Source organism: Streptomyces malaysiensis subsp. malaysiensis, from assembly GCF_040653035.1.
Classification (GTDB): domain Bacteria; phylum Actinomycetota; class Actinomycetes; order Streptomycetales; family Streptomycetaceae; genus Streptomyces; species Streptomyces malaysiensis.
This window is the reverse complement of sequence record NZ_JBEZNG010000003.1, coordinates 344,442-568,742: the sequence shown is the minus strand read 5'-3', so window position 1 is coordinate 568,742 and position 224,301 is coordinate 344,442. Positions and strand designations below refer to the sequence as shown.

Sequence of the window (224,301 nt, the reverse complement as noted above, 5' to 3'; positions counted from 1 at the left end):
AATATACGGTCCAGGGCCCCGCCCCGGAGGCCCCGCCCCCGCACCCACCACACAACCGACCGCGCACCACAGCAACCACCACCCCACCCGCACCCGCCCGAAACAACCGCCGCCCCCCAGGAGGCCCACATGGCCACGGAGCACGACCTCATCGCCCAGGCGCGCGCTTGGCTTGCCGAGGATCCCGATCCCGAGACCCGGGACGAGCTCAGCGCGCTGCTCCAGGCCGACACGGACGACGCGCTGGACGAGATCGCCGATCGGTTCTCCGGGACGCTCCAGTTCGGCACCGCCGGGCTCCGGGGCGAGCTCGGGGCCGGGCCCATGCGGATGAACCGGGTCGTCGTCATCCGCGCCGCCGCGGGACTCGCCGCGTACCTGCGCAAGCATCAGCGCGAGGGCCAGGGTCAGGGGCAAGGGCAAGGGCAAGGGCAAGGGCAAGCTCTCGTCGTGATCGGCTACGACGCGCGCTACAAGAGCGCCGACTTCGCCCGCGACACCGCCGCCGTGATGGTCGGCGCCGGGTTCCGCGCCGCCGTGCTCCCGCGCCCGCTGCCCACGCCCGTGCTCGCCTTCGCCGTCCGTCACCTCGGCGCCGTCGCCGGCGTCGAGGTCACCGCGAGCCACAACCCGCCCCGCGACAACGGCTACAAGGTCTACCTCGGCGACGGCTCCCAGATCGTGCCGCCCGCCGACGCCGAGATCGCCGCCGAGATCGCGGCCATCCGCAGCCTGGAGGACGTCCCCCGCCCGGACGGCGGCTGGGAGACACTGGGCGACGACGTCCTGGAGGCGTACCTCGCGCGCACGGACGCCGTTCTCACCCCGGGTTCGCCCCGTAACGCCCGCATCGTCTACACCCCGCTGCACGGCGTCGGCCGCGAAACCCTCGCCGCCGCCTTCGCCCGCGCCGGTTTCCCCGCGCCCGTGGTCGTCCCCGAGCAGGCCGAGCCGGACCCGGCGTTCCCGACGGTCGCGTTCCCGAACCCGGAGGAGCCGGGGGCGATGGACCTGGCGTTCGCCACGGCCCGCAGGGTCGCTCCGGACATCATCATCGCCAACGACCCGGACGCGGACCGCTGCGCCGTCGCCGTGCCCACGATCACGAACCCCACGGCCCCCACGGACGCGGCCAGTTGGCGCGTGCTCCGCGGTGACGAGGTGGGCGCGCTCCTCGCCACCCACCTCGTCCACAAGCGCGCCCGCGGCGCCTTCGCGACCACGATCGTCTCCTCGTCGCTCCTCTCCCGGATCGCGGCCGACGCGGGGCTGCCGTACGCCGAGACGCTGACCGGCTTCAAGTGGCTGGCCCGCGTGGACGGGCTGCGTTACGCGTATGAGGAGGCGCTCGGCTACTGCGTGGACCCGGAGGGCGTACGCGACAAGGACGGCATCACGGCCGCGCTGCTCGTCGCCGAGCTGACGTCCGAGCTCAAGGAGCAGGGCCGCACCCTGGGCGACCTGCTGGACGACATCGCGGTGGCCCACGGCCTGCACGCCACCGACCAGCTGTCCGTACGCGTCAAGGACCTCTCCCTCATCGGCACCGCGATGAAGCGGCTGCGCGAACAGCCGCCCACCGAGCTCGCGGGGCTCGCCGTGACCTCGGCGGAGGACCTGTCGCGGGGTACGGAGACGCTGCCCCCGACGGACGGCCTGCGCTACCGGCTGGCCGGGAAGGGGGGCGTGCGGGCCGCCCGTGTGGTCGTCCGGCCCAGCGGCACCGAGCCGAAGCTGAAGGGTTACCTGGAGGTGGTCGTCGACGTCCCCGCCGCCGACGCCCTCACCCCGGCCCGCGCCACGGCGGACACCGTGCTGGCCGCGCTCAAGGGGGACCTCTCGGTGGCGGCGGGAATCCAGTCCGCGGAAACGGCGGCCGCGGGCGCGTAGCCCGCCGCGTCAGATCCGGCTGAGGGCACGTGGGCGCGCGCCGGGTGCGTGGGTGGTGCGCCCGCTGTTCGTGGTGGGTGCCGGGGGCGGGGCCTCCGGTGCGGCGCCCTGGACCGCATATTTACGTCGCCGACGAACGAAGATCGTTGAGTTGGTCGGAGATTGGCGCCACAAATATGCGACAGCGTCCAGGACACCACACCTCCGACCCCGCCCCCTCCCCCCTCGTCGGCGACCACAGCCCGGTGACACAGCCCCGGCCAGGTCCCCAGCCCGCCCGGTGGCAGGCGACGAGGCCCCGTAGCGACCCTGGGCGGGGCGCCGCGCCCCGGGTTCACGTGCGGAAGGTGCCGCCCGGTCCGGTCACGGCGACAGGGCGGCGAGCCTCTCGAAGCCGCAGGGGCCCAGGGGTCAGCCGATGGCCAGCATGATGGCCAGGAGTACCGCACCGGCCAGCGTCGGGGCGATGATCTCGAACGCCCAGCGCACCTCCGGCGCCCCCTGGGCGCCCTCGCGGTGGGCGTTGGTCTCGGCCATCTCGCGGAGATCGCCCATCGCCACGTCGGAGGGGGCCCGCCGGTCCTCGTCGGGCTTGTTCGCCGACACATGGGCGGACGTGCGGCCGAAGGGGTCCTCCGACGCCGCCCTGGCCTGGTGCCGGGCGGCCCGCTTGCGCTGTCGCAGCGAGACCGGGATCGCCCACAGCTGGTACTTCGCCCCGCCCGCCAGCACCTCGCTGGTGTATCCGGCGCGCACCCCCTCGACCGAGGCCCAGGGCAGCGTGACCGTACGGAACGGGTTGCGGACGAGCAGCCGGTCCTGCCCCGCGTGCACCGACGGGCGGACCGTGAAGGCGATCACCACCGGCACCGCGCACAGCAGCCCGGCCAGCGCCAGCCACGGCGTCCGGCCCTCGCCCCGGATCATCGCGTCGATGCCCAGCCAGCCGCTGAGCGCGAGCAGCAGCACCCCGCCCGCGATGCCGCTCGGGGAGCGGTAGATCCGGTCCGAGAAGGTCTCGGGGGCGGAGGGGGACGCGGAGGAGGATGCGGAGGATGAGGCAGTGGAGGCTGAGTCGTCGTCCGGGCTCGTCATGCGCCCGATTGTGCACCACACTCCTGGTGTGGGGGACGTCCAGGGGAGCCCGCGGGCCCGGCCTGGACTTCCCGCCCTCGGCCCCCGACGGATTCCGGGGCCGGGGGTGACATCCGACTACGCGCGTAGATATGCTCATCTGGTGACCATGCCCACCACAGTTCCCGCATACGGCGAAGAGGCCGCGGAGCGACTCGCGTCGATGGCGGACGTGACCGCCGACGACAGCGCGCTGCGCCGCTTTCTGCACGGCCTGCCGGGCGTCGACGCGGTCGGCCTCCAGGCCCGTGCCGCGACCCTCGGCACCCGCTCGATCAAGACCACGGCGAAGGCGTACGCCATCGACCTGGCGATCTCGATGATCGACCTGACGACCCTGGAGGGTGCCGACACCCCGGGCAAGGTCCGATCCCTGTGCGCCAAGGGGATCAACCCCGATCCCACCGACCGCACGGCCCCCCGCGTCGCGGCGATCTGCGTCTACGGCGACATGGTGGCCACCGCCAAGGAGGCCCTGAAGGACAGCGGCATTCATGTGGCGGCCGTCGCGACCGCCTTCCCCTCCGGGCGCGCCGCGCTGTCGGTCAAGCTGGCCGACACCCGGGAGGCGGTGGCCGCCGGGGCGGACGAAATCGACATGGTGATCGACCGCGGCGCCTTCCTCTCCGGCCGCTATCTCAAGGTCTTCGAGGAGATCCGCCAGGTGAAGGCCGCCTGCGTCCGCGAGGACGGCAGCGGCACCGCCGCCCACCTCAAGGTCATCTTCGAGACCGGTGAGCTCCAGACGTACGACAACGTCCGCCGCGCCTCCTGGCTGGCGATGCTCGCGGGCGCGGACTTCATCAAGACCTCCACCGGCAAGGTGGCCGTCAACGCGACCCCGCCCGTCACCCTCGTCCTGCTGGAGGCGGTCCGCGACTTCCGCGCCGCGGTGGGCGTGCAGGTGGGCGTGAAGCCCGCGGGCGGCATCCGCACCTCCAAGGACGCGATCAAGTACCTGGTGATGGTCAACGAGACGCTGGGCGAGGAGTGGCTCTCCCCGGAGTGGTTCCGTTTCGGCGCCTCCAGTCTGCTCAACGATCTGCTGATGCAGCGCCAGAAGCTGAGCACCGGCCGGTACTCCGGTCCCGACTACGTGACGGTGGACTGATACGCCATGCCAGTTTTCGAGTACGCACCCGCGCCGGAGTCCCGCGCGGTCGTCGATATCGCCCCGTCCTACGGCCTGTTCATCGACGGGGAGTTCACCGAGGCGGGCGACGGCAAGGTCTTCAAGACCCTCTCCCCCTCCTCCGAGGAGGTCCTCTCCGAGGTCGCCCAGGCCGGCGCCGAGGACGTGGACCGCGCGGTCAAGGCCGCCCGTAAGGCGTTCGGGACCTGGTCCGCGCTGCCCGGCGCCGAGCGCGCCAAGTACCTCTTCCGCATCGCGCGCATCATCCAGGAGCGCTCCCGCGAACTGGCCGTCCTGGAGTCGCTGGACAACGGCAAGCCGATCCGCGAGTCGCGCGACGCCGATCTGCCCCTGGTCGCGGCCCACTTCTTCTACTACGCGGGCTGGGCCGACAAGCTGGCGTACGCGGGCTACGGACCGGATCCCGGGCCCCTGGGCGTGGCCGGCCAGATCATCCCCTGGAACTTCCCGCTCCTGATGCTGGCCTGGAAGATCGCCCCGGCGCTCGCCACCGGCAATACGGTCGTCCTCAAGCCTGCCGAGACCACCCCCTTGAGCGCCCTCTTCTTCGCGGACATCTGCCGCCAGGCGGGCCTGCCCAAGGGCGTCGTCAACATCGTCACCGGTGACGGCTCGACCGGCGCGGAGCTGGTCGCCCACCCCGGGATCGACAAGGTGGCCTTCACCGGCTCCACCGAGGTCGGCAAGGCCATCGCCCGTACGGTGGCCGGTACGAAGAAGAGGATCACCCTCGAACTCGGGGGCAAGGCCGCGAACATCGTCTTCGACGACGCCCCCATCGACCAGGCGGTCGAGGGCATCGTCGGCGGCATCTTCTTCAACCAGGGCCATGTCTGCTGCGCGGGCTCCCGCCTGCTGGTCCAGGAGTCCGTTCAGGACGAGCTGCTCGACGCGCTCAAGCGCCGGATGAGCACCCTGCGCCTGGGCGATCCGCTGGACAAGAACACCGACATCGGCGCGATCAACTCCGCCGAGCAGCTGGCCCGGATCCGCACGCTGGCCGACGCGGGCGAGGCCGAGGGGGCCGAGCGCTGGGCCCCGGAGTGCGAACTGCCCAGCTCCGGCTACTGGTTCGCGCCCACCCTGTTCACCGGTGTCACCCAGGCCCACCGGATCGCCCGCGAGGAGATCTTCGGCCCGGTACTCTCGGTGCTCACCTTCCGCACTCCCGAGGAGGCCGTGGCCAAGGCCAACAACACGCCGTACGGGCTGTCGGCGGGCATCTGGACGGAGAAGGGCTCGCGCATCCTGTGGATGGCGAACAAGCTCCGGGCGGGTGTGGTGTGGTCCAACACCTTCAACAAGTTCGACCCGGCCTCCCCCTTCGGCGGCTACAAGGAGTCGGGATACGGCCGCGAGGGCGGCCGCCATGGCCTGGAGGCATACCTCGATGTCTGACAACCGACTCTCGGTCCTGAAGACCTACAAGCTGTTCGTGGGCGGCAAGTTCCCACGCTCGGAGAGCGGGCGGGTGTACGAGGTGACCGACGCGAAGGGCCACTGGCTGGCCAACGCCCCGCTGGCCTCCCGCAAGGACGCCCGGGACGCGGTCGTCGCCGCGCGCAAGGCGTTCGGCGGCTGGTCGGGGGCCACCGCCTACAACCGGGGCCAGATCCTCTACCGCGTCGCCGAGATGCTGGAGGGCCGCCGCGGCCAGTTCATCCACGAGGTCGCCGACGCCGAGGGGCTGTCGAAGTCCAAGGCCACCGCGCAGGTGGACGCGGCGATCGACCGCTGGGTCTGGTACGCGGGCTGGTCCGACAAGACGGCCCAGATCGCCGGGTCCGCCAACCCCGTCGCGGGGCCGTACTTCAACCTCTCCTCCCCCGAGCCGACCGGTGTGGTCGCGCTGCTCGCGCCCCAGGAGTCGTCCTTCCTCGGCCTGGTCTCGGTGATCGCCCCCGCGATCGTCACGGGCAACACGGCCGTGGTCGTGGCCGCCGAGCGCGCCCCGCTGCCCGCCCTCTCGCTCGCCGAGGTGCTGGCCACCTCCGACCTCCCCGGCGGCGTGGTCAACATCCTCTCCGGCCGCACCGCCGAGATCGCCGCCCCGCTCGCCGCCCACCAGGACGTCAACGCGATCGACCTCGCCGGCGCGGAGCCGGAGCTCGCGGTCGAGCTGGAGAAGGCGGCCGCGGAGAACCTCAAGCGCGTCCTCCGTCCACAGGCTGTGGATTGGGCGGCCGACCCCGGCACCGGCCGGCTCCTGGCCTTCCTGGAGACCAAGACCGTCTGGCATCCAATGGGCGTCTAGACCCGCCTCCGCGCTTCCGCGCGCACCTCCATACCCCCGCCCCCGCGGCGTCCCGCATCCCGGACATCGCGGGGGCCTTTTTCGTCGCACATATTGTCAACAATTTCATCGACAGTTAGGTTGCGAGGAACCGCACGCCGAGAAGGAACAGCGAATGATCATCGATTGCCATGGCCACTACACCACCGCGCCACCGGCGCTGGAGGCATGGCGTACCCAGCAGATCAACGGACTCACCGACCCCACCCGCACCCCCTCCCGCGCTGATCTCCGCATCGGCGACGACGAGCTGCGCCGGAGCATCGAGCCGAACCAGCTCCGGCTGATGGACGAGCGCGGCATCGACATGACGGTCTTCTCCCCCCGGGCGTCCTTCATGGCCCACCACATCGGCGATCTCCACACCTCCGCCGAGTGGGCGGCCCTCTGCAACGAGCTCTGCTTCCGCGTCAGCGAGCTGTACCCGGAGCGGTTCGCCCCCGCCGCGATGCTTCCGCAGTCACCGGGCGTCGATCCGGCCACCTGTGTGCCCGAGCTCATCCGCTGTGCGGAGGAGTACGGGGCCGTGGCGGTCAACCTCAACCCCGATCCCTCGGGCGGCCACTGGACGGCCCCGCCGCTCACCGACCGCTCGTGGTACCCGATCTACGAAAAGCTGGTGGAGTACGACCTCCCGGCGATGGTGCACGTGAGCACCAGCGTCAACCCCGCCTTCCACACCACCGGGGCGCACTACCTAAACGCCGATACGACGGTGTTCATGCAGCTGGTGCAGGGCGATCTGTTCGCCGACTTCCCCACCCTGCGCCTGGTCATCCCGCATGGCGGCGGTGCCGTTCCGTATCACTGGGGCCGGTTCCGCGGACTGGCGATGGCCCTCGGCAAGCCGCCCCTGGAGGAGCATGTCCTGGACAATGTCTTCTTCGACACCTGCGTCTACCACCAGCCCGGTATCGACCTGCTCCTCGATGTCGTCCCGGCCCGGAATATCCTCTTCGCCTCGGAGATGATCGGCGCCGTCCGCGATGTCGACCCCCGGACCGGCCGCCACTTCGACGACACCCGGCGCTACGCCGAGGCCGCCGGGCTCTCCGAAGACGATCTGACCGGCATCTACGAACGCAACACCCGCGCCGTCTACCCCCGCCTGGACGCCCTGCTGACCGGGCAGGGTCGCTGATGAGACCGGCTGGTCCACTGATGACGACGGCAGGCCGAGTGATGGCCAGCCCCTCGATGACCGCAGGCCCGGTGATGGCCGGTCCCCCGACGACGACCGCGGGGCCGCTCGCCCGCCCAGAGGAGCCCTCATGAGCACGCTCTCCCCCAAGACCCCGGGCTGGCTGGACTGGCACCCCGACCCGTCCGAGCCCGCCTTCGCCCTGCCGCCGGGCACCGTCGACACCCACTGCCACGTCTTCGGACCGCAAGCGGAGTTCCCTTTCGCGCCCGAGCGCAAGTACACGCCCTGCGACGGCGGCAAGGACGAGCTCTTCGCCCTCCGCGACCACCTCGGGGTCGCCCGCAATGTGATCGTCCAGGCGACCTGCCACGGCGCGGACAACAGCGCCATGGTCGACGCCGTCCAGGCGTCCGGCGGCCGGGCGCGCGGTATCGCGACCGTACGCCCGGACATCACCGACGCGGAGCTGCGCCGGCTGGACGCGGCGGGGGTGCGCGGGGTGCGCTTCACCTTTCTCCGGCGGCTGGCCGACGCCGCGCCCCAGCACGATCTGGCCGCCATCGCGAAGCGGATCGCCCCGCTCGGCTGGCATGTCGTCCTCTACTTCGAAAGCGCCGACCTGCCCGAGCTGGAACGTTTCTTCAGCTCCCTGCCCACCCCTCTCGTCGTGGACCACATGGGCCGGCCGGATGTGGCCCAACCGGCCGACGGACCGCATTTCACCCGCTTCCTGCGGTTCGCCGAGCGCCATGAGGTGTGGGTCAAGGTCACCTGCCCCGAGCGCCTCAGCGTCACCGGACCCCCGGCCCTGAACGCCGAGCGGCATCCGTACACCGATGTGGTGCCCTTCGCCCGCCGCGCTATCGAGGAGTTCCCCGACCGGGTGCTGTGGGGCACGGACTGGCCGCATCCCAACCTCACCGGCCATATGCCCGACGACGGGCTGCTGGTCGACTACGTGCCCCAGGTGGCGGTCACCGCCGAGCAGCGGCGGAAGCTGCTGGTCGACAACCCCATGAGGCTCTACTGGCCCGACGAAGGCGCCTGATCCCGGTCCGCCCCGACACCCCCCGCACCGTCCCCTCCCCGCCTCTTCGACAAGGGCCGCCCATGCAGCACTCCAACGCGGTGAACCGGCTGAACAGACTCCCCATCTCCCGGTTTCACAAGATCACCTTGCTGGCCGTCTCCTTCGCCTACTTCTTCGAGTTCGCGGACATCAACACCTTCGCCACCACCGCTCCCCAGCTCATCGACCTGTGGGGAATCACGGTCGACCAGATCGCCTACGTCACCTCGCTGTCGTTCGTCGGCATGTTCATCGGCTCGGTGGTCGCGAGCACCCTCGCCGACCGCTGGGGCCGCAAGAAGGCGCTGCTCCACACCACGCTGTGTTTCGGGGTCTTCTCCCTGGCCTCGGCCTTCTCCTGGGACATCGTCTCGCTGGGCGTCTTCCGGGTGCTGACCTCGGCGGGGCTGTCCGCGATGACCGTCGTGGCCGTCATCTACGTCAACGAGATGTATCCGGCCGCCGTACGCGGCAAGTACCAGGCGTACGCGATCGTCATCGGCATCTGCGGCACCCCCGCCACCAACCTCATCGCCAGCGGTGTCGTACCGCTCAGCGACTGGTCCTGGCGGCTGGTCTATCTGTGGGGCGCCCTCGGCATCCTCTTCATCCTCTTCACCCGGCACCTCAAGGAGTCCCCCCGCTGGCACGAGAGCCGGGGCGAGTACGCCGCGGCGGACGCGGTCCTCACCGAGATCGAGACCCGGGTCGCCGCGGAGCAGGGCCCGCTGCCCGAGCCCGCGCCGCCGGTCGACGAGACCCGGCCCGCCAAGGCGTCGCCCCGCCTGCTGCTGCGGAAGAAGTACCTCGGGCCGACCCTGCTGCTCACCGTCCTGTGGGTGACCCAGACCATCGGCTTCTTCGGCTACTCGAGCTGGGCGCCGACGCTGCTGGCCAAGGAGGGCTTCAGCGTCGAGAAGTCGGTCTTCTATGTGGCGCTCACCACGGTGGGCGCTCCGCTCGGCTCGTTCCTGGCCGCCCTGGTCACCGACCGGTACGAGCGCAAATGGTGTCTGGTGGTCTTCGGCGCGGTGATCGCGCTGTGCGGTCTGCTGTACGGGCTGACCTTCAACCCGGTCCTGATCGTGGTCTTCGGCTTCCTGGTGAACCTCTTCGAACGCGGCTACACGGCCCTGGGGTACGCCTACTCCCCCGAGCTGTTCGACACCCGCGGCCGCTCGCTGGGGACCGGCGTCTCCTACGGCCTCGGCCGTCTCTCGAACGCCGCGGGGCCGCTGATCATCGCCGCCCTCTACCACGGCACCGGCTATCAGAGCGTCTTCTTCTTCATCGCCGGTACCTGGCTCGTGGGCGCCCTCATCCTGGCGCTCTTCGGCCCCCGGACCCGCCCGGCCCGGACGGCACCGGCGGAACGGCCGCACGCGACCGTCTGACGGCGGGGGCCTGTCCGGCGGCGGTGGCGCGTCCGGCGGCGGGGTGCGCGGGCGGTCACCCGGGCCGTTACATCGCCGGTTACGCGGGGGTCACGTGGGCGAAAGGATGCGTCACACTGGTGTTCCGTGACCAGCCAACCGCCTTCCGCCCGTGTCGTCCTGCTCTCCGGCCCCTCGGGTTCGGGCAAGTCCTCCCTCGCGGCCCGCGCCGGGCTGCCCGTGCTCAACCTCGACGACTTCTACAAGGAGGGCGGCGACCCGACGCTCCCACAGCTCGCCGACGGCGGGGGCGCCGACTGGGACTCGCCGCTCTCCTGGGACGCGGACGCGGCGGTCGCGGCGGTCGAGGCGCTGTGCCGTACCTCACGGACGACCGTGCCGCTCTACGACATCGCCACCAGCGCCCGCGTCGGCGAGGAGGCGCTGGGCATCGGCCCGGCGCCGCTGTTCATCGCCGAGGGGATCTTCGCCGCCGACATCATCGGGCGGTGTGCCGATCTCGGGGTGCTCGCGGACGCGCTCTGTCTGCGCGGCCGCCCGTCCACCACCTTCCGGCGCAGGCTGCTGCGCGATCTGCGGGAGGGCCGCAAGCCCGCGCTCTATCTGCTGCGGCGCGGCTGGCGGCTGATGCGCACCGAGCGCGGGATCGTGGCCCGGCAGACGGCGCTGGGCGCGTACGCGTGCGGCAAGGGCGTGGCGCTGGGCCGGATAGCGGCCGCGGCGGCGGGCGGGCCGGTCCCCGCCCCCGGCCAGAAGGCGTCCGTATAACGAGAGCCCACGGTTCAGGGCCCGCATATGGCAAAAAGGTGCGAGGCCGGACATCCCCCCTCGGCTGTCCGGCCTCGCACCTGTTTCCCCCGTGTCCCCCGTGCTTCCCCCGATTTCCCCCGATTTCCCCCCGCCTTCGGTCGTCCCGCCGCCGTCAGGCGACCAGCTCGCCGAAGGACTCTTCCTCGTCACGGCCGAAGCTGAGGATCTCGTCCTCGCGCAGCCGGCGCAGCGAGCGCCAGATGCTGCTCTTGACCGTTCCGACGCTGATGTTCAGAATGTCCGCGATTTCCGGATCCGTCCGGCCCTCGTAGTAGCGCAGCACCAGCATCGTGCGCTGGAGCTCGGGCAGCCGGGCCAGGGCCTGCCACAGCACGGCGCGCAGCTCGGTGCCGCGCATCGCGTCGTGGTCGCCCACCGTCTCCGGCAGCTCCTCCGTCGGGTACTCGTTCAGCTTGCGCCGACGCCAGGCGCTGATGTGCAGATTGGTCATGGTGCGGCGCAGATAGCCGCCGACCGCCGCCTTGTCGCTGATCCGGTCCCAGGCCCGGTAGGTCGAGAACAGCGCGCTCTGGAGCAGGTCCTCGGCCTCGAAGCGGTCACCGGTCAGGTGGTAGGCGGTTGCGTACAGGGAGGCGCGGCGCTCCTGGACGTAGGCGGTGAACTCCGCCTCCGACGTGGTACGCCGCTCCCCCTCTGCCTCCCCGTACGAGCCTCCCCCATGGCCCCCCGGTCCCCCGTCGTCCCCCCCGAGGCCGGTGCCGGCCTCTTTGTCCCCCGTGATCGCGTCAATGGCCACCATGTAAGGAGGCCGCTGACGCCCGGCGCCGCGAGCGCACCCCCGCCCGCTCACGGCACCGGACTTCTCATTGCCCCGCCCGGCGTCGTGGAGGCGCGTGCGAACTGCGCTGGTGTTGGTGAAGTGCAGTGTGCTCATCTCGCGCCCCCCGTCGATGGAGCCTGGTCGGTCTGGCTTCTGGTGCCCCGGCCGGTGGTGTTCCGCCCGGTGCACAGAAGACTTTGCCGGGCCAGTTTCATGGGGGTGTCTGCCGACTGTCACAGGCTCGTCACAGGCGATCGAGCCGATAAACCCCTGACGGTCGAACTACAGGCCCCTTGTAGGCCAGAATGACCAACGTGCCTTTCCTGTTGCTGATCGAGGACGACGACGCCATCCGCACGGCCCTCGAACTCTCTCTGTCCCGCCAGGGCCACCGTGTGGCGACCGCGGCGACGGGCGAGGACGGCCTGAAACTGCTGCGTGAGCAGCGGCCGGATCTGATCGTGCTCGATGTGATGCTGCCCGGGATCGACGGCTTCGAGGTGTGCCGCCGGATCCGCCGAACCGACCAGTTGCCGATCATTCTGCTCACCGCGCGCAGCGATGACATCGACGTGGTGGTCGGCCTGGAGTCCGGCGCCGACGACTATGTGGTCAAACCCGTCCAGGGCCGGGTGCTGGACGCGCGGATCCGTGCGGTGCTGCGGCGTGGCGAGCGGGAGGCCAATGACTCCGCGGCCTTCGGCAACCTGCTGATCGACCGCGCGGCCATGACGGTCACCAAGAACGGTGAGGACCTCCAGCTCACCCCCACCGAGCTGCGGCTGCTGCTGGAGCTCAGCCGCCGGCCGGGGCAGGCGCTGTCCCGGCAGCAGCTGCTGCGGCTGGTGTGGGAGCACGACTACCTCGGGGACTCGCGGCTGGTGGACGCATGCGTACAGCGGCTGCGCGCGAAGGTGGAGGACGTACCGTCGTCGCCGACGCTGATCCGTACGGTGCGTGGGGTCGGCTACCGGCTGGACGCGCCCCAGTGAGCGACGGGCGCATCGGCGCAGTGGCAGGTACGCACGGGGGCGGGGAAGTACGGAATTGAGCGCAGTGAGCGACGAGCCCGGCCGGGTCCGGGGCTGGGCCGCGGGGCTTTTGCGGTGGTTCAGCCTCAGGCTGCGGCTGATGCTGGTCTTCGGTCTGGTGGCCCTGACCGCCGCCGTGTCCGCGTCGGCCATCGCGTACTGGCTGAACCGTGACGCGGTGCTGACCCGTACCCAGGACGCGGCGCTGGACGAGTTCCGCAAATCGCTGAAGGACGACACCGACCCGCTGCCCTCCCTCCCCACCTGTTCCGAATTGCGGGACGTCGCGGTACGTATGGCGGACAACACCCAGAAGTACGAGGTGCTGCTGATCACCCGGACCCGGGACGGCGAAAGCTGCCCGGCCGCCTCGGACAAGAAGCTGTTCACGCTCGACGCGGTGCCCGCCGCGCTGCGGCGCGCGGTGGATCAGAAGCGCCCGGTGAGCAAGGGGAACAGCGCCCCGTACCACCTCTACTGGCAGCGGATCACGCTGCACGGCACCCCGTATCTGGTCGGCGGGGCCAAGGTGAACGGCGGCGGGCCGACCGGCTACATGCTCAAGTCCCTGGACACCGAGCGCCAGGATCTGAACTCCCTGGCCTGGTCGCTGGGGATCGCCACCGGGCTCGCGCTGATCGGCGCCGCGCTGCTGGCGCAGGCCGCCGCGGCCACGGTGCTGCGGCCCGTACAGCGGCTCGGGGAGGCGGCGCACCGGCTGGGCGAGGGGCATCTGGACACCCGGCTCCAGGTCTCGGGCTCCGATGAGCTGGCCAATCTCTCGCACACCTTCAACCGGGCCGCGGAGCGGTTGCAGAAGCGGGTGGCGGAGCTGTCCGCGCGGGAGGCGTCCAGCCGGCGCTTCGTCGCGGACATGTCGCATGAGCTGCGGACCCCGCTCACCGCGATCACAGCCGTCACGGAGGTGCTGGAGGAGGAGGCCGACTCGCTCGACCCCATGATCGCTCCGGCGGTGCAGCTGGTGGTGAGCGAGACCCGGCGGCTGAACGACCTGGTGGAGAACCTGATGGAGGTGACCCGCTTCGACGCGGGCACGGCCCGGCTGGTGCTGGACGACGTCGATGTCGCCGACCAGGTGACGGCCTGCATCGACGCCCGTGCCTGGCTGGACGCGGTGGAGCTGGACGCGGCGCGCTCCATCGTGGCCCGGCTGGATCCCCGGCGGCTGGATGTGATCCTGGCGAATCTGATCGGGAACGCGCTCAAGCACGGCGGCTCGCCGGTGCGGGTCTCGGTGCGCACCGAGGGCGATGAGCTGCTGATCAGGGTCCGGGACCACGGTCCGGGCATCCCCGAGGATGTGCTGCCGCATGTCTTCGACCGCTTCTACAAGGCGAGCGCGTCCCGCCCGCGCTCGGAGGGCAGCGGGCTCGGGCTGTCGATCGCGATGGAGAACGCGCATATCCACGGCGGCGACATCGGCGCCGCGAACTCCCCGGAGGGCGGGGCCGTCTTCACGCTGCGGCTGCCGATGGACGCCTCCCGGATCGCCTCCGACGAGGCGGCGGACGACCCCGACCGCGATCGCGACGGCGCCTTCGCGGGCGACGGTGACGACGACGGCGGGGGCGGGGACAACGGCCCGGCGAAGGGTCCGGGCCGGAACGAGGGGGGCAGGCCATGAGCGCACGCTGGAAGCGGTCGGCCGCTCTCCTGCTGACCGGTGCGGTCGCCCTGCTGGCGGCCGGCTGCGGGATACGGGGCACCTCGGTGCCGGTGGACGCCGGGGCCGCGCCCTCGCGGGCGTCCTGCCGGGCGCCCGCCTCGGAGCAGACGGCCGAGGGGATCGGCCGGACCTCCGTACGGATCTATCTGCTGTGCTCCTCGCGGATCCTCTCGGTGAGCCGGGCCACCCGGCTGGGCGACGAGAAGACCGCCCCGGAGCCGGTGCGGGTCGCCCAGGCGCTGCTGGAGCAGCTGCGGCTGCCGCCGACGGCGGCCGAGGCGGCGGCCGGGTTCTCCACGGCGGTGGAGGACTGGGTGGAGATCACCGGTCCGGCCAAGGACGACCCGGACAACGCGCTGCGGCTGAACCGGCCGCCCGAGGAGATCCAGTCCCTGGCGCTCGCGCAGATCATCTGCACCTTCGCGGACACCGCGGTGGCCGGCGACGACGGCAAGGTGGTGCTCGGCGGCCCGGACAGCCAGCGGGATCCGCTCAAGGCGTACCAGTGCACCGAGGAGATGCGCCGCAATCCCGTGATCGCGGTCAACTCCGGGGTGCTGGTGTCCTGATTCATCACCTGCCGACACCGCCCCGTCCCAGGTCGGCGACTGGTCAGTAACAAGGTGCTGACCAGCAGGGGACGGGCGGAACCGCGACCCCCGCGTGCGGCGTCCTGAATTTCGTGCAGGGTCCTTTCGGCCGCAGGGCCGCCTTTCGCTACCGCGCCGCGGGTTTTCTCCTCCTCGTCGCACACCTTTCGTTCGTCTGCTGGCTGACCCTGCGCCCGGTGAACGTCCCCTGGGTGTCCCCCGCGACCCTCGAACCGCTCGCCACCATCCGCGCCGATCTGGCGCTCAGCCCCTGGTCCGCCGCCCGTTCCATCGGCGGCGGGCTGCTGCTGCTCGCGCCGCTGGGGGTGCTCCTGCCGCTGGCCGCGGGCCGGGTGGAGGTGTATCCGCTGGCCTCGCTGGTCCGTACGGCCTTCACCGGGGCGATGGTGGCGCTGGGGGTGGCGCTGCTGCGCAGCGAGGTGACCGGGCAGATCATGAACATGGACTCGGTGCTGCTGAACACCGCCGGGGTCGTTCTGGCGCATCTGCTGGTGGTGCCCGCCGTCCGGGCCTGCCTCCGCCGCCGGGCCTACCGGCGCCGGACGGCCCCCCTCCCCCGGGACGACGGCGCCCAGGCCCCGACCCCGACGATTCCCAGGGTCGGGATCGCACCGTGGAGCGACGTCTCCTCCGGCACCCGCACATAGCGTTGAGGACATCGGGAACCAGCTCTTCCCGAGCCCGTCCGACGAGGAGGAGTCCCCATCATGTCCGCACCGCTGGTCCGCCCCCGCCACGACAAGAAGATCGCCGGTGTCTGCGCGGGTCTCGCCCGGCGCTTCGGGACCACCCCGACCACGATGCGGGTGCTCTTCGTGGTCTCGTGTCTGCTGCCGGGGCCGCAGTTCCTGCTCTATCTCGCGCTGTGGTTCCTGCTGCCGGCGGAGGACAGCTATCGCGAGGCGTGGTGACCCGGGATCTCCGCGCCTCGATCCCGATACAGGGAACGGCCGGGCCGCACATCCTCAACGGGATATGCGGCCCGGCCGTGTGCCCGGTGGGGGTTCAGCCCAGCTTGATGAGGTTGCCGGTGGGCAGACCACTTAGCGGGAGCTGGCCCAGCATGCCCTGGCCGGGCTTGGCCTGGGGAACGGCGGGCTTGGCCGCGGACTGCCCCGGGGCGCCGACACTGCCCGCGCCGGGGGCCGGTGCCGCGGACGCGGCGCCGCCTGCGGCGACAACGGCGGCGGCACCGAGGGCAATGGCACCGAGAGTCTTGAGGGTTCCCTGCTTCATCAGAAATCTGTCCTTGAGACGGGGGCTTGACCGATACGGAAACGTAGCCATGGATTTCGGCTGCCCGCAAACACCGGAAACGGCCCCTGATTCCCCGCCCGTGCCGTGTGACCAGTTCGCTCGTTCAGTCGCCCGCGGCAGCGGAACCCCTGGTCACGGCGGATGCGGAGGCCACATCGCGGAACAGCCATTCGGACTTCAGCTCGGCGTATCCGGGCTTGATCACGTCATTGATCATCGCCAGACGTTCGTCAAAAGGAATGAAGGCCGATTTCATTGCATTGACCGTGAACCATTGCATGTCGTCAAGCGTGTAATGGAACGTTGATACAAGATGCTGGAATTCCCCGCTCATGCTCGTCCCGCTCATGAGACGATTATCCGTATTCACGGTGGCACGGAAATGCAAGCGGCGGAGCAGCCCGATGGGGTGCTCGGCGTAGGAACTGGCCGCGCCGGTCTGGAGGTTGGAGGTCGGGCACAGCTCCAGCGGGATGCGCTTGTCACGGACGTACGAGGCGAGGCGGCCGAGGTTGAGCGAGCCGTCGTCCGCGACCTCGATGTCGTCGATGATGCGGACGCCGTGCCCCAGCCGGTCCGCGCCGCACCACTGGAGCGCCTGCCAGATGGACGGCAGCCCGAACGCCTCGCCCGCGTGGATCGTGAAGTGGTTGTTCTCCCGCTTCAGATACTCGAAGGCGTCCAGGTGCCGGGTGGGCGGGAAACCGGCCTCGGCGCCCGCGATGTCGAAGCCGACCACGCCCAGATCGCGGTAGCGGTTGGCGAGTTCGGCGATCTCCAGGGCGCGGGCCGCGTGGCGCATCGCGGTCAGCAGCGCGCCGACGCGGATGCGGTGGCCGTTCTCAAAGGCCCGTCGCTCACCCTCGCGGAAGCCCTCGTTGACCGCCTCGACGACCTGTTCGAGGGTCAGCCCGCCCTCGAGGTGCTGTTCGGGGGCGTAGCGGATCTCGGCATAGACCACGCCGTCCTCGGCGAGGTCCTCGGCGCATTCGGCGGCGACCCTGACGAGCGCGTCGCGGGTCTGCATCACACCGACGGTGTGCGAGAAGGTCTCCAGATAGCGCTCCAGCGATCCGGAGTCCGCCGCCTCGCGGAACCAGACGCCCAGCTTGTCGGGCTCGGTCTCCGGCAGCGCGTCGTACCCCGTCTCCCTGGCGAGGTCGACGATCGTGCCGGGGCGCAGCCCGCCGTCGAGGTGGTCGTGCAGCAGCACCTTGGGGGCTCGGCGGATCTGTTCGGGGGTGGGCTCATGGCTGTGCTCGCTCGTCATGCGGGCACCATAGCCCCTACGCGCGTAGAACGTGAGGGATAGATACGCAACAGTGACCCGCACGGGTAGTGGAGTACACCAGTCCTTCTGCGATCGTGTCGCCATGGCTCAGCAAGCGTTGCCCGAGCGGGGCGCACGGCTGGGGCGGCCGATGGGCGCGGCCGCCGCACGAAGGACCGTACACGGTGTGGTGCTGCTGCTCCCCGAGGGGGAGCCCAACGGGACGAGACGGCCGTCCAGACTCTCGGTGGCCGCCACCTTGCCGTTGGCCCGGCGGCTGGTCCGGGCGGGCCGGGAGGAGGGGCTGGCCGCCCATGTCGTCCACTACCGGCGCCGGGGCTGGAACGGGGTCGCCGCCGATGCCGCGTCGGACGCCGCATGGGCCGTGGAGGAGGTGGTACGGCGCTACGGCGACGTACCGATCTGCCTGATCGGCCATGGCATGGGCGGGCGGGCCGCCCTCCGCGCCGCCGGCCACGCGGCCGTCACCTCGGTCGTGGCGCTGGCCCCCTGGCTTCCGGCCCCGGACGAGCTGCTCGAACCCGAACCGGTGAAACAGCTGGTGGGACGGCAGGTGCTGATCGCCCACGGCACCAACGACGAGCGGACCGACCCCGAGCTGTCCTACCGGCTGGCCGAGCGGGCGAAGAAGGCCAACCGGGATGTGTGCCGCTTCGAGGTGCACACCGATGGGCACGGGCTGCACCAGCACCGCTCCGAAGTGCAGGCGCTGGCCGTGGACTTCCTCCTCGGCACCCTCTTCCACTCCGGCTTCTCCCGCCCGGTCGCCGACGCGCTGGCGGCTCCGCCGCCGTTGGGGCTGCGGATGCCGCTGGCGTCGGGGTTCGGGGCGAATCTCGGGCACTGAGCGCTTGGTTGTGCGCGGGCGCCCAGGCCCCCGTCCGTGCGGCTCCTGCGCCGCACGGACGGGGGCCGGGCGCGGCGGGGGCCCTGTTTCGCCGCCGAGTGCGGCGCCGTCTCGCGCCTTCGGCGCACTTGAGCAACGGGGCAGGAGGTGGGGCGCGGCGGGGGCCGTGTTCGTCGTCGGGTGCGGCGCCGTCTCGCGCCTTCGGCGCATTTGAGCAGCGGGGCAGGGGGTGGGGGGCGCGCGCTCGTCGCCGAGCGCCGAGCCGGTGGGGGCAGCGCCGGGGCGGCTACGGTCCTCGATGGCCAGGTTTCCGCCGGACTGCGGGCGGCTGAGCGCTCCGGGTCGCGCCCGCGCGGCGGAGCCGCACATCGGCACAGCCCCGCGCCCTTTCGGGGCGCCACCGAACCGTAGCCGACTCCGCCGGTCCGCTGAGGAGCTGCTCCCGGACGGCCCTCCGGGTACCCATCCAAAAAACGCTTGATCTGGCGCAACTAATTTATCAAGCGATTTCCGGGGGTACCCCCGGCTGTCCGGCGTCGGCCTCGGCCCCCGGGGCACCGACGCCGCCACCGGCGCTCGCCCCCACCGGCCCGGCGCCCGGCGACGCGGGCCCGGCCCGGCACCCCCTGCCCCGCTGCTCAAATGCGCCGAAGGCGCGAGACGAAAGCCGCACCCGACCGAGCACGCCCGCACACGCCCCACGAACCGGCCCCCCACGGACCGGGCCCCCAAACCGGGCCCTCACGCACCGGGCCGCCAAACCGGGCCCCACGGGCCCCCACGCACCGGGTCCGGACGAACCAGGTCCGGACAGGCGAAGGGGCCGTCCGCCGGACAGTGGCGGGCGGCCCCTTCGGGCTTCAGGGGTTCAGGGCTTCAGGGGAGGCCGGGGCTAGGACGGCACACCGCACAGCTCGCGCCGTGCGACCTCCGCCCGCCGCTCGGCCCTCGCCTGCCGCGTCGCGTACAGCGTGATCCCCGCCGCGCCGACGACGGCCACCAGGCCCATGGCGACCGTGCCGCCCCACCCGGCCGCGTGGAAGGCGAGCGCGCCCAGCGCACCGCCCACGCTGCTGCCGATGTAGTACGACGCCTGGTAGAGCGCCGCGGCCTGGGCGCGCCCGGTCTTGGCCGTACGGCTCACCGCCGAGGACGCCGCCGCGTGGCCCGCGAAGAAGCCCGCGGTGATCAGCACCAGACCGGCCAGCACCGCCGGAATGGAGTTCAGCAGGGACAGCAGCAGCCCGGCCGCGGTCGTGGACACCGCCGCGTACAGCGCGCCGCGCCGGCCGAGCCGGCCGACCAGCTTGCCGGTCGCCGCCGAGGAGAACGTGCCGACCAGGTAGATCAGGAAGATCGAGCCGATCAGGCTCTGCGAGAGACCGAAGGGCTGGGCCACCAGGCGGTAGCCGATGACCGTGTAGACCCCGCCGAAGACCGTCATGAACAGCGCGCCGATCGCGTACAGCCGGCACAGCAGCGGATCGGAGAGGTGCCCGGCGAGGGTGCGGGCCAGCGCCCGCGGGCTCACCTCGGCCGGGGTGAAGTGCCGGGGCCTGGGCAGCAGCATCCGGAAGGCCACCGCGCACACCACCGCCATCACGCCCACCGCGGCCAGCGCGACCCGCCAGCCCCCGGCGTCCGCCACCCAGCCGGTGAGGATCCGGCCGCTCATACCGCCGACGCTGTTACCGGCCACGAACAGCCCGATCGTGCCGACCAGCGCCTTCGGATGGACCTCCTCCGACAGATACGCCATCGCGGAGGCCGGGATCCCGGCCAGCGCCGCACCCTGGACCGCGCGCAGCGCGATCAGCCAGCCCAGGTCCGGTGCGAACGGCACCAGCAGGGCGAGGGCGACCGCGACCGTGAGCGAGACGGTCATCATGGCGCGCCGGCCGAACCGCTCGGACAGCGCGCTCAGCGGGATGACCGCGAGCGCCAGGCCGAAGGTGGACGCGGAGACGCTCCAACTGGCCTGGTCCGCCTGGACCCGTAGATCGTCGGAGATCGCGGGCAGCAGCGCCTGGGTCGAGTAGAGCAGGGCGAAGGTGGCGAGGCCCGCGGTGAAGAGGGCGAGCCGCATCCGGGAGTACCCGGGGCGGCCGGGCCGCATCCGCTCCGGCACGGGGGCGTTCGCGGCGTCGGACGCGGAAGGGTCGGAAGGGTTGGAGTTCGTCGACATCACATTCGTCGACATCACAGCGGAGGCGTCCACCGGGTGGTTTCCGGCGGACGCCCTGGTATCAGCAGGAGGCATGGTTCGACCGTACGTAACCTTCGTTGATGCGTCCAATGCACGGAATGGCGATAATCGATCCAGTGCCGCATGAGTAGAGGTCAGGGGCGTCCGTGTCACTCATCAGTTACGAAAACGACATTCCGGTGACAGCGGATGCCGAGGCCGGGTCCTGGGCGATGGCCCTCACTCCGCGCCTCGCCCAGTTCGCCGCCGTCGCCCGCCATGAGCATGTGACGCGCGCCGCACAGGAGTTGGGGGTGCCCCAGTCGACGCTCAGCCGGGCGATGGTCCGGCTGGAGGAGGACCTGGGGGTGGCGCTCTTCGCCCGCCGGGGCCGTACGGTGGCGCTCACCCCGGCGGGGCGGACGTTCCTGCGCTCGGTGGAGCGGGCCCTCGCCGAGGTCGACCGCGCCGCCGAGTCCGTACGGGCCGACGCCGACCCCGCGGCGGGCCGGGTCTCGTTCGGCTTTCTGCACACGCTGGGCACCGAGACCGTGCCCGGTCTGATCCGGGGCTTCCGTGCCGACCATCCGCGGGTGCGGTTCCAGCTGGTCCAGAACTACGGCGAGGCGATGATCGAGCGGATGCGCGCGGGCGGCCTCGATCTGTGTCTGACCTCCCCGGTGCCGGACGCCCCCGATCTGGTCGCCCGCCGGCTGGACGAGCAGCGGCTGCGGCTGGTGGTCCCCGACGACCACCGGCTGGCCGGACGCCGCCGGGTCCGGCTCGCCGAGGCCGCCTCGGAGCTGTTCGTCACCCTGGAACCTGGCTACGGGCTGCGGCGCATCACCGACGCGCTGTGCGCGGAGGCGGGGTTCACACCGCGGATCGCCTTCGAGGGCGAGGAGGCGGAGACGCTCCGCGGCCTGGTCGCCGCCGGCCTCGGCGTGGCCCTCCTCCCGCCCCCGGCGGTCCCCCGCCCCGGGGTGGCGGAGCTGACCGTCACCGCCCCGCGCGCCGTCCGCGAGATCGGCGTCGCCTGGCTGGACGGCCACCCCGACACGCCCCCGGTGGCGGCCTTCAAGAAGTTCCTGCTGAGCCGCCGGGGCCAGCTGCTGCCGTAACCGGCGCGCGGCCGGTGCGCCCGGCATCCGCGCGGCCGGTGGCCGGGGTGCCGGCGCGCCCGGGTCAGGCGATGCGGTCCAGAACGATCGGGGACGCGGTGAACTCCGAGTTCCCGGGGGCGTAGTCGATCGCGTTCTCCAGGGCCTCCAGGGCGTAGGTGAACGCCGACGGGGTGTCGGTGTGGAGGGTGAGGAGGGGCCGGCCGGGGGTGACCCGGTCGCCCGGTTTGGCGTGGAGCTCCACGCCCGCGCCCGCCTGGACCGGGTCCTCCTTGCGGGCGCGGCCCGCGCCCAGGCGCCAGGCGGCGAGGCCGACCGCGTAGGCGTCCAGCCGGGTGAGGACGCCGTCGGCGGTGGCCGTGACGACGTGGTGTTCACGGGCGGTGGGGAGCGGGGCGTCCGGGTCGCCGCCCTGGGCACTGATCATGCGGCGCCAGTGGTCCATCGCCGTGCCGTCGGCCAGGGCCTTGGCGGGGTCGGCGTCCGGCAGACCCGCCGCGTCCAGCATCTCGCGGGCCAGGGCCAGGGTGAGCTCGACCACGTCGGCCGGGCCGCCGCCCGCCAGGACCTCCAGCGACTCGCGGACCTCGAGCGCGTTGCCCGCCGTCAGGCCGAGCGGGGTGGACATGTCGGTGAGCAGGGCGGTCGTACGGACGCCGTGGTCATTGCCGAGGCCGACCATCGTCGCGGCCAGTTCGCGCGCGGAGTCGATGTCCTTCATGAAGGCGCCGGAGCCCACCTTGACGTCCAGGACCAGGGAGCCGGTGCCCTCGGCGATCTTCTTCGACATGATCGAGGAGGCGATGAGCGGGATCGACTCGACCGTACCGGTGACATCGCGCAGCGCGTACAGCTTCTTGTCGGCCGGGGCCAGCCCCTCGCCCGCCGCGCAGATGACCGAGCCCACATCGCGCAGGACGGCCAGCATGTCGGCGTTGGACAGCTGCGCCCGCCAGCCGGGGATGGACTCCAGCTTGTCGAGAGTGCCGCCGGTGTGGCCAAGGCCCCGGCCGGAGAGCTGCGGTACGGCGGCTCCGCAGGCGGCCACGAGGGGGGCCAGCGGCAAGGTGATCTTGTCGCCGACACCGCCGGTGGAGTGCTTGTCGGCGGTCGGGCGCGGCAGGGAGGAGAAGTCCATCCGCTCACCGGAGGCGATCATCGCGGCGGTCCAGCGGGCGATCTCGGCCCGGTCCATGCCGTTGAGGAAGATCGCCATCGCGAGCGCGGACATCTGCTCGTCCGCCACCTCGCCGCGCGTATAGGCGTCGATGACCCAGTCGATCTGGGCGTCGGTCAGACGGGTGCCGTCGCGCTTGGCGCGGATGACGGAGATGGCGTCCATGGGGGTGGTACGGGGCCTTTCGTGTTCGGGAGCATCAGCCGTGTGCCGCGGGGCGGCGCAGGTCGGCGGGGCCGAAGGCGTCCGGGAGGAGTTCGGCGAGCGGGCGGATGCCCGTGGCGGTGTCCATCTGGAGCTCCGGGCCGCCGTGCTCCCACAGCAGCTGACGGCAGCGGCCACAGGGCATCAGCACGGCGCCCTCGCGGTCGCAGCAGGTGAAGGCGGTGAGGCGGCCGCCGCCCGAGGCGACGAGGGAGGAGACCAGACCGCATTCGGCGCACAGCGCGACGCCGTACGCGGCGTTCTCCACATTGCAGCCGCTGACCGTCCGGCCGTCGTCGACGAGCGCGGCGGCGCCCACCGGGAAGCCGGAGTAGGGGGCGTAGGCCCGGGACATGGCGTCCCGGGCCCGCACACGCAGCGACTCCCAGTCGGGGGCCGCGGCGGCGGAAGTGGTCATGTGCCCTGTCCCTTCCGGTAGGGCCTGTTGTTCGCCTTGGGCATCCGCAGCCGCTGTGAGGCGAGGCCCATGACCAGCAGGGTCACGATGTACGGCGTGGCGCTGACCAGGTCGTTGGGGACCGTGTCGGTCAGGGCGTACCACAGCAGCAGCGCGACGGCCGCGGCGCCGAACACCGCGCCCGCGACATAACTCTTGCGGACAATCCGCCAGGCCGCCAGCGCGGCGAGGCCGAGTGCGACCAGGAGCAGCAGGGCGTGCACGGTCGCCCCGCCGTTGCGCAGCTGGAGGGCGTCGGAGTAGCCGAACAGACCGGCGCCCATCGCGAGCCCGCCCGGCCGCCAGTTGCCGAAGAGCATGGCGGCGAGGCCGATGTAGCCGCGGCCGCCGGTCTGGCCCTCGTTGTAGATGTGCGAGCGGACCAGGGCGAGGAAGACCCCGCCGAGCCCGGCGAGGGCGCCGGAGATCACCACGGCCGCGTACTTGTAGAGGTAGACGTTGACGCCGAGGGACTCGGCCGCGGTCGGGTTCTCGCCGCAGGACCGCAGCCGCAGTCCGAACGAGGTCCGCCACAGGGCGAAGAAGCTGCCCACGACCAGCAGGACGGAGACGATGGTCAGCGCCGAGATGTCGGTGACCAGGCCGCCGAGGACGCCCGCGATGTCCGAGACCAGGAACCAGTGGTGGTTCTCCAGATCGGCCAGCCAGTCGGACAGCCCGGGGACGGTGAACGTCTGGATGGGGTCGACCTGCGGGGAGTTCTTCGGGGAGCCGCCGATGTCGGCCAGCGGCTCGAACCAGCGCTTGGCCAGATAGGTGGTGGCGCCGAGGGCGAGGATGTTCATCGCCACACCGGAGATGATGTGGTCCACCCCGAAGGTGACGGTGGCCACCGCGTGCACCAGACCGCCGACGGCGCCGCCGAGGACGCCCGCGAGCACACCCACCCAGGGGTTGGTCTGGTAGCCCGCCCAGGCACCGAAGAAGGTGCCGAGGATCATCATGCCCTCGAGGCCGATGTTGACCACACCGGCCCGCTCGGACCACAGCCCGCCCAGGCCCGCGAGGCCGATGGGCACGGCCATGGAGAGCGCGGCACCGATCTGCCCGGCGGAGGTGACGCGGTCGAAGTCCGCCTGCTGGGCGGCGTCGACGAGCGTCCGCAGCACCGACAGCGCGATCAGCGCCCCGGCGACGATCAGCAGCACCTTGCCCAGGGACATCCGGGAGGCGGGCCCGTTCCCCTTGCCCGGCGCGCTTGTGCTCTTGGTGGTGGTCACCGTGGCACTCATGCCGGCACCTCCGTCTTGTCCGTGCCCTGGGGCTTGTCGGCCCTGGCCTGGGCGGCGAGTTCCGCGCCGACCCTCTGCTGCTGGCGCTTGAGGCCGTAGCGGCGCACCAGTTCGTACGCGATGACGACACACAGGACGATCACGCCCTGCATCACACCGACGATCTCCTTGTCGTAGCCCTCGAACTCCAGGCGGTTGGCGCCGCGCTCGAGGAAGCCCCACAACACGGCGGCCAGGGCGATGCCGACCGGGTTGTTGCGGCCGAGCAGCGCGATGGCGATACCGGTGAAGCCGATGCCGGTGGGGAAGTCGGAGGTGAACTGGTGGGTGTCGTTGAGCAGGGTCGGCATGCCGATCAGGCCGGCCATCGCCCCCGAGAGCACCATGCTGGTGAGCACCATGCGCTTGACGTTGACGCCGCTGGCCTGGGCGGCGGACTCGGAGCGGCCCACCGCGCGCAGATCGAAGCCGAACCGGGTGCGGCCGAGCAGGAACCAGAAGCCGACGCCCGCGAGCGCGGCGACGACGATGAAGCCCCAGATGGGGTCGAGGTCGCCGCCCGCCGGGATGGTGAAGAAGTGGCTGGAGGACGGCAGCGGGTCGGTGGCCACGATGTTGGTCTGCTTGTCCAGGTCGGCCAGCCGCCCGTCCACCAGCAGATAGCTGATGACGATGCCGGAGAGGGAGTTCAGCATGATGGTGCTGATCACCTCGCTGACGCCCCGGTAGACCTTCAGCAGCCCGGCGATGGACGCCCACATCGCGCCCACCAACATGCCGACCAGCAGGATCAGCGGGATCTGCACCAGCCCCGGCAGCCCCAGCGCCCCGCCGACGACGGCGGCGAAGAAGGCGGCCAGCCGGTACTGGCCGTCGACGCCGATGTTGAAGAGGTTCATCCGGAAGCCGATGGCCACCGCGAGCCCCGCCAGGTAGTACGTCGTGGCCTTGTTGAGGATGTAGACCTGGCTGTCGGCCTTCATGCCGTAGTCGAACATGATGCCGAAGGCGTTGAACGGCTCCTTGCCGGTCGCCAGCAGCACCAGCGCGGTCAGCACGAACGCGGCGGCGAGCGCCAGCACCGGGGCCGCGACCGCGAGCAGCACCCGCTCCTTGTCCAGCTTCTTCATCGGTCCTCTCCCCCGGTCGCGGCCTCGGCCGCGGGCCCGGTCCCGGACGCGGTCCCGGTCGCGGCCTCGGTGCCGTCGTCCGCCGAGTCCTCCAGATGGCCGGAGGCGGCGCCGGTCATGGCCGAGCCCAGCTGCTCCGGGGTGATGGTGGCGGGGTCGGCGTCGGCGACCAGCCGGCCGCGGTACATCACCCGCAGGGTGTCGGACAGGCCGATCAGCTCGTCCAGGTCGGCCGAGATCAGCAGCACCGCGAGACCCTCACGGCGCGCGGCGCGGATCTGGTCCCAGATCTGCGCCTGGGCGCCCACGTCCACCCCGCGGGTGGGGTGCGCCGCGATCAGCAGCTTGGGGTGGTGGCTCATCTCCCGGCCGACGATCAGCTTCTGCTGGTTGCCGCCGGACAGCGAGGCCGCGGTGACCTCGATCCCGGGCGTACGGACGTCGTACTCGGCGACGATCCGCTCGGTGTCCCGCCGGGCGGCGGCCGGGTTGAGCAGCCCGCCCTTGCTGTTGGGCACCTCGGTGACATGGCCGAGGATGCGGTTCTCCCACAGCGGCGCCTCCAGCAGCAGTCCGTGCCGGTGGCGGTCCTCGGGGATGTAGCCGATGCCGTCCTCACGCCGCTTGCGGGTGGGCGCGTGGGAGATGTCGGCGCCGTCCAGGGTGATGGTGCCGGCGTCGGGGTCGCGCATGCCCATGATGGCCTCGACCAGTTCGGCCTGGCCGTTGCCCTCCACTCCGGCGATGCCGAGGACTTCGCCCTTGTGGATGGTGAAGTCGATGTCGTCGAGGACGGCCCGCTGCACCCCGTCCACATCGGTGGCGGTCAGCCGCAGCGCGCCCACGACCAGCATGTCGGTGTCGGTGACGGTGGATTCGCGGGTCTCGGGCGAGGGCAGTTCGCTGCCGACCATCAGCTCGGCCAGCTGCCGGGGGCTGGTCTCGGACGGTACGACGGAGGCCACCGTGGTGCCGCGGCGGATGACGGTGATGTCGTCGGCCACGGACAGCACCTCGCCCAGCTTGTGCGAGATGAACAGCACCGTCAGGCCCTCGGACTTGAGCTCGCGGAGGTTGTCGAAGAGCGCGTCGACCTCCTGCGGGACGAGGACCGCGGTCGGCTCGTCGAGGATGAGCGTCCGGGCGCCCCGGTAGAGGACCTTGAGGATCTCCACCCGCTGACGGTCCGCCACGCCCAGGTCCTCCACGAGGACATCGGGGCGTACGCCCAGCCCGTAGGCGTCGGAGATCTCCTTGATCCGGGCGCGTGCCCGGCCGCCGATGCCGTGCAGCTTCTCCGCGCCGAGGACCACGTTCTCCAGCACGGTGAGGTTGTCGGCGAGCATGAAGTGCTGGTGCACCATGCCCACCCCGCGGGATATGGCGTCCGCCGGGGAGTGCAGCTCCACCGTCTTGCCGTCGATCGCGATGGTGCCCTCGTCCGGGCGCTGCATCCCGTAGAGGATCTTCATCAGGGTCGACTTGCCCGCGCCGTTCTCGCCCACGAGGGCGTGCACGGTGCCGCGGCGCACGGTGATGTCGATGTCGTGGTTGGCGACGACTCCGGGGAACCGCTTGGTGATTCCGTGGAGTTCTACGGCGACGTCGGTGACGGCACCGGCGGGAGCGCCCTTGGGTGGGCTGGCGGCTTTGATGGCGCACTCCTGAGGGGCGACGGGGGGTGGGGCTGGCCGGGGGCCGGACCGGCCGGGGTATGCCACGGACCCGGCCGGGCACCCGGGGGTGCCGTGCGGGTCCGTGGCGCGGGGGTCAGTCCTTGTAGGTGTCCTGGACCTTGATCTGACCGTCGATGATCTTCTTCTTGGCCGCCTCGATCTTCGGCTTGATGTCGTTGATGAAGCCGCCGGAGTACGAGAGGGAGACGCCGCCGCGCTTGAGGTCGTAGGTCTGGACGCCGCTCTCGGGCTTCTTGTCCTTCACGACGCTCTGGATGAAGTCGTAGACCGAGCCGTCCACGGTCTTGATCATGGAGGTCAGGATGGTGTTCTTGTACTGGGCCAGGCCCTTGTCGTAGTACTGGTCGCCGTCGACGCCGATCGACCAGGTGCCCTTCTTCCCCGCGGTCGCCTCGATGGCGCCCGCGCCGGAGCCGCCGGCCGCGGAGAAGATCACGTCGACCTTGTTGGAGAGCATGCCCTCGGCGATGTCCTTGCCGCGGTCCGGCATGCCGAAGCCCTTGGGCGAGCCGACCTGCACCCACTGGACATCCAGGGACGCCTTGGGGTTGGTCTCCTTCAGGCCCTGCTGGAAGCCGCCCGCGAACTTCTTGATCAGCGCGCTGTCGGTGCCGCCGATGAAGCCGACCTTGTCGCTCTTGGTCTTCAGGCCCGCGGCCACACCGGCGAGGTAGGAGCCCTCGTGCTCGGCGGAGACCAGGCTGGCCACGTTCTTGGCGTCGACGACCGAGTCCACGATGGCGAAGTCGGTGTCCTTGTACTTCTTGGCGGCCTTGGTGAGCGAGGGGGTCCACGCGTAGCCGACGCCTATGACGGGGTTGTAGCCCGCCTCGGCGAGGCTCGCCAGCTTGTCGTAGCGGTCGGCATCGGTGTCGCCGTCCTTCGCCGTCAGTTCCTTGCCCTTGACGTCGAAGTCCTTCAGGGCCTTGTCATAGCCCTTGGCGGCGGAGTCGTTGAAGGAGTGGTCGCCGCGGCCGCCCACGTCGTAGGCCAGACCGATACCGGCGTCCTTGCTTCCCTCTTCGGAACTGCTGCCACACGCGGTGACGGAGAGTGCGAGAGCCGCGGTGGCGATGCCCGCGACAGCTATCGTGGATACCCGGCGCACGAGGGTCCCCTCTGATGTTCTCGAAGCGCCCCTTGCGGCGCTGGTTCCGCCGCATCGTAACGCGCGTAGATGCCAGATAAAGGCCCCCTCGGAAGCCGTTATCGGATCGTCGCGAACCTCTCGTGTCGGCGAGCGGTACCGGCGGTGACGAAGGGATGATCGCGCCGCGCGCCCCGGGAGGCGCGCGGCGGTACGACGGCCGGAGTCACGTATTCCGCGCCCCTCGGAGCCAGGCGTTCCGCGACCCTCGGAACTACGTATTCCGCGACCATCCGAATCATGTGTTCCGCATCCGCCGGAGCTACGCGTTCCGGTCGAGCAGGACGGCGGCCGTGAACAGCTCCACGCCCACCGCGATCGAGCCCTCGTCCACGTCGAAGTCGCCCGCGTGGAGGTCGCGCCGGGTGGTGTCGCCGACCTTGCGGACACCCAGCCGGGCCATCGCGCCGGGCACCCGCTCCAGGTACCAGGAGAAGTCCTCGCCGCCCAGGGACTGTTCGGTGTCCTCGACCGCGGATGCGCCGCGGCGGGCGATCATGGCGTCCCGCAGCAGCTCGGCGGAGCTCGCCTCGTTGACCACCGGCGGGACCCCGCGGATGTAGTTGATCTCCGACTTGGCGCGGTGCAGGGTGGCGATCTCGTCCACCGCGGCATGCACCAGGTCCGGGGCCTCCCGCCAGGCGGGCAGGTCCAGGCAGCGGACCGTGGCGGACAGCTCGGCGTGCTGCGGGATCACATTGCAGGCGTGGCCCGACTCCACCCGGCCCCAGGTGACGGCCAGACCCGAGCGGGCGTCCACCCGGCGGGCCAGCAGCGCGGGCACCTCGGTGATCACCTTGGCGGCGGCGGTCACCAGGTCGGTGGTCATATGGGGGCGCGCGGTGTGGCCGCCAGGCCCGTCCAGCGAGACCTCCAGCCGGTCGCAGGCCGAGGTGATCGGCCCGATGCGCAGCCCGATCCGGCCGACCTCGACCTTCGGATCGCAGTGCACCGCCAGGATCCGGCCGACGCCGTCCAGCACACCCGCCTCGATCGCGTCGGCCGCGCCGCCGGGCAGCACCTCCTCGGCGGGCTGGAACAGCAGCCGCACCGGACGCGCCAGCCGCCCCTCGCGGGCCAGCTGGGCCAGGACCAGACCGGCGCCGAGCACCACGGTGGTGTGCACATCGTGACCGCAGGCGTGGGCCCGGTCGGCGACGGTCGAGCGGTAGTCCACCGTCTTGGTGTCGGGGATGGGCAGTCCGTCGATGTCCGCACGCAGCGCCAGCAGGGGCGCTACGCCATCGCGCGGGCCGATGTCACAGATGAGACCGGTGCCCGAGGGCAGCACCCGCGGTTCGAGTCCCGCCTGCTCCAGCCGCGCCTTGATCGCGGCGGTGGTGCGGAACTCGCAGTTGCCCAGCTCGGGGTGCATGTGCAAGTCGCGCCGGAAGGCGATGAGTTCGGTACGCAGCTCATCGGGGAGCGTACCGGGCAGGGCCGGCGCGGTGGTGGGTGTGGCATCGGTCGCATCGAGGGACATCAATTGCTTCACCTGAAGAAGCGTAGAACGCCAGGTGGGCCCACCGAATGTCGATCAACAAAAATTCAATCTGTTCGGGTACGCAAAAGTACCCCGCCCGGTGCATGATCCCCCTAGTCAGGGGGTATAACGACCGGTTTGCCGGTCGGCCGTGGGTGACAAGCGCCACACGGCCGTACGGGCGACGGTGCCGGTCTCAGGACGCGGCGACCGGTGCCGCGGGCGGACCGGGGTTCGCGGGCGGGGCGGGGTCTCTCGGCGGGGCCGCGTCCCTGGGCGGGGGCGAACCCGCCGTCGGGCCCGAGTTCAGCCGGCGCACATCGCGGGCCGTCCCGGTGACCCCGGACAGAAAGCCCTGGGCGCGCGGGGAGGCGTTGCTGGTCAGCCAGGCGGGGTCCACATCGCAGACCGCGACCTCGACGCCGGTGCCCACGAGCGCGAGCGGCAGGGTGTGCACCACGGTCGAGGGGAAGCTCACGATCGTATGGCCGATGGGGCCGCGGCGGGCTATCAGCTCGAGCGGCAGATCGGGCCGTACGATCTCCAGCCCCACCTCATGCGCGATCCGGCTGAGCTTCTCGGTGCTCTCCCGGCGGTGGGCGAAGTAGCGGGTGGCGCCATGGGCGCGGGTCAGCGAGCCGACCGCCTCCAGATAGCGCTCCAGGTCCACCACACCCGTCTCGACCAGGGAGGTGCCCACCAGGTCGGTGCCTCCGGTGAGCCGGGGCGGGCCGAACCGGGACCGGGTCCAGGCGAAGTCGTTGGCGGTGATGGTGACCCCGGCGGGCGGCTCCACCGGCATCGAGCTGAAGACCTCGACCCGGCGCTTGTCGCCCGGGGTGAGCCGGCGGCGGGCGGTGGCGGAGACCGGTGCGAACACCAGGTCGCGCGGCCCATGGCTGCCGCGCCGGTGCCAGCGCACCAGGGGCTCCCCCTTGGCCAGCTGGGAGATGAACTCCATGGTGGCCGTGCCGTCGTCCACCACGACCAGGTCCTTGGCCCGGGTGAGGGTCAGCAGCAGCTGGACATAGCGGGAGAACGGGTCGCCTATCACGATCCGGGCGGCCCGGCGCAGCGGGCCGCGCAGCCCGCCGATGGTCTTGATCGGCGCACCGGCCCCGCCGCGCGCGTCCTCCCAGCGCACGATGACGCCCTCGTCCCGCGCCAGCTCGGCCATCCGGCGCAGCTGGCCGCGGGTCATCGGATCGTGCGGGGAGAGCACCACCACGGTCAGGTCCTGGGGCACCGTGGCCTCCGGGCCCCCGGCGCGCCGGGCGCGCTGAACATCGGAGTACGCCCACTCCAGCACGTTCAGCAGCTGGACCGGGCTCTCCACGAAGGCGAGTGTGGCCTGAGGGGCAAGGGGGGCAGCGGAGACCATCGCACCGTCCAAAGGCAGGGCCCGGAAGCGGCCGGCGGCCCCCGACGTGTCAGGGGTGCCCGCCGCTTCCGGGCGAGGGCCGGTCTCACCGGCCGGTGGATTCACGGCAGAGAGCCTCAGACCGCGGCGGGCTCGCGGTCGGCGGCCTCGGACTCGGCGACGACGCCCGCGACACGGCGGAGCTTCTTCATCGGGCCGAGCTCGCTCTCGTAGACCTTCTTGACGCCGTCACCGAGCGACTCCTGGATGATGCGAATGTCCCGCACCAGCCGCTGGAGACCCTGCGGCTCCACGGAGGCGGCCTGGTCCGAGCCCCACATGGCGCGGTCCAGGGTGATGTGGCGCTCGACGAACGCGGCACCCAGGGCGACGGCGGCCAGCGTGGTCTGGAGACCGGTCTCGTGGCCGGAGTAGCCGATCGGCACGTTGGGGTACTCGGCCTGCAACGTGTTGATCACGCGCAGGTTGAGCTCCTCGGCCTTGGCCGGGTACGTGGAGGTGGCGTGGCACAGCAGGATGTTGTCGCTGCCCAGGACCTCCACCGCGTGGCGGATCTGCTTGGGGGTGGACATGCCCGTCGACAGGATGATCGTGCGGCCGGTCGCCCGCAGGGCGCGCAGCAGCTCGTCGTCGGTCAGCGAGGCGGAGGCCACCTTGTGGGCCGGGACGTCGAACTTCTCCAGGAAGGCGACGGCCTCGGTGTCCCACGGGGAGGCGAACCAGTCGATACCGCGCTTCTTGCAGTGCTCGGAGATGGCGCGGTACTCGTCCTCGCCGAACTCCACGCGGTGGCGGTAGTCGATGTAGGTCATCCGGCCCCAGGGGGTGTCACGCTCGATGTCCCACTGGTCGCGGGGGGTGCAGATCTCCGGGGTTCGCTTCTGGAACTTGACCGCGTCACAGCCGGCCTCGGCGGCCACGTCGATCAGCTTGAACGCGTTCTCCAGGTCGCCGTTGTGGTTGATGCCGATCTCACCGGTGACATAGACCGGGTGGCCGGGTCCGGCGATCTTTTCACCGAGGGTGCGGAGGCGAGAGTTGGAGCTCACTTAAGACAGTTCCTTTCCGAGAATCCACGAGGCGATCTCGCGGATCGCGCCGTCCCCTCCGGGGGTGGAGGTGACCGCACGTGCGGCGCCGCGCACGACGTCGTGCGCACCTGCGACCGCCACGGGCCAGCCGACGAGGCCGAAGCACGGGAGGTCGTTGACGTCGTTGCCGACGTAGAGCACGCGCTCCGGCGCGATGCCCTGCTCCTCGCACCACTGCTTCAGTGCGAGATCTTTTCGGTCGATGCCGTGGAGCACGGGAACCTGGAGCTTGCGGGCCCGTGCGGCGACGACCGGGTTCTTTTCCGTGGACAGGATCAGCAGCGCCAGCTCAGCACGGCGCAGGGCGGCGATCCCGAGCCCGTCGCCGCGGTGCACGGCCACGAGTTCGCGTCCATCGGAGTCGATCAGCACCCTGTCGTCGGTCTGGGTGCCGTCGAAGTCGAGCACCACCGCGTCGATGTCCTCGCGGGTGGGGAGGGCGCCCGGCCGCTCGGCGTCGAACAGCGGGGCGAGCGCGCGGGCGCGGGCCAGATCGTGCGGATCGTCGATCTCCAGCACCCGGGCGGGGTCGGTGCGCACCAGGTCGGTGCGGCCGAAGAAGCGGTGCCCGGCCTCGCGGAAGCCGCGTGCGTCCATCGCGTAGGCGGCGCCGGTCTCCAGGAAGTCCTGGGGGCGGTCCTGCCGGCGCGGGCGGTACGACTTGTCGTGGTTGACCCCGTCGCCGCCGTCCATCGCGTCTCCTTGGCGGTCTTCGCCCTCGCGCCAGACGAAGCCGTGGAAGGGTGCCACCGTCAGGGCGGTGTCCGCGCCCTTCTCGGCGACCGCCGCGGCCACGCCGTCGATGTCCTCGCTGATGATGAACGGGCTGGTGCACTGCACCAGGAGCACCACGTCCACGGCGGTGTCGTGGGACGCCTCGTACGCGTCCATGGCATGGATCACCGCGGCCTCGCTGGTGGCGGTGTCCCCCGCGATATCGGTGGGCCGCTGGACGACCACGGCGCCCGCGCCGCGTGCCGCGGCGGCTATTCCGGCGTCGTCGGTGGAGACGACCACGTCCGTGACCAGGCGGCTGGCCCGGCACTCCATGACGGCACGAGCGACCAGCGGTACGCCCCCCACGGCGGCGAGGTTCTTGGCGGGGACGCCCTTCGACCCGCCACGGGCGGGGATCACGGCGAGCACGCACGGGCTCGAGGCGGGCATGGCGGCTCCTTCAGGGGTTGCGGAGGTGATCGAGGCCGTCCCGGCCTCCTCTTGTTTCGCATCCACGTGGCCGCTCATAGCTCCCCCATCCGCCGGATCACCGGCGCCACCCGCTGGACGCCGTGGCGATAGGCGCCGCGGGCCGCTTCGCGCATCGTGTTGCGCACCACTCGCCGGAACGCGGAGACCTGCGCCTCGTCCTCGGCGGAGGCCCCGGGGCGGGGCGAGCCGTCCGGCTCGAAGCCGTACCGGGCGAGCCGGCCGGGCAGATAGCCGGGCGCGGTGGTGGGGGTGTAGAAGGGGGCCAGCGGCGCGAGGGCCTGCTCGGCGGCCAGCTCGGCGACGCGCTCCCGCGCGGCGTCGAACCAGGTCTCGTACGGCCCGTCGGCGGCGACGCCCTGGCGGCTGAGCCATTCGGCGTTCGGCTCGGGCAGGTGCCCGGCGTCCAGCTGGTCCCACGAGGCCAGGCAGCCGGAGCCGAGGAAGTGGTGATTGCCGAGCGTCTCCCGCACCCCGAGGTCGGTGAGGACGGCGGTCGGTATGGAGCGGTGCAGCGACTCCAGGGCGGCCGTGGAGCTGACCGTGACCAGCAGGTCGGCGGTGTCCAGGACCTCGCCCATGTTGCCGTAGGCGAGCCGGAGGTTGGCGGGCAGATCGTCGCCGAACTTGGCGATCAGCTTCTGGTAGGGAAGCTCTTCGATATGCGTGGTGTGCTCACCGGGCTTGCTGCGCAGCTTGACCACGACCTCGCGGTCCGGATGGCGGCGCGCGTGCTCGACCGCGCGGCGCAGCAGATAGGTGCGGTCGGCGCGGTTGTCCGGGACGGACGGCTGGACGGCGAAGACGACCGTGCCGCCGGGGTGCTTCCGCCCCAGCCGCGCCTTCTCGTCGTAGCGGTCGCCGCCGAGGAAGGGCAGCGCGCATTCGACGACGCTGTCCGCGTCGGCGCCGACGCCCGTATAGACGTCGCGGAAGCGGTCGGCGTCGTGCCGGGAGTTGGCCAGCACCACATCGGCGCCGTGGCGCAGCAGCAGGCCGTCGGCCAGCTTCTCGTAGACGACGCCGACGTAGCCGGTGACGACCACGGGGCGGCGGGCCTGGCCCTGCCAGGCGTGGCGCAGTCCGTGCAGCATCGCCTGGACGGCGCCGCCGACCAGGGAGAGCACGATCACGTCATAGCGCTCACGGTCCACCGCGCGGACGAACTCCACGCCCGTGACCTCGCGCATCGCGTCGGCACGCACCCCGACCTCGGTGAGCTGCCGGGCGGTCGGCGTGGCCCGGCCGCGCAGCAGGAAGCCGTCCAGGCGACGGCCGGAGGCGGAATCCGACCCGTCCGGTACGAGGCGATGCGCGGTGAGCGCGCCCCATTTCCACCGGGTGTCGGAGTCGGCGAGCACGGCGACTCGCACAGGAGAATTGGTACGTGAGGACACGTCGCAGACGCTAGGAAGCGTTGTCGATTCACGGCCCAACGCAAGAGCAACAAAGGGTTAACAGAACGTCGACGATTGGAGAATCGGCTGGCTGGAGCGGCGGGTTAACCGTTCCGACGTTCTTCGTTCACCTTTACGTACACCCTAGGTCAAGACGAATGCCGACCGGACACCTACCGTCACCCGCGTGGTTAAGCTCTCCGTCATCGTGCCGTTCTACAACGTGCAGACCTATGCCCCCGACACGCTCAGAAGTCTGCGCGCGAACGCGCGCGAGGACTTCGAATTCATTCTCGTCGACGACTGTGCCACCGACGGGACGCCGGAGATCCTGGAGCGCGCCGAACGCGACCTTCCGGGGGCCGTCTACGTACGGCACGAGAAGAACGGTGGGCTGGCCACCGCCCGGAACACCGGCCTGGACAAGGCCACCGGGGAGTACCTCACCTTCCTCGACGGCGACGACTGGCTGGCACCCGGCTACTACGAGCAACTCGTTGCGGCCATCGAGGACTTGGGATGCGACTTCGTGCGCGTGGACCACGTCCAGTGCACCGCGCGGGCCCGTTCGATCACCCGGGTGCCGCACGGCCGCCGCGAGATGGTGATGGACCCGCGGGACGCGATCCTCCCGGCCGACCGCTCCACCTCCGTGGACTACCCCTACGCCTGGGCGGGCATGTACCACCGCCGCCTGCTCGACCAGGGGCTGCTGCACTTCACCCACGGACTGCGCACCGCGGAGGACCGGCCCTGGATCTGGCGGCTGCACCGCGAGGCCGCCAGCTTCGCCGTCCTCGGTCTGCACGGCGTCTTCTACCGGCGCGGGGTGTCCTCCTCGCTCACCCAGATCGGAGATGTGCGGCAGCTGGACTTCATCCGCGCATTCGACCAGGTGATCGAGGAAACCGCACGGGACCGCGACGCCGACGCCCTGCTGCCGAAGGCCGTCCGCACCTATTGCGCGATCATTTCCCACCACCTGGGCAACATCGAGAGATTCGAACCACAAGTGGCCCGCAAACTCCGTTCCATGTCGGCGGCGGCGATGAAACGCATGCCCCAGGACGTATTGAAGGACGCACTGGATTCCATGGACTACGAGCGTGCCGCACGGCTGCGGCGAGTCAAGCGCAGGTCCGCGGGGGCGGAGGTGGCGGCCTGATGTCCGCCTACAAGCCCCTGGCGGAGCGCAAGCGCACCCAGATCTTCCTCGCCTCGACCCTCTACGGGGCGGCGACCCTCGCGGCCGCCATCGACGCGGGCGGCGTCGGCCCGGCCGACCGCCGGCTGCTGCTGGTCAGCAACAACGCCGCGACGCCGGAGACCACCCCGCCGGTCGACGAGATGCCCGGCTTCGAGCGGCTGCGCGGCCGCTTCGACCGGGTGCTCTCCTGGAACGAGGCGATCTCGCCGTTCCACCCCGGCGGCTGGGCCCCGCGCCCGGACGACGCCCCGCTGTGGGAGCGCCATCTGCGGCTGCTGTGGAACCTCGGCGACGACAATGTCGAGCTGGTCCTGGAGTCCATCCAGGTCAACCCGGCGATGGCGATCGCCAATGTGTTCCAGGGCGCGCCCATCGACGTCTACGCGGACGGGCTGATGAGCTACGGCCCGACCCGTAACAAGCTGGACCCGCTGATCGGCACCCGGATCCGCCGGCTGCTCCACCTGGATCTGGTGCCCGGACTGCGGCCGCTGCTGCTGACCGAGTTCGGCGTCGAACCGGAGATCCTGCCGACCGAGGTGTTCACCAAGGTGCTCGCCGAGGTGGCCGACGCCGCGCCGCGCAGCGTCGCCTCCGCCAGCGAGCGGATCGCCGTCGGCAGCGGCCCGGCGATGATGCTCGGGCAGTACCTGTCCGCGCTGGACATCCTCACTCCGCAGGAGGAGGAAGAGCTGCATGTGCGGATGTTGCGCGGCGCCGTGGCGCTGGGCCACCGCACCGTCGTCTTCAAACCGCACCCCACCGCCCCGGCCCGCTGGTCGCGGATGCTGGAGAAGAAGGCCGCGGAGCTGGGCGCGGAGCTGACCGTGATGGACACCCCGGTCCTGGCCGAGGTGCTGTACCAGCGGATGCGTCCGGCCCTGGTCATCGGCTGCTTCTCCACCGCGCTGCTCACCGCCGACGTCTTCTACGGGCTGCCGGTGGCCAAGATCGGCACCGATGTGCTGCTGGAGCGGCTCACCCCGTACCAGAACAGCAACCGTATGCCGGTGACGATCGTGGACGCGCTGCTGCCCGACCTCGAGGACCACAAGGCGGTGGCCGCCGCCCAGCGGGTGGACGAGCGGGCGGGGAAGAAGCTGACCGGGCTGGTCGCCGCGGTCGGCTTCTGCATGCAGGCCAAGATCTACCCCGATCTGCGGCCCGTCGCCGAGCGCTATCTCGCCGCCCATCTGGACAACAACACCTGGCGCTACTTCAAGAAGCGCCGGCTGACCGCGCTCGCCCTGCCCGGGGCGGTCCCCTCGCAGCTGGCCTTCATCCCGCGCAATGAGACGGTGCGCAGGGTGGCGCGCCGCGCCCGGGCCCTGAAGCGGGCCGCCCTCAAGCGGACGGCCACCGGATGAGCGCGCCGCCCGCTCCCGACGCCGGGCCGATACCCGCTCCCGACGCCGGGCCGATATCCAACGCGGCGGCGACGGCTCCCACGCCGGCGCCGCCGCGCACCCCCGACAAGGCCCTGGAGCCATCCGCCGGGCGCACCGCGAAGGCGGCCGCGCGCGGCGGTGGCCATCCGGTGCGGCTGCGGGCGCTGGACGGGCTGCGGCTGCTCGCCGCGCTCATGGTGGCCGCGTACCACTACGGCGGCCGCGACGGGGAGATCACCCAGGCGTGGGGCTCCTCGCCCCGTACGCAGTTCCCCACCCTCTCCAGCTACTTCGCCTACGGCTGCCTCGGCGTCCAGATCTTCTTCGTCATCAGCGGCTTCGTCATCTGCATGAGCGGCTGGGGACGGCCGCTGCGCTCCTTCTTCGCCTCGCGCGTCTCCCGGCTCTACCCCGCCTACTGGGTCGCGATCATCCTGGTGACCGGCGTCTTCGCGCTCCCCTGGGTCGCCTACAAGGCGGTTTCGCCCAGCGACGCGCTGGTCAACCTCACCATGCTCCAGCAGCCGCTCGGAGTGGACCGGGTGCTGGGCGTGTGCTGGACGCTCTGGGCGGAGCTGCGCTTCTACGCGCTCTTCGCGCTCTTCGTGGTGCTCCCGGGCGCGACCCGGCACCGGGTGGTGCTCTTCTGCGCGGTCTGGACGCTGGGCTCGGCGTTCGCCGAGGCGTCGGACCTGCCGCTGCTGGACGTCGTCCTGATGCCGGAGTACTCCTCGTACTTCATCGGCGGCATGGGCATCTATCTACTCCACCGCTTCGGCCATGACGCCCTGGCCTGGGGCATCATCGGGATCAGCTTCCTGATCGGCCAGCACTACGCGATCCGCGAGCTGTGGCACCCGGCCAACGTCGACGCCTTCTCCTACCGGTCGGCCACGGCCATCATCGCCGTCGTCGCCTTCGGCTATGCGGCGGTCACGCTGATCGCGCTGGGCAAGCTGAACTGGGCGAACTGGCGCTGGCTGACCGTGGCGGGCGCCCTGACCTACCCGTTCTACCTGGTCCATGAGCATCTGGGCTGGGTCGCCGTCTGGGCCTTCCACCAAAAGCTGGGCATCCCCTCCTACGGGACGTTCGCCCTGACCGTCCTGGTGATGCTGGGCCTGGCCTGGGTGCTCTACCGCTACGTCGAACAGCGGCTCACCCCGATGATCAAGCGCTCCCTGACCACCGTGCGGCTGTAAGGGCGCCGCGCCCTCACCGGGCGCACGTCCTCCCCGGGCTCCCCTCGCCCGTTCCACGGCTGTTCCACGGCGAGGGGAGCCCTGCTCGTCACGACGGCGCCAGCACCTGATCGATGACATGGCGTGCGTTGGCCGCCATCGACGGGTTCGTCTCGCGGTAGTACGGAAGCTGGATGAGCGCCATGCTCAGGGCCCAGCCGCGGCCCCGGGCCCAGGTGGCGTCGTCCACGCCGAGCGCGGTGCGGAAGTCCTTGCGGACCGGCGCCGGGAGCAGATTCCAGGCCGGGATCAGATCACAGGCGGGGTCGCCCACCCCGGCGGTCCCGAAGTCGATGACCGCGCTCAGCCGACCGTCCGCGACCAGCAGATTGCCCGGCATCAGATCGGAGTGCGCCCACACCGGCGGCCCGTCCCAGCCGGGCGCCGCCAGCGCCCGCTCCCATGCGGTGGTCGCCGCCTCGGTGTCGATCGTCCCGCGCAACCGGCCGAGCGCGGTACGGGTCTCCTCGTCGACCTCCCGCAGCGGTCCGCCCCGGTACGCGGGCGGACCGTCCGCGGGCTCGATCCCGCGCAGCGCGACGATGAACTCCACGAGATCGGCGGCGAGCCGTCCCGGCCGGGCGACCCGCCCCTCCCGCGGGTTCTCCCCGTCGAGCCAGCGGTGCACCGTCCACGGCCAGGGGAAGCCGTCGCCCGGGGCGCCCTCGCCGAGCACCGCGGGGATGGGGACCGGCAGCGCGGGGGCGAGCCGGGGCAGCCAGTGGTGCTCCCGCTCCACGCCCCCGGCGCCGCCCGCGATCCTCGGCAGCCGTACGGCGAGGTCGTCGCCGAGCCGGAACAGGGCGTTGACGGTGCCCGACGAGGCGAACCGTTCGATGGGCAGCTCGGCCCACCGGGGGAACTGCGCGGCGAGCAGCCGCCGTACGAGAGCCACGTCGATGGGCTGTTCGTCGGCGTGCATCGTGCTCGCGCTCATGGGCACCCTCCTGAGTCGTGTCGGACACCACTACGCGGCAGGGGAGGGCTTGGCGGCAACCGAATTTGCCCCGGCGGGCGTTCAGGGGGTCCGGCGGGCCTTGACGCCTGCGGCGGGCTGTTCCCCTACCCGCCCCTTCCCACAACTGGGGCTCCGCCCCAGACCCCGACGTCCCGGCCGGTGGGCTGATAGCGGACGACGGTCGGCTCGTCGCCCCCCGGGGTCCGGGGACGAGGCGGACCCGGGGCTCCACCCCGGGATCCGACCAGGCCACCAGGGCCCGCACGACCACCCACCGCGCCAGCACGCCCCCCAGCGCAGACCCTCACGGCACGACAGTCGGCTCGCGTCGACCCCGGAGCCCAGGAGCGGGACGAACCCAAGGCTCCACCCCGGGGACCGACCAGGCCACCAGGGCCCGCACGACCACCCACCGCGCCAGCACGCCGACCACGACCAACCCGCCGGTGCGGGCGCTCACGGCGCGACGGTCGGCTCATCAATCCCCGGGGCCCAGGAGCGGGGAGCCAATCCAGCCCCTCCGGCGTTTGAGGAGCGGGGCCGGGGGCGGAGCCCCAGTTGCGGGAAGGGGCGGGTAGGGGAAAGATCCGCCGGACGCCTCGTAAGGCCCGTCCGGGGGTCAGAGCCAGCGCGGGGCGTCGGCACCCAGGCGGCCGGGTGGGCGGGCCCAGTCCAGCGGGCCGTCCGGGGAAGCGATCGGCGAGCGGGCGTGGCGCAGCGCACCCAGGTCGGAGGCGGTCTCGGCCAGCCAGAGCGCCGGGTCATGGGCGGGGCCGCCCACCGAGGTGGCGGGGGCGATGCCGCGCGTCAGCCAGGACGCGGTGCCCGCGAGGGAGAGCCGCAGATGGTGCCCGCCGCCGATGTCCTGGCGCTCGGTCAGCGCTCTCAGCACCGCCGCCGCCAGCAGATAGCCGGTGCCGTGGTCGAGGGCCTGGGCGGGCAGCACACCGGGGTGGCCGTCGCCATCGTCCTTCGCCTCGATCGCGGCGATCCCGGTCGCCGCCTGCACCAGGCTGTCGAAACCGCGCCGGTCGGCCCAGGGCCCGGACCAGCCCCATGCGCACAGCTGAGCCACGATCAGCCCGGGGCGGCGCTCCAGCAGGGCATCGGCGCCGAGGCCGTAGCGGTCGAGGGCACCGGGGCGGTAGCCGGTGACCACCACATCGGCGTCGGCGAGCAGCGCCTCGAAGGTCCGGCGATCCTCGGGCGCGGCGAGGTCGAGTGCGCTGGAGCGCTTACCGAAGCCGGTGTCGGCGTGTGCGTCAGGGTCCTCGGGCAGCCGGGGGGAGTCGACGCGGAGTACGTCGGCGCCGAGCAGGGCCAGCGTGCGGGTGGCCACCGGTCCTGCGATGACCCTGGTCAGATCGAGCACGCGCACGCCACTCGCGGGCAGCACGCCGCTCGGGGACGGCACGCCCCTCGTGGGCAGGGGCGGCTCCGGGAGCGGGCGCGGGGCGCCCTCGCCGATCCGCTGGCACTCGGCCAACGGCAGTCCGGCCAGCGGGATCTCGCTCTCACCCGGCTCCGCCACGGCCACGGCCAGCCCGCCCGCCGCATAGACGGTCTCCTGGATCGCATGGGCGGGACGCTCCGCGAGCGCCGCCGCGAGCTCGTCCGGCCCGCTGTGGGCGGGCAGGCCGAGAGCGGTGAGCAGCCGGGTGCGATGGTGCGGGTAGTTGGCGTGCGTACGGACCCAGCCGTCGGCGGCGCGCCAGAAGCCGGACAGCGGGGCGAAGTTGGTGGGCCGACGACCGTCGATGCGGAGGTGCCGTTCGCTGATGAACGCCGTGGCGACGGCGCCCTCGTCGACCCGTACCGCCGGAACGGCCCCACCGGAGCGCCGCGCGCCCAGTTCGGCGGCGGCCAGCGAGCACACGCCCACCGTGGCGCGGGCCAGCTCGGCCACGGGCAGCCGGGCAGGCAGTCCCCCGCTCACCGCGCGGTACGTCACCCGCTCCAGCAGCGCCGGATCGCCGCCGAGGGCGGTCCAGGCGTGGGCGGTGGCGGCGTCCGGTGGCAGTGCCTCGTCGCTCCTCGTCATGGGCACATTGTGCGCCGGGGCGCGGGGCGGCCTGCGGCGCGGGGCCCGACGCGGGGGGGCAATGGCGCGATGCCTCGGCACGGGGCCCTGCGATACCTCGGCGCGATGGCTCCGGCACGCTGCCCAGGCGCGGGAGCCATGGCGCGCTGCCCAGGCGCAAGGCCCAGGCGCGAAGGCCCCGCCCTCTCCCTCCTGGTCGGGGACGGGAGGCGGCGGGGCCCGTGCGAGGGGTGGCGGGCCGGTTGGGGGTCCGCCTGGGCGGGGTCCGACCTATGCGGCGCCCGCCTGGCGGTAGAGGCCGAGGGCCTCGTTGCCGAGGGTCGGGTGGTATTCGTTCGCACCCGCGCTGACGCTGATGTTGCCGATCAGATAGCCCCCGCCGCCCGAGAAGTCGGCGAGGAAGCCGCCGCCGCTCGACCCTCCGGTCTGGACGCAGTCGATGCCCCACATCGTGGAGCCGGGGCGGCCCGCGTCGGCGAACTCATTGCCCTCGCAGTGGTTGAGCCGCTCGCCGTTGCCCTCGGCCGCGGAGCCTCCGTAGCCGAAAGAGTGGACATGGCGGCCGGTCTGCGAGTTGAAGGCGATGCCCTGTGCGCCCACGGTGTCGGCCAGAGTGCGGCCGTTCAGGGTGTTCATGACGGCGAAGGCGTAGTCCCAATTGGCGTTGCCCCGCGTGGAGACGTATTGGGAGTCCCAGAAGAGGCCGCGGGCGGAGAAGGTGCCGTAGGGGCGGTTGCCGTTGTTGTAGCCCGGTATGAAGACCCAGTTGCGGTAGCCGGTGCCGGTGGCCGCGTCCACGGTGCAGTGGCCCGCGGTGAGCACGACGGACCGGTTGTCGCTGTTGGCGACGGTGGCGGAGCAGGCGAAGGTGCCGCCGGAGGCGTTCTGGAAGAAGACCTTGCCCGCCGTGGTGCTGATCAGACCGCCGCCGGTCCACGCGGTGGGGGACGTGGCGCGGGTCGAGGGCCCGGAGGCGGGGGCGGCGGGGCCCGGGAGCGGGGGCACGGCCACGCGCTCGCCCGTGGTGGGCGCGGCGCCCGCCAACTTCGCGGTGCGGGCGGCGGGCAGGGTCGTGACGTCCTGGGCGGCGCGCAGCCGTTCCGTCGTCCAGAAGCGGACTGCGGCGCGCTGCTCCTCGGTGGAGACGGAGGTTCCGGCGGCTCCCCGAACTGAGGGGGACGGGGACGGGGCGGGGGCGGCGTGGGCGGTGGTTCCGGCGGTCCAGCCGAGGGTGGCGAGGGTGAGGGCGCTGAATAAGGTGGCGACACGTCTCATGCGGTCGGCTCCAAGTCCGTTGGAGGTGCCCGAGAGCGTCGGACAACGTTGTCTGACGCTTTGTCGCCGGTAGGGTGCCATGGCTGGTTCAGACCTGCCATGACACCGGACGTCACAATTAGGGATCCCCCTAGCCGGGGTGGGCGGTGCCCCGGCGCGCGGCCGGTCGGGACCCCGGCCGAAGCCCGGCCCCGAAGCCCGGCGGGGCCTTGCCCAAGCCCGGCAAGACCTCACCCAAACCCCGCAGGACCCAGCCCAAACCCGGCAGGGCCTGGCGCAAGCCCGGCGGGGCCTAAGCGCTTAGCTGGAAGTGCCCCGACCTGCCGTCGATCGTCTGCGGCGCCGTCGTGGCTGGTCGCGCCCGCGCGGCGGAGCCGCACATCGACACGGCCCCGCGCCCCTTCGGGGCGCCACCGAACCGCAGCCGGCTTCCGCCGATCCGCTTAGTCGAAGTCCAGCAGCACCTTGCATGACTGGCTGCGGTCCGCGGCCTGGGTGAATGCCCGTGCCGCCTCCCGCACCGGCCGTACCCCGCTGATCAGCGCGTCGAAGGACGGCTCGGCCGCCAGCAGTCGCAGGGCGTCGTCGAACTCGGTGTGGAAGCGCAGCGCCCCGCGTAGTTCGATCTCCCGACTGACCAGCACATTCCCGGCGAACGGGCTCTGCCCCGGCGGCAGCATGCCGAGCTGGACGACCACTCCCCCGCGCCGCACCCGGCGCAGACAGGTGTCGAGCCCGGCGGCCACGCCCGATGCCTCGATCGCGACGTCCACCTCGTCCGAGGGCCAGTTGGGGTCGTCCGGATCGTCGGCCCGTACGCACGCCGTGGCCCCGGCCGCCGCCGCGAACTCCAGGGCGCGGGGCAGCAGATCGGTCGCGGTGATGGCCGCCGCGCCCGCCGCGCGGGCCGCCGCGACGGTCAGGCAGCCGATCGGACCGGCGCCGGTGACCAGCACCTGACGGCCCGTGAGATCGCCCGCGCGCCGCACCGCGTGCAGTGCCACGGCCAGCGGTTCGGCGAGCGCGGCCCGGCGCGGCTCCAGCCCTTCGGGCAGTGCGCGCAACTGCCCCGCCGGAACGGCGATCCGGGACGCGAAACCGCCCTGGACATGGGGGAAGCGCGCGGCGCTGCCCAGGTATCGGGTGTCACGGCAGACGTTGGCGCGGCCGTCGGCGCATTCGGGGCACACCCCGCACGGCGTGGCCGGGTGGACGGCGACCGGGGTGCCGACCGCGGGCCCGGTCGCGCCCTCGTCGTACGCCACGACCGTGCCGACGACCTCGTGGCCGAGCACCATCGGCTCCTGGAGCCGGAAGTCGCCCACCCCGCCGTGGCGGTGGTAGTGGAGATCGGATCCGCAGATCCCGCCGTACCGGATCGCCACGAGCGCCTGGCCCGGTGCCGGTTCCGGTTCGGGGAGTTCCTCGACCCGCAGATCATCCTGTCCGTGGATCACACAGCCCAGCACCATCCGCCCAGCCTCCTCAAGCTCACCTGGTTTTCCGTGGTTCAGCGCCCGTCAGGGCTCATAGCACGCTCGTCATGCCACCGTCGACGTACAGGATCTGTCCGCTCACGAAGTCCGCGGCGGGGGAGGCGAGATAGAGCAGCGCGCCGACCAGATCCTCGGTGCGGCCCCAGCGCCCGGCCGGGGTCCGGCCCTTCACCCAGGCGCTGAACTCCTCGTCCTCGACCAGCGGCCGGGTCAGCTCGGTCTCGATATAGCCGGGGCCGAGCCCGTTGACCTGGATTCCGTACCGGCCCCAGTCCGCGCACATGCCCTTGGTGAGCATCTTCAGCGCGCCCTTGGTCGCCGCGTAGGGGGCGATTCCGGGGCGGACCACTTCGCTCTGGAGCGAGCAGATGTTGACGATCTTGCCATGGCCACGGGCGGTCATCCGCCGGGCAGCCTCCCGGCCCACCAGGAAGGCGCTGGTGAGGTTGGTGTCCAGGATCTGCCGCCAGGCGTCGTCGGTGAACTCCAGCAGCGGCGCCCGGTTCTGCATCCCGGCGTTGTTGACCAGGATGTCGAGCGGGCCCACCCGCTCCTCGACATCGGCGATACCGGCGGCGACGGCCGGGCCGTCGGTGACGTCGAACGCGGCGGTGTGCACCTCCGCGCCGGCGCCCGCGAGTTCGGTGGCGGCCTTCGCGGCCTCCTCGAGTCCTCGCGGATCGCGCCCGTTGAGCACCACCGTGCAGCCGGCCTCCACGAGCCCCCGTGCGAGGGCGTGGCCGATGCCCCGGCTGGAGCCGGTGACCAGCGCGGTGCGGCCCGCGATGTCGAAGAGCGGATGTGTCGTCATGGCGTACGTACCTCTCCGGTTCTCAGCTCGCCAGTGCCTAGATCGCCAGTGTCTAGATCACCAATGACAGCAGCAGGACGAAGCCGAGTCCGACGACGGAGATGATCGTCTCCATCACCGACCAGGTCCGCACGGTCTGCCCCACGCTCATGCCGAAGTACTCCTTGACCAGCCAGAATCCCGCGTCGTTGACATGGCTGAAGAAGAGCGACCCGGCGCCGATGGACAGCACCAGCAGCGCCACATGGGTGCTGGACATATCGGCGGCGAGCGGGGTCATCAGCCCGGCGGCCGAGATCGTGGCCACCGTGGCCGAGCCGGTCGCGAGGCGGATGGCGACCGCGATCAGCCAGGCGAGCAGCAGCGCGGAGACGTTCCAGTCCTCCGAGATGTCCATGATCATCTTGCCGACGCCGATGTCGATGAGGGTCTGCTTGAAGCCGCCGCCCGCGGCGACGATCAGCAGCATTCCGGCGATCGGGGCGAGCGAGTGCTCAACGGTGGAGGAGATCCGGTCCCGGGTGAAGCCCGCCGCCCGGCCCAGGGTGAACATGCCCACGATCGCCGCCGCCAGCAGGGCGATCAGGGGGTTGCCGATGACGTCGGCGACGCGCTGGACACCGTTCTCCGGGTCGTCCACCACGATGTCGACCAGCGCCTTGATGAGCATCAGCACGACCGGGAGCAGCACGGTGAGCACAGTGACACCGAACCCGGGGCGCCGCTCCAGCTCCTCCGAGGGGCGGGTGGGGATCAGCCGGTCCGGCGGGGTGACGCTCACCCAGCGGTCGGCGACGCGCGAGAAGACCGGGCCCGCGATGATCGCGGTGGGGATGGCGATGAGGACGCCGAGCGCCAGGGTGATCCCCAGGTCGGCGTGGACCGCGTCGATCGCGGCCAGCGGGCCGGGATGCGGCGGCACCAGGCCGTGCATCACGGACAGCCCCGCGAGCGCCGGGATGCCGATCCGCATCAGGGAGAAGTTGCCGCGCTTGGCGACCAGCAGCACCACCGGGATCATCAGCACCATGCCGACCTCGAAGAAGAGCGGCAGTCCGATGATGCCCGCGATCAGCACCATGGCCCAGGGCATGGTCCGGTTGTTCGCCCTGGCGAGGATCGTGTCCACGATCTGGTCGGCGCCGCCGGAGTCGGCGAGCAGCTTGCCGAGGATCGCGCCGAGGGCGATCAGCACACCGACGCCCGCGACGGTTGTGCCGAGGCCGGCCGAGAAGCTGGTGATGACCTTGTCGAGCGGGGCTCCCGCGACGGCGCCGAGCGCCAGTGAGCCGATCGTCAGCGACAGGAACGCGTGCAGCTTGGTCTTGGTGATGAGGAGGACGAGGACGGCTATGCCGACGAGAACGGCTATGCCCAGCTGTGCGTGACCGGCCGACGTGATCGGGTCGACGGTGTCCGCTGCCAGCATCTCGACGCTGAGTCTGGTCACGGCGGGTTCCTAACGTGCGTTACTGGTGTTCGAGCCGCCGCAGTTCGGCGGCGGCCCGCTCGGTGATGACCTCGGGTTCCGGGGCGATGTCCACGGCGACCCCGTACTCGTCCGGCTGGAGCGGTTCGAGCGTGGCGAGCTGTGAGTCGAGCAGATCCCCGGAGAAGAAGTGGCCCTTGCGCTCCTTCATCCGCTCGGCGATCACATCGCGGTCGCCGGTCAGATGGAGGAAGACGATGCCGGGCGCGGCGGACCGCAGCCGATCGCGGTACATCCGCTTGAGCGCGGAGCAGCTCACCACTCCACCGCCCTCGGTGTGGTCATGGGCCCAGGCACCGATGGCGTCCAGCCAGGGGCGCCGGTCGTCGTCGTTCAGCGGGGTCCCGGCCGACATCTTGGCGATGTTGGCCGGCGGGTGGAAGTCGTCGGCCTCGGCGTACGGGACGCCGAACTCCTCCGCCAGCAGGGGGCCGATCGTGGTCTTGCCCGTTCCGGACACTCCCATGACCACGACGACCTGGGGGGCGTGCATATGCGTGAAACCTCGCTGTCTTCTTCGACCTCGGCGCCGCCGGACACTCAACCCCACAGATACGACGTATTCAAGAGTCCGTGACTTAAAAGTCATACTTATTTGATGGGTGAGTGTCCGCGTAGGCTGAGCGCATGGACGAACAGGGGCCCGAGGGCCGTGGTCAGAAGCCCAGGGCCCGGGGGCTCCACGACCGGCTCCTGGAATCCCTCGGCCCCGCGATCACGGCGGGCGACTATCCACCCGGCACCGTGCTGCGCACCGATGAGCTGGAGCGGCGCTACGACGTCTCCCGCACGGTCGTCCGGGAGGCGGTGCGGGTCCTGGAGTCCATGCACCTGGTGGAGTCCCGCCGCCGGGTCGGGGTGACGGTGCGCCCCACCGAGGAGTGGGACGTCTTCGACCCGCAGGTCATCCGCTGGCGCCTGGCCGGTCCCGACCGCCCCCGCCAGCTGCGCTCCCTCACCGCCCTGCGCTCGGCCATCGAACCCGCCGCGGCGGCGCTGGCCGCCGAGCACGCCACACCGGAGCAGTGCGCCGAGCTCACCGAGCACGCGCTCAACATGGTGGCCACCTCACGCGGCCAGCAGTTGCCCGCGTATCTGATCCACGACGTCGCCTTCCACCGGGTGATCCTGCGCGCCTCGGGCAATGAGATGTTCGCCCGCCTCGGCGATGTCGTCGCGGAGGTCCTCACCGGCCGCACCCAGCACCGCGTGATGTTCAGCGACCCCGACCCGGAGGCGGTCACCCTCCACGTCCGCGTGGCCGAAGCGGTCCGCGCGGGCGACGCGGAGGCGGCGGAGCGCTATACGAAGGAGATCACCGTGGGCGCGCTGCGGGAGCTGGACATCCTGGCCCCCTGAGATCCTCCGCCCTGCGGCAGTTCCGGGTGGGCGTGTTGTGAGCATGGGTCAGCGGGTGGGGGCTCGAGGCTCGCCGCCGGGCGCTGGGTGAGTGGGGGTGGGCGCCGGTGGCGGTTCTCCGATCGGCGGCTCAGGCCCCGCCGGACTGCCGCGACCTGGCGGGGCCCTGGCGGTTTGCGGGGCCGGCCTCGCCCCTCCCGGCACCCCCCTTCGAAAAACGTTTGATCTGGCGCAACTAATTCGTCAAACAATTTCGAGGGGGTACCCCGACGGCGCCTCCGCTCACGGGGTGTTGGGGCTCCCGGCGCACAGTGCGTGGTCGATCAGGGCGCTGGCCGCGTTCTCCTGTTCCAGGATGTGCTCCTCGCTGTCGCCGCGCGCCTCGGACATGGAGACCACAGCGCTTCGCCTGCCGTCGTCGGTGACGCCGTTGAGGGTGATGTAGCCACCGTCCCCGCCTTCGTGGCTCCAGTAGGTTCCGCCGCACTTCAGGGGGCGTTCGACCAGGCCGAGCCCGTACCGGCCGCCGGGCCACAGCTTTTGGAGGTCCTCGCTCACCGGGAGGGTCCGCTTCATCTCGGCCAGCTGCCGCGCCGGTAGCAGGCGGCCCGTGAGCAGCGCACGGAAGAAGTCGTTCTCGTCCTGTGTGGTCGTGACCCATGAAAGGTTCTCGTAGTCCACCGGTATCTGGTCGGTGACATCCACCTCGGAACCGGGGCCGAAGAGCTGGTAAGCCTGGGCGTGCGGCTGGGGCAGTGCGGGTGAGGTGCCCATCCACCGCGTCCGGTCGAGGCCGAGCGGGCGCAGGATGCGGTCTTCGATCTCCTGGTGGGCGGGGTGACCGGTGGCCTTCTGGATGATCATGTCGAGCAGGATGTAGCCGGTGTTGGAGTACTCCCAGCCGGGCCGGGAGTCCGGCGCTTGGGCCATGGCGCGGGCAACCAGCTGTTCGGGGCTGTAGACGTCGTGGCGCTGCTGGTAGTACTCCTCCGGCGTGGTGTATCCGGGCAGGTCGTCGTGGATGCCGCTCCTGTGCTGGAGCAGTTGGCGGAGGGTGATCCGGGGGGCGTCGTCGCCCGGCACCACTCCCGGCAGCCAGTGGTCGACGGTGTCGTCCAGGGACAGCGTCCCCTCGGCCTCCAGTTGGAGGACCACGGTGGCGACCATCGTCTTGGACGTGCTGGCCATACGGAAGTAGCCGTCGGCAGGGACCGGGCGGCCGGTGTTCAGGTCGGCGGTGCCACTGGTGGCGACCGACTGCCGGCCGTCAGGCGCGATCACGCGGGCCTGCACACCGCTGACGCCGAGCGCGTGGATCGCCTCGGTGTCCTGGCGCAACCGCTCCGCGGGGGAGGGACCGGCGGGCTGGGCGACGGCGATGGCCGCCTCGGCGGCGAGCAGCGTAACGACACCGAGCGCCACGGCGAGGTGCTTACGCAGGGTCAAAGTCATGGCCGAACGCTAATTTCGCCCCCGCCGCGGCACGATCCGGCGCACCCCAGGATCCGCATGGGGGATATCCCCCCACCGCGGGCCGCCCGGCGCCGACCTCGCCCCCCGGGCCACGGAAGCCGCCACCGCCCCTCACCCTCACCGGCCCGACGGCCGACGCCACGAGCCCGCCCCGGCACCCCCTGCCCCGCCACTCAACTGCGCCGAAGGCGCGAGACGGCGCCGCGCCCGGCCACGTTCGACGCCCCTCCGCGCACCGCGCCCCCGTCCGCTAAAGCGCGGGCCACCGCTCGTACCACCGCTGGTCGGCCTCCAGTTGAGCGGCCAGCGAGATGAGTACGGGCTCGCTGTTGGCGGGGCCGAGGAACTGGGCGCCGAGCGGAAGGGTGCGGTGCTCGGGGTCGGCGAACCCGGCGGGGACGTTCATCGCGGGCCAGCCCAGTACGTTCCACGGCCAGGCGTACGGGCAGGCCGCGATCATGGCCCGGTCGGTCCGCCAGCCCGACAGACCGGCCATGGCCCCGATCCGCAGCGGGGGCGTGGCCGTCGTCGGGGAGAGGACGACGTCGAAGCGCTGGAAGATCGCCCCGACATGGCGCCGCAGCGGCCCCTCGTACGACCGCGCCCACCGCAGCGGGGCGCCACCCAGCAGACGGCCGTTGCGGACCGCACCACGGGTGCGGACATCGAGCAGCAGCGGGTCGGGAACGCGGCTGGACCACTCCGTGAGCCCGGCCGTGGCGCGCGGCAGGAAGGAGAAACCCACGAGCCCGTAGCGCGGCTCGGCCTCCACGACCTCATGGCCGAGGGCCGCCAGCCGTTCGGCGAGCCGGACGATGGCGGCCCGCACCACCGGGTCCAGCCTCTTCGACGTCCCCGTGAAGGCCGTCTTGAACGACAGGGCGATCCGCAGCCGCCCGGGGTCGCGGCCCACCGCCGACAGCACATCCACCGGCTCCGGGCGGTGCAGCTCCCCCTCATGGTTGCCGGTCGCGACATGCAGCAGCAGCGCGGCGTCGGCCACCGTACGGGCCAGCGGGCCGTTGCAGGTGATGCCGTTGAACGCCTCGATATCCGGCCAGGTGGAGATCCGGCCGCGCTGCGGCTTGATGCCGACGAGATGCGTCCAGGCGGCGGGGATACGGACCGAGCCCGCACCGTCGGAGCCGAGCGCGGCGGGGACCAGACCGGCGGCGACGGCGGCCGCTGCGCCGCCGGAGGAGCCGCCGGGGGTGTACCCCGGGTTCCAGGGGTTGCGGGTGTCGCCGAAGGCCGGGCCCTCGGTGAACGGCCACTGCCCCAGCTCGGGGGTGTTGGTCTTGCCGACGATCACGGCCCCGGCCGCCTTCAGCCGCCGTACCGCCTCACCGTCCTCGGCCTTGGCCGGAAAGTCGCCGGGGCAGCCGAACGCGGTGGGCTCGCCCGCCACATCCGTATCGTCCTTGACCGCGAGCGGGACCCCGAGCAGCGGCAGCCGCTCCCCGGCCGCCAGCCGGCGATCGGCCTCGGCGGCCTCGCGCAGGGCGGCCTCGGCGCGGATACGGCGGAAGGCGTTCAGCGTGGGCTGTGTCTCGGCGATACGGCCGAGCGCCTGCTCGACCAGCGCGCGGGAGGTCACCTCGCCGCCGGCCAGGGCACGGATCTGCTCGCCCAGACCCTTGGGAATGACGCTGGTCACCGTGGACCTCCTCGGGTGAGTTCGGCCACTCCCCCTTTACCTCAGATGGCTGCTCCGCGCACCCTGGGCAACGGTGATGACCCGTTTCATCACTTTCATCACGATCATCGCTGAGCACAGAGGACACCCGCATGACCGACATCGCGGCGCGCCGCAGCGGCCTCCACTCCCGCACCGGAGGCCCCTCCGACGACCAGGATCAGCTGCTGGAACAGCTGATCGGCTGGTGGCTCGTCCTCGTCCTCGCACTGCTCACCACCCAGCTCGGGCTCATCTAGCCGACAGCGGCCGCCTGGTCCATCACACTGCACCGCGCCGTATGGCATAGTGAACCGCATGACGTTCGACGCCGCCGGCTGGCTGGAATCCGCCGCCATCGACCCCGCCGTACTCGCCCTGCGCCCCGACTACCGGGCGCTGCTCATCACCGCTGAGGGGCTGCGCCCCGGGCCGAGCGACGAGCTGAGCGAGCGGCTGCTGGCCGACGCCGAGTCGACGGCGCGGGAGCGGTTCGGGGACGGGCCGGTGGAGGAGCATCCCCACCTGGCCGCCTGGCGGGAGGCGTTCCGCGCCTTCGGGGCGAAGCCGCAGCGCACCCGGCCCAGCGCGGAGGCACTGCTGCGGCGGGTGTCCGCCGGGCTGCCCCGGGTGGACCGGCTGACCGACATCTACAACGCGATCTCGGTCGGCCATGTGATCCCGCTGGGTGGCGAGGACCTCGACCACTACGTGGGCGCGGCCCGGCTCGTACGCGCCGAGGGCGACGAGACCTTCGAGACGACGGCCGGGGGCGAGCCCGTGGTGGAGCACCCGGCGCCCGGCGAGGTGGTGTGGCGGGACGGCGCGGGCGTCACCTGCCGCCGCTGGAACTGGCGCCAGTGCACCCGGACCCGGCTCACCCACGACACCACTCGGGCGATGTTCGTGCTGGACGCGCTGGGGCCGACGGACGACACCGCGCTGAAGGCCGCCGGCGATCAGCTCATGGAGGCGCTGACGGGCTCCGGCCCGGGGGTGACGATCGCCTCCAGGCTGCTGGGCGGGGCGTAGCGCGCGGGGGTGCCCGGCGGGGCTGTTCCCCTCCCCGCCCCTTCCCGAAACTGGGGCTCCGCCCCAGACCCCGAAGCCCAGGGGCGAGGCCCCACCCCCAGGGCAAAGCCGCATATCGATGTAGCGGAAACCGACGGAGACGCAAACAGCCCACCGCAACCGTCAAGGTCCGTCGGGCACCTCCCGGCGCCCTGGCGCACTCGGGCGCCGGGGCCGCGCAGCGACGAGGGGCGGATCTTCCCGATACCAGGGGCCTGGGGCGGAGCCCCAGATTCGGGAAGGGGCGGGGAGGGGAACAGCCCGCCGCAGGCGTCAAGGCCCGCCGTACATACCTGGCCGCTGGGGGCGTCACCCGCCCCCGGGCAGCGCGTCCCGGCGTGCTGAGCCATCCCCCAGCACGCTGGGCGCGGCCTAGAACAGCGCCTGCTGTCCCTGCGTCGGTGGTTCCTCCTCCCCGAACAGCTTCGGCGGCGTGGTGAGGAGCGGCGCGATCCGCCGCGAGCCGGGGCAGGAGATCAGCTCATACGCGGAGCGCCGCCCCGGCGGGTCATGGCGGGCGAAGCGCCCGCCGACGACCGCGATCTCTCGGGTGCAGACCGGGCAGGCGCGGCGGGGTGACGACGACATGGCTCCAGTGTCACCCACCCCGCCGACAACGGCCCCGGGCCGACGCCCGTCCACCCGGCAGCGGCCAGGCGACCGTCGGACCTCGGGCGTCCGGACGTCCGAGACCTGACGCCTAGCACCCGGCACCCGGCGGCGACCCAGCGCCCAGCAACGACCCGCCGCCCACCGCCCACCGCCCGGTGGGCCGTTCAGAAGGCGTCCACCGGCTTGTACGCGCCCCATACCTCCCGCAGCGCGTCACAGACCTCACCGAGCGTGGCCCGCGCCGCGAGCGCGTCCTTCATCGGGTACAGCACATTGGCCGTGCCCGGCTCGCTCTCGGCGGCCTTCCGCAGGGAGGACAGCGCCGCGCCCACCGCCGACCGGTCGCGTTCGGCGCGCAGCCGGGCGAGGCGGTCGCGCTGCCGGGCCTCGATCTCCGGATCCACCCGCAACGGCTCGTACGGCGCCTCCTCCGCCAGCTGGAAGCGGTTGAGGCCCACCACCACCCGCGCCCCGGCGTCCGTCTCCTGGGCGATCCGGTACGCGTTGCGCTCGATCTCCTCCTTCTGGAAGTTCCGCTCGATGGCGGCCACGGCCCCGCCCAGGTCCTCGACCCGCCGCATCAGATCGACGGCCGCCTCCTCGACGGCATCGGTGAGCGACTCGACGGCGTAGGAGCCCGCGAAGGGGTCCACGGTGGCCGTCACATCGGTCTCATGGGCCAGCACCTGCTGGGTGCGCAGTGCCAGCCGGGCGGAGGTGTCGGTCGGTAGGGCGATGGCCTCGTCGAAGGCGTTGGTGTGCAGCGACTGGGTGCCGCCGAACACGGCGGCCAGGCCCTGCACGGCGACGCGTACGAGGTTCACCTCGGGCTGCTGGGCGGTGAGTTGGACCCCCGCGGTCTGGGTGTGGAAGCGCAGCATCTGGGACTTCGGATCGCGGGCGCCGAAGTCCTCCCGCATCACCCGCGCCCAGATCCGGCGCGCGGCGCGAAACTTGGCGACCTCTTCCAGCAGCGTGGTGCGGGAGACGAAGAAGAAGGAGAGCCGGGGCGCGAAATCGTCGATGTCCATCCCCGCCGCGACGGCCGTACGGACGTACTCGATGCCGTCGGCGAGGGTGAAGGCGATCTCCTGCGCGGGCGAGGCCCCGGCCTCCGCCATGTGGTAGCCGGAGATCGAGATGGTGTTCCACTTCGGCAGCTCTGCCTTGCAGTACTTGAAGATGTCCGCGACCAGCCGCAGCGAGGGGCCGGGCGGAAAGATATAGGTGCCGCGGGCGATGTACTCCTTGAGGATGTCGTTCTGGACGGTGCCGGTCAGCCTGCTCCCGGGCACGCCCTGTTCCTCGGCCACGAGTTGGTAGAGGAGCAGCAGCAGGGCCGCGGGCGCGTTGATGGTCATGGACGTCGAGACCTGGTCCAGCGGCAGGCCGCCCAGCAGCACCCGCATGTCCTCGAGCGAGTCGATCGCCACGCCCACCTTGCCGACCTCGCCGTGCGCGAGGGGCGCGTCGGAGTCGTAGCCCATCTGGGTCGGCAGGTCGAAGGCCACCGACAGTCCGGTGGTGCCGTGCTCGATCAACTGCCGGTAGCGGGCGTTGGACTCGGCGGCGGTGCCGAACCCCGCGTACTGCCGCATCGTCCAGGGGCGGCCGGTGTACATCGTCGGATAGACCCCGCGGGTGAAGGGGTACTCCCCCGGCTCGCCCAGCCGCCCGGCCGGATCCCAGCCGCTGAGCGCACCGGGCCCGTACACCGGCTCGACGGGGAATCCCGACTCCGACTCGCGCGCCATGGGTCACGCCTCCTGATGGCTGATACCGGGTGTTCTCCCGGTACGGGGCCTTCTTCACAGCATGCGTCGATGTTCGCCCCCCGGCAGCCCCGGGAAGCATTCAGAGCAAAAAGATCAGGGGAGTGGGGGTTCAGATGCACCGGACAGCGGTGGTCGGCACCGCGCTGGCCACGGCCACGGCGGCGGCACTGGTCGCGGGATGCCGACCGGGGGAGGCGACCGTGAACGGCCGGGGGCAGGACCGGCCCCAGGCCCGGACCAGCACCAACGCACCCGCGCGGGACACTCCGCGGCCGCATCGCACCTTCACCCACAAGGCCACGCCCAAGCCCAAGCGGGCCGTGGTGCCCCCGCCGCGCGCCACGACACCCGCGCCGCGGCGCACCGCGCCGAGAGTGGTCCCGCCCGTGATCGCCTTCAACACCAGCGGGGACCGGGTGCGCGAACTCCAGGCGCGGCTGCGCGCGGTCGGCGTCTTCCACCGCAACCCGACCGGCTACTTCGGCACCATCACGCAGGCGTCGGTCAGCGCCTACCAGCGGGGCCACGGCCTCGCGGCCACCGGCTCGGTGGACCAGCGCACCTGGACCTCACTGCGCTCGGCCACCAAGACCCCCACCCGCGACGAGTTGTACCCGCCGACCACCCTTCCGCTGGCCAAACCGGATGCGCGGTGCCTGACCGGCCGGGTGCTGTGCATCAGCAAGAGCAGCCGCACCCTGGCCTGGATGGTCAACGGGCGGGTGGTGTCGGCGATGGATGTGCGCTTCGGCTCGGAGTACACCCCGACCCGGGAGGGGCTGTTCCAGGTCAACTTCAAGAGCCGGGACCATGTGTCGACGATCTACCACACGCCGATGCCGTACGCGATGTTCTTCAGCGGCGGTCAGGCGGTGCACTATTCGGCGGACTTCGCCGCCCGCGGCTACAGCGGCGCCTCCCACGGCTGCGTCAACGTCCGCGACAAGAAGAAGATCAAGACCCTCTTCGAAAAGGTGAAGGCGGGCGACAAGGTCGTGGTTTACAAATAGGGCGGCAACCATCAATTGAGCAACCCCGACGGCGAGGACCCGGTCCGCGAGAGCGGCGCCGGTTTAGGCGCAAAAGAGGGGCGGCGCGGGCAGAGCCGGGGGAACGTGCTCTGCCCGCGCCGAATGCGCGGAGCCGTCGGTACGGGGGGAACCTCGGCTCCCGCGCGGCCGATGACCAGTCGGCCCGTTTCTTTCAGCGTCACCGCTGAAAAAAACGTCACACCTGGGTGCCGGAGTCTCAGCCGGCACCCGTTTCCGAAGTGGTCGTGGGGCCGCCCGAAGTGGCCGGATCCGTGGAGGCCGCGGAGTCAACCGCGGGCGTCGGCGTGGTGGCGTCGCTCGGCGTGTCCGTGGGGTCCACCGGGGGCGGCGGGGGCGGGGGGACCGAGCCGTCGCCCCCGCCGTCATTTCCCTGATCACCGCCCGAGTCGCCACCGCTGCCCGACCCGGCGTCCCCACCCGAGCCGCCGGAGTCACCCGAGCCGCCGGAGTCACCGGAACCGCCGGAGTCGCCGTTGCTCCCGCCGTTGCCGTTTCCGCCGTTGTCCGAGCCTCCGCCCGCGCCGCCGCCACCGTTGCCCGAGTTCTCGTCGCTGCGCGGGGTGCCCGTACTGTCGTCGGAGAGGATCTGGGTGCAGTAGCCATGGATGGCGGACGCGCTGCCCGCCGCCTTCGTCAGCTTCTTCAGCGACTTCTTGTCGAGTTCCGCGCCCGAGCCCGACTCCGCGGCCAGGTACTGGGGGCAGGCGGTGAGGGCCCAGTTCGGAACGCCGGGCCCCGAGCCGTTCGACGAGGGGCCCTTTGTGTCGCCGTTCTTGTCCTTGCCGTTCGGATCGGGGGTGACGGCCCCGCCCTGGGCGCCGCTCGAACCCACGTCGCTGGCATCGTTGTCGCCCGAACCGCTGGGATCGGGCGCCGTCGTGCCGCCGTCCTCGGAGATCTCCGGATGGGCGGAATCCCCGCCGGATCCGCCGTTCGACATGCTCACCGAGGGGCCGGGAGTGTGGTCGCTCTGCCCGAACGGGGTCGGCAGCACACCCGCCGCGGCCGCGACCGCGAAGCCGCTCAGCGCACAGCCGGCCACCACCGCGACCATGCCCGCCCGCAGCGGGCGGCGCAGCCGTGGCTGTCTCTCTCTGAATCTCCGGATCGGGTGCGGCCGCCGGGCCATACCCATCTCGGCCACGGTGTCCGCTTCGGCCCCGGCCCCGACACGGGCCGCCCGGAAGGCGGCCAAGGCCGCCTCCTCACCCGGAAGCGCGGGCCCGTCGGAGGGGGACACCGGACGGCCCGAGGCGGCAACGGCGCTGAGCACGGCCGCCAACCGCTCCGCATCGGCATATGACTGGTCGCCCCGGCCGTCAGGGGTTACGGGCTGCCCCTCGACCGGTTCGCCGCGAAGCAACCGCTCCGCGGCATTGTCATCCAGCCAGCTGTAGCGGTGGTCTTCGGCCATCACATGTCCTTCTGCGTTGGCGCGCGTGAATCCGTCACACCAGCAGACTTCGCCACACCCGGCTTGGTTGCGCCGCCGCGGTGTGACTCACGTTGCCCTGGGATGCCGTCGGCCCCCGAGTCGCCCCCCATCACCGGGCCGATCAGGTCGGCGAGCCGCCGCAGCCCCCGGTGGGCGGCGGTGCGCACCGCGCCCGGCCGCTTGCCCAGCACCGCGGCCGCGCTCTTGGCGTCGAGGCCGAGAACCACCCGGAGCACCACCGCCTCGGCCTGGTCCTGTGGCAGCTGGGAGATCAGCCCGAGCGCCCGGCCGGTGCCGATGGCCTCCATCGCCTCCCCGGCCGTATCCGCCTCGGACGCGCGGAACTCCAGCTCCGAATCGTCGCCGCCGATGGCGGGACGCCGTCCGCGCATCCGTATGTGGTCCAGCGCCCGATTACGGGCGATACGTGCCGCCCAGCCCCGGAACCGGTCCGCGTCCCCGCTGAAGCGTTGCAGGTCACGGGCGATTTGCAGCCATGCTTCGGAGGTGATGTCCTCCGCGTCTGCATCGCCGACCAGCGTGCGCACATAACCAAGGAGACGAGGGTGTACGGACCGGTAGACGGTCCGGAAGGCGGTCTCGTCCCCTTCCTGCGCCGCGCGCACCGCGGCGGTCAGTTCCGCGTCGTCCGGCTGCACGCTCTCTTCCTGCCCCACTCGGAGAATCCGTGGTCAGTCGATTTCCGGCGTAACCCGCGGGCTAGCCCTGCCCGTAGGGCGGGTACTGCTGGCCGGGCTGGCCGGGCGGCGGGGTCGGCGGCATCTGGGGGGCACCATACGGGCCGGGCCCGGGGGCCGGGGAGCCGTACGGATTCGGCACCGGCATCCCGTACGGGGCCGGGCCGGCCATCTGCGGGGGCAGCGAGGCGCGCTGCTCCTGCATCGTGGTGATCTGCCGGACCAGCAGCAGCGCCAGGACCGCCGCGGCCATGAAGATCACGATGGCGAACATGTCGAAGGCCAGGATGGAGTGCAGGCTCTCGATGTCGCTCTTCGCCTCGGAGCGCGAAGGCGTGTAGTCGTCGCTCTCCACCTTGGCCCGCAGGATGTTGTAGCGGAATCCGCCGACGGCGTTGCTGACCAGCGCGACGATCCACGTCACCCACCAGCCGTTGAGCAGACCGCGGCTCACGGCGTGCGGCCCCTGCGGGGAGCTGGCGCGCCAGATGTCGTTGGCGATCTGCTTGGGGAACCACAGGTTCACCACGGGGGTGAACCAGGAACCGGCCGCCCAGCCGCTGCTGAAGCGGTGCTGACCGGGCGCGAAGACCTCGGCGTTCAGCCGCAGCCGCCGGAACCAGATCGCCCAGACCACGGCGATCGCGACGGTGAGCAGCGAGTAGATGACCTGTGCCGCGGTGAACAGGTCGTCGGCGTCGTTGAGGTCGTCCTCGGTGATGGAGACGGACTTGCCCTCGACCGCGTCCAGCATGTCCCCGATCACGCCGTACTGGCCGGATCGCGCCACCAGGAGGAAGATGAGCGCCGGGAGCGCCAGTCCGAAGAGCGTGACGAGCGTGGTGGAAATCCCGCGCCGCAGATCGACCCCGCCGGTCGGCATGCCCATCGGCGGGGCGGCCGGGTAGCCGCCGGGCGCCGGCGGCATCTGCGGCGGGACGGACGGCTGCTGCGGCGGCACGGCCGGCTGCTGTAGCTGCTGCTGGTAAGTCCCGCATGCGGCACAGCGCCCGTCGGGGCCGACGGCAACAGCCCGGCAGTTCCCACACGGATACATGGTCTTTTGAGTCCCCCTGGGAACGTGGCCCGCTCCGGGCCACGCGAGAAAATAAGCCTCTGACCGCGCCCAGAGCGCGGACCTGCACGTTACGGGCATCCGACCGGTCACGTCCAGAGCGGAACGGGCCCCGGACACGGGGTGAAGTCCCCGGTTTCGTACAAGGGGAGGTGTGACGGAACCGAGCCGTGCGACGCTGTAGGGGGTACGAGCCTTTCGCAGGCTCTCCCTGAACGACGGTCGGGGCCTCTCCTGTGGGGGGTGGCGGCCCCGACCGTCCTTCTTTCCCCCTCGCGCGTCCCTCGCACATCCCTCCTGGATTCCTTCTGGATCCCTCTCGGATTCCTCCCGGATCCCGCTCGGGGCTTTCTCTGGGGCCTTCCCCAGTCTTCTCGGACCCGGTTCTCGGACCCAGTTCTCGGACCCGCTTCTCAGACCCCGAGCCGCTGCGCGAGCCGGGTGAAGTCCGACCAGCTCAGCGGCGGCTTCCCCGGGTACCACACCCTCTGGGCCAGCGCGGCGAGCGGCAGCTGGATGCCCCGGGCCACCTGTGCGGGGGTCTGGGCCTCGGGCCGGTCGCCCCAGATCGCGAGGCGGGCGCCGAGCACCCGGTCCGGTCCGGTGAGGGTCTTGTCGGGGACGGGCTTGGAGCCGCGGAGCACCGCCGGGGACCACTCCTTGTAGATGCGTTCCCCGGTCGGGTAGGTGAAGCCGCCGGGCTGGCCGAGCACGTAATAGAGGTATTCGTCATTGAGGTTGACCACCTTGCGGCCCTCCCGCAGATACTCCTCCGGCTGCCGCGCCGTCTCCTTCAGCCGTCCCGTCCAGTACTCGACCTCGATGTCCTTGTCGGGTTTGACGATGCCGCCGGTGACGAAGCCGTCGTTCCACGCCTTGGGCTGCTTGCCCAGCTTCCGGGCGAACCGGGCCCGGTCGTTCAGCCAGCCGGTGACCAGATCCTGCACCGTGGCGCTGGGGCCGTACTTCGCCTTCGCGGCGGCCACCAGCCTGGGGAACGACGCCTGGGGGTCCTTGACCGTCAGCGCGAGGTACTCATCGGCGCCCAGATGCCACCAGCGGCCGGGGAAGAGCGGGGCGTACTCGCGCATCAGGTCGTCGACGATGCGGGCCGCGGCCGGATTGGCGATGTCCACCGACCCCTGGAACGTGGTGCCGCCCGCGTTGCGCAGCTGGAGCTGCGGATGGGCCCTGATGACGGCGCCGAGGTGACCCGGCGAGTCGATCTCGGGGATGACGGTGATGTGCAGCCGCCGTCCGAGCGCGACGATCTGCCGGACCTGGTCCTTGGTGAGGTACTGGGACGAGACGATCTCGGGGTGGCTGGTGCTCTGGATGCGGAAGCCCTGGTCGTCCGAGAAGTGCAGGGCCAGCTGGTTGAGCTTGAGATCGGCCATCTCGCGCATCCGGGCCTCGATCCACGCGGGCGGGTAGAACTTGCGCGCGATGTCCAGGTTCAGACCGCGCTGGGCGCGGTCGGGCCGGTCGTGGATCACGCCCTCGGGGAGGCGGCCGCCGGAGCGCAGGGCCTGTTTCACGGTGCGGGTGCCGTAGAAGACGCCCGCGTCGGCCGGGCCGGTGATCCGGGCGCTGCCATTCGCGACCGTCAGGGTGTACGCCTCGGCGCCGCCGCTCTGGCGCGGGGCGAGGGCGAGGGAGAGGTCACCGCGGTGGGCCGTGCCGGAGGCGGTGCGGAGCCCCAGCTCCGCGGCGATCATGCGGGCCTCGTCGGCGAGCGGACCGTTGAGGTCGGCCACCACCCGGCTGTTGTCGCCGGGCCGCCAGCCGGGGCCCGAGGCCGCGGTGAAGTCGCGGACGGAGGGGATGGTGCGGGGCGGGGTGGCGGCCGCGGTGCCGTGGGGCGGTACGGCGGAGGGGGATCGCGCCGAGGTGGCGGTCGTGGCGTGCGCGGAGGGGTGCGCGGGCGTGGAGCGGGTGGCGGCCGGGCGCCCGCCATGGTCCTGCTGACAGCCCAGGGTCAGCAGGACGGAAGTGACGACGGCACCCGCGATGAGACCGCGGGCGCAGGACGCCTTGGTCGCTCTGAGCGGCAGTCCCATGGCGGTGTACCTCCTTGTTCCGGGCTTGTTCCGCCCTTGCTCCGCCCCTGTTCCTGACGAAAAGCACCCTATTCCGGGTGGAAAACACCCTGCGCCCCGAATGCCGTCCACCGCATGCAGTAAAACCTCCCCGTTCGGGTGATATCGCGTTCCCCCCGCCACACCCGCCCCCGTACGTCGTTACCGTGTACTGCTCATACGCCCAGCCCGCCTCTCCCGCGCCTCCCCGGGCGCCCGTATGTCCCGGGCGTCCGTTCCCCCCGCGCGTCTCATGCGTGTCCGAGGAGTCCACGCTGTCCAGGTCCAGGTCCCGCGCCACAGCCTCCCGCCTCGACCGGCTCAACACCGCCCCCGCCGACGCGGCCGAGGCCGCGCTGCTGTCCTGCTGTGGCAGCCGCCGCTGGGCCCGGCTGATCGCGGCCCACCGCCCGTACCCCGATCTGGAGGCGCTGCTGGCCGCCGGGGACGAGGCCAGCTATGACCTCACCCCCGCCGACCTGGACGAGGCGCTCGCGGACGAGTCGGTCGTCGGCCATGAGCTGCCGCCCGCGGACAGCCTGGGGTCGCTGGCCGCCCATACCGCGCTCCAGGCCGCCCATGATGCGTACGAGCGTCGATTCGGTCACGTTTTCGTCATCTGTCTGGATGGTCTGCGGCCCGAGGAGCGGCTGGACCGGCTGCTGACCGGCATCCGGGACCGGCTGGGCAACGAACGGGAGAAGGAGCGGGACAACACCGCCGAGGAGCTGCGGTGCATCGCCCGCGGCAGGCTCGTCCGACTGACCGGAAAACGGCCCCTTATGCCGGAAGTGCCCGGGTTCCGAATCGCATGATCGCCCTTCCGTGCTTGTTTGATCACACCTGAGCCCCCCGGACGGCCCCTCCGACAGCACGTCGGTACGATGGCCAGGGCCGGTGGACCGTACCCGGCCGGGCCCGACCGACCGCGAAGCCGGCAGGCCCCAATCCCGCTTCCGGAGGGTTTTTCCGTGCCGGCTGGAACGCTGTATCGCGGCCGGGAAGGTATGTGGTCCTGGGTGGCTCATCGAGTCACCGGCGTCCTCATCTTCTTCTTCCTGTTCGTACATGTGCTGGACACCTCGCTGGTCCGCGTCTCGCCCGAGGCGTACGACAACGTGGTCGCCACGTACAAGAATCCCGTCGTGAACCTGATGGAGTACGGCCTGGTGGCCGCCATCCTGTTTCACGCCCTGAACGGCCTTCGTGTCATCGCCGTCGACTTCTGGTCCAAGGGGCCGAGGTACCAGCGGCAGATGCTCTGGGCCGTCGTCGGCGTCTGGGTCGTGCTGATGGCCGGTGCCTTCTACCCGATCCTCCAGCACACGCTGCGCGAACTGTTCGGGAGCTGACGCACATGTCCGCCGAGACCACCACCCCCGCGAGCGACTCGGTCACCGGGTACGACGTGGATCATCCGGCCCCGGTCATCGAGCCGCCGCGGGCCCGCACCCGCAAGACGCCCAGGGCGACCCGTACCAACTTCGAGATGTACGGCTGGCTCTTCATGCGCCTGTCCGGCGTCCTGCTGGTCGTCCTGGTCCTGGGCCATCTGCTGATCCAGCTGGTTCTGGACGGCGGTGTCACCAAGATCGGTTTCGCCTTTGTGGCCGGCCGCTGGGCCTCGCCGTTCTGGCAGGCATGGGATCTGATCATGCTCTGGCTCGCCACGCTGCACGGCGCGAACGGCCTGCGCACGATCATCAACGACTACGCGGAGCGGGACAACACCCGCCTGTGGCTGAAGGCGCTGCTCTACACGGCGGCAGGATTCACCATCGTGCTCGGCACCCTGGTGATCTTCACCTTCGACCCGAACATCCGCTAGGCCCCGGGGCTGAGGTATCCACATGAAGATCCATAAGTACGACACCGTCATCGTCGGCGCCGGCGGGGCCGGAATGCGCGCGGCCATCGAGTCCACCAAGCGCAGCCGCACCGCGGTGCTCACCAAGCTCTACCCGACCCGCTCCCACACCGGCGCCGCGCAGGGCGGTATGGCCGCCGCCCTCGCCAACGTCGAGGAGGACAACTGGGAGTGGCACACCTTCGACACGATCAAGGGCGGTGACTACCTGGTCGACCAGGACGCCGCCGAGATCCTGGCGAAGGAGGCCATCGACTCGGTCCTCGACCTGGAGAAGATGGGCCTGCCGTTCAACCGGACCCCGAACGGCACCATCGACCAGCGCCGCTTCGGCGGCCACAGCCGCAACCACGGCGAGGCCCCGGTCCGCCGGTCCTGCTACGCCTCGGACCGCACCGGCCACATGATCCTCCAGACGCTGTACCAGAACTGCGTCAAGGAGGGCGTGGAGTTCTTCAACGAGTTCTACGTTCTGGACCTGCTGCTCACCGAGATCGACGGGGTCAAGCGCACCGCCGGTGTGGTGGCCTACGAACTGGCCACCGGTGAGCTGCACGTCTTCCAGGCGAAGGCCGTCGTCTTCGCCTCGGGCGGCTGCGGCAAGTTCTTCAAGGTGACCTCCAACGCCCACACCCTCACCGGTGACGGCCAGGCGGTCGCCTACCGGCGCGGGCTGCCGCTGGAGGACATGGAGTTCTTCCAGTTCCACCCGACCGGCATCTGGCGCATGGGCATCCTGCTCACGGAGGGCGCCCGCGGTGAGGGCGGCATCCTCCGCAACAAGGACGGCGAGCGCTTCATGGAGAAGTACGCGCCGGTCATGAAGGACCTCGCCTCGCGCGATGTGGTCTCGCGCTCCATCTACACGGAGATCCGCGAGGGCCGCGGCTGCGGTCCCGAGGGCGACCACGTCTATCTGGACCTCACCCACCTGCCGCCGGAGCAGCTGGACGCCAAGCTGCCCGACATCACCGAGTTCGCACGGACCTACCTGGGCATCGAGCCGTACACCGACCCGATCCCGATCCAGCCGACCGCGCACTACACGATGGGCGGCATCCCGACCAACGTCCAGGGCGAGGTGCTGGCGGACAACGACACCGTCATCCCGGGCCTGTACGCGGCCGGCGAGGTCGCCTGCGTCTCGGTGCACGGCGCCAACCGACTGGGCACCAACTCGCTGCTCGACATCAACGTCTTCGGCCGCCGGGCGGGCATCGCCGCCGCGGAGTACGCCGCCACGGCCGACTTCGTCGAGCTTCCGGAGGACCCGGCCGCGTTCGTCGTCGGCCAGGTGGAGAACCTGCGGGACGCGACCGGCACCGAGCGGGTCACCGAGGTCCGCAAGGCGCTCCAGGAGACCATGGACAAGAACGTCATGGTCTTCCGCACCGAGCAGACGCTCAAGGAGGCCGTCGAGGAGATCGGCCACCTGAGGGAGCGCTACAAGAACGTCAGCGTCCAGGACAAGGGCAAGCGGTTCAACACCGATCTGCTGGAGGCCATCGAGCTGGGCAACCTGCTCGACCTGGCCGAGGTCATGGCCATCTCCGCACTGGCCCGCAAGGAGTCGCGCGGCGGCCACTACCGCGAGGACTACCCGAACCGCGACGACGTCAACTTCATGCGGCACACCATGGCGTACCGAGAGGTGGGCGCGGACGGCTCCGAGTCCATCCGCCTCGACTACAAGCCGGTCGTGCAGACCCGCTACCAGCCGATGGAGCGTAAGTACTGATGAGCACCCCCACGCTTGAGAAGCCCGACCAGGCCCCCGAGGCGGCCGACGCCACCGCCTCGCACCTGATCACCGTCACCTTCCGGATCCGGCGCTTCAACCCGGAGGTCTCGGACCAGGCGGTCTGGGAGGACTTCCAGATCGACATCGATCCGAAGGAGCGCGTCCTCGACGGTCTCCACAAGATCAAGTGGGACCTGGACGGCACCCTGACCTTCCGCCGTTCCTGCGCCCACGGCATCTGCGGATCCGACGCGATGCGGATCAACGGCCGCAACCGGCTGGCCTGCAAGACGCTGATCAAGGACATCAGCCCGGACAAGCCCATCACGGTCGAGCCGATCAAGGGGCTCACGGTCCTCAAGGACCTGATCGTGGACATGGAGCCGTTCTTCCAGGCGTACCGCGATGTGATGCCCTTCCTGATCACGACGGGCAACGAGCCGACGCGTGAGCGGCTCCAGTCCGCGGAGGACCGCGCGCGGTTCGACGACACGACCAAGTGCATCCTGTGCGCCGCGTGCACCTCGTCGTGCCCGGTGTTCTGGAACGACGGCCAGTACTTCGGCCCGGCGGCGATCGTCAACGCGCACCGCTTCATCTTCGACTCCCGTGACGAGGGCGGTGAGCAGCGGCTGGAGATCCTGAACGACAAGGACGGCGTCTGGCGCTGCCGTACGACCTTCAACTGCACCGAGGCGTGCCCGCGGGGCATCGAGGTCACGAAGGCCATTCAGGAGGTCAAGCGGGCGCTGATCACGCGGCGCTTCTGAGGCTCTGAGTTTGGCTCGGAGTTCGCGGCGCTGAGTTCATGGGCGAAGGCCCCGCTTCCCGGACGACATCCGGGGGCGGGGCCTTCGTCATGGCGGGCCATCAAGGCTATACACACGAGGTATACACATCACGTATAGTCGTGCTCATGGCCACCGCCTACCTTCTGCCGATCAAGACCGCCGCCGCCCTCTTCCCGCTGCTGGCACTGGTGTTACTCCTGCCGACAGCCGTCCTCCTGTACCGCCGTCATGGCGTGATGTCCCGGGGGCGGACGCTGTCGGTGTACGGCTTCCTCTACTACTCGCTCACCGCCTTCTGCATGACGATCGTGCCGCTGCCGAAGCAGACCGCCGATATGTGTCAGCGGTTCGCGATAGTGGCCCATCCGCAGTGGATGCCCGGGAACACCTTCAGAGACATCTGGAAAGAGGCCGACCACAAGATCGGGCTGAACGCGCTGGTCCTTCAGAACCCCGCCGTCGCCGGAACCCTCTTCAATCTGCTGCTGCTTCTGCCGCTCGGCATCTTCCTGCGCTATCACTTCGTGCGCTCGCTGCGCGCCACCGCCCTTATCGGATTCACGGTCTCGCTGTTCTTCGAGCTGACGCAGTGGACCGGGGTATGGGGCCTCTACAACTGCCCGTACCGGCTCTTCGACGTGGACGACCTGATCGTCAACACGGCCGGGGCGATGGCCGGTTGGCTGCTGGCCGGGCCGGTCGCGCGGATGCTGCCCACGCTGGAGACGCTGGACGGGCGGGCGCTCGCGGCACGTCCGGTTCCGTTCGGGCGGCGGCTGACGGCGCTGGTCGTGGATGTGGCCGGATATGTCCTTGCATCGGTGTTCGCCATGGCCGTGATGACCTTTCAGAGCGGTACGGCCCCGACATGGACGCCGATCGCGATCTTCGTCGCCTGGTTCGTACTCCTGCCGCTGGCGACCGGCACGACACCCGGAAAGCGGCTGCTGCTGCTGAAGTTGGTGGCGGACGACGGCGGCCCGCTGCTGCCCTGGCGGCTGACCCTGCGGGCGCTGCTGCTCGGGGCGCTGGCGATGCCGTTCCTGTCGGGGCTGTTCCTGGCCGTGGTGATCCTGCTGAACGAGCCGTACCCGTCCGTCCTGTTCACCACCGTCCGCGACTCGGGCGCCCAAGGCGCGGCGGCGGTGCTCACGGCGCTGAGCCCCGGTCAACTGCTGGCGGTGCTGGTCGGATTCACGCTGACCGTGACCTGCGTACGGAAGACGCTGCGCCACCCGGACCGGCTCGCGCCACACGACCGTATCTCGGGCATCCGCAACGCCACGCTGCCGCACAGCCGAGCGATACGGGCCGCGCAGGGCGCGCGGGCCGCGCAGGGCGCGGCGCAGGGCCGGGCCGCGGGGGCCGCGCGGGACGGCGCGGGGGCCGCCGCGGGAGCGGCACGAGACGCCGCGAGGGGCGCGGGGGACGCCGCGAGGGCCGCACGGGACGCCACGGGGGCCGCCCGGGGTGCGGCGGGGGCCGCGGGGGGTGTCGCAGGGGCCGCGCGGGACGCCACGGGGGCCACGCGGGGTGCGGCGGGGGCCGCGCGGGATGCCACGGGGGCCGCGGGAGCCGCACGGGACGCCGCGGGAGCCACCGGGGATGCTGCGGGGGCCACGCGCGGTACCGCAGGGGCCACGGGAGCCGCGCGGGATGCTGCGGGAGCCGACACGCAGACTGCCGCGCAGAGCCCCGTACAGGCCGCCGCACGGCCCGGCGACCGGGCTGCTCCGGTCGCGGTCGTGGTCGCGCAGGACGCCGACGACGCGCTCGCGGACGCGGACGCTTCCGGCCGTCCGCTGGCCACCGCGGCAACCACCGGCTCGGCGGCGGAGGCTCAGGGGTCCGCCGCCGACTCCCGCTGATACGGGGCGGCTGACGGCGTTCGCTCAGGCGCGGGTCGAGGCGAGCTCCACCACGGTGACGTCCGGTGGCGCCCCGACCCGTACCGGCGGGCCCCAGGCTCCCGCGCCGCGGGTCACATAGAGCTGGGTGTCGCCGTACCGCTCGAGACCGGCGGCGGTGGGGTTGGCGAGCTCGGCCACGTAGGTGCCGGGCCACAGCTGACCACCGTGGGTGTGGCCGGACAGCTGGAGGTCGACGCCCGCCTTCACGGCGTCGTGGATCACCACGGGCTGGTGGGCGAGCAGCACGGAGGCGCGCGAGCGGTCGCGGTCGCCGAGCGCCTTGCCGAAGTCGGGGCCGTGGCCCTCGCTCTCGCCCGCGACGTCGTTCACCCCGGCGAGATCGAAGCCGGGCAGCTCAGTGCGTTCGTTCTCCAGGGGGCGCAGGCCCAGTTCGCGCACACGGTCCACCCACTCGTCGGCGCCCGAGTAGTACTCGTGGTTGCCGGTGACGAAGTAGCTGCCGTGGCGGGCGCTCAGCGCGCGCAGCGGCTCGGCGGCCGGACCGAGGTCCGCGACGCTGCCGTCCACGAGGTCGCCGACGACGGCGACGAGGTCGGGATTGGTGCGGTTGACCGTCTCGACGACCCGCCGGGTATGGGCGCGGCCCAGGATCGGCCCAAGGTGGATATCGCTGACGACGGCGATCCGGAAGCCGTGCGCCCCGCGCGGCAGCTTGGCGAGCGGCACGGTGATCCGCTTCACCCGCGGCCCGCGCAGCACGCTGTACGTCCCGTACCCGACCGTCCCGGCGGCGACGGCGGTGGCCCCGACGGCCACGGCCCGCGCGACAAAGAGCCGCCGAGAGGGCGCGGGGCCCGCACCCTCGGAACCCGCGACCCCACCGACGCCCGCCTCGCCCGCGACACCCTCCGCGGGACCTTCGACCCCCTTGGCCGCACCGTTCGCGACGGCATTCGCCCCACCGTCCGCAACAGCGCCCATCCCGCCCGCGGTGGCTGTCACTACGCCGTCCGCGGTGGCCGTGGCCGCCTCGCCCGTGGCGTCTCCGGCCTTCACCGAGCCGCTGGCCACGGCCGTGCCCGCGCCGTTGGACGTCGCCGCTGCGGCGGGCGCGCTGTTGTCGGCGAGCGCCGCCGACAGCCCGCCCGGCGCCCCGCTGGGCGCCGTCGCCGCACCATCGGCGTTGCGCGCGGCGGCGCCCACCGGGGCGCTCGCGGTCTCCGGTGCCCCGCTGGGCGCCGCCGTCGGTCCGGCGGCGGCCGTCTCCGCGGCCGCCGCCGGGCCCCCGGTCGACCGCACATCAGCGGACTTTTCATGGCGGCCCAGCCACGCCCCCAGCAGAGGCCGTACCGCCTCACCGGCCAGCAGGGCGAGGGTCAGGTACAGGAGCAGGGCGAGCCAGAGGTAGCCCGGCCAGGCGAGCGCGCGCTGGAGCGGGAAGGGCGCGCCCGCGCGGCCCGCGACCAGCGCACCGACGCTGCTCAGCGGCAGTGCGAAGGCCGCCGCCGTACCCGTACGGCGCGCCCATCCCCCGCGCGCCGTCGTATCGCGGACGAGCCGCCGCCACACGTACCAGTGGACGCCGGTCAGCAGACCGATGGCGGCCAGTGCGATCAGGACGAAGAGCACGACCATCCCCGGTCCCCTCCCCTAGCGAATAACGACTGAGCAAACAGCGACTGAGCGAGCAGCGGCTGAGCAGCTGACGACTGCCTGGAGCGGCTACTCGGAGGCGTCATTCCGACGCAGGGCGCGCACGCCGCGCAACCCGATCAGCCCGATCGCCGTCCCCAAGAGAAACGAGGTGATCGCGAGCAGCAGATGCACCCAAAAGTACGCGGTGGGATCGCCGGAGTCGTCGAAGGCGAGTCCGCTGGCGTCCTTCCACAAATTTTTGACAAAGGTGAACCAGATGACCCAGCTCCAGACCCCGAAGGCGAGCAGGAACCAGGACACGGGGCGGCTGAGCTTCATGGGTTCCAGTATGGTCGCGGCCCCCGATACCTCCACGCGGGGGTCTGTTGTCAATACGTCGGCGCTGCTGTCGCCCTCCTCAGCGACGCCAGGTACGTTCACCTCCGTGCCCACACCTTCCTTCACCAGCACTCACGTCCGAGACCGCACCCGTAAGGGCAACGCCGAGGGGAGTCGCCGCACCCCCGTCCGCCGCACCCCCTCCCGCCGCGCCGCCGCCCCGCTGGCTACCGCCGCCACCGCCGCCCTCCTGCTGTGCGGTCCGCTCGCCGCCGCCCCGGCGCACGCCGCCGACCAGCCGGGCGGCTCCACCGACGCGGTCAAGCCGCCCGCCCGTATGTCCACGGTGGGCGGGAAGCGACTCGGCCGCCCCGGCACCCAGGTGGACCCGAAGGCGGGCGCGCCCGCGCTGCCCAAGGAGCTCAGCGGTAAGTCCTGGGTGGTGGCGGACGCCGAGTCGGGCGATGTGCTCGCCGCGCACAACGCCCACTGGCAGCTGCCGCCCGCGTCCACCCTGAAGATGCTGTTCGCGGACACGCTGCTGCCGAAGATGCCGAAGACGAAGACCCACAAGGTGCAGCTGTCCGACCTGGACGGGATGGGAGAGGGCAGCAGTCTGGTCGGGGTCAAGGAGAACTACACCTACTCGGTCCACGACCTGTGGCTCGGCGTCTTCCTGCGCTCGGGCAACGACGCGGTGCATGTGCTGGCGGCCATGAACGGCGGTGTCCCGGCGACCGTAAAGGAGATGCAGGCACACGCGGAGTACCTCAACGCCCGGGACACCCATGTGGTCACCCCGGACGGCTATGACGAGAAGGGCCAGGTCAGCAGCGCGTACGATCTGACCCTCTTCGCCCGCTCGGGGTTGCAGAAGGCGGATTTCCGGGAGTACTGCTCGACGGCGACCGCGCAGTTCCCCGGGACGTTCGAGAAGGACAAGAAGGGCAAGAAGACCCGCTCCAGCTTCGGCATCCAGAACACCAACCGGCTGCTGACCGGCCTCGGTGTCGAGCCCTACAAGGGCATCGCCGGGGTCAAGAACGGCAACACCACGAACGCGGGCGCCACCTTCACCGGGGTCGCCCAGCGCGGCAACCGGGTGCTGCTTGTCACCGTGATGAATCCGCAGGAGAAAGAGGTGAACGAGGTCTACAAGGAGACCGCGAGGCTCTTCGACTGGGGGTTCAAGGCGGCGGACTCGGTGAACCCGATCGGCACGCTCGTCCGGCCGGGCGCGGCGGGCGCGAACCACCCCTCGGCCGGTGGCAAGGAGGACCACAAGCACGCCCAGGCGTCCGTCTCCACGGACAGCGGGGGCTCCGGCGGGGTCTGGACCGCGGTGGGCATCACGGGCGGCTCCCTGGTGCTGCTGGGCGCGCTGGCCTTCGGAGTGCACCGCCGCTGGCCGCTGCCGGAGCTGGTACGGCGCCGCTCGCGCGACTGAGCGGCCCTCCACCGGACCACGCCGCTGACACCCGTAAGGCGCGCCCCGTAAGGCCGCCTTACGGCCACCGCGAGACCCTTACGGCCGCCGCCACACCCTTACGGTCGCCATGGCCGCCTTACGGTCGTCATGGCTGCCTTACGGCCGCCGCCGTCCGTTCGTCACGCCGCCGCCTGCGGGCCTTCCGGCCCGCTGGCGCGGGTCTCCTCGGCCTCCGGCCCGGACGGCTGGGCCTTGTCCGCCTCGGCCGCCCATTCGGCCTCCCGCTCGGCCTGGGCGGTGGGCGGGGTGGCGGTCCAGGCGGCGCAGTACAGCGTGAGTTTCGCGGTGAAGTTGATCCACAGCAGCAGGGCGATGGGCACTCCGAACGCCCCGTACATGCTCTTGGCCGCCACATCCTTCAGATAGCTGCTGAGCAGCAGCTTGAGCAGTTCGAAGCCGATCGCGCCGATGAGCGCGGCGACGACGACCGCTCGGCGGGGCGGCTCCACGCCGGGGAGCCAGGTCAGGACGTAGCACAGCAGCACGAAGTCGGCGCCGACGGCGATGAGGAACGCGGCGATCCGCAGCAGCCAGCCGCCGACCCCGTTCTCGGGGATGCCGATGAGCTGGGCGATCCGGCCCACGGCGGTGGCGGCCAGGGCGGACACGGCGAACGAGACCAACGCCACACCGCCCAGCCCGATCAGCACGAAGGCGTCCTTGACCTTGCGCACCAGCGGGTTGCCGGGGTCCTCCTCCAGCTCCCATACGGCGCGCAGGCACTCGCGCAGCGAGCCCACCCAGCTGATGCCCGTGAACAGCAACAGGGCGCCCGCGACGACTCCGATCGTGCCGGCGTTCTGGACGAGTGCGCCCAGGTCGAGCTGGCCGGAGATACCGGGGATCTGCTGGGCGAGCTTCCTTTGGAGCTGCGCCATCTGCGCCTGGGTGAGCGTGGCCGCGCCGATCGCCGCCCCGACGGCGATGAGCGGGAAGAACGCGATGAAGCTGGTGAACGTGATCGCGGCGGCGAGCCGGGTCCAGTGGACGCGGTCCAGCCGCTCGTACGTACGCCAGGCGTGGGTGTGCATCAACCAAGCCAGCGCGGGGCCGACGACAGGCAGCCGGGTCAACGATTCCATGATCAGCAACTACCCTTCTGCGCGTTGTCACTCCTCGGCGCGCCGACGCGCGGTACGGATATCCGGGTTCCCCGTACCGACGCTCCGCTCATCACTCTTTTCGGTGAGGGCGTGAATACGAGCGCACGATCACTTCATATGCCCCGGATCGAGGAGGACACGTTCACCCGGCGAAGGACGTCGTCGGTCCGGTCGTCGGCCTATCGGGGCTGCTCATGTTCGGTGAACATGTCGATCAGGCTGTGGGGCGCGTTGTCGTCGAACAAGCGCTGCTGGAGGAGGTTGCCTTCGGCGACGACCTCGGCGCTGCGCGGGAAGAGGGCCTTCTCGTACTCGGCGAAGCCGGTCTCGATGTCGTCGGGGTGCGCGGCGATCGCCTTGCCGAGTTCCGCGCCGTCGAGCATGGCCAGATTGGCGCCTTCGCCGTTGGGGATCGCGAGGTGGGCGGCGTCGCCGAGCAGGGTCACCCCCGGCACCCGCTCCCACCGGTGCTCGACGGGCAGTGCGTTGTAGGGGCGCGGGACCGGCGCGGTCTCACCGTCGGTGATCAGCGCGGTGAGCTCCGGCGCCCAGCCGTCGAACTCCCGCGCGATCCGGGCGGTGGCCGCGGCGGAATCGGTGAAGTCGATGGCGGCGAACCAGTCCTGCGGCCTGGACAGCGCCACGTAGGTGTGGAGGGTCCCGCCGCTCTCCCGGTGAGCCAGGATTCCCTTCCCCGGCGCGAGCGCGAACATCGACCCGCCGCCGACCGCTTTCGCGCTCGCGGGGTGCCGGGTGTCGGCGTCGAACAGGTAGGTCTCCACGGAGGACGTACCCGCGTACTCGGGTGTGGCGTCGGAGAGCAGCGGCCGGACCCGTGACCACGCGCCGTCCGCGCCGACCAGCAGGCCCGTGACGACCGTGCCGGCATCGGCGAACGTCACCTCATGGCGGCCCTCGCCGAGCGAACGGACGCCGCTGACCTTGTGCCCCCACCGGACGGTGCCGGCCGGGAGCGACTCGAGCAGGATCCGCCGCAGTTCGCCGCGCTGCACCTCGGGGCGCCCACCCGTGCCGTCGTCGGGTTGGTCGAACAGAACGGCCCCGTCCCGGCCGAGGATCCGTATCGCCTGGCGGCCCTCCAGGATGAGGCCGCGGAACTCGTCCATCAGGCCCGCCGCGTCGAGGGCGAGCTGCCCGTTGTAGTCGTGGATGTCGAGCATCCCGCCCTGTGCGCGAGCCATCGGCGAGGAGTCCGCCTCGTAAACGGTGGCCGGGATTCCGTGGACGTGCAGGACGCGGGCGAGCGTGAGGCCGCCGAGTCCGGCGCCGATGACCGTGACATGAGTGCGCATCGTGGCTCCTTCGGGGTCGAGGCCGCCGGGTGAGGCCCGGCCGACCTCTCTGGTATGCCGTTCCAGTACTGGAACGGCGCTCCATGCTGGAATAGCGTTCCAGCCATGTCAAGATGGCGGCATGGCAACGCGGACGCGCCGGTCACAGCGGCGCACAGAGGCGCTCTCCCGTGAGCGCATCGTCGAGGCCGCCGTCGAGCTGCTCGACGCGACGGGCGAGGGCGGGCTGACGTTCCGGGCGCTGACCGAGCGCCTCGCCACCGGGCCCGGGGCGATCTATTGGCATGTGGAGAACAAGGACGAGCTGCTCGGCGCCGCCACCGAAACCGTCGTCGCCGCCGCTCTGGCCGTCGAGCCCGCGAGGACCCCGGACTCGCCCACGGGGGCCCCTGACTCGCCCGCGGAGGCCCCTGACTCGCCGCGGGACGAGATCCGCGCCGTCGCGCTCGGCCTGTTCGAGGCGATCGACGAGCACCCGTGGCTCGCCACACAGCTCGCGACCCATCTCTCCCGCAGTCCCTGGGGGTCGGTGGCGCCGCGGATCTTCGAGAGCCTCGGTCGACGGGTCCGCGCACTGGGCGTGCCCGAAGGCAGCTGGTTCCTGGTGACCTCGGCGTTGATGCACTACATCCTGGGCGCCGCCGGCCAGAACGCCACGAACGCCCGCGCCGGCGGGGGCGGATTGGACCGCGACGAGTTCCTCGACGCCACGGCGACGGCCTGGGAAGAGCTCGATCCCGACGACTACGCGTTCACCCGGGCCGTCGCGTACCAGATGCGCGGCCACGACGACCGCGAGCAGTTCCTCGCCGGGATCGATCTTGTCCTTACCGGCATCGCCGCGACCCACTCGCCCGATGCATAGACCCGCCGAACAGAACAGCTGAAACAGGCCAGCCGAACGATCCCGCGGAACAGGCCCGCGATCCGGCCACGAGGCGGGAGGGCGACGCCGGGCCGAGCGGATGGCGGAAGCCGACCTCGGCCCGAAAGGCGTCCCGAAGGGGCGCGGGGCCATGTCGATACGCGGCTCCGCCGCGTGGGCGCGACCGGCCAGGACGCCGCCGCGGACGAACGACGGCAGGTCGGCGCACGTCCGGCGGAGCACTCAGCGGTGCGCCACGCCGTCGATCATCAGGCCGAGGGTGAAGTCGAACCGGTCGTGGCCCTCGCCGGCGGTGAGCTCGGCGGCGTGGCGAGTGGTGTGGGGGAACGTCGCGGCAGGCAGGGCGGTGAACCGGCGCAGCAGTTCATCGCGGTCCAGGACCCAGGCGGCGTCGTCGTGCGCCGACCGCCGGCGCGCGATCGACACCTCGAGGCAGTAGGCGGCCACGTACAGCAGGAGGGCGTCGATGGCCCAGGCGGCGGCCTGCGGGGCGACGCCACCGGCGAGCAGGATCGCCAGCATTCCTTCGGTGACGCGCACGGTCTCGAGGTCGGTGGGGGCCATGGCGAGCGCGGCGCGGGAGATTCCGGGGTATTTCAGGTACTGGTCGCGGATCTGCGTACACACGCCGCGAATCTGCTCCCGCCAGGCCGCGGGGTCGGGCTCGGGCAGTACGAGCTCGGCACACAGCCGCCCGATGAGCAGTTCGTCGAGGTCGGCCTTGTTGACCACATGGGCGTAGAGCGAGGCGGGTCCGGTGTCGAGCGCACCGGCCAGCCGGCGCATGGTCAGCGCCTCGTAGCCCTCCGTGGCGATGACGCCAAGGGCCGTGTCGACAACCTGCTCCACGGTGATCGGGGTCTTGCGGCGCCGCGGCCTGGGGGCCGCTTCGGCCTCGGGGTCCGGCGGCTGGTGGCGCGCCGCGCGTCGCTCTCTCGGGTTCACCCGGCCATCATAGCTTGACACGAACAGCGTTCGCTTATAGAACGCTGTTCGTGTCAAGGAATGTGAACCAGGATGTGGACGTGACCGTGGTCGGAGCCGGGCCGGTGGGCTTCGTGCTCGCCGCGGAGCTGGCGCTCTCCGGGGCGACGGTGCAGATACTCGAGCGACGGACCGAGCCGGATGAGGCGATGAAGGCCGGGGCGATCAATGTGCCGACGGCCGAGGCGCTCGACCGCCGCGGTCTGCTGCCCGCCGCCGAACAGGTGCAGCGAGAGACGCTCGCCCGGGTCGGGTCGTTCTCCCGCATGGCCGACGATCGGCCGCCCGGTGGTGGCGGGCGGCCGCGCGAGCCGCGATTCACCGGGCATTTCGCCGGAATGGTCCTCGACGCCGACCTCGTGGACGAATCCGATCCCGACCTCGCGGCGCACGCCGCGGTCGCCGGGGCGAGGATGGTGCCGCAGCCCGAGCTGGAGAAGCTGCTGGCCGACCATGTCGCGCGGCTCGGCGTACCGGTGCGTCGTGGGGTGGAGGTCACCGCGCTCGAAGACACCGGCGACGGCGTGCTCGTGGGCACCACCGCCGGCCCGGTGCGCACGGGATGGCTGGTCGGATGCGACGGCGGGCACAGCGCGGTGCGCCGCCTCGCGGGCATCGACTTCCCCGGCACCGACCCCGAACTCACCGGACATCTGGCCGTCGCCGACATCGCCGACCCTTCGATGCTCGCCAACGGCTGGGCGTGGTCGGCCCGGGGGGCGTACCGCTACGGTCCGCAGCCCGGACGGGTGGTGACCGTGGAGTTCGACGGCGGTCCCGCCGACCGCTCGGCGCCGGTCACTCTGGAGGACGTGCAGACCAGTCTGCGCCGGGTCTCGGGCACCGACGTCACGCTGACCGCGCTGCGCGGCGCCGCGACCCGCTGGACCGACAACGCCCGCCAGGCCGCGGCCTACTGGTCGGGGCGGGTGCTGCTGGCCGGTGACGCCGCGCACGTCCACCCGCCGTTCGGCGGTCAGGGGCTCAATCTCGGGGTCGGCGACGCGATGAACCTCGGCTGGAAGCTGGGTGCCGTGGTCGCCGGGTGGGCGCCCGAAGGGCTGCTCGACACCTACGACGCCGAGCGCCGTCCCCTCGGCGCCTGGGTGCTGGACTGGACGCGGGCCCAGATCGGGGTGATGCGCGGGGACGCCAAGTCGGCCGCGCTCCGGGAGGTCGTCGCCGATCTGCTGAGCACCCGGGCGGGCACGACCTACGCGGTCAAGAAGATCTCCGGTGTCACGCAGCGCGTCGATCTGCCCGGCGGCCATCCACTGATCGGGCGGTACGTCCCCGACCTGTGGCTGAGCGACGGCTCCCGTCTGGTCGACCATGGCCACGGCGGCGGGTTCCTGCTGCTGGACCGCACTCCGGACGGCGCGTTCGCCCGCTTCGCGGCGGCCTGGGCCGGAAGGGTGAGCGGGGTGACCGACGGCCACGGGACGCCGACGGGGGTGACCGACGACCACGCGACGCCGACCGGGGTGACCGACGACCACCGGACGCCGACGGGGGTGACCGGGGTGCTGGTACGCCCGGACGGGGTGGTCGCCTGGGCCTCCTCCGACACGGCGGACACCACCGACCCCGCCGCCGTCACCGGCCTCGGAGCCGCCCTGCGCCGATGGGCCGGCGCGCCGTCGCCCTCACCCGAGCACGAGCCGGTGGGCTGAATCCCTGTAGGGGGCGCGGGGCTGTGTCGATGTGCGGCTCCGCCGCGTGGGCGCGCCCGGCCACGACGGGCCCCCGGACGGCGCCAATGGAATCCCGGCGCGAGGCTCAGTGGGAGGGCGCTGCCGGGCGGGAGAGAGCGGCCTGACGGGGCACCACGGGCGAGGCACCGTCGGGCTGTTCGTCCGCCCCGAAGGGGTATTCGCGGTCCAGCCGCCAGACCCCGTCCGCCCCCTGCTCGTACAGCGCGAAGCCGGTGATCGTCCAGGCGGCCTCGTACTCCTTGAGCTCCACGAACGCCCGGTCCATCGCCTCCTCGTCGATGCCGTGGGCGATCGTGACATGAGGGTGGTACGGGAACTGGAGCTCACGCGCGCACGGCCCGGACTCCATCCGGATCCGCTCCTGGAGTACCGCACACTCCTCGGCGCCCTCGACGATCCTTACGAAGACCACCGGCGAGAGCGGCCGGAAGGTGCCGGTGCCCTCCAGCCGCATCGGGAACGGCCGCCCCTCGGCCGCGACCCGCGCCAGATGGTCCTCCACGGCGGGCAGCACCGAGGCGTCGACCTCGGTCGGCGGCAGCAGGGTGACATGCGTGGGGATGCCATGGGCGGCCGGGTCACCGAAGCCCGCGCGCCGCTCCTGGAGGAAGCTGCCGTACGGCTCCGGGACCGCGATCGAAACGCCGAGCGTTACGGTCCCCACTGCGTTCTCCCTCCTGGCCCTCCCGGGCTGCTGAGTTCTGGCCGCTGTACCCGTGTCAGTGTGGCGGCTGCGCCGCCCTCGCGGCTAGATTCCTCGGTCCTTCGGCGCACCGGCCCAAAGGCCCCCTGGTCAGGAGGCCGGACCGGTGTGTTCCGCGATCCGCGCGGGCCCGTGTCCCATACGTGCGCGGGGTGCGCCGCGCTCACCGGGTGGTGCGCACGGCGCCTGGCGTGCCGCTCAGCGCGCCGCGGGCAGGAAGCCCACCTTGTCGTAGGCGGCGGCCAGCGTCTCGGCGGCGACGGCTCGGGCCTTCTCGGCGCCCTTGGCCAGGATTCCGTCCAACGTCGCGGGGTCGGCGAGGTATTCCTGGGTCCGCTCGCGGAACGGCGTGACCCACTCGACCAGCACCTCGGAGAGGTCGGTCTTGAGCGCGCCGTAGCCCTTGCCCTCGTAACGGCGCTCCAACTCCGGGATTTCGGTGCCGGTCAGGGTGGAGTAGATGGTCAGCAGATTGCTGACGCCCGGCTTCTTCTCCTCGTCGTAGCGGATCTCCGTCTCGAGGTCGGTGACCGCGCTCTTGATCTTCTTCGCCGAGACCTTCGGCTCGTCGAGGAGGCTCACGATGCCCTTCGGCGTGGACGCCGACTTGCTCATCTTGATCGCCGGGTCCTGGAGGTCGTAGATCTTGCCCGTCTCCTTGACGATGTACGGCTCGGGGACGGTGAAGACCTCGCCGAAGCGGCCGTTGAAGCGGTCGGCCAGATCCCGGGTGAGCTCGATGTGCTGACGCTGGTCCTCGCCGACCGGGACGTGGTTGGCCTGGTACAGCAGGATGTCCGCGACCTGGAGGATCGGGTAGGTGAAGAGCCCCACCGTGGCCCGGTCGGCGCCGTGCCTGGCCGACTTGTCCTTGAACTGTGTCATCCGGGACGCCTCGCCGAAGCCGGTGAGACAGTTCATCACCCACCCGAGCTGGGCGTGCTCGGGCACATGGCTCTGGATGAAGAGCGTGCAGCGGTCCGGGTCCAGACCGGCGGCGAGCAGCTGGGCGGCGGCGAGCCGGCTGTTGGCACGCAGCTCCGCCGGATCCTGCGGCACGGTGATCGCATGCAGGTCGACCACGGTGTAGAACGCGTCGTGGGTCTCCTGCAACGCGACGTACTGCCGGATCGCGCCGAGGTAGTTGCCGAGGTGGAAGGAACCTGCGGTGGGCTGGATACCGGAGAGCGCACGGGGACGATCGAGGGCCATGGCATCCATTCTCTCAGGTGTGGAACCAGACTCCGTCCGCCGGTGTATGAGAGATGTGAGGACTGAAGCACAGATCATCGCGAGGGTGCGGACCGGCGACGCGGAGGCGTACGCCGAGCTGGTGCGGGCCCATGCGCCGATCGCGCACCGCACCGCCCGGCTGCTCGGGGCGGGCGCGGATGCCGAGGATGTGGTGCAGGACGCCTTTGTGAAGGCGTATCTCGCGCTGGGGCGGTTCCAGAGCGAGGCGTCGTTCCGGCCCTGGCTGCTGCGCATCGTCGCCCATGAGACGAGTAACGCGGTGCGCTCGGCGCGCCGGAGACGGACGGCGGTGGACCGGGAGGGGGCGCTGCTGGCCGGAGCCGAGCCGGTGATACCGGAGTCCGCCGATCCGGCGGCCATGGCGCTGGCGGGCGAGCGGCGGGCTCGGCTGCTGGCCGCGCTGGAGCGGCTGAGCGAGCCGCAGCGGCGGGTGGTGATCTACCGCTATCTGCTGGATCTGGACGAGACGGAGACCGCGGAGGCTCTGGGCTGGCCGCGCGGCACGGTGAAATCGCGGCTGAGTCGCGCCCTGAGACGGCTGGAGCAGCTGCTGGGGCCGTCGGAGAGGGCCGATGAGACGGCCGATGAGGCGGGCTGGACGGCCGGTGGGCCGGGCTGGACTGCCGAGGGGACGGCCGGTGGGACGGCCGACGCGCCGGAGTGGACGGCCGATGGGACCGAATGGGGAGGCGAAGGAGATGGCCGAGGAAGGGCTGCCCGAAGAGCTGCGGGCGCTCGGGCGGGCGCTGGAGATACCGCCGTCCGGCGGACCGTCGCGGCACGGCGTGTCGCGGGCGGGCGGCATGGAGCCGGAAGCGAGCATGCCGCCGGAGGGAAGCATGCCGCCGGAGGGCGGCGCGGCTTCGGCGGGCGGCAGGGCCCCGGCGGCCCCGGCGGAAGTCAGGGCTCCGGAGGCAGGCGTCCCCCTGGACGGCGGGGAGACGCTGGTCGAGCGGGTGCTCGCCCGGATCGTGGGCCTTCCGGTGCCGGTGGCCGGCGACCGGATCCAGGAGGAGCAGTGGTGGCAGCCCCTGCCCGGCCTGGAGGCCGGGCAGGGGCCCGCGCCCGGCGTCAGCCGGTCGGCAGACCGGGAGCCGGATAGGCCGCCATCAGCTCGGACACCTCGCCCCTGATCTTGGCGAGGGCGCCCTCGTCACCGCTCTTCGCGGCGGTCACCGCGCGGTCCATCCACTCGGCCACGGCGGGCATGTGCTCGGTGGACAGACCGCGCGAGGTGAGGGAGGGGGTGCCGATCCGGATACCGGAGGGGTCGAAGGGCTTGCGCGGGTCATAGGGGACGGTGTTGTAGTTCACCACGATCCCGGCCTGGTCCATGGCCTTGGCCGCGACCTTGCCCGGCACCTCCTTGGGCGTCAGGTCCATCAGGATCAGATGGTTGTCGGTGCCGCCGGAGACCAGCTCGAAGCCGCGGGCGAGCAGTTCCTCGGCGAGCGCCTTGGCGTTGGCGACCACGGCATGGGCGTAGTCACGGAAGGCGGGCTGGGCGGCCTCGTGCAGGGCCACCGCGATGGCGGCGGTGGTCTGGTTGTGCGGACCGCCCTGGAGCCCGGGGAAGACGGCCTTGTCGATGGCCTTGGCATGGGTCTCGCGCGACATCAGCATCGCGCCGCGCGGACCCCGGAGCGTCTTATGAGTGGTGGTGGAGATGACATCGGCGTACGGCACGGGCGAGGGATGGGCGCCGCCCGCGATCAGACCGGCGATATGCGCGATATCGGCGATGAGCACCGCGTCCACCTCGTGGGCGATCTCCGCGAAGGCGGCGAAGTCGATCGTGCGGGGCACCGCCGTGCCACCGCAGAAGATCAGCTTGGGCCGCTCCTCACGGGCCAGCTCGCGCACCTGGTCGAAGTCGATCATCCCGGTGTCCTGGCGCACCCCGTACCGGACACCGCGGAACCAGGTGCCGGTGGCGGAGACGCCCCAGCCGTGGGTGAGATGACCGCCCATGGGCAGTGCCATGCCCATCACGGTGTCACCGGGCCGGGCGAAGGCCAGATAGGCCGCGAGGTTGGCGGGTGAACCGGAGTAGGGCTGGACATTGGCGTGCTCGGCGCCGAAGAGGGCCTTGGCCCGGTTGATCGCCAGGGTCTCCACCTGGTCGATGACCTGCTGGCCCTCGTAGTAGCGGCGGCCGGGGTAGCCCTCGCTGTACTTGTTCTGCAACACCGTCCCGGAGGCTTCCAGGACGGCGGCGGAGACATAGTTCTCGCTCGCGATCAGGCGCAGGGTCTCGGACTGCAACAGCTCCTCGGCGCCGACGAGGGAAGCGAGTTCGGGGTCGGCGGCCGACAGTGCGGGATGGGACAGGGGCAGGCTCATCGAGTCCTCCGGGGCGATCGGTGACGGTCCGGTCGTGTCCCGGGGTGCCCAGGCGGGCGGCACCTCGTGGCGCTGGGGCCACGCATCGCTTCCTCGTGGTCGGTTCCACGCTCGGCTCGCCAGTCACGATGCGCACCCCCACTCTAGCTAGTGAGACAAGGAGGACAAGATGGGATCGGGACGCTCCGCGGAGCGGGCCATCGCCGCCGCCGAGGCCCATGGCGCGCACAACTACCATCCGCTGCCGGTCGTCGTCGCGTCCGCCGAAGGCGCCTGGATGACCGATGTCGAGGGCCGCCGGTATCTCGATCTGCTCGCCGGATACTCGGCGCTCAACTTCGGGCACCGCAACCACCGGCTGATCGAGGCCGCCAAGGCGCAGCTGGACCGGGTCACCCTCACCTCCCGCGCGTTCCACCACGACCGCTTCGGCGCCTTCTGCGCCGAGCTGGCCGAGCTGTGCGGCATGGAGATGGTGCTGCCCATGAACACGGGCGCGGAGGCGGTGGAGACGGCCGTCAAAACCGCCCGTAAATGGGGCTACCGGAGCAAGGGCGTACCGGACGGCCGGGCCAGGATCATCGCCGCCGAGAACAACTTCCACGGCCGGACGACCACCCTCATCAGCCTCTCCACCGATCCGGAGGCCCGCGCCCAGCACGGCCCCTTCACCCCGGGGTTCCCGATCGTGCCGTACGGGGACCTGGCGGCGATGGAGGCGGCACTCGACGCCGCGCCCGAGGAGACGGTCGCCGTGCTGCTGGAGCCGATCCAGGGCGAGGCGGGGGTGGTGGTGCCGCCACCCGGCTATCTGGCCGGGGTCCGGGAGCTGACCCGGGAGCGGAATGTGCTGTTCATCGCCGATGAGGTCCAGTCCGGCCTCGGGCGCACCGGCACCACCTTCGCCTGTGAGCACGAAGGGGTGGTCCCCGATGTCTATGTGCTGGGCAAGGCGCTGGGCGGTGGCGTGATGCCGGTGTCGGCGGTGGTGTCCTCCCGCGAGGTGCTCGGGGTGCAGCGCCCCGGGGAGCACGGCTCCACCTTCGGCGGCAACCCGCTCGCCTGCGCCGTCGCCCTGGAGGTCATCGCCATGGTGCGGACCGGAGAGTTCCAGCGGCGCTCGGCCACGCTCGGCGAGCTGCTCCACCGGGAGCTGGGGCCGCTCATCGGAAACGGGGTGCGGCAGGTGCGCGGCCGGGGGCTGTGGGCGGGCGTGGACATCGAGCCGTCGCACGGCACCGGGCGGCAGATCTCCGAGCGGCTCATGGACCGCGGAGTGCTGGTCAAGGACACCCATGACGCCACCATCCGGATCGCCCCGCCCCTGGTAATCGGCGAGGAGGACCTGATGTGGGCGCTGGACCAGCTCAGGGCGGTGCTGGCCGAATGAGCGGGTACGGTCCGGCGGCCCGGCGCGGCGCGGTGGCCCGGCGCGGCTCAGCGCCGCCGCGCGGCTTAGGGGCCCAGTACGGCACAGTGGCCCCACGCGGCTCAGCGCCCTCGCGCGGCTTCGGGGCCCGGCTCGGCTCAGCGGTCTGGCTCGGCTCGACAGTCCCGCACGGCTCGGTGGCCCCGCGCGGCTCTGCGGCCCCAAGCGGCTCGGCAGCCCCGCGTGGCTCAGTGGCTTCGTGCGGCTCAGAGGATCACATGGGGGATGAAGCGCGCGTATTCATCCGTCACCAGCCCCGCCGACTCGCGGATGCCGAGTCCGGCCGACTCGCCCTCCACGACCCAGGTGCCGAGCACCACCCGGTTGCCGTCGAAGTCGGGCAGTGGAGCCAGTTCCTGGTAGCAGCACGGCTCATCGCGGAGGACGGGCTCCTCGCCCGGCGGGTGCACGGTCACCCCGGCGCCCTCCCGGCCGAGCAGCGGTTTGGCCACATAGCCGGTGGTGCGGGCCAGTTCCCGGGGGCCGTCGAGGTAGGCGGGCAGCAGATGGGGATGGCCCGGGAAGAGCTCCCACAACACGGCCAACAGCGCCTTGTTGGACAGCAGCATCTTCCAGGCCGGTTCGATCCACAGCGTGGATCCGGTGCCGCCCCCGTTGTCGAGCGTGTCCAGTACATGCGGGCCGAACCGGTCGGTGACCAGCCACTCCCAGGGGTAGAGCTTGAAACAGCTCCGGATGAAGCGGAACCGCTTGTCCACGAAGCGGCCCGACAGCCCTTCCCAGCCGATGTCCTCCATGGAGATCGCCTCGGTCCTCAGCCCGGCCTGCTCGGCCGTCTCCCGGAGGTAGGCCACCGTCATCAGATCCTCGCCCAGCTCGTCCCCGGCGGAATGGGCGAAGTACAGGGGCGTTCCCGGCGGCAGCAGCGCCGCCTGGGTGCGCCAGGCGTCGACCAGCCGTTCATGGAGGGAGTTCCACTGGTCCGCGCCCGGAAAACGGTCCTCCATCCAGAACCACTGGGCGCTCGCCGCCTCCACCAGCGAGGTGGGCGTGTCGGCGTTGTACTCCAGCAGCTTCGCCGGGCCCGCCTCACCGTCGTAGCGCAGATCGAACCGGCCGTAGACGCTGGGCTGTTCGGCCCGGCGGTGCCAGGACTCGGCGACCAGCCCGGCCAGCCGTGGATCGTGGATGCCCAGGTCGGCGAAGCGGCCGGTCTCGACGATATGGGCGGCCGCGGCCAGCGACATCCGGTGCAGCTCCTCGACCACCTCCTCCAGCGCCTCGACCTCGGGCAGCGAGAAGGCGTAGTAGGCGCTCTCGTCCCAGTAGGGGCGCAGCAAGCCGTCCGGGTAGCGGGTCAGCGGATAGATGACCCCCTGCTCCTCCACCGTGGACTGCCAGCCGGGGCGGGGGTCGATGGTGTGGCGCTTCATCGAGGGACGGCCCGCTCAGCCGCCGCTGGAGCCGGAGCAGCCGAAGCCACCCCGGTCGGCGGCCTTGCTCTTGTCGAAGGTGCCGTAGTCCGCCCAGCGGCCGCTGACGTCGGAGTCGTAGTACCACTCGCCGTCGACGCCCGCCTTGCCCCGGCTCTTCTTGCCCTTGCCGCCCGTGGTGGACGAAGAGCCCTTGCAGGCGCCGGAGTCGACGACCCGGTACCCGTTCACGGCGTCATAGCTGTTCCGGTCCACACAGCGCTTGTCCGGTTCCGAACCACAGGAGGTGAGCGCCGCCGCCAGCGCGCCCATACCGCCCAGGATCACCGTGCTCGACCTCAGCCGCCGTGTCGTCTTCCGTTCCATCGCAGTCTCCCCCGTTTCTCTCCCCGAGACCGCCGCCCACCCTAGGTGGAACTACCGCGCCCATGGACGGCGGGGCCCGGCCGTGCCCACGCGGCGGAGCCGCAGACCGGCACAGCCCCGCGCCTCTTCGAGGCAGCTTGCGAGCCGCGGCCGGTGGCTTCCACCGAGTTGCTGAGAGGGGGGGCTGGCCAGGCTCAGGGCAGCACTCGGCACAGCGCTTCCAGCGCGCCCGTGAAGGCGTGGTCGGGCGGGGTGCCATAGGCGAACACCAGCGCGTCCGGCCCCTCCCCCGGCGTCGGTCCGGGCCCACCCGGCTCCCGCTCCTCGCGGTAGCGGAAGCGGGAGAGCCCCTCCAGGGCCAGGCCCTGCCAGGCCGCGCCCTGCACCACGGACCGCTCGGTGCCCGGCGGCAGTTGGAGCACCGCGTGCAGCCCCGCCGCGATGCCCGTGACCCGCACCCGCGGGGCGCGTTCGGCGAGCGCCGCCACCAGCTGGTCGCGGCGGCGCCGGTAGCGCATCCGCATACCGCGCACATGGCGGTCGTACGCCCCGGAGTCGATGAACTCCGCGAGCGTCAGCTGGTCAAGACCGCCCAACTGCCACTCCCCCGTCCCCTTGACCGCCAGGAGGTCGTCCATCAGATGGTCCGGCACCACCATCCAGGCCAGCCGCAGCGCGGGCGCCAGGCTCTTGCTCGCGGTGCCCAGATAGACCACATGCTCGGGGTCCAGCCCTTGCAGCGCCCCGACCGGCTGACGGTCGTAGCGGAATTCCCCGTCGTAGTCGTCCTCCAGCACCAGCCCGCCCACCCGCGAGGCCCAGTCGACCACGGCGGCGCGCCGATCGGGGTCCAGCGGAACCCCGATGGGGAACTGATGCGCCGGGGTGAGCAGCACGGTCCGCGGCCCGGGCAGCCGGTCCAGCTCCGCTGTCCGGGCGCCCTGCTGATCGACCGGCAGCGGCACGGTGCGCAGCCCTGCCCCGCGCATCACGTTCCAGTGGATGTCGAGCCCGTAGGACTCCACGGCCACCTCACCGTGCCCGGCCTTCTGCCGCACCCTGCTGAGCAGGGCCAGACCCTGGACGAACCCCGCACAGATCACGACCCGTTCCGGCGCGGCCCGCACCCCACGAGCGCGCGCCAGATAGTCGGCCAGGACCCGCCGCAGCTCGGGCCGTCCGGCGGGGTGACCGTAGCCGAAGGCGTCGTTCGGCGCGGCGGTCAGGGCGCGCCGGGCCGCGGAGAGCCAGGCGGACCGGGGGAAGGCCGAGACATCGGGTTGGCCGGGGCGCAGATCGTAGACGGGCCGGGCGGCGGCCGCGGCGGCGGGCGGGGGTGTGCGCGGCGGGGCGGGTTCGGGCGGTACGACGCGCCGGGCGACCCGGGTGCCCGAGCCCTGCCGGGCCGTCAGCCAACCCTCGGCAACGAGCTCCCCATAGGCGTCGGCGACGGTGTTCCTGGCGATGCCGAGGTCGGCGGCGAGGGAACGGGAGGAGGGCAGCCGGGTGCCCGGGGCGAGCCGCCCGCCGCGGACGGCGTCGCGCAGCGCGCGGATGAGCGCGTCCCGTACTCCGGTCCCGCCGCCCGGCGGCAGATCCAGATGGAGGTCCGTGCCCAGCCCGGCGGCCCGGTCGGCCGTCCCCTGCCCGGGGTCGCCCGCCCGCTCACCGGCACCGGCCGTCCGGGGCCCGGATCCGCCTGTCCGCTGCCCGGGGCTGTCCGCGCCCTCCCGGGCCCCGCCCGTCCGCTGTCCGGACCCGCCCGACCCGCCCGACCCGCCCGGCCGCTGTCCGGATCCGCCTGTCCGCTGTCCGGGTTCGTCCCTCTGAGTGGCCCATGAATCCGCCATGGAAATGGACCATACTCCTGGGCCGCCCGGCCTCTAGCGTGGAGGCATGACGACGACAGAGACCACTCACCGACACGCCCCCCGGATGCAGTTCGCCAAGGCCGCCCCCGAGGTCTACAAGGCCATGGTCGCCCTGGACGCGGCCGCCAGAAAGGACGTGGACCCGAAGCTGGCCGAGCTGGTCAAGACGCGTGCCTCACAGCTCAACCACTGCGCGTTCTGCATCGACATGCACACCAAGGACGCCCGTGCGGCGGGCGAGTCCGAGGACCGTCTGTACCTCCTCAACGCCTGGGAGGAGGCCGTGGACCTGTACACCGAGAAGGAGCAGGCCGCCCTCGCCCTGACCGAGGCCGTCACCGTCCTGACCGACGGTTTCGTCCCGGACGAGGTCTACGAGCGGGCCGCCAAGCACTTCGAGGAGCGGGAGCTGGCCCAGCTGATCGCCCTGATCTTCACCATCAACGCCTGGAACCGGATCGGCGTGACCACCCGCTTGGCCCCCGGCGCCTACAAGCCCTCGGGCCACTGAGGCGGGCCCGCCATGACGGCACCAGCGACCACCGACGGCGCCCGAACGCTCCGCGCGCTGCACCACGGCCGCGAGCCCGGCGATCCGCTGGTGCTCCCCGGCCCCTGGGACGCCGCCTCGGCCCGGGTCTTCGCCGACGCCGGTTTCCCCGCGCTCGCCACCCCGAGCGCGGGGATCGCGGCTTCCCTCGGCCACCAGGACGGTCAGACTCCGCCGCAGGAGATGTTCGCCACGATCGCCCGGATCGTCCGGGCGGTGGACATCCCCGTCTCCGCGGACGTCGAAGCGGGCTACGGACTGGCCCCCGAGGAACTGGTCGAGCGGCTGCTGGAGACCGGCGCGGCCGGCTGCAACCTGGAGGACTTCGACCGGGCGGCCGGGCGGCTGGTGGAACCCGGGCGACAGGCGGACCTGCTGGCGGCGGTGCGGGCCGAGGCGGGCGAGGGCCTGGTGATCAACGCCCGGGTCGACACCTTCGTCCACGGCGGCCCGGACATCGGCCCCGAGGCCGCGGCCACCGCCGCGATCGAGCGTGCACGGCTCTATGTGGCGGCGGGCGCGGACTGTGTGTACCCGATCCTCGCGCCCCCGGAGCTGCTGCCCCGCCTGGCGGCCGCCATCGACGCCCCGCTCAACGCGGCGGCGTTCGACCCGGATGGCCCGTCCCCGCGTGAGCTGGGCCGGCTGGGCGCCACCCGGATCACCTTCGGCCCCCGGCTGCTCCGGCAGACGATGGCCGCGGCCGCGGACCTCGTAAAACAGCTGGACCCGGCACCGTAAAACGGCCGGACGCCCGCCGTGAGACAACCGGACCCGCGCCGTGAAACAGCCGGACCCCCGCCGTGAGACAACCGGACCCGCGCCGTGAAACAGCCGGACCCCGCCCCGTCCCTTGATCGCGGACGAAGCGGGGTCCACGGGGTCCACCCCGTATGCCTGGTGCCTACGGCCGTAGAGCCGCCCCTACGGAATCCACTTCTTCCAGACGTCCGGGTGCGCCTCGACCCACTTCTTCGCGGCGTCCTCGGGCGACATCCCCCGCGAGGCGATCAACTCGGACACCTCGTTCTGGTCCTGCTTGGTCCAGTGGAACTTCTTCAGGAACGCCGCCGCCTTGCCGCCCTTCTTCGCGAAGTCCGCGTTGAGGTACTTCTGAAGCGGTGTGGTCGGGTAGGCGCAGTCGAAGGAGTCCGGGTCCTCGGCCCCCTCGTTCGCGCACTCGTCCGTGTACTTGGGCAGCTTGACCTCGACCATCGGCACCTGGTTGAACAGCCACTGCGGCTCGTACCAGTAGCTCAGGAACGGCTTCTTCGCCTTGGCGAACTGCTTCATCTGGGTGATCTGCGCCGCTTCCGAACCCGAGAAGACGATCTGGTAGTTCAGCTTCAGGTTCTTCACCAGCGCCTTGTCATTGGTGACATAGGACGGTGAACCATCCAGCAGCTGGCCCTTGCCGCCGCTCTCCGCGGTCCTGAAGGTCTTCGCGTACTTGTTGAGGTTCTTCCAGTTCAGAACGTCCGGATGGGCGTCGGCGAAGTACTTCGGCACCCACCAGCCGATATGGCCGGTGACGCCGAGTCCGCCGCCCGGCACGATCGTCTTCTTGTCCTTGACGTACCGCTGCTCCTGGTCCGGGTGGCCCCAGTCCTCCAGAATCGCGTCCACCCGGTCCTGGCTGAGCGCGTCCCACGCCGGCACCTCGTCCACCTGGACGGTGTCGACGCGATAGCCCAGCTCATGCTCCAGCAGATACTGGGCGACCGCGACATTGGACTGGGCGCCGACCCAGGACTGGACGGAGAGCGTGACGCTCTTCGCCCCGCCCACATTGGCGTACGGCGAGCTCTGCTTGGTCATGTCCGCCGCGCCGCAGCCGGTCGCGGTGAACACGGCCGTGACCCCGACGGCGGCCATCAGCAGCTGAGTACGGGTGCGAGCCATATCAGGCCCCCTTCCTGTCGCGGCGCGCCGTCGGCTGGGTGACCCGGTCGAGCATCAGACCCAGGCAGACGATCGCCGCGCCCGCGACCAGACCGGTGGCCAGATCGCCCTGTGCCAGGCCGAACACCACGTCGTAGCCGAGCGCGCCCGAGCCGACCAGACCGCCGATGATCACCACGGCCAGTACCAGCACCACGCCCTGGTTGACCGCGAGCAGCAGCGCCGGGCGGGCCAGCGGCAGCTGGACCTGGCGCAGCTGCTGCCCCTGGGTGGCGCCGAGCGAACGCGCCGACTCCAGCGCCGCCGGGTCCACGTTCCGCAGCCCCTGGGTGGTGATGCGGATGACGGCGGGCAGCGCGTAGACGATGGCGGCGGCCGCCGCCGGGGCGCGGCCGACGCCGAACAGCGCGACCACCGGGATCAGATAGACGAACTGCGGCATGGTCTGGCACACATCCAGCACCGGCCGCAGCAGCCGCTCCAGCCGGGTGGACCGCGCGGCCGCGATGCCGATCGCGAAGCCGAGCACCAGCGTGACGAAGACGGCGGCCACCACCTGGGAGAGGGTGTCCATGGACGGCTCCCACACCCCGAGCACACCGATCGCGGCCATGGCGGCGGTGGCGGTCAGGGTGGTGGCCCAGGTGCCGATCAGCCAGGCCAGCGCCGCGACGATCAGCAGCACCGCGTACCACGGGAGGCCCTGGAGCCCCTCGCGCAGCGGGTCCAGGATCCACTTGACGTAGTCCGAGGCCCATTCGGCAGTGCCGCCGACGACCGGCACACCGGTGTAGAGGTGGTCGACCATCCAGTCCTTGAACTGGTTGACGGGCTCCTCGATGGCGACGGTCCAGCCGGTCGGCCAGGTCTGGGACCCGGCCAGCCGCCCGGCGACGGTCACCACCACGGTGATCGCCGCGACGCCCGCCCAGGCCGGCCAGCCGCGCAGCAGCCGGGGCCCGCCCTCGGCCGGCGGGGCGCCGAGGCGCTCGCCCGCCGACGCCGTGGTGCGGTCCATCACGACGGCGAGCAGCACGATCGGCAGGCCGGCGGCCAGCGCCTTGCCGACGTCCACGCTGGACAGCGCCTGGTAGACGCGGTCACCGAGACCGCCGCCGCCGATCACCGAGGCGATGACGGCCATGGACAGCGCCATCATGATCGCCTGGTTGACGCCCAGCAGCAGCTCCTTGCGGGCCAGCGGCAGCCGGGCCGACAGCAGCCGCTGCCGCCAGGTGGCGCCGAGCGAGGTCACCGCCTCCAGCACCCCGGCGTCCGCACCGCGCAGGCCGAGGGCGGTGAGCCGGGCCATCGGGGGCGCCGCGTAGATCACGGTGGCCAGCACCGCTCCCGGTACGCCGATGCCGAAGATCAGCACAACGGGCAGCAGATAGGCGAACGCGGGCAGCACCTGCATGGTGTCAAGCACCGGCCGCAGCGCCCGGAACGCCCGTTCCGAGAGCCCGCCGGCCAGGCCCAGCAGCACACCGATGACGACGGACGCGGTGACGGCGACGGCCATCAGCGCCAGGGTCTGCATCGTCGGCACCCACATGCCCAGCAGCCCGCATACGACGAAGGACACGACGGTCGTCACCGCGACCCGCACCCCGGCGACCCGCCAGGCCACCAGCGTCGAGGCGGCGGTGACCCCGGCCCAGCCGAGGGTGAGCAGGACGACGTAGACGGCGCGCACGCTGATGATGACCGCGTTGCTGATGTGGCCGAAGAAGTAGAGGAAGATCCAGTGGCTGTCGCGGTTGTCGATGATCCAGTCGCTGGCCTTGCCGAGCGGTTCCGACACATCGACGGTCAGCGCGTCCGGCCAGGTGCCGCTCGCCCACTTGGCGTGCGCCAGGGGTATGAGCACGGCGGCGATCACCACGAGCACCGCCAGCTTGCGCACGGCGTGGCTGTGGACGGCCGCGCTCAGCGGGGACGGGCGCGGTTCGGGCGCGGCCGTCCTGGTGGCGTCCGATTCGGTGGTGGGGCGGGTGGCCGTGGCACTCATACGCGCCTCCCGGTCCCGCCCGGCGGGGAGAGGGTCGAGGCGGTGCTCATGCCGCGGCCACCTCCTTGCGGTCCAGGCCCGCGACCACGCTCAGCAGACAGGCGTGGTCGACGACGCCCAGGCAGCGGCCGCCGTCCATGACGCGCGCCAGGCCGCCGCTGCGGGCCACGGCCTCGATCGCGTCGGCGACCGTGGTGCCCGGGGCCAGCGCGGGCCCGCCGTCCTGCTCGTCGGACTTCGCGGGGCGCATGGCACGGCGCACGGTCAGCACCTGCTCCCGAGGAACATCGCGGACGAAGTCCCGTACGTAGTCGTCCGCCGGGGAGCCGACGATCTCCTCCGGGGTGCCGAGCTGCACGATCCCGCCGTCGCGCATCAGCGCGATCCGGTCGCCGAGGCGCAGTGCCTCGCTGAGGTCATGGGTGATGAAGACCATCGTCCGGCCCTCGTCGTGGTGCAGCCGGATGACCTCCTCCTGCATATCGCGGCGGATCAGCGGGTCGAGCGCGCTGAACGGCTCGTCGAAGAGCAGCACCTCGGGGTCGACGGCGAGCGCCCGGGCCAGGCCCACCCGCTGCTGCTGACCGCCGGAGAGCTGTCCGGGGCGGCGGCGCTCCAGACCGGTGAGCCCGACCTTCTCCACCACCTCGGCGGCCTTGGCCCGCCGCTCGGCCTTGCCCACGCCCTGGATCTCCAGCCCGTAGGCCACGTTGTCGATGACGGAGCGGTGCGGCAGCAGCCCGAAATGCTGGAAGACCATGGCGGCGCGATGCCGGCGCAGATGGCGCAGCCGCGCCTTGTCCATGGCCAGAACGTCCTCGCCGTCGATCTTCAAGGTCCCGGAGGTGGGCTCTATCAGCCGGGTCAGACAGCGGACGAGGGTGGACTTGCCGGAGCCGGACAGCCCCATGACCACGAACACCTCGCCCGGCTGGACGTCGAAGGAGACCTCGCGGACGGCGGCCGTACAGCCGGTGCGGGCGCGCAACTCCCCGGCGGACAGCTTCGCCTCGGCGGAACCGGGGATCCGATCGGCCTTGGGGCCGAAGACCTTCCACAGGTCGCGGACCGAGAACACCGGGGTGCGCTCGCCGCTCTCGGGGCTCTTGGGCGTCTCGGGGGCCACGGTCGTCGCCATCACGCCTCGCCTCCCGGCGCGAGCGTGGCGGCTCGCTCATCGGGCCTGTGCCGTTCCCGATCACGATCCTCGAACAGCAGCTCAGCGCACTTCTCGCCCACCATCAGGACTCCGATCATCGGGTTCACGGCCGGCATCGTCGGGAAGACGGACGCGTCGGCGATACGGACGCCGCTCAGGCCCCGGATCCGCAGATCGGGGCCGACCACGGCGAGTTCGTCCGACGTGGCACCCATACGACAGGTGCCCGCCGGGTGGTACACGGTGTGCGCGACCTTGCGGGCGTACTCGCCGATCTCCTCGTCCGAGGTGATCTCCGGGCCCGGGCACACCTCGCGCTTGAGCCAGCTCGCCAGCGGTTCGGTCTTGGCGATCTCACGCGCGACACGGATGCCGTCGACCAGCGTGCGGCCGTCGTAGTCCTCCTCGTCCGTGAAGTACCGGAAGTCGAGGGCGGGCTTGACGGACGGGTCGGCGCTGGTGAGGAAGAGCCGGCCGCGGCTGCGCGGCTTGGGGATGTTCGGGGTCATCGACACACCGTGCTCGGGCTTTTCATAGCCCAGCCGCTCCGGATTGTCGGTGAACGGGATCTGGTAGAAGTGGAACATCAGGTCCGGGCCCCGGGATTCGGGGTCCCGTCGGATGAACAGGCCCGCGTCGGAGTCCATCGCGGAGTTGTCCGGAATCGGGCCGTCCGTCTCCCAGACGATGACCGACTCGGGGTGGTCGAGCAGATTCTCGCCAACGCCCGGCAGATCGTGGACGACGGGGATGCCCAGCGCCTCCAGATCCGACCTGGGCCCGATACCGGAGTGCATCAGCAGCCGCGGGGTGTCCACGGCGCCCGCGCAGACCAGAACCTCGGTCTCGGCCCGGACGAGGATCTCCGCACCGTCCTTGGTGCGCACATGGACGCCGGTGACCCGGCCGGTCTCGTCGAGCTCCAGCCGGTACGCCCAGGTCTCCAGCATCAGATGGAGATTGGGCCGGTCCAGGAACGGATGCAGATAGGCGACGGACGCCGAGGAGCGCTTGTTGTTCTCCGGGTGGTACGCGAGGTCGAAGAAGCCGACGCCCTCGTGGAACGGCTTCTTGTTGAACCCCTCGACCCGCGGCACCCCGGCGGCGGCCTGGGCGGCGTCGACGAAGTCCCGCGCGATCGCGTTCCGGTCCTTCTCGTCCACCGGGACGATGTTGTTGCGCAGCCGCTGGAAGTACGGGTCCATGGACTCCGCGTCCCAGCCCTCGGCACCGGCCTCGGCCCACTCGTCCCAGTCACCCGGCAGCGGCTTGAAGGAGATCAGGGTGTTGTGCGAGGAGCACCCTCCGAGCACCCGCGCCCGGCTGTGCCGGATATGCGAATTTCCGCGTGGCTGCTCGGTGGTGGGGTAGTCGTAGTCCAAGTCGCCGCCGAGCAGCCCGAGCCAGCGGCGCAGGGTGAGCACATCGGGCCGGTCGACATCGGACGGTCCGCCCTCGATGACGGCGACACGGATGCCCGGGTCCTCGGTGAGCCGGGAAGCGATCACCGATCCCGCGGTGCCGCCGCCGATGACGACGTAGTCATATACGACAGGTACGGACATGTGGGGTACTCCTCGCGTCTTCCCCGAACGGCTCGCGCGGGCGCGGGCCGGGGGCTGCCGCCCCTGGGGGTGGGGGTGATGCTGGGCGCCTCGGTGGCGTCCACGGGCTTGTCGCCGCCGGTCGCCGTGATCGGGCGCGGCCGGGTCCGGGCCCCGGGGGACGGGTGCGGGCCCGGCCGCGGTCCGGGCGGGACCGGCGGCGGAGCGTCAGCCGGCGAACCAGCGCACCGGGCTCGGCCGCAGGTTCTCGTAGACGTGCTTGGTCTCGCGGTATTCGTCAAGGCCCGTGGGACCGAGCTCACGCCCGACCCCGGACTTGCCGAAACCGCCCCATTCGGCCTGCGGAAGATAGGGGTGGTAGTCGTTGATCCACACGGTGCCGTGCCGCAGCCGGGCGGCGACGCGCCGCGCCCGTGCGGTGTCGGCGGACCAGACGGCGCCGGCCAGTCCGTACTCCGTGTCATTGGCGAGTGTGACCGCCTCGTCCTCGGTTTGGAAGGACTCGACCGTCAGAATCGGCCCAAACGTCTCCTCCCGCACCACCCGCATCTCGCGATGGCACTGGTCGAGAACCGTGGGGAGGTAGAAGTAACCGGTGGCGGGGCGGACCGCGTTGGGCTCCGGCTGCTTGCCACCGCAGCGCAGCAGCGCGCCCTCCTCCAGGGCGGACGCCACATACGCCTCGGTCTTGTCCAGCTGCTGGGCCGAGACCAGCGGACCGCATTCGACACCGTCCTCGGTGCCGCGGCCCAGCTTGATCTTCTCCGCGCGGCGGGCGAGTTCGGCCACGAACCGCTCGCGCACGGACTCCTCGATGATCAGCCGGGCACCGGCCGAGCAGACCTGGCCACTGTGGATGAAGGCGGCGTTCAGGGCCTGGTCGACGGCGGTGTCAAAGCCCTCGGCGGTGGCGCAGGCGTCGGCGAAGACCACATTGGGGTTCTTGCCGCCGAGCTCCAACGCGACCTTCTTGACCGTCGGCGCGGCCGCCTGGGCGACCTTGGTGCCGCTGATCAGGCCGCCGGTGAAGGAGACCAGATCCACATCGGGGTGCTCGGACAGCCGCGCGCCCACCGGGTCGCCCGTGCCGGTCACCAGGTTGGCCACCCCGGGCGGCAGCCCGGCCTCGGCCAGCAGCCGCACCAGATGGACGGTGGACAGCGGGGTCACCTCGCTGGGCTTGATCACAAAGGTGTTCCCGGCGACCAGCGCCGGGGCAATCTTCCAACTGGCCTGGAGCAGCGGATAGTTCCAGGGGGTGATCATCGCGCAGACGCCGACCGGCTCATGGACCACGACGCTGTGCACATCGGGGGTGCCCGCGTCGATGACGCGCCCGGCCGACTCGCCCGCGGCCAGGTCGGCGAAGTAGCGGAAGGCGTTGGTCACATCGTCGACGTCGACCCGGCCCTCCTCCAGGGTCTTGCCGGTGTCACGGCTCTCGGTGAGCGCGATCGCCTCGCGGTCACGCTGTAGCAGATCGGCGACGCGGCGCAGCAGCGCCGCCCGCTCGGCCACCGGCGTCCCGGGCCAGGGGCCCTGGTCGAAGGCGCGACGCGCGGCCGCGACCGCCGCGTCGGTGTCCTCAACGCCCCCTTCGGCGACGACCGCGAGGGTTTTGGCGTCGGCGGGGTCGAGGACCTCCCGCTGCGCCCCGGATGCGGCCGCCTGCCACACCCCGTCCACATGAATGGTCTCGGCTGCCGCCACGTAATTCTGCCTTCCGGTTCTGCGAGCTTTGCCACTGGTCCAAGCCAGCAACTTGGACCCCTAACCGGAAGGCGCGAACCTATGCGCGATTCGCAACAGAAAGTGGGCCGGGTCACGTGCGAAGCGGGAACCGCGGAAGGGATCGGCCTCAGGAGGCGGTGCAGGAGGCCGTCGGACAGAAGGTGTCCACCGCCGCCTGGTGGACTTCCCGCTCCTTCGCCCGGTCCCCGGAGGGGCCGATCACCAGCACCGCGTACATGGTGCCGTCGGGCGCGGCGAAGCGGCGGTCGAGGATCCGGCGGTGGCCGGAGCCCTTGGACTCGTAGGTGTACTCCAGCTGGGCCGGGTCCATGGCGGCCGAACCCAGCCGGGTGAGGGCTATCCGCTCGTAGTCCCGGTGGGTGGAGGCGATCCGCTCGGCCTCCTGAGCGGACTCGTACGGCGTCGACTCGGGCCCTCGCAGCTCGAAGACCTGGATCATGGTGCTGTCGTCGGGCGAGGTGTAGTAGACGCTGGGGCCCTGTGTGGTCCGCTGCCATCCGTCCGGGACCGCGAGGTGGTATCCGGCCGGGTCGGCCTGGGTGCTGTAGCCCGTGGGCGGGGCGGCCCCCGTCAGGGAGGGGGAGGACGGGGTGCCGAAGGGCGTCGCGGACGGGGACCCGGAGGGCGCCCCGGTCGGCAGGTCCGTGGGGAGATCGGTCGGCCCACCGGTCTCCGGACCGGGCGAGGGGTAGAGATCGCTCGGCTGGGAGGCGTCCCCGCTCGGCGCGGCCGTGGGGGTCTTCTGGTCCCAGGGCAGCGGCGCCGCCTGATGGCGGGAGCCGCCGTCGCCCCCGAAGGCCACCCATCCGGAGAACGCCATCCCCGCGGCCAGGAAGATCGTCACCGCCAGTGCCCGCAGTGCCCGCCTGGTGTCCTGCCCCGGCGCTCCCCCGTCGTGCATGCTCATTTCGCTGCCCCCGATTGTGGATCTCTGCTCCCATAAGCCGACAAGCCGAGCCGGCCGACATCGGTGTACCCGGCTGGAAGGTCTCCCCACCCTCTGTCACCGCACCGATACGGAGATGTCGCCCGAGACGCGCCCCTCGTGCCGCGCCCTCTCGTACACCGCCCCCTTACGTCCCGTCCGCTCGCGCCGCTCCCCCTTGCGCCTCGCTGTCTCCGACCGTCCTGTGCCCGCCGCTATCCCCGTCGGTCAGGTGGCCGGGCAGTATGCGGTGGGGCAGAAGGACGCCAGCACGATGCGCTGCCGCTCCCGCTGCTGCGGCCAGTCGTCGGCCGGACCCGCGACCAGCACCGCGTACTGCACGTTGTCCGGACCGGCGAAGGCGCGGTCGAGTATTCGGCGCGGGCCGTACTTGGCGCTGCGGTAGCCGTACTCCAGCTCCGCGTCCGCGTCATCGCCGGGGCCGAGCCGCTTGAGCTCGTATCGGTGGTAGTCGGGGTTCTTCTTGAGCCCCGTCTCCGCCCGGCGCAGCGCCTCATACGGTGTGATGTCGGGCTCGGTCAGCGCGAAGACCTGGATCAGACTGCTCGCGTCGGACGACTCGTAGAACACCCCGGTATCGCGCTTGACCCGCTGCCAGCCCCTCGGCACATCCAGCCGGAACCCCTCCGGATCGGTGGTGCGCACATAGTCCGCCGGAGGCTCCTGTGTGCTGTCCGCGGACACCGAAGGCGGCGCCGAGGTGGTCTCCGAGAACGGCCCCGACGGCGCCTCCGAGGGCTGCTCGGCCGACGATGACCAGGACGAGGCCGAGGCCGAGGGCGAACCGCCGTCCGCCCGGGGCTTGTCATCCCCGTCGCCCGACACCAACTGCCAGGCGCCGACCCCGATCCCGCCGACCAGGACCACGGCGAGCACCGCCAACAGCACCGTGCCCAGATGCGGATTGGGTGGTCTTCGGCCCGGGGCCGGCGGCTCCGCGCCCTGCCCCACCCAGCGCTGGGTCTGCTCATCCCATCGACGGCCCCCCTCGCCGCCCGATGTGCTCATCTCAGCCGCCCAACAGCGCGCCGACCGCCTGTCCGACGGCGACGCCGGAGGCGAGCATGCCGACGCTGGCGCTGGCGTCCTGTAACAGCACCCGGATCCTGGCGAGTCGGCCGGCCCCGGCCCGGCCGGTGCGCCGGATCTCGTCCTGGGTCTGGGCCAGTTCGTCGGTGAGCACGCCGACCTCAGGGCTCGGCACCACCCGCCGCAGATCGTCGGTGAGCTGCCGAACGGCCTCCAGCAGCTCCTGATAGGCGGGGTCGCAGGGAACCTCGCCCTCCCGTCCATTCACAATGCGGTTGTGGTCGCCGATGCCGATGGCGCTGCCGCGCACATTGCCGAACCGGATGTTCCCGAACTTGCTCCCGCCGCCCGCCGGGTCCGCGCCGCCACCGCTCGCATCCGCCGAGCGGTCCGCGCCGCCGCCGCCCATGCCGCTACCGTCTCCTGCGTCAACCATCGCCATGGCCGCCTCCCCCTCCATTGCCTCCGGTGCTCCCGGCGCCTCTGGTGTTCCCGGTGCTTCCGGTGTTCCCGGTGCTTCCGGTGTTCCCCGTGCTTCCGGTGTTCCCCGTGCTTCCCGTGCTTCCGGTGGTATTGCTGATGGTGTTGTGGTCACCGAATCCGAAGGCGCTGTTCTCCGCGGACTCGATGAAGACTCCGCCGCCGCTCACATTGATGACCTTCTGCTCGAACTCACCGGTCTCCCAGCCGGCTTCGTCCAGCGCCCTTCGCACTCCGTTGGCCACCCGGTCCTCGACGCTCTTCAGATAGCGGCTGACGTCCATCTCCTGGAAGAGCGATGCGCCGGTGTCACTGCCCAGCTCCCGCACCGAGATCCACGGCCCATCGGGGATGGCCGCCTCATAACCCCCCGCGTACATCCGCCAGACGAAGGCAGCCGAGCGGAAGGCATGGATGACCGCCCGGCCCGCGGCCGTGGGCGTCCGCCCGACCGCCCAGACCACCTTGCCCGGCAGCCCGCCGCGGCGGTGGGAGTCGGAGAGCCGGTCGACCGCCCGGAAGTCCGGGCGGATCGGGCGCAGCACATGCGGGGCGAACTCCAGCATCAGCATGCCGCCCTGCGTATGCACCCGGACGAAGACGGTGGTGACGACCTCTTCCCGCCATGCGCCGACGCGGATGCGCAGAAAGTGCCGGCGGATCTCGCCGCCCTCCTCGACCGCCTCCGCCCGCTCCCGCGCAAAGTCCGCCTCGCCATACGGCACGAAGGAGCGGCTCCGTAAGCCGGTGACCTTCAGGAAGACGCATTCATCGAGCTCCAGCCCGCGCAGCCGGTCACGGCTCTCGGTGGCGGTGCCCGCGGTATGGCCGGTGCGGCCGGTGCCCTGGATGGACGGGGTGCGCAACTTCTCGACCAGCGGCCGGATCCGCTCCAGGATCACCCGGTTGTCCAGCGGCACCGGATCGCCGCCCTCGCGCGGCCGCAGCTCGACGGCGAGGGTCCAGGTGTCATGGGCGGTGCCCGCGCCGAGGAAGGGGTGCCGATCGTGGTAGAGGATCACCGGTGAGTGCTGCTCACGGCGGATCAGGGCCCGCACCCGCTGGAAGCGCCCGCCCTCGTACCCCTCCGCGGGGTCCGCGGAGATGTCGGCGAAGGTCTCCGGCTCCAGATCGGTGGCCAACACCCGGGCCACATGCTCACGGTGCAGGGCCACCGCGGTGGCCATCGCCGCCGGGATCACCAGCGCGAACCAGGCGGCGGTGGTGTCCGATCCGGTGGTCAGGGCCGGGGCCAAGCCCTGGAGCCCGCTCGGATCGGGCTCGTCCGTGAGCGCCTGCGTCAGGGCGGAGGCCACATAGGACAGCAGGGAAAGACAGCCGAGCAGCCGCAGCACCGCGGCCGCCCGCCGCCGGGTGACGGTGACCCCGTCGGCCCCGGGGTAGTCGGCGCGGAAGGGACCCATGGCGCCGCCTCTGGCCCAGGCCGCCAGCAGAAGCAGCGCACAGGAGAGCAGGAACAGATAGAAGAAGCCCTGGGCCAGCAGGAAGTCCAGCACCCATAAGGACACCAGCAGCGCGGTCCAGCCTGCCTCCAGACGGCGGGCGCGCAGCGCGTGCGCGAGCACCCGCGCCGCGTCGATGCCCAGCGAGGGCGCCACGGCGCGCTCCTCGTGGACATACAGCTCGTCCACGACCGCGTCCCGGAAGTCGTCGTCCAGATACGTGCCCGCGCACAGCAGCCGGGTGGCCTCGCTGGTGGCATGGGGAGACGCATCGGCGGCACGACGAGACGGGGCCGCTGACGAAGGCACCGATGACGAAGGGACTGCTGACGAAGGGACTGCTGATGGCGAGACAGCCGATAACGAGGCTGCCGGTAAAGGCTCCGCCCGCGACTGCGGTAGCTGAGCGGACTGATCGCTTGGAGAATGATCACCGTGCGTATTGGCCATGTTTCCCCCCGAGGCCGTAGCAACTGCCTCCACGGTAGGGGAAGATGACCCACGATTACAGTGAATTGCCGAAGGGTCACACTCCGGAGTGAATAACGGAGTGTGACCCTTCGGAACCGGCCGCGGTGGGCGCGTCAGATCAGTCCGAGACCCCGCACGGCCTCGCGCTCGTCCTCGAGCTCCTTCACCGACGCGTCGATGCGGGTCCGCGAGAACTCGTTGATGTCCAGGCCCTGGACGATCTCGAACTTCCCGTCCTTCGCGGTGACCGGGAAGGAGGAGATCAGCCCCTCCGGCACCCCGTACGAGCCGTCGGAGACCACACCGGCGGAGGTCCAGTCGTCGGCGGCGGTGCCATTGACCCAGGTGTGGACGTGGTCGATGGCGGCGTTGGCGGCGGAGGCGGCCGAGGAGGCGCCGCGCGCCTCGATGATCGCGGCACCGCGCTTGGCGACGGTCGGGATGAAGGTGTCGGCCAGCCACTGCTCGTCGCTGACGACCTCGGCGGCGTTCTTGCCCGCGACCTCGGCGTGGAAGACGTCCGGGTACTGGGTGGCGGAGTGGTTGCCCCAGATCGTCAGCTTCTTGATCTCGCTGACCGGAGCGCCGGTCTTCTTCGAGAGCTGCGACAGGGCGCGGTTGTGGTCCAGCCGGGTCATCGCGGTGAAGCGCTCGGCCGGTACGTCCGGCGCGGCCGCCTGCGCGATGAGCGCGTTGGTGTTGGCCGGGTTGCCCACGACCAGGACCCTGATGTCGTCCGCGGCGTGGTCGTTGATGGCCTTGCCCTGCGGCTTGAAGATGCCGCCGTTGGCCTCCAGCAGATCGCCGCGCTCCATGCCCTTGGTGCGCGGGCGGGCGCCGACCAGCAGGGCGACGTTCGCACCGTCGAAGCCCACGTTCGGGTCGTCGGAGATGTCGATGCCCTGGAGCAGCGGGAAGGCACAGTCGTCGAGCTCCATCGCGGTGCCCTCGGCGGCCTTCAGCCCCTGCGGGATCTCCAGGAGACGCAGTTTGACCGGCACGTCCGCGCCGAGGAGCTGACCGGAGGCGATGCGGAAGAGCAGCGCGTAGCCGATCTGGCCGGCCGCGCCGGTGACGGTGACGGTGACGGGAGTGCGGGTCATGGCGGTCTCCTGCGCTGTGTTGTCAGTCCAAGATCTCTTGGTGTCGAGATACCCGCGTCAGGCTATCCGACGGCACCTGACCCAGGTTCTCTCGGGCCATTGTGTAACCGCTCACCGCGCCTTCCGGCCCGCCACGCACTTTGGCGGCCGCCTGCCAGGAGGGGGAGTGCAGGCGGCCGCCCAGTGCCGCACCCGTGGGGGGGCTCGGGCAGCGCCTGCCCCGATTCCCCCGGCTCATTCCCCCCGTTTCCGAATTCCCCCGGACGGGCCCCCTTCCCCCGCGCTCACCCCCGGCCACCGGGGGCAGCGCAGGCGCGCGTGCCGCCGGTGAGGGTGGCGCACGCGGTGGCCCGCGCGGTGCGGTCCGCCGCGATCATCTTGGTGTAGGCATCGCCGTCGGCGCCGACCCTGGCACGCTGCGAGCGGGCCGCGCCGCCCTTCGCGCCCGGCGCCTCGACCTCGATCACATCGCCCGGTGCCGCCCGGGTGATCCGGGCCCAGGCCGCTTTGCAGGTCTTGCTGTAGCGGACCTCGACATAGGCGGTGCCGACGGTGACGTCGGCGGTGGTCGTCGCGGCGGCGCCGCACCCCATGGTCTGCGGATCCTGACCTGCGCAGTCCTCCCCGGCGCACTTCACGCCCTCCGGCAGCTGACGCGCGCTGGTGGCCGGTGCGGTGGTCGGCTGCTTCCCGCTCTGCTCACCGTCGCCGACCGCGTCGATAAGAAGGACGGCTCCGGCGACCAGGAGGAGCGCGCCGACGAGGCCCCCGGCGAACAGCGCGGCACGCTTACGCCCCGACCGGGACGGCGGGGACGACCCGGGCGGCGGCTGCTCGGAGGAGTCCGGCGCCCGCCCGGCCGAGGCCGCGGGAGCCGAGAACACCGGAGCCGTCGCGACCAGCGGCTGCTCCGGATCGGGCAGTTCGACGCTCGGCCGGTCCTTCCCCATGGGGCGGCCGTTCTTCCAGGCGCCCACCCCCCGCTCGGCCGGGTCGAACCGCTCGATGGCGTCCCGCGCCTGCGCGACGCCGATGGCCTCCATCGTGACGTCGTGCCGCATCTCGGAGCGGCTCCAGGACCGCTCCGCCAGCTCCCACAGCGTGGTGAGGTGATGGGCATCGGCGCCCGTGGCCTCGGCCAGGGCCTCCACCGCGCCCTGCGGGGGCAGCAGCCGTCCGTTGAGGTAGCGCTCCCATGAACTCTTGCTGTAGCCGGTGCGGTCGGCCACGGCCACGACGCTGAGCCCGCTGCGCTCGACGAGCGTACGCAGCCGGCCGGTGAACTCCCGAATCTGCGGGTCGAGTTCCTCCGGTAAGTCCCTCCAACGAGGCATTGCCTCCCCCTGTCCCCCCTCACACGTGCCCGTCAATCCCCGGCGTCCGGCCGCCGTTGGCGTCTGCGGGCCCCGAACTCCCTACCCAAAGGGATGCCTTGCCCCAGGATGTCAGCTCCTCGGGCTGGGGCGCATCGGAGCATTTCGTGCACCGGTACGCACTTCCCCGCGCCCGGCTCGTCGTTGCGTGTCCGAGACCTCGTGCTGGAACGGTCACTTCCGCGCCACAGGGTCCCGACGTTCATTGATCCGGCACAGCCCACACACAACCCTGGTTATCAGGCGGTCCGTCCTTCTTCGGGGGAGAGGGCGGACCGCCGCCGGACCGTTGGGATCCGGCCATGACGACGGCGGCCCGTCCTCCCACGGGGGAGAGGACGGGCCGCCGTTTCACACCGTCGGCTAGCGCACCGTGAAATGCACCACGTCGTCCAGGAACGGGATCGACACCCATGGATCCGGCTGGGCCATCAGGGACAGCAGCACGATCGCCGCGCCCAGCAGCCCGTAGGTCAGCATGTCGGTGAAGCGCGACCGCACCGCGAGCATCCCCACCTCGGGCAGCGCCCACCGCAGGAAGGCGCCCGCCAGCAGGGCCAGCCCGATCAGCACCGTGCCCGCCCGGAACGCGTCCAGGGCGACGATCAACAGCCCCAGGCCCACCCCGCCCATCACCGCGAGCAGCGGCCACTGCCTGGCGGGCGCCGAAGCGGCACCGGGCGCGGCCCGGCCGCCGCCCTCCGGGCGCGCGGTGTCCCGGGTGATCAACGGGAAGCGGCGCGAGGCGCGGACCAGCCGGGCGGGCCCGGAGGGCCGCTGCTTCCCGGCCGCCGGCTCGCCCGCCTCAGCCGTCATGGCCGGCACCGGCGTCCGCGGCCGCCTTCGCGTTCCGCTCCGCGGCCTCCACCACGTTGACCAGCAGCTGGGCGCGGGTCATCGGGCCGACCCCGCCCGGGTTCGGCGAGAGCCAGCCCGCGACCTCGGCCACCCCGGGGTGCACATCGCCGGCGATCTTGCCGTGCTCGTCCCGGCTGACGCCCACGTCGAGCACCGCGGCGCCCGGCTTGACGTCCTCCGGCCTGACCAGATGCCGCACCCCGGCGGCCGCCACGATGATGTCGGCCTGGCGCAGGATGCCGGGCAGGTCGCGGGTGCCGGTGTGGCAGAGGGTGACCGTCGCGTTCTCCGAGCGGCGGGTCAGCAGCAGTCCGATCGAGCGGCCGACGGTGATGCCCCGGCCGACGACCACCACATGCGCGCCGTTGATCTCCACACCGTGGTGGCGCAGCAGCTGGATGACGCCCTGGGGCGTGCACGGCAGCGGGCCGCTCTCGCCCAGCACCAGCCGGCCGAGGTTCATCGGGTGCAGCCCGTCGGCGTCCTTGGCCGGGTCGATCAGCTCCAGCACCCGGTTGGCGTCGATGCCCTTGGGGAGCGGCAGCTGGACGATGTAGCCGGTGCAGGCCGGGTCCTCGTTGAGCTCCCGCACCGCCGCCTCAATCTCCTCCTGGGTGGCGGTCTCGGGCAGGTCGCGCCGGATGGAGGAGATGCCGACCTCGGCGCAGTCGCGGTGCTTGCCCGCCACGTACCACTTGCTGCCGGGGTCCTCGCCCACCAGCACCGTCCCGAGGCCGGGATGGATGCCCTTGGCGTTCAGCGCCTCCACGCGGCTGACGAGGTCGGACTTGATCGCGGATGCGGTTGCCTTGCCATCGAGAATCTGGGCGGTCATGACTTCATCCTCCCGGATGCGGGGACATCGGATCCAATCAGGGGCCGGTCGGTGCTGCCGGACCGGCGAAGGCCGCACCCCGTGATCCGGTCGGGGTGCGGCCTCCTGTGCTCGTTCAGCGGTCGCTCAGTGGAAGAAGTGGCGCGTGCCCGTGAAGTACATGGTCACACCGGCCTTCTGAGCGGCCTCCACGACCTGCTCGTCACGGACCGAGCCGCCCGGCTGCACCACGGCCCTGACGCCCGCCTCGGTCAGCACCTCCAAGCCGTCCGGGAACGGGAAGAAGGCGTCGGAGGCGGCGTACGAACCGGTGGCCCGCTCGGCACCGGCCCGCTCGACGGCCAGCTTGGCCGAGTCCACGCGGTTGACCTGGCCCATGCCGACGCCGACCGTGGCGCCGCCCTTGGCGAGCAGGATCGCGTTGGACTTCACCGCGCGGCAGGAGCGCCAGGCGAAGGCGAGCTCGGCGAGGCCGTCGGCGTCCAGCGCCTCGCCCGTGGCGAGCGTCCAGTTGGCCGGGTCGTCGCCCTCGGCCTGGAGCCGGTCCTTGGCCTGCACCAGCAGGCCGCCCTCGATGGGCCGCTGCTCGATGGCGTCCGCCGGCGACTGCACGCAGCGCAGCACGCGGATGTTCTTCTTACGGGCGAGCACCTCGACCGCGCCGTCCTCGTACGCGGGGGCGACGATGACCTCGGTGAAGATCTCGGCGACCTGCTCGGCCATGGCGACCGACACCGGGCGGTTGACGGCGATCACCCCGCCGAAGGCCGACAGCGGATCGCAGGCGTGCGCCTTACGGTGCGCCTCGGCGACATCCGCCCCGACCGCGATCCCGCACGGGTTGGCGTGCTTGATGATCGCGACACAGGGCTCGGAGTGGTCGTACGCGGCCCGGCGGGCGGCCTCGGTGTCGGTGTAGTTGTTGAACGACATCTCCTTGCCGTGCAGCTGCTCGGCCTCCGCGAGCCCCTTACCGCTGCCGTCGGAGTAGAGCGCGGCTGGCTGGTGCGGGTTCTCGCCGTAGCGCAGCACGTTGTTACGGGTGACGGTGGCGCCCAGGAAGTCCGGGAAGGAGGAGTCGTCCGCCGCCGCGTAGTCGGCCGCGAACCAGTTGGCCACCGCCACGTCGTAGGCGGCGGTGTGCTGGAACGCCTCGGCCGCCAGCCGCTTGCGCCGCTCCAGGTCGAAACCGCCCTCGGCGGTGGCCTTGAGGATGTCGCCGTACCGCTCGGGGTTGACGACCACGGCCACGGACGGGTGATTCTTGGCGGCGGCCCGGACCATGGAGGGGCCGCCGATGTCGATCTGCTCGACGCACTCGTCCGGCGCGGCGCCCGAGGCGACCGTCTCGCGGAACGGATAGAGGTTGACCACGACCAGCTCGAAGGGGGCCACGCCCAGCTCCTGGAGCTGCTCACGGTGGGAGTCGAGCCGCTGGTCGGCCAGGATGCCCGCGTGGACGCGCGGGTGCAGCGTCTTGACCCGGCCGTCGAGACACTCGGGGAAGCCGGTCAGCTCCTCGACCTTGGTGACGGGGACCCCGGCGGCGGCGATCTTCGCGGCCGTCGAGCCGGTCGAGACGAGCTGGACACCCGCCGCGTGCAGCCCTCGGGCCAGCTCCTCGAGACCCGTCTTGTCGTAGACGCTGACCAGCGCGCGGCGGATGGGCCGCTTGGTACCTTCGGCGGTCACGGGATCCTTACCTTTCGTCCCTCTATGCGGTAGCCGTGCCGGGCCAGACGCCCCACGACCTCGACGAGCAGCGAGCGCTCGACTTCCTTGATCCGCTCATGGAGAGCGGACTCGTCGTCCTCGTCCCGGACCTCGACCACGCCCTGGGCGATGATCGGGCCGGTGTCGACCCCGTTGTCGACGAAGTGGACAGTGCATCCGGTCACCTTCACACCGTGCGCGAGCGCGTCGCGTACGCCATGGGTACCGGGAAAGCTGGGGAGCAGCGCGGGATGGGTGTTGACGCAGCGGCCGCCGAACCTGGCGAGGAACTCCCGGCCCAGGATCTTCATGAACCCGGCCGAGACGACCAGGTCCGGCTCATGGGCGGCGGTGGCCTCCGCCAGCGCCGCGTCCCACTCGGCGCGGTCGGCGTAGTCCTTGACCCTGCACACGAACGTGGGGATCCCGGCGCGCTCGGCGCGCGTCAGGCCCTCGATGCCGTCTCGGTCGGCGCCGACGGCCACCACCTCGGCGCCGTAGCGGGCCACGCCCTCGGCGTCGATGGCGTCGAGCAGCGCCTGGAGATTCGTACCGGAGCCGGAGACGAGGACGGCGAGGCGGACCGGGCGCCCGGGGCGCGCAGGGCTGACGGGGGAAGGCGGGGAGGCCACGGCGGGGCTCTTTCTCGCGGGCGGTGCTGCCGTTTGTGTGGTCGTACAAGGTCGCGGACTCATCAATTCCGGGGAACTCTACGAAGCCGCCGACCGTCAGCAACGATACCGGCACACGAAGCGGCCCCCAGGGGACGGGGGCGGGCACGGGAGGTAGCGTCTGGACTGCGAAACCAACTGACGACACTGACGCCATGGGAAGGACCGCCGCGCCCGGGCCTTGATCCGTACGGCACCGGCCGTACGCGGGCCGTACGGCACCGGCCGTACCCGCCCTCGGTGTGCAGGACGACGACACAAGGGGAAGACACACTCCACATGCCGGACCGACGCCGCCGCGCGGCTCATCGCCTCATTCCGACTCCCGCCTCGACCGGGGGGCGGCGATGAGGTACGCCCGCATGTCGCGTACGACGCCGCTGCTCCGGGAGCAGCAGTCGTCGTCCTCCTCGTCATCGTCCGCCCCCGGCGGGCAGAACGGGGACCAGCGGCACGAGGACAATCCGTTCGCCCCGCCGCCCGAGGGCAGACCGGACCAGCCGTGGCGGCCCCGGCCGGACGGCGCCGACGGGAACGGCGGCGAGGGCCGTCCGGAGACCCAGGGCGGCCATCAGGACGGGCAGGACGGGCAGAACGACCAGGACGGGCGGCAGCCGCAGCAGCCTCCGGCCTGGGGCAGCCAGTGGAGCAGCCGGCAGCCCGGCCGCCAGAGCGGCGGCTTCGGCCTCGGCCCCGGTTCCAACCGCCCCTCCGGCCCCGGCGGACCCGGCGGACCGCGCTGGGACCCCAATGACCCGGCCCAGCGGCGCGCCCGGTACGCACTGCTCGCGGGCATGTGGGCGTTCTTCTTCGCGCTCTTCAGCCTGCCGCAGATCGCGCTGCTGCTCGGGGCCCTGGCCCTGTACTGGGGCATCAGCTCGCTGCGGGCCAAGCCGCGCCGTACGACCCCGCCACCGGCCGCGGCCGCGCCCCTGAACGCACCGCCCCCGCCCCCGGGCGCCACCCCGGCGGCGCTGCCCGCGCCCGGCAGTGGCTCCGCGAAGCCGCAGGCCACGGCTGCGATCAGCGGTCTGGTGACGGGCGTGCTCGCGCTCGCCATCGTCGCGGCCACGTTCAGCTTCCAGGTCGTCTACAGCGACTACTACACCTGTGTGGACGACGCCCTCACCCAGAGTTCGCGCCATGACTGCGAGACCTTGCTTCCCGAGCAGCTCCGCCCGCTGCTGAGCACGCAGGACTGACGGCTCGCGGCGGGCCCACGGCGCGCGGGCGACCGCCTTACGGTTCGCCTCACGGCTCGCGGCAGCCTTACGGTTCGCGGCGGGCGTCGTCCGGCGGAGGCGTGGGCTCCGTGCGAAGGGCGCTCGGGGCCGGCTGGGACTCGGCAGGCGGCTGTGGAAGCGGTTCGGGGGCGCGCTTGCGGTTCAGCGTCCAGCGGCGTGGGCGGGCCCCGGCGCCCGGGGTGCCCGCGGGGGTCGCGAGCCCGGCCATCGTGCCCACGCCCGTCGTCTCCCGTCCCGTCTCCGTACCGGCGCCGGGGTCCCGCTTCCGGTTGCGCCTGCGGTCCCTGCCCGACGCCCCGGGGCGCAGCCACTGCCACCACGGCTCGGCCATCGCCTCGCGCACCTCGGTGGACTCCATGGGCAGGACCGCGGGCCGCATCGCCGCCCGCGTCTCCGCCTTGGCCGCCGCCCGCGCCGTACGGGCCTCCTTCACCTCCGTACGGGCCTGTGCGCGGGCGGCCCGGCGCGCCGCCCGTGCCGCCTTCCACTCCGGCCAGGAGGCCCTGGTGGGGACGCACAGCCGGTACCAGCGCAGCACCATCGCCCCGGGCACCCCGATCACTCCCGTCCAGGCCAGCGTGATCAGGCCCGTACGCCACCAGCTCGGGCCCAGGTCGGCGAGGATGCCGATGCCCAGCGGCCCGCCCGAGACCCCGGCCAGCAGCGCCATCGCGGCCGCGCAGCCGACGGCCGCCAGGGTGGCGAGCACCAGCGTCTCGCCCCAGTCCCAGGGGGGCCTGGGCTCGGCCTTGCCGGGCCGCCGCACCGCCGCGATTCCGATGAAGAAGGCCACCGACGCCCCGGCCGCGATCCCCGTGAGCCAGACCAGCGGCCCGCCGGAGCCCTCCGTGGGCAGCGCGGCCACCAGCGGGAAGTGCGGCAGCTGGGGGTAGGAGGTGATGCCGAGCGGCGCGACCACGCTGCCGCCGCCGACCGTGAACCCCGCGCCGACCCCGTACGCGGCGCCCCAGACGATGGCGTTCGGCAGCAGTGCCAGGCTCACCAGCAGCACCGCGAACCGCCCCGACCACACATCGCTGAGGTTGAGGAAGGTCATCTGCACGGCGCCCGCGTGGCTCAGCGTCGACGTCGCCGTAAGGAGCGCACCGCTGCCGAGCAGAACGACGAGACCGCTGGTCCCGGCCCGTAGCGCGGCGGTCAGCCGGCGGCGCCGGAACCAGCCGCGCGCGGCCAGGGACGCGGCCGTGCGCGCGGTCCAGCCGGCGCCGGGGAGCCGCCGCAGTCCGGCGGTCGCCCGTTCGGGCAGGCGGAGCGGGAACCGCCCGTCGGCCGTCCACACTCCGACGGCCGCGATGGCCCCGGCGACGACCGGCAGATGCAGCAGCGCGCTGAGCGGATCGACGTGCAGCGGCCCGGTCGAGGCGTACAGCACGGCCGCCATGCCGACCAGCAGATAGCCGCCGGTCACCCAGGCGAAGGCGGTGCGCGGATCGACGACGGACTCCTCGGGCACCCACTGCCCCTCGCCCTCTTCGGGCTCGGCCTGGTAGACGGCGTGCTGGGCGGCACGATAGAGCAGCCAGCACGGCACCACGCTGAGCAGCAGCGGGGTCAGCCCGACGGGCGCGGTGTGGCCGGAGAGCGTCTCGGTGCGCACGAGGTCGGCGCCATGGCCGAGCAGCCACAGGTCGGCGGCGACGTGCAGGGCTCCGTCCGGGCTGCTGTCGGGGGACGAGGAAGTGATCCACAGCAGCAGTACGACCACGGCGAGCGTGCCGAGGCCGAGCCCCGCGGCGACCACCCCGCCGAGGAACGCCTCCCTGATGGCGGAGGAGCGCCGGGGCGCGGAACGGCCGCGTGGGGACACCGACGGGCTGTGATCGGTCGTTTGCGTCACATGGCCATGCTGCCAATAACAGCCGTTTCATCCCTACATCAAGGGTTTGGTCGCCGTGTCGCGACTAGTCCGCTTATGCGTCTTTTATCGATCTGTGGGATGGATGAGTGGCTTGCCGTGTTCCACCCCTGGGTATCCGTCGCCCGGGAACGCCGCGGGCCCGCACCACGTGGTGGTGCGGGCCCGCGGCGTGGAACCGTGGCGGCCTCAGCCGGCCAGCGCTGCGCGCGCCAGGCGCGCGGTCTCGGACGGGGTCTTGCCGACCTTCACGCCCGCGGCCTCGAGGGCCTCCTTCTTCGCCTGGGCGGTGCCGGAGGAGCCGGAGACGATGGCGCCCGCGTGGCCCATCGTCTTGCCCTCGGGGGCGGTGAAGCCCGCCACATAGCCGACGACCGGCTTGGTGACGTTGGCCTTGATGAAGTCCGCGGCCCGCTCCTCGGCGTCGCCGCCGATCTCGCCGATCATCACGATCAGGTCGGTGTCGGGGTCGGCCTCGAAGGCGGCCAGGGCGTCGATGTGGGTGGTGCCGATGATCGGGTCACCGCCGATGCCCACACAGGACGAGAAGCCGATGTCCCGCAGCTCGTACATCATCTGGTAGGTCAGCGTGCCGGACTTCGACACCAGACCGATCCGGCCGGGCTTGGTGATGTCGGCCGGGATGATGCCCGCGTTCGACTGACCCGGCGTGATCAGACCCGGGCAGTTCGGGCCGATGATGCGCGTCTTGTTGCCCTTCTTGCCCGCGTAGGCCCAGAAGTTGGCGGTGTCGTGGACCGCGATGCCCTCGGTGATCACGACAGCGAGCGGAATCTCGGCGTCGATCGCCTCGATGACCGCGTCCTTGGTGAACTTCTCCGGGACGAAGATGACCGTGACATCGGCGCCGGTGGCGTCGATGGCCTCCTTGACGGAGCCGAAGACCGGGATCTCGGAGCCGTCGAAGTCCACGGTGGTGCCGGCCTTGCGCGGGTTCACGCCGCCGACGATGTTGGTGCCCGAGGCAAGCATCCGACGGGTGTGCTTCTGCCCCTCGGACCCGGTCATCCCCTGGACGATGACCTTGCTTTCCTTGGTGAGGAAGATAGCCATGGTTTCTGGTGACCTCGTCCCTTACTTCGCAGCCAGCTCGGCGGCACGCTCGGCCGCGCCGTCCATGGTGTCCACCTGCTGTACGAGCGGGTGGTTGGCATCGGTGAGGATCTTGCGACCCAGCTCCGCGTTATTGCCGTCGAGGCGCACGACCAGCGGCTTGCTGACGTCCTCGCCCTTGGACTTCAGCAGTTCCAGGGCCTGGACGATGCCGTTGGCGACGGCGTCGCAGGCGGTGATGCCGCCGAAGACGTTGACGAAGACCGACTTGACGTCCGGGTCGCCGAGGATGATCTCAAGACCGTTGGCCATCACCTCGGCGGAGGCGCCACCGCCGATGTCGAGGAAGTTGGCGGGCTTCACACCGCCGTGGGTCTCACCCGCGTAGGCGACGACGTCGAGGGTCGACATGACCAGACCCGCGCCGTTGCCGATGATGCCGACCTCGCCGTCCAGCTTGACGTAGTTGAGGCCCTTGGCCTTGGCGGCCGCCTCGAGGGGGTTGGCCGCGGCCTTGTCCTCGAGCGCCTCGTGCTCGGGCTGGCGGAAGGCGGCGTTCTCGTCCAGGGAGACCTTGCCGTCCAGCGCGATGACCTTGCCGTCTTCGGTCTTGACCAGCGGGTTGACCTCGACCAGCAGGGCGTCTTCCTTGATGAAGACGGTCCACAGCTTCTGGAGGACCTCGACGACCTGGTCCGCGATCTCGGCCGGGAACTTCGCGGCGGCGACGATCTCGGCGGCCTTCTCCTGGGTCACGCCCTCAATGGCGTCCACCGGGACCTTGGCAAGCGCCTCGGGGTTCTGCTCCGCGACGACCTCGATCTCCACGCCGCCCTCGACGGAGGCCATGGCGAGGAAGGTCCGGTTGGTGCGGTCCAGCAGGAAGGAGACGTAGTACTCCTCCTTGATGCTCGCGGTCTCGGCGAGCATCACCTTGTGGACCGTGTGGCCCTTGATGTCCATGCCCAGGATCTGGGTCGCCTTCTCGACGGCGTCATCCGGGTCGGAGGCCAGCTTGACGCCGCCCGCCTTACCGCGGCCGCCCGTCTTGACCTGCGCCTTGACGACCGCGCGGCCGCCCAGTCGCTCGGCCACCTCGCGCGCCGCCCCAGGCGTGTCGATGACTTCACCGGCCAGCACCGGTACACCGTGCTTGGCGAAGAGGTCCTTCGCCTGGTATTCGAACAGGTCCACGCGCGTCCGTCCCTTTTCCATGGATTTCGCGGTCGTTATCTGCGCGGGCGTGCCGCGGGGGCAGCGTGAGGACGCGATCTATAACGAGGGCGGCACACGTTCGCCGGGTACGCGGCATGTCCGTCTCGCAGGTTATCTCCGCAGGACGTGCGGCCCTAAATCGCAGATCACACTGGAGCGGTGATTACGGTCACAGATCGCGACCGTTTCCATCTATCTCAATACGACAACCGGGCAGCCCCCTCCCCAACGGGGGCTGCCCGGTCGATGTCGCCTGTCTTACGGTTTTACTGATGTCCGGCTTTCACAGCGTGACCGCCGTACGCCCGCCGGAGCGATCAGATGGTCGGAAGCGTGCCCGGAACGGTCGGCAGCTCCACCGGAACCTGCGGGAGGTCGGTCGGCAGCTGCGGCAGCTCGGCGGGCAGCTGGGGCAGCTCAGCCGGAACGGTCGGCAGATCGGCCGGGAGCTGCGGGAGGTCGGCCGGGAGCTGGGGCAGCTCGGCGGGCAGCTGCGGCAGCTCGACCGGAACGGTCGGCAGCTCGGCCGGGAGCTGCGGGAGGTCAGCCGGGAGCTGCGGCAGGTCGGCGGGGACCTGCGGGAGGTCGGCCGGCAGGGTCGGCAGGTCGCCCGGGAGCTGCGGCAGGTCGGCCGGCAGGACCGGGAGGGCCGGGATGTTGGCGGCGTCGGTCAGGTCGGTGGGCAGCGCCGGGATCAGGCTCAGCGCACCGTCCTTGGCGTTCCCCACGGTGGTCTGGGCGTTCGCGACCACGCCCGTGGCCAGGTCCTGGGCGAACGGCACGGTGGTGCCCGCCAGGTCCTGCGCGAACGGAAGGGCGGTGGACGGCACGCTCACCACGACCGGCACCAGGCGGTCGACGGTGTCCTGAGCGGCCGGGATCACGTTGGAGGCGGTGCCCAGCGCGAAGCCCTCGGCGCTGCCGGTCACGACGTCGACGTACGGGGTGGTGCGGGCCACGGCGTCGTCGGCCAGCGCACCGGTGTCACCGACGGTCTGCTGGGCGACCGGGACGACCTTGACCACGAGGCGGTGCACGGCGGGCGGCAGGAGGTCCGAGGCCACACCGTCCACGACGGGCTGGGTGGTGCCGACGACACCCTGGACCTTGCCGGTCAGCTCCTCGGGGCGGATACCGGCGCCGGAGAGGGAGGCGAGCAGGTCATTGGCCGAACCCGGGGCGGAGGGCAGCTTCGGGGTGGCGGGGAGCTGGGCGGGCAGCTCGCCCGTGACGCCGTCGACGTTCGGCAGCGCGCCGGTGGGCAGCGCGGAGGTGTCGGGCAGGGTCGGCAGCGAGCCCAGGCCGGGGAGGCTGGGCACCACGCCGGGAACCTCGCCGGTGGGCAGGTCCAGGTCGGTGGTCTTCTTGACGGTCTTCTCGACGCCCTTGACCGCCTTGTGGGCCTTCTTGACGATCTTGTCCGGCTTGGCGGCGACGTCGCCGGTGAGGCCGTCGGTGGTGTCCTCGACGGTCTTGGTGACGTCCGAGACCCGCGGCAGGTTGGCCCCGCCGGGGACGCGGTCCCGCACGGGGGCGGTGACGCCGTCCACGGTGGAGGCGGCGCCGTCCACGGTGTTCTTCACGGTGTCGGTCACCTTGGAGGTGTCGGCCACACCGCCGGTCACGCCGTCGACCGTCTTGGTCACATTGTCGGTCGGCAGGGTCTTGTTCACCGTCTTGGTGACGCCGTCCACGGTGCTGGTGACGCCGTCGGTGGCGGGCGCGGCCGGGTTCTCGGCGGCGTTGGCGGCGGCGGAGCCGAGCGCCCAGATACCGGTGGCGGCAGCGGCTACGAGGATGGAGCGGCGAAGGTTGTTACGCATGGTGGAGGAAGTCCTTCGAAGTCAAGAGGGGTTTCGGACGGGCAGACCTGACCCGCCCCCGCGCGGCAGGTCTCAACAGACGGGGGTGAGGTCTGCCCTAGCCGGGGAATTCGAGGACTTCGTTGAACCGCTCGCGCGTCGGCGCCGAGCTCTCCATGCGGACCGTGCCGGACTTCAGCCCGAACGACGGCACACCGGACGGCGGAAGAGCGGCATGGGTGTTCCCGCCACGGGAAGTGCCGCTGTCGCCGGTGCACTGGGAGGTGGCCCCCATCGGGGACCGCGGAAGGGGCAGCGGCGCCGGAGCGCCACCGTCCGGACCGGTACCGGATGCCGCCACCCGCACGACGGGACCGTGCCCGGTGTGGGAGGCGGGCTCGTCGTCGTGGGTGACGACGGCCGGGGTGTGCGCCTCGGGCCCCATCGGGGCCGCGGCGGCGGGTGCCGCCTTGTGCACGGTCACCGGCTCGGCCTCGGCCGCGGACCGCTCGGCGGCCGGGTCGTTGTGCGCCATGGAGCCCTGGGGGCCCAGGCCGACCGCCTCACCGAGGCCGACGTCGGGAAGGCGCACCGGCAACTTGCCCGCCGCGGTGTCGCCGACCAGGTCGTCTATCGGCTTGGTGATCTTCTGCGCCTGCTGCTCGACCGGCTCCTGTATGGGCCGCACGGCCTCCCGCACGACGTCCTGCGCCGTCTGGGTGGTGTGCGCCACCACGGGCTCCACCCGCTGCCGCGCCCGCTCGACACCCGAGGGGTCGAGCAGCCCGGACACGCTGGAGCGGTCGAGCGACGCGTCCGTGGCACCGCCCCCGTCGCCCTTCTCGGCGGCCTGGGCGCTGCCGCCGAAGAGGAACGCCAGGGCCAGGAAGCCGCCGAGGAAGAGCGCCGCCAGCAGCGCCCGCCGCGCGGCCGCCGTGCGCGGCAGGCGCACGGCGACAGGCATGGCGGACACAACAGACACGAGCGGAGCCTTCCGGGAGTACGAGGCGTACAACGGGCACGTAAGCGTGGCGATATGGCTTGTGGGCCGCACTCAGCAGGACGAAATCGCCAACCAGATGGCCGGATTCATGTCCTGGGCGACGGGGATGATCCTTGCACGACCCACTGGGGTCGGCGCAAGCCCCGGATCACTGATGCATCGCCATGTCCGGTATAGGCAGTTGGCGCCGCTCGATGGCGGCGGCCATCACCTCCGGGAAGAGATCGGGGGTACAGGCGAAGGCGGGCGCGCCCAGCGCGGCCAGCGCCGCCGCGTGTTCGCGGTCGTAGCTCGGCGCCCCCTCGTCGGACAGCGCGAGCAGCGCCACGAACTGCACCCCGGACGCCTTCATCGCGGCGACCCGCCCCAGCATCTCCTCGCGTATGCCGCCCTCGTAGAGGTCGCTGATGAGGACGACGACGGTGTCGGCGGGCCGGGTGATCTGCGACTGGCAGTAGGCCAGCGCGCGGTTGATGTCGGTGCCGCCGCCCAGTTGGGTGCCGAAGAGGACGTCCACCGGATCGTCGAGCTCCTCGGTCAGGTCGACCACGGAGGTGTCGAAGACGACCAGCCGGGTGGCGAGGGAGCGCATCGAGGCGAGCACGGCGCCGAAGACCGAGGCGTAGACCACGGAGGCGGCCATCGACCCGGACTGGTCGATACACAGCACCACGTCCTTCTTCACTCCGCGCGCCGCGCGCCCGAACCCGATCAGCCGCTCGGGCACGACCGTTCGGTGGTCGGGCAGGTAGTTCTTGAGGTTGGCCCGGATGGTGCGGTCCCAGTCGATGTCCCGGTGGCGCGGGCGGCTGATCCGGGCGGAGCGGTCGAGCGCTCCGGTGAGGGTGGCGCGGGTGCGGGTCGCCAGCCGCTTCTCCAGATCCGCGACGACCTTACGGACGACGGCCCGAGCGGTGTTCTTGGTCGTCTCCGGCATCGCCTTGTTGAGCGACAGCAGGGTGCCCACGAGATGGACGTCCGCCTCCACGGCCTCCAGCATCTCCGGCTCCAGCAGCAGGGCGGACAGCCCCAGCCGGTCGATGGCGTCGCGCTGCATGACCTGGACGACGGAGGTGGGGAAGTACGTACGGATGTCGCCGAGCCAGCGGGCCACTTGGGGCGCGGAGCCGCCGAGCCCGCCGGAGCGCGCGCCGCTCGCCGCGCCCTGGGAGCCGCCGCCGCGCCCGGCGGTCGCACCGTCGCCGCCGGAGCCGCCACCGCCCCCGGAGCCGTAGAGGGCCTCGAGCGTGCGGTCCATGGCGGCGTCGGCCCCGCTGAGCGAGCAGCCGGTGCCGTCGGCGCCCTGGCCGCCGAGCACCAGCCGCCAGCGCCGCAGCCGCTCCTGATCACCTTGGCTGTGGCCGTGGTTGGGGTCGGCACCGCTGTGGGGGACCTCACCGTGGGAGGCGGGGAAGCTGTGGGGGGCCGGGTCGCTGTGGGGGGCGTTGCCGCCCCGCGGGTCGGTGCCGCCGCGCGGGGCGCCGTGCGGGTCGGTATGCGGTTCGCCGTGCGGCTCGGCGTCGTTGTGAAGGGCGCCGTGCGGTTCGCCGTGCGGTTCGCCGTGCGGCTCGGCGTCGCTGTGAAGGGCACCGTGCGTCATCGGGCTGCCTCCATGGTGTCGTTGGCGTGCGGGGCGGGATCGAGGCCCAGCAGCAGGCGCACGGTCGATACGACGGCCGCCGCGCGGTCCGGGTCCAGCCCGGGGCCGAAACCGGGTGCGGCGGGGGCGCCTTGGCCGCCGGTGGGCCCGTCGACCGCTGGGCCCCGGCGGACCAGCTCGCCCAGGGTGCGGCGCACACCCGTGTCGTACGCGGAGAAGGTGCGCCGCAGCAGGGGCAACACATCGGTGAACGCCTCGGCGTCAACGGAGATCAACCAGCGGTCCACCAGGCCGAGCAGCCGCTCGTCGTGGACCAGCAGCATGCCGCCGCCCGCACCGCCGCCGATGAACCCCTCGATCCAGGAGGCCGCTTCGGGCGGCTGGGTGCCGGGCGAGAGCGCGAGCCCCATCAGCCGGGCCGCCTCGTCCTCGGCGAGCCGGCCGTCGTCCAGCAGCAGCCGCGCGGCGCGGCCCCGGATCAGCCCGGGGGTGGCGGGGGTGCCATCGCGCCCGGCGAGGGAGCGCAGCATGGCCGCCCAGCGCGCCCGCAGTCCGTCGGCGGCACCGGGCCCGGCGGATCGCGTCTGCGCCGACCGTGCGCCGGTTTGCGTGTGTGGCCGCGCCTCCGTCCCAGTCTCCGTCTCTGCCGCCGCCGCTGCCCCCGTCTCCGTCTCCGACAGCAGCCCGATCGCCCGGTGCACGGCCTCCATATGGCGGCGCATCTCGGCGGCACCGTCGGCGTCGAGGCCGACGCAGGCGGGCGGCAACCCGACCAGGATCCGCTCGGTCAGCCCCACCGCCACCTCGCCGAGCGCGACGGTGTCGGTGCCCCGTACGTCCCCGTAACGCACCGAGCGCACCAGGGCGGGCAGGGCCTGGGCGAGATGGCCGACGTCCGCGTCGAGCGCGGCACGGTCGGCGAGCGAGCGCATCACGACGGGGAGGGCGCCGGAGAGCCCCGCGAGCAGACAGCGCTCGGCCAGCTCGGTGACCTCGGCGAGCCCCTTGGCGCTCCGGGCCTCGGTCTCCGCCTTGGCGGTGGCCGCCGACAGCACCGTGGTGCCCCACACTCCCGCCTCGGCGACGCGCACCGACAGCTCCGGCTCCCACCGCAGCCGCCAGGTCTCCCGGAAGGTGCCCGTGCTGCCGCGGGAGACGGCCGGGGTGCCCCAGTCGACGCCCAGCAGCCGCAGCCGGTGCAGCAGCCGGCTGCGCCCGGCGTCGGTCTCCTTGCGCAGGTCCAGCTCCAGCTCGCGCTCCAGCGCCTCGGGCTTGAGCCGCAGCGAGCGCTGGGTGCGTGTCAGATCGCGCTGAAGCGGCACCGCCGGAGCCGACTCGGGCACTTCGCCCAGGACGTCGCCGACCACCAGCCGGTCCCGCACCAGCGCGATCGGCACATCGGAGCCCTCACACATCACCGCTCTGACGGCGTCGAGGGTCTCGGCGAGCCCGGCGAGCGGACGCCCGCGCATGGCAGCCAGGGTTTCGGCGAGCCTTACGGCCTCGATGACATGGGCCGAGGAGACCGAGAAGTCCTCGGCCCGCAGCAGCCCGGCGACCTTGGTGAGCCAGCGCTCGACGGGCCGGTCCGGGGCGTGGAAGAGATGGTCGTACCAGCCCGGCGAGGTGATGCCCGCCCCGTATCCGCTGTGCCGCGCCAGCCGCCGGTGCGTCCAGGGCACCCAGCTGATCTCGGTCTTGACCTTGGGCAGCCCCTTGAGGAGCTTGCGGTCGGCCGTCACGCTGGTCCGCTCCCCCAGCGCCGGTACGTGCCAGGCCCCACAGACGACGGCGACCTCGTCGTCCCCGAACTCCCGCCGCGCCTCGCGCAGCCGTAGCCGCATATGGGCCTCGCGCACGGCGTCGTCCTCGTGCCCGCCATGCCCGTACTCGGCACGCAGCGCCGCCATGGCCTCCGCCACGGCCGTGAACGCCTCCGTACCGCCAGTGCCGCGGTGCTCGATGACGTCCTCCCACCAGCGCTCCGGATCGTCGTATCCGGCCGCCTCGGCGAGGACGGACAGCGGATCGACGCGCAGCCGCTCGGCGGAACGGGCGGCCGGAGCGGCCGGAGCACCCTGGCCGCCCGGGGCAGCCGGGGCACCCGGATCCGCCGGATCGAGCGGGTCCGCCTGGTCGAGCGGGTCGGCCGAATCGAGCGGGTGGGCCTGGTCGCCCGGGTTCGCCCGATCGCCCGGGGCCGCCGGATCGCCCAGTGTGGGAGCACCAGCCGGGGCAGGCGCGACCGCCGGGGCAGGCTCAGCTGCCGGATCGGGCGGGACCGCCGGGGCGGGCGGACCGGCCGGGGCGGGCGGGACTGCCGGGGCAGGCTCGGCCGCCCGGGTCTCCTTCGCCGACATGGCCAGCGAGTTGGCCGCCGGGAGGTCGATGAACCGTACGGGCACCTCGTGGGCCAGCGCCCACTGGATGGCCGCCCACTCCGGGGAGAACCCGGCCAGCGGCCAGAATCCGGCGCGCCCCGGGTCGTCCGCGGCGTGGGCGAGCAGCGCGACGGGCGGGCGCATGTCCTTCTCGGCGGCGAGCCGCACGATCGCGTCCGCCTCCGGTGGCCCCTCGATCAGCACCACCCGAGGCGCGCACGCCTCCAGCGCGGCCCGCACCGCCCGCGCCGACCCGGGCCCGTGGTGGCGCACCCCCAGCAGCAGCGGGCCCGCGGCCCTCGCCCTCGGGGCGCCCGTCATGCGGTCACCTCTCGGCACGCGCGGTAGAAGTCCTTCCAGCCGTCGCGCTCGCGAACCACCGTCTCCAGATACTCCTGCCAGATGACGCGGTCGGCCGCCGGGTCGCGGACGACCGCGCCCAGGATCCCCGCGGCCACATCGCCCGCCCTCAGCACGCCGTCGCCGAAGTGGGCGGCGAGGGCGAGGCCGCTGGTGACCACGGAGATGGCCTCGGCCGTCGACAGCGTGCCCGAGGGCGACTTCAGCTTCGTACGGCCGTCGCCGGTCACCCCGTCACGCAGCTCGCGGAAGACCGTGACCACGCGGCGGATCTCCTCGACGCCCTCAGGGACCTCAGGGAGCTCCAGCGAGCGGCCGATCTGGGCGACGCGGCGCGAGACGATGTCGACCTCGTCGTCCGGGGTCGCGGGCAGCGGCAGCACGACCGTGTTGAAGCGGCGGCGCAGGGCGCTGGAGAGTTCATTGACCCCGCGGTCGCGGTCGTTGGCGGTCGCGATCAGATTGAAGCCGCGGACCGCCTGGACCTCCGCCCCCAGCTCCGGGATCGGCAGCGTCTTCTCCGACAGGATGGTGATCAGCGTGTCCTGCACATCGGCCGGGATGCGCGTCAGCTCCTCCACGCGCGCGGTCATGCCGTCCGCCATCGCGCGCATCACCGGGCTCGGCACGAGCGCGTCGCGGCTCGGGCCGTGGGCGAGGAGCTGGGCGTAGTTCCACCCGTACCGGATGGCCTCCTCGGGCGTGCCGGCGGTGCCCTGGACCAGCAGTGTCGAATCACCGCTGACCGCGGCGGCCAGATGCTCGGAGACCCATGTCTTGGCGGTGCCTGGCACGCCGAGCAGCAGCAGGGCGCGGTCGGTGGCGAGGGTGGTGACGGCGACCTCGACGATGCGGCGCGGGCCCACGTACTTGGGTGTGATCACGGTGCCGTCGGGCAGCGTGCCGCCGAGCAGATAGGTGGCGACCGCCCACGGCGACAGCCGCCATCGCGCGGGACGGGGGCGGTCGTCGGCCGCGGCGAGCGCGCTCAGCTCGGCGGCGAAGGCGTCCTCCGCATGTGGACGCAGCGCTTCCGCGGCTTCGGCGGTCTCTGCCGACCCGCTCATATCGGTGGATTCGGTTCCGGGCACAGTGACGGTCACAGCTCCCCCACGACTCGTTTTCTCGTTCCGTTTCCGGACGCGTGAACCACACTGCACCACCCCACTGACAACCGGGTCCCGGTCGGAAAACGCCCAGGTCAGGGCGATTGTCAGTGGGTGCCCGTACCGTCGCAGACATGAATCCGCAGGGGGAACGCTGGACGGCGGAGCAGGTGCTGGCCCTGGCTCCTGACGCCGCGTCACGCACGGCGGTCAGCAAGCTCGCCGTGACCGGCAAGTGGTCGGGCGCGGGCGCGCTCGGGCGGGCGGTGTGGGGGCTGTGCGCGGGCAGCGGCAGCAAGCCGTACCAGACCGTCGTCGATCTGAACGGGCCCGGTTATCGGTGCAGTTGCCCGAGCCGGAAGTTCCCGTGCAAGCACGCGCTGAGCCTGCTGTTGCGGTGGGCTTCCGGCGAGGGGGGCGTGCCCGCGAGCGAGGAGCCGCCGGAGTGGGCCGAGCAGTGGCTCGACGGCCGGCGGGAGCGGGCCGCGAAGCTCGCCGCCGCGGCCCGGGATGGGGGCCCGGGCCGCGGCGGTGAGACGAGGGAAGACGCGGAGAGAGAGGGGAGCGCGGGCGCGGCCGATCCGGAGGCGGCGCGCCGCCGCGCCGAGCGGCGGGCCCAGCGCATCGCCGCGGGCGCCACGGAGTTGGAGCGGCGCCTCGCCGATCTGCTCCGCGACGGTCTGGCCGCCGCCGACCGCGCCGGGTATGGCGCGTGGGACGAGACGGCCGCGCGGATGATCGACGCCCAGGCCCCGGGTCTCGAGACACGGGTGCGGGAGCTGGCGGCGATTCCGTCGTCCGGTCCGGGGTGGCCCGCCCGGCTGCTGGAGGAGTGCGCGCTGACGCACCTGCTCAACCAGGGCTTCCTCCACCTGGAGCGGCTCCCGGAGAAGCTGGCCGCCACCACGCGCACCCGCGTGGGCCTCACCACTCCGGTGGCCGAGCTGCTGGCGGCCGAGGAGGCGATCCGGGACCGCTGGCTGGTCCTGGGCCGCCAGGACGGCACGGACGGCAGGCTGACCACCCGCAGGATCTGGCTGCGGGGCGAGCGCACGCACCGTATGGCGCTGCTGCTCTCGTTCAGCGCCCCCGGCCAGTCGCCCGAGCTCGCGCTGCCCACCGGCCTGGTGCTCGACGCCGACCTCACGTATTACCCGGCGGCCCGGCCCCTGCGTGCCGCGATCGGCACCCGGCACGGGGAGGCGCCGCAGGACCCGTCTCCGGTTCCGCCCCCGGCCCCGGCCCCGCCCCCGGTCCCGGCCTCGGCCTCGGAGGGGTGCGATGCGCCCCCGGCCCCCGAGGGATGCGATGTCGATACCGCGCTCGCGGCCTATGGAGCGGCGCTCGGGGAGGATCCATGGCTGGACGGCTGGCCGGTCGTGCTCGCCGATGTGGTGCCGGTCCCGGGGGACGGCGGATGGCAGCTGGCGGATGAGCGGAGCGGCTCGGCGCTGCCCGTCGATCCGCGCTGCGCGGGGCGCACCGATCTATGGCAGCTGATGGCGATATCCGGCGGTGGCCCGGTCACCGTCTTCGGCGAGTGCGGCCATCGCGGCTTCTCGCCCATCACCGCCTGGGATCCGACCCCCGTCCCGCTCATCGGCGCAGCAGCGTAGGGAGGCACCCGTTGACCAGTACGACCCCCACCGCGTCCGCCCTGTCCACCACCACCTCCACCTCCACCGCATCCACCACCTCCGTCGCCTCCGTCGCGTCCTGGGACGATCTCGTCGCGGCCGCGCTGCTGGGCACCGAGCGGCGCACCCCGCCCGTCGCGCCGCGCCCCGGGCAGGACGCGCCGTCCGCCCTGCTGGACGCGGCCGCGCTCAGCACCGTGCGGCGGCGGGCCGGGCTGCGGCCCGCGCCCGCCCGGCCGGGGCCGGGCCGGGCGCCCGAGGATCCGCGGCCGGCGCTGCCCACGGCCGCCCGCAGCAGGCTGGCGCTGCTGCTCGCCGACCGTTCGGCGCCGGGGCGCGGCGGTCCGCGCTCGGCGCCCGACCTCGCCGAGTTGCTGCCGCAGTGGCTCGCGCTGGCCAATCACCACGGCTATCGGGTGCCCGACGCGCTGCTCCCGGCGCTTCTGGACGCGGCCCGCGCCCGCACCGATCTGCGGCCCGAGGCGCTGACGCTCGGCGGGCCCCGCGCGCTGTGGCTGGCCCGGCTCAACCCGGACTGGAAGTTCGCGCTCCGGGGCGCGGCGGGCCGGGCTCCCACACCGCTCCCGGAGCCGTCCGACGTGGCCGCCGCCCCGGACGACGAACAGCGGCTGTGGGAGGAGGGGCTGTTCGCCGAGCGGGTGTCGCTGCTGGCGTCGGCGCGCCACCGCGACCCGGCGGCGGGGCTGGCGCTGCTCAGCGGCACCTGGTCGACCGAGCGGGCCGAGGACCGGCTGATGTTCCTGGACTCGCTGCGCGACGATCTCTCCCCGTCCGATGAGCCGTTCCTCGAACAGGCGCTGTCCGACCGCAGCCGGAACGTCCGGGCGACCGCCGCCGAGCTGCTCTCCGCCCTCCCCGGCTCCGCGCTCGCCGCGCGCATGGCCGAGCGGTCGCGGGGCTGTGTGGCGCTGACCACCGACGAGCCGACCGCCGGGGAGCGGATAGCCGTCCGGCCGCCGGACGAATGCGACAGCGGAATGCAGCGCGACGGCATCGTGGCCAAGCCGCCCTCCGGTCGGGGGAAACGGTCGTGGTGGCTGGGCCAGTTGGTGGAGGCGACCCCGCTGGACCGCTGGAGCGAATGGTTCGGCGGACGCACCCCCGCCGAGATCGTGGCGCTGCCCGTCACGGACGGCTGGCAGGCGGATCTGCACGCGGCCTGGTGCCGGGCCGCGGTGCGGCAGCGCAGCGCCGAGTGGTGCCGTGCGCTGCTCGGCACCCCGGCGGTCGCGCCGGTCACCGCCGGCGAGGCGGCCCCGGCCGCCTGGCGGGACCCGGCGAAGCTGCTGTCCGCGCTGCCCGCTCGGGAACGGGCGGAGTGGGTGGCCGAGTTCATCGCGTCCCACGGGCTGTCCGACGCCTTCCGGCTGCTCGGGGTGTGCACGGTGCCCTGGGCCGAGCCGCTGGGCCATGCCGTCGTGGACGCCCTGGACATCGCACGCGACGCGGGCAGCTACCCCTGGAGCTTCAGCGGCGTCATGGGCCTGGCCGAGCGCTGTCTGGACCCGTCACAAGCGGACCGCCTCGAAGTGCTGACGGCGATACCGGACGAAACGGAGGGGGCCGCGCCGGGGGCCGGAGGCTACTGGGCGGAGGCGTTCCAGCGACTGGTGGGCACCCTCCGCCTGAGAGCAGCCATGCAAGCGGAACTCGCCCCAGCGTGATCCCAAACGGAGTCCTGCCTGGTGGACCCCCTGGACCCGGGCCGTGCCTGGGCCCGGCCCGTGCTCACGTACCGGGATCGCTTCGGGGCCCCGGTCGCGCTCCAGGTCCCCAGGCCGGGCTTCCGGGCACGGGCGTCGTGCTCGGGGGCGGGCCGGGCATCAGGCTCCGGGGCGGGCTCCGACGTCATGCCCCGGGGCAAGCCCGGCCTCAGGCTCCCGCCCGATAGTCGGCCCCGTCCCCTGCCGGGGTCCGGCCGGGCAGCGCGTCGACCGGCACTCCGACGGCAGGTCAGGCAGCTACCGGGCGGACGTTCTTGCGTACCCAGTCCACGATGGACGTCGTTGTCGCGCCCGGGGTGAAGATTTCGGCGACGCCCTGCTCCTTGAGCGGGGGGATGTCCGCCTCGGGGATGATCCCGCCGCCGAAGACCTTGATGTCCTCCGCCTCGCGCTCCCGCAGCAGCTCCAGCACCTTGGCGAACAGGGTCATATGGGCACCGGACAGAATGGACAGGCCGATCGCGTCGGCGTCCTCCTGGATCGCGGTGTCGACGATCTGCTCGGGCGTCTGGTGGAGTCCGGTGTAGATGACCTCCATGCCCGCGTCGCGCAGCGCCCGCGCGATCACCTTCGCCCCGCGGTCGTGGCCGTCCAGCCCCGGCTTGGCCACCACCACACGGATCGGACCGGTCACACCCATCGCAGCCTCCAAGCCCTTCACACCATCCCCCGCATCGACGTGAACGAACGTTATCTCCAGCATCCCCTACCCGGCAGTTTCGCGGCGCGCAGCGAGGGGGAAATCACACGTGGGACACGTTCACTGAAGGCCGCACCCGCACCTGCATACGGATCCGCATCCGCGCATCCGCCGCGCGGACACCGCATACGCTTCGGGCCGGCCACATCAGGGGAGCCGCAGCGGGGACCGTCGCACCGCACAGCGCCACCGCGAGCCGCATGGCGCCGCGGTGCGGCGGGCGGTCCCGCGTCATGCGGTCACAGCACCGATCACCGTGCGGCGCCGGGCATCCGGCCACCGCACGACCGAAGTCGCCCGGACCGGGACCCATGACCACGACCGACACCGACCGAAGCGACCCGCCGCCCATGAGGGCATACGGGAGGGGCGCCTCCAGCCGCCTCCCGTACGCCACACCGCGGGAGGTCGGCCGCCATGGGCCTCGTACACATCCAGCACAGCAAGGCCATCCGCGCGGTCTGCGCCCGCACCGGCCACAGCCAGGTGGATGTCATCGGGCACAGCCTGGGCGGTCTGATCGCCCGTTACTACGTCCAGCGCCTCGGCGGGGACACCCGCGCACACACCCTGGTGACGCTCGGCACCCCGCACGGCGGCACGCGCATCGCGCCCCCCGTTGTCCGCCCCTGTTGTCCGCACATCCACTCGTGCGCCAGATGTGCCCGGACTCCGAGGTGATAACGGAGTTGCGGCGGCCTGCCCCTGATTGACATACGCGATTCATCGCTTTCTGGAGCGATGTGGATCAGTTGATGATCCCGGCGGAGACGGCCCGGATAGACCATCCGGATGTGATCTCCCAGAACATCCGCGTCAACGGAATCGGACATCTCGCCCTGGCGGTGCATTCCACCGCGGCCACGGGGATCCACGAGGCCCTGGACGCCGCCGACGAGGCGTCGGCGGGCGCCTCCGGCGCGTTCTCGACGCTTCCGAAGCCCCGAAATTGCCGAACGTCAATCGAACACCCGGCCAAGGATGCACGTACAGTCAGCCGAAAGACGGCCAAATGCCCTTTGCCATGATGCTCAAAACTCACTGAAGATTGTCGCTGCCGCGTACTGCCGGGTACAGTCGCCGCTAATTCTCCTGCTGCCTAGGCGAAAGAGAAGTTGGTGGTGAACGACCGTCACCCGTCGGGGGCCTCTCCGACCGTCCCCGCTCCCGACGCCTCGTATCCGTACGACGAGGCTTACGGTCAGCACCAGGACACAGCGCACGGCTACGCCGGGTACGACGGCTACTCCACCGGCAGCTTCACCCACCTCGCCACCGCCTACGGGGACGGCGACCCGCTCTATGGGGATGGCGACCCGCTCTTCGGCGCGCTTCCGGGCGCGTACGACGGCCAGCAGGGCGCCCACAGCGGTCAGTACGACGCCTCGCAGTGGGCCACCGTCGACCAGCAGCACACCGGGTCGTACGAAACGGGCCACTACGACACAGGCCACCACGACACCGGCCATTACGACTCCGGCGCCCACGACACCACGATGTGGGGCGCCGCCGGCTATCACCTGCCGACCGGCATTCCCGCCCAGCAGGACGCCGAGACCGGCGCCCAGTGGGACATCGGGGCCTGGGACACGGGCGCCACCGGCCACACCGAGATGCCGGAGCAGTGGGACCAGGGCGCGGGGTACGAGGCCGGGGCGTACACCTCGGGCGTGGACACCGGGCAGACCCAGTTCTGGGACGCCTCCGCCTACGCGACCGTGGACGAGGCGCAGTTCGACCACTCGGGCCTGAACCACCCGGGCCTGAACCACCCCGGGTTCGACCACTCCGGCCTCGACCAGCACGCCGGTCCTGACCAGCAGGGCTTCGACCAGCAGGGCTTCGACCACCACCCCGGGCTCGACCAGTCAGGGTTCGACCAACGCGAGCGCGAGCCGAACAACTTCGAGCAGACGGCCGTCTTCGATCCGAACGCCTTCGATCAGGCCGCCGTCGACCAGACGGCCACCTTCGATCAAGTCGCGTTCGACCAGACCGCCGCGTTCGAGCAGGCCGCCATCCCCGAGCAGCCCGGCGCCTTCGAGCACACCGCCGTCTTCGACCCGGTCAAGGACGACCAGCCGTACGATCCGGCCCCCGAAGCGGAACCTGAACCCGAGGCGGCGGCCGTGCGGGAATCCGCCCCCTCCCCCCGCCGGGAGGTGAGCCGCGGTCGCCGCCGTACCCCCTCGTCCCGGCCCAAGCGCTCCGCGCTCCTGACCGTCGCCGTCCCCTCCGTCTGCGCCCTGGGCGTCACCGCCGTGGCGGCCGCCTCGGTCAGCGGGATCGGAAGCGACAAGAAGGACGAGTCCACCACCCAGGCCGCCCCCGACACCGCGGCGGCCCCCGTGAAGCCCTCCGTCGCCAACAGCAAGCTGGACTCCCAGCTCGCCGGGGTCCGCGAAGGCGCCGACGACTTCCGCGACCGCGCCAGCCGCACCCAGGAGCGGATCGACCTCCAGGCACGCCAGGCAGCGGAGAAGAAGCGCAAGGCCGAGGAGGCGGCGCGCAAGGAGGCGCTGCGCCCGAAGTTCGCGCTGCCCGTCGCCCAGCACGGCCTCAGCGCCATGTTCGGCCAGGCCGGTATCAACTGGATGTCGGTGCACACCGGCATCGACTTCCCGGTGAGCTACGGGACGCCCGTGATGGCCGCCACCGATGGCACCGTAACGACGCAGTGGAACGACGCCTACGGCAATATGGTCGTCCTGACCAGCCCGGACGGCACGGAGACCTGGTACTGCCACCTCAGCAGCGCCAAGATCCGCTCCGGGACCGTGAAGGCCGGGGACACCATCGCGTACTCCGGGAACTCCGGTAACTCCACCGGCCCCCATCTGCACTTCGAGGTCCACCCCGGCGGCGGCGCGGCCATCGACCCGCTGCCCTGGCTGCGCGGCCAGGGCCTCGACCCCACCTGATCCGGCAGGGCCACCTCAGCCCCGGGCGCTGATCCCCGCAGCGCCACCGTGGCGCGCCACCGGCGCACCACGGCCGCGGGCCTACGCCTCGGCCTCGCCCGCTACAGCTTCTCCACCGGTGCGTACCGCAGCAGCAGCCGCTTGGGCTTCTCGTCACCGAAGTCGATCGTCGCCTCCGCGTTGTCCCCGCTGCCCTTCACCGCCACCACCGTGCCGAGCCCGAACGAGTCATGGGTGACCCGGTCGCCGATGGCCAGCGCGACCACCGGGCGCTCACTGGCCCGCCGGGTGGCGAACCCGCTGCCCCCGGTGCGCGAACGCGACGACGACAGACCGGACGACAGCCCTGACGGCGGGGTCGAGGCGACGCCGCTCATGGACGCCGACGGGGTGGCGGGCCCGGTGCGCCGCCACCGCACATACTGGTCCGGGATCTCCTCCAGGAAGCGGGACGGCGGGTTGTACGCGGGCTGGCCCCATGCGCTGCGCATCGTCGAGCGGGTCAGATAGAGCCGCTCGCGGGCCCGGGTGATCCCCACATAGGCCAGCCGGCGCTCCTCCTCCAGCTCCTTGGTCTGGCCGAGCGCCCGCATATGCGGGAAGACGCCGTCCTCCATACCGGTGAGGAAGACGACCGGGAACTCCAGGCCCTTCGCCGTGTGCAGCGTCATCAGCGTGATCACGCCGGAGCCCTCGGTGTCCTCGTCCGGGATCTGGTCCGAGTCGGCGACGAGCGCGACCTGCTCCAGGAAGTCCGCGAGGGTGCCGGGGTTCTCGCCCCGGTCCTGCTCGAACTCCAGGGCCACGGCCGCGAGCTCCTGGAGGTTCTCGATCCGGGTCTCGTCCTGCGGATCGGTGGACGTCTGGAGCTCGGCCAGATAGCCGGTGCGCTCCAGCACGGCCTCCAGGACGGTCGCCGGGCCCGCCCCGGACTCCACGATGGTGTGCAGCTCCTCCATGAGCGTGTTGAACCGCTTGACGGCGTTGGCCGAGCGGGCCGCCATGCCGTACGCCTCGTCGACCCGGCGCAGCGCCTGCGGGAAGGTGATCTTCTCGCGCAGGGCCAGCGCGTCGATCATGGCCTCCGCGCGCTCCCCGATACCGCGCTTGGGCACGTTCAGGATCCGGCGCAGCGGGACGGCGTCCTCGGGGTTGGCCAGCACCCGCAGATACGCGAGGACGTCGCGGACCTCCTTGCGCTCGTAGAAGCGCACCCCGCCGACGACCTTGTACGGCAGCCCGACCCGGATGAAGACCTCCTCGAAGACACGGGACTGGGCGTTGGTCCGGTAGAAGACCGCCACATCCCCGGCCCTGGCGTCGTCCGCGTCGGTCAGCCGGTCGATCTCGTCGGCGACGAACTGGGCCTCGTCGTGCTCGGTGTCGGCCACATAGCCGGTGATCTCGGTCCCGGCGCCGGCGTCCGTCCACAGGTTCTTCGGGCGGCGGTTCTCATTGCGCTCGATGACCGCGTTGGCCGCGCTCAGGATGGTCTGGGTGGAGCGGTAGTTCTGCTCGAGGAGGATCGTCCGCGCGCTGGGGTAGTCCTCCTCGAACTGGAGGATGTTACGGATCGTGGCGCCCCGGAAGGCGTAGATCGACTGGTCGGCGTCGCCCACCACGCACAGCTCGGCGGCCGGGGTCTCGTCGGTGCCGGTGCCCACCAACTCGCGCACGAGTGTGTACTGCGCGTGGTTGGTGTCCTGGTACTCGTCCACCAGGACGTGCCGGAAGCGGCGGCGGTAGTGCTCCGCGACGTCCGGGAACGCCTGGAGCAGATTGACCGTGGTCATGATGATGTCGTCGAAGTCCAGCGCATTGGCCTCGCGCAGCCGCGCCTGGTACATCACATACGCCTCGGCCAAGGTCTTCTCAAAGCCGTCCGATGCCTGTCCGGCGAAGGTCTCCTCGTCGATCAGCTCGTTCTTGAGGTTGGAGATCTTGGCGCTGAAGGACTTCGGCGGGAACCGCTTGGGGTCGAGGTCCAGATCCCGGCAGACCAGCGACATCAGCCGCTTGGAGTCGGCGGCGTCGTAGATCGAGAACGACGAGGTGAAGCCCAGCTTCTTCGACTCCCGGCGCAGGATGCGGACGCAGGCGCTGTGGAAGGTGGACACCCACATGGCGTTGGCCCGCGGGCCGACGAGCTCCTCGACCCGCTCCTTCATCTCGCCCGCCGCCTTGTTGGTGAAGGTGATGGCGAGGATCTGGCCGGGGTGTGTGCCGCGGGCTCCGAGCAGATACGCGATGCGGTGGGTGAGCACCCGGGTCTTGCCCGAACCGGCGCCCGCGACGATCAGCAGCGGCGAGCCGGTGTGCTCCACGGCGGCCCTCTGCTGCTCGTTCAACCCCTGGAGCAGGGCGGACGGGTCCACCACGGACCGCGCCGCGCCGTCCCGGTAATGGGACTCCCGGGGCACGGGCGCGTCGAATCCGCCGCTGAAGAGGTGATGCGGCACATCCTCGGCACCGCCGTGGCCAGGGTGCGCCGAATCCTCGGGCGGCGGGGGCTGCTCCTCGTCCGAGGGAGGCCCGAGGTCCGCCAGGAAGCTGTCGTCAAAGAGGCTGCTCATCGCTCACCGAGTCTAGGCCGCCCCACTGACAGCCGACCTACGAACATCACGAAACGGTTTCGGGCAAAACGCCCACCAGCCTTCACAGAAGCCCCACGCGTTGGCTACCGTCCTGCCTCAGGCGGCCCGAGATCCGTCGGCGAACCGCGCCGGCACGGGTGGCCTCCGCCGAGTCCGGTATCGCCGTGAGGCGCCCGGAGCCGGGGACCCAACAACGCAAGACCGGGGTGAATCGGCCGGAAACGGTGCGGCACGGACAGTGCCGCCCGGAGACGGCCGTAGGGCAGCCTTCCGAACCGCCCGAACCCGACAGCTAACCCGGTAGGCGGTCCACGGAAGGAGTCGCCTCCCTTGGCGTCGCACCGCAAGCCGCGGAGCCGAATACCCGCCCCGCTCACCGGCCACGGCCGCCGTACGGCCGTCGGGTTCACCACGGCCGCCCTCGCGTCCGTCACCCTCCTCTCCCAGACGGCCAACGCCGCACCCGCCGACCCCAAGCCGGCTACGCAGTCGCTCGAGAAGGTCAAGGAGAAGGTCGACACCCTCTACCACCAGGCGGAGACCGCCACCCAGCACTACAACGCCGCCAAGGAGCGCACCGACCAGCAGCGGGGCAAGGTCGACAAGTTGCTGGACTCCGTCGCCCAGCGCACCGAGAAGCTCAACGAGGCGCGGCGCATGCTCGGCCAGTACGCCGCCGCCCAGTACCGCGACGGCGGGATGGCCCGCTCCGCCGCGACCCTGCTGTTCTCCAACAACCCGCAGGACGTCTTCGACCAGTCGCATCTGATGGACCGGATGACCGGCCGGCAGAAGCAGGCCGTCGACGACTTCCAGAAGCAGCGGGCGGAGGCCGCCAAGGAGCGCGGCAAGGCCAGCGAAAGCCTCGCCTCGCTGACCTCGGCGCAGAAGCAGCTGAAGATCCAGAAGAAGACCGTCCAGGACAAGCTGACCGAGGCCCGGCGGCTGCTGGCGAATCTGACCGCCAAGGAGAAGGCGCGGCTGGCGGCGATCGAGAAGAAGAAGGCGGAGGAGGACCGCCGTAAGGCCGCCGCACTCGCCGAGAAGCAGCGGCAGGAGGCCGCCGCGCGCAAGAAGCAGCAGGAGCAGCAGCAACAGGAACAGCAGAACACGGGCAGCGGCTCCGGTTCGACGACGCCCTCGGCCCCGGCCGACACCTCCAAGGCGGCCCAGGCCATCGCCTTCGCGAAGGCGCAGATCGGCAAGCCGTATGTCTGGGGCGCCACCGGCCCCAGCTCCTTCGACTGCTCGGGGCTGACACAGGCGGCCTGGAAGTCCGCCGGGATCTCGCTGCCGCGCACCACCTGGGACCAGGTGAAGGTCGGTACGCGGGTCTCGACGTCCCAACTCCAGCCGGGCGATCTCGTCTTCTTCTACGACGACATCAGCCATGTGGGCCTCTACATCGGCGACGGGATGATGATCCACGCGCCGAAGCCCGGCGATGTGGTGAAGAAGGCGCCGATCACGGAGATGCCGATCTACGGGAGCGTGCGGCCCTCGTAGCCCCCTGGCGCCGGTATGCCGCTGCCCGGGGCCGGACCCCGGGCAGCGGCACCGTCATCGCCTCGGACGCGGGCTCGCGCTTCAGACGCGGCGCTCGTGCCTCAGGTGCCGGGCTTGCGCCCGTAGACGTACACGTCGTCGCCGTTCCGCAGCAGGCTCCAGTACTTCTTGGCGTCACCCTTGCGCATGTTGACGCAGCCGTGGGAGCCCGGCGGGGACCATACGCTGCCCGCGATCGAGTGGAACGCCTGGCCACCGTCGAAGAACTGGCTGTACGGCATGGCGACGTTGTAGAGCGTCGACCAGTGGTCGATGTTCCGCCAGTAGACCCTCTTCAGCCCGGTGCGGGTCTCGAAGCCGTCCCGCCCGGACCGCACCGGCACCGGTCCGTAGACCAGCCGGGAGCCGTCCTGGACCCAGCTCAGCTGCCGGGTGAGGTCGACGCAGGCGATACGGCCCTTGTTGGTGGGGCACTTCTTCGCCGCGTTCGGGTTGTGCCCCGCGGCCTTCTGGGCGTTGATGAGATTCATGACGCCCGAGGTGATCGGGCCCGCGTAGCCGATCGTCGGGCTGATGCCGTGGTCGATCTGGAACTTCTGGATCGCGAGACAGTCCGCCCGCGACTGCCGCCCGTCCACGGGGCGGCCGAGGAACCGCTCGGCCTGCTTCTGATACGGCCCCGCGGTGGTCGTGCACGACGACGCGGCCATGGTCACCGGTGTCACCGACCCCGTCGACCGGCCCAGTGGCCGCGTCTGGGCCTGCGCCGGACCGCCGACGGCGACCGCGAGCGGCACCGCCATCCCCACCAGCCCCAGAGCCACACCCGCGCGCCGCCCACGACGACTTCCGACTGCCCCCACTACCCCCATGGCCACTCCTCTCGACTGCCCAGCTCTTTACTAAGACAGCTCGCGAGTGCAAATGGTTGCATCGGGATCGTGTCGCAATTGTCGTGGGATCACCCTCAGAACATCAGTTCGTCAGGTCCACAGCACGGCAATGAAGATGTTTGCCGTTGTCAAGGCACCCACCGCGCCGAAGGCGGCCGACTCCACCTTCTCCTCATCGCGCTTCACATACACCAGGCCGAGGATCACGACCAACAGCGCCAGCTTCACACCGATCTTGACGGTGTTGACGCTGTTGTCGTCGGCCTGATTGAGGCCGACCAGCGCGACTCCGGTCACCAGCATGGTCAGCGCGCCGTGCAGCATCGCCGGGAGCATCCGGGCCTCGCCCGCGCCCATCGCCTTCAACTGCGAGAAGAAGCCGCCGAGCAGCGCGCCGATGCCGACGATGTGCAGACCGACGAACACGTGAATGAGTACGTCCATGGCTCCGGAGACTAGCCCCGCTCATATCATCACCCGGCACTCGGGTGGGCCCCTATCGCCGCTTCGGTCACGGCCCTCCACAGTCCCGACCACCCCACTCGCCGGGCGATCAGCAGCCGTCACGGGAACGACGAAATCAGTCCACTCCCGTTGAATGTCGTTCAATCCCCCGCATGGACCCCGTTTCCCGGCCTAGCTTCCTCCTCCAGGTGGCAGTCCGCTTCCCGTCAACAGAGGGTCCCCGCCTCACGGTGGACTGCCACCTGCCCGTCCACTCCCCATGAGGGTCCAGGATTCGCCAAACATCCTGGAATGCCCAAGAAAGACCAGGTGAACCGCCGCAGTGGCGTCGCACAGGAAGCCCAAGCAGCGCTTGCTCACCAGCAGCACCGCCCGTGCGGCCGCGCTCCTCGCCCTCACCGGCGCCGCGTCCACCACCCTCCTCGGCGGCACCGGGCACGCCGAGAACCGCCTCACCCCCGCCCAGGTGAGGGCGAAGATCGACGGGTACCAGCGGGAGGCCGAAGAGGCCACCGAGCGGTACAACGGCGCGAAGGAGAAGGCCGACAAGGCCGGTGAGGCACTGGAGGCGCTGCGCGACCAGGCCGCCCGCCGCACCACCCGGCTCAACACCGCGCGCAACGCGCTCGGGGCCTTCGCCACCGCCCAGTACCGCTCGGGGACGATCGCCCCGGCCCTCCAGCTCGCCCTGTCCTCCTCCCCCGACCAATACCTTCAGCGCGCCTCGCTCGCCGAGCGCGCGGGAAGCCGCCAGGCCGCCCTGATCGCCGCCATCGGCCGCCAGGAGCGGAAATTACGCCAGGTCCGCGGCGAGGCGGCCGACCGCCTCGCCGCTCTGCGCGCCTCCCGGACGGCCGCCGCCCACCACAAGCGGACCGTCCAGCGGAAGCTGGCCGCCGCCGACCGCCTCCTGGACCGGCTGACGCTCGAACAGCGGCAGCGCCTGACGGCCGCCCGGGGCGGCGACGAGACCGGCGCCGCCGACGCCCTGGCCCCCGTCGCGGGCCGCGCCGCCCGCGCCGTCTCCTACGCCTACGCGACCCTCGGCAAGCCGTATGTGTGGGGCGCCACCGGACCGCACGGCTATGACTGTTCGGGGCTCACACAGGCCGCCTGGCGCGCCGCCGGGGTCTCCCTGCCCCGCACCACCTACACCCAGATCAACGCCGGACGGCGCGTCACCCGCGATCAACTGGCCCCCGGCGACCTGGTCTTCTTCTACTCCGGCGTCAGCCATGTCGGCCTCTACATCGGCGGCGGGCGCATGATCCACGCCCCGCGCCCCGGGGCCCCCGTCCGGATGGCCTCGGTCGCCGACATGCCCTTCGCGGGAGCGGCTCGCCCCGCGTAGCCGCCGCCCGCGGTCCACGGGTAAGACTGGCCGCATGCCAAGCGAAGCTGACGTCCGGTCCGAAGCGTCCGTCGTGTTGTCGGGGTACGGCCCGGTGGGCCGGGCCTACGCCGAGCGGCTGACCGGCGGCGCGCTGCCCCTGCGGCTCGCCGCCGTGCGCACCAGCTCGGCCGAGGGGCTGCCGCCGGAGCCGCGCGACGGCTGGGGCCCGCTGCCGCCCCTCGCCGAGACGCTGGAGCGTACGGGGGCGGCGGTGCTGGCCCAGGCCGTGCCGTCGTCCCCGGCGGTGCGCGAACAGGCCGCCGCGGACGCGCTGTCGGCCCTGCGCCGAGGGGTTCATGTGGTGACCGCCACCAAGAGCCATCTGCTCAGCCACTGGGGCGAGCTGGCCCTGGCGGCGGCCGAGGGCGGCAGCCGCATCCGGATCTCGGGCGCCACCGGAGCCGCCCTCCCCACCGCCGACCTCGCGCGGATCGGCGTACGGGGCCTCGGCTGCCGTACGCTGCGCGCCTGCCCGAACGGCACCGCCACCTTCGTCCTCGACCGGCTGGCGGACGGCGAGCCGCTCCCGGACGCGGTCGCGGAGGCCCAGCGGCGCGGTATCGCCGAGGCCGACCCCACGGCCGACCTCTCCGGTGCCGACGCGGCCATGAAGGTGCGGCTGCTGGCGGCGCTGCTGTGGGGGTGGGACGCGACGGCCGTAAGGACGGAGGCGGGCCCGGGGATCGACGCCGGGACGGCGGAGGCGGCCCGCGCGGCCGCCGCGCGGGGCCGCCGTCTGCGGTCGGTCGCGACCGCCTCCGCCGATGAACCGCTCGTCGTCCGCGTCGGGTTGGCGGAGACGGGGCCGGGCGACCCGCTGCACGCCCTCAGGGGCCCCGAGAAGGCCGCCGTCTACGGCTGCCCCGAGGCGGGCGACATCACGGTGAGCGGCGGCCGCTCCAGCCCCCTGGGGGCGGCGCTCGCCATGGTCAAGGACACGCTGGACGTGGCGGGGCCGGTGGGCTCCGGCTTCGCCTGAGCGGCGATCCGTCGGCGGGGCCATGACGGGGGCCTGTCGGCGGGGGCGGTGGGGTGACGGCGCTCTGTCGGCGGGGCGTCGGTGACGACCGTAAGGCTGATACGTGGCCGCGCCGACCACGCCCGGCGGTCACCGACCCGAGCCCGAGGAGCCCCGTATGCCTTCCACCGCCCCGCCCGAAGCGTCGACCGGCCCATGGGACGTCCATCGGCTGCCGCGTGCCGACGGCAAGACCTTTCTGGTGACCGGAGGCAACGCGGGCATCGGATACTTCGTCGCGGAACAGCTCGCCGGTACGGGAGCCACCGTCGTCCTCGGCAGCCGGGACGCGGGCAGGGCGGACGCCGCCGTGGCCTCGATCCGCTCCCGGGTCCCCGACGCCCGGGTGCGTCATATCCGGCTGGACCTCGCCGACCTCTCCTCCCTCGAAGCCTCGGCCGATTCACTGCGCCTGGAGCGTCTGGACGCGGTCGTCCACAACGCCGGGGTCAAGTACGACCAGCCCACCCGCCGGGAGACCGGGGACGGCCATGAGGCGATGTTCGGGATCAACCACCTCGGCCACTTCGCGCTGACCCACTGGCTGGCGCCGCTCCTCGCGGCCGCCCCCGAGGGCCGGGTCGTCACCACGGGCAGCTTCGCGGCCACATCCGAGCGGCTGGACCTGGACGACCTCGAGAGCACCCGGGACTACCGGCCGGACCGCACCTACGGGCGCTCCAAACTGGCCCAGATGCTCTTCGGTTTCGAACTCGACCGCCGCCTGAGGGCGGCCGGCAGCACGGTCCGGAGCGTGGTCACCCACCCCGGCGGCGCGCTCGACTCCCTCACCCCGTCCCGCCCGCCCATCCACGTCCGAGGAACGGGCGAACGGCTGCGCGGCCTGCCCGCCGGAGTCCTCGTCCAGGGCAAGGACGCGGCCGCCTGGACCGCCGTACGGGCCGTTCTCGACCCCGCCATCACCGGCGGCCAGCTCTGGACCCCCCGGCTCTTCGGCCTCCGCGGCACCCCCCGCCGCCAGCCCGTCCGAGGCCCCCTGGCGGACACGGAGGCCGCGGCCCGCCTGTGGTCGGCAAGCCGCGACCTGACCGGGGTCGAGCCGGAGTCCGGCCTCGGATGAGGCCATACGCGGACCGCGGGGACGGTCGCGTTCGGCACGTGATGGACGCCGGAGCCCACGACCACTCGTGATGGGCTGATCACATCAAGCCACCGGATCGGGTGGTTCAGCCGCCGCGGGTCGGCTCAGGCCCGGGTGCCGCCGTCCACCGGGAGGACCACACCGGTCACATACGAGGCGCGGTCGCTGAGGAGCCAGGCCGCGGCCTGGGCTATCTCGTCCGGGTCGGCGGCGCGGCGCAGGGGGGCGTGGGTGCTGATGCGTTCGACGACGCCGGGGGATTCCGCCTCCCAGGCGCGGATCATCTCGGTGAGGGTGGCACCGGGCGCGATGGCGTTGACGCGGATGTTCTCCGGGCCGTAGGTGACGGCGGCGGATTCGGTGAGGCTGTTGACGGCGCGCTTCATGGCACCGTACGCGGGGAGTTCGGGGTTGCCGGCGAGGCTGCCGACGCTGGAGTTGTTGACGATGGCGCCCGTTCCCGCGGTGGCGCGGATGGCCGCGACCTCGGCGTTCATGGCCAGCCAGGGGCCCCGGAGGTTGACGGCGTAGACGTGGTCGAAGTCGGCCTCCGGCAGCTGATCCATCGGGCCCGGCTGCTGGATCGTCGCACCGTTGTTGAAGGCCACGTCGAGCCGGCCGTACAGCTCCACGGCCCGGTCGACGGCGGCGCGGACGCTCGCCGCGTCGGCGAGGTCGCACACCACGTGGTCCGCGGTGCCGCCGGCCGCCCGGATCTCCTCGGTGACCGTCTTGAGCTGGGCCTCCGTACGGGCCGCCAGCAGCACCCGGGCGCCCTCCCGGGCGAAGAGGCGCGCCGCGGCGGCACCGATGCCGCGCCCGGCGCCGGTGATGAAGGCGACCTTGCCCGCAAGCAGGCCGGTGGCCGGGGCGGGGGGCGGGGTGTCGAGCGTGGGGTTCGGCGTGTTGTTCATGTTCATGAGGCTGCTGCGGATGCCGGAACCCAGCCAGGCACCGGCGGTACCTGGCTGAGCCCACGCCGTCCGCGCACACTGAAGGCGTGGACAGACAAGAGCTGGCGGCCTTCCTGCGCAGCCGACGCGAGCGGATCACGCCCGCCGATGTGGGGCTGCCCGCCGGGACGCGACGCCGCACCCCGGGGCTGCGGCGCGAGGAGGTGGCGCAGCTGGCGTTCATCTCGACCGAGTACTACACCCGGCTGGAGCAGGCCCGCGCCCCGCGCCCGTCCCGTGAGGTGCTGACCGGGCTGGTCCGCGCCCTGCGGCTGACGGACGCCGAGCGGGTCCATCTCCACCATCTCGCGGGCGCCCCTCCCGGCCCGGCGGCCGGGCCCTCGCGCGAGGTGCGGCAGAGCATCCTGGACCTGCTGCGGCGGCTGCCGCAGGCGGCGGCGATCGTGTTGTCCGCGACCTACGAGGTCATCGCCTGGAACGACCTGGCGGCCGCCCTCATGGAGGACTTCTCCGCGCTCTCGCGCCGCGACCGCAACCTCGTCCGCCGTGCCTTCCTCGGGCCACAGCGGGCGGGGCGGCGGCTGTACGGGGTGACGGACGGGGACGAGTTCGCCCGGACCTCGGCCGAGACCCTGCGCGCCGCGGCCGCCCGCTACCCCGACGATCCCGAGGTGACCGGGCTGGTGGCCGAGCTCCGTTCGGGCAGCGAGGAGTTCGCCCGGCTGTGGGACTCCCATGACGTGTCCGGCCGACCCGCCCTGTGCAAGACGTTCCACCATCCGCTCGTGGGGCCCATCACCGTCAACTGCGACGCGCTGGACATCGCCGACCGGGACCAGCGGCTGGTCATCTACACCGCCGACCCCGGCTCGCCGTCCGAGGAGGCGCTGCGGCTGCTCTCGGTCGTCGGCACCCAGCGGATGGAGGTGCCGGGCTGAGCCGCCGTCCCCCATGCCTCTGTGGCCCCAGGGCCAAGACCGGGTCCGGGGCCCGGACTCAGACCAGGCGGCGGGCCGTCGCCCAGCGGGTCAGCTCATGGCGGTTGGAGAGCTGGAGCTTGCGCAGCACCGCCGAGACATGGCTCTCGACCGTCTTCACCGAGATGAACAGCTGCTTGGCGATCTCCTTATAGGCGTAGCCGCGCGCGATCAGGCGCAGCACCTCGCGCTCGCGCTGGGTGAGCCGGTCCATGTCCTCGTCCACGGGCGGGGCGTCGGTGGAGGCGAAGGCGTCGAGGACGAAACCGGCGAGGCGCGGGGAGAAGACCGCGTCGCCCTCGGAGACCCGGAAGATCGCGTCGACGAGGTCGGTGCCGGTGATGGTCTTGGTCACATAGCCGCGGGCGCCGCCGCGGATGACCCCGATGACGTCCTCCGCGGCGTCCGAGACGGAGAGCGCGAGGAAGCGCACCGGGCGGTCCTGGTCGGCCATGAGCGAGGCGCTGCGGCGCAGCACCTCGACGCCGCCCCCGCCGGGGAGGTGGACGTCGAGCAGCACCACCTCGGGGCGGGTCGCGGTGATCACGGTCACGGCCTGGTCGACGTCGGCCGCCTCGCCGACCACCTCGACACCGGTCCGGGCCGTCTCCCCGATCTCGGCCTGCACCCCGGTGCGGAACATGCGGTGGTCATCCACGAGCACGACCCGCACCCGGCGCGCCGCCCCGGCATCGTCGGCCCCGCCCGGACCGGGCGCGGGGACGGCGCCCGGCAGGCCCCGCGCCCCGGGGCCGCTCCCCGCGTTCGTACCGCCCGTCGGATCAGTCATGTCGCCGCCCTCTCCATCTCCAGCTCCACTTCCGTGCCCCCGTCCGGCGCGGATCTCAGCCGGGCCGTGCCGCCGTTCCGCTGCATCCGGCCGATGATCGACTCGCGGACGCCCATCCGGTCCTCCGGCACCGCGTCCACGTCGAAGCCGGGGCCTCGGTCGCGCACGGAGATGAACACCGTGGCCCCCTCGACCTCGGCGAAGACCTGGACGGCCCCGCCGTCGCCACCGTACTTGGCCGCGTTGACCATCGCCTCGCGCGCCGCCTGTATCTGGGCGCCCAGTCTCTCGTCCAGGGGGCAGTCGCCGACCACCACCACCTCGATCGGGACGCCGTGGTGGTCCTCGACCTCCGCCGCCGTCTGCTTCACCGCCTCCGCGAGGGTGTCCGGCTCCTCGGCCTCGTCCTTGCCCGTGCCCTCCGGCCGGTAGAGCCAGGCGCGCAGCTCCCGCTCCTGGGCGCGGGCGAGCCTGGCCACCTCGCGGGGGTCCTCCGCGCTGCGCTGGATCAGGGTGAGGGTGTGCAGCACGGAGTCATGGACATGGGCCGCCACCTCCGCCCGCTCCTGCGCGCGGATGCGCATCAGCCGTTCCTCGGAGAGGTCCTGCGTCATCCGCACCACATACGGGCCCGCCAGCAGCGCGATGCCGACCAGGACGGCCAGGGCCGCCTGGAGCACGGCCCCCAGGTGCCTGGCCGAGCCCTGGAGGACGACGATCCCGGACACTCCGGCGGCCACCAGCACGACCCCCGCCGCGGCACGGGCCAGGGGCAGGACCCGCTTGCTGCGGCTGAGCTCGACCCACTGGGCACGGCGGGCGTTGTCCGCCTGGCGCCAGAAGAGGGCGACGCCCGCGCCGATGAGGAGGAGCGGCCAGATGTAGGTGTTGGCGCGGCCGAGGTGGAAGCCCTGGATGAAGATGCCCATGCCGACGCAGAGGGCGACGAGGGCGATGATCTGGCCCCGATCCGGCCTGCGGGCCAGGATCCGGCGGCGGCCGTCGGGGCCCACGGTGGTGAGCGGGCGGATGGTGGCCGTCTCCACGCCGCCGACGCCGAGCGGGACGATGAACCAGAAGAGCGCGTAGACCAGCGCGCCGAACCCCTCCGCCATGAACAGCGCGATGAAGACGATCCGCACCCAGGAGACCGGAAGCCCGAGATGCCCCGCGAGCCCTCGCGCCACACCGCCGAGGAGGCGGCCTTCGGCACTGCGGTAGAGCTTGCGCGGGGGTGGCTCGGGGGCCGTAGGGGGCACAGCGGCGGTCATGGCTCGATCGTCACACGTCCGGCCGACAACGGGTATCAGGGTCGCCCCTGATCGTTCCCCGACCCGGGCCCGGGGACGGCGGCCCGCAGCCGCCCCGGAGCCATCCCCGAGCCGCCCCTGAGCCCCCTGGAGGACCGCACCGGCCCGCTCTCAGTCCTCCGGGGCCGCCCGCCGCGACCTGCGGCGCAGGGCGTACGTCAGAGCCGAGGTCAGGGCCGCCGCGCACAGGCCGCCCAGGAGCGCCGGGAGGGCGATCTCCGGGCGGACGTTCCACTCCCCGGCCGCGTCCATCCCGTACGCCGCGGCCACGCCCAGGATCACCAGACCGGCCACCAGCTTGCCCGGCTCGAACGCATGGCGGGACCGGTCGGGGAACGAGTGACCGAACGAGTGGTCGAATCTATGGCCGAACGAATGACGCCTCATGATCGCTTCACCTCCACCGCGCCCAGCCCCATCTCCAGCTTCAGCGAGACCGTGCCCTCGGCCTTGCCGCCGCCCACCGGCTCCAGGGTGAGCTTGCGCTCCCGCCCCGGGCCGATGTCGACGTTGTGCTTGTCCTTCTTCTCGCCCGGCAGCCAGATGTCGCCGATCCCGACCTCGATGTCCAGCTTCACCCGGGCGTCGCGCGGGACCGTCACGGCCAGCTTGCCCGCGCCCATCTCCACCCGGCTGGAGACGGTGCCGCCCGCCGTCAGGGGCAGGCGGTCCAGCTTCAGCTCGGCGACCCCGCCGCCCAGCTCATAGCCGCCGCGCAGGGCGGCCACGGAGGTCGGGGCCCAGGTGCGGCGGGCCCAGTCGGGGGTGACGGAGTCGGGGAGGGCCGCCGCGCCCGCCAGCAGCACGCTGGTAAGGAGCGCGAGGAACACCGTGCCGCCTCCGGCGCGCCCCCAGCGGGAGCCGATGACGAGCGCGAGCCCGAAGACCCCCAGCGCACAGGCGAACCCGATCTCCAGGCTGGTGCCCAGCGGCTGGGAGGACCATCCCGCCCGCGCCCCCACCACGGCGGCGGCGACCGCCACCAGGAAGGCCCAGCCGCCGATCGACGCCCGGTCCGGCACCCTGCGGGCCCGCTCCGCCTTCGCCTCGGCCTTGTCGTACGGGCCGTCGTCCGGCCCCCACAGATAGCCGGTCCGCGACCCGGCCCCCGCGGCCGAGCCCAGCGGCCCGGTCGTACCGTCCTTGATGATCGGGTCACGCCACCAGGAGGGGCCGCCGCGCGTGGGCGGGGCCTTGGTCTCGGGCGGCGCGTCGGCGACCGCCTGGGCCGTGGCCGCGTCCACCGCGCCCACGCTCTGCGCCTGGCGGCGGTGGTGCGACCAGTAGCCCGCACCGGCGGCCGCGAGGGCGAGCATGAACGAGAAGTACATGACACTGGCGTTGTTGAGCATCGACAGGAACAGCCCGCAGCCCACCAGCGCCACCAGCACCGCCGTCAGCCCCGGGCCCTCGACCCGCCCCGAGAGCAGCCTGCGCCCCTCGTTCTCGTCCTCGCCGTGGAACGGGATCAGCACCCAGCAGAAGCCGTACACGATCAGGCCGAGGCCACCCGCGACGGCCAGCACCGACAGCGCCACCCGGAAGATCACCGGGTCCAGATCGCAGTAGCGGCCGAGACCTCCGCACACCCCCGAGATCACCTTGTGGTCACGGCTACGCCTCAGTGGCGTCTGTGACAGCCGGGAACCGGACGCGGCCTCGGCCTCGTCCGCCACGGTGGGTGCATCGGTCATACGTCCATGGTGACAACACGGCCGCATCCGCGACATCCGGCATGCCCCTAGGTCTTCCCTGAGATCTCCCCAGGGGTCACGGCGGCTATCGTGTCGGACGAACGTGTGCGGGAGGGGAAAGCGGTGTCGGACGAAGGCCACCTGATAGCCGGACGTTACCGCCTGGCCGAGAAGATCGGCCGTGGTGGCATGGGCACCGTGTGGCGCGCGGAGGACGAACTGCTGGGCCGCCAGGTCGCGGTCAAGCAGCTCTACGTCTCTCCGCACCTCGCCGAGGACGAGTTGACGACGCTGCATGAACGCACCCGCCGCGAGGCGCGCAGCGCGGCCCGTATCACCCACCCCAATGTGGTCGTGGTCCATGACGTGGTGGACCATCAGGGGCTGCCGTGCATCGTCATGGAGTACGTGCCCTCCACCACCCTCGCCGACCTGCTGAAGAACGGCGGGAGCGTCTCCCCCGACGAGGCCGCCCGCATCGGCCGCGGCATGATCGCCGCCCTGCGCGCCGCGCATGCGGCCGGAGTGCTGCACCGGGACGTCAAGCCCGGCAATGTGCTGCTCGGCCCCGAAGGCCGGGTCGTGCTCACGGACTTCGGCATCGCGGTGGCCACCGGCACCTCGACGCTGACCAAGACCGGCGAGGTCGTCGGCTCCATCGACTACATCGCGCCCGAGCGGGTCAGGGGCCGCAAGCCCGGCCCCGCGTCGGACCTCTGGGCGCTGGGGGCGACGCTCTATCAGGCGGTCGAGGGGCGGCCGCCGTTCCGCAAGGCCACGGCGATCGAGACCGGTTACGCGATCGCCGTCGATCCGCTGGACCCGCCCAAACAGGCGGGCGCGCTGACTCCGTTGATCGAGCGGCTGCTGGCGAAGGAACCGGAGCTGCGGCCCACCGCGGAGGAGACCGAACGGGCGCTACGGCTGCCCGCGGCGGAGGTCGAGACGACATCGTTGCCGACGCCGCCGCTGGACTCGACCATGAACCTGACGACGCTGCGGGGACCCGCCAACCCCGCCCCGGACCGGACCACGGGCACCACCGGCCACAACTCGCCGCCCGCGCACGGGGGCCCCGCCCCGTATCAGTCGACGCCGCCCACGCCGATGCCGGCGCAGTCCACGCCCCCCACGCCATTCCCTTCGGTCACCGCCTCGACACCGGCCGGGCCGGCCGTTCCGGCCCCGGGCCCGACCCCGACCTCGAGCACGGCGACCCCGCTGTTCACACCGGGCCCGGTGCCCGTTCCCCCGTCCCCTCCTCCGGCGCCGAAGTCGAACCGTAAGGCGGTGTGGACCGCCGTGGCGGCCTCCCTCGCGGTCGTGACCGTGGCGGGCGGCGTCTATATGTTCGGCATCGACCACGACAACGGCGGGGGGCAGTCGTCGCCCACAAACAACCCGTCGGCCTCCCCGGCCAAGCCGTACACCCCACCGTCCGGTTACCACATGGTCACCGAGAAGAAGTTCGGCTTCTCCCTCCCCATCCCCGACGGCTGGACCCGCCAGGAGAAGAACGACCCCGACGGCAACACCGTCGACCGCACCCAGGAGGTCCGCTACCTCGACCCCACGCGGATGATCGGTCTGCGGATCAACGTCCTCGACTTCGCCTCCGCCGACCAGGTCCAGCACTTCGAGGACGTCGAGGTCGCGTTCAAGAAGGCATACCCGGTCTACCAGCGGTTGCGGCTGCAAGAGACGAAGTACCAGGGCATGCCGGCCGCGATCTGGGAGTGCAAATTCCGCGGCGAGGCCCGGATGTTCCGCGCGATCGACCTCGGCTTCGGCAAGGAGGGCGAAAAGGAGTACGCGATCTACCTGAGCGCCCCGGACGCGGACTGGGGCACCTACCGGCCGATCTTCGACGAGGTCCGGAACGGCTTCCGCATCATCGACTGACGGGACGGGGTCCGGGCCCCGGCCACGGGCCCGCTTCGAAGAGGCGCGCCCCGCGCGGGGACGCGCCTCCCGTGGGAGCCGTGGGCCATGTGAAGGGTCGCGGGCTAGGTGAAGAGCTGCGAGCCCTGCCGACGCCTGCGCTTGGAGATGAGGACGTCCAGGGAGAAATACGGCGCCCCGGCCAGCACCAGCGGCAGCCACGCCATCAGATAGGCCAGGTCGTTGCCGTAGTAGTACGGGTCCGACTGCCAGCTGACGGTGAGCCACAGGCTCAGCGAGATCAGCGCGCCGCCGAGGGCGGCCAGGCGGGAGAGGAGACCCACCAGGATGCCGAGGCCGACGGCCAGTTCTCCATAGGCCATGGCGTAGCCGAAGGCGGTGGGGTCCTTGAGGCCCTGGTCCACCAGCCACGGTATGGCCGAGCTGTCCCGTACCTGACGCATCAGCTCGCCGATGGAGCCCGTGCCCGAGTCGGCCAGGAAGGCGGAGTCGGTGAGTTTGTCGATTCCGGCGTAGACGAAGGTGACGCCGAGGAAGATCCTCAGTGGCAGCAGCGCGTAGCGGGCGGCCGTGGCCCTGACCCCGACGGGCTGCTGCCCGCCTATACCGCTCACCGCACTCATACCGTGCACACTGCCGCCGCTGCCCGCCGTCCCCGAACCGGCCATACGATCCGCGTGTCTCATGCCGCCCGCCTCTCCCGTCGCACGCCGTTTAGTTGCGCGTTCGACGAAACCATACGGAGCGGCGGTCCGGAACGACTCAGTCCATAACATCGATGGGATAGCGGTTGGTCTCCGCCCCCGAGGCCGTCACGACCTGCACATCCACCCGGCCCGGCTCCACGTCCACCGGGACCGGCACCGTGAGCGCGGTGTCCGTCGGGCTGCTGAAGCCCCCGGCCTCCGGAACCAGCGGTACATGGACATGCACCGCGCCGATGCGGACGACCAGCTTGGCCAGCCGCTCCGGGTCCTGGGCCCCCGGCGGGACGAAGCCGCTGCCGCGGATCTCGATGTCGTCGCCGGTGCGGATCGCGGCGTCGCGGTCGATGGCGCCCTCCTCGGGGCGGACCCGCACGACGGACAGCACGGTCGGCCGGCCGCCCTCCGCGTACTTCCCGGTCAGGTACATCACCGCGGACACGGCCGCCAGCAGCGCCAGGCCCCACGGCACATCGGGCAGCCGCCACGGCTCGCGGGCCAGGCGGACGGCGGTGAAGGCGAGGGCCGCGGTGTGGACGACGACGTACTGCACATCGGCGAAGCTGCCGCGGCCCGCGTCGTCGGTCAGCAGATCGGCGGCGCGCGGGCGCACCGCCCGCACCTTCTGGAGCCGCTGCGCCCGCACCCGGGCCGCCACGACGAGCCGGGCCAGCACCGCGACCGCACACGTCGACGCGGCGACGGTAAGGAGCCCGGCGGCGTGGCCGAGGGCCAGCCCGTCGGTCAGCCGCCGCCGGTCGCCGGGGTCCACGGCCAGTTCGCCGCCGAGCACCAGCACCGCGAAGACCGCGATCAGCAGCCAGGCGGCGGCGACGGTACGGGAGGTGGAGAGGCGGTTGTCCTCGCCGACGAGCGGGGCCAGCGGGCCGCCGCCCCCGCGGTGCAGCCGGGCGGCGAGGGTCAGCAGCGCCGCGGTGACCACGGCCGCGATGAGCCCGGCCGTCCGCGCGACCGACCAGCCCGCGCCGATCGCCGTGGCCAGCTGGACGATCAGCAGCGCCCCGACCGCGCCCCACACCACGAACGCCGTGCGCCGCCACACCCGGTGGCGCCAGGCCGAGGTCTCGGCGCGGCCGCTGTCGCCCACCGAACGGGCCGCGTGGGCCAACTCGTCCGAGACCCACTGCCGGGACGCCCCGGCCGAGTGGACGAGAGCCGCTGGAAGGCCCTCTCCGGCCGCGAAACGCTCCCGCAGGGCCACGAACGCGGCCACCGCCCTCCGATGGCCCTCACGGGCCCCCTGAGGGCATTCACAGCCCTTGTGGCCATGAGGGTGCCCATGGGGATGCTGTCCTTCTGCCGTCGTGGCGTTCTCCGCCTGCTCCACCGCCACGCGGGTCGCTCCGTCGCTCGCTCGTTCCGTACGGGGCCGCGGGTTCGCACGGCACCGCCCAACTGACATGTGTTGAGAGGGGATTGTGCCGCACCGCGGAAGGTGTCAGCTCAGCAGGTCCGGCTCATCGCGGGTGATCTGCAAATACAGAGGTTGATAGTTGATCCAGGCCACAAGATCGTTTCCCAGCTGTTCACGCGTCCGCATCGCGTCGGCGTAGTCGATGGGAACCGGCTTGCCCGACGCCTTCGCGGTCAGCTGCACCTGGGCGGCCCGCTCCATCGTGATGAACCACCACGCGGCCGCGTCGACCGAGTCCCCGACCGTCAGCAGACCGCGATTGCGCAGGATGAGGGCCTTGTACCCGCCGAGCGCGGCCGCGATCGCGCGCCCCTCGTCCTCGTCCACGACGACCCCCGTGGTGCCCCCGTAGACCGCGTGGTCCTCGAAGAACGCGCACACCTCCTGGGTGATCGGCTCCAGCGGCTCGCCGAGCGCGGCCAGCGCGCGGCCGTGCACCGAGCGGCTGTGCGCGACAGCCACGACGTCCGGCCGCGCCTGATGCACGGAAGAGTGAACGACAAAGGCCGCCTGGTTGACGTGGGAGCGTCCCTCGACCACCTGGCCCGACTCATTGACGAGGAGCAGATCGCTCACGGTGATATGGCCGAAGGGCATGCCGAACGGGTTCACCCAGTAGCAGTCGGTGAACTCCGGGTCCCGTACGGTGATGTGCCCCGCGACCCCCTCCTCGTACCCGAACCGCCCGAACAGGCGCAGCGCGGCGGCCAGCCGCTCCTTGCGATAGCGGCGCTCATCAGGGAGCGAGGCGTGCTGCGGGGGCATGGTGAACCGCAGCTGATCGGTCGGTATCGGGGTGGGGGTCTGCGGCTCGTTCGTCATCGACAGCTCCGCTCCTCTGGGGTGCTGGAGCGGAAGCTACCTCCGGGTATCGCAGGAGGCCAGAGTCAGGGCCCGCTAGAGGTGGTCGATCTCGGTGAGGTCGATGTCGACGGTGAAGGGAACGGAGAGCTTGAGGTGGTCGTGGTGAACGCCGGTGGGCCGGTAAGCGCGCCTTTCTCCGTCGAGTTCGAAGACATGGACCACGGCGCGTGCGTCTGTGTTGGTCATCTCAACGCGCCAGAAGTGCTGGATACCCGCGTTGGCGTACTTGTGCGGCTTGGTGTCGTGGTCGCGAGCCTCGGACTCGGGAGAGACCACCTCGACGGCCAGGATCACATCGCCGACGTCGAAATAGGTCTGTGTGGGGCTCCGCACGGCTTCGGCACGCACAATCGCGATGTCCGGTTCCGGGCCGTTGCGCTTGTCGATCACCACAGTCATCTCGCGTGCGACCCGCAGGTCAGGCCGCACAGTTCGGCGCAGCCCACTCACTAGCAGATCAATCACGATGCTGTGGAAGTAGCGCTGCGGACTCACGAAAACCAGACTCCCGTCGATCAACTCGGTATGCGGCGGGAGGTCGGGCAGCGTCAGCAGATCGTCCACGGTGTAGCCATCCAGCGGCGGCATCGGCCACGAGGTGGTGTGCAGCGGCTCAGCGGTCATGGTTCCTCCCATGGACGGGATTCTCGGCCGTAGAGCCAGCGTACCCAGCCCAAACAGCGACGCCGCCACTCAAACGAATGAGCGACGGCGTCGGCGTTTGACGATCAGATGACCATCCGACCCGGAGGGGGCGCGGCGGTCACTCCCACTCGATGGTGCCGGGCGGCTTGCTGGTGATGTCCAGCACCACGCGGTTGATCTGGTCGACCTCGTTCGTGATGCGGGTCGAGATCCGCGACAGCACGTCGTACGGCAGCCGCGACCAGTCCGCCGTCATCGCGTCCTCGGAGGAGACCGGGCGCAGCACGATCGGGTGGCCGTAGGTGCGGCCGTCGCCCTGGACACCGACCGAGTGGACGTCGGCGAGCAGGACCACCGGGCACTGCCAGATGTCGCGGTCCAGGCCGGCGGCGGTCAGCTCCTCGCGGGCGATGGCGTCGGCCTCGCGCAGCAGGTCCAGGCGCTCCTTGGTGACCTCGCCGACGATCCGGATGCCCAGGCCAGGGCCCGGGAAGGGCTGGCGGTGGACGATCTCGTCCGGCAGGCCGAGCTCCTGGCCGACCATCCGCACCTCGTCCTTGAACAGCCTGCGCAGCGGCTCGACCAGCTTGAACTCGATGTCGTCGGGCAGCCCGCCCACATTGTGGTGGGACTTGATGTTGGCGGTGCCGGTACCGCCCCCGGACTCCACGACATCGGGGTAGAGGGTGCCCTGGACCAGGAACTCCACGGCCTCACCGGCCGCGCCCGCCTCGGCCACCAGCTCGGCCTGGGCCTGCTCGAAGACCCGGATGAACTCCCGGCCGATGATCTTCCGCTTCTCCTCGGGGTCGGACACCCCGGCGAGCGCGGACAGGAACCGCTCCTCGGCCTCGACGACCTTCAGCTGCACCCCGGTGGCCGCCACGAAGTCCTTCTCGACCTGCTCGGACTCGCCCTTGCGCATCAGGCCGTGGTCCACGTACACACAGGTCAGCTGGTCGCCGATGGCCTTCTGGACGAGGGCGGCGGCCACCGCGGAGTCCACACCGCCGGACAGCCCGCAGATCGCGCGCTTGGTGCCGACCCGCTCCCGGATCGCGGCCACGGACTCCTCGACCACATTGGTGGTGGTCCAGGTGGGCTCCAGCCCTGCGCCCCGGTAGAGGAAGTGCTCCAGCACCTGCTGGCCGTAGGTGGAGTGCATCACCTCGGGGTGGTGCTGTACGCCGTACAGCCTGCGCTCATCGCATTCGAAGGCCGCGACCGGCACCACATCGGTGGACGCCGTGACGATGAAGCCCTCGGGCGCCTTGGAGCAGGCGTCGCCGTGCGACATCCACACCTGCTGCTCCTCGGGGGTGCCCGCGAAGAGCGTCGAGCCCTGCTTGGTGACGGTGAGCCCGGTACGGCCGTACTCCCGCGCCCCGGTGTTGTCCACGCTGCCGCCGAGCGCCTTGGCCATCAGCTGGAAGCCGTAGCACATGCCGAAGACCGGGACGCCCGCCTCGAAGATCGCGGGGTCGAGCGAGGGCGCGCCCTCGGCGTAGACCGACGAGGGGCCGCCGGAGAGGATGATCGCCTTGGGGTTCTTGGCGATCATCTCGGCCACCGGCATGGTGGACGGAACGATCTCGCTGTAGACCCGGGCCTCACGGACCCTACGGGCGATGAGCTGGGCGTACTGCGCGCCGAAGTCGACGACCAGGACGGTGTCGGGGGCGGCAGCAGGGGTCGCTGATGGCACTTCGGCGGCCTTCCGGCGGTGGTGGCGTGCGGTGGAACGGCTCTGCGGCGGGGCCACGGCCTGGGGGGCCGGGACCGCAGGTTTGGACTTTCGATTCTAACGGGCTCATAATCGGCGCCATGTCCACGCGCATGACCTTCGTCTTTACCTATGGCACCGGCCCGTCCGGCTGCCATGGTCGTGCTGCGTAAGAACTGACAGCGACTTCCCAGGCGCCCCGGGCCGGCAAAGGCCCGGGGCGCTCTGTCTTCTCCTCCGGGCCTCGGCCGGACCCCAGGGCTCCGCGACATGGACCAGGAGATACGGATATGAGCAGCAGTAGTACGGGCGCGGAGACCGCGGATGTGATCGGCGCCGCACGGGAGCGGATCGACGCCCTGGACGGGCAGATCCTCGATCTCGTCCGGGAGCGGATGGCGGTGTCCGCCACCGTCCAGGAGGCGCGGATCGCGGCGGGCGGGCGGCGGGTGCAGCTCTCCCGCGAGATGGAGATCCTCGACCGCTACCGGCAGCGGCTGGGCAAGCCCGGTACGACGCTCGCCATGACGCTGCTGGAGCTGTGCCGGGGCCGGGTCTGACGCCTCCGCCCACCGACCGGGCGAAGGCCCACGGACAGGCGGAGGGCCCAAGGACACGCGAAGGCCCCGCGGAGAGGCGAAGGGCCCCGGGGGCGCCCGAACGGGGCGGGCGCCCCCGGGGCCCTAGGCGGTCAGCACCGGCGTCAGGGCAGCGCCGGTGCTGAGGGGCGGCGCCGGGGGGTTGCGCCGCTGGCTTCTGGGGCCCGTATGTCAGGGGTGTCTGAACGGCGTACGCCCGCGTGGTCGGACCAATGTCGGGATGTGACCGGGGGCGTTTTCCCTCTCAGCATCGTGGTGGATGCGGAGCGCCGGGCGCAACCGTTTCGACCGGATACGGTCGGCCCCAGGCGTCCCCGGGACCGACCGTCCTTGAGGTGGTGACCGGGCTGCTGTCCCCTGCCGACCGGTCACCTCGCCGAAGCGAGGTCCCACGACGCGCCGCCTGAATCACCACAGGGGCCGCGTCTCATCGCTTCGGCGGATCTGAGCCACGCGTGGATTTTCCGGGCCGCTCCTGGCTGGCGCGGCACCGGGCACAACGAGCCCGCGCTCGGGCCGGTCACGCGCCGTACGGGTGATGACGTGCGAGGTCGGGCGCCCGTCGCGGATTCTGTGACCATTCTGTGAGCAACTGTGAAGACAACCTTTCGGCCATCGGCCTGGTCATGTACGTGCAAACGCACGGCCATCCCGCGCCCCCACCGCGACGGCCTTCCACCTGCGTATCGCCCACGGGGGATACGTACGGACCCAGAGAGGTCTTCATGAAGCTACGCCGCGCCCTGGTGGCTGCCGCAGCGACCGCCGCCATAGCCCCTGCCGCGCTCCTCGCGGCCCCCGCCGCGTTCGCCGAGGAGCCGCCGAGCGAGAGCCCGTCGCCGTCCGCCCCCGAGACCGTCACACCGTCTCCGGAGGACCCGCCGGCGTCGCCCACCCCGACGGAGACCGCTCCGACCGACGAGCCCACGCAGACCACCCCGGCGCCGTCCACGAGCGCCACCCAGGCTCCGACCCCCGGCGATCCCTCGGACACCCCGTCCGGCACCCCCACCGAGACCGCCACCCCGACCGCTGGGCCGACCGAGGAGCCGGGCGACGGCGAGTGCGCGGACGACGGGGACTACAACGAGGACCCGGAGCTCAGCACCACCCTGGTCGGCCTGCCGTCGAAGGTCGTGGCGGGCAGCGGCTTCCACGGCTTCAAGGTCCAGGTGAAGAACGACTCGGACCGCGCCTACCAGCGGGTCGACTTCGGGGTCTTCGCGGGCACGGTGCACGAGTCCGCCCCCGACGGGACGGGCAAGTACCTGACCCTCCAGTTCAAGGACCCCGAGTCCGGCGCCTGGAAGGCCATCTCCACCGATGAGAACGACCCGGGCTCGGGCTACATCGGCTACACCGATGTGCGCCCGCACGAGACCCTTACGGTCGACCTCCGGCTGAGCGTCGCCAAGAGCGCGCCCGAGGGCTTCGGTTACGCCATCAGCGTCGGCGTGTACGCGGACGACGAGGGCAACTGCGTCTACTCGACCGGTGAGTACTACGAGTTCGACGTGCTGAAGGCGGGTTCGGAGCCGGGCAAGGTGCCGCCGGCCGACCCGAAGCCGCAGGGTGGCAAGAAGCCGCTGCCGCACAAGCCGGAAGGCGACACGGAGATCAACCCGCAGGGCAGCCTGGCCGAAACGGGTTCCTCCTCCGCGCTGCCGATGATCGCCGTGATCGGCGGTGTGGCGATGGCCGCGGGCGGAGGCGCGGTCTTCGTGGTCCGCCGCCGTCGCGCCACCGCCGTCTGACGGTCCGGAGGGGCGCCGGACGGGCCGATCCCGGCCCGTCCGGCCGCCCGGCGCTCAGGCCCGGCCCGCAGCCCCGGCGCTCAGGTGCCCGGTGGGACCTTCGGCACCGGCAGCAGCGGGAGCCTCAGGGCCCCGTAGGCGTCCGCCGGTACGGCGGGGCCGCGCGGTGGGACGGGCCGGAGGCGTTCGTACGGCTCCTCCGGGGACGGACGCGGGTCGGGCTCGCCCTTGTTGGGCCACAGGGACATCGCCCGCTCGGCCTGGGCCGTGATGGTCAGGGACGGGTTGACGCCCAGGTTGGCCGAGACCGCGGCGCCGTCGACCACATGGATGCCCGGATGGCCGTAGAGCCGGTGGTACGGGTCGATGACGCCCTCCTGCGGGGACGCCCCGATCGGGCAGCCGCCGAGGAAGTGGGCGGTCAGCGGGGTGCCCATGAGCTCGCCGACGTTGCTGCCCGCGAACCCGTTGATCGAGTCGGCGATGTGGCGGGCGGCCTCGGCGCCCTCGGGGATGTGGTCGGGGTTGGGCTCGCCGTGGCCCTGGCGGGCGGTGAGCAGCCCCTTCCCCGGCCCCTTCGGCTTGCGGTAGGTGGTCAGCGAGTTGTCGTGGGTCTGCATCACCAGGCCGATGATGGTCCGCTCGGACCAGCGGCGGTTGGACAGCGAGCGCACGGCCAGGGTGGGATGCCGGAGGTTGGCGCCCAGGAAGCGCAGCCAGCGCGGCAGACGGCCGCCGTGCGGGATCTGAAGGATCGAGAGCATCCCCATCGCGTTGGAGCCCTTGCCGTAGCGGACCGGCTCGATATGGGTGTTCTCGTCGGGGTGGATGGACGAGGTGATCGCGACGCCCCGGGTGAAGTCCGCCCGCGGATCCCCGCCCCGGGCCCGGCGGTAGCGGCGGTCGGTGGTCTGCGCGCCCACCAGGGCCTCGGAGTTGGTGCGGGTGAGGACACCGAGCCGCTCCGAGACGCGCGGCAGCAGCCCCTTGTCCCGCATCGTGTGCAGCAGCGTCTGGGTGCCGTACGTACCGGCGGCGAGGACGACGTACCGGGAGCGCAGCGCCTTCGGCTTGCCCTTACGGCGGTTGTCGGTGGGGACGGTGGTGACCGTATAGCCGCCGTGCGGGTCGTCGCACAGGGCGACGACGGTGGTCATCGGGTGGACAGCGGCACCGGCCCGCTCGGCGAGGTGGAGATAGTTCTCGTTCAGGGTGTTCTTGGCGCCGTGGCGGCAGCCGGTCATGCACTCACCGCACTCCGTGCACGCCTTACGGGTCGGGCCGGCGCCGCCGAAGTACGGGTCGGGCACGGCCTGGCCCGGCTCGGCCCTCGTGGCGCCGTCGGCGTCATGGCCGTCCCCGAAGAAGACCCCCACGGGCGCCATATGGAAGGTGTCGCCCACGCCCATCTTCTCGGCGGCCGCCTTGAGGTGCACATCGGACGGGGTGAGGGTGTGGTTGAGGCGCACTCCGAGCATCCGCCGCGCCTGGTCGTAGTACGGGCGCAACTCCTCCTGCCAGTCGGTGATGTGCCCCCACTGACGGTCCCGGAAGAACGGCTCGGGCGGTACGTAGAGCGTGTTGGCGTAGTTGAGCGAGCCGCCCCCGACCCCGGCGCCCGCCAGCACCATGACCTTGCCCAGGAGATGGATGCGCTGGATGCCGAAGCAGCCGAGGGCCGGGGCCCAGAGGTAGTTGCGGAGGTCCCAGGAGCTCTTGGGCAGGGTGTCCGGGGTGAAGCGGCGGCCCGCCTCGAGGACGCCGACCCGATAGCCCTTCTCGGTCAGGCGCAGGGCCGCGACCGACCCGCCGAATCCCGAACCGATCACGATCACGTCGTAGTCGAAGTCGGCGTCGTCGCCGTGGTCCACGGCGTCGAGGGCCTCGACGGTGCCGAAGTCCTCATCGGGTCCGGGCCCTTGTTCCCGGCTGTGGGCAGACTTCTCCCCTGACACTGGTACCTCCCTTGAAATGTGCTGGTCAGCGCAGGCGCAGTGCCTTGAGCGCGCGCAGGCTGCGGGTCATGAAGTCCGCGTATTTCTCGTCCGTCATCCCGAAGGCCGGGCCGAGCGGCATCAGCCGCTGCTGGGCGACCGTCTGCGGTTCGGTGAACCTGAGGATGCCCTCGGAGCCATGGCGGCGGCCGAGCCCGGAGTCGCCCATGCCGCCCATCGGAGAGGCGACGCTGCCGAAGGCGGCGGCGTAGCTCTCGTTGAGGTTGACCGTGCCCGCGCGCAGCCGGGCGGCGATCGCGCGTCCGCGCCGGGCGTCCTTGGTCCAGACGCTGGCGTTCAGGCCGTAGGCGGTGGCGTTGGCGCGCACGATCGCCTCGTCCTCGTCGCCGAAGCGGTAGACGGAGACGACCGGGCCGAAGGTCTCCTCGGTGCAGACGGCCATCGGGGACTCCACGCCGTCCAGGATCGTCGGCTCGTAGAAGTACGGGCCGATGTCGGGGCGGGGGCGGCCGCCGGCGAGCACCGTGGCGCCCTTGGCGACGGCCTCGTCCACATGGCGGGTGACGGTCTCCAGCTGGCGCTCGGAGACGAGCGAGCCCATCTCCGCGCCGTAGGCGAGGGCGGTGCCGAGCCGCATGGCCTTCGTACGGGCGGCGAAGCGCTCCAGGAAGGTGTCCGCGATCGACTCGTGGACGTACAGCCGCTCCATGGAGATGCACAGCTGCCCGGCGGAGGCGAAGCTGCCGCGCACCGCGCCGTCGACCGCGCGGTCGAGGTCGGCGTCGTGCAGCACCAGCATGGCGTTCTTACCGCCGAGTTCGAGGGAGCAGCCCACCAGGCGGGCGGCGGCGGCCCGGGCCACTTCGCGGCCGGTGCGGGTGGAGCCGGTGAACGAGACGTAGTCGGCGCCCTCGACCACGGCGGGGCCGACCACCGGGCCGTCCCCGATCACGATCTGCCACACCCCGGCCGGCAGCCCGGCCTCCACCATCAGCTCACGCGCCCACAGGGCGGACAGCGCGGTCTCGGTGTCGGGCTTCATCACGACGGCGTTGCCCGCCACGAAGGCGGGTATCGCATCGCCCACGGAGAGCTGGAGGGGGTAGTTCCAGGGCGCTATGAGGCCGACGACGCCGCGCGGCTGGCGCAGTTCGGTGACCTTGGTGAGGGTGGGCACCGCGCCCAGATGCCCCTTGGGGCGCAGATACGCGGGCGCCTTACGGCCGTAATGGCGGGCCACGATGGCGACGCCCTGGACCTCCTCCTGGGCGTGCAGCCGGGTCTTGCCGGTCTCCAGCTGGATCAGGTCCAGGATCTCCGGCTGGCGGCTCAGCAGCAGATCGTGGAAGCGGAGGAGGACGGCGGCGCGCCGGCGTACGGGGGTCGCGGCCCAAGCCCGCTGGGCGGCGCGGGCGTTCTCGAAGGCGGTGGCGACGTCCTCGGGGGTGGACTCGGGCAGGGCGGAGGCGAGCACTTCCCCGGTGAACGGGGTGTGGCTGACGGTGGTGCCACTGCCGACGACGCCCCGGGTGAGCCGGGTGATCAGCTCCGGGGTGACGACGTCGGCCGCGGTGCGGGTGCCTTGGGGGGCGACCGGGTTACCGGTGCCGTCCTGCGTTATGTGCGAGTCCGTCATGGGGGCGAGGGTAGGCGCGCCCGGCGGCTTTGGGTACCCGGCGGTAACAACTTTCGTCGCGCGGCCCGCGCGGGTCCGCCGTGGGCGGGTCCGCCACCCTCGGCGGACCCGCCCGATCCCCTCAGAGCTGGTCGATCCTCAGATTGCGCACGATGCGCTCGTACAGCTCCTCGCCGCGCTCCTGGGCGTCGCCATGGGCGGGCATGGTGACCGTCAGATCCCAGGCGACCTTGGCCTTGTTGAGGTAGAGGTGATCTCGCTTCACATACCGGATGGGGTTCTTGTTGCTGCTGGTGCCGTACGGCAGATAGGAGGTGGTGACATCCCGCGCCGCCTTCCCCTGCTGCCCGGCCCCGGTCTGCTCGCTCTTGGCCTCCTCGACCGTCGCCCCGCCGCCGTCCTTGTAGAAGGCGACGATCTGGTCCGCCGCCGCGTCGAGGCTCGCGGGGTCGTTCTCGCCGTCGGGGGTGGAGCGCTTCAGGGAGACGGTGAAGACCCCGCTGGGGTCGTAGTAGGTGACCACCGGGTTGTCCGAGTCGCTGTCGTCCTGGACCCGCCGGTACTCGCCGGGCACGGCCAGGGACGCGCCCACGACATCGCGCTCCTCCCGGACCGTCCAGCCCGGCGGCAGCCCCTCACCGGAGAACGGCTTCATGATCGTCAACACCAGGGCGGCGGCCACCACCAGGACCAGACCGCCCAACCCGAGCTGCGCCTTACGGTTCTTGTGCAGGATGGGCGGTACGAAGCGGCCGCCCGCGGACCGCTGAGCGCCGCCCAGCGCGTATCCGGCCGTCGCGAGCATGGTGGGCACCGGCTGCGGCTCCTTCGCCGCCGCCTCCAGGGCCTGCCGCACCTCGGGCGCCGCCGGGCGCATCGCCGGGTCCTTGCGCAGCAGTTGCATGATCAGCGTGGCCAGCGGCCCGGTGGCGCGCGCGGGGACCTGCGGTTCGGAGCCGAGCACGGCCTGGAGGGTCGCGGGGGCGTGGGAGCGGCGGAACGGGGACATGCCCTCGACCGCCGCGTACAGCACGACGCCCAGCGACCACAGGTCGGACTCCGGCCCCGGCCGCTGGCCCAGCACCCGCTCGGGCGCGATGAACTCGGGCGAGCCCACGAAGCCGCCCGTCTCGGTGAGCCGCTGCTCGCCCTCGATCTGCGCGATACCGAAGTCGGTGAGCACCACCCGGCCGCTCCGGCCCAGCAGCACGTTGTCCGGCTTCACATCGCGGTGCAGCACACCCGCCTCATGGGCCGCCGCCAGCGCGCCGAGCACGGAGAGGCCGATACGGGCCGCCTCGCGCGGATCCAGCGTGCCCTCCATCAGCCGGTCGCCCAGCGACTGGCCGCGCACCAGCTCCATCACGATCCAGGGGCGGCCGCCCTCGACCACCACGTCATGGACGGTGACGACGGACGGGTGGTCGATCCTGGCCGCGGCGCGCGCCTCGCGCTGCATCCGCTGGTAGACGGTCTGCCGCTCACGCTCGGGGAGATGGTCGGGGACGCGCGGCTCCTTGACCGCGACATCGCGGTCCACGATCTGGTCGTGCGCCCGCCATACGGTGCCCATACCGCCGTGGCCCAGGCGGGAGACGAGCTGATAGCGGCCGCCGATGAGCCGCCCGCTGTTCGGATCCTGCGCCCCGGCGGCCGGTTGCCGCCCGGCGGACGGCTCTTCGGCGGACCGGTCCCCGGTCGGCGGCTCTCCAGCGGGCGGCTCTCCGGTGGGCGGCTGGGGCCCGCCGCGCGGATCGGCGAACTGCGTCGGCTCGTACGCGCTCCGCGCCGGCCCCGCCGCCTCGGCCGCCCGGCCCGGCGGCCGGGACCCCTGAGGCGGCGCATCGGATGCCTCGGGTGGCGGCTGGGGCGCCGGCACCGGGGCGGCCGGAGCGTGCGGCGGCCGCAGGCTGTAGCTGGTGGGCTCGTTCGCCCGTCCCCCGTCGTTCGTCATGCGCCCATCATTACCCAGGGTGCGGCACCGTCCGCCACCGCTGGGAAGCCGCTGTGGACGCTCGTGACAAAGCCGTTGCGCCGCCGTTCAGTTCGCCGCGCCGGGAGGCGAGAAGGTGACGGCGGCGGTATCGAAATGCCGCTTTCCTATGGACTTCTCCTCCACCGGGGCGGATAGCCACAGGTCGAACATTTTCCCGTCTTGGTTCCAGCTCAGGTCGTATGTCTGCCGTGAGCCGCCGTCGTCCGCCGAGCCGTTCCAGATGAACGCCCAGAGGGCGGCGGGGCGGCCGTCGTGCTCCGTCTCGATGACCTGGCCGCTGCGGTAGCCCGGATAGTCCTGCGGGCCCTTGGCGTCCGCCTTACGGCTCAGCCCGAGCGGGCCCTCGGGGCTCTGCTCCTGGACATGGATCCCGATCCGGAACTCCATACCGGGCGAGTTGTAGTAGACCCGGGGCGCCTTGTACTCGCGGGCGAACCCCTCGGGCACGGCGAGCGAGAAGCCGAGCGGATCGTTCACCAGCTCATAGCCCTCGGGGATCCGGGCCGGCGGACTCGCCGTGGGCTCGGAGTCCTTCACGGGGCGCTGCGGCGACTTCTTGGGGTTGCTCGGGCCGTGCGTACTCTCCTTGTCGGCGCTCTGGCTCGTACGCCCGCCCAACGCCTTGTCGCCTTCACCGCCCCCGTGGTCCAGCAGCGCCACGACGCCCGCGGCCACACCGGCGAGCGCGACCACCGCGGCGGCCGCCATAAGGACGGCACGACGGCGCGCACCACGACCGGAACGAGCCGGTCCGGCGGGGACGGCCGGGGCGGCCGGGGCGGCCGGAGACGCCGAGGACACGGATGCGGGGGAAGGCCCAGGTGGCGGCACGGGCACGGACGCCGACGAACCACGGCCGTCCGGCCCGAACGGCACGCTGGGCTGGGTCGGGGTGTACTCCAGCGGGATCTCCGGGGTGTCGCCCACCTCCTGGGCCATCACCAGCATCCGCTCGACCTCGTCGGCGCTCAGCCGCTCCTCCGGAGCCCGCCGCAACAGCCCCTCGATGACCGGCTTCAGCGGCCCGGCGGCCTCGGGCACGGGGATCTCGTCGAACACCACGGCGTGCAACACCGCGGCCAGGGACTCGCGGTGGAACGGGGATTCACCGCTCACCAGCGTGCAGAGCAGCACCCCGAGCGACCACAGGTCCGACTCCGGCCCGGTACGACGCCCCGACATCCGCTCCGGCGCGGTGTATTCGGGCGAGCCCACGAACGAGCCGGTCTCGGTGATCGTGGTGGACCCGGTGACTTGCGCGATCCCGAAGTCCGTCAGCACGACCCGGCCGGTGCCCGACTCCACCAGCACATTGGCGGGCTTGATGTCCCGGTGCAGCACCCCGCGCGCATGCGCCGCGCGCAACGCGCCCAGCAGCGCGGCCGCGACCCGCCCCGCCTCACGCGCCCCGACGGGGCCCTCGGCGCCCAATCGGTCGGCGAGCGAGAACCCGTCGACCAGTTCCATGACGATCCAGGCGCTGCCGTCCTCCTCGATCACATCGTGGAGCACGATCACGTTCGGATGCTTGATCTGCGCGACGGTCCGCGCCTCGCGCAGGGTGCGCTCACCGCGCAACTGCGCGTCGAAGGCCGCGAGCCCCTCGTCCACATGGAGTTCCTTGACCGCGACTTCGCGCCCCAGAAGCTCGTCGACGGCCCGCCAGACCGTGCCCATTCCGCCGCGTCCGAGCCGTGTGGCCAACCGGTAGCGGTTGGCGATCAGGCGGCCCTCTCCCCCGGTACCCATGGGCTCATCTTGCCTCACCCCGCCGAGGCCCTAGAACACCGGACCGCCGCCCCACCCCCACGGGCGATTGAACCCGGGCGCGGCATACGGAAATCTAGGGCGGGCCGATGTTAAGGGGCGGACCGCGGCCGCCCCATCGGCAACTTCACGCTTCCGGCCCCCTGGGGCTGGCCGACCGGGGGCACCTCCCCGCGCCAACCGGGCAGGCCGATGGGCGCCATAGCGCACCCGGGCGCTTGGTCTTACCGGCCGGGGCACTAGGGACGAGTCTCAGGGCGCCGTAGAGCATCCGGGTGCTTGGCTCTTCCGGCGAGTGAGCCGAAGGGGCGCGTCGCTGCCGAAAGGGAGAGCGCGCGGAGGCCCCGAGGAACGAGGGGCCGAGCACGGTCGACCGTCGACAGCGACTAAAGCGCCCCGGAGGCGAACCGAGCCTCAAAAAAAGGGAGGTTGGCCGCCCCGCGGCGGGGGTCCACGGGGCGGCCAGTCAGGGGGACGGGAGGGTCAGCCGGTGACCTTCCACGTCCGCGAGTCGCTCAGCCGCTTCCGCAGCTCCGGGTCCTTCACCGCGCCCGTGCCGTCAGTCGCCTTCGCGGTGACGGTGTGGCTCGCCCCGTCGCTCGGGACGCCCAGGTCCGCCGGGGTGACGCTCGCCTTACCGTTCGCGGCGGTGACCTCCGCCCCGTCGACGTACCACTTCAGCGACGCGCTCTTGGGGACGCTCACCTCGATGCCCGACGACCGCTTGACGGCCGTGGCGGTGGCCGTGCGGCTGCTGAGCACGCTGGCGTGGCTGTAGAAGCCCGCGATCATCGCCTCGCGGCCGGGGAGGCTGTACTCCCGGCCCAGGGTGCGCATGATCGAGTTTTCGGTGGGGCGGTTGATGCCCTTGGGGTAGTAGCGGCCGCCCTCGTAGGCGCCGACCGTGCCGCCGTCGGGCGAGGTCTGGCCGATCCAGCGGTACCACTTCTTCTGCTGGGCGGTCAGCTGTGCCGCGGTCAGCTTGGTGGCGTTGGACTCGCCGGGTTCGGCGCCGGTGTAGGTGCCGTACTCCGGGTAGAAGTACTCGTCCGCCAGCTTGCCGAGCGAGTGGCCGGTCTCGTGGACCGCGATCTGGTCGGAGTCGGGGTGGTCGGAGGAGGCGGTGGCGATGCCGTCGTAGCCGACCTGCGAGGTGAGGGTGTAGCCCGCGCCGCCGTACTTGGTGGAGTTGGACAGGACGACCACCAGATCGGCCTCGGGCGCCTTGGCCGCGTAGGACTCGACCTTGGCGGTGTCGACGCACAGCAGCCGCTCGGTGTTGTCGCACCAGAAGTACGAGCCGAGGGCGGTGTCCTTGACGACGTCCCTGGAGGGGTCGCCGGAGACGCCGGACTGGTTGGAGACGGCGTCCACGGTCCAGACGTTGAAGAGGTCCTTGTACGAGGCGTACGGCTCCACGGCGGACATCTGGTCCCACTTGGAGCGGGCGTCGGCCTGGAAGTCCGCCTGCTGGCCTGCGGTGTAGCCGTCGCCGATGAAGACGACGTCCAGCTTGTCGGCCGTGGTGCCGTTGCCGATGAGCGAGGTGACCTGCCCGTCGGCGGCGGCCTCCTCGGCGGACAGGGAGCGGGCGGCGCGGGTCAGCCGTTCGGGGGCGGCCGCCGGGACCTCGGTGTGGTGGGGGTGGCCGCCCGGACCGGTGAAGTACTCCACGTCCACGGTGCGCTGCGACGGGGCCGCGTCGGCCGTGGCGGAGGAGCCGGTCGAGCCCGGCGAGGCCGTGGCCGGTGCGGACATGGCCGCGGCCGCCGCCAGGGCGATGCCTCCGGCGACGGCCGCGGTGCGCAGGGGGTTGCGGCTGCGTATGCGGCTCCGTATGCGTCTGCGCACGGTGACTCCCGAAGTCTTCGCGATAAGCGGCCAGTTAAGCAGGATTAATTCGCCGCTCAACCTAAGGGGTCCGGGGGGCGGGGGCAATGGGAATTAGGGAAGTGGCTAGGAAATCGGACACCGGACAACCATGCCCGGCGCCCGCCCCCTCACCCCCTCCCGTCGCGCACCAGCCACAGCAGCCGGTCCAGCACCCGGCGGCCCCCGGCCCGTATCCCGTCGTGCTCGAACTCGTCCGTCACCCAGGTGCGCAGGCCCCGGATCGACCGGGCGGTGGCCAGGGAGTGCGCCGTGTCCACGTACAGGTCGTCGTGGTAGATCACGGCGGCCACCGGCACGGTGTTACGGGCCAGCCGCTCGGTGTCGTACAGCGGGCCCCAGCCGGTGCGTTCGGCGAGCAGTTCGGCGGTGCGGCGCAGCGGGCGCAGCGCGGCGTTGGTGTCCAGCATCCAGGGGTGCGCCGTCTCGCCCGTGAGGAGCACCGGACGGTCCTCGGCGAGCGCCTTACCGGCGTCGAAAGCGGGGAATTCGGCGCGGACCCGCTCCGCGGCCCAGTCCGTGGCCCGGCCGTCCTGGGCGTAGATGGACTCCAGCAGCAGGGTGAAGAGCGGGTTGGCGGCGCGGGAGAGCACCGCCGCCATCCGCTCGCGGAACGTATCGCTCAGCCGCGGCCCGTCGGCGGTGGGCACGAAGGCGTCCTCCAGGAGGTAGTGCAGCTGGTGCGATCCATAGCCGGTGCCGAGCAGGAAGCCGAGTTGCTGGAGGGCGGGGACGGTGAGCAGGGTCCCGTCGGTCAGGACCTCCTCATGGTCGGTCAGATGCCGTACGAGGGCCCGGACGGTGGCCTCGTCGTCCGGGTAGCGGGCGTAGTGGGCGAGGGTCTTGCGCTCCATCCGCGGATAGGCGGTCCGGTAGACGGCGTCCGTGTCGATCCCGCTGTCGATCGCGGGCAGTCCGCCCGCGAGCAGCACCGAGTCCAGCCCCTCCGGCGCGTGGGACAGGTAGGTCACGGCGCAGAAGCCGCCGAAGCTCTGGCCGAGCACGGTCCATGGGCGGTCCCCGATGAGCCGGCGCCGGATCAGCTCGCAGTCGCGCACGATCGCGTCGGCGCGGAAGTGGGAGAGGTACTCGGCCTGCTCCTCGGGGCCGCCGCGCAGCGGCAGGGTCTGGCGGTTGGCCGGGGTGGAGCGGCCGGTGCCGCGCTGGTCGAGGAGGAGCACGCGGTATTCGTCGAGCGCGCGGTCCAGCCAGCCGGAGCGGCCCACCGGACGGTCCGCACCGCTGCCGGGTCCGCCCTGGAGGTAGAGCAGCCAGGGGAGCCGCTCGCGCTGGGCCGCGGTTTTCCCCGCGGCGACGACCTCTCGTGCGTAAAGCCGGATCAGCTCGCCCTCGGGAGCCTTATGGTCGAGCGGTACGTCGAAGTGATAGTCGGCGAGGAGCAGTTCCGGCTGACGGACGGTCGTCACGGCGCCCGGCCCGGCCGGTACCGCTGTGCTTGCCTGCTGCATCCTTCAATCCTCACGTTAAATGGACTTAGCCCGGCGATTAAGTTACCGCCGGGGAGAAGAGGGCACGGTGGCCGACAGAAGCGCCGGTGACGGGCGGACGGCGGGAACGGTGACGGGGGCGGCCGGGGCGGAGTCGACCGCCGAGCTGGGGCGGCGGGTGCTCAGACTGCGCACGGAGCGCGGCTTCACCCAGCGGCAGCTGGCCGAGCCCGCGTACACCGCCGCCTATGTCTCCACCCTCGAGGCAGGGAAGGTGCGCCCCTCCGAAGCCGCGCTGCGCCATCTCGCGGACCGGCTCGGCGTCAGTTACGAGGAGCTGACCACGGGCCGCTCACCGCGCGACGCCACCCGGCTGCGGGCCGCCCTCACCGACGCCCGGCGGGCGCTGGCGACCGGCGCCGCCGAGGACGCCACCGGGCTCTTCGAGGAGGTGCGCGACGAGGCGGAGCGGCTCGGGTTCGCCGAGGAGCGCTCGGCGGCCCTGCTGGGGCTCGGCGACTGCGCGCTGGAGACCGGCGAACTCACCCTCGCCCGCGACCACTTCGAGGACGTGGAGCGGCTGCTCGCCGGGGAACCGCTGCCCCGCCGGATCCCCGCGATCCGCGGCCGGGCGGTGGCCCATCTCCTCGCGGGCGAACTGCGCTACTCCTGCTATCTGCTGGAGAGCGCCATCGACGAGCTCAACGCCTCGGGGCTGCACGACCCGTACGCGCTGCTGCTGCTCTATACGGCGGCCATCGCGCCCTATATGGACATGGGGGCGCACGCCCGTGCCGTACGCGCCGCCGAGTTGGCGCTCGCGCTGGCCCCGAGCGTGGACGACCCGGGGCTCATCGCCCGGATGCACCGCGGAGTGGCCCGCACCCTGATCGCCGAGGGGCGGACGGCCGAGGCCGACGCCTCCCTGGCCAAGGCGCAGGAGCTGTACGAACAGCTGCGCATCCACACCGACCTGGCGCACTGCCACTGGATGCGCGGCTATGTGCACGCCCAGGACGGCAATCTGGAGCGCGCCGAGCGCGAACTGCGCACCGCCCGGGACATGCTGGCCTCCAAGCGGGCCGCGCTGTTCACCGTGCAGGTCGAGGTCGAACTGGCGGATGTGCTGCGCCGACGCGGCCGTACGGCGGAGGCGGAAGCCCTGTTGCTGCCGCTGCTGGCCCGTTCCCCCGCACCGGAGCCGGTGGACGCCCCGGGCCCGGTGGAGACCCCGGAACCCGCGACCACCCCAGAACCCATGACCGCCCACGGAGGGCCGGGCGCGACGGCCGACGAGGCCGGGCTGACCGCCGAGCGCGGCGCGGTCCACGCGGGCGGCGCACACCGGCTGCTGGGCCTGATCGCGGACGAGCGGGGCGACGTCGAGGCCGCCGAGGAGCACTACTGCGCGGCGCTGTCGCTGCTGGAACGCACCGGCGCGGCGGGCGACCTGGCCGACCTGTGCCGGCTGCTGGGAGACCTGCTGCGCCGGGAGGGCCGTCTGGAGGCCGCGATGGACGCCTACCGCACCGGGCTCGGCCACCGCGCCGCGCCCGGCACCACCACCCTGGGCCCGGCTCCCGCCGAGCCCCCCATGTGAGGCGTCCATCGGCCCCTCCCGCCCCCACCGACCGCCCGCCCGGCCCTTCCCCGTACCTTCTCGGGGGCCGGCCGGCGCCTGGGTCGCCGGTCGGGGCGCCTGGTCGGGGCGCACCGCACGGCGGGCGGTCGGAGAGACGAACAGGCCGCCGCGTGTGGGGGTCGCGGCGGCCTGACCGCGGCAACGCCCCGCTGCCGTTCCGGACGCGCATCGGGAGGCACTCCGGCGCGTTCACGGTGCAGGGGTTCCGGGACGAACCCCACGGGGTGATGCGGCTTGAGCTCCACTCTGCCTGGTGGGAACCACCAGGGAAATCCCCCATTGGTCTGCCGTCACCCCCTCCGACCGGCGGGGGTGTTCCCGCCCACTGACGGAGCCAACCACTCCATATTCGCCCGCCGATGGGGCAGGCTGTCCGAGCAATGGGCATGACAGCTGAGGCGAGGGAGCGGCCGGTGATCCGTGTGGCTGTAGTGGACGACGAGGCGCTCGTACGATCCGGTCTGCGACTGATCCTGGGCACGGCCCCGGATATCGAAGTGGTCGCCGAATGTTCCGGGGCCGCCGCGGTGGACACGGTGCTGGGCAGCAGAGCCGATGTGGTCCTGCTCGACATCCGGATGCCGGACGCCGACGGGCTCAGCGTCCTCAGACAGTTGCGGGCCGCGCCCCGCTCCCCCGCCGTGGCGATGCTGACGACCTTCGACGTCCAGGAGTACCTGGCGGCCGCGCTGCGCGCCGGGGCCGCGGGCTTCCTCCTCAAGGACACCGATCCGGAACAGCTCGTACGGGCCGTGCGCACCCTCGCCCAGGGCGGCAGTGTGCTCGACCCGGCCGTGACCCGCGCCGTGATAGGCGGATACCTCGCCGCCGAGGCGGAGGCGACGGCCGCCGAGGCCGTCGAGGCGCTCACCCCGCGCGAACGGGAGGTGCTGGCGCTGCTGGGGGAAGGGCTGGCCAATCCGCAGATCGCCGAGCGGATGGGGCTGGCGCCCAGCACCGTCAAGGACCATGTGCGGGCGGTGCTCGGCAAATTGGGCGGGCTCAACCGCGTCCAGGCGGCGATCGTCGCCGACCGGGCCGGGCTCGTCAGCAGCCGGCCGCCGATAGGCGGCCCCCGATGAGCGTCTCCCCGCTGTCCCGCGGTTCCGCCCCGGACAAGCCGGCCCCGCCGCCCGCGCCCGCCTCCCCGCCCGCCTCCCTCTCGTCACCGCCGCCCACCCCGCCCGCCCGGTGGCGGCCACCGCGCCGGGTCATGCGCTGGGGGTCGCTGATCGTCCCCGTCCTGCTCGCGGTGGCCGACGCGCTGCTCGTCAACGGCGTCACCTTCGGGCTGGAGCTCAACGTCTCGCTGGTGGCGGCCGCCGCGCTGCTGGTGCGCCGGAAGCTGCCCGCGCTGGTCTTCCTGGTCACGCTGCCGGGGATCCTCATCGGCTACGTATGGTTCGCGCCGATGATCGCCCTCTACACGGTGGCCGTACTCCGCCCCGCCCACCGGCTGCTGGGCATCTCCGCGCTGCTGCTGGCCGCCGCGCACTTCATCCCCTGGCCGGTCTCCGACTTCGAGCCGACCGCGTACCGGGAGAACACCCTCACCCTCATCGACGCGTGCGTGACCTCCGTGGGGCCCATCGCGCTCGGCCTCCTGGTGCGCACCCGGGGCGAACTCGCCGCCCGCATAGAGGATCTGACCCGCAGCCGCCGCCATGCGGACGAGCTGATCGCCGAACAGGTGCTGTCCACCGAACGCGCCCGGCTCGCCCGCGAGATGCATGACGTGGTCGCCCATCAGGTCAGCCTCATCAGCCTCCAGGCCGGCGCGGTGCAGATCAGCGCGGAGGACGCGAAGGCGCGGGAGGGCGCGCGGACGATCCGCGAGCTGTCCGTGCGGACCCTGGACGAACTCCGCCATATGGTCGGCATCCTGCGCGCGGCGGGCGGCGACCACGAGGAGCTGACCCCGCAGCCCCGGCTGGCCGATCTGGCCCGGATGATCGAACTCAGTGCCCTGAACGTCACCTTCGAGACGGACGGCGCGACCGAGCGTCCGGGCCACTCGGAGGCGGTCGAACGGGCCGCCTTCCGCATCGTCCAGGAGGCGCTGACCAACGTCCGCAAGCACGCGCCGGGAGCGCGGGTGACGGTACGGGTGAACGAGGCGGAGGCGCCGGGTCCGGAATCGGCGGGCTCGAAACCGGCAGCGTCGGAGTCGGCGGGCCGGCCGGAGTCGGCAGGGCGCCAGTCGACGCGGCCGAAGGCGGCCGCCGTGCCGGGAGCGGCTCATGAGGCGGCTCAACAGGCGGAGGAGGTACGGGGCCTGCGGGTCGAGGTGCGCAACGGCCCGCCCGACGCCTCCGCCGTGGCCCCCGGGCTGCCGGGCGGCGGTCACGGTCTGGTCGGGCTGCGGGAGCGCGCTCAACTGCTGGGCGGCACGCTGGAGGCGGGGCCCACGAAGGAGGGCGGCTTCGTCGTACGGGCCGACTTCCCCGAGTCCCCACGCGCCACGGGCCCGGCGGCATGAACGGGCCGATGACGCCCCTGAGCGGAGGGACACCCATGGGCGAACGGAAGCCTCTGGAAGGCGGACGGACGGCTCCAGGGGGCCGATGGACGCCCCTGAGCGGATCGGCGCGGAAGTCGGCTGCGGTTCCGCGGCGCTCCGAAGGGGCGTGGGGCTGTGTCGACATGCCGCTCCGCCGCACGGGCGCGACCGGCTACGACGGCGACGCGGACGATCGACGGCAGGTCAGGGCGGGTCCGGCGGAGCGCTCAGGCGGACAGCGGGTCGACCGCGTCCTCGTCGTCCCCGTCCGGCTCGGTGGCCGCCCCCAGATCGGGATAGACATCGAACAACCGCCGTACTCCCAGGGCCGCCAGCACCCGGTGCACATGCGAACCGTGCGCGGCGTCCTGCGGCGGCAGGATCAGCCGCAGCCGGCCCGAGCACGATCTCATCAGCCGACGCGCCGCGATCAGTACGCCGACCCCGCTGGAGTCGCAGAACCGGACCTCCGAGAGGTCCAGAACCAGCCAGTGGCGGCCCTCGGCGACCGCGTCGTGGACGTGCTGCCGGACTGCGGGCGAGGTCACCAGGTCCATCTCCCCCGAGACCTGGAGAACGACCCACTCCCCCCGCCGGTCCTCCATCACCTTCAACGTCACGCGCCCGAAGCCCTTCGCTCGCCGCAACCGGAACTTGCTGTTCCCGGGCGGCTGCCCGCCCGTCGGCGCATGAAACTCCCCCAGGCATACGCCGTGAGGGACGACCCTATGCCGCGGCGAAGCGTTTCGTCTCCCCGATCCTGCGCAAAGTGACCGTGCCAATACCATGCGCGGCCTGTTTCCCACGCACTTTGCCTGATGGACGCGTGTTGTATGAGCAACCGGCATTACATTCGATATGAACGCGGGCATAGTGCCTGGAGGGTCGGCCGGACGACTCGGGAAGGGGGTCGCATGGCGAATGACGCACCACCCCGCTGGGACCGCAGGATGCAACAGCGTCTGGCGCGCGGTGAAGCGGCCGCACTTGCCGAGCTCTATGACCGATTCGCCTCACTTGTCCATAATTTGGCGCATCGGGTCCTGGAGGACGAGAGGGCGGCCGACCGCATCACCCGGGAAGTCTTCGGCTACGTCTGGGAGAACCCGGACGCGTACGACCCCCAGCAGGGCTCGCTGCGCGCCTGGATCGCCATGCTCACCCAGCGCCAGGCCGTGCACCGGCTGCGCACCTCGCAGACCGCCCCGGCCGACGGGGACACGCTCTCGACCGAGGCCCTGGAGGAGCGGATCCGCGAGGCGTCCGTGGCCGCCCGCGCCGACTACATCGTCACCTCGATGCCCGCCCCGCTGCGCGCCGCCCTGGAGCTCGCCTACTTCGACCGCCGCGACTACCGCCAGGCCGCGGCCGCCCTCGGGGTGACCGAGGACGAGGCCAGACGCCGCCTGCGGCTGGGCCTCCAGCTGCTGTCGACGGCCCATGTCCAGCCGCCCCGCGCGGTCTCGCCCCCCGGCTACGGACGGGCGCTGTGAGCGGGCGCGGCGGGCCGGACCCGTACGACGACGCCTACGGCGAGAGCTCCGGCTCGGGGGACGGCAGAGACGGGCCCGGACGGGGAGGCGAACCGGATCTGCCCTCCCACCCCGCCGGGCCACCACGCATACCACCGCAGCGGCCGGCCGCCGAGGACAGCGGCCACTGGCCGGGCGCCCTGGACGGCGGCATCCCCGCCCCGCGCCCGCCCACGGCGGACGAGACACCAACGGCGAAACGGACACCGGAGCGCGGTTCGGAACGTGATTCGGAGCGCGGCCCGGAACCCCATTCGGAACCCGCCGCGGACTCCGAACCGGAATCGGCACCGGAGCCGCGCCCGGACCGCGCCGCCCCGGGAGCCGAACCGGAACCGGCCGCCCTGGGTCCTGAACCGGAAGCGAATCCGGAGCCGGAGCCGGAACGGCCCTCCTCCGCGCCCCCGTCCCCATACGCGCCACCGGCCGCACCCCTGGCGGCGCCCACGCCCTCGGCGCCCCTTGCGCTCCCGCACAATCTGCTCCGATCGCTGCTCGGCGCCTGGGCGCTGACCGCGTGCTCGCAGGAGGAGACCGCCGCCGTCGAGGCGCATCTGAACCACTGCCCCTCATGCGCCGAGGAGGCGCTGCGGCTGCGCGACGCCGTCGGGCTGCTGCACACCGAGCACAGCCTCGACCTCGACCCGATGCTGCGCTCCCGGGTGCTCGCGGGCTGTCTGGGCCGCCGTCCGGCCCGGATACCCATGCCCGGCTGGGCCGGTGCCTACGACGCCGAGGCCGCCCGGCTGGACGCGCTGCTGCGTGACATGGGCGAGGCCGAGTGGCGTGCGCCGGTGCGGCTCAAGTGGTTCGACGGGCGGCGGCTCACCGGCCGGGACACCACCGTCGCCGGGGTGATCGGCCATCTGATGGTCGTGGACGGCATCGTCGCCACCTCGCTCGGCCTCCCCGACCCGCTGGGCGCCGACGCCCCCGGCTCGCCCCAGGCCCGTACGGAGGCGTACTGGCACCACGAGCCCGGCGCCGCGTACGGGTCAGGACCACCTGGGGCGGTCCGGGAGTTGTGGCGTGAGCAGGGCCATGCCCTGGTCCGTACGGTGTCCTTCGCCGGGCGCGGCGTCGCCGAGCTCGATGTGCCGTACGGGGACTTCGCGCTGCCGATCCGCGACGCGTTCCTCGACCGTGCCCTCGAGTGCTGGGTGCATGCCGGGGACATCGCCGAGGCCATCGACTACCCGTATGAACCTCCGGCCTCCACCCACCTCAAGGCCATGATCGACCTGTGTGCCCGGCTGCTTCCGGGGACGCTGGCCGAGCGGCGCCGGGCCGGGCTCGCGTCCCCGCCCCGCCGGCTGGTCGAGGCGGGCACCCCGGGCCGTACGCTCCATCTCCAGGTCGAGGGCACGGGCGGCGGCGACTGGTACATCCCGCTGGACTCCCCGGCGGCGATGGCCGCACCGGAGGAGGCGGTGGCGACGATCGCGCTGGACCAGGAGGCGTTCTACCTGCTGGCGTCCGGGCATGTGCCGCCACAGGAGGCGGCGGCGGGCCTGTCCGGGGACACCGAGGCGATCCGGGACGTCCTCTTCGCCGCCGCGTCCCTGTCCCGGCTCTGAACCGGCTCTGAACCGGTCGAAAACAGCCGGTCGAAAACAGCCAGTCGAGAACAGCCGCGAGCAGTCGGCGGACAGAGCAGCCCGCCGTAAACAGCCGGTCGACGGCCGTCAGTCGAAGACGACCGTCCGATGGCCGTTGAGCAGCACCCGGCGCTCGCTGTGCCACTTCACGGCACGGGCCAGCGCCTGGCACTCCACATCGCGGCCGACCGCCACCAGCTGATCCGGGGTGAGCCCATGGCCGACGCGCTCGACCTCCTGCTCGATGATCGGGCCCTCGTCCAGATCGGCGGTCACGTAGTGGGCGGTCGCCCCGATCAGCTTGACCCCGCGCGCATGCGCCTGGTGGTACGGCTTGGCGCCCTTGAAGCTCGGCAGGAAGCTGTGGTGGATGTTGATGATCCGGCCCGACAGCTCCTTGCACAGATCGTCGGAGAGCACCTGCATATAGCGGGCCAGCACCACCAGCTCGACATGCTCCGTGCGCACCAGGTCCAGCAGCCGGGCCTCGGCCTGCTGCTTGGTGTCCTTCGTCACAGGGATGTGGTGGAACGGAACCCCGTAGGAGCCGACCAGCTCCTCGAAGTCGGTGTGGTTGGAGACCACCGCGGCGATCTCGACCGGCAGCGCACCGATCCGCGACCGGAAGAGAAGGTCGTTCAGACAGTGCCCGAACTTGCTGACCATGAGCAGAATGCGCATCTTCCGATCGGCGCGGTGGATCTCCCAGTCCATCTGGAAGGACTCGCCGACCGCCGCGAAGCTGGCCCGCAGGTCCTCCACCCGCACCGGTGAGACGGAGCGGAAGGCCACCCGCATGAAGAAGAGCCCGGTGTCACGGTCCCCGAACTGCTGGCTGTCCTCGATATTGCAGCCGGTCATGAAGAGATAGCTCGACACGGCGTGCACGATGCCCTGCTTGTCCGGGCATGACAGCGTCAGGATGTACTGATCGGGGGCGGCACGCGACTCACTCATGACCCTTAGCGTCCCACACCCGTGATATGGCTCAGACCGCCTGCGTCATGATCGCCAGTACTTCGAGGGTGCGTGGGGGCTCATCCGGGTCCTCGCCGTCGTTGGTGGCCAGCCGCACATGGGCCTCGCGGGCGGCCCGTACGGCCTCCGGCCAGCCATGGTGCTCGAGGTAGGCCGAGACGGGGGCGTCCGCGCCCGCCTGGTGCATGATCCTCAGCACCCGCAGCACGGCGACATCGACCAGCGCCGCCTCCTGCGAGTCACGGAAGATCGTCCCGACGTACTTCTCGGCCGACCAGTTGTCCAGCCAGGTGTCCTCCACCAGCCGGTAGACGGCGTCCGTCACATCCCCGTACCCGGGTTGGCCGGCCAGCCAGCACTCCTGCTGGAAGACGGGATCCGAAAGCATATGCAGCGCCGAGCGCACATTGGTGCGCCAGCGCCACCACGGCATGTCATTGACAGGCATGGCTCCCATGGTGGTCGAGCGACGGGCACGACGGGAAGACTTCTCCGAACCTTGCACAATCACTGATCGTACGTTCTTCACACATAGAGTCGGTTCAACCCCCGCTGTTCACCCCTACGTCACCATCCCTTGTCTTGCCATAACGGCTGTGTTCCTCCCGAAGCGCCAGGCTCGCTTGCCATGACCGGACGGCGACGCCCCTCCTCCCGCCCCATCCGAGCCGCCGTTGCGGCACTGTGCACCACGGCGGTCGGTGTGTCGCTGCTGACCGGCTGTGGCGCGGTGCTGTCGAACGAGGGCGACAACGGGCCCATCACCGTCATGACCTGGGCTCCCGAAGGCACCAAAGCCACCAATATGCCCGGAATGCCCGCCATGGCGAAGGCATTTGCCCGCTGGGTCAACGGTTCGGGCGGCATCCACGGCCGCAAGCTCCAGGTCGTCACCTGCAACGAGCGCAACGACGCCGTCCAGGCCGCCGGCTGCGCACAGGAAGCCAAGGATGACAAGGCCGTCGCGGTCGTCGGCTCGTACAGCCAGTACGGCCGGTCCTTCATCTCCCCGCTGGAGGTCGCCGGCATCCCCTACATCGGCGGCTACGGGGTGACGCAGGAGGAGTTCGACAGCCCGTACTCCTATCCGGTCAACGGCGGCCAGGCCGCCCTGCTGGTGGGCAACGGCCGCCAGCTGGCCGCCCGCTGCGAGCGCACCGCGCTCGTGCGCCCCGACACCATCGCGGGCGACGAGCTCCCCCAGCTCCTCAACACCGGCCTCAAGGCGGGCAAGCGCGCCACCGCCCATGACGTCCGCGCCCCCGAGGACGCGGGCGACTACAGCAAGCAGGCCACCAGCGCCCTGGAGGGCGTCGGCGCCGACACCTCCCTCGGCACCGCCGACCAGGGCGCGACCCTGGAGAGCTCGTGCGTCACCGCGGCGCTCGGCAACCGCACCGGCACCTTCTTCGACTCCTTCCGCCGGGTACAGGAGAACCATCCGAAGGTGCGGATAGCCTCCATACTCGGCGGCGTCCGGCAGTCCCTCATAGACTCCACCGGCGGCAGCTCCAGCCCCCTGGAGGGCACCTACGCCACCGGCTGGTACCCGGCCGGGGACGATCCGCGCTGGAACCCCATGAAGAAGGTCATCAACAAGTACGCCTTCGACGACAACCGCATCGACCCGGACGACCCCGGTACGCAGACCACCTGGATCGCCTACACCGTGCTCCGCTCGGTCCTGATGTCCCTGCACGCCGACGACATCAGCGCCCGCACCGTGCGCAACGCGCTGGACAACGGCCACGCGGTCAACACCGGCGGGCTGACGCCGACGCTGCGCTGGGGCTACGAGGACACGCTGCACGTGCCCAACTACTCACGGATCGTCAACGCGGACGTGACCTACCAAATGGTGCGGGACGGACGACTGGTGGCGGTGCGCAAGGGGTTCGTCAACGTCTCCAAGATCCTGGAGCGCTACCACCCGGCGGACTGAGCCGCGACCGCCCGGCGGGCCGACCCGGGCGCGCCGAGCCGCCGCCCGCCGAACCCGCGCCGGGGACGGCGCCGCCGCCCCCGGCCGCCGGTCACAGCTCGGTGGCCTCGTGCGTGGTGAGGCCGTACCGGGAGGCGATCGGGTTCCACAGCCCCGAGGCCGTCTTCTTGGCCTGGGTCGCCTCGCCGCTCGCCCGCTCGGCCGCCCCGACCCGGGGCGTACGGCGGGCCTTGCCCTTGTGGCAGCCCCTCTTGCCGCCGGTCTGGTCGGCCCAGGCCGCGTACTCGTTGTCGGCCCTGGCCGAGGACTTCCACGCCTTGGTGAGGGAGGCGGTCAGCCGCGCGTTGTCGGGCAGCTTGTCCACCGACAGCTTGCCCAGCCGGGTCACCAGGTCATTGCGCTGGCCCGCGGCCGTGCGCAGATCCGATGCCGCGGTGGTCAGGTCCTTACAGGACTTGATGTTGTCCACGGCCTTGATCACCGACGCCCGGCTGTTGTTGCTGTCGGCGAGCAGCGCGTCCAGCGCCTTCGCCTGGGGCTCGGCGGGGTCGGCGGGCTCGGACGACTGCTCGGCGCTCGGCGAGGAGTCGCTCAGCGTCGTGTCGTTCTTCTTCTTGTCGTCGTCGCCGCCCATGCTGAGCACGGCTCCCGCGGCGAGACCGGCGAGCGCGCAGCCCGCCACCACGACGCCGATGAGCATGCCCCGCGACATCCGGCGGCGCCCGCCACCGCCGCCGCCATGGCCACCGGACGGCGGCGACGGCGGCTGCGGAACGTCGGGGCCGAACTGCGGGAGCTGCTGGGTCTCGTCGGCGCCGCCACTGTCACGGAACAGACCGTCGAACTCCGAGGGCGGCGGCCGGTCCCCGGGACGGCCGGGCCGGATCGCGTACGGGGCGCCGCCGGGCCGCTCCGGGACCTGCGGCGCGGAGCCGGGCGCGGGCATGGCGGCGGGCGTGGGCGGGAGCACCGCGGTCTCGTCCGCGGCGGTCGCGGGGGGCTGCTGGCGGTGGGCGCCCCGGCGGCCGGGGCGTACGGCGCGCAGCTGGGTGGTGGACTCGGCGGGTGACTCGGGCCGGTTCTCGGGCGGCAGTGGCGCGCTCTTGACCGCGGCGAGCGTGGTGGTGGGGGTGTCCAGGGGCGGCGGGGCCTCACCCGGGACCGGGGGTATGACCTGCGTCGCGTCGGCGTCCCCGGCGGGCTGGGGCGGCATGACCTGGGTCTCGTCGGCGGCTTGGTACGGCGGCTGGGCCGGTCTCTCCGGAGCGGCCGGCCAGCCCTGTTGCCCGTAAGGCTGCCCCTCGGGCTGCTGCTGCCCGTAAGGCTGCGCCTCGGGCAGCTGTCCGTACGGCTGGATCTCGGCCCGTCGCTGCCCGTACTGCCCTTCGGGCGGCTGTTGCCCGTACGGCTGGATCTCGGCCTGGTGCTGCCCGTAAGGCTGGCCCTCGGGCTGTGGCTGTCCGTAAGGCTGGCCCTCGGGCTGTTGTCCGTACGGCTGGCCCTCGGGCGGCAGCGGTGCGCCGAACTCCCCCTGCGGTGGCGGTTCCGGAGCGCCCTGCGGCCCCCAGGGCTGCCCCCACGCCTGCCCCCCGGCCGGGGCCGCCTGATGCGTGTCCGAGGGCTTGTAGTCCCCCTGGGCAGGCAGCACGACCCCCTCGCGCACAGGCTGCGCGGGTGGGACCGCGGGAAGCCGCGGCTCATTCCCCTGACCGCTCTGCGTCACCGGGACTCCTTGGTTATACGGGGACTACGGAATCGTCGGCTCACGCTACCGGTTCCCCAGACGGCACGGTGCCCATGAGGCCGTCGGGGCAGGGAGAGACTGGTCACCGCGAACATGGGGCACATCACCGCGATCAGGGGCGATATGAACCCCACCCGTACCCCCAGTAATCACAACGCAACGCACTCCACACCGCACACGCCACACAACACACGCACCAGTGATCACAGCACAACGCACCCGCAGCGCCCCGCACCCCACAACACCGGTGCGTTCAAAGGAAATGCGACGGAAATTCCGGGGAAAGTCCCGGCGCCGATCTCAGGCGACCTGCATCTGCATCCGCGCTCCGAACTCCCGCACCACCGGCTCGTCCCGATACGGCTCCAGCCGCTGCTGGAAGTCGTCCAGATACTCCGCGCCCCGGTTGGACCGCAGCGTGCCCAGCAGGTCCACCGCCTGGGTGCCGATATGGCAGGCGTGCTCCACCTCGCGCTGCTGCACATGCGCGGTGGCCAGCAGCAGCAGCCCGATCGCCCGCCGCCGCACCCGCCCCTCCGGAAGCCCCTCCAGGGCCTCCTCGGCGCGCCGCCGGGCCTGGTCGGCCTGGCCCAGGTCGCGATGGCAGTGGGCCAGCTCATCGGCCAGATAGGCATGGTCGAAATGGCGGATCCAGATGGGGTCGTCGCCCGTGACGGAGCCCGAACCGCTGCCCACGGCCCGCTCCAGCGCGTCCAGCGCCCGCCCGGCCACCGCCTGACAGGTCCGCGCGTCCCCCATCAGGGCGTGGCCGCGCGCCTCGGCCGCCAGGAACATCGACTCCGCGCGCGGTGGCACCTGGCCGCGCGCGCCCTCCTGAGCGGCCTTCGCCAGCTGGGCGATCTCGCGGGGATTGCCCAGCTGGGCGGCGAGATGGCTCATGCTGGCGGCGAGCACATAGCCGCCGTAGCCCCGGTCCCCGGCGGCCTGGGCGAGCCGCAGCGCCTGGATGTAATAGCGCTGGGCGAGACCGGACTGACCGGTGTCGACCGCCATATAGCCCGCCAGCTCCGTCAACCGCGCGACCGCCGCGAAGAGTTCACGGCCCACCGCCTCGGTGTACGAGCCGGCCAGCAGCCCGGAGACCACGCTGTTCAGATAGTGGACGACGACGGGGCGCACATGGCCGCTGCCGTAGCGGTGGTCCAGGTCGACGAGCGCGTCCGTGGTGGCCCGCACCGCGGCCACGTCGGAGCGCCCCACCCGGGCGCCCGCGGTGCGCGCGACCTGGGTGTCGGCACCGGTGATCAGCCAGTCGCGGCTGGGCTCGACCAGCGCGGAGGCGGCGACCGTCGAACCGCTGAGGAAGTCACGGCGCCCCACATCGCTGCGCCACAACTCACAGACCTGCTCTATGGCACCGAGGACGGTCGGCGAGAACTGCAAACCGACCCCTGAAGCAAGGTTTTTGCCGTTGGCCATGCCGATCTCGTCGATCGTGACCGTACGGCCCAGCTTCCGGCCGAGCGCCTCGGCGATGATGCCCGGCGCCCTGCCCCGGGGCTGCTGGCCACGCAGCCAGCGGGCCACCGAGGTCTTGTCGTAACGCAGATCGAGACCGTGCTCGGCGCCGCACATGTTGACCCTGCGCGCCAACCCGGCGTTGGAGCACCCGGCTTCCTGGATGAGCGCCTGCAACCGTTCGTTCGGCTGCCGCGCCACAAGCGGCCTAGCGGCCATGGCTTTACCCCCTGTGACTGCTTGCGTTCTCGGCGTATCCGTTCCTGTTGCTGAGTGATGCCCCGCAGATATCGCAGGTATACGGCGAATGCGGAACTTGCCCGTATTGACCACATCGACCGCATCGTTCGCGTACGGCGCCGATACGAGTCCGGGACGCCCTCCCCCTGGCGCCGCGGCATGGCCGCCGGACACTCGCACGCCCGTCACGCATGGTGGCTACCCGCTTACGGAGCCGCAACCCCATACGCGCCCCCGCCCGTGCATCCATGCGCCCCGCCGTGCCGTCACCGCGCACCCCGGCCCCGACGCGCCCCGCCCGTGCGGGGGCCGGGCCGTAACCCTCGTTGACGGCGGAAGTTGTCCTGTGCGTGGAAGAGACCATGGACGTGACAGAACCCTCGCGGTTCACCGCGGGAACCTCGCAGATCCCCCAGCAGCGCGGGGAGCGGCTGGGCGACGCGGCGGTGCGATATGCCGAGGACCGGCATTGGGACGTGCTCTCCGGCGCCTGGCTGGAGACCGTGGACGGGGTGGAGCGCTGCTCCTGCGGAAGCGCCGGCTGCCCGGCCCCCGGCGCCCATCCGACCGGCCGGGACTGGGTGAACCAGGCCACCGGCAGCGCGGTCGTGGTCCGCCGCATGTGGGGCAGGGCGCCGCGCGCCTCCATCCTGCTGCCCACCGGCCGCACCTTCGACGCACTCGACGTCCCGGAGTCGGCGGGCTGTCTGGCGCTCGCGCGCATGGAGCGCCGCCGGGTCGAGCTGGGCCCGGTCACCTGCACCCCCGGCCGCAGGATGCTCTTCTTCGTCCTCCCCGGCGCCGCCGCCAAGGTCCCCGACCTGGTGCGGAATCTGGGCTGGCCGCCGAACGCGATCGACCTGACCGCCCGCGGCGAGGGCGACTATGTGGTCGCGCCGCCGACCCGGGTGGGCGTGCGCGGCCCGATCCAGTGGGCCCGGCGGCCCACCGCCGCCAACCGCTGGCTGCCCGACGCCGAAGAGCTGGTGAGCGCCCTGGCCTACGCCTGCGGCCGCGAGCGCCGCTGACGTCTCCGGAGCGCTCCCTTGGCCAGCCCCTATCGTGGAGCGCCGGGCGGGGGCGGAGACCGGCCCCCGAGTGATACGTCAGTGGGCTGCGTCCCACGGGAAAGTGGGATGCGTCCCACGGGAAAACGGGGTGAACCGGTGCCTCAGGAGCAATCAGCGGCCACCACGCGGCCGTCCAGGGCCGCCGCCGTGCGGGTGAGCGGCCTGTGGAAGCGTTACGGAGAGCAGATCGCCGTCGCGGGGATCGACCTGGAGCTGCCCGCCGGGCAGTTCATCGGGCTCGTCGGGCCCAACGGCGCCGGTAAGACCACCACGCTGTCGATGATCACCGGCCTGCTGCGCCCCGACTCGGGAACCGTGGAGATCGGCGGCCATGACGTCTGGCGGGACCCGGTCGGGGTCAAGGCGCGGATCGGGGTGCTGCCGGAGGGGCTGCGGATGTTCGAGCGGCTCTCCGGCCGGGAGCTGCTCACCTACATCGGACGGCTGCGCGGGCTGCCCGGCGAGGAGATCGACCGGCGCGCCACCCAGCTGCTGGACGTCCTCGATCTCGCGGGCTCCCAGAGCAAGCTGGTGATCGACTACTCCACCGGTATGCGGAAGAAGATCGGACTGGCCGCCGCGCTGCTCCACAACCCCGAAGTCCTCTTCCTCGACGAGCCCTTCGAGGGCGTGGACCCGGTCTCCGCCCAGACCATCCGCGGCGTCCTGGAGCGCTACACCCGCTCCGGCGCGACCGTCGTCTTCTCCAGCCATGTCATGGAGCTGGTGGAGTCGCTGTGCGACTGGGTGGCCGTGATCGCCGCCGGGCGGATCCGGGCCCATGGCCCGCTGGCCGAGGTGCGGGGCGACGCGCCGTCCCTCCAGAACGCCTTCCTGGAGCTCGTCGGCGCCAACCGGCGCGAGGCGGGCCAGAGCCTCGACTGGCTGGGCGGCGGCGCCCGATGACGCTCACCGACCCGCTCGGCGCCAAGGACCCGCTCGGCGCCACGGCGCCCGAGCCGCCCGCCGTCCCCACCGCGTCCCCCACCCCCGTCTTCGTCTCCCTGAAGCTGGCGCTGCTGCGCAACGGGCTGCGCCAGTCCAGCGGCCGGCGGACCGCGTACATCACCTCGCTGGTGCTGGCGCTGCTGGTCGCCGTGTTGCAGCTGCTCGGCCTGGTGCTGCTGCGCGGCACCGACCACGCCGACGCGCTGGTCACGCTGTTGACGGCGGTGCTCACCCTCGGCTGGGCGGTGATGCCGCTGTTCTACCCCGGCGGCGATGAAACCCTCGACCCGACCCGGCTGGTGATGCTGCCGCTGCGGCCGCGCTCGCTGATCACCGCGCTGCTGGTGTCCTCTCTGATCGGCATCGGCCCGCTGTTCACCCTGACCCTGGTGGCCGGTTCGGCCATCGCCGTCGCGCACGGGGCGGCGGCCGCGGTGGCGGGGGTCGTGGCCGTGGTGCTGACGGTGCTGGTGTGCGTGGCGCTGGCGCGCGCCGTCGCGACGGCCAACACCCGCCTCCTCACCAGCCGTAAGGGCCGTGATCTGGCGGTGCTCAGCGGTCTGTTCGTGGCGGTCGGCGCGCAGTTCGTGAACCTCGGCGCCCAGCAGCTCGGCGGCGAGAACGGCCTGGCCGTGCTGGAGCCGGCCGCGGCGGTGCTGCGCTGGGTGCCGCCCGCGGCGGCCGTGGACGCCGTCCAGGGCGTCAGCGACGGTGCCTATGGGGTCGCCGCGGCCCAGTTCGCGCTGACCGTGGGCGCGTTGGGGCTGCTGATGTGGTGGTGGCAGGGCACCCTCACCCATCTGATGACCACCCCGGACGCCTCCACGCTCCAGGCGGCGGCCCCGCGCGAGCGGCGGCGCTCCGGCGCGGCCGGCACCCCGGACGCCTCGGGCCCGTTCGCCCGGCTGCTGCCCGCCGGCCGCGCCGGCACGGTGCTGCTGCGGACGCTGCGCTACGCCGTGCGGGACCCGAAGACCAAGTCGGCATGGGTCACCTCGCTGGCCGTCGGACTGCTGCTGCCCGTGATCACGGCCGTCCAGGGCAATGGCTCGATCTACACGGCCTGCTGGGCATCGGGGCTGCTCGGCATGTTGATGTACAACCAGTTCGGCCAGGACAGCTCCGCCTTCTGGATGGTCGCGCAGACGATCTCCTCTCGCCGTGACGCCTATCTGGAGCTGCGGGGCCGTGCGCTGGCGCTCCTGCTGGTCGCGGTGGTGTACGTGGTGGTGGCGGTGCTTGCCTCCGCCGCCTTCCTGAAGAATTGGTCGGCCGCCCCCGAGGCGCTCGGGCTCGCCCTCGCGCTGCTCGGCTCGATGGTGGCGACCGGCGCCATGACCTCGGCACTTGCCCCGTACTCCATTCCGCAGGACAGCGGCTACAAGAACGTCGTCCCGGCGCAGGCGGGGATCGCCTGGCTCAGCATCCTCGGCGGCTTGATCGCGGGCGCCGTGCTGTGCGCACCGGTGCTGGGCCTGACGTTCTGGCTGCATCTCTCCGGGCAGCACGGTCTGTTGTGGGTGCTGCTTCCGGTGGGCACGGTGTACGGCGCGGCCCTCGCGGAGATCGGCCTGCGGGTGGCGGCGCCGCGGGTGGCGGCGCGGCTGCCGGAGATCCTGGCGGCGGTCAGCAAGGGGTGAGCCCCGGGCGCGGGCGGCGGGGCCGGGGGCTCACCCCGGGGCCGCCGCGGCGCCCGGACTATCCGCGTCGCCGAGGCCGTTCACGTCGCACGCACCGTTCACGTCGCGCGGAGGACGGCCCTCGCCCAACTGCCGTAACGTTCCGGCTAGTCGAGGTACTTGCTGTAGACCCAGCCCCTGGTCCCGGGCCGAATTCCGGTGGTGGTCCGTTTGAGGATCTTTCCGTAGGACCAGCTCTTCTCGAAGCCCCGGGTGCGGCAGAAGTACCGGAAGGAATCTCCCCGGTAAAGCGTTCCTATGGCGCGGTAGCGCTTTCCCGGTCCGGTACGGAATCTCGCTCCACTCGTCGAGACCTTGAAATTGACATCCGGGGAATTGAACTGACACGCCGATGCCCCCACCGCCGACGCCGTTGGCGCCAGGGCCACGGAACCGCCCAGCATCAGCGCCGCCGAGAGCACGACCATCGAGGCTTTACGCTTGATCTTCACGCAACCACCCCCCGTGATCGGTTAATTCACTGCATGATCGATTAATTCATCGCGCGCCGAAGAGCGTAGCACCCGTCAATCCGGAAGCTCAGGACGTGGTAAAACCCCGACGGCCCATCGGCGAGTCGCCGATGGGCCGGTGCGGCTGGCAGGGTGAAATCCGAAGGGAATTTGTCAGCCGAGCGCCTCCGGGGTGAGCCCCGCGGCATCGGCATGGCCCGAGAGCGCCAGGGTCAGCTCGAACTCGGCCAGCAGGGCACGGATCACATGCTCCACCCCCGGCTGCCCGTCCAGCCCCAGCCCATAGGCGTACGGCCGCCCCAGCAGCACCGCGCGGGCGCCGAGGGCGAGCGCCTTGAACACATCGTCTCCGGTGCGCACCCCGCTGTCGAAGAGCACCGCGAGCCGGTCGCCGACCGCCTCCACCACCCCCGGCAGCGCGTCGGCCGCCCCGATCGAACCGCCCACCTGGCGGCCGCCGTGGTTGGACACGACGACACCGTCCATCCCCGCCTGTTCCGCCCGCCGGGCGTCATCGGGGTGCAGCACGCCCTTCAGCACGATCGGGCCGTCCCAGTGCTCCCGCAGGAACGCCAGGTCCTCCCAGGTCTTCCCGGGGTCGCCGAACATCTGCACGAAGTGCAGCACCGCGGCGTCCAGGTCCTCGTGGACCGGCTTGGCGAGCCCGGCCTGGAACGCCGGATCGGTGAAGTAGTTGGCGGTGCCCACTCCGCGCAGGAACGGCAGATACGCCTGGTCGAGATCGCGCGGCCGCCAGGCAAGCAGCGGAGTGTCGAGGGTCACCACCAGGGCCGTGAAGCCGCATGCCTTCGCCCGGTCCAGAAAGCTCCTGGTGACTTCGCGGTCCTTGCCCCAGTAGAGCTGGAACCACCGCTCACCGTCCCCCATCGCCTCCGCCACCCGCTCCATCGGCGTACTGGACGCGGAGGACAGGATGAACGGCACGCCCTGCGCCGCGGCGGCCCGCGCCGCCGCGCACTCGGCGTCCGGGTGCATGATCGACAGCACGCCGACCGGGGCGAGCGCGAGCGGTGCGGGCAGCCTGGTGCCGAACAGCTCGACCGACAGATTCCGCCGCCGTACGTCACGGAGCATCCGCGGCACGATCCGATGCCGGTCCAGCGCGGCCCGGTTGGCCCGCTCGGTGCTGCCGTTGCCCGCGCTGCCCGCGACATAGCCCACCGGGCCGGGCCCCAGCCGGGCCTCGGCCACCTCCTCGAGCCGGGTCAGATCGGCGGGCAGCCGGGGAACGGCGCCGGTCATCCCGTTCAGATAGATCTCGTACTGAAATGCCGCCCAGTCCCTGCCGGGTTCCGGATCCGTGATGTCGCCACCGATCATGTGCGCACCTTCGCCTGTTCACTACTGGTCAATTTCTCATTACTGGACGGGAGTAGAGGACTCGTAGGATCGACCACCCGCCGATCGCGTTCAAGGGAGCGAACCGGAACGCGATGGAGACAGTGAGACAGTTCCCGCGTTGGAGTTCCACTTGCCGCTGGCCAAGACAACGCGGCTGTGTGCCGGGCAGGGCTTCGACGTAGTTTGCTGGCGTCCGTTTTGACCATGTGAGGCCGAGAAGGGCAAGGGGCCGAGCAGGGCCGGCGGTGCGTCGGCCACCCATTCACTCACCGCGAGCAGGGGTCGCGGTCCGGCGAGGACCGCGCAGGCCGTCAGCGCCAGGAGCGTCACAAGAGGGTGCCGTACTCCCCGCGGATCCCGCGGGTCCGGGACCTGCGCGAGGCGTTCCAGCAGATCCGGAAGATGTGTACCGAACCCCGCCCAACACGACGAGACGTCAGCAACCGGGCGTCAGCCGACTACGCCGAAGTCCTGACCGAAGAGGGCGAGGTAGTACGCGACTTCCGGTTCGCGCTCCATCCAGTATGGTGCCGGTGGGGGTCTCCGTTGTTGCGTTGTCGGACCATCCGGTTGGTTTCCGCTGCGCTCTTCGAGATGCACGACGAATGGATCGCCTTACCTCACCGCCACCTCCCCGAAGGTGATATGGGTGATATCTGTCGTAAACTCTCCTTTAGTTCCTTCGCGCTACCCAACGCACCGAAATGCAACCGCCAGTTGATCACCAACAGCATGACGAGGGACACTACCTGGCGGATGCGTGTTCCCGACCGAGTGGCACTCGCTTCGGTATCCTCCCGCGCAGGTCATCGGAGGCCATTTACCCAAAGATTACTGGGCAGTTGACCTCAGGGTTTCGTGGTAGCGTCCTTGTTCGGAGGGACAGTGCAACCTGAAAGGGAAATCGTGAACACGGAGAAGATCGCCGCTCGCCGCCTCTCGCTGGAAGAAGTGACGAAGCTCGGCGTGAAGGACAGGCTCTTCATTTCCGCCGACACGGCAGAACTCAAGCTCCCCGGCTGCTATGTCCCTGCTTTTCTGACCAAGTCCGGTGAGGATTTCGAGGGCGGCTCGATCACGGCGAAAACCGTTTTCCAGGAAGAGGTCTCCTGCCTTCCCGACGACGAGAATGAAGCCGGAATCTACTTGGCTGACGAGAACGGCTCGGTGACCATCGAGGTCCTCCAGTCCGCCGGTGTCGTGCTGGACCTGGCACTTTTCGTCCCTGGTGGGGACAAGGGAGCCCTCACGGCCCTTTACGCCGCGGCCCGGCAGGCCTTCGGCGCCGACACCGTGCAGATCTGGCGCCAGGGCCTCAAGGAGGTTCCCGACGTGAAGGTCGACATCTTCGAGGAGCAGATTCCCCGGGGGCGCAAGGGGACCGAAAGCCCCAAACGTGACCGTCGCGCGTTCGACACCTACCCCACCCGTGCAGACTTCATCGAGTTCTCCGCGGGGTGGAAGCCGGTCATTGAGGTTCACAGGCCGATTGTTGACGACACCCCGACCATCTGAGGCGGTGCGTTACCTCTCGTTCTCGGCCTGAGAGAACGCCGAGAACGCATGCGCCGGACCCGGTCGACCCCTGAGCGGGCCCAGGGAGATGTTCTTCGCGCCGTTCAGTCGCAGGGCGCCGACTGCGAGGTTGCGCCAGGTCGCCATAGCGCGGGGAGGGCAAGGTGCCGGCGGTGGCCTATGTGTTGAACCTGTCCGGACGTTCTGAACCCGCCTGAATGTGCTGAGCCGGAAGCCGGGCTGAACCGGGTGTCGGACCATCAGCCCGCCAGCCGCCGACCGTCAGCCGCCATCCGCTAGACGGGCAGGACGGAGGCCAGGAAGGGCTCCACGGCGCGGCGCCAGCCGTCGGGCTGGTCGTAGTGGACGAGATGGCCCGCGTCCACCACCTCGGCATACTGGCCGCGGGGCAGGACGCGGACCATCTCCTGGGCCTCCGCGCGGCCCAGCTCACCGTCCAGCCCGCGCACGACCAGGGTGGGGCACTCGACCAGCGCAAGCTCCTCCCAATGGGCGTCATGGACCCAGGTCTCACGGACCTTCAGCATCTGACGGCAGGAGAAGGCCGGACGCCAGCCGTCCGAACGCTCGGCCATGACCTCGGCGAAGAAGTCGCCCCGGGGCGGATTCGGCCGCTCCAGCGTCGGATCGTCCTCACCGAACCACTTGCGCACATCGGCGAGGGTCGCGAACGGCACCGGCCAGGAGCGGAACCATGCGGCCCATTCGCGCTGTGAGGCGGCGCCGAGGGCCGAGGCCCGCATATCGCAGATGACCAGCGCCCGGACCAGATCGGGGCGGCGGGCGGCGAGCTGCCAGGCGGTGAGGGCGCCCATGGCATGGCCGATCAGCGTCACGGGGGCGAGGCCGAGCTGCTCCACGGCCGCCTCGGCGTCGTCCACATAGGTGGAGCGGTCGAACGGCCCCTCGGCCGGCTTCTCGCTACGGCCATGGCCACGCTGATCGAGGGCGACCGCCCGATGGCGGGTGGAGAGCCAGCGGGCCGTCTCCGCCCAGTGGGCGGCGCGGCCCAGCAGCCCATGGAGCAACAGCACTCCGGGCCCCCGCGCTGCCTCGCGGCCGGCGCCTGCCTTGGGCGGATCGGTGAACTCCCAGGCGGCGAGCCGCACGCCGCCGGCCCCGCTCACTTCGATGCGTCGCACCATGTGGTCTGGCACCTCCAGCCCTCTCCCGAACACCCCTACAGTATCGAACTCATATTCGAACACGCGCTATTGGCGTCCAACACCCCTCGTTCGAGTGACCGTGCGCAGGGATTGATCGTCTGTGCCCTGGGGAGACAGCTAGCGGGAGGCGGACTGCTCGGGGAAGGGAGTCCGCGGGGGACGACCCTGAGAGCTCGGGGCTCCGGGTCACCTGGGGCCCGGGTCGCACCGGCCGCGTTCGCGCGGTCCGTGCGAACCGGGGCCCAGCGGGGGGACATGGGGAAGCGGGGCCCCGGCACCTGACGGCACCGGGGCCCCCGCTGAAGAACACCCCCTGGGCAGCACAGCCCCTCGGGCCCACCTGAGCCCCCTCCCCTGACGGCCTGAGCGTCAGCGACAGCGTCGCACGCGGCGGCTCCGCCCGCTCGGTTTCTCCCGACTCCGGTTTCGGGAAAATCCGTCCTCGCAGGTCGTGACGGCCGAATCGTCTGAACCGGGTGTATCGGTCAGCGTGTCGGAGCGCGCGAGGTTGTGCGGGAGCGCGTTCGCGAGGCGTTGGGAAGCCGGGTCGGCGGCGGACGGGGTCGAGGCGTCCGCACGCCGGGGAGGCGACGCAGGGGAAACGGGGTCAGGGGGTCGGGAATCGGGGCGAGGTCGGGAATCGGAGGATGATGATCAGGACTCGGAGAACAGGAGCGCGGGGATCAAGGCTCGGAGATCACGGGGTCGGGATCAGGCGGGGTCAGGCGGGGTCGTCAGGTGAGATCAAGCGGGAGATCCGGAAGAGAGACGCTTGCGCCGGGACCGCGTCAGCGCTTGGCCACGAAGACATGCGAGGCGATCTCCGCCTCCAGCTCCGCCGCCTCACCGCTGCTGCCGACCAGCACCCCGCCCGCCGACTCCGTGACGCTCACCACGGAGCCGGGCTGCACCCCGGCCCGCCGCAGTGTGTACATCACCTGGGCGTCGGCCTGGATGGGCTCGCCGATGCGGCGCACCACCACCGTCTTGCCCTCCGAACCGGGCTCCAGCTCACGCAGGCTCACCATGGACTCGTCCAGGAACGGATCGGCCTCGGCCTTCTCGCCCAGCTCCTCCAGACCCGGGATCGGGTTTCCGTACGGCGACTCGGTCGGATGGCGCAGCAGCTCCAGGACGCGCCGCTCCACCGCCTCGCTCATCACATGCTCCCAGCGGCACGCCTCGGCGTGGACCTGCTCCCACTCCAGCCCGATCACGTCCACGAGCAGGCACTCCGCGAGCCGGTGCTTGCGCATCACGCGCGTGGCCAGCCGGCGGCCCTCCTCGGTCAGCTCCAGATGGCGGTCGCCCGCGACCGTGACCAGACCATCGCGCTCCATCCGCGCCACCGTCTGGCTGACCGTCGGACCGCTCTGCTCGAGCCGCTCCGCGATCCGGGCGCGCATGGGGACCACGCCCTCCTCCTCGAGCTCGAGGATGGTGCGGAGATACATCTCCGTGGTGTCGATCAGTCCGGACATGCGTGCCCCTCGAAGTGTCGTGCGGTGGCCCTGAAACAATTCTGACGCATCCCACCGACAACGGGGCCGAGTCGGCCCCTTCCGCCGCAAGGGATCGGGCTGCTATTGACAGCGTCATGATCGAAACCCCCCATAGGGAAGGCGACGCCTTGATGAGCGAGTCCAAGCCGGCCGGGCAATTCTTCGACGCGGCCATCGGCCTGCTGCGGCAGGTGCGGGACGAGGAGGCCGAGCATATCGCCGCGGCGGGCACCCTTATCGCCGATACGGTCGCCGCGGGCGGCCGCCTCTTCACCTTCGGCGCCGGGCACTCCTCCCTGCCCGCCCAGGACGTGGTCTACCGCGCGGGCGGGCTCGCGCTGATGAATCTGCTGCCGGTGCCGGGGGTGGTGGGCGTGGACATCGTCCCCGCCACCCTCGGCAGCGCGCTCGAACGCGTCGACGGGCTCGCCACGACCGTCCTCGACAGCAGCCCGCTGCGGTCCGGGGACCTGCTGATCGTGATCTCGCTGTCCGGGCGCAACGCCCTGCCCGTGGAGATGGCGATGAGCGCCCGGGAGCGCGGTATCACGGTGATCGCGGTGACCTCGGTGGGCTACGCGACCGGCACCACCTCGCGCAACTCCTCCGGTGGCTTCCTCAAGGACCACTGCGATCTGGTCGTCGACAACAAGATCCCGATCGGCGACGCGGAGCTCACGGCGGACGGCATCGGCGCGCCCTTCGCGCCCGCCTCCACCGTCGTGACGAGCGCGATCATGCAGTCCATGGTGGCCGCCGGGGTCACGGAGCTCGCCGAACGCGGAATCGAGCCGCCCATGCTGAGGTCGGGGAACGTGGACGGCGGGCACGAGTGGAACCGCAAGGTGATGACCGAGTACGGGGACCGGATCTTCTACCGCAGGTGACGGTCGGCTTCCGGTGAGGGGCCGCCGCCCGTGATCCGCACCGGGCGGCGGCCCTGTCGCGGACACCGCGAGCGCGCGGCCGCTCCCGGTACGGCCAGTCCCGGTACGGCCGCCCCCGGGCCCCTTCCCGGTGCAGCCCTTCCCCGGCCCCTTCCCGGTGCGGCCGTTCCCGCGACCGCCCCCGGTCCGGCCGCTCCCGGCATGGCCAGTCCCGGTGCGGCCGCTCCCAGGACCCTTCGCGGTACAGCCCTTCCCGGTCCGGTCGTTCCCCGCCGCAGTTCCGTGCCGCCTCAGCACCGGCGTACGGCCAGGTCCACCGAGGCCGCGACCCGGGCCGCGACGTCCTCCGCGTACGCCGCGTCCGTCCGGTCGAAGGCCCGGCGGCTCGAGGTGCGCAGGAAGGTGACCACGCCGAGGGTGCGGCCGCGGCTGCGCAGCACCGCGCACAGGCCGTGCACCGCGCCCTCCGGCCATTTGCGGGCGGCCGCCCACTGGGCCGCCGCCTGCTCGTCCGAGCGTCTGGTGCTCGCCCGTACCGAACCGCAGCGCTCGACCGCCTGGAGCGCCGGATGGCCTTCCGGGTAGGCGAGCGGGATGCCGCCCGGGACGACGGGCGGACAGGGGCCGGGGGTGCCGGTGGGCGTGGCCGCCGCCCGGACGAGGCGGATCCGGTCCGCCGGGGCGCCCGGCGGCGGGTCCAGGACCAGGTCGATCAGGGCGTGGTCGGCGAAGCCCGCCAGCGCGAAGTCCAGGTGGATCGAGGCCGCCTCCATGGGGTCCTCGCATTCGGCCGCCGCCCGCGCCGCCCGGTGCAGCTGGTTGCCCCGGAAGCGCATCCGGGCGCTCTCCTGCTCCTGGCCCTTCGCCTCCGTCGCGTCCTGGAAGATCCAGGCCACCCCGAGCGGCGCGGGCTCCTCGGTGAGCGGTGAGGCCAGCCGGAGGAAGCCGCTGCGCCAGCAGCGGCGCCGCGCCGCCGCGCCGGTCTCGCCGCGGTCGGCGCTCTCGCCGCGGACCGCCTCGTCGTCGTCGAGCAGTTCGTAGCGCACGCCCTCCGCGCCCTCGAAGCCGTCGGCCGCGTCCGCCCGGTCGGCGTCCCGCACCGTCACCCACAGCTCGGTGGGCGCCGGGGGCACGCCCTCGGCCAGGACGTGCTGCAACGCGGCCTCCGCCTCCTCGACGCCCTGGTCCAGGAAGTCGCCCAGCGGCCGGCCGGGTGCGGCCCTGCGGGTCGTGCGCAGCGCGCCCGCCGCGCTGGTATTGGCGACGGCCACCCGCAGATCCGCGTCGACCAGGACCACGTTCCACGACGCGTCCGCCAGCAGCGCCTCGCTCAGCGCGATCGACCGTTCCAGGTCGACCTGCGCATGCACCTCGCTGAAGGCGCAGTACACCCCGGCCGGACGGCCGTCCACGCCCGGCACCCGTGAGGACTGCGTACGGACCAGGACCCGGCCGCCGTCCTTGGTCAGCAGCGCGAACTCGTGCACCCGGCGTCCTGTGGCGCCCATGGCCTCCGTAAGGCGCTCTTCGACGTCCCGCGCGTCCCCCGGGCGGGCCGCCCAGCCGCCCAGCCCCTTGCGGCCGACCGCCTCCGCCGCCGTCCAGCCGAGGATGCGCTCAGCCTCGTGGTTCCAGTGGGTGACCGTGCCGTCGGCGTCGAACGCGCACAGGGCGGCGTCCATCCCGTCGAGCAGCGCGGCGAGCAGTTCGGAGTCGGGCCGCTCGGGTCCGTCCGGGCGGTCGGGGCGGCCGGAGGCCGATGGGGCCGCGCCCGGCTGCCCCGGGACTCCCCGCGAGGACTGGGCGGAAGGCGCCGGCTGTGCGGATTCGGACCGTTGTGAAGCGCTCACCTGACACCCCTTGCTGGACGTGGCTGTCTGTGGTGGGGCACGTCGGACATTGAACTCGAACGTGACACGCGCCACACCGCATTCGTCGAAATCGTTGCCTCACGGAAATTCGCTTGTGTGTGGCACGAGGGGGTTCTTAGGCTTGCGGTACACGAGAAGGGAGGTGGTTCGGCAGATGTATGAAATCCGGACGCGTGAGGTGACTGCGGGCTAGTCGTCCGTCGTCGCGCTCAGCGCATTCGCCGGACAGGCGCACGAGACATGTGCGTGGCCGGCCAATCCCAAGCAGTCACCCGACCCGTGGGTCGCCGGTACGTCCGACCGGCCCCCTTCCGCCTCAGGGCGTCAGGGGAGAGACCCGCGGGTCGTCTGCTTTTCCGGGGGCTCTCACGGCTCTTGAGGCTCTCAGGGCTCTTGAGGCTCTCAGGGCTCTTACGGTCTTCTCTTCAGGGCCTTCTTCTCTTCAGGGCCATACGGGCGCCAGTGTTCCCGGCGCCCGCACGCCCCCGGTGCCGCCCTTACGGGTACAGCCGCTCCACCCGCCAGCCCGCGCCCTCCTGATCGGGCAGCCGGACGTACCGCAGCCGGTCGTGCAGCCGGTTCTCCCGGCCCTGCCAGAACTCCACCGCCTCCGGCACCACCCGGAACCCGCCCCACTCAGGCGGCACCGGCACCTGCTCCCCCGGCGGATAGCGGTCCGCCAGCTCCCCGTACGAGCGGTCCAGCTCCTCCCGCGAGTCCACCACCGAGGACTGCGAGCTCGCCCACGCGCCCAGCTGTGAGCCGTGCGGCCGGGTGCGGAAGTACGCCGCGGTCTCGTCCCGTCCGGTGCGCCGGGCGATGCCCGTCACGATCACCTGCCGGGCGATGGGATGCCAGGGGAAGAGCAGCGCGACATGCGGGTTCTCGCCCAGCTCACGGCCCTTACGGGAGCCGTAGTTGGTGTAGAAGACGAAGCCGCGCTCGTCGAAGCTCTTCATCAGGACGGTGCGGGAGCTGGGGCGGCCCGCCGCGTCGGCGGTCGAGACGACCATGGCGTTCGGTTCGAAGAGACCGCTGCCGACCGCGTCCTCGAACCACCGGGTGAACTGCCGGAACGGATCGTCCGCGAGATCCGCCTCGTCGAAGCCGGCCGCGCGGTAGTGCTCGCGCATGGCGGCCGGGTCGTACGTACGCGCGAAGGAAGCCGAGGGCTCCGAGTCAACGTGAGGCACGGGCATATCTTGCAACATCATCGGTCCGTCGCACGGGCGGCCCCGGAAGAGTGATCTCCATCCCCCGCCCCGGCACCCGGTAACCCTTCCCCGACGTGTGCGGGATGTGCCACTTCTCACGCTTCCCCGTGGGCAGCACACCGACCAGACTGAGGCGGACCACGCGCCGATGGGCGCCTGGCAGGCACCACCCCCCGTGTCCCGGAGGTCACTCCCCGCCGCGGTTGGGTGACCACCACCCGCACGGGGCACATCACGGAGTGACCGGTACGGACCGCGAGCCGTGTCAGGCGGCCGAGGAACCGTTCCGGCACCGTCCGCCGCCGACCGCCGTCCCGCAATGAGGAGCCGCCTGATGTCCGACTTCGTACCCGGACTCGAAGGAGTCGTCGCGTTCGAGACGGAGATCGCCGAACCCGACAAGGAAGGCGGCGCGCTCCGCTACCGAGGTGTGGACATCGAGGACCTGGTGGGCCATGTCTCCTTCGGGAACGTCTGGGGTCTGCTGGTCGACGGCGCCTTCAACCCGGGGCTGCCGGCCGCCGAGCCCTTCCCCATCCCGGTCCACTCCGGGGACGTCCGGGTCGATGTGCAGTCCGCGCTGGCCATGCTCGCGCCCGTCTGGGGTCTCAAACCGCTGCTGGACATCGACGCGGAGCAGGCCCGTGAGGACCTGGCGCGCGCGGCCGTGATGGCCCTGTCCTACGTCGCCCAGTCGGCCCGCGGCCAGGGCAAGCCGATGGTGCCGCAGCGGGAGATCGACAAGGCCGGGACCATCGTGGAGCGCTTCATGCGGCGCTGGCGCGGTGAACCGGACCCCAAGCATGTCGCCGCCGTCGACGCCTACTGGACCTCCGCGGCCGAGCACGGGATGAACGCCTCCACCTTCACCGCCCGCGTCATCGCCTCCACCGGCGCCGATGTCGCCGCCGCGCTCTCCGGCGCGGTGGGCGCCATGTCGGGGCCGCTGCACGGCGGCGCGCCCTCCCGGGTGCTCGGCATGATCGAGGAGATCGAGCGCACCGGGGACGCCACCCGCTACGTCAAGCAGGCGCTCGACCGGGGCGAGCGGCTGATGGGCTTCGGCCACCGCGTCTACCGCGCCGAGGACCCGCGGGCGCGGGTGCTGCGGCGCACCGCCAAGGAGCTGGGCGCACCGCGCTTCGAGGTCGCCGAGGCGCTGGAGCGCGCCGCCCTGGACGAACTGCACAGCCGCAGGCCGGACCGGGTGCTGGCGACGAACGTGGAGTTCTGGGCGGCCATCGTGCTGGACTTCGCCGAGGTCCCGGCGCCCATGTTCACCTCGATGTTCACCTGCGCCCGTACGGCGGGCTGGAGCGCGCACATCCTGGAGCAGAAGCGGACCGGCCGGCTGGTGCGGCCTTCGGCCCGGTACATCGGCCCCGGCACGCGCAGCCCGCACGACATCGACGGCTACGGGAGCACCGCCTCGCGGTAGCTCAGGAGACGGCCCGGGAGGGGTGGCCGGGGTCCTGGGTGAAGTCCTGGGCGGAGTCCAGGGCGGAGTCCTGGGCGGCCAGGATTCCCTCCAGGATCCCCGCCCACTGGGCCACCACCCGCTCCCGGCGATGGCCGTCGTCCGTCAGCAGATTGGCCAGGCCCAGGCCGCGGCCCATGTCGAGCAGGCCCTGGACGGCCTCCCGGACGCCCGGCACCGACTCGTCGGCGCCCAGCAGCTCCACCGCCATCCGGTGCGTCTCCCGGCCGATCTTCGCCTCCAGGGCGGCCACCCGGGCGCCCAGCTGCTCCTCGTACGAGGCCGCCACCCACAGCTGGAGGGCGGCCCGGAAGAGCGGGCCGGTGTAGAGGGCGATCAGCGCCTCGACCACCACGCGGACGCGGCCCTCCCCACGCGGGGCGGAGAGGGCGCGCAGCTCCGCCGAGCGCTCCTCCGCGACGTGCTCGACGGCGGCCGTGAAGAGGTCCTCGCGGGTCGGGAAGTGGTGCTGGGCCGCGCCCCGCGACACCCCGGCCCGCTCGGCGACCACCGCGACCGTGGAACCGCTCCAGCCGCGCTCGGCGAGGCAGGCCACGGCGGCCTCCAGCAGCCGCCTGCGGGTCGCGCGGCTGCGGTCCTGCTTGGGGTCGCGCAGCGCGGTACGGGGGGTCATCGGGACGCCCCCGCGGCGCCCGTGTCCCCGGCGGCCGTGTCCCCGGCGGCCGTCGTCCCCGGTGCCGCCCCCGCGGACGGTCCCGCCCCGGTGTCCGCCGCCTCCCGTATCCACACCGGCTCCCGCCGCTCCAGGAACGCCGTCATGCCCTCGCGGGCCTCCTCGGAGGCGAAGAGGCGGGCCGACAGCGCGGCCAGCGGTTCGCCGTCCCGGTCGAAGGCGCCCAGCACATCGGCGGTCACCAGCCGCTTGGACTCGGCCAGGCCCTGCGGGGAGCCCCGGCGCAGCCCGTCGAGGACGGGCGCCAGCGCCTCGTCCGCGTCGCCCTCCGGGTCCGCGATCGTCACCAGCCCGATCCGGGCCGCCTCGGCTGCGTCGAACCGCTCACCCGTCAGGTAGTAGCGGGCCGCCGCGCGCCGGTCCAGCCGGGGCAGCAGCGGTATCGAGATGACGGCCGGGGCCAGGCCGAGCCGCGCCTCGGTGAAGGCGAAGCTGGCGCCGCGCCCGGCCGCCGAGATGTCACAGGCTCCGAGCAGCCCGAGCCCACCGGCCCGCACATGCCCGGTGACCCGGGCGACCACCGGCTTGGGCAGCTCCACGATCGACCGCAACAGCGCCACCAGGCCGGACGTCCCCGAAGCCGAGGGCGGTTCGCTCAGGTCCGCGCCCGCGCAGAAGGTGGTGCCGGTGTGCGTGAGCAGCACCGCGCGGACGCGGTCGTCCCGCCCGGCCGCCGCCAGCGCCTCGCGCAACTCGGCGACCAGGCGCGCCGAGAGGGCGTTGCGGTTGTGCGGCGAGTCCAGGGTGAGGGTGGCGATACCGCGCGCGAAGGTGGCCCGTACGAGCGGCAGAGGTGCCCGGAACGTGCTGGGCCCCCCGGTCGCGGGTTCTCCGATCGGCAGCCTCCCCGCGGAACCTCCACTCAGCGACCCACCGGTGCTGGACCCCCCGGTCGCGGGTTCTCCGATCGGCGGCCTCCCGGCGGAGCCTCCGCTCAGCGACCCACCGGCGGTGGGCCCCCCAGTCGCGGAATCTCCGGTCGCCGGGACATCGGTCTTACGGCCATCGGCCAGCGGGCGGTCGGTCGTGGAACCGTCTGTCATGGGACCGTCTGTCATGGGGCCGTCTGTCATGGGGCCGTCTGTCATGGGGCCGTCTGTCATGGGGCCGTCGAGCTCCTTTCCCTGGCGCGCAGTTCACGCCTGAGGATCTTGCCGGTGGCCGAGCGCGGCACGGCGTCCGTGAACTCCACACGCCGCACCTTCTTGTACGGGGCCACCTGCCCGGCAACGTACGCGATGAGGTCGTCCGCCGAGACCCGGGTCCCGGGCCTGGGCACCACATACGCCTTGGGGATCTCATTGCCCGCCCCGTCCGTCACCCCGATCACGGCGGCGTCGGCGACGGCCTCATGGGCGAGCAGTACGGCCTCCAGATCGGCCGGGGCGACCTGATAGCCCTTGTACTTGATGAGCTCCTTCACCCGGTCCACCACATACAGCCAGCCGTCCGCGTCCACATGCCCGACATCGCCGGTGTGCAGCCAGCCCTCGGCGTCGATCAGCGCGTCGGTGTCCTCGGGGCGGCCCAGATAGCCCTTCATCACCTGCGGTCCGCGGATGACGATCTCGCCGTCCTCGCCCACGGCCAGGTCCTCGCCGGTCTCCGGGTCCACGATGCGCATCTCGGTGCTCGGGAGGAGCTTTCCGACGGTCCCCGGCGGTGCGTTCTTCGCGTCGCGCGGCACCAGATGGCAGCCCGGCGACAGTTCCGTCATCCCGAACGCCTGGAGCAGCGGCGGCACGCCGAGCCGCCGGGCGCACGCCTCCGCGAGCCGGGCGTCCAGCGGGGCCGCGGCGCTCAGCACGTACCGCACCGACGACAGGTCATGGCCGTCCACCGCCGGGTGCTTGGCCAGCGCGAGCACGATCGGCGGGGCCACATAGAGCGCCTGGGCGCGGTGCTTCTCGATCGCGGCGAGGAAGGTGTCGAGTTCGAAGCGGGGCAGCACGATCACCGTGCCGCCGTTGCGGAGGGGTGCGTTCATGAGCGCCGTAAGGCCGTAGCTGTGGAAGAACGGCAGGACGGCCAGCACCCGCTCCCCCGGCCGGCTGGGCACCAGCGTCTCCACCTGCGCGAGGTTGGTGGCCACGTTGCGGTGGGTGAGCATCACGCCCTTGGGGGTGCCGGTGGTGCCGGAGGAGTACGGCAGCACCGCGATGTCCTCGGCCGGGTCGATCTCCACCACCGGCTCGGGCGCGGTGCTCCCCAGCATGGAGCGCAGCGAGCGATGGCCGCTCGCCTCGTCGCAGACGAAGATCTCCCGTATCCCGCCCGCCCGTTCGGCCGCCTGCCGGGCCACGCCCAGCAGCGCCGAGACGGTGATGACCCACGAGGCGGCCGCGTCCCGCAGCTGCTTGGCGAACTCCTCCGGCGTCGCCAGCGGATGCACCGTGGTGACCGCGGCCCCGGTGCGGGTGGCGCCGTAGAACGCCGGCGGATACATGATCGAGTTGGGGCTGTGCAGGGCCACCACATCGCCCTTGCGCACCCCCGCCTCGGCCAGCGCGGCCCCGATCCGGCGCGAGGCGCGGTCCAACTCGCCATAGCTCAGGGCCGCCCCGGTCACGCCGTCCACCAGCGCGGTCAGATCGCCGAACTCCTCGGCCGCGCGGGCCAGTACGGCGTCGTGGATGGGCAGATCGACAGGCGGGACATCGGGATACTCGCTGCGCAGCACCATGGCCGTTCCCCTCAGCTCGATGGACCTATCTGTCCGTTCTGCCCCCTCCACGAGGTCCGTACGACCGCAGTGGGCCGGGCACCCGCTCAGTACGACTTCGGCAGGCCCAGGGTCTGGTGGGAGACGTAGTTGAGGATCATCTCCCGGCTGACGGGGGCGATCCGGGCCACCCGGGCGGCCGTGATCAGCCGCGCCAGCCCGTACTCGGCGGTCAGGCCGTTGCCGCCGAGGGTGTGCACGGCCTGGTCCACCGCCTTCACCGCGGCCTCACCGGCCGCGTACTTGGCCATGTTGGCGGCCTCGCCCGCGCTCGCGTCATCGCCCGCGTCGTACAGGTACGCCGCCTTCGCCATCATCAGCCGGGCCAGCTCCAGCTCGATATGGGCCTGGGCGAGGGGGTGGGCGACCGCCTGGTGGGCGCCTATGGGCTCCTTCCACACCTGGCGGGTACGGGCGTAGTCCACGGCCTTGTCGAGCGCGTAGCGGCCCATCCCCAGCGCGAACGCCGCCGTCATGATGCGCTCCGGGTTGAGCCCCGCGAACAGCTGGAGCAGCCCGGCGTCCTCGTCGCCCACCAGCGCGTCGGCGGGCAGCCGCACATCGTCGATCACCAACTCGAACTGCTTCTCCGCCGCGGACAGTTCCATGGGGATGTGGTGGTAGGAGAAGCCGTGGGTCTCGCGCGGGACGATGAACAGGCAAGGCTTGAGCTTCCCGGTCCTGGCGTCCTCGGTGCGGCCGACGACCAGGATCGCGTCCGCGGTGTCCACACCGGTGATGAAGACCTTACGGCCGTTGAGTATCCAGCCGCCGTCCTCCTCCCGGCGGGCGGTGGTGGTGATGCGGTGCGAATTGGACCCGGCGTCGGGCTCGGTGATGCCGAAGGCCATGGTGATGCTGCCGTCGGCCAGACCGGGCAGCCAGCGCTCCTTCTGCCCGGCGGTGCCGAACCGGGCGATGACAGTGCCGCAGATGGCGGGCGAGACGACCAGCATGAGCAGCGGGCAGCCCGCTGCGCCCAGCTCCTCCAGGACGATGGACAGCTCGGTGATGCCGCCGCCCCCGCCGCCGTACTCCTCGGGGAGGTTGACGCCGAGATAGCCCAGCTTGCCTGCCTCGGCCCACAGTTCGGGGATGCCCTCGCCCTCCTGCGGGCCGCCCGGGGCGTGCCCCTTGGCGAAGGACGACACCGCGGCGCGTAGCGCCACGCGCTCCGGGGTGTCCACCGGCGTGTGCGGGCTGGTCATGGACGGCTCCTCCCACTTGCGATGCGTTGCGCGGGCCGCGCTGTGCCGCGCGGCCCGGACGGTCCGTGCGATGTGCGGGACTTCGTCACTCCTCCGCCGTCACGACGGCGAGCAGGGCTCCGACCTCGACCTGGTGGCCGGGGGTGGCGTGCAGGGCGGTGAGCACCCCGGCGGCGGGCGCCGTGACGCGGTGCTCCATCTTCATGGCCTCCAGCCACAGCAGGGGCTGCCCGGCCTCGACCCGGTCCCCGGCCTTCACCTCGGCGACCCGGACCACGGTGCCCGGCATGGGTGCCAGGAGAGAGCCCGGTTCGGTGCGGGCGGTGGGGTCGGGGAAGCGGGGCAGCGCGGTGAACACATGGCAGCCCCGGGGCGTGTCGACATAGCGGCGGTCCCCATAGGCCGTCACCTCGAACGTCCGCCGGACCCCGGCCACATCGAGGACGACCCGCGCCGGGGCGGCGGCCTGTCCGGGGTCGGCGCCCGGTCCCGGGCCGGTGACCGGCCTCGGCCCGGCACCCGGCTTGGGCTCGGCACCCAGCGTCGGCTCAGTGCCCCGCCACGCCGCAGTACCCCACCCCGCCGCAGTGCCCCGCCGCGCCGCAGTACCCCACCCCGCCGCAGTACCCCACCCCGCCGCAGTGCCCCGCCCCGGCTCGGCGCTCAGCAGCCGGACCTCGGGGAAGTCCTCCGCGAGCAGCCCGTCGCGGGTGAGGCGGTAGCGCACCTCGTGCTCGGTGCCGTCCGGTTCGGCGCGGTAGCTCCTCAGCTGCGGCTGGGAGGGCACATTGCGCCAGCCGCCCAGCCGCCCGGCCACCGTCGTGGTCGCGGGCCGCCGCGCCGCGTCGGCCAGGGCGGCGGCGAGGGCGGCGAGCCGGGCCGCCCCCTCGTCATCGGAGGCGGCGGCGGTGAGTTCGGGCAGATGGCGTTCGAGGAAGCCGGTGTCCATACGGGCGGCCTCGAACTCCGGGTGGCGCAGGGCCCGTACGAGCAGCTCCCGGTTGGTCACCGGGCCGTGGATCCGGGCCCGCTCCAGCCCATGGGCCAGCCGCCGCACGGCCTCGGCCCGGGTGGGGGCGACCGCGACGACCTTGGCCAGCATCGGGTCGTAGTGGACGCCGATCGCGTCCCCGTCGGCCGGCCCCGCGTCGACCCGCAGCCCGGCGACCTCCAGACGGTGCAGGACGTCCGTCTGCGGCCGCCAGTCGCGCGCCGGGTCCTCGGCGTACAGCCGCGCCTCCACGGCGTGCCCACGGGCCGCCGGGGGCTCCGGGTCGAGGGGCTCCCCCTCGGCGATCCGCAGCTGGAGCGCCACCAGGTCCAGGCCGTGGATCTCCTCGGTGACCGGATGCTCGACCTGGAGGCGGGTGTTCATCTCCAGGAAGTACGCCCGCCCCGCGGGCGAGACCAGGAACTCCACCGTGCCCGCACCCTCGTAGCCGATGGCGCGCGCCGCGTTCGCCGCCGACTCGGCCAGGGTGCGCCGCAGTTCCCCGTCCAGCCCGGGGGCCGGGGCCTCCTCGATGACCTTCTGGTGGCGGCGCTGGAGGGAGCAGTCGCGGGTGCCGAGCGTCCATACGGTGCCGTGGGTGTCGGCGAGCACCTGGACCTCGACATGGCGGGCGCCCTCCATATAGGGCTCCACGAAGATCTCACCGTCGCCGAAGGCGGAGGCCGCCTCGGCGCGGGCGGAGTCGAGTTCGGCGGGGAGCGCGTCGAGTTCGCGGACCACCCGCATACCACGGCCGCCGCCGCCCGCCGCCGCCTTGACCAGCACGGGCAGATCACCGGCGGTGACCTCGGCCGGGTCGATCGGATCGAGCAGCGGTACGCCCGCCTTGCGCATGATCTCCTTGGCGCGGGTCTTGGAGGCCATGGCCTCCATCGCCTCGGGCGGCGGCCCCACCCACACCAGCCCCGCGCCCCTTACGGCGCGCGCGAAGTCGGCGTGCTCGGAGAGGAAGCCATAGCCGGGATGGACGGCGTCGGCCCCGGCGGCCAGGGCGGCCTCGACGAGGAGATCGCCGCGCAGATAGGTGTCGGCCGGGGCGTCACCCGGCAGCCTTACGGCGGCGTCGGCCTCGCCCGCGTGGGGCGCACCGGCGTCCGCGTCGGAGTGCACCGCGACGGTGGCGATGCCGAGGTCACGGCAGGTGCGGAAGACACGCCGCGCTATCTCGGCGCGATTGGCGACCAGGAGGGAACGAATCACGGGGTTCCTCACTCACATCCGGAAGACGCCGAAGCCACCGCGCGCGCCCTCGACCGGCGCGGTGTGCAGGGCGGACAGACACAGGCCGAGCACGGTGCGGGTGTCGCGGGGGTCGATGACGCCGTCGTCGTAGAGCCGCCCGGAGAGGAAGAGCGGCAGCGACTCGGACTCGATCTGCTGCTCCACCATGGCGCGCAGCCCGGCATCGGCCTCCTCGTCGTACGGCTGCCCCTTGGCGGCCGCCGACTGCCGGGCGACGATCGACATCACCCCGGCGAGCTGCTGCGGGCCCATCACGGCCGATTTGGCGCTCGGCCAGGCGAAGAGGAAGCGGGGGTCGTACGCCCGGCCGCACATCCCGTAGTGCCCGGCGCCGTACGAGGCGCCGATGAGCACGGACAGATGCGGGACGCGGGAGTTGGAGACGGCGTTGATCATCATGGCGCCGTGCTTGATGATCCCGCCCTGCTCGTAGTCGCGGCCGACCATGTAACCGGTGGTGTTGTGCAGGAAGAGCAGCGGGATGTCGCGCTGGTTGGCCAGCTGGATGAACTGCGCGGCCTTCTGGGACTCCTCGCTGAACAGCACCCCCTGGGCGTTGGCGAGGATGCCGATCGGATAGCCGTGCAGCGCGGCCCAGCCGGTGGCCAGGCTGCGCCCGTACAGCGGCTTGAACTCGTCGAAGTCCGAACCGTCCACGATCCGGGCGATCACCTCGCGTGGATCGAAGGGGATCTTGAGATCGCCGGGGACGATGCCGAGCAGCTCCTCGGCGTCGTACTTCGGCGGCTCGGCGGGCCCCGGATCGGGGTGCGCCTTGCGCCAGTTGAGGCGGGCGACGACCTGGCGGGCCTGGCGCAGCGCGTCGGCCTCGTCGGCGGCGAAGTAGTCGGCGAGGCCGGAGGTGCGGGCGTGCATCTCGGCGCCGCCCAGCGATTCGTCGTCGCTCTCCTCGCCGGTGGCCATCTTCACCAGCGGCGGACCGCCCAGGAAGACCTTGGAGCGCTCCTTGACCATGATCACGTGGTCGGACATCCCGGGGATGTACGCGCCTCCGGCGGTGGAGTTGCCGAAGACCACGGCGATCGTGGGGATTCCGGCGGCGGACAGCCGGGTCAGATCGCGGAACATCGCCCCGCCGGGGATGAAGATCTCCTTCTGGGACGGGAGATCGGCGCCGCCGGACTCGACCAGGCTGACCAGCGGAAGCCGATTGGCGCGGGCGATCTCATGGGCGCGCAGCGACTTCTTGAGCGTCCAGGGGTTGCTGGCCCCGCCGCGTACGGTCGGGTCGTTGGCGCTGATCAGGCACTCCACACCGGAGATCACCCCGATCCCGGTGACGACCGAGGCCCCCACCGGATAGTCGCTGCCCCAGGCGGCCAGCGGCGACAGCTCCAGGAAGGGGGTGTCGGGGTCCAGCAGCATCTCGATCCGCTCGCGGACCAGCAGCTTGCCGCGCTTGCGATGGCGCTGGACGTATTTCTCACCGCCCCCGGCGAGCGCCTTGGCGTGCTCCCCCTCCAACTCGGCGAGCTTGGCGAGCATCGCTTCCCGATGGGCCGTGTGGTCGGCACCGGCGGGGTCGAGCGCGGACGCGAGCACGGTCACCGCGATACCTCCGGTATGTCCAAGCGGCGAGAGGGCGGCCCATCGCCGACGGCTGCGGCGCGGAGGCCGGAACGGGGGGTCAAAGCAGTACCTCCGGTATGTCCAGATGGCGTGAGCGCAGCCATTCGCCGACGGCCTTGGCCTGGGGGTCGAAACGGGCCTGCGCGGCGACGCCCTCGCCGAGCAGGCCGTCCACGACGAAGTTCAGGGCCCGCAGCCGGGGCAGCGGATGGCGGGTGATGTTCAGCGGGGCCGTCTCCGGGAGCAGCTCCCGCAGCCGGTCGACGGTCAGGGTGTGGGCCAGCCAGCGCCAGGCGTCCTCACCGCGCGCCCAGACGCCGATGTTGGCGCTGCCGCCCTTGTCGCCGCTGCGGGCCCCGGCCACCGCGCCGAGCGGGGCGCGGCGGGTCGGCCCCGGCGGAAGCGGCGGCGGCAACGGCGGGGCCAACGACGGCGGGGGCTCTGGCACCGGGCCCCCGGCGGCGGACGAGGCGGGGGCCGGTGGGATGGTCCGCCGGGTGCCGTCGGGCAGTACGGCGGTGTGCGGCACGGTGTCGGCCGGGGTGGCCACGGCCTCGAAGACGCCGTAAGGGGAGCCCTTTCCGGGCGGGGCGGTCACATGGAAGCCGGGGTAGCTGGCGAGGGCCAGTTCGACGGCCGCGCCGCTGATCACCCGCCCCACCGCGGCCGGATCCCGGTCGCGGACCACCAGCCGCAGCAGCGCGCTCGCCTCCTCCTGCACGGCCGCGTCCGGGTGGTCGGTACGGGAGAGGGTCCAGCGGACCTCGGCGGGGCGGCGCTTGTTCATCGCCCCCTCCATCTGCTCCCGTACGAGCGCCGCCTTGGCCTCGATGTCCAGGCCGGTGAGCACGAACACCACCTCGTTGCGGTGGCCCCCAAGGCGCGTCAGTCCGGTCTTGAGGGTGCGGGGCGGCGCCTCGCCCCGTACGCCGTGGACGCGCACCCGGTCCGGGCCGTCCGGTGTGAGCCGCACCGAGTCCAGCCGGGCGGTGACGTCCGGGCCCGGATAGCGGGCACCCGCCGTCTCGTAGAGGAGTTGGGCGGTGACGGTCCCGACCGTGACGGCGCCGCCGGTGTGCGGATGCTTGGTGATCACACTGGAGCCGTCGGCCTGGATCTCGGCGAGGGGGAAGCCGGGGCGGCGGACGTCGTGCTCGGCGAAGAAGGAGTAGTTGCCGCCGGTCGCCTGGGTGCCGCACTCCAGGATGTGCCCGGCGACCACGGCCCCGGCGAGCGCGTCCCAGTCGTCGGCCGCCCATCCGAAGTGCGCCGCGGCCGGGCCCGTCACCAGCGCGGCGTCCGTCACCCGCCCGGTGACCACCACATCCGCGCCGCCGCGCAGACAGGCCGTGATCCCGGCGCCGCCGAGATACGCGTTGGCGGTGACCACGCCCGGCCCCCAGTCGCGGGCACCCAGGAGGTCATCACCCTCGACATGGGCCACCCGGCACTCGATGCCGAGCCGGTCGGCAAGACCGCGGATCGCGTCGGCCAGCCCGGCCGGGTTGAGCCCGCCCGCGTTGGTCACGAGCCGCACACCGCGCTCCATGGCGAGCCCCAGGGTGTCCTCGAGCTGACGCAGAAAGGTCGTCGCATAGCCGCGCCCCGGGTCCTTGGCACGGTCCCGGCCCAGGATGAGCATGGTCAGCTCGGCGAGATAGTCACCGGTCAACACGTCGAGGGGACCACCGGTGAGCATCTCGCGCACCGCGTCGAAGCGATCGCCGTAGAAGCCGGAGGCGTTGCCGATCCGGAGCGGTGAGGACGCCGCCGTCACCGGTCGCCTCCCGCGGAGTCGCCTGCCGGGCGGCCACCGGGCGGACTACCACCGGGCGGACTGCCGCCTGTCGCAGGGTCGCCTGACGGGGAGTCGCCTGTCGCGGGGTCACCTGACGGGCTGCCGCCGGGCACACGGTCGCCTGCCGCAGAGTCGCCTGCCGCGGGATCGGCTGTCGCCGGGTCGCCTGACGGGCTGCCGCCGGGCACACGGCCGCCTCCCGCGGAGTCGCCTGCCGAGCGGTCACCGAGCGGACTACCGCCCGCCGGGTGCTCAGCGCTGCCCGCCACCAAGAGCTCCGTACCGCCATCCGTATGGCCCGTCCGCTGTCCCGGGGCGCGGCCCTTGCCGGGTGGGCCCGCGAACGCCTGGGCGATGTCCAGCCAGCGGTCCGTGTCCGGCCCTTCGGCCCGTAGGGCCAGGTCGTCACGGTGCGCCCGCTGGGTCACCAGCAGGCAGAAGTCCAGCGCGGGCCCGGTCACGCGCTGGGCCGCGTCCTCCGGCCCGTACGTCCACAACTCCCCGTCCGGAGCGGTGAGCTCGACCCGGAACTCGTCGGCGGGCGGCTCCATCCCCCGCGCCGCGTACGCGTAGCCCCGCGCCCGGACCCCGATCCGGGCCACATGGCGCAGCCGGGCGGTGGGGGTCCGGGGCACGCCCAGCGCGTCGGCGACGTCCTGACCGTGCGCCCAGGTCTCCATCAGCCGGGCGGTCGCCATGGACATCACGCTCATCGGCGGCCCGTACCACGGCAGCCGGGCGCGCGACGGCTGTGCGGCCAGCGTCCGGCGCAGCCGTTCCCGCCCCTCGCGCCACCGGCGCAGCAGCACCTCGGGCGGCTCGGCCGCCCCACGCTCCGCGCCCTCGTCCACGAACGCGTCCGGGGCGGCCCACGCCCGGCGCACCTCGTCGGCGAACCCCTGAGGGTCCTCGGCGGCTTGTACGGCCCGCTCGTCGGTCCACGCGAGATGGGCGATCTGGTGGGCGATGGTCCACCCGGGCGCGGGCGTCGCCGTACGCCACGCCGCGCCCCCGAGCCCGGCCACCAGACCGTCCAACTCGTCCCCCTCCGCCCGCAGATCGCCGAGCAGAGCCTCCGTCTCGGACACGCGTCGCTCCCGTCGTCGGGCCAGCCGTGTGTCGGCTTCTCCATGCCTCGTCGACGCCTCTTGTCGACGTCTCGTCGAGCGAGGGTGGCAGCGCGACAAGAAACAATCAAGCACGCTTGCATGATTCAGGCATCACCGATGCACGCTCCCCGCGACAGGCTCGCCCACATGGCTGACGGGTCGGCTGCCGCCGGCAGATCGCGATGGGCACTGGCCGCCGACCGCACATAGGATTCCGCCAGCGGATCCGCGTGGCACGGCGTCACGTCTTTGGGATGAACGGCTTCCCCGCACCGACGGCAGGCCCCCTAGACTGCGCAGTATCCCCACCACAATTGAGAGTTCACTCAAAAATGTGGCGTGAGGATCAAACGTACCCCGCGAATGGATTGACCTCGTATGACTCAGGTCGCTCGCCAAGGCAGCAAGATCGCGCGCATCAAGAATCCCACGGCTCCGAAACTGCCGCCCTCTCTCCGTCCAGCAGAGCAGAGAGACGCACTGGAAGACGATGCAATCATCAAAGGGGTCGGATACGAAAGCACGCATTTCGTAGGCATGGAGGTAGAAGGCGTCGAATTCGAGTCGTGCATGTTCCAGAACTCACGCTTCACTGGAACTGAACTGCACAGAAGCCAGTTCAGCGACTCGGCCTTCAACACCTGCGACTTCTCCCAGGTGACCGCACACGACGTGTCCCTGATTCGCTGCACGATCAACGGCAGCCGCATCACGGGGTCGTCATGGAAGTCGGGAACGTTCCGCGATGTGCACATCGAAGGGTGTATCAGCGCTCCCGCGATGTACCGATACATGAAGCTCTTCAGCGTTGCATTCACCGACTGCAAGATGATCGGGGCCGACTTTCAGTCGACATCAATGAACAATGTGCGTTTCGAAAACTGCGACTTGACCGGAGCGCAATTTTCTAACGGCCAAATGGGAACCGTCCGATTCGAGAACTGTACGCTCATCGATGTTGGCGGAGCAGCGAGCCTCAAGGGAGCGACCGTGCAAGGCCCAGGGTCGATGGAGCTGGCCTTGAGCCTGGCACGAGAGGCGGGAATTCTTTTCGAGGACTACTAAGCCGCGTCAGGTGGCCATGCTCGGCCTGTAGCCCGCGTATTCCATGCCGGAGATCGCACGGGCCACTTGAGCCAAGTCGATCTGCTTGGCGAATTCGCACAGTTCGTCAAGCAGCATCTGACCGTACTGGGTGAAGATCCGGCGCTGCTTCTTCAAATCCTCGCAGGCGTCCCGCAATGACTCGGCGTAGAGGTCCACCAGCGTCGTCACGCCACTGCGATCCTGCATGAACATCAGCGGGACCGTCACGATCGCGGCGTGGAATGCCTTGTCCAGCGGTCGGCGCTGGCCGATCTTGACAGCGGACAGAGCACGGCGTTCCTCGGCTTCCAGTGCGTTGGACGGAAGAGTGAAGGTCCCGTACACCTTGTCCGCCACGAAGAGATTGAGGTGCATGCCTTCGTGGACCAGGCACATCGCGTAGTCGAGGACGTCCCACTCGGCGCCGGGGCTCATCACCACGACGCCGGGGATGTGGGAAGCGGAGCCACCGCCGTCCGCGCCGCTGTTGAGAACCACGAGGTCTGTGACCAATTGGTCGACCATGAGGCGGAGGTCGGGGCTGATCCCCTGGATGAGGTCCAGGGCCTCGGCGACCCTGTTGTCCCACCCCTGCCTGGTCGGCCCGTCCGAGGGCCCGGCGCCTTTGAAGATGTTTGTGAAGATGCCGTTTTCGATACAGTGCTTAAAGGGTGTTGCATAGGGCGTGTTTCGAAAGTGCTGGTCACAGCCATTCGTTGATGGCCGCGACCAGCACGGTCGCCTCATAGCGGACGGCGAGCTTGTCTTACCTCGTCGCCACCGCGTGGTGGCGCTTGAGGCGATTGATTCCGCACTCCACCGCGTGGCGCTCTTTGTAGTCGGCAGCGTCGAACTGCGGTGGTAGGCCACCGCAGGAACCGCGCTTCTTGCGGTTGGCGGTCTGGTCGCGCTTCTCCGGGATCGTGCAGCGGATGCCGCGCTTGCGCAGGTAGGCGCGGTTCGCGCGGGAGCCGTACGCCTTGTCGGCGCGAACCCTGTCCGGCCGGGTACGCGGACGGCCCGGCCCGAGCCGAGGCACCCGGATACGGCCCAGGACCACCTGGAACTGCGGGGAGTCACCGCGCTGTCCGGCCGTGATCACCAGCGACATCGGCTTCTGGGCCTGCTCGACCGCCAGGTGCAACTTGGTGGTCAGCCCACCCCGGGAGCGTCCGAGACCGTGGTCGTCCGGCTCGGTGAACAGACCACCGGGCGGCTCGATCTACAGATCCCCTTTTTGCGGGCACCGGCCGCATGCTGGTGGGCGCGGGCGATGGTGGAGTCCACCGAGACGTCCCAGGTGATCAGTCCCTCGGCATCGGCCCGGGCCTGAAGTTGCTCGAAGATGCGGTGCCAGGTGCCGTCCCGCTGCCAACGGCGGAACAGTCCGTACACCGTTCCCCCATGGGCCGTATCGCTCGGGCACATCCCGCCACGGAGCACCGGCGCGGGTGCGCCAGCGTATGCCGTCTATCAGCTGCCGCTTGGTGTGTACCGGCGGTCGTCCGGACTTCTTCCCAGCAGGGAGCAGGGGCTCCAGCTTCGCCCACTGCGCATTCGTCAGATCGCGCCTCCCCATGAAGTGGATCTTGACACATCAAGATCCACTTCTGAAGAACGCCCTAAGCCGCACAACCAGCCGCGTCCGCGGCTTGACAATCGCATAGGGAGGTTTCTGAAACACGAGATCCACCAGAGCTAAAGGGCTCTATGTCTTCTGAGGAGTCAGTTGTCGCACCTCAGCGATGAGTCAATGACCGTCGCGGTCTCTCCTCTTCCGACGGGCAGATGGATGCCTTCGAAGCTGTACTTGGCCTCACTCAGGGGGTCAGCACCACTACCAAGCGGGGGTTACCCCCATTACCTGCCGTGCCTCCACTGCGTAGCGTGATCGTCGTTCCCAGTTCTGTTCAATTCGATGGAGGAATAGCGACAATGAGGTACAGGCTTCGTCGGCGGGGTGGTCAACAAGGGAAGCGCCTCGTGGCCCTGGCGACGGCCACCGCGGCGATTGTTTCGGGGATGATGGTGTCGGGAAGTGGGCCGGCCGTCGCGCACGCAGTGGTGGAGCCATCCGTTCGCAGTGTCACCGCGTCACTGCGAAGTGACCTCGAGAAATATCTGGACGCTCAGGGTACTAAGGATCATTTCTCAGCGGTCTCCCTTCGGGTGACCTATGCCGATCAGCGACCTGATATCTCGGTCGATGCGGGGACGTCCCGCTACGGCGGTGGTCGACCGGTGAACAGCAAGGCGCTGTGGCAGATAGGCAGCAACACCAAGGCGTTCACGTCCGTGCTGCTGCTTCAACTGGAGGCCGAAGGAAAGCTGTCCATACGGGACAAGCTGGGAAAGTGGCTTCCCCAGTATCCGGCGTGGCGCGATGTAACCATCAAGCAACTGCTGTCGATGACCAGCGGCATCCCCAGCTACACCGAGCAGAATGCGTTCCTGAAGGATTTCGACGCCAATCCCTCCACGCGCTTCACGCTGGAGCGCCTGATGTCCTATGTGGAGGGCCTGCCACTGGGTCCCGCGAAGTACGAGTACTCGAATACGAACTACCTCCTCGCGCAGATGATTGTCGAACGAGCGTCGCACGATACTTACCATGAGCGGCTCGCCGAGCGCATCATCGAACCTCTCGGAATGAACGACACCTGCCTCCCCCCGGACTGCCCTCCGGACACGGCCTCGCGCATGCCGACGCCGTACTCCACCCATTCCGTCCTGCCGAAGCATCTCAACAAGTCACTTCCTCGGCTCCGCCTGTCCTGGGCGCAGGGGGCGGGTGGCCTGATGAGTTCACTGAGAGACATGACGGCTTGGGACAGGGCGCTGTACAGCGGTCGACTGCTGCCCTCAGCGCAGCAGCGCGAGCTGGAATCCCTGGTCTCGGCGAAGACGAGTAAGCCCATCAAGAGCGTCACGGCCGACGATCCCATCGGTTTCGGGCTCGGTGTCGTGAAGTTCATCCATCCTGTGGCCGGGACGGTCTGGGCCTATGAGGGGGCCACTTTTAGAAACCGGGTGCTGCACATGTACTTCCCGAACACTGGCATGATCATCGCCATTGCTGTCAACAGCGCCGTTGGCGATGGGGACACGCTGCCCGACCTCGCCGGTACCGTCTACAAGACTCTTTCGGCGCAGAAGGCACAGGCTCTCCCACGGCACCAGTAGCCCCGGAGCCAGCTGCGTGACTTCCAGGTAGCTGCACTGCGAGGTCTGAGCTCCCTTCTTCCTGAGCTTGGCCTTTAACGTCGCAGGTCACTCGGCCTGCTGAGGCCCCGGGAATCGGCAGGCCGTGATGCGGCCATTCTTCGCGGTGGCGACGAGGTACGACAAACTCGCCGTCCGCTATGAGGCGACCGTGCTGGTCGCGGCCATCAACGAATGGCTGTGACCAGCACTTTCGAAACACGCCCTAGGTCGGCTCACCGACGGTGGCGGCAACGGTCACCACCCTGCCTCCCGCGCTACGGGCACGCCCCGCCAGCAGGGCGATCAACAGGGGCGGTACACGTCGTGAATACGCTTCGCGATTCCAGTACTCCGCCCGCCCGGAGATCCCGCCTCGCGCAGCAGGTCGACCGTACGGCGTCCCAGGGAACGGTCGGCCGGGAACTCGGGCGGCCCGTCGGCGAGCGGTCCGGCAGACCGCCTCGACCTGGTCACGTGTCAGCCCGTACTCGTCCGCGACCGTCTCCAAGGTTTCTCCGACCTCCCACAGGGAGACGATCGCGTCCACTTGGGCCTTGTTCTCCGCGACGGCGGACGCGCCCCAGCCGAACCGCGGATCAATGATCACGGGGGCGACATCCGGGTACTGGCGGAGGCAGAGCCGGTAGGGATACTGGTCTCCGCTCTCCCAACCGATGTACCGCACGTAGTCGGTGATGACTTCCCTGATGGGCCGCTGACCGTCGCGGGCACGGGCCAGGTCGCCGTCCGCGTATGCCACGAAGATGTCGACACCGTCGGTGGCGATCCGCCGGGTGGTCAGCCCGTACTCGTCGCCGAACGCCAAGGGCACCGCTTCGGCCGCTTCGCGGATCTTGGGCATGCTCGGATAACCGCGCAGCGACCGGAGCACATACGCTTCGACGACCGCCACGAACGGGATCGAGGGCCTGCCGCGCTTGACCGGCCGGAGCACGGCGCCTGTTCACCCCACGGTAGGCCGGGCCTCGGACACCAGCGAGAGCGATCTCGGGTGCGGCGCACAGTCGGCCCACGGTTCACCCAGGAGTGTCGGACTGTTCCTCGTCCACGGTTCCGTCCCGGGGGCGGGGCTGCGGGACCCCCGCCAGGAGGTCCCGCCCCGTCTTCAATGGGTCATGCGGCAATGGGTCATGCGGCAATGGGCCATGCGACCGGGCTCAGAAACGTTCCGGGAGCGGGGACCCGGGGAGTACGTCCCGCTTCTGGTTCGTCCGTGCCTCCGCGTTCGAGTCGGCCGTCGCCTCGCACGTCACGTCCTTGGCCGGGAGCTTGCCGGTGAGCAGGTAGTCGGTGACCGTGCCGTCCGTGCACGCGTTGCCGTTCGGGTAGACGCCGTGGCCCTCGCCGCCGAGGACGGTGACCATTTTCGAGCCCTTCAGGTCGGCGTGCAGTGCCTGGCCGCTGGGCAGCGGGGTCTGCGAGTCCCACTCGTTCTGGACGACCAGGGAGCCGACCTTGTTGTTCACCTTGGTCGCCGGTTCCATGGACTTGTCCCAGAACGCACAGGGCTTGATGCTGGAGGCGAAGTCACCGTAGAGCGGGTAACGGCCCTTGTCCTCGATGGCGTCCTGCCGGTAGCTCTCAGGATCGCGGGACCACGCGGCCGAGTTGTCGCCGCACACCACGGCCCAGAAGCTCGCCGTCATGTTGTCGGACGGCACCTCGGCGGCATCGGCGGCGGCGCCCGCGGTCCCGGCCCCCTCGGATCCGGCGAACGCCGCGAGCTTCTTGGCGGAGGCGGGCTTGCCGGCTGCGGCCTTCTTCAGCTCCACGACCCCCTCGGTGGCGTACTTCGGGCTGAAGACCGCCTCTCGCATACCGCTGCGGATGTCATCACCGGTGGTCGGCTGCCCGTCTACCTCGATGGGCTTCTCGTCGGCCTGCGCGACCAGATCCCAGAAGGTCCGGTCGACCTGCTTCGGGGTCTCACCGAGGCCGTACTTCTCCGAATGCTCGGCGGCCCACTCGGTCCACCGGTCGTACGCGGGCTCGGCGCCCTCCGCCCACCACTGGATCATCCCCCGCCAGGCACGCGCCGGATCGACCGCGCTGTCCAGCACGAACCGGTCGGCACGGCCCGGGAAGAGCTGGGTGTAGACGGCGCCCAGGTAGGTGCCGTACGAGTAACCCACGTACGAGATCTTCTTCTCACCGAGGATCGACCGGATCAGATCCATGTCGCGCGCGGTGTTGCGCGTGGTGAAGTACGGGAGCGTATCGCCCGCTTTCTCCTTGCACTTGTTCGCGACCTCGCGCGCCCAGGCGACGTCCTTGTCGAACGTCTCCTCCTTGTACGGCCGAAGCCAGTTCTCCTCCTCCGGCTCCAGATCGCAGGAAACCGGGCTGCTCTGCCCCACACCGCGCGGGTCGAAGCCGATGAGGTCGTACTTCTGCTGTGCCGACTCGGGGAGCTTGTCCTGCATCCCCAGCGGCATGTAGAGCCCCCGTCCTCCCGGGCCACCGGGGTTGGAGAACAGGACACCGTGCCGCTTACCGGGCGCGGTGCTCTTGATCCGGGATATGGCCAAGTCGATCCGCTTGCCCCCGGGAACCCGGTAGTCCAGTGGGACCTTGATCGTGGCGCACTCCAGCTCCGCCGGAGAGTCGCCTTCGCACCGCTTCCACCGCGGCTTCTGCTTCACATACCGGTCCAGCGCGCCCGTGGCGGCGGACGAGGAGGCAGTCGACGGGGTGGCGGCCGGAGCGGCGGTGGCCGTCGAGGTGGCGAGCGCGGGAACCAGCGTTGCCGTGACACTCACGGCCAACAGGGGCGCGAGACGTCGTCTGCGCACAATATCGATCCTTCCGGTCGCATGTTCGGACAGGAAAGATCTTTCAGGAACCGGATACGCGTACGGATCCCCCGCCGGGCTGTACCTCCCCTACCTCCGGGGTATGACGCAACAGCCGTCGGTAGCCCTTGAGTTGCACGAGACGGACCGCTCGCGGTCACCCACGGCCCCGCACCCGGGAAAGGCTGCGGGACCGTGGGCGGCGGGGCTCGTGGGTCAGGGCAGCCGTTCCGCCAGGATCTCTGCCAGGTGGCGTCCCTTCCGGCCCGCCAGTTGGCTCAGCTGGGTGCGGCAGGAGTAGCCGTCCGCCAGGACCTCCGTGCCGGGTTCCGCTGCCCTTACGGATGGCAGCAGTTGCTCCTCGGCGCAGGCCACCGAGACCTCGTAGTGCCCGTCCTCGAAGCCGAAGTTGCCTGCCAGACCGCAGCAGCCGCCGCTCAACGCGCCCGTAAGGCCCGCACGTTCGCGTAGGCGGCGCTCGGCGGCGTCGCCGAGGACGGCGTGCTGGTGGCAGTGGGTCTGGCCGGCCACGGGACGGTCCACCCTCGGCGGCTGCCAATCGGGGGCGTACCGCTCCAGCGCCTGGGCGAACGTCGACACGGACTCGGCCACCCGCGCGGCGCGCGGGTCGCCGCCGAGGAGTTCGGGGAGGTCGGTGCGGAGGGCGGCGGTGCAGCTGGGTTCGAGGCCGACGACGGGCAGCCCGGCGTCCAGGGCCGGGGCCATGACGTCCAGGGTGCGCCGCATGACCGCGCGGGCGCGGTCGAGTTGTCCGGTGGAGACCCAGGTCAGGCCGCAGCAGACCGGTTTGGGCGGGACGACCACCCGTAGCCCCGCCGCCTCCAGTACGGCGACCGCCGACCGGCCGACGGACGGGGAGAGGTGATTGGTGAAGGTGTCCGGCCACAGGACGACGGTCCGCCCGTGCCCGGCTGTCGGGTCCGGGGCCGCGGGTCCTCCTGCCGGTCCCTCCGTAGCACGGCCCGCCCCCTGGTCCGAGGCCGCGGGCCCTACGGGTGCCCCCGTGGCACGGTCCGCCCCCTGGCCCAGGGCCGCCGCCCCCGCTGTCTGGTCCGCGGCCGCCCGTCCCGCCGCGTCCGCCTGTTCCGACGAGCCCGACGTAGTGCCCCCGGCCCCGCCGAGGAGTCCGCCGGGCCGCCGCCGCCCCGGTCCAGCCCCGGACCCAGTCCCGGACCCAGCCCCAGGCCCCGCCGCGGGCTCGGCGCTTCGTGCCGCCGCCGCGCGGGTTCGCTCTCGCCACCACCGGGTGAAGGGCTCGCTGGCCAGTTCCGGGATGTCTCGTTCGGGGGCGATGCCGCCCATGCGCTTGGCCAGGGTGGCGAGCGGGCTCACCCCGGCCAGTGCGTTGAGCACGGGGGCCGACCGCAGGGCTGCGGCGGCGCGCAGCCAGACCGGCAGCCAGCCCATCGAGTAGTGCGCGGCGGGGCGCACCCGGCCCTCGTAGTGGTGGTGCAGGAACTCCGCCTTGTAGGTGGCCATGTCGACCTCCACCGGGCAGTCGCTGCGGCAGCCCTTGCAGGACAGGCACAGGTCGAGCGCGTCCCGTACCTCCTCCGAGCGCCAGCCGTCCTGGACGACCTCGCCCGCGAGCATCTCGTGCAGCAGTCGGGCGCGGCCGCGCGTGGAGTGCTTCTCCTCGCCGGTGGCGCGGTACGACGGGCACATCACGCCGTCGCCGGACACCGACTCGTTACGGCACTTGGCGACGCCCACACAGCGCCGGACGGCCGCCGAGAAGTCGCCCTTGTCGTGCGGATAGCCGAATTCCACGTCGACCGGGCGCCTGGGCAGCGGATCGAAGCGCAGGTTCTGGTCCAGGCGCTGCGGGCGGGCCAGGACGCCGGGGTTGAGGCCGCCTTCCGGGTCCCACAGGTCCTTGAAGCGGGAGAAGAGGCCGACCATCTCCTGCCCGTACATCCGCGGCAGCAGCTCGGCACGGCCCAGCCCGTCACCGTGTTCGCCGGAGAGCGAGCCGCCGTGGGCGACGACGAGGTCGGCGAGGTCGGAGGAGAAGGCGCGGAAGATCCGGATCCCGGGCTCGGTCAGCAGGTCGAAGTCGATGCGGACGTGGATGCAGCCGTCCCCGAAGTGCCCGTACGGCGTGCCGCGCAGCCCGTGCTGGGCCATCAGGGCGCGGAAGTCGCGCAGATACGCGCCGAGCCGGGGCGGCGGCACCGCACAGTCCTCCCAGCCGGGCCATGCCTCGCCGCTGTCCTCCCTGCCCGGAATACGCAGTCGGGTGGCGGTCCCGGAGGCGTCCTCGCGCACCCGCCACAGGGCGCGCTGCCCGGCCGGGTCGGCGACGACGGTGTGGTCCATGGTGGCCTCGGCGGCCGCGCGGGCCACCTCCTGGGCGCGGGAGAGCGCCTCCTCGCGGGTGGCGCCGCCGACCTCCACGAACAGCCAGGCGCCGCCCTTGGGCAGCCCGGTCGTCCCGGCGACCAGATCGGCGGCCATGCCCTCGACGGTCAGCGGACCGTACGGCAGCAGGGTGTGCGCGGCCTCGGCGGCCGCGCTCTCGTCGGGGTAGCCGAGCACGGCGAGGGCGCGGGCGCCGGGCGCCTCCACCAGCCTTACGGTCGCCTCGGTCACCACGCCGAGGGTGCCCTCGCTGCCGGTGAGGGCGCGGGCCAGGTCGGCGTTCTTCTCGGGCAGCAGCTCGTCCAGCGCGTAGCCGGAGATCCGGCGGGGCAGCTCGGGGAAGCCGGTGCGCAGCAGGGCCAGATGCTGGCCGGCCAGGGACCGTATGCCGTCGCGGAGCCGGGCGGGCAGGTCATGAAGGCCCTGGGCGGCGCGCACCCGCTCCCCGCCGTAGGTGAGGACGTCCAGCTCGTGGACGTTGTCGGCGGTGGTGCCCCAGGCCACGGAGTGGGAGCCGCAGGAGTTGTTGCCGATCATGCCGCCGAGGGTGCAGCGGCTGTGGGTGGACGGGTCGGGGCCGAAGGTCAGCCCATGGGCGCCGGCCGCCTTACGGAGGTCATCGAGGATCACGCCCGGCTGGACGACGGCGGTCCGCCCCTCGGGGTCGAGCGAGCGGACGCTCCGCATATGGCGGGTGAAGTCGAGGACGACGCCGAGCCCGGTGGCCTGACCGGCGATGGAGGTCCCGGCGCCGCGGGCGACCACCGGCACCCCGCGCTGCCGGCACACGGCCAGCACCGCCGCCACATCGTCGGCGTCGCGGGGCGCGACCACCCCGGCGGGCACCCGCCGGTAGTTCGACGCGTCCATGGTCATCAGCGCCCGGCTCGCCGTATCGAAGGACACGTCCCCGCCGACGGCCCGTCGCAGCGCCTGCTCCAGCTCGTCTGCCTGGTGATCAGCCATGCCTCCATGGTCCACGGCGAGGGGGCAGTTGAGAATGTCCAATTCCGATTCATGGTCGACTCGGGGCCGCCATGCTCCGCGATCGCCCCCATACCGGCACAAGATCGCGTCCTGATACCGGCACAGCTCGCGCTCCACACCTGCGCAGGCTCGCGCTCCACACCTGCACAGGCTCGCGCTCTATACCGGCACCGGCTCGAGCGCCCATCGAATGTGGACACACCGTCTCAGCCGCTGGACGGACGGTCGGACGGCGGGGGCCGACGGATTAGGCTTCGGCTCGTGGCTGAGATCCGGATTCCCGATGACATCAAGCCCGCCGACGGACGCTTCGGCTCGGGCCCCTCCAAGGTGCGCACCGAGGCGCTCAGCGCCCTGGCCGCGACCGGAAGCTCCCTGCTCGGCACCTCCCACCGCCAGGCCCCGGTGAAGAACCTGGTCGGCGAGGTGCGGGAGGGCGTGCGCGAGCTGTTCCAACTCCCCGAGGGGTACGAGGTCATCCTGGGCAATGGCGGTTCCACCGCCTTCTGGGACATCGCGACCCATGGGCTGATCGACTCCAAGTCCCAGCATCTGTCCTTCGGCGAGTTCTCCTCGAAGTTCGCCAAGGCGGCGAAGCTGGCGCCGTGGCTGGAGGAGCCCACGGTGATCTCCTCCGACCCCGGCACCCACCCGGAGCCGCGGGCCGAGAGCGGTACCGACGTCTACGCCTTCACCCACAACGAGACCTCCACCGGTGTGGCCATGCCCATCCAGCGGGTGGCCGGCGCCGACGAGGGCGCGCTGGTGCTGGTGGACGCGACCTCCGGGGCGGGCGGTCTGCCGATCGACATCGCCGAGACGGACGTCTACTACTTCGCCCCGCAGAAGTCCTTCGCGGCGGACGGCGGTCTGTGGCTCGGCGTGTTCTCGCCCGCCGCGCTGGAGCGTGCCGCCCGGATCCACGCCTCCGGCCGGCACGTCCCCGAGTTCTTCTCGCTGCCGACCGCGATCGACAACTCGCTGAAGAACCAGACGTACAACACCCCGGCGCTCGCGACGCTCTTCCTGCTCGACGACCAGCTGAAGTGGATCAACGGACAGGGCGGTCTGGACTGGGCGGTCCGGCGCACCGCGACCTCGTCGCGCACGCTGTACGGCTGGGCCGAGGAGTCCAAGTTCGCCACCCCGTTCGTGGCCGACCCGGCCAAGCGGTCGCAGGTCGTCGGCACGATCGACTTCAACGACGAGATCGACGCCGCCGCGGTCGCCAAGGCGCTGCGGGCCAACGGCATCGTGGACACCGAGCCGTACCGCAAGCTGGGCCGCAACCAGCTGCGGGTGGCGATGTTCCCGGCCGTCGACCCGGCGGACGTCCAGGCGCTGACGGCGTGCGTGGACTACGTCATCGAGCACCTCTGAGACGTTCTGGAGCCCGTATGAAGGGGCCCGCGGCCGACCACCGGCCGCGGGCCCCTTCGTATGCGCGGACGATCGGGATCAGTTCCGGCGGAAGAGCCTGCGCAGGCCGAGGAAGACGATCAGCGCACCGACGAAGGTGAACCCGACCTTGACCAGATTGCCGTTCTTCTCGTCGTCGGTGAACTTGCCGTCGACGCGATCGGAGTACTCCCCGTTCTTCTTCTGCTCCTTCGCCGTGGCGTCCGGCAGGAGCTCCCCGCCGAGGTCCACCGGCGTCACCTTGGAGCCCGCGCCCTCGGTGCCGTACATGAGGGTGCCGCCGTCGGGGGTGAACGTGACCGACTCGCCCTGCCGCTGGAGCGGCAGCCCCGGGTCCTTGTCGAGCCGCGTCGGCTTTCCGTCCCGCCAGCGGTACTCTGCGGCCGAGAAATAGCCGCGGAGCACCAGCCGGGTGCCGTCCGGCGAGAACGCCCCGTCCGTGACCTCCAGGTCGAGGTCGGAGACCCGCCGGAAGACATTCACCCCCGAGGGGCTCAGCTTTTCCGGTCCGATGTACAGCCCGCCGTCCTCGTCGCTCTTGCTGGCGATATAGACGCGGCCCGTCCCGGGGTGGACCATCAGCGCCTCGGCGTTGCGCGGCCCGCCCTGGTACTGCACGGTGAACTGGGTCGCGGTGACGGTGGTGTCCGCCAGCCGCTTCGGCTCGGGGAAGCGGTAGATCCACACATGGGACCACTGACCGCCCAGGTTGTCGCCGATGTCGCCGACGTAGATATTGCCGTCCGGCCCTATCGAGATCGCTTCCACATCGCGGGGATCCCCTATGCCGCGCAGGGTGACCCGTGCGACCGTCTTCCCGGTCCTGCCGTCGACGGCGTAGACGTACGGCCCGTCCGAGCTGTCGTTGTGCGTCCAGTAGACGCCGGGGTGGACTCGGCTCGCGGCGAGGCCGCTGGACTCGGTGATCCGTGGATCCTCGATCGTGAAGGGGGACGGCGACGACGAGTCACCGGCGGCGGCCGGGGCGGCTGCGGTCATGGCCAGCAGCGCGGCGGCACCGAGTACGAACGGAAGCGGACGCATGGGCCCAAGCCTGCCATCCCGCCGGAGGCGTACCGCGCCGGAACCACGCCGAGGGGCTCCCACCGGCCACGCATGGCCTCAGCCCGGCCTGGGCTCCGCCTCCACGCGTCCTCCGGCGCGGACGATCCGCCGTGCGGGCACGGCCGTCGTTCGGGCGCGGCCGCCGTACGGGCGAACCTCCGTCGGGCGCGCCGCCATCCGGGTACGCCGCCGTCCAGGCACGCCTCCGACCGGGCGAAACCTCCGTCCGGGCACGCCGCCGTCCGGGCACGCCTCCGGCCGGGCACGCCGCCGTCCGGGCGAGACTTCCACCCGCCCATGAACCTCCGCCTCCTCCCCCTCCCCCCATGAACCCAACCCGGGCATGACTTCCGCGATCACGGGCAGATAACGTCTGTCAATTATTTGTGCGGGCGGAGACCCCGAAATAACCCCGAGATTATTTGACCTCATCCGGGGATTATTTCGGCGAGAAATTTATCGGTCATTGGCGGCATAGCGGGCGGCGGCATTGCAATGCAGAAAGGCCCCGCTTACGGTCTGAGCCCATGAGCGAATACAGCCAGTCCTCTTATGCGCAAACCGCACCGGCCGCCCATTCCGCCGGTGCCGCGAACCACGGTGCGGCACCGGCCGCGCCGTCCAAGAAGATCGCGATCTTCGCGATCGTCGGCTCGGTCATCGCGCTGGTCGGCTCCATGGTGAACTGGGTGATCTCCGACGCCGAGGGCGCCACCGGCGGCATCAAGGGCATCGACGGCGACGGCATCATCACGCTGATCATCGCCCTGGTCGCGGCGATCTTGTTCATCGCTGCCATGGTCACCAAGAAGGCGGCGCTCTACCTGGTCGGCGGCGTTCTGGGGCTGGTCATGGCCATCGTCGCGGTCATCAACATGGCGGACCCCGAGCGGCTGGTCGTCCAGAAGCTGAAGGACGACGAGGGAGTGTCGCAGGAGGTCGCGGAGAAGGCGGCGGAGCAGGCCGCCAAGCTGTACGAAATGACCGCGGGACCGGGGCTCTACATGGTCCTGATCGGCGCGGTGGTGGCCCTGGCCCTCGGCGTTCTCGGCTTTATGAAGGCTCGCGCCGCCCGCTGATCCGGAAAGGGTGGTCGTATTCGGCTGCCATATTCGTTGATCGCCTTCGGTCGGCACATTCGACCGGAGCCCAGAAAAACCCCAAAGACGCCCGCTTTTTGACCGCACGGGGGGCCAAAAAGCGGGCCTTCGGGTTTTCCACGGGGAATTCCAGGACCGGCCGCCGCCGACGCCCCGGCCCGGCCCCCTTGATTAGAGCGCACTCCAACGGCTTGGCTGATCCCATGGAGTACACGCAGCTCGGACGCACAGGTCTCAAGGTCAGCCGAATCGTCCTCGGCACCATGAACTTCGGTCCGCAGACGGAGGAGGCCGACAGCCACTCGATCATGGATGCCGCGCTCGACGCGGGCATCAACTTCTTCGACACCGCCAATGTGTACGGCTGGGGCGAGAACAAGGGCCGCACCGAGGAAATCATCGGGAGCTGGTTCGCCAAGGGCGGCGGGCGGCGCGAGAAGACCGTCCTCGCGACCAAGGTGTACGCGAACATGGCCGCCGAGGGCGAGCCGTGGCCCAACACCGACAAGCTCTCGGCCGTCAACATCCACCGGGCGGTGGACGCCAGCCTCAAGCGGCTCGGCACGGACCACATCGACCTCTACCAGTTCCACCACGTGGACCGCTCCACCCCGTGGGACGAGATCTGGCAGGCCATCGACGTCCTCGTCCAGCAGGGCAAGATTATCTACGCGGGCTCCTCCAACCACGCCGGCTGGCATATCGCCCAGGCCAATGAGGTCGCGGCCCGCCGCGGCTCGTACGGGCTGGTCAGCGAGCAGTGCCTGTACAACCTGGCCGAGCGCCGCGCCGAGATGGAGGTCATCCCGGCCGCGCAGGGCTACGGCGTGGGCATCATCCCCTGGTCGCCGCTGCACGGCGGACTGCTCGGCGGCGCACTCCGCAAGGAGCGCGAGGGCGGCGGATCGCGCAGCACATCGGGGCGCAGCGCCGACGCGCTGAAGAACCCGGCGGTGCGCGATCAGGTCCAGCGGTACGAGGACGCGCTGGCCAAGCACGGCGTCGATCCCGGCGAGGCGGCCCTGGCCTGGCTGCTCACCCGGCCCGGGGTGACCGGTCCGATCGTGGGCCCGCGCACGGCCGAGCAGCTGGCATCGGCGGTGCGCGCCGCGGAGCTGACGCTGAGCGAGGAGCTGCTGACGGAGCTGGACGAGATCTTCCCGGGTCCTGGGCCGTCACCGGAGGCGTTCGCCTGGTAGCCATGGGGCGACAGCCGTCGAGGCGGTGGCCGGTGGCGGCCTGGCAGCCGTCCGAGGCGGTAGCCGGTGGCGGCGACCAGCGAAGAGGGGGCGTGGGCCGTGCGCGGCCCACGCCCCCTCCCGTTTCAGCCTCCTATGGCGGCCGCCGCGGCGACGACGACGAGAATCAGCACCAGCGCGCCGCTCATGATCATGTTTCTGGTCTTGGGGTCCACGAGTCGAGATTAGCCGGACCGCTCAGTGGCCCAGCGGCCAGGCCGCGATCGCCTCGTAACGCGGCTGCCGCCCGGGGACGCCCGGGTCCGGCGGATGGCTGCGCACCAGGCTGAGCTCACCCACGGTCCACTCCTGGCTCGCGAAGTCGGCGAGCCCGTCGACGTACGGCGCGAGGCCGGTGGTGGGGCGGTGATGCGCGGAGCGGGTACGGGCACGGGCGATGGTCAGATGCGGATGGTACGGACGGTGCCGGTCCATCGGGACCCCGGCCCGCCGTCCCCCCGCCTCCGCGGAGTCGGCCAGCCGCCGCATGGCCTCGCTGTCGCCGTCGACGCCCACCCACACCACCCGGTCGTCGAACCGGCCGCCGCCCGCGAGCCGCAGCTCATGGGGGTGGTGCCGATGGGCGGCGCGGGCCAGCCGGGTGTGCAGCTCGGGCAGCACCTCCTCGGCCACCTCCCCGTAGAAGGCGAGCGTGAAGTGCCAGCCCTCCCGCTCGGTCCAGCGCAGCCCGTCCGCCCCCGGCAGCGCCCGGAGCGCCTCGACCCGCGCGGCCAGCTCGGCGACGGCCGCGTCCGGCGGCAACACGGCGGCGAAGAGTCTCATCCGCCCAGTCTCGCGCACGGAGCTTCGGGAACTCAGCCCCACGGCGTTCACCCCAGCCCCTCCGGCGTTTGAGGAGCGGGGTCCGGGGCGGAGCCCCGGCGGGGGCCGGGCCGAGGGGGCACAGCCCCGGCGGGGCCGAAGGGGGGCGCAGCCCCAGCAGGGTCCGGGGCAGAGCCCCGGCGGGGGCGGGGGGCGTTCAGGCCGTGGCGGCCAGTTCCTTGTCCTCCGCCTCCGGGGCGCGGGGCACGAAGACCATATGCGGATGCCCACGGCGCAGGTCCAGCTTCACCCTCAGTCCGCCGGCCCGGACCAGGATCAGCCCCACCGCGGCCGCGGCCGCCGCCGAGATCAGACCGCCCGCGGCGAAGCCGATACGCGGGCCACAGGTGTCGGTCAGCCAGCCCATCAGCGGGCCGCCGATCGGCGTGCCGCCGACGAAGACCATCATGAACAGGCTCATCACCCGGCCCCGCATCGCGGGATCGGTCGCGAGCTGGACGCTGGAGTTCGCGGTCACGTTGAACGTCAGGCTGAAGATCCCGATCGGCACCATGAGCGCCGCGAAGAGCCAGAAGTACGGGGTGGCCGCCGCGACCGCCTCCAGCAGGCCGAACAGCAGCGCGGCCCCGACCAGCAGCCGCCGCCGGGCCACCACACGCCGGGCGGCGAGCAGCGCACCGGTCACCGAGCCGATCGCGATCAGCGTGTTGAGCAGGCCGTACGTACCGGGTCCGGCCTGGAAGACATCGTCGGCGAAGGCGCTGAGCCAGATCGGGAAGTTGAAGCCGAAGGTGCCTATGAAGCCGACGAGCACGATCGGCCAGATCAGCTCGGGGTTCCCGGCGACATAGCGCAGCCCCTCCCGCAGCTGCCCCTTGCCGCGCGGCGTCCGCTCGACCTTGTGCAGCTCACCGGTGCGCATCAGCAGCAGCCCGATGAGCGGGGCGCCGAACGAGAGCCCGTTGATCAGGAAGGCCCAGCCGCTGCCCACGGCGGTGATCAGCACACCGGCTACGGCCGGGCCGATCAGCCGGGCGGACTGGAAGTTCGCGGAGTTGAGGCTGACCGCGTTCCGCAGGTCCTTGGGGCCGACCATCTCGTTGACGAAGACCTGGCGGGTCGGGTTGTCCACGACGGTGACCATGCCGAGCAGGAACGCGATCAGATAGACGTGCCAGACCTGCACATGGCCGCTGAGGGTGAGGGCGGCGAGGGCGAGCCCGCACAGCCCCAGCGCGGCCTGGGTGAACAGCAGCAGCAGCCGTCTGGGGTACCGGTCCGCGATGACCCCGCCGTACAGGCCGAAGAGCAGCATGGGCAGGAACTGGAGCGCGGTGGTGATGCCGACCGCGGTGGAGGAGCCGGTGAGGCTGAGGACCAGCCAGTCCTGGGCGATCCGCGACATCCAGGTGCCGGTGTTGGAGATCACGGCACCGGTCGCGAACAAGCGATAGTTGCGGATCCTCAGCGAACGGAAGGTTCCGCCCCGGGTGGATGCCGTGGTGGCGGCGCTCGCGGGGCCGGGTGCCGAGTCTGCGGGGTTGTTCGGTGCGGGTGCGGGTGCGGAGTCTGCTCCGGGTCCCGTACTCAAATGTGTTCGCCTCCTGGCTGCCTCGGTTCGTTCTTACATATGCGCGAGCTTCTCCAGCACGGGCGCGGCGGCGCGCAGCACGTCCCACTCGTCCTCGGTCAGCTCCCCGACCAGCTCGGCCAGCCAGGCGTTGCGCTTGCGTCGGCTCTCTTCGAGCATGGCTTCTGCCCGCTCGGTCGGCGAGACGACCTTCTGCCGCCGGTCCTCCGGATGCGGCTCGAGCCTGACCAGTCCCTTGGCCTCCAACAGCGCCACGATGCGGGTCATCGACGGCGGCTGGACATGCTCCTTACGGGCCAGCTCGCCTGGGGTGGCGGAAGCGCACTGGGCCAACGTGCCCAGGACCGCCATCTCGGTCGGGCTGAGCGATTCGTCCACCCGCTGGTGCTTGAGCCGCCGCGACAGACGCATCACTCCGGACCGCAGCGCGCTGACCGCGGCCGCGTCATCGGGGGGCGCCTCCGCCTGGTGCTGGGGGCGGGACAGATCCGGCATGGTCTTTAGCATAACTCATTACCTCGCCTAATGAAAACCCTGGTTACTTCCCTATTTCTATTTCACCCGAACGAGTGAGTTGACTCCGGGTAGTAACGCATGGTGCAACACATGAGCGCCCCGGGACACATCTGACCCAGGGCGCTCAAAGCGGGATGTCTCAACCCGGGAGACCTCGGATCGGGAGGTACCGACCCGGAAGACCTCGGCTCAGGAGACGCCGAGCGCCTGCTCGATCGGGTTGAGCAGGAAGTACACCAGGAAGCACAGCCCCACCGCCCCCAGCAGCCACGGGATCTCCCGGGTCCGCCGGGTGGCGATGCGCAGCAGCAGGAACGAGAGCACGCCCAGCCCGATCCCGTTGGTGATGCTGTAGGTGAACGGCATCGAGATCATGGTCAGGAAGGCCGGGATCGCGATCGTGGAGTCGCTCCAGTCGATCTCCTTGACGTTCGCCGCCATGATCAGGAAGCCGACGACCACCAGCGCGGGGGTGGCGGCCTGCGAGGGCACCACCTTGGCTAGCGGGGTGAAGACCAGCGCGAGCAGGAAGAGACCGCCGGTCACCATGTTCGCGAGCCCGGTGCGCGCCCCTTCCCCGACGCCCGCCGTGGACTCGACGAAGCAGGTGTTGGCCGAGGCCGAGCCGAAGCCACCGCCCGCCACCGCGACACCGTCCACCATCAGGATCCGGCCCATGCCCGGCAGCTGACCGCGCTCATCGGTCAGCCCGGCCTCCTCGCCGACGCCGATGATCGTGCCCATCGCGTCGAAGAAGCCGGAGAGCAGCACGGTGAAGACGAAGAGACAGCCGGTGAGCAGGCCGACCTCATGGAAGCCGCCGAAGAGGCTGACATGGCCGATGAGGCCGAAGTCCGGGGTGTCGACCACCTTCTCCGGGACCGTGGGGACGGTCAGCCCCCACTGGGCGTCCGGGATCCGGGCCAGGGAGTTGATCACGATGGCGACCACGGTCATGGTCACGATGCCGATCAGGATCGCGCCGCGCGTCTTGCGGACGATCAGGATGAACGTGAGCGCGAGGCCGACCACGAACACCAGCACCGGCCAGCCCTGGAGCCGCCCGGCCACCCCAAGGCCCAGGGGGACGGTGGTGTGCGCGGAGTCGGGGTTACGGCTGACGAAGCCGGAGTCGACCAGGCCGATGAGGGCGATGAAGAGCCCGATGCCGATCGCGATCGCCCGCCGCAGCCCGGGCGGGATCGCGTCCATCACCCGCTGTCGCAGCCCCGAGGCGACGAGGATCATCAGCACCAGACCCGCGAGCACCACCATGCCCATCGCGTCCGGCCAGCTCATCTTGGGCGCGAGCTGGAGCGAGACGACGGCGTTGATGCCGAGGCCCGCGGCGAGCGCGATGGGGACGTTGCCGATGATCCCCATGAGCAGCGTGGTCAGGCCCGCGATCAGGGCGGTGGCGGTGACCAGCTGACCGTTGTTGAGCTGATGCCCGAACTTGTCCGTTCCGGCCCCGAGGATGATCGGGTTCAGTACGACGATGTAGGCCATCGCAAAGAACGTGGCCAGTCCGCCACGGATTTCCCGGGAGAGCGAGGAGCCGCGTTCGCTGATCTTGAAAAACTTGTCGATGCCGTTGGCGGGGGGAGTCGGAGCCTGCTGCTCGCCGGCGCCGACCGGCGCGGTGGCCGAGGGGGACATGAAGGACCTCAGTGGTGCGTGAACATCAACAGTGGGGTCCTCTTGGATGACCTTGGATGATCGAACAAGACATTCCACTCAGACCCAGAAGTATTCAGTATGAAACTATCAAGGTCCGATCTCCAAACCGGCCCCGGTACCGCCCCGGCCGGCCCACGCACCACCCCGACCGAGCCCGCGACCGGCCCCCTTAAGCTGTGGCCATGACGAAGTGGACCCCCAAGCACGAGGCGCCGGAGCCCCTCGAGGGCAATGTCGTGGCCACGATCACCGGCGGCACGATCGTGTGGTTCGTCCTCTTCCTCGTCCAGCTGCCCTTCTACGGCTGGTTCGACGACCACGGACATCTGTGGTGGCTGTGGACCTGTCTGGCCGGCGGCAGCCTCGGGCTGCTCGGCGTCTGGTACGTACGGGCCCGGGACGCGGCGATCCGCGGCTCGCGGAGCGACGAGGCACGGAACAGCGAAGCGCGGAACGGCTGACGCACCCGCCCCCAGCACCCAGAACAGCCGACGCACCCGCCCCCCTGGCACGGCATGGCGCGGCGCCGGACCCCGCCGTTCCCGGCGACGGCCCGGCGCCCCGGCCCGGCGCGCGGGCGCGCTCCCCTCCTGATGGCGCGCCCGCTCACCCGTCTGTGGCGCACACGGAAAGTTGAGGGCTCCGCCGCGGGGACGCGCGGGCGGAGCCGGATGGGCCAACTGTACGATCTTCACGGTTCGTTCACAATGTTGTGGAAGCCTCGCGAGGGGCACTTTGTTCGGGAACTACCGGCTTGTGGTCGTCAACTCACCAGTAATGTGAGGGATATGACCGGTAACCGCTTTCGTGCCGATGAAATCGACACCAGCAAGCCGCACTCGGCCCGCATGTACGACTACTTCCTGGGCGGTAAGACCCACTACGCGGTCGACACCCACGCCGCCGAACAGGTCGAGGCCGTCTGGCCCGAGGTCAAGCCGTGGACCCGCGCCAACCGGTCATTCATGCACCGCGCGACCCGCTGGCTCGCGGGCGAGGCGGGCATCCGGCAGTTCCTGGACATCGGCACCGGGATCCCCACCGAGCCCAACCTCCACCAGGTCGCCCAGGAGGTCGCCCCGTCCTCGCGCGTCGTCTACGCGGACAACGACCCCATAGTGCTGGCCTACGCCCAGGCCCTGTTGCTCTCCACGCCCGAGGGCCGCACCGCCTACATCCACGCGGACGTCAGCGACCCGCGGGCGATCCTGGCCTCCGAGGACCTGGCCGACACCCTCGATCTGTCCCAGCCGATCGCCCTGTCGCTCAACGCGATCATGCACTTCATCTCGGATGAGCAGAAGCCGTACGAGATCGTGCGGCAACTGGTCGAGCCGCTGGCCTCGGGCAGCTATCTCGTGCTTTCGCACGGTGCGCTCGACCCCCGCCCCGGCGTCTCGGACGCGGTGACCACCCTCTACCGCAGCAGCGGCATCCATGTGCAGGGGCGCACCCAGGAGCAGATCCTGCCGTTCTTCGACGGACTGGAGCTCATCGATCCGGGCGTGGTGATGCCGCACCGCTGGAAGCCCGGGAGCGAGGAGGCCAGGGCCGAGGCGGAGGCCGAGGAGCTGTGGATCTTCGCGGGCGTGGCGCGCAAGCCCTGACGTCCGGCGCACAAGCCCTGACGTCCGTCAGTCGAACCAGCGCGCCCGCGCCAGCTCCTCCGTACGGGTCAGATCCTCCAGCAGGGCCGCCACCTCGAACCGGCGCGCCCAATGGCCCGCCGCCCAGGCCAGACCGGCCGCGACGCCCTCGACCGTCGAGGCGTGCAGAGTGCCGTCCACATACCGCCAGTCCAGCTCGGCCTCGCCCTCGGCGCCCTCGATCAGCAGCTCCTCATGCTCGATGTACGACAGCGGGGCGCCCGGGAGGAGTTCGCGGACCGCCTCGGGCACCTCGTGCGGATCGCCCTGTGAGGTCACCCGCGCCGGGTACGCCTCGCTCAGCCGCCGCACCTGGAACAGCTCGGCCAGCTCCGCCGCCCGCGCCGGCCGTACGGGCAGCAGCGCCCGGCCGTCCGCCTCGGCCAGCGGCGTCAGGTCCGGGGCGTCCGCGACCAGCGCCTCGCCCGCCTCG

179 protein-coding genes, 4 pseudogenes and 2 riboswitches (1 of these 185 cut by a window edge) are annotated in these 224,301 nt (G+C 71.6%); of the genes and pseudogenes, 67 read left to right on the top strand and 116 right to left on the bottom strand.

Annotated features, from left to right (window positions below):
* Positions 1–129 precede the first annotated feature (129 nt).
* Complete coding sequence (locus AB0E24_RS09545; protein WP_359375780.1) at positions 130–1,890, top strand: phospho-sugar mutase; 1,761 nt, start codon at positions 130–132, stop codon at positions 1,888–1,890.
* Positions 1,891–2,301: 411 nt separating this feature from the next.
* On the opposite strand, the gene AB0E24_RS09540 is transcribed toward AB0E24_RS09545, so the two are convergent.
* Positions 2,302–2,985 carry a PH domain-containing protein gene (locus AB0E24_RS09540; RefSeq protein WP_069870275.1) on the bottom strand — a complete coding sequence of 228 codons (684 nt, stop codon included), beginning with the start codon at positions 2,983–2,985 and terminating at the stop codon, positions 2,302–2,304.
* A 148-nt stretch (positions 2,986–3,133) separates the two neighbouring features.
* On the opposite strand from AB0E24_RS09540, the gene deoC reads away from it, so the two are divergent.
* From deoC to AB0E24_RS09505, 7 genes are all read left to right on the top strand, one after another.
* The gene (deoC, locus tag AB0E24_RS09535; protein ID WP_359375819.1) at positions 3,134–4,135 is read left to right on the top strand and encodes a deoxyribose-phosphate aldolase; all 1,002 of its coding nucleotides are present in this window, start codon (positions 3,134–3,136) and stop codon (positions 4,133–4,135) included.
* A 6-nt stretch (positions 4,136–4,141) separates the two neighbouring features.
* Entirely contained in the window at positions 4,142–5,575 is a 1,434-nt protein-coding gene (locus AB0E24_RS09530; protein ID WP_359375777.1) for an aldehyde dehydrogenase family protein, read from the top strand.
* On the top strand, positions 5,568–6,431 hold the full coding sequence (locus tag AB0E24_RS09525; RefSeq protein WP_359375775.1) for an aldehyde dehydrogenase family protein: 864 nt from the start codon (positions 5,568–5,570) through the stop codon (positions 6,429–6,431). The genes AB0E24_RS09530 and AB0E24_RS09525 overlap by 8 nt, the downstream gene beginning before the upstream one ends.
* Before the next feature lie 154 nt (positions 6,432–6,585).
* On the top strand, positions 6,586–7,611 hold the full coding sequence (locus tag AB0E24_RS09520) for an amidohydrolase family protein (RefSeq protein WP_069870283.1): 1,026 nt from the start codon (positions 6,586–6,588) through the stop codon (positions 7,609–7,611).
* Between the two features lie 130 nt (positions 7,612–7,741).
* The gene (locus tag AB0E24_RS09515) at positions 7,742–8,662 is read left to right on the top strand and encodes an amidohydrolase family protein (protein ID WP_093701527.1); all 921 of its coding nucleotides are present in this window, start codon (positions 7,742–7,744) and stop codon (positions 8,660–8,662) included.
* A 62-nt stretch (positions 8,663–8,724) separates the two neighbouring features.
* Positions 8,725–10,077, top strand: a complete 1,353-nt coding sequence (locus tag AB0E24_RS09510) for an MFS transporter (RefSeq protein ID WP_069870287.1) — start codon at positions 8,725–8,727, stop codon at positions 10,075–10,077.
* Positions 10,078–10,203: 126 nt separating this feature from the next.
* The gene (locus AB0E24_RS09505; RefSeq protein ID WP_359375771.1) at positions 10,204–10,845 is read left to right on the top strand and encodes a nucleoside/nucleotide kinase family protein; all 642 of its coding nucleotides are present in this window, start codon (positions 10,204–10,206) and stop codon (positions 10,843–10,845) included.
* Positions 10,846–10,999: 154 nt separating this feature from the next.
* Here the strand turns inward: AB0E24_RS09505 and AB0E24_RS09500 are convergent, their stop codons facing one another.
* The gene (locus AB0E24_RS09500; protein ID WP_079257942.1) at positions 11,000–11,782 is read right to left on the bottom strand and encodes a SigE family RNA polymerase sigma factor; all 783 of its coding nucleotides are present in this window, start codon (positions 11,780–11,782) and stop codon (positions 11,000–11,002) included.
* 200 nt (positions 11,783–11,982) lie between these two features.
* Between AB0E24_RS09500 and afsQ1 the strand changes: the two genes are divergently transcribed.
* The 5 genes from afsQ1 (at position 11,983) to AB0E24_RS09475 (ending at position 15,908) form a co-directional block, all read left to right on the top strand.
* Positions 11,983–12,660, top strand: coding sequence for a two-component system response regulator AfsQ1 (gene afsQ1 / locus AB0E24_RS09495; RefSeq protein WP_173963281.1), 678 nt, complete (start codon positions 11,983–11,985; stop codon positions 12,658–12,660).
* Between the two features lie 139 nt (positions 12,661–12,799).
* On the top strand, positions 12,800–14,344 hold the full coding sequence (locus tag AB0E24_RS09490) for a sensor histidine kinase (protein ID WP_250849703.1): 1,545 nt from the start codon (positions 12,800–12,802) through the stop codon (positions 14,342–14,344).
* Positions 14,341–14,955 carry a hypothetical protein gene (locus AB0E24_RS09485; RefSeq protein WP_069870296.1) on the top strand — a complete coding sequence of 205 codons (615 nt, stop codon included), beginning with the start codon at positions 14,341–14,343 and terminating at the stop codon, positions 14,953–14,955. Before AB0E24_RS09490 ends, AB0E24_RS09485 begins: the two co-directional genes overlap by 4 nt.
* Before the next feature lie 113 nt (positions 14,956–15,068).
* The gene (locus tag AB0E24_RS09480; RefSeq protein WP_069870298.1) at positions 15,069–15,644 is read left to right on the top strand and encodes a VanZ family protein; all 576 of its coding nucleotides are present in this window, start codon (positions 15,069–15,071) and stop codon (positions 15,642–15,644) included.
* 60 nt (positions 15,645–15,704) lie between these two features.
* Positions 15,705–15,908: a PspC domain-containing protein gene (locus tag AB0E24_RS09475; RefSeq protein WP_069870300.1), complete on the top strand. Its 204-nt coding sequence runs from the start codon at positions 15,705–15,707 to the stop codon at positions 15,906–15,908.
* 94 nt (positions 15,909–16,002) lie between these two features.
* Here AB0E24_RS09475 and AB0E24_RS09470 read toward each other — a convergent pair whose 3' ends face one another.
* Both AB0E24_RS09470 and AB0E24_RS09465 read right to left on the bottom strand, forming a co-directional pair.
* On the bottom strand, positions 16,003–16,233 hold the full coding sequence (locus tag AB0E24_RS09470) for a hypothetical protein (protein ID WP_069870302.1): 231 nt from the start codon (positions 16,231–16,233) through the stop codon (positions 16,003–16,005).
* 124 nt (positions 16,234–16,357) lie between these two features.
* On the bottom strand, positions 16,358–17,524 hold the full coding sequence (locus AB0E24_RS09465; protein ID WP_079257943.1) for an adenosine deaminase: 1,167 nt from the start codon (positions 17,522–17,524) through the stop codon (positions 16,358–16,360).
* Between the two features lie 103 nt (positions 17,525–17,627).
* Here AB0E24_RS09465 and AB0E24_RS09460 point away from each other — a divergent pair, with 103 nt between their 5' ends.
* Positions 17,628–18,392 carry an alpha/beta hydrolase gene (locus tag AB0E24_RS09460; RefSeq protein WP_079153557.1) on the top strand — a complete coding sequence of 255 codons (765 nt, stop codon included), beginning with the start codon at positions 17,628–17,630 and terminating at the stop codon, positions 18,390–18,392.
* 892 nt (positions 18,393–19,284) lie between these two features.
* On the opposite strand, the gene AB0E24_RS09455 is transcribed toward AB0E24_RS09460, so the two are convergent.
* Positions 19,285–20,652 carry an MFS transporter gene (locus tag AB0E24_RS09455; protein WP_359375765.1) on the bottom strand — a complete coding sequence of 456 codons (1,368 nt, stop codon included), beginning with the start codon at positions 20,650–20,652 and terminating at the stop codon, positions 19,285–19,287.
* Between the two features lie 158 nt (positions 20,653–20,810).
* Here AB0E24_RS09455 and AB0E24_RS09450 point away from each other — a divergent pair, with 158 nt between their 5' ends.
* Positions 20,811–21,698, top strand: a complete 888-nt coding sequence (locus AB0E24_RS09450; protein WP_069870675.1) for a LysR family transcriptional regulator — start codon at positions 20,811–20,813, stop codon at positions 21,696–21,698.
* A 64-nt stretch (positions 21,699–21,762) separates the two neighbouring features.
* Here AB0E24_RS09450 and AB0E24_RS09445 read toward each other — a convergent pair whose 3' ends face one another.
* The 11 genes from AB0E24_RS09445 to AB0E24_RS09395 form a co-directional block, all read right to left on the bottom strand.
* A complete protein-coding gene (locus AB0E24_RS09445) occupies positions 21,763–23,040 on the bottom strand; it encodes a thymidine phosphorylase (RefSeq protein WP_359375762.1) in 1,278 nt (425 codons plus the stop codon).
* A 34-nt stretch (positions 23,041–23,074) separates the two neighbouring features.
* The gene (locus AB0E24_RS09440; RefSeq protein ID WP_079257946.1) at positions 23,075–23,497 is read right to left on the bottom strand and encodes a cytidine deaminase; all 423 of its coding nucleotides are present in this window, start codon (positions 23,495–23,497) and stop codon (positions 23,075–23,077) included.
* Positions 23,494–24,789, bottom strand: a complete 1,296-nt coding sequence (locus AB0E24_RS09435) for an ABC transporter permease (RefSeq protein WP_359375760.1) — start codon at positions 24,787–24,789, stop codon at positions 23,494–23,496. The genes AB0E24_RS09440 and AB0E24_RS09435 overlap by 4 nt, the downstream gene beginning before the upstream one ends.
* Positions 24,786–25,919: an ABC transporter permease gene (locus AB0E24_RS09430; protein WP_093702868.1), complete on the bottom strand. Its 1,134-nt coding sequence runs from the start codon at positions 25,917–25,919 to the stop codon at positions 24,786–24,788. Before AB0E24_RS09430 ends, AB0E24_RS09435 begins: the two co-directional genes overlap by 4 nt.
* Positions 25,916–27,640: an ABC transporter ATP-binding protein gene (locus tag AB0E24_RS09425; RefSeq protein ID WP_079257948.1), complete on the bottom strand. Its 1,725-nt coding sequence runs from the start codon at positions 27,638–27,640 to the stop codon at positions 25,916–25,918. The genes AB0E24_RS09430 and AB0E24_RS09425 overlap by 4 nt, the downstream gene beginning before the upstream one ends.
* Positions 27,641–27,689: 49 nt before the next feature.
* Positions 27,690–28,724: a BMP family lipoprotein gene (locus AB0E24_RS09420; RefSeq protein WP_069870319.1), complete on the bottom strand. Its 1,035-nt coding sequence runs from the start codon at positions 28,722–28,724 to the stop codon at positions 27,690–27,692.
* A 301-nt stretch (positions 28,725–29,025) separates the two neighbouring features.
* Positions 29,026–30,246, bottom strand: coding sequence for an amidohydrolase (locus AB0E24_RS09415; protein WP_283888793.1), 1,221 nt, complete (start codon positions 30,244–30,246; stop codon positions 29,026–29,028).
* A gap of 196 nt (positions 30,247–30,442) precedes the next feature.
* A complete protein-coding gene (locus AB0E24_RS09410; RefSeq protein WP_359375757.1) occupies positions 30,443–31,627 on the bottom strand; it encodes a hypothetical protein in 1,185 nt (394 codons plus the stop codon).
* A gap of 116 nt (positions 31,628–31,743) precedes the next feature.
* Entirely contained in the window at positions 31,744–32,676 is a 933-nt protein-coding gene (locus tag AB0E24_RS09405) for an N-acetylneuraminate synthase family protein (protein WP_069870325.1), read from the bottom strand.
* Entirely contained in the window at positions 32,677–33,885 is a 1,209-nt protein-coding gene (locus AB0E24_RS09400) for an acylneuraminate cytidylyltransferase (RefSeq protein ID WP_093704144.1), read from the bottom strand.
* A 74-nt stretch (positions 33,886–33,959) separates the two neighbouring features.
* Entirely contained in the window at positions 33,960–35,321 is a 1,362-nt protein-coding gene (locus AB0E24_RS09395) for a DUF6716 putative glycosyltransferase (protein ID WP_099014033.1), read from the bottom strand.
* A 187-nt stretch (positions 35,322–35,508) separates the two neighbouring features.
* Here AB0E24_RS09395 and AB0E24_RS09390 point away from each other — a divergent pair, with 187 nt between their 5' ends.
* The 3 genes from AB0E24_RS09390 to AB0E24_RS09380 are packed head-to-tail and all read left to right on the top strand — an operon-like array spanning position 35,509 to position 39,118.
* Complete coding sequence (locus tag AB0E24_RS09390; protein ID WP_093704140.1) at positions 35,509–36,486, top strand: glycosyltransferase family 2 protein; 978 nt, start codon at positions 35,509–35,511, stop codon at positions 36,484–36,486.
* Positions 36,486–37,895 carry a polysialyltransferase family glycosyltransferase gene (locus AB0E24_RS09385; protein WP_147968498.1) on the top strand — a complete coding sequence of 470 codons (1,410 nt, stop codon included), beginning with the start codon at positions 36,486–36,488 and terminating at the stop codon, positions 37,893–37,895. The genes AB0E24_RS09390 and AB0E24_RS09385 overlap by 1 nt, the downstream gene beginning before the upstream one ends.
* Positions 37,892–39,118 carry an acyltransferase family protein gene (locus AB0E24_RS09380; RefSeq protein ID WP_359375753.1) on the top strand — a complete coding sequence of 409 codons (1,227 nt, stop codon included), beginning with the start codon at positions 37,892–37,894 and terminating at the stop codon, positions 39,116–39,118. The genes AB0E24_RS09385 and AB0E24_RS09380 overlap by 4 nt, the downstream gene beginning before the upstream one ends.
* Positions 39,119–39,206: 88 nt before the next feature.
* Here the strand turns inward: AB0E24_RS09380 and AB0E24_RS09375 are convergent, their stop codons facing one another.
* From AB0E24_RS09375 to AB0E24_RS09345, 7 genes are all read right to left on the bottom strand, one after another.
* On the bottom strand, positions 39,207–40,094 hold the full coding sequence (locus tag AB0E24_RS09375; RefSeq protein WP_359375751.1) for an aminoglycoside phosphotransferase family protein: 888 nt from the start codon (positions 40,092–40,094) through the stop codon (positions 39,207–39,209).
* Between the two features lie 640 nt (positions 40,095–40,734).
* Entirely contained in the window at positions 40,735–42,156 is a 1,422-nt protein-coding gene (locus AB0E24_RS09370; protein ID WP_359375749.1) for a CoA transferase, read from the bottom strand.
* A 270-nt stretch (positions 42,157–42,426) separates the two neighbouring features.
* Entirely contained in the window at positions 42,427–43,431 is a 1,005-nt protein-coding gene (locus tag AB0E24_RS09365) for a trypsin-like serine peptidase (protein WP_099014040.1), read from the bottom strand.
* Positions 43,432–43,874: 443 nt separating this feature from the next.
* The gene (locus AB0E24_RS09360; protein WP_359375746.1) at positions 43,875–44,903 is read right to left on the bottom strand and encodes an L-idonate 5-dehydrogenase; all 1,029 of its coding nucleotides are present in this window, start codon (positions 44,901–44,903) and stop codon (positions 43,875–43,877) included.
* Between the two features lie 55 nt (positions 44,904–44,958).
* Positions 44,959–45,738 carry an SDR family oxidoreductase gene (locus tag AB0E24_RS09355; protein ID WP_359375744.1) on the bottom strand — a complete coding sequence of 260 codons (780 nt, stop codon included), beginning with the start codon at positions 45,736–45,738 and terminating at the stop codon, positions 44,959–44,961.
* Between the two features lie 52 nt (positions 45,739–45,790).
* The gene (locus tag AB0E24_RS09350) at positions 45,791–47,188 is read right to left on the bottom strand and encodes a GntT/GntP/DsdX family permease (RefSeq protein ID WP_079257957.1); all 1,398 of its coding nucleotides are present in this window, start codon (positions 47,186–47,188) and stop codon (positions 45,791–45,793) included.
* Positions 47,189–47,207: 19 nt separating this feature from the next.
* Positions 47,208–47,720 (bottom strand): gluconokinase, encoded by a 513-nt coding sequence (locus tag AB0E24_RS09345; RefSeq protein ID WP_069870350.1) that lies wholly within the window; start codon positions 47,718–47,720, stop codon positions 47,208–47,210.
* Between the two features lie 134 nt (positions 47,721–47,854).
* On the opposite strand from AB0E24_RS09345, the gene AB0E24_RS09340 reads away from it, so the two are divergent.
* Positions 47,855–48,586, top strand: a complete 732-nt coding sequence (locus AB0E24_RS09340; RefSeq protein ID WP_069870352.1) for a FadR/GntR family transcriptional regulator — start codon at positions 47,855–47,857, stop codon at positions 48,584–48,586.
* Between the two features lie 282 nt (positions 48,587–48,868).
* On the opposite strand, the gene AB0E24_RS09335 is transcribed toward AB0E24_RS09340, so the two are convergent.
* Both AB0E24_RS09335 and AB0E24_RS09330 read right to left on the bottom strand, forming a co-directional pair.
* Positions 48,869–50,038, bottom strand: a complete 1,170-nt coding sequence (locus AB0E24_RS09335; RefSeq protein ID WP_283886402.1) for a serine hydrolase domain-containing protein — start codon at positions 50,036–50,038, stop codon at positions 48,869–48,871.
* A gap of 271 nt (positions 50,039–50,309) precedes the next feature.
* Positions 50,310–51,716, bottom strand: a complete 1,407-nt coding sequence (locus AB0E24_RS09330) for an amidase (protein WP_347235608.1) — start codon at positions 51,714–51,716, stop codon at positions 50,310–50,312.
* A 131-nt stretch (positions 51,717–51,847) separates the two neighbouring features.
* Here AB0E24_RS09330 and AB0E24_RS09325 point away from each other — a divergent pair, with 131 nt between their 5' ends.
* Positions 51,848–51,994: an SCO1431 family membrane protein gene (locus AB0E24_RS09325; RefSeq protein ID WP_107474670.1), complete on the top strand. Its 147-nt coding sequence runs from the start codon at positions 51,848–51,850 to the stop codon at positions 51,992–51,994.
* Between the two features lie 58 nt (positions 51,995–52,052).
* On the top strand, positions 52,053–52,766 hold the full coding sequence (locus AB0E24_RS09320; protein WP_359375740.1) for a B3/B4 domain-containing protein: 714 nt from the start codon (positions 52,053–52,055) through the stop codon (positions 52,764–52,766).
* Positions 52,767–53,177: 411 nt separating this feature from the next.
* Here AB0E24_RS09320 and AB0E24_RS09315 read toward each other — a convergent pair whose 3' ends face one another.
* Both AB0E24_RS09315 and AB0E24_RS09310 read right to left on the bottom strand, forming a co-directional pair.
* The gene (locus AB0E24_RS09315; protein ID WP_069870366.1) at positions 53,178–53,393 is read right to left on the bottom strand and encodes a hypothetical protein; all 216 of its coding nucleotides are present in this window, start codon (positions 53,391–53,393) and stop codon (positions 53,178–53,180) included.
* A 188-nt stretch (positions 53,394–53,581) separates the two neighbouring features.
* Entirely contained in the window at positions 53,582–55,171 is a 1,590-nt protein-coding gene (locus tag AB0E24_RS09310; RefSeq protein WP_359375737.1) for an acyl-CoA mutase large subunit family protein, read from the bottom strand.
* A gap of 134 nt (positions 55,172–55,305) precedes the next feature.
* Between AB0E24_RS09310 and AB0E24_RS09305 the strand changes: the two genes are divergently transcribed.
* A complete protein-coding gene (locus AB0E24_RS09305) occupies positions 55,306–56,202 on the top strand; it encodes a L,D-transpeptidase family protein (protein WP_359375735.1) in 897 nt (298 codons plus the stop codon).
* A 238-nt stretch (positions 56,203–56,440) separates the two neighbouring features.
* Here AB0E24_RS09305 and AB0E24_RS09300 read toward each other — a convergent pair whose 3' ends face one another.
* The 4 genes from AB0E24_RS09300 to AB0E24_RS09285 form a co-directional block, all read right to left on the bottom strand.
* Positions 56,441–57,658 (bottom strand): hypothetical protein, encoded by a 1,218-nt coding sequence (locus AB0E24_RS09300; protein WP_359375733.1) that lies wholly within the window; start codon positions 57,656–57,658, stop codon positions 56,441–56,443.
* Positions 57,658–58,338 (bottom strand): RNA polymerase sigma factor, encoded by a 681-nt coding sequence (locus tag AB0E24_RS09295; protein ID WP_069870374.1) that lies wholly within the window; start codon positions 58,336–58,338, stop codon positions 57,658–57,660. The genes AB0E24_RS09300 and AB0E24_RS09295 overlap by 1 nt, the downstream gene beginning before the upstream one ends.
* 61 nt (positions 58,339–58,399) lie before the next feature.
* Positions 58,400–59,338 carry a DUF4328 domain-containing protein gene (locus AB0E24_RS09290; protein WP_232638833.1) on the bottom strand — a complete coding sequence of 313 codons (939 nt, stop codon included), beginning with the start codon at positions 59,336–59,338 and terminating at the stop codon, positions 58,400–58,402.
* A 527-nt stretch (positions 59,339–59,865) separates the two neighbouring features.
* Entirely contained in the window at positions 59,866–61,512 is a 1,647-nt protein-coding gene (locus tag AB0E24_RS09285; RefSeq protein ID WP_359375730.1) for a beta-N-acetylhexosaminidase, read from the bottom strand.
* Between the two features lie 275 nt (positions 61,513–61,787).
* On the opposite strand from AB0E24_RS09285, the gene AB0E24_RS09280 reads away from it, so the two are divergent.
* The 6 genes from AB0E24_RS09280 to AB0E24_RS09255 all read left to right on the top strand — a co-directional run bounded on the left by AB0E24_RS09280 (position 61,788) and on the right by AB0E24_RS09255 (position 67,797).
* Positions 61,788–62,345, top strand: a complete 558-nt coding sequence (locus AB0E24_RS09280) for a 2-oxo-4-hydroxy-4-carboxy-5-ureidoimidazoline decarboxylase (RefSeq protein ID WP_079257970.1) — start codon at positions 61,788–61,790, stop codon at positions 62,343–62,345.
* A gap of 156 nt (positions 62,346–62,501) precedes the next feature.
* Positions 62,502–62,882 carry a succinate dehydrogenase, cytochrome b556 subunit gene (gene sdhC / locus AB0E24_RS09275; RefSeq protein WP_079153559.1) on the top strand — a complete coding sequence of 127 codons (381 nt, stop codon included), beginning with the start codon at positions 62,502–62,504 and terminating at the stop codon, positions 62,880–62,882.
* 5 nt (positions 62,883–62,887) lie between these two features.
* The gene (locus AB0E24_RS09270) at positions 62,888–63,358 is read left to right on the top strand and encodes a succinate dehydrogenase hydrophobic membrane anchor subunit (protein ID WP_069870384.1); all 471 of its coding nucleotides are present in this window, start codon (positions 62,888–62,890) and stop codon (positions 63,356–63,358) included.
* Positions 63,359–63,380: 22 nt separating this feature from the next.
* Entirely contained in the window at positions 63,381–65,135 is a 1,755-nt protein-coding gene (sdhA, locus tag AB0E24_RS09265) for a succinate dehydrogenase flavoprotein subunit (protein ID WP_102934913.1), read from the top strand.
* Complete coding sequence (locus AB0E24_RS09260; protein ID WP_069870388.1) at positions 65,135–65,908, top strand: succinate dehydrogenase iron-sulfur subunit; 774 nt, start codon at positions 65,135–65,137, stop codon at positions 65,906–65,908. The genes sdhA and AB0E24_RS09260 overlap by 1 nt, the downstream gene beginning before the upstream one ends.
* Before the next feature lie 146 nt (positions 65,909–66,054).
* Positions 66,055–67,797, top strand: a complete 1,743-nt coding sequence (locus AB0E24_RS09255; protein ID WP_359375725.1) for a VanZ family protein — start codon at positions 66,055–66,057, stop codon at positions 67,795–67,797.
* A gap of 24 nt (positions 67,798–67,821) precedes the next feature.
* Here the strand turns inward: AB0E24_RS09255 and AB0E24_RS09250 are convergent, their stop codons facing one another.
* Positions 67,822–69,435 carry a metallophosphoesterase gene (locus AB0E24_RS09250; protein WP_359375723.1) on the bottom strand — a complete coding sequence of 538 codons (1,614 nt, stop codon included), beginning with the start codon at positions 69,433–69,435 and terminating at the stop codon, positions 67,822–67,824.
* An 87-nt stretch (positions 69,436–69,522) separates the two neighbouring features.
* Entirely contained in the window at positions 69,523–69,774 is a 252-nt protein-coding gene (locus tag AB0E24_RS09245) for an SCO4848 family membrane protein (RefSeq protein ID WP_069870392.1), read from the bottom strand.
* 10 nt (positions 69,775–69,784) lie between these two features.
* Here AB0E24_RS09245 and AB0E24_RS09240 point away from each other — a divergent pair, with 10 nt between their 5' ends.
* Positions 69,785–71,221 (top strand): D-alanyl-D-alanine carboxypeptidase family protein, encoded by a 1,437-nt coding sequence (locus AB0E24_RS09240; protein WP_518524786.1) that lies wholly within the window; start codon positions 69,785–69,787, stop codon positions 71,219–71,221.
* 161 nt (positions 71,222–71,382) lie between these two features.
* On the opposite strand, the gene AB0E24_RS09235 is transcribed toward AB0E24_RS09240, so the two are convergent.
* On the bottom strand, positions 71,383–72,345 hold the full coding sequence (locus AB0E24_RS09235) for a YihY/virulence factor BrkB family protein (RefSeq protein ID WP_079260509.1): 963 nt from the start codon (positions 72,343–72,345) through the stop codon (positions 71,383–71,385).
* A gap of 200 nt (positions 72,346–72,545) precedes the next feature.
* Positions 72,546–73,679 carry an FAD-dependent oxidoreductase gene (locus AB0E24_RS09230; RefSeq protein ID WP_359375718.1) on the bottom strand — a complete coding sequence of 378 codons (1,134 nt, stop codon included), beginning with the start codon at positions 73,677–73,679 and terminating at the stop codon, positions 72,546–72,548.
* Between the two features lie 121 nt (positions 73,680–73,800).
* Here AB0E24_RS09230 and AB0E24_RS09225 point away from each other — a divergent pair, with 121 nt between their 5' ends.
* Entirely contained in the window at positions 73,801–74,544 is a 744-nt protein-coding gene (locus AB0E24_RS09225) for a TetR/AcrR family transcriptional regulator (RefSeq protein WP_359375716.1), read from the top strand.
* Between the two features lie 243 nt (positions 74,545–74,787).
* Here the strand turns inward: AB0E24_RS09225 and AB0E24_RS09220 are convergent, their stop codons facing one another.
* Positions 74,788–75,510, bottom strand: a complete 723-nt coding sequence (locus tag AB0E24_RS09220) for a TetR/AcrR family transcriptional regulator (RefSeq protein ID WP_079257976.1) — start codon at positions 75,508–75,510, stop codon at positions 74,788–74,790.
* 74 nt (positions 75,511–75,584) lie between these two features.
* Here AB0E24_RS09220 and AB0E24_RS09215 point away from each other — a divergent pair, with 74 nt between their 5' ends.
* Complete coding sequence (locus AB0E24_RS09215; RefSeq protein WP_359375815.1) at positions 75,585–77,222, top strand: FAD-dependent monooxygenase; 1,638 nt, start codon at positions 75,585–75,587, stop codon at positions 77,220–77,222.
* A gap of 106 nt (positions 77,223–77,328) precedes the next feature.
* On the opposite strand, the gene AB0E24_RS09210 is transcribed toward AB0E24_RS09215, so the two are convergent.
* Positions 77,329–77,928: a 2'-5' RNA ligase family protein gene (locus AB0E24_RS09210; protein ID WP_079257977.1), complete on the bottom strand. Its 600-nt coding sequence runs from the start codon at positions 77,926–77,928 to the stop codon at positions 77,329–77,331.
* A gap of 237 nt (positions 77,929–78,165) precedes the next feature.
* Positions 78,166–79,179: a tryptophan--tRNA ligase gene (gene trpS, locus AB0E24_RS09205; protein WP_069870693.1), complete on the bottom strand. Its 1,014-nt coding sequence runs from the start codon at positions 79,177–79,179 to the stop codon at positions 78,166–78,168.
* Between the two features lie 46 nt (positions 79,180–79,225).
* On the opposite strand from trpS, the pseudogene AB0E24_RS09200 reads away from it, so the two are divergent.
* Positions 79,226–79,774 (top strand): annotated as a pseudogene (locus AB0E24_RS09200) (RNA polymerase sigma factor); the annotation flags it as partial.
* A gap of 518 nt (positions 79,775–80,292) precedes the next feature.
* Here AB0E24_RS09200 and glyA read toward each other — a convergent pair.
* Positions 80,293–81,564: a serine hydroxymethyltransferase gene (glyA, locus tag AB0E24_RS09195; protein WP_359375712.1), complete on the bottom strand. Its 1,272-nt coding sequence runs from the start codon at positions 81,562–81,564 to the stop codon at positions 80,293–80,295.
* 39 nt (positions 81,565–81,603) lie between these two features.
* Positions 81,604–81,701: riboswitch (ZMP/ZTP riboswitch) on the bottom strand.
* A 32-nt stretch (positions 81,702–81,733) separates the two neighbouring features.
* Here glyA and rocD point away from each other — a divergent pair.
* A complete protein-coding gene (gene rocD / locus AB0E24_RS09190; protein ID WP_069870406.1) occupies positions 81,734–82,954 on the top strand; it encodes an ornithine--oxo-acid transaminase in 1,221 nt (406 codons plus the stop codon).
* A gap of 245 nt (positions 82,955–83,199) precedes the next feature.
* On the opposite strand, the gene AB0E24_RS09185 is transcribed toward rocD, so the two are convergent.
* The 3 genes from AB0E24_RS09185 to pdxR all read right to left on the bottom strand — a co-directional run bounded on the left by AB0E24_RS09185 (position 83,200) and on the right by pdxR (position 86,603).
* A complete protein-coding gene (locus AB0E24_RS09185; protein ID WP_359375710.1) occupies positions 83,200–84,387 on the bottom strand; it encodes a glutathionylspermidine synthase family protein in 1,188 nt (395 codons plus the stop codon).
* A 15-nt stretch (positions 84,388–84,402) separates the two neighbouring features.
* Positions 84,403–84,753 (bottom strand): hypothetical protein, encoded by a 351-nt coding sequence (locus AB0E24_RS09180; protein ID WP_102934921.1) that lies wholly within the window; start codon positions 84,751–84,753, stop codon positions 84,403–84,405.
* A 194-nt stretch (positions 84,754–84,947) separates the two neighbouring features.
* Positions 84,948–86,603 (bottom strand): MocR-like pyridoxine biosynthesis transcription factor PdxR, encoded by a 1,656-nt coding sequence (gene pdxR, locus AB0E24_RS09175; protein WP_359375707.1) that lies wholly within the window; start codon positions 86,601–86,603, stop codon positions 84,948–84,950.
* Positions 86,604–86,649: 46 nt separating this feature from the next.
* On the opposite strand from pdxR, the gene AB0E24_RS09170 reads away from it, so the two are divergent.
* Entirely contained in the window at positions 86,650–87,135 is a 486-nt protein-coding gene (locus AB0E24_RS09170; protein WP_069870412.1) for a carboxymuconolactone decarboxylase family protein, read from the top strand.
* 12 nt (positions 87,136–87,147) lie between these two features.
* Positions 87,148–87,915, top strand: a complete 768-nt coding sequence (locus AB0E24_RS09165; RefSeq protein ID WP_359375704.1) for an isocitrate lyase/PEP mutase family protein — start codon at positions 87,148–87,150, stop codon at positions 87,913–87,915.
* A gap of 183 nt (positions 87,916–88,098) precedes the next feature.
* Here the strand turns inward: AB0E24_RS09165 and AB0E24_RS09160 are convergent, their stop codons facing one another.
* The 15 genes from AB0E24_RS09160 to purN all read right to left on the bottom strand — a co-directional run bounded on the left by AB0E24_RS09160 (position 88,099) and on the right by purN (position 106,466).
* Complete coding sequence (locus AB0E24_RS09160) at positions 88,099–89,076, bottom strand: ABC transporter substrate-binding protein (protein ID WP_069870415.1); 978 nt, start codon at positions 89,074–89,076, stop codon at positions 88,099–88,101.
* Position 89,077: 1 nt separating this feature from the next.
* Positions 89,078–91,087: an ABC transporter permease gene (locus AB0E24_RS09155; protein ID WP_359375702.1), complete on the bottom strand. Its 2,010-nt coding sequence runs from the start codon at positions 91,085–91,087 to the stop codon at positions 89,078–89,080.
* A gap of 46 nt (positions 91,088–91,133) precedes the next feature.
* Positions 91,134–92,225, bottom strand: coding sequence for a quaternary amine ABC transporter ATP-binding protein (locus AB0E24_RS09150; protein WP_069870417.1), 1,092 nt, complete (start codon positions 92,223–92,225; stop codon positions 91,134–91,136).
* A complete protein-coding gene (locus AB0E24_RS09145; RefSeq protein ID WP_359375700.1) occupies positions 92,225–93,811 on the bottom strand; it encodes a GMC family oxidoreductase in 1,587 nt (528 codons plus the stop codon). Before AB0E24_RS09145 ends, AB0E24_RS09150 begins: the two co-directional genes overlap by 1 nt.
* Before the next feature lie 207 nt (positions 93,812–94,018).
* On the bottom strand, positions 94,019–95,521 hold the full coding sequence (locus AB0E24_RS09140) for an aldehyde dehydrogenase family protein (protein WP_347236962.1): 1,503 nt from the start codon (positions 95,519–95,521) through the stop codon (positions 94,019–94,021).
* Positions 95,522–95,669: 148 nt separating this feature from the next.
* Positions 95,670–96,470 (bottom strand): serine/threonine kinase C-terminal domain-containing protein, encoded by an 801-nt coding sequence (locus AB0E24_RS09135; RefSeq protein ID WP_359375698.1) that lies wholly within the window; start codon positions 96,468–96,470, stop codon positions 95,670–95,672.
* Between the two features lie 246 nt (positions 96,471–96,716).
* Positions 96,717–97,517, bottom strand: coding sequence for a serine/threonine kinase C-terminal domain-containing protein (locus AB0E24_RS09130; RefSeq protein WP_202543795.1), 801 nt, complete (start codon positions 97,515–97,517; stop codon positions 96,717–96,719).
* Position 97,518: 1 nt separating this feature from the next.
* Positions 97,519–97,980 (bottom strand): hypothetical protein, encoded by a 462-nt coding sequence (locus AB0E24_RS09125; protein WP_347236960.1) that lies wholly within the window; start codon positions 97,978–97,980, stop codon positions 97,519–97,521.
* Positions 97,967–99,790, bottom strand: a complete 1,824-nt coding sequence (locus AB0E24_RS09120; RefSeq protein ID WP_359375695.1) for an AbeC-like domain-containing protein — start codon at positions 99,788–99,790, stop codon at positions 97,967–97,969. The genes AB0E24_RS09125 and AB0E24_RS09120 overlap by 14 nt, the downstream gene beginning before the upstream one ends.
* 275 nt (positions 99,791–100,065) lie before the next feature.
* Positions 100,066–101,055, bottom strand: a complete 990-nt coding sequence (locus AB0E24_RS09115; protein WP_079257984.1) for a malate dehydrogenase — start codon at positions 101,053–101,055, stop codon at positions 100,066–100,068.
* A 284-nt stretch (positions 101,056–101,339) separates the two neighbouring features.
* Complete coding sequence (locus tag AB0E24_RS09110; RefSeq protein WP_359375692.1) at positions 101,340–102,389, bottom strand: helix-turn-helix domain-containing protein; 1,050 nt, start codon at positions 102,387–102,389, stop codon at positions 101,340–101,342.
* Positions 102,390–102,791: 402 nt separating this feature from the next.
* A complete protein-coding gene (locus tag AB0E24_RS09105; protein WP_359375690.1) occupies positions 102,792–103,244 on the bottom strand; it encodes a DUF3017 domain-containing protein in 453 nt (150 codons plus the stop codon).
* A complete protein-coding gene (locus AB0E24_RS09100; RefSeq protein ID WP_093706741.1) occupies positions 103,234–104,121 on the bottom strand; it encodes a bifunctional methylenetetrahydrofolate dehydrogenase/methenyltetrahydrofolate cyclohydrolase in 888 nt (295 codons plus the stop codon). The genes AB0E24_RS09105 and AB0E24_RS09100 overlap by 11 nt, the downstream gene beginning before the upstream one ends.
* 126 nt (positions 104,122–104,247) lie before the next feature.
* A complete protein-coding gene (gene purH / locus AB0E24_RS09095) occupies positions 104,248–105,813 on the bottom strand; it encodes a bifunctional phosphoribosylaminoimidazolecarboxamide formyltransferase/IMP cyclohydrolase (protein WP_359375688.1) in 1,566 nt (521 codons plus the stop codon).
* A complete protein-coding gene (purN, locus tag AB0E24_RS09090; RefSeq protein WP_069870434.1) occupies positions 105,810–106,466 on the bottom strand; it encodes a phosphoribosylglycinamide formyltransferase in 657 nt (218 codons plus the stop codon). Before purN ends, purH begins: the two co-directional genes overlap by 4 nt.
* 401 nt (positions 106,467–106,867) lie before the next feature.
* Here purN and AB0E24_RS09085 point away from each other — a divergent pair, with 401 nt between their 5' ends.
* Positions 106,868–107,707 carry a hypothetical protein gene (locus AB0E24_RS09085; protein ID WP_283886347.1) on the top strand — a complete coding sequence of 280 codons (840 nt, stop codon included), beginning with the start codon at positions 106,868–106,870 and terminating at the stop codon, positions 107,705–107,707.
* A gap of 67 nt (positions 107,708–107,774) precedes the next feature.
* Here AB0E24_RS09085 and AB0E24_RS09080 read toward each other — a convergent pair whose 3' ends face one another.
* The 8 genes from AB0E24_RS09080 to AB0E24_RS09045 form a co-directional block, all read right to left on the bottom strand.
* Positions 107,775–109,607 carry a cell division protein PerM gene (locus tag AB0E24_RS09080; protein WP_359375685.1) on the bottom strand — a complete coding sequence of 611 codons (1,833 nt, stop codon included), beginning with the start codon at positions 109,605–109,607 and terminating at the stop codon, positions 107,775–107,777.
* Positions 109,608–109,814: 207 nt separating this feature from the next.
* Entirely contained in the window at positions 109,815–110,699 is an 885-nt protein-coding gene (sucD, locus tag AB0E24_RS09075; protein ID WP_069870440.1) for a succinate--CoA ligase subunit alpha, read from the bottom strand.
* Positions 110,700–110,720: 21 nt separating this feature from the next.
* Positions 110,721–111,893, bottom strand: a complete 1,173-nt coding sequence (sucC, locus tag AB0E24_RS09070) for an ADP-forming succinate--CoA ligase subunit beta (RefSeq protein WP_359375683.1) — start codon at positions 111,891–111,893, stop codon at positions 110,721–110,723.
* 338 nt (positions 111,894–112,231) lie between these two features.
* On the bottom strand, positions 112,232–113,737 hold the full coding sequence (locus AB0E24_RS09065; protein ID WP_359375681.1) for a hypothetical protein: 1,506 nt from the start codon (positions 113,735–113,737) through the stop codon (positions 112,232–112,234).
* Between the two features lie 97 nt (positions 113,738–113,834).
* Positions 113,835–114,698 (bottom strand): hypothetical protein, encoded by an 864-nt coding sequence (locus AB0E24_RS09060; protein WP_359375679.1) that lies wholly within the window; start codon positions 114,696–114,698, stop codon positions 113,835–113,837.
* Positions 114,699–114,867: 169 nt separating this feature from the next.
* A complete protein-coding gene (locus tag AB0E24_RS09055; protein ID WP_359375677.1) occupies positions 114,868–116,319 on the bottom strand; it encodes a VWA domain-containing protein in 1,452 nt (483 codons plus the stop codon).
* Positions 116,316–119,021 (bottom strand): DUF5682 family protein, encoded by a 2,706-nt coding sequence (locus tag AB0E24_RS09050; RefSeq protein WP_359375675.1) that lies wholly within the window; start codon positions 119,019–119,021, stop codon positions 116,316–116,318. Before AB0E24_RS09050 ends, AB0E24_RS09055 begins: the two co-directional genes overlap by 4 nt.
* Entirely contained in the window at positions 119,018–120,127 is a 1,110-nt protein-coding gene (locus tag AB0E24_RS09045; protein ID WP_202543010.1) for an ATP-binding protein, read from the bottom strand. Before AB0E24_RS09045 ends, AB0E24_RS09050 begins: the two co-directional genes overlap by 4 nt.
* A 173-nt stretch (positions 120,128–120,300) precedes the next feature.
* Between AB0E24_RS09045 and AB0E24_RS09040 the strand changes: the two genes are divergently transcribed.
* Together AB0E24_RS09040 and AB0E24_RS09035 are read left to right on the top strand one after the other, a co-directional pair.
* Positions 120,301–121,782, top strand: coding sequence for an SWIM zinc finger family protein (locus tag AB0E24_RS09040; RefSeq protein ID WP_359375673.1), 1,482 nt, complete (start codon positions 120,301–120,303; stop codon positions 121,780–121,782).
* A gap of 11 nt (positions 121,783–121,793) precedes the next feature.
* The gene (locus AB0E24_RS09035) at positions 121,794–123,488 is read left to right on the top strand and encodes a DUF5691 domain-containing protein (RefSeq protein WP_435865254.1); all 1,695 of its coding nucleotides are present in this window, start codon (positions 121,794–121,796) and stop codon (positions 123,486–123,488) included.
* 289 nt (positions 123,489–123,777) lie between these two features.
* Here AB0E24_RS09035 and icmB read toward each other — a convergent pair whose 3' ends face one another.
* Positions 123,778–124,188, bottom strand: a complete 411-nt coding sequence (icmB, locus tag AB0E24_RS09030; RefSeq protein ID WP_069870451.1) for a coenzyme B12-dependent isobutyryl CoA mutase small subunit — start codon at positions 124,186–124,188, stop codon at positions 123,778–123,780.
* A 510-nt stretch (positions 124,189–124,698) separates the two neighbouring features.
* Here icmB and AB0E24_RS09025 point away from each other — a divergent pair.
* A pseudogene (locus tag AB0E24_RS09025) lies at positions 124,699–125,177 on the top strand (lipase family alpha/beta hydrolase); the annotation flags it as partial.
* A gap of 189 nt (positions 125,178–125,366) precedes the next feature.
* Positions 125,367–127,169: a M23 family metallopeptidase gene (locus tag AB0E24_RS09020; RefSeq protein WP_435865253.1), complete on the top strand. Its 1,803-nt coding sequence runs from the start codon at positions 125,367–125,369 to the stop codon at positions 127,167–127,169.
* Between the two features lie 101 nt (positions 127,170–127,270).
* Here AB0E24_RS09020 and pcrA read toward each other — a convergent pair whose 3' ends face one another.
* Positions 127,271–129,742, bottom strand: a complete 2,472-nt coding sequence (pcrA, locus tag AB0E24_RS09015; RefSeq protein ID WP_167502063.1) for a DNA helicase PcrA — start codon at positions 129,740–129,742, stop codon at positions 127,271–127,273.
* 156 nt (positions 129,743–129,898) lie between these two features.
* Positions 129,899–130,085, top strand: a riboswitch (cyclic di-AMP (ydaO/yuaA leader).
* A gap of 8 nt (positions 130,086–130,093) precedes the next feature.
* Between pcrA and AB0E24_RS09010 the strand changes: the two genes are divergently transcribed.
* On the top strand, positions 130,094–131,269 hold the full coding sequence (locus AB0E24_RS09010; protein ID WP_176742777.1) for a C40 family peptidase: 1,176 nt from the start codon (positions 130,094–130,096) through the stop codon (positions 131,267–131,269).
* 101 nt (positions 131,270–131,370) lie between these two features.
* Here AB0E24_RS09010 and AB0E24_RS09005 read toward each other — a convergent pair whose 3' ends face one another.
* Both AB0E24_RS09005 and AB0E24_RS09000 read right to left on the bottom strand, forming a co-directional pair.
* Positions 131,371–132,141 carry a L,D-transpeptidase gene (locus AB0E24_RS09005; RefSeq protein ID WP_283886327.1) on the bottom strand — a complete coding sequence of 257 codons (771 nt, stop codon included), beginning with the start codon at positions 132,139–132,141 and terminating at the stop codon, positions 131,371–131,373.
* Between the two features lie 111 nt (positions 132,142–132,252).
* Entirely contained in the window at positions 132,253–132,606 is a 354-nt protein-coding gene (locus AB0E24_RS09000; RefSeq protein ID WP_079257997.1) for a hypothetical protein, read from the bottom strand.
* Between the two features lie 343 nt (positions 132,607–132,949).
* Here AB0E24_RS09000 and AB0E24_RS08995 point away from each other — a divergent pair, with 343 nt between their 5' ends.
* The 3 genes from AB0E24_RS08995 to AB0E24_RS08985 all read left to right on the top strand — a co-directional run bounded on the left by AB0E24_RS08995 (position 132,950) and on the right by AB0E24_RS08985 (position 136,119).
* The gene (locus tag AB0E24_RS08995; RefSeq protein ID WP_359375668.1) at positions 132,950–133,978 is read left to right on the top strand and encodes a C40 family peptidase; all 1,029 of its coding nucleotides are present in this window, start codon (positions 132,950–132,952) and stop codon (positions 133,976–133,978) included.
* Between the two features lie 34 nt (positions 133,979–134,012).
* Positions 134,013–134,999 carry a homoserine dehydrogenase family protein gene (locus tag AB0E24_RS08990; protein WP_359375666.1) on the top strand — a complete coding sequence of 329 codons (987 nt, stop codon included), beginning with the start codon at positions 134,013–134,015 and terminating at the stop codon, positions 134,997–134,999.
* Between the two features lie 157 nt (positions 135,000–135,156).
* Entirely contained in the window at positions 135,157–136,119 is a 963-nt protein-coding gene (locus tag AB0E24_RS08985) for an SDR family NAD(P)-dependent oxidoreductase (RefSeq protein WP_099014075.1), read from the top strand.
* A gap of 125 nt (positions 136,120–136,244) precedes the next feature.
* Here the strand turns inward: AB0E24_RS08985 and AB0E24_RS08980 are convergent, their stop codons facing one another.
* Positions 136,245–137,054 (bottom strand): SDR family NAD(P)-dependent oxidoreductase, encoded by an 810-nt coding sequence (locus AB0E24_RS08980; protein ID WP_359375663.1) that lies wholly within the window; start codon positions 137,052–137,054, stop codon positions 136,245–136,247.
* An 86-nt stretch (positions 137,055–137,140) separates the two neighbouring features.
* Between AB0E24_RS08980 and AB0E24_RS08975 the strand changes: the two genes are divergently transcribed.
* The gene (locus AB0E24_RS08975; RefSeq protein WP_359375661.1) at positions 137,141–137,992 is read left to right on the top strand and encodes a helix-turn-helix transcriptional regulator; all 852 of its coding nucleotides are present in this window, start codon (positions 137,141–137,143) and stop codon (positions 137,990–137,992) included.
* 58 nt (positions 137,993–138,050) lie between these two features.
* Here AB0E24_RS08975 and AB0E24_RS08970 read toward each other — a convergent pair whose 3' ends face one another.
* The 4 genes from AB0E24_RS08970 to AB0E24_RS08955 all read right to left on the bottom strand — a co-directional run bounded on the left by AB0E24_RS08970 (position 138,051) and on the right by AB0E24_RS08955 (position 141,825).
* Positions 138,051–138,821, bottom strand: a complete 771-nt coding sequence (locus AB0E24_RS08970; protein ID WP_069870475.1) for a LuxR C-terminal-related transcriptional regulator — start codon at positions 138,819–138,821, stop codon at positions 138,051–138,053.
* On the bottom strand, positions 138,818–140,092 hold the full coding sequence (locus AB0E24_RS08965; RefSeq protein WP_100806959.1) for an ATP-binding protein: 1,275 nt from the start codon (positions 140,090–140,092) through the stop codon (positions 138,818–138,820). Before AB0E24_RS08965 ends, AB0E24_RS08970 begins: the two co-directional genes overlap by 4 nt.
* Before the next feature lie 150 nt (positions 140,093–140,242).
* The gene (locus AB0E24_RS08960; protein ID WP_232638689.1) at positions 140,243–140,518 is read right to left on the bottom strand and encodes a hypothetical protein; all 276 of its coding nucleotides are present in this window, start codon (positions 140,516–140,518) and stop codon (positions 140,243–140,245) included.
* The gene (locus AB0E24_RS08955) at positions 140,515–141,825 is read right to left on the bottom strand and encodes a PspC domain-containing protein (RefSeq protein WP_231981408.1); all 1,311 of its coding nucleotides are present in this window, start codon (positions 141,823–141,825) and stop codon (positions 140,515–140,517) included. Before AB0E24_RS08955 ends, AB0E24_RS08960 begins: the two co-directional genes overlap by 4 nt.
* 123 nt (positions 141,826–141,948) lie before the next feature.
* Here AB0E24_RS08955 and AB0E24_RS08950 point away from each other — a divergent pair, with 123 nt between their 5' ends.
* A complete protein-coding gene (locus AB0E24_RS08950; RefSeq protein WP_435865256.1) occupies positions 141,949–143,727 on the top strand; it encodes a serine/threonine-protein kinase in 1,779 nt (592 codons plus the stop codon).
* 104 nt (positions 143,728–143,831) lie between these two features.
* On the opposite strand, the gene AB0E24_RS08945 is transcribed toward AB0E24_RS08950, so the two are convergent.
* The 5 genes from AB0E24_RS08945 to guaA form a co-directional block, all read right to left on the bottom strand.
* Positions 143,832–144,413 (bottom strand): DoxX family protein, encoded by a 582-nt coding sequence (locus tag AB0E24_RS08945; protein ID WP_370685161.1) that lies wholly within the window; start codon positions 144,411–144,413, stop codon positions 143,832–143,834.
* A gap of 76 nt (positions 144,414–144,489) precedes the next feature.
* The gene (locus AB0E24_RS08940) at positions 144,490–145,785 is read right to left on the bottom strand and encodes a hypothetical protein (RefSeq protein ID WP_079153562.1); all 1,296 of its coding nucleotides are present in this window, start codon (positions 145,783–145,785) and stop codon (positions 144,490–144,492) included.
* Between the two features lie 105 nt (positions 145,786–145,890).
* On the bottom strand, positions 145,891–146,688 hold the full coding sequence (locus AB0E24_RS08935; protein WP_359375655.1) for a class II aldolase/adducin family protein: 798 nt from the start codon (positions 146,686–146,688) through the stop codon (positions 145,891–145,893).
* A 75-nt stretch (positions 146,689–146,763) separates the two neighbouring features.
* Positions 146,764–147,354 carry a Uma2 family endonuclease gene (locus tag AB0E24_RS08930; protein WP_069870489.1) on the bottom strand — a complete coding sequence of 197 codons (591 nt, stop codon included), beginning with the start codon at positions 147,352–147,354 and terminating at the stop codon, positions 146,764–146,766.
* Between the two features lie 139 nt (positions 147,355–147,493).
* A complete protein-coding gene (gene guaA, locus AB0E24_RS08925) occupies positions 147,494–149,080 on the bottom strand; it encodes a glutamine-hydrolyzing GMP synthase (protein WP_359375652.1) in 1,587 nt (528 codons plus the stop codon).
* 308 nt (positions 149,081–149,388) lie between these two features.
* Here guaA and AB0E24_RS08920 point away from each other — a divergent pair, with 308 nt between their 5' ends.
* On the top strand, positions 149,389–149,658 hold the full coding sequence (locus tag AB0E24_RS08920) for a chorismate mutase (RefSeq protein ID WP_069870491.1): 270 nt from the start codon (positions 149,389–149,391) through the stop codon (positions 149,656–149,658).
* Positions 149,659–150,422: 764 nt separating this feature from the next.
* On the top strand, positions 150,423–151,451 hold the full coding sequence (locus AB0E24_RS08915; protein WP_251770663.1) for an LAETG motif-containing sortase-dependent surface protein: 1,029 nt from the start codon (positions 150,423–150,425) through the stop codon (positions 151,449–151,451).
* Between the two features lie 80 nt (positions 151,452–151,531).
* Here AB0E24_RS08915 and AB0E24_RS08910 read toward each other — a convergent pair whose 3' ends face one another.
* From AB0E24_RS08910 to AB0E24_RS08885, 6 genes are all read right to left on the bottom strand, one after another.
* Entirely contained in the window at positions 151,532–153,322 is a 1,791-nt protein-coding gene (locus AB0E24_RS08910) for a GMC oxidoreductase (RefSeq protein ID WP_359375808.1), read from the bottom strand.
* Between the two features lie 109 nt (positions 153,323–153,431).
* Positions 153,432–155,042, bottom strand: coding sequence for a succinic semialdehyde dehydrogenase (locus AB0E24_RS08905; RefSeq protein ID WP_069870493.1), 1,611 nt, complete (start codon positions 155,040–155,042; stop codon positions 153,432–153,434).
* A gap of 121 nt (positions 155,043–155,163) precedes the next feature.
* A complete protein-coding gene (locus tag AB0E24_RS08900; RefSeq protein ID WP_359375648.1) occupies positions 155,164–156,996 on the bottom strand; it encodes a serine/threonine-protein kinase in 1,833 nt (610 codons plus the stop codon).
* 87 nt (positions 156,997–157,083) lie between these two features.
* Positions 157,084–158,787, bottom strand: coding sequence for a serine/threonine-protein kinase (locus tag AB0E24_RS08895; RefSeq protein ID WP_359375646.1), 1,704 nt, complete (start codon positions 158,785–158,787; stop codon positions 157,084–157,086).
* A gap of 501 nt (positions 158,788–159,288) precedes the next feature.
* The gene (locus AB0E24_RS08890; RefSeq protein ID WP_193524975.1) at positions 159,289–160,656 is read right to left on the bottom strand and encodes a M64 family metallopeptidase; all 1,368 of its coding nucleotides are present in this window, start codon (positions 160,654–160,656) and stop codon (positions 159,289–159,291) included.
* A gap of 149 nt (positions 160,657–160,805) precedes the next feature.
* A complete protein-coding gene (locus tag AB0E24_RS08885; RefSeq protein WP_147968905.1) occupies positions 160,806–162,164 on the bottom strand; it encodes an alpha/beta fold hydrolase in 1,359 nt (452 codons plus the stop codon).
* Positions 162,165–162,273: 109 nt separating this feature from the next.
* Between AB0E24_RS08885 and AB0E24_RS08880 the strand changes: the two genes are divergently transcribed.
* From AB0E24_RS08880 to AB0E24_RS08870, 3 genes are all read left to right on the top strand, one after another.
* Positions 162,274–163,743: a helix-turn-helix domain-containing protein gene (locus AB0E24_RS08880; RefSeq protein WP_359375806.1), complete on the top strand. Its 1,470-nt coding sequence runs from the start codon at positions 162,274–162,276 to the stop codon at positions 163,741–163,743.
* A 455-nt stretch (positions 163,744–164,198) separates the two neighbouring features.
* Positions 164,199–164,867, top strand: coding sequence for a response regulator (locus tag AB0E24_RS08875; RefSeq protein WP_069870503.1), 669 nt, complete (start codon positions 164,199–164,201; stop codon positions 164,865–164,867).
* Complete coding sequence (locus tag AB0E24_RS08870; protein WP_359375643.1) at positions 164,864–166,264, top strand: sensor histidine kinase; 1,401 nt, start codon at positions 164,864–164,866, stop codon at positions 166,262–166,264. Before AB0E24_RS08875 ends, AB0E24_RS08870 begins: the two co-directional genes overlap by 4 nt.
* Before the next feature lie 248 nt (positions 166,265–166,512).
* Here AB0E24_RS08870 and AB0E24_RS08865 read toward each other — a convergent pair whose 3' ends face one another.
* The gene (locus tag AB0E24_RS08865) at positions 166,513–166,890 is read right to left on the bottom strand and encodes an STAS domain-containing protein (protein WP_069870506.1); all 378 of its coding nucleotides are present in this window, start codon (positions 166,888–166,890) and stop codon (positions 166,513–166,515) included.
* Positions 166,891–167,199: 309 nt separating this feature from the next.
* On the opposite strand from AB0E24_RS08865, the gene AB0E24_RS08860 reads away from it, so the two are divergent.
* Together AB0E24_RS08860 and AB0E24_RS08855 are read left to right on the top strand one after the other, a co-directional pair.
* The gene (locus AB0E24_RS08860; RefSeq protein ID WP_069870508.1) at positions 167,200–167,778 is read left to right on the top strand and encodes a sigma-70 family RNA polymerase sigma factor; all 579 of its coding nucleotides are present in this window, start codon (positions 167,200–167,202) and stop codon (positions 167,776–167,778) included.
* Positions 167,775–169,394: a zf-HC2 domain-containing protein gene (locus tag AB0E24_RS08855; RefSeq protein ID WP_359375640.1), complete on the top strand. Its 1,620-nt coding sequence runs from the start codon at positions 167,775–167,777 to the stop codon at positions 169,392–169,394. The genes AB0E24_RS08860 and AB0E24_RS08855 overlap by 4 nt, the downstream gene beginning before the upstream one ends.
* Positions 169,395–169,502: 108 nt before the next feature.
* Here AB0E24_RS08855 and purU read toward each other — a convergent pair whose 3' ends face one another.
* Together purU and AB0E24_RS08845 are read right to left on the bottom strand one after the other, a co-directional pair.
* A complete protein-coding gene (gene purU / locus AB0E24_RS08850) occupies positions 169,503–170,372 on the bottom strand; it encodes a formyltetrahydrofolate deformylase (RefSeq protein WP_069870510.1) in 870 nt (289 codons plus the stop codon).
* A 31-nt stretch (positions 170,373–170,403) separates the two neighbouring features.
* A complete protein-coding gene (locus tag AB0E24_RS08845) occupies positions 170,404–170,850 on the bottom strand; it encodes an SCO4402 family protein (RefSeq protein ID WP_069870512.1) in 447 nt (148 codons plus the stop codon).
* Positions 170,851–171,021: 171 nt separating this feature from the next.
* Here AB0E24_RS08845 and AB0E24_RS08840 point away from each other — a divergent pair, with 171 nt between their 5' ends.
* Positions 171,022–172,335, top strand: a complete 1,314-nt coding sequence (locus AB0E24_RS08840; protein WP_069870515.1) for an ABC transporter substrate-binding protein — start codon at positions 171,022–171,024, stop codon at positions 172,333–172,335.
* Positions 172,336–172,426: 91 nt separating this feature from the next.
* On the opposite strand, the gene AB0E24_RS08835 is transcribed toward AB0E24_RS08840, so the two are convergent.
* Complete coding sequence (locus tag AB0E24_RS08835) at positions 172,427–174,058, bottom strand: hypothetical protein (protein ID WP_359375628.1); 1,632 nt, start codon at positions 174,056–174,058, stop codon at positions 172,427–172,429.
* Positions 174,059–174,379: 321 nt separating this feature from the next.
* Complete coding sequence (locus tag AB0E24_RS08830) at positions 174,380–175,777, bottom strand: NsdA family TPR-like regulatory protein (RefSeq protein ID WP_359375626.1); 1,398 nt, start codon at positions 175,775–175,777, stop codon at positions 174,380–174,382.
* Between the two features lie 383 nt (positions 175,778–176,160).
* Here AB0E24_RS08830 and AB0E24_RS08825 point away from each other — a divergent pair, with 383 nt between their 5' ends.
* From AB0E24_RS08825 to AB0E24_RS08815, 3 genes are all read left to right on the top strand, one after another.
* Complete coding sequence (locus AB0E24_RS08825) at positions 176,161–176,826, top strand: bifunctional DNA primase/polymerase (RefSeq protein WP_079153567.1); 666 nt, start codon at positions 176,161–176,163, stop codon at positions 176,824–176,826.
* Between the two features lie 108 nt (positions 176,827–176,934).
* Positions 176,935–177,774: an ABC transporter ATP-binding protein gene (locus AB0E24_RS08820; RefSeq protein ID WP_370685082.1), complete on the top strand. Its 840-nt coding sequence runs from the start codon at positions 176,935–176,937 to the stop codon at positions 177,772–177,774.
* On the top strand, positions 177,771–179,456 hold the full coding sequence (locus AB0E24_RS08815; RefSeq protein ID WP_359375623.1) for a transporter: 1,686 nt from the start codon (positions 177,771–177,773) through the stop codon (positions 179,454–179,456). The genes AB0E24_RS08820 and AB0E24_RS08815 overlap by 4 nt, the downstream gene beginning before the upstream one ends.
* A 146-nt stretch (positions 179,457–179,602) precedes the next feature.
* Here the strand turns inward: AB0E24_RS08815 and AB0E24_RS08810 are convergent, their stop codons facing one another.
* The 3 genes from AB0E24_RS08810 to AB0E24_RS08800 all read right to left on the bottom strand — a co-directional run bounded on the left by AB0E24_RS08810 (position 179,603) and on the right by AB0E24_RS08800 (position 181,720).
* Entirely contained in the window at positions 179,603–179,947 is a 345-nt protein-coding gene (locus AB0E24_RS08810; protein WP_069870524.1) for an SH3 domain-containing protein, read from the bottom strand.
* 174 nt (positions 179,948–180,121) lie between these two features.
* Positions 180,122–181,309, bottom strand: coding sequence for a lactate 2-monooxygenase (locus AB0E24_RS08805; RefSeq protein WP_359375620.1), 1,188 nt, complete (start codon positions 181,307–181,309; stop codon positions 180,122–180,124).
* Positions 181,310–181,399: 90 nt separating this feature from the next.
* A complete protein-coding gene (locus AB0E24_RS08800) occupies positions 181,400–181,720 on the bottom strand; it encodes a transposase family protein (protein WP_435865255.1) in 321 nt (106 codons plus the stop codon).
* 516 nt (positions 181,721–182,236) lie between these two features.
* Here AB0E24_RS08800 and AB0E24_RS08795 point away from each other — a divergent pair.
* A complete protein-coding gene (locus AB0E24_RS08795) occupies positions 182,237–182,845 on the top strand; it encodes a hypothetical protein (protein WP_069870528.1) in 609 nt (202 codons plus the stop codon).
* A gap of 296 nt (positions 182,846–183,141) precedes the next feature.
* On the opposite strand, the gene AB0E24_RS08790 is transcribed toward AB0E24_RS08795, so the two are convergent.
* Positions 183,142–184,011 carry an alpha/beta fold hydrolase gene (locus tag AB0E24_RS08790; RefSeq protein ID WP_093706571.1) on the bottom strand — a complete coding sequence of 290 codons (870 nt, stop codon included), beginning with the start codon at positions 184,009–184,011 and terminating at the stop codon, positions 183,142–183,144.
* A gap of 809 nt (positions 184,012–184,820) precedes the next feature.
* On the bottom strand, positions 184,821–185,513 hold the full coding sequence (locus AB0E24_RS08785) for an iron-dependent transcriptional repressor DtxR (RefSeq protein ID WP_037958355.1): 693 nt from the start codon (positions 185,511–185,513) through the stop codon (positions 184,821–184,823).
* A 152-nt stretch (positions 185,514–185,665) separates the two neighbouring features.
* On the opposite strand from AB0E24_RS08785, the gene AB0E24_RS08780 reads away from it, so the two are divergent.
* Positions 185,666–186,421 carry an SIS domain-containing protein gene (locus AB0E24_RS08780; RefSeq protein ID WP_069870533.1) on the top strand — a complete coding sequence of 252 codons (756 nt, stop codon included), beginning with the start codon at positions 185,666–185,668 and terminating at the stop codon, positions 186,419–186,421.
* Between the two features lie 290 nt (positions 186,422–186,711).
* Here the strand turns inward: AB0E24_RS08780 and AB0E24_RS08775 are convergent, their stop codons facing one another.
* Entirely contained in the window at positions 186,712–188,271 is a 1,560-nt protein-coding gene (locus tag AB0E24_RS08775) for a PAS domain-containing protein (RefSeq protein WP_435865252.1), read from the bottom strand.
* 518 nt (positions 188,272–188,789) lie between these two features.
* On the bottom strand, positions 188,790–189,491 hold the full coding sequence (gene pdxH, locus AB0E24_RS08770) for a pyridoxamine 5'-phosphate oxidase (RefSeq protein WP_359375614.1): 702 nt from the start codon (positions 189,489–189,491) through the stop codon (positions 188,790–188,792).
* Positions 189,492–189,840: 349 nt separating this feature from the next.
* Here pdxH and AB0E24_RS08765 point away from each other — a divergent pair, with 349 nt between their 5' ends.
* The gene (locus AB0E24_RS08765; RefSeq protein ID WP_093705484.1) at positions 189,841–190,944 is read left to right on the top strand and encodes a citrate synthase 2; all 1,104 of its coding nucleotides are present in this window, start codon (positions 189,841–189,843) and stop codon (positions 190,942–190,944) included.
* A gap of 1 nt (position 190,945) precedes the next feature.
* Here AB0E24_RS08765 and AB0E24_RS08760 read toward each other — a convergent pair whose 3' ends face one another.
* The 8 genes and pseudogenes from AB0E24_RS08760 to AB0E24_RS08725 all read right to left on the bottom strand — a co-directional run.
* Positions 190,946–191,617 (bottom strand): TetR/AcrR family transcriptional regulator, encoded by a 672-nt coding sequence (locus AB0E24_RS08760; protein WP_231981405.1) that lies wholly within the window; start codon positions 191,615–191,617, stop codon positions 190,946–190,948.
* On the bottom strand, positions 191,614–192,468 hold the full coding sequence (locus AB0E24_RS08755) for an enoyl-CoA hydratase family protein (protein ID WP_359375802.1): 855 nt from the start codon (positions 192,466–192,468) through the stop codon (positions 191,614–191,616). The genes AB0E24_RS08760 and AB0E24_RS08755 overlap by 4 nt, the downstream gene beginning before the upstream one ends.
* A gap of 308 nt (positions 192,469–192,776) precedes the next feature.
* Entirely contained in the window at positions 192,777–194,360 is a 1,584-nt protein-coding gene (locus tag AB0E24_RS08750; RefSeq protein WP_359375611.1) for a 4-coumarate--CoA ligase family protein, read from the bottom strand.
* An 86-nt stretch (positions 194,361–194,446) separates the two neighbouring features.
* Complete coding sequence (locus tag AB0E24_RS08745) at positions 194,447–195,607, bottom strand: acyl-CoA dehydrogenase family protein (RefSeq protein ID WP_079258023.1); 1,161 nt, start codon at positions 195,605–195,607, stop codon at positions 194,447–194,449.
* An 85-nt stretch (positions 195,608–195,692) separates the two neighbouring features.
* Positions 195,693–197,819: an ATP-binding protein gene (locus tag AB0E24_RS08740; RefSeq protein ID WP_359375608.1), complete on the bottom strand. Its 2,127-nt coding sequence runs from the start codon at positions 197,817–197,819 to the stop codon at positions 195,693–195,695.
* 12 nt (positions 197,820–197,831) lie between these two features.
* Positions 197,832–199,430, bottom strand: coding sequence for an acyl-CoA carboxylase subunit beta (locus tag AB0E24_RS08735; protein ID WP_069870545.1), 1,599 nt, complete (start codon positions 199,428–199,430; stop codon positions 197,832–197,834).
* Between the two features lie 79 nt (positions 199,431–199,509).
* Positions 199,510–201,150, bottom strand: coding sequence for an acyclic terpene utilization AtuA family protein (locus tag AB0E24_RS08730; RefSeq protein WP_232638681.1), 1,641 nt, complete (start codon positions 201,148–201,150; stop codon positions 199,510–199,512).
* A 407-nt stretch (positions 201,151–201,557) separates the two neighbouring features.
* Positions 201,558–202,337 (bottom strand): annotated as a pseudogene (locus AB0E24_RS08725) (TIGR03084 family metal-binding protein); the annotation flags it as partial.
* 399 nt (positions 202,338–202,736) lie between these two features.
* Here AB0E24_RS08725 and AB0E24_RS08720 point away from each other — a divergent pair.
* Positions 202,737–203,423 carry a pentapeptide repeat-containing protein gene (locus tag AB0E24_RS08720; RefSeq protein ID WP_359375605.1) on the top strand — a complete coding sequence of 229 codons (687 nt, stop codon included), beginning with the start codon at positions 202,737–202,739 and terminating at the stop codon, positions 203,421–203,423.
* A gap of 6 nt (positions 203,424–203,429) precedes the next feature.
* Here AB0E24_RS08720 and AB0E24_RS08715 read toward each other — a convergent pair whose 3' ends face one another.
* Both AB0E24_RS08715 and AB0E24_RS08710 read right to left on the bottom strand, forming a co-directional pair.
* On the bottom strand, positions 203,430–204,191 hold the full coding sequence (locus AB0E24_RS08715; RefSeq protein ID WP_359375603.1) for an aKG-HExxH-type peptide beta-hydroxylase: 762 nt from the start codon (positions 204,189–204,191) through the stop codon (positions 203,430–203,432).
* Positions 204,148–205,023: pseudogene (locus tag AB0E24_RS08710) on the bottom strand (IS5 family transposase). The gene AB0E24_RS08715 and the pseudogene AB0E24_RS08710 overlap by 44 nt, the downstream one beginning before the upstream one ends.
* Before the next feature lie 404 nt (positions 205,024–205,427).
* Here AB0E24_RS08710 and AB0E24_RS08705 point away from each other — a divergent pair.
* Positions 205,428–206,627 carry a serine hydrolase domain-containing protein gene (locus AB0E24_RS08705; protein WP_359375601.1) on the top strand — a complete coding sequence of 400 codons (1,200 nt, stop codon included), beginning with the start codon at positions 205,428–205,430 and terminating at the stop codon, positions 206,625–206,627.
* Between the two features lie 244 nt (positions 206,628–206,871).
* On the opposite strand, the gene AB0E24_RS08700 is transcribed toward AB0E24_RS08705, so the two are convergent.
* The 3 genes from AB0E24_RS08700 to AB0E24_RS08690 form a co-directional block, all read right to left on the bottom strand.
* Positions 206,872–207,561 carry a DUF433 domain-containing protein gene (locus AB0E24_RS08700; protein WP_347236267.1) on the bottom strand — a complete coding sequence of 230 codons (690 nt, stop codon included), beginning with the start codon at positions 207,559–207,561 and terminating at the stop codon, positions 206,872–206,874.
* A gap of 265 nt (positions 207,562–207,826) precedes the next feature.
* On the bottom strand, positions 207,827–209,461 hold the full coding sequence (locus tag AB0E24_RS08695; RefSeq protein ID WP_079258028.1) for an alpha/beta hydrolase: 1,635 nt from the start codon (positions 209,459–209,461) through the stop codon (positions 207,827–207,829).
* Between the two features lie 216 nt (positions 209,462–209,677).
* Positions 209,678–212,809 carry an FAD-binding and (Fe-S)-binding domain-containing protein gene (locus AB0E24_RS08690; protein WP_359375598.1) on the bottom strand — a complete coding sequence of 1,044 codons (3,132 nt, stop codon included), beginning with the start codon at positions 212,807–212,809 and terminating at the stop codon, positions 209,678–209,680.
* A gap of 282 nt (positions 212,810–213,091) precedes the next feature.
* Here AB0E24_RS08690 and serC point away from each other — a divergent pair, with 282 nt between their 5' ends.
* Positions 213,092–214,210 carry a phosphoserine transaminase gene (gene serC, locus AB0E24_RS08685; protein WP_069870560.1) on the top strand — a complete coding sequence of 373 codons (1,119 nt, stop codon included), beginning with the start codon at positions 213,092–213,094 and terminating at the stop codon, positions 214,208–214,210.
* A gap of 78 nt (positions 214,211–214,288) precedes the next feature.
* Here the strand turns inward: serC and AB0E24_RS08680 are convergent, their stop codons facing one another.
* Positions 214,289–215,293 carry a YjiK family protein gene (locus AB0E24_RS08680; RefSeq protein ID WP_359375596.1) on the bottom strand — a complete coding sequence of 335 codons (1,005 nt, stop codon included), beginning with the start codon at positions 215,291–215,293 and terminating at the stop codon, positions 214,289–214,291.
* A 548-nt stretch (positions 215,294–215,841) separates the two neighbouring features.
* Between AB0E24_RS08680 and AB0E24_RS08675 the strand changes: the two genes are divergently transcribed.
* Entirely contained in the window at positions 215,842–216,393 is a 552-nt protein-coding gene (locus tag AB0E24_RS08675; protein ID WP_093702710.1) for a hypothetical protein, read from the top strand.
* A gap of 224 nt (positions 216,394–216,617) precedes the next feature.
* On the top strand, positions 216,618–217,613 hold the full coding sequence (locus AB0E24_RS08670; RefSeq protein ID WP_359375593.1) for an aldo/keto reductase: 996 nt from the start codon (positions 216,618–216,620) through the stop codon (positions 217,611–217,613).
* Positions 217,614–217,850: 237 nt separating this feature from the next.
* On the opposite strand, the gene thpR is transcribed toward AB0E24_RS08670, so the two are convergent.
* The 4 genes from thpR to AB0E24_RS08650 form a co-directional block, all read right to left on the bottom strand.
* Complete coding sequence (thpR, locus tag AB0E24_RS08665; protein WP_069870570.1) at positions 217,851–218,435, bottom strand: RNA 2',3'-cyclic phosphodiesterase; 585 nt, start codon at positions 218,433–218,435, stop codon at positions 217,851–217,853.
* A 196-nt stretch (positions 218,436–218,631) separates the two neighbouring features.
* Positions 218,632–220,026: an MFS transporter gene (locus tag AB0E24_RS08660; RefSeq protein WP_069870572.1), complete on the bottom strand. Its 1,395-nt coding sequence runs from the start codon at positions 220,024–220,026 to the stop codon at positions 218,632–218,634.
* A gap of 33 nt (positions 220,027–220,059) precedes the next feature.
* Positions 220,060–220,521, bottom strand: coding sequence for a MarR family winged helix-turn-helix transcriptional regulator (locus tag AB0E24_RS08655; protein WP_069870573.1), 462 nt, complete (start codon positions 220,519–220,521; stop codon positions 220,060–220,062).
* Between the two features lie 210 nt (positions 220,522–220,731).
* Positions 220,732–222,201: an NCS2 family permease gene (locus AB0E24_RS08650; RefSeq protein WP_359375590.1), complete on the bottom strand. Its 1,470-nt coding sequence runs from the start codon at positions 222,199–222,201 to the stop codon at positions 220,732–220,734.
* Between the two features lie 203 nt (positions 222,202–222,404).
* Here AB0E24_RS08650 and AB0E24_RS08645 point away from each other — a divergent pair, with 203 nt between their 5' ends.
* A complete protein-coding gene (locus tag AB0E24_RS08645) occupies positions 222,405–222,683 on the top strand; it encodes a DUF2530 domain-containing protein (protein ID WP_069870577.1) in 279 nt (92 codons plus the stop codon).
* Between the two features lie 327 nt (positions 222,684–223,010).
* Positions 223,011–223,829: an SAM-dependent methyltransferase gene (locus tag AB0E24_RS08640; protein ID WP_359375587.1), complete on the top strand. Its 819-nt coding sequence runs from the start codon at positions 223,011–223,013 to the stop codon at positions 223,827–223,829.
* Between the two features lie 27 nt (positions 223,830–223,856).
* On the opposite strand, the gene AB0E24_RS08635 is transcribed toward AB0E24_RS08640, so the two are convergent.
* On the bottom strand, positions 223,857–224,301 hold the end of the coding sequence (locus AB0E24_RS08635; protein ID WP_359375800.1) for a sacsin N-terminal ATP-binding-like domain-containing protein. It continues 3,008 nt past the right edge of the window; only the last 445 of its 3,453 coding nucleotides appear in the window; the start codon falls outside the window, past its right edge; the stop codon is at positions 223,857–223,859.

What these genes read in the sequence shown, in the direction of transcription:
- AB0E24_RS09300 (WP_359375733.1), bottom strand. Translation starts at nt 57,658, where the DNA reads ATGGCCGAAGACCACCGCTACAGCTGGCTGGATGACAATGCCGCGGAG.
- AB0E24_RS09525 (WP_359375775.1), top strand. Translation starts at nt 5,568, where the DNA reads ATGTCTGACAACCGACTCTCGGTCCTGAAGACCTACAAGCTGTTCGTG.
- AB0E24_RS08955 (WP_231981408.1), bottom strand. Translation starts at nt 141,825, where the DNA reads ATGACCGATGCACCCACCGTGGCGGACGAGGCCGAGGCCGCGTCCGGT.
- AB0E24_RS08915 (WP_251770663.1), top strand. Translation starts at nt 150,423, where the DNA reads ATGAAGCTACGCCGCGCCCTGGTGGCTGCCGCAGCGACCGCCGCCATA.
- AB0E24_RS09370 (WP_359375749.1), bottom strand. Translation starts at nt 42,156, where the DNA reads ATGACGAGGAGCGACGAGGCACTGCCACCGGACGCCGCCACCGCCCAC.
- AB0E24_RS08885 (WP_147968905.1), bottom strand. Translation starts at nt 162,164, where the DNA reads ATGCAGCAGGCAAGCACAGCGGTACCGGCCGGGCCGGGCGCCGTGACG.
- AB0E24_RS08845 (WP_069870512.1), bottom strand. Translation starts at nt 170,850, where the DNA reads ATGGGAGCCATGCCTGTCAATGACATGCCGTGGTGGCGCTGGCGCACC.
- AB0E24_RS09325 (WP_107474670.1), top strand. Translation starts at nt 51,848, where the DNA reads ATGACCGACATCGCGGCGCGCCGCAGCGGCCTCCACTCCCGCACCGGA.
- AB0E24_RS08905 (WP_069870493.1), bottom strand. Translation starts at nt 155,042, where the DNA reads ATGACGGACTCGCACATAACGCAGGACGGCACCGGTAACCCGGTCGCC.
- AB0E24_RS08960 (WP_232638689.1), bottom strand. Translation starts at nt 140,518, where the DNA reads ATGAGGCGTCATTCGTTCGGCCATAGATTCGACCACTCGTTCGGTCAC.
- AB0E24_RS08945 (WP_370685161.1), bottom strand. Translation starts at nt 144,413, where the DNA reads ATGAGACACGCGGATCGTATGGCCGGTTCGGGGACGGCGGGCAGCGGC.
- AB0E24_RS08830 (WP_359375626.1), bottom strand. Translation starts at nt 175,777, where the DNA reads ATGGCCGCTAGGCCGCTTGTGGCGCGGCAGCCGAACGAACGGTTGCAG.
- AB0E24_RS09475 (WP_069870300.1), top strand. Translation starts at nt 15,705, where the DNA reads ATGTCCGCACCGCTGGTCCGCCCCCGCCACGACAAGAAGATCGCCGGT.
- AB0E24_RS08765 (WP_093705484.1), top strand. Translation starts at nt 189,841, where the DNA reads ATGTCCGACTTCGTACCCGGACTCGAAGGAGTCGTCGCGTTCGAGACG.
- sucD (WP_069870440.1), bottom strand. Translation starts at nt 110,699, where the DNA reads ATGGCTATCTTCCTCACCAAGGAAAGCAAGGTCATCGTCCAGGGGATG.
- AB0E24_RS09005 (WP_283886327.1), bottom strand. Translation starts at nt 132,141, where the DNA reads ATGGGGGTAGTGGGGGCAGTCGGAAGTCGTCGTGGGCGGCGCGCGGGT.
- AB0E24_RS09310 (WP_359375737.1), bottom strand. Translation starts at nt 55,171, where the DNA reads ATGGCGCGCGAGTCGGAGTCGGGATTCCCCGTCGAGCCGGTGTACGGG.
- AB0E24_RS08670 (WP_359375593.1), top strand. Translation starts at nt 216,618, where the DNA reads ATGGAGTACACGCAGCTCGGACGCACAGGTCTCAAGGTCAGCCGAATC.
- AB0E24_RS09270 (WP_069870384.1), top strand. Translation starts at nt 62,888, where the DNA reads ATGTCCGCCGAGACCACCACCCCCGCGAGCGACTCGGTCACCGGGTAC.
- purU (WP_069870510.1), bottom strand. Translation starts at nt 170,372, where the DNA reads ATGAGTGAGTCGCGTGCCGCCCCCGATCAGTACATCCTGACGCTGTCA.
- AB0E24_RS09540 (WP_069870275.1), bottom strand. Translation starts at nt 2,985, where the DNA reads ATGACGAGCCCGGACGACGACTCAGCCTCCACTGCCTCATCCTCCGCA.
- AB0E24_RS09515 (WP_093701527.1), top strand. Translation starts at nt 7,742, where the DNA reads ATGAGCACGCTCTCCCCCAAGACCCCGGGCTGGCTGGACTGGCACCCC.
- AB0E24_RS09135 (WP_359375698.1), bottom strand. Translation starts at nt 96,470, where the DNA reads ATGAGCATGCACGACGGGGGAGCGCCGGGGCAGGACACCAGGCGGGCA.
- AB0E24_RS09490 (WP_250849703.1), top strand. Translation starts at nt 12,800, where the DNA reads ATGCTGGTCTTCGGTCTGGTGGCCCTGACCGCCGCCGTGTCCGCGTCG.
- AB0E24_RS09170 (WP_069870412.1), top strand. Translation starts at nt 86,650, where the DNA reads ATGACGACGACAGAGACCACTCACCGACACGCCCCCCGGATGCAGTTC.
- AB0E24_RS08720 (WP_359375605.1), top strand. Translation starts at nt 202,737, where the DNA reads ATGACTCAGGTCGCTCGCCAAGGCAGCAAGATCGCGCGCATCAAGAAT.
- AB0E24_RS09180 (WP_102934921.1), bottom strand. Translation starts at nt 84,753, where the DNA reads ATGGAACGGAAGACGACACGGCGGCTGAGGTCGAGCACGGTGATCCTG.
- AB0E24_RS09150 (WP_069870417.1), bottom strand. Translation starts at nt 92,225, where the DNA reads ATGGCGACGACCGTGGCCCCCGAGACGCCCAAGAGCCCCGAGAGCGGC.
- AB0E24_RS08965 (WP_100806959.1), bottom strand. Translation starts at nt 140,092, where the DNA reads ATGACCGCCGCTGTGCCCCCTACGGCCCCCGAGCCACCCCCGCGCAAG.
- AB0E24_RS08730 (WP_232638681.1), bottom strand. Translation starts at nt 201,150, where the DNA reads ATGCTCACCGGTGGTCCCCTCGACGTGTTGACCGGTGACTATCTCGCC.
- AB0E24_RS09375 (WP_359375751.1), bottom strand. Translation starts at nt 40,094, where the DNA reads ATGAGCGCGAGCACGATGCACGCCGACGAACAGCCCATCGACGTGGCT.
- AB0E24_RS08790 (WP_093706571.1), bottom strand. Translation starts at nt 184,011, where the DNA reads ATGGTGCGACGCATCGAAGTGAGCGGGGCCGGCGGCGTGCGGCTCGCC.
- AB0E24_RS08655 (WP_069870573.1), bottom strand. Translation starts at nt 220,521, where the DNA reads ATGCCGGATCTGTCCCGCCCCCAGCACCAGGCGGAGGCGCCCCCCGAT.
- AB0E24_RS09255 (WP_359375725.1), top strand. Translation starts at nt 66,055, where the DNA reads ATGGCCACCGCCTACCTTCTGCCGATCAAGACCGCCGCCGCCCTCTTC.
- AB0E24_RS09430 (WP_093702868.1), bottom strand. Translation starts at nt 25,919, where the DNA reads ATGAAGAAGCTGGACAAGGAGCGGGTGCTGCTCGCGGTCGCGGCCCCG.
- AB0E24_RS08860 (WP_069870508.1), top strand. Translation starts at nt 167,200, where the DNA reads ATGGCGAATGACGCACCACCCCGCTGGGACCGCAGGATGCAACAGCGT.
- AB0E24_RS09260 (WP_069870388.1), top strand. Translation starts at nt 65,135, where the DNA reads ATGAGCACCCCCACGCTTGAGAAGCCCGACCAGGCCCCCGAGGCGGCC.
- AB0E24_RS08785 (WP_037958355.1), bottom strand. Translation starts at nt 185,513, where the DNA reads ATGTCCGGACTGATCGACACCACGGAGATGTATCTCCGCACCATCCTC.
- deoC (WP_359375819.1), top strand. Translation starts at nt 3,134, where the DNA reads ATGCCCACCACAGTTCCCGCATACGGCGAAGAGGCCGCGGAGCGACTC.
- AB0E24_RS08970 (WP_069870475.1), bottom strand. Translation starts at nt 138,821, where the DNA reads ATGACTGATCCGACGGGCGGTACGAACGCGGGGAGCGGCCCCGGGGCG.
- AB0E24_RS09365 (WP_099014040.1), bottom strand. Translation starts at nt 43,431, where the DNA reads ATGAGACGTGTCGCCACCTTATTCAGCGCCCTCACCCTCGCCACCCTC.
- AB0E24_RS08750 (WP_359375611.1), bottom strand. Translation starts at nt 194,360, where the DNA reads ATGGTGCTGCGCAGCGAGTATCCCGATGTCCCGCCTGTCGATCTGCCC.
- rocD (WP_069870406.1), top strand. Translation starts at nt 81,734, where the DNA reads ATGGGATCGGGACGCTCCGCGGAGCGGGCCATCGCCGCCGCCGAGGCC.
- AB0E24_RS09530 (WP_359375777.1), top strand. Translation starts at nt 4,142, where the DNA reads ATGCCAGTTTTCGAGTACGCACCCGCGCCGGAGTCCCGCGCGGTCGTC.
- AB0E24_RS08935 (WP_359375655.1), bottom strand. Translation starts at nt 146,688, where the DNA reads ATGACGAACGAGCCGCAGACCCCCACCCCGATACCGACCGATCAGCTG.
- AB0E24_RS09340 (WP_069870352.1), top strand. Translation starts at nt 47,855, where the DNA reads ATGGACGAACAGGGGCCCGAGGGCCGTGGTCAGAAGCCCAGGGCCCGG.
- AB0E24_RS09130 (WP_202543795.1), bottom strand. Translation starts at nt 97,517, where the DNA reads ATGAGCACATCGGGCGGCGAGGGGGGCCGTCGATGGGATGAGCAGACC.
- AB0E24_RS08640 (WP_359375587.1), top strand. Translation starts at nt 223,011, where the DNA reads ATGACCGGTAACCGCTTTCGTGCCGATGAAATCGACACCAGCAAGCCG.
- AB0E24_RS09145 (WP_359375700.1), bottom strand. Translation starts at nt 93,811, where the DNA reads ATGTCCGTACCTGTCGTATATGACTACGTCGTCATCGGCGGCGGCACC.
- AB0E24_RS08870 (WP_359375643.1), top strand. Translation starts at nt 164,864, where the DNA reads ATGAGCGTCTCCCCGCTGTCCCGCGGTTCCGCCCCGGACAAGCCGGCC.
- icmB (WP_069870451.1), bottom strand. Translation starts at nt 124,188, where the DNA reads ATGGGTGTGACCGGTCCGATCCGTGTGGTGGTGGCCAAGCCGGGGCTG.
- sdhA (WP_102934913.1), top strand. Translation starts at nt 63,381, where the DNA reads ATGAAGATCCATAAGTACGACACCGTCATCGTCGGCGCCGGCGGGGCC.
- AB0E24_RS09400 (WP_093704144.1), bottom strand. Translation starts at nt 33,885, where the DNA reads ATGCCCGCCTCGAGCCCGTGCGTGCTCGCCGTGATCCCCGCCCGTGGC.
- AB0E24_RS08930 (WP_069870489.1), bottom strand. Translation starts at nt 147,354, where the DNA reads ATGACCGCTGAGCCGCTGCACACCACCTCGTGGCCGATGCCGCCGCTG.
- AB0E24_RS09460 (WP_079153557.1), top strand. Translation starts at nt 17,628, where the DNA reads ATGGCTCAGCAAGCGTTGCCCGAGCGGGGCGCACGGCTGGGGCGGCCG.
- AB0E24_RS09230 (WP_359375718.1), bottom strand. Translation starts at nt 73,679, where the DNA reads ATGCGCACTCATGTCACGGTCATCGGCGCCGGACTCGGCGGCCTCACG.
- AB0E24_RS09185 (WP_359375710.1), bottom strand. Translation starts at nt 84,387, where the DNA reads ATGAAGCGCCACACCATCGACCCCCGCCCCGGCTGGCAGTCCACGGTG.
- AB0E24_RS09155 (WP_359375702.1), bottom strand. Translation starts at nt 91,087, where the DNA reads ATGAGTGCCACGGCCACCCGCCCCACCACCGAATCGGACGCCACCAGG.
- AB0E24_RS09225 (WP_359375716.1), top strand. Translation starts at nt 73,801, where the DNA reads ATGGCAACGCGGACGCGCCGGTCACAGCGGCGCACAGAGGCGCTCTCC.
- AB0E24_RS08980 (WP_359375663.1), bottom strand. Translation starts at nt 137,054, where the DNA reads ATGAACAACACGCCGAACCCCACGCTCGACACCCCGCCCCCCGCCCCG.
- AB0E24_RS09345 (WP_069870350.1), bottom strand. Translation starts at nt 47,720, where the DNA reads ATGCACGCCCCCCAGGTCGTCGTGGTCATGGGAGTGTCCGGAACGGGC.
- AB0E24_RS08985 (WP_099014075.1), top strand. Translation starts at nt 135,157, where the DNA reads ATGCCTTCCACCGCCCCGCCCGAAGCGTCGACCGGCCCATGGGACGTC.
- AB0E24_RS09385 (WP_147968498.1), top strand. Translation starts at nt 36,486, where the DNA reads ATGTCCGCCTACAAGCCCCTGGCGGAGCGCAAGCGCACCCAGATCTTC.
- AB0E24_RS09235 (WP_079260509.1), bottom strand. Translation starts at nt 72,345, where the DNA reads ATGGAATCGTTGACCCGGCTGCCTGTCGTCGGCCCCGCGCTGGCTTGG.
- AB0E24_RS08675 (WP_093702710.1), top strand. Translation starts at nt 215,842, where the DNA reads ATGAGCGAATACAGCCAGTCCTCTTATGCGCAAACCGCACCGGCCGCC.
- AB0E24_RS08745 (WP_079258023.1), bottom strand. Translation starts at nt 195,607, where the DNA reads ATGACCAGCCCGCACACGCCGGTGGACACCCCGGAGCGCGTGGCGCTA.
- AB0E24_RS09435 (WP_359375760.1), bottom strand. Translation starts at nt 24,789, where the DNA reads ATGAGTGCCACGGTGACCACCACCAAGAGCACAAGCGCGCCGGGCAAG.
- AB0E24_RS09455 (WP_359375765.1), bottom strand. Translation starts at nt 20,652, where the DNA reads ATGCCTCCTGCTGATACCAGGGCGTCCGCCGGAAACCACCCGGTGGAC.
- AB0E24_RS09305 (WP_359375735.1), top strand. Translation starts at nt 55,306, where the DNA reads ATGCACCGGACAGCGGTGGTCGGCACCGCGCTGGCCACGGCCACGGCG.
- AB0E24_RS08690 (WP_359375598.1), bottom strand. Translation starts at nt 212,809, where the DNA reads ATGGCTGATCACCAGGCAGACGAGCTGGAGCAGGCGCTGCGACGGGCC.
- AB0E24_RS09450 (WP_069870675.1), top strand. Translation starts at nt 20,811, where the DNA reads ATGGCCCTCACTCCGCGCCTCGCCCAGTTCGCCGCCGTCGCCCGCCAT.
- AB0E24_RS09335 (WP_283886402.1), bottom strand. Translation starts at nt 50,038, where the DNA reads ATGACTTTGACCCTGCGTAAGCACCTCGCCGTGGCGCTCGGTGTCGTT.
- AB0E24_RS08820 (WP_370685082.1), top strand. Translation starts at nt 176,935, where the DNA reads ATGCGTCCCACGGGAAAACGGGGTGAACCGGTGCCTCAGGAGCAATCA.
- AB0E24_RS09485 (WP_069870296.1), top strand. Translation starts at nt 14,341, where the DNA reads ATGAGCGCACGCTGGAAGCGGTCGGCCGCTCTCCTGCTGACCGGTGCG.
- AB0E24_RS08840 (WP_069870515.1), top strand. Translation starts at nt 171,022, where the DNA reads ATGACCGGACGGCGACGCCCCTCCTCCCGCCCCATCCGAGCCGCCGTT.
- AB0E24_RS09465 (WP_079257943.1), bottom strand. Translation starts at nt 17,524, where the DNA reads ATGACGAGCGAGCACAGCCATGAGCCCACCCCCGAACAGATCCGCCGA.
- AB0E24_RS08715 (WP_359375603.1), bottom strand. Translation starts at nt 204,191, where the DNA reads ATGAGGCGACCGTGCTGGTCGCGGCCATCAACGAATGGCTGTGACCAG.
- AB0E24_RS09085 (WP_283886347.1), top strand. Translation starts at nt 106,868, where the DNA reads ATGTCGCGTACGACGCCGCTGCTCCGGGAGCAGCAGTCGTCGTCCTCC.
- thpR (WP_069870570.1), bottom strand. Translation starts at nt 218,435, where the DNA reads ATGAGACTCTTCGCCGCCGTGTTGCCGCCGGACGCGGCCGTCGCCGAG.
- AB0E24_RS08760 (WP_231981405.1), bottom strand. Translation starts at nt 191,617, where the DNA reads ATGACCCCCCGTACCGCGCTGCGCGACCCCAAGCAGGACCGCAGCCGC.
- trpS (WP_069870693.1), bottom strand. Translation starts at nt 79,179, where the DNA reads ATGGCCCTCGATCGTCCCCGTGCGCTCTCCGGTATCCAGCCCACCGCA.
- AB0E24_RS09320 (WP_359375740.1), top strand. Translation starts at nt 52,053, where the DNA reads ATGACGTTCGACGCCGCCGGCTGGCTGGAATCCGCCGCCATCGACCCC.
- AB0E24_RS09445 (WP_359375762.1), bottom strand. Translation starts at nt 23,040, where the DNA reads ATGGACGCCATCTCCGTCATCCGCGCCAAGCGCGACGGCACCCGTCTG.
- AB0E24_RS09055 (WP_359375677.1), bottom strand. Translation starts at nt 116,319, where the DNA reads ATGACGCACGGTGCCCTTCACAGCGACGCCGAGCCGCACGGCGAACCG.
- AB0E24_RS08805 (WP_359375620.1), bottom strand. Translation starts at nt 181,309, where the DNA reads ATGATCGGTGGCGACATCACGGATCCGGAACCCGGCAGGGACTGGGCG.
- AB0E24_RS09355 (WP_359375744.1), bottom strand. Translation starts at nt 45,738, where the DNA reads ATGACGACACATCCGCTCTTCGACATCGCGGGCCGCACCGCGCTGGTC.
- AB0E24_RS09050 (WP_359375675.1), bottom strand. Translation starts at nt 119,021, where the DNA reads ATGACGGGCGCCCCGAGGGCGAGGGCCGCGGGCCCGCTGCTGCTGGGG.
- AB0E24_RS08990 (WP_359375666.1), top strand. Translation starts at nt 134,013, where the DNA reads ATGCCAAGCGAAGCTGACGTCCGGTCCGAAGCGTCCGTCGTGTTGTCG.
- AB0E24_RS09115 (WP_079257984.1), bottom strand. Translation starts at nt 101,055, where the DNA reads ATGACCCGCACTCCCGTCACCGTCACCGTCACCGGCGCGGCCGGCCAG.
- AB0E24_RS08650 (WP_359375590.1), bottom strand. Translation starts at nt 222,201, where the DNA reads ATGTCCCCCTCGGCCACCGCGCCGGTCGGCGCCGGCGAGCAGCAGGCT.
- AB0E24_RS09065 (WP_359375681.1), bottom strand. Translation starts at nt 113,737, where the DNA reads ATGCGTAACAACCTTCGCCGCTCCATCCTCGTAGCCGCTGCCGCCACC.
- AB0E24_RS08680 (WP_359375596.1), bottom strand. Translation starts at nt 215,293, where the DNA reads ATGCGTCCGCTTCCGTTCGTACTCGGTGCCGCCGCGCTGCTGGCCATG.
- AB0E24_RS08900 (WP_359375648.1), bottom strand. Translation starts at nt 156,996, where the DNA reads ATGACGAACGACGGGGGACGGGCGAACGAGCCCACCAGCTACAGCCTG.
- AB0E24_RS09240 (WP_518524786.1), top strand. Translation starts at nt 69,785, where the DNA reads ATGGTCGCGGCCCCCGATACCTCCACGCGGGGGTCTGTTGTCAATACG.
- AB0E24_RS09040 (WP_359375673.1), top strand. Translation starts at nt 120,301, where the DNA reads ATGAATCCGCAGGGGGAACGCTGGACGGCGGAGCAGGTGCTGGCCCTG.
- AB0E24_RS09380 (WP_359375753.1), top strand. Translation starts at nt 37,892, where the DNA reads ATGAGCGCGCCGCCCGCTCCCGACGCCGGGCCGATACCCGCTCCCGAC.
- AB0E24_RS08815 (WP_359375623.1), top strand. Translation starts at nt 177,771, where the DNA reads ATGACGCTCACCGACCCGCTCGGCGCCAAGGACCCGCTCGGCGCCACG.
- AB0E24_RS09410 (WP_359375757.1), bottom strand. Translation starts at nt 31,627, where the DNA reads ATGGTCTCCGCTGCCCCCCTTGCCCCTCAGGCCACACTCGCCTTCGTG.
- AB0E24_RS08920 (WP_069870491.1), top strand. Translation starts at nt 149,389, where the DNA reads ATGAGCAGCAGTAGTACGGGCGCGGAGACCGCGGATGTGATCGGCGCC.
- AB0E24_RS09245 (WP_069870392.1), bottom strand. Translation starts at nt 69,774, where the DNA reads ATGAAGCTCAGCCGCCCCGTGTCCTGGTTCCTGCTCGCCTTCGGGGTC.
- AB0E24_RS09105 (WP_359375690.1), bottom strand. Translation starts at nt 103,244, where the DNA reads ATGACGGCTGAGGCGGGCGAGCCGGCGGCCGGGAAGCAGCGGCCCTCC.
- AB0E24_RS08825 (WP_079153567.1), top strand. Translation starts at nt 176,161, where the DNA reads ATGGACGTGACAGAACCCTCGCGGTTCACCGCGGGAACCTCGCAGATC.
- AB0E24_RS09500 (WP_079257942.1), bottom strand. Translation starts at nt 11,782, where the DNA reads ATGAGCACACTGCACTTCACCAACACCAGCGCAGTTCGCACGCGCCTC.
- pdxH (WP_359375614.1), bottom strand. Translation starts at nt 189,491, where the DNA reads ATGCCCGTGCCTCACGTTGACTCGGAGCCCTCGGCTTCCTTCGCGCGT.
- AB0E24_RS09315 (WP_069870366.1), bottom strand. Translation starts at nt 53,393, where the DNA reads ATGTCGTCGTCACCCCGCCGCGCCTGCCCGGTCTGCACCCGAGAGATC.
- AB0E24_RS09520 (WP_069870283.1), top strand. Translation starts at nt 6,586, where the DNA reads ATGATCATCGATTGCCATGGCCACTACACCACCGCGCCACCGGCGCTG.
- glyA (WP_359375712.1), bottom strand. Translation starts at nt 81,564, where the DNA reads ATGAGCCTGCCCCTGTCCCATCCCGCACTGTCGGCCGCCGACCCCGAA.
- AB0E24_RS09470 (WP_069870302.1), bottom strand. Translation starts at nt 16,233, where the DNA reads ATGAAGCAGGGAACCCTCAAGACTCTCGGTGCCATTGCCCTCGGTGCC.
- AB0E24_RS09440 (WP_079257946.1), bottom strand. Translation starts at nt 23,497, where the DNA reads ATGACCACTTCCGCCGCCGCGGCCCCCGACTGGGAGTCGCTGCGTGTG.
- pdxR (WP_359375707.1), bottom strand. Translation starts at nt 86,603, where the DNA reads ATGGCGGATTCATGGGCCACTCAGAGGGACGAACCCGGACAGCGGACA.
- AB0E24_RS09285 (WP_359375730.1), bottom strand. Translation starts at nt 61,512, where the DNA reads ATGGGACTGCCGCTCAGAGCGACCAAGGCGTCCTGCGCCCGCGGTCTC.
- AB0E24_RS09160 (WP_069870415.1), bottom strand. Translation starts at nt 89,076, where the DNA reads ATGGCTCGCACCCGTACTCAGCTGCTGATGGCCGCCGTCGGGGTCACG.
- AB0E24_RS09100 (WP_093706741.1), bottom strand. Translation starts at nt 104,121, where the DNA reads ATGACCGCCCAGATTCTCGATGGCAAGGCAACCGCATCCGCGATCAAG.
- AB0E24_RS08895 (WP_359375646.1), bottom strand. Translation starts at nt 158,787, where the DNA reads ATGGGTACCGGGGGAGAGGGCCGCCTGATCGCCAACCGCTACCGGTTG.
- AB0E24_RS09165 (WP_359375704.1), top strand. Translation starts at nt 87,148, where the DNA reads ATGACGGCACCAGCGACCACCGACGGCGCCCGAACGCTCCGCGCGCTG.
- AB0E24_RS09110 (WP_359375692.1), bottom strand. Translation starts at nt 102,389, where the DNA reads ATGCCTCGTTGGAGGGACTTACCGGAGGAACTCGACCCGCAGATTCGG.
- AB0E24_RS09045 (WP_202543010.1), bottom strand. Translation starts at nt 120,127, where the DNA reads ATGAGCGGGTCGGCAGAGACCGCCGAAGCCGCGGAAGCGCTGCGTCCA.
- AB0E24_RS08865 (WP_069870506.1), bottom strand. Translation starts at nt 166,890, where the DNA reads ATGGAGGACCGGCGGGGGGAGTGGGTCGTTCTCCAGGTCTCGGGGGAG.
- AB0E24_RS09125 (WP_347236960.1), bottom strand. Translation starts at nt 97,980, where the DNA reads ATGGCGATGGTTGACGCAGGAGACGGTAGCGGCATGGGCGGCGGCGGC.
- AB0E24_RS08780 (WP_069870533.1), top strand. Translation starts at nt 185,666, where the DNA reads ATGAGCGAGTCCAAGCCGGCCGGGCAATTCTTCGACGCGGCCATCGGC.
- AB0E24_RS09000 (WP_079257997.1), bottom strand. Translation starts at nt 132,606, where the DNA reads ATGGACGTACTCATTCACGTGTTCGTCGGTCTGCACATCGTCGGCATC.
- AB0E24_RS09250 (WP_359375723.1), bottom strand. Translation starts at nt 69,435, where the DNA reads ATGGTCGTGCTCTTCGTCCTGATCGCACTGGCCGCCATCGGTCTGCTG.
- AB0E24_RS09510 (WP_069870287.1), top strand. Translation starts at nt 8,725, where the DNA reads ATGCAGCACTCCAACGCGGTGAACCGGCTGAACAGACTCCCCATCTCC.
- AB0E24_RS09415 (WP_283888793.1), bottom strand. Translation starts at nt 30,246, where the DNA reads ATGTCCCTCGATGCGACCGATGCCACACCCACCACCGCGCCGGCCCTG.
- AB0E24_RS08645 (WP_069870577.1), top strand. Translation starts at nt 222,405, where the DNA reads ATGACGAAGTGGACCCCCAAGCACGAGGCGCCGGAGCCCCTCGAGGGC.
- AB0E24_RS09360 (WP_359375746.1), bottom strand. Translation starts at nt 44,903, where the DNA reads ATGGTGCTGGGCTGTGTGATCCACGGACAGGATGATCTGCGGGTCGAG.
- pcrA (WP_167502063.1), bottom strand. Translation starts at nt 129,742, where the DNA reads ATGAGCAGCCTCTTTGACGACAGCTTCCTGGCGGACCTCGGGCCTCCC.
- AB0E24_RS09545 (WP_359375780.1), top strand. Translation starts at nt 130, where the DNA reads ATGGCCACGGAGCACGACCTCATCGCCCAGGCGCGCGCTTGGCTTGCC.